Raw genomic sequence first — 194,767 nt, forward strand, 5'->3', positions numbered from 1 at the left:
CGCAAACGGCTGAAAACGTGGCTGAACAGTTCAATATTAGCCGTGCTGATCAAGACCAATTTGCTTTAACCAGCCAACAACGTACGGCTGCTGCACAAGCACGCGGTTTCTTTGATCAAGAAATCGTGCCTGTGACTATTCCACAGCGTAAAGGTGATGCGGTTGTGGTGGCAAAAGATGAACATCCTCGTGCAACCACCCTCGAGGCCTTAACCAAGTTAAAACCTGTTGTAAAAGCAGACGGTACAGTAACCGCAGGTAATGCATCAGGGATTAACGATGGTGCTGCTGCGATTCTGATTGCGTCTGATGCAGCTGTAGAAAAATATGGTTTAAAGCCTCGTGCCAAAGTGATTGGTGCAACCACCGTTGGGGTTGAACCTCGCATTATGGGCTTTGGTCCTGCACCTGCGATTAAAAAGTTACTGGCTCAAACAGGTTTAACACTAGAGCAAATGGATGTGATTGAGGTGAACGAAGCGTTTGCAGCACAAGCATTGGCATGTACACGTGACCTAGGTTTAGCCGACGATGATGCGCGTGTAAACCCAAATGGTGGTGCAATTGCACTGGGTCATCCATTGGGTGCATCAGGTGCGCGTTTGGTGACGACTGCACTGAATCAACTAGAAGCAACTGGTGGCAAATATGCATTGTGCTCTATGTGTATTGGTGTGGGTCAAGGCATCGCTTTAATTATTGAACGTGTTTAACTATTAAAAACCCCCTCCCTTTTCTCAAGGGAGGTCGGGAGGGATTCTATGCCTACTTTTTCTTCAAATGATGCGCAAATCAATTATCAAACTTTTGGTGATTCAAGCAAGCCTGCTCTTGTTTTTTCTAACTCTTTAGGGACAAATTTCAGCATGTGGCAATCACAAATTGAGTTTTTTAAAGCTTCTCATTATGTGATTTGTTATGACACACGTGGTCATGGTGCATCGGACGCGCCTCAGGGTCCATATACCATTGATCAACTTGGTCAAGATGTGGTGAATTTACTCGACCATTTAAATGTTGAAAAAGCTGCATTCTGTGGTATTTCGATGGGTGGTTTGACAGGCCAATGGTTAGCGATCAATCATCCTCAACGCTTTAGTCATGTGATTGTGTGTAATACCGCCGCTAAAATTGGCAATGAAAATGCTTGGAATGATCGTGCCGTACTGGTTCGTGAACAAGGTTTAGCACCGATTGCATCAACGGCTGCAGGTCGTTGGTTTACAGATCCCTTTATCCAAAGCAACCCAGCAGTGATTGAAAAACTTTCAAACGACTTAGGAGCTGGCAGCCCTGAAGGTTATGCAAGCTGCTGTGAAGCTTTGGCTAAGGCGGATGTGCGTGAACAACTCAAACAGATTTCGATTCCTGTATTGATTATTGCGGGTCAACAAGATCCTGTGACCACTGTGGCAGATGGTCAGTTTATGCAAGCCACGATTGCGGGTAGTCAACTTGTTGAGATTAATGCTTCGCACATTTCGAATGTTGAACAACCACAGGCGTTTAACCAGGCTGTGGCTGAATTTATTCAGGCATAAGTTCAGAACAACTTAAACCTGAACTCAGCAAACATCACTTGTCACGGGTGACTCATCTTGACGCTTTGCCAGATTGCTCCACCAGTCTGGCTTTTTTTTCACAGTAATTAGACCATGAACAACGACAATTAAATATCAGTCTCGTGATTCCTTAAAACGGCGATAGTTATGTCATAAGTGATTGAAACGATGTCACTTATCATTCTCAAAGATTCAGATGATTCTTCTAATTTTATCTTAAATCAATTGTTTAAGTAAATTTTTAAAGCGTTGGTTTAGAAGCTAAAATCCGCTTAATTGTGCCTATATCATAGTTTCTATTACCCAATTATGATCAACAACGATTAGTCGTTAGTATTTAAATTAAAAACCCATCACCTAGATGATGGGTTAATTGTTGATGTCTAAAGATTTAGATTAATACGCCCACTGGATGAGCAATCGAAATAGACCAGCAATCAATAATAGACTTAAAAAACCACCGAGCCATAAAACAATAAACCACCCTGCTTGATTCAGTTTCATTATCATTCTCCTCAGTGATAACCTTCGTCACCAACACGGACCTTGTCTCTAAATACCCAATAAGATAAAGCGGTATAAAACAATATAATTGGGATTAGAATGAGTGCACCAATGAGAGCAAATAATTGACTACTTTGAGGTGCAGCAGCTTGCCAAATCGTTACACTTGGCGGAATGATATTAGGCCATAAACTAATTAAGAAGCCCGTATACGCAAGAAATACCAAAGCCAATGTATAGATGAAAGGCGCAAACTCCTGACGACGTTTACAAGCTCTGAGCGCTAGGAAAGTGAAAATCAATACCAGTATTGGTACGGGACTGAAATACCACATTTGTGGCTGACTAAACCAACGCTGTGCAATATCGTCATGTACAAGGGGAGTATAAATACTGACAGCGCCAAATATTAGAAATAACGCGATCATAAGCTTAGGCATCAGACGGTACATATGATCTTGTACACGCTCATCCGTTTTAAAAATTAACCATCCGCAACCGAGTGTCGCGTATAACACAACAACGCCTAAACCTGTAAAGAGTGAAAATGGAGTGAGCCAATCTAGCCCACCACCCGTGAACACACCATTGGTCGTCTGAATTCCTTGAATATAAGCGCCTAAAATCACACCTTGTAAAAATGAAGCTAAAATTGAACCCCAAATAAATGCTTGGTCCCAAAGTGCTTTGGTCCGATTAGCCTTAAAACGAAACTCAAAAGCGACTCCACGAAATATAAGCGCGATCACCATTAAGGTGATGGGCATATATAATGCGGACAATACAGTCGAATAGACCAGTGGAAAAGCGGCAAATAAACCAGCTCCACCAAGTACCATCCAAGTCTCATTGCCATCCCATACGGGTGCTACAGTATTCATCATGACATCACGCTCTTGGCGATCTTTCACAAATGGAAATAAAATACCAATTCCCAAATCAAAACCATCAAGAACGACATAAATCAACACACCTAGTGCGATGATCATAATCCAAATCAATGATAGATCAATCATTTCAAATTCTCCTGATCATTCACCTTGTTTGATGCTTCAAGTTGTTGTTCATTATCAATGGTACTCATCGGGCGTTTAGACGCTCGGATCACTTCGCCATCTGAATGTGGTGTTGAATAAATAAATTCTGGTCCTTTCACCATCATTTTCAACATATAAAAGATACCGATACCAAATACGATACAGTACACCACAACAAAAATAATCAGCGTCAGCCCAACCTGTTCCGCAGAGACAGGAGATAACGCATCTTTCGTACGCATTACGCCATAGATAATCCAAGGTTGACGTCCCACCTCTGTGGTAAACCAGCCTGCCAATAATGCAATAAAACCTGAAGGCCCCATCCACAAAGCAAACTTGTGCAACCATTTAGACTCATAAAATTTGCCTGTCTTACGTAGCCATAGACCAAATACAGCCAGTAAGATCATGAGCATGCCCATACCCACCATGATTCGGAAACTCCAAAAAACAATGGTTGAATTAGGTCGATCCTCAGGTGCGAATTCTTTTAAGCCTTTAACCTCACCATCAAGGGTATGTGTCATGATCAGGCTACCCAGATTTGGAATACCAATCGCATATTTAGTTTCTTCAACTTCCATATCTGGAATACCAAATAGATACAACGGCATACCATGATCTTTATTGGTTTCCCAATGACCTTCGATTGCAGCTAATTTAGCAGGCTGATGTTCTAAGGTATTCAATCCATGTAAATCACCCACGAACATCTGTAGTGGAGCTAAAGCAAGGATCATCCACATTGCCATCGAGAATGACTTTTTAACTAACGCATCACGGCGTCCTTTGAGTAGATGCCATGCAGCAGTTGCGGCAACCAATAAGCCTGAAACCAAGAAAGCGGCCAGTGCCATATGCGCTAATCGATAAGGAAAGGATGGGTTAAAGACAATCGCGAACCAATCTTGAGGAACGATTATTCCATTTTCAAATGCAAAGCCTTGAGGTGTTTGCATCCAGCTATTAGATGACAGAATCCAAAACATGGATATACATGTTCCTATTGCCACCATTAAGGTTGCAAAAAAATGCGTCTTTGGCCCAACTCGCCCCCAGCCAAACAACATGATACCGAGGAAACCAGCTTCTAAGAAAAACGCACTGAGCACTTCATACGTCAGCAATGGTCCAGTGACACTACCAGCTATACGTGAAAATTCACTCCAGTTGGTTCCAAACTGATAGCTCATCACCACGCCTGAAACGACACCCATACCAAATGAAAGTGCGAATATTTTTATCCAAAATTTAAACAGATCTCGATAAACAGGATCATTCGTTTTAAGCCAACGCCATTCGAGCACAGCCAAAAAACTTGCCAATCCAATCGAAATTGCTGGAAAGATAATGTGAAATGAAACAGTGAATGCGAATTGAATACGCGCCAATTCGAGCGCTGTTAGTCCTAGATCCATGACGTCACCTTATCGTTGAGTTTTGTGGTGAATGTTGTTCTTCACTGAGTTTAAAACTACAGTTAGAATTATATTGTAGATGTCATGTATCACTCCGATAACACGCGATTTTAAATTCACTTTTTTGAGGATGAGTGAATACCGTCTGTTGGCTACAGACTGTTTAAAGATTTTTTTCATAATATTGAACTCTACATAAATTGATTAAGATCAAAATGATCCAAGGTTTAAATCAATTAGAGTCCAAAAGGTGGCGCTCGGCCTTGAGGCAGAAGATAGAGCTTCTGTAGAGAAAAATAAACGTGCCAAAAAGAATTGCGGTAGAAACTCAGCTTAACTTGTAAGCGATCAAAAATTTCTTTTACACCAAAATCAAATGGTAAGACGAGGTCTCCATAAACAGTGCAATATTGGCATTGGTGAGTAATTTGATTATGGTCGTGATGATGTTCGTGTTCACTCAAATGGTGGACGATATCGTGATAAGTCTCATGAACATGCTGATGGCGTTCTGGAGAAAGTAAATTATGCATAATAGACATACATACCGGAGCGATATGAAATTTCTCCGGTAAGATCGGCTGTAAATAAACCGCTAGTTGTAATAACACCGTTGCAAATGCAATGATGAGTCCACTAGATCTTAGCAAAATTTCCTCTCAACTCTTTTCGATAAAGAGTGTTTAGAAACATAGAAAAAATCAAGTTAATAACCGACTAGGCTGATCAACTTTCATGCTTAACTATACGCCTATTGAACTTGTTTTTAAAGCCTTTTTCAATTTTATACATAACATGTATTTATAATATTTATAAAAATTAAAGTAGCTAAATTTTATGATTAGAAAAAATTTAAAGGGATTTTCAAATAAGACACTCCATTGTGTTCAGTGGGCGGAAATTTGCCACCGTTTATATTAATTTGAATCGCTGGTAAAATGAGCTTTGGCATCCCCAATGTTGCGTCACGGCTATTGCGCATTTCCACAAAATCATTCTTTTTTGAATCAATTCGAATGTGTATATTAGATTCTTTTTGCGTTTTTATATCTGTTTGACACATATATTGATGTCGATTTTCTGGTAAATAATCGTGACATAGATATACACGCATATGATCAGGCAGTTGATAAAGATTCTGAACTGAATCAAATAATTCTGCTGCACTGCCCCGTGGAAAATCACATCGTGCTGTACCATAGTCTGGCATAAATATAGTATCACCCACGAAAACTGCATCACCTATCACATAACTAAGACAAGCAGGTGTATGACCAGGCGTTGGAATGTTGTAGGCTTCAATTTCTCCAATTTTGAAACACTCATGATCTTTAAATAAATAATCGAATGGTTGCTGTGCGTTTATTGCTTTAATATCCAATTGATAAATCGAGCCAAATGTTTCTTGTACAATTCCGATATGATGACTCATGGCAATTTTGCCACCTAGCTTTGATTTTAAATATTGCGCAGCGGTCAAATGATCAGCATGCACATGTGTTTCTAAAATCCACTCAACCTTGTAATGCTGTTCATGTATGTATTGAATAATCTGGTCAGCATGTTCCGTCGTTGTTGTCGCAGAAGCAGCATCAAAATCTAAAACACTATCGATAATGGCACAACTTAATGTCACAGGATCAGCCACGACATAACTAAATGTATTGGTATTTTGATCAAAAAAATCTTTAATTAGCGGCTTAATTTGATCTTTAGTGGCATCTTTCATCACTAGTTTCATAATTATGCTCCCATCCATTTATGGTGAATCAAAACTCCTATCAACATCGCAATCACAAAATAGAGTGATTGATAATGCCCTAAACCAATTAATGTTAATCCTGGTGCTGGACAGATGCCTGCGATGCCCCATCCTATCCCAAACAAGCTAGCACCTATGATGAGCTTGTTATCAAGCTGATTGTTCTTTGGTAAATCAATAGTCTCATTGAATAGAGTTAAAGGTTTTTCACTTCTGGTTACGATCTGAAAGGGTATGAATGCCACGACAATGGCACCCATTATGACAAATGCCAAACTTGCATCCCACTCACCGAATAAATCAAGAAAATTAAGAACTTTTTCAGGGTTCGACATTCCAGATAACATGAGCCCCACGGAAAAAAGTGAGCCAAACAAAAAAGCAAAAAGGTTTTTCATTTAGAATGCTCCTGTGACATGTCGAATTAAATAAACCGTTATAAAGCCTGTCAGCATAAAACTTAGTGTTGCCACAATAGATCTTTTGGACAATCTACTTAAACCACAAATGCCATGCCCACTTGTACAGCCAGAACCTAAACGTGTTCCAAATCCAACTAAAATACCTGCCACGATCATCATGAATGGACTTGCTTCGAGTTCAATTTCAGGCTGAACCCAAATACCATAGATAAACGGTGTGATGATGAGACCCATTAAAAACCACAATGCTGGTGTTTTGAAAACTTTATGCGGATTTAGTACTTGACCGATTAAACCACTAATCCCTGCTATTCGACCATTCACATATAAGTATCCAACCACAGATAAACCGAGTAGTGCTCCACCTAAAAAAGCAATCACAAAATCATGCATAACAATTTACTTATTTACAATATATTTTTTTATATTATATAATTTTGAAAAATAATCAAGATGCTTTAACATACGCATCCTTCTGTTTCAAAGGAACATCCAATGCCGTCTGATGTTGAATTAAATCAAATGGATTTTTCACAAGTTGATCAAGTCAGCGATCGACTTAAAGTCCTGTCGAATCCTGATCGCTTAAAGATACTTTGTATTTTAGTAGATGGTGAATTGAACGTTCAGGAAATTGAGAATCGAACTCAAATTTTTCAACCCACGCTTTCACAACAGTTAACCGTATTACGTAAAGCTGAAATGGTGGTGACTCGTCGTGAAGGTAAACAAATTTTTTATCAAGTGAGTGATCCTAAAGTCCTCACCATTATGCAAACGCTTTATCGCTTATATTGCGATCCTACTTCATAATCTTGCAATTCTTTCAGTTGTGGATATGAGACTCAAATACGATCATATTCTCCATGTAAATGACCATGTATTAAATTTTAAAGTTTTGTATTCAAGAGTACTAAAGACCAAAAAATTCTATTTTTCAAAAACTTCTTGCAAGTCTTTTGCCATTCCTTGCATAGACTTGAACTCTCCTTGTTGATTTTTCCATACCATAGCTGGCGTGGAAAAAAATCCATATTTATCCATAAGTGACTCGTTATAGTCGATTTTTTCATGTAAAGATTTTGATATATTTTGCGTAACAACTAATCGCTCTTTACCTTTCTTTTTATTGTAGTCATTAAATACTTTAGCAGGATCACTTGAGTTAAGTATGGTGGCAATCTGCCCTCGACTTTCTTCTCGAATTACACCAACTTGTATATGTCGAAGTTGAACTTTTCCCGAGTTTACCCATGGTCGTGCAGCTTCCCAAAATTGATGGCAATATGGGCAGTTAGGATCTGAAAATACATAAACAACGCGTGCTGCTGTATTTTCACCATCTTGAATCCAAGTCGACTTTTCAATGCTCTTCCATACATCATCTAATACGGCGTCTTTGACATGTGTATTTAATGCTTCAATAGAAATATTTTCACCTTGAGCATTATATAAATCACCCATAATGTAATATTTCTGATCATTAGAAATAAAAACCGTGCCTGGATGTTGGTTCATATGCCCTGCCCATCCTGTCATACCTGCTGGTGCTGGAATTTCTTTTACAAACTCAAAGCCCTCTGCTGAAATCTGCTTTTTTAAATCCGCATAACTGACGCTACTTATTAAAAATACGCTAGACAACAATATTAATTTATTTATATCTTTCATAACCTTTAGCTCTACTCAGCTGTCATTTTAATTAAATATTCTTGCATTTTTGCAGCGCTTAACTCACCCATATGTCTATCCACCAATTTACCTTTTTCATCGTAAAACAATGTAGTTGGCAAGCCAAAACTATTGCTCTGCTTGGGCATTTCCCCATTTACATCAAGTCTGACATTTTTAAAGTTGAAGCTGTGTTTTTGTAAATAGTTTTGAACCGTTGTGATATCTTCACCTTGATTGAGCATCACAAAATGAATATTGGGATGAGCCTTTTGTGCTTGAAAAAGTATTAGCATCTCTCTATGACATGGCGGGCACCAACTCGCCCACAAATTAACGACTGTAGGCTGACCCAAAAAATCTGTGAAATACCCTTCATTCTTATTTTCACTATGATCAGTTGGGAGTATCTGAAAACTTAGATCAGGATAAAAACTTTCAACCTTGTATTGAGTTTTTATCATTACGCCAATCGCTACCCAAAATAAAAACACCCCAACTAAAATGATCTTCATTTTTGTTCGTAAGCTTCGATTGAGAATGATATAGCTTAGCCCACCGAAGAATAATCCACTCCATAAGCTAAATCCTTTATCTTGGATTTTGAGTATATCTAAAGGATTTGCAATATAAGTCTCCCAATAGAACATAACAAAGATGACTCTAGCGGCAACTGCTCCAATAATGATGCTTGTCCACACTGAATCTTTACTGATTTTGACTTGGGTATCTGTCCATTTATAGTGATGACCTAAAACATTGATCAGGATACTGATGAACAGTATCCCACTGAATAGAATCAATAAAACCCATGGAAACATGAGTGATCCAAGTTGAATCCCATCAAATGAAATCATTACTGAACCATCCCGACAGATTGTTCCTGCAATCGATTTAATAACTGTGTTGCAGTAAAAGTTCCAGTCAAGCGCAGATCACGTATTTCATCATGTTGCGTATTTAAAAAAATAAATGTTGGCGGACCTAAAATTTGCCATTTTTTTAACAGTTCATCTTGGCTTGGTTCAAAATGAGTGAGATCTAATTTAATTAAAACCAACTCATTGAGTTTGGCTTGAACATCTTCACGCGGAAGTACCTCTTTTTCAATCGGTTGACATGCAACACACCAATCTGCGTAAACATCAATTACTACGGCTTTACCTTGATTTGCGTTCAAAACATTTGAAAGCTGCGCGGCAGAGTTGACTTTATGCCATGTATGTAATGTTTTGGCCTGCGTTACAAGTGAGTGCGTATACCCTTCCTGCACATAATTCACTCCTAAAAACATCATGCCAAGACTGAATAATATGATGATGCTTTTAACCACTATTTTTTCGACATAAGGTCGCATTTTCCAGAGTAAATATACAGCGAATCCAAGAAGTAAAAGACCCATCAGAATTTGATAAATACTGGTTGGAATAAGTGGCCGTGCAAAATAAATGGCCACAAGCAACATCACGAAGCCAAAACAGACCTTGAGTCGATCCATCCATACCCCAGGTTTAGGTAAAAAATGCGTCCCGAAAACTGCCGCAATAAAAAGCGGCAAACCAATCCCAATGCCCAAAACAAAAAGAAAAGTCGACCCTAATAAAGGTTGGTTCATCTGTGAGACAAATATCAATGCTCCAGCCAACGGAGCACTCATGCAGGGTCCAACTATCAGTGCAGAAATCATCCCCATGAGTCCTGCACCGATCAATGTTCCGCCTTTTTGTTTTTGTTGCCAAAGATCTAAGCGTTGTAACATTCCTTGAGGTAAAGAGATTTGAAATGCACCAAAAAGATTAAGGGCAAAAATAATAAACAGGAGACTAAAAATACTGATGAAGATCGGACTTTGAAACCAACGCTGAAAACTATAGCCCAGTTGAGAAACAACGAATCCCATTAACGCATAAACGATAGCCATCCCTGTGACAAAAATAAAAGCTATTATCACGGCACGATAACCTCTGTGATTTTGCACAAGAATGCCTGATAAAATCGGAATTAAGGGCAATGAACAAGGCAAGAATGCCAACAATATTCCAAGTCCTAAAAACACCAATAAATTAAGCCATACACTTTGTTGAGAGAGCAAATTTAAAAAAAATTGATCGTTGTTCCATACACTCGAAAAGCTGGCTGGCCTGTTCAAATTTTCTTTAGATAAATTTGCATCTAGCGTGGATTGATCCTCACTGATTAAATTATTTTCCCCAAATTCGGTTTTATCTAACTCAAGCGCAGAAGCGTTAAAATTTTTACGATCTGAGACTGTATTATTATCCTTTGAAATGAGTTGTGTTTCTGTTTTTGGTGAAGCATTTTCTTGTGCATCTCGAGTATTTACAACTCCATTAGATGCCGCTGAAATTTCTTTGAGATTTAAAACTTTCTTAGCTTGTGTAGTTTGCTGCGCTGGGAATAAACCTGTGCTGTCAGTTGTTATCGTTGTTCTTTGAATCGGATAACATAAACCACTTTCAGCACATCCTTGCCATTGAATCTTAAATTCTTGATTTGGTTTGACTGGAATATTGCTGATTACATCCTGATAATGCACTTGGGTCATACCAAAGTTTGGATCATCTTTCTCTTTTGGGCGTGGTAGAGATAACTTTACAGGACCTTGAATGTCTGAAACTTTGATTTGATCATGATAGAGATAGTAACCATCTGCGATCTTCCATTTTAGTTCAGCTTGATGATGACTGACTGATACTGCCTCAAATTGAAATGCTTGATCTGGTGGTAGAAAATCTGCAAATGCAAAATTACTCACCAAAGAACCAAGCAATAAACTACCCTTAAACCACTTATTCATATTGACTGTATCAGTTCCTGTCTAGTCGTTCAAAGTTCAAAGAATGAATTAAGAAAGCGTGATAAAACAAATGCCGCTTCAACGCCCATCGTCACTCGAGATCGCTCATACATTTGTACTCGCCCTAACATGAACTTTATATCGCAAAAAATCTCATTATTCCGTTGGAATTCTTTAAATATTTCTGTTGATCACCTTGGCACAGCGTTTGTGATTGAGACTTTACTCGAACCACCAAAGAAACCCTCATTTGATTCACCGAGTACTCAACATCAAGATTAATCATTCTTTCAAAATACGATGCGATTGAATGACGAGTACTGAAAACTCAAGTTCAGGTTAAACATCTTTGAAATTGAACGAATTGATACTTATATTGACTGAAGACAAAATAAGTTTAGATGAATTTATTTTAAAGTGTTCTGTTGCATCGATTGGCTAGGATAAGCAGCATGCGCATATTAATGAGGCTCAGACCTTATCAAAAATCAAACAGGCCTTAGAACACTGTGATCAAAAAAATTCGTGGTTATAAATCATATAATTAGTCCACCCAAATTTAATTAAAACACCCAACGATAATATGTGTGAATTAAATCACAAAATACACCAATTCAATGTAAGAAAAACTTCACAATATAAGAATTAATTTTTAATAGCCTTGAATGGAATTCCAAAATATTTCGTTATGAGTTATTTATCAATATTCAACTAAAATAGTGAGAATTTATTCTCATATTAAATTAAATTAAAAAACAGAATCACACTTAAATATTTAAAAAAACAATAATAAAACATAAATTACTGATTTATATATATTATTAATTTTAATAAATATTAATCCAACCACCAATAATATAATAAAAGTATAATAAAATACAAAATATATATAAATAAAATAATTTATCTAAATAATAAAATAACGAATTAATAAATATTAATGTGACTAAAATCTCATTATAACCACCATGATATTAATTAGTTCAAATTAATAGTTAAAATAATGTTTGTTTAATTAATCTAAATATTGAACAATAATTAAACACAAAATCTAGCTATTAAAAATCAAGTTAGATCTCAAATAATATCCCATCATTAAGGTGTAATTATGAAATCCTTCGCGTTTGGTATTATAAGTTCAATTGCATTAATCACGACTGGCTGTGTTTCAACCACATCATTAGGCACTGTAGCTTCCGAACGTAAACAACTCATGATTATTCCGGAATCAGCTTGGAATAAAATTTCAAATCGTAGCTATAATAAATTTGAAAAGAAAGCGAAGACTAAGTCTTTATATCTTGAAGATCCACGCTTAAATCAAATTTTGGCACGTTTAATCCCACATGCTAATCAATATTTACGTGAAGGTCGTCAACCAATTCAATGGCGAATTAACGGTGTGCTCAGCAGCAAACCGAATGCCCAATCCTTTCAAAGTGGGCAAATTGTAGTTAATTCGGCTGTATATATGTTTGAAAACTTATCTGATGACGAGTTAGCCACCTTAATTGCGCATGAAATGGCACACATTATCCGTAATCATAGTCGTGAAAAGGCTTCTCGTTTCGCAGCAATGAATTTGGGTCTAATGGGTGCAACCATGGGAACTGGGGCTGCCATCGGGCTTGCAAGTGGTTTATCAGGCAATCAAACCAATATGTCTCATCGCCGTCATCTAGAAGAAGAAGCTGATTTGATTGGTTTAGATTTGATGGTGAGAGCGGGCTACAATCATAATGCAGCACTCTCATTTTGGGATAAATTCGAAGCAAATCTCAACAAACGTAAAATGAATAAAGATCAATCAACTTTGTTTGCAAGTCATCCGAGCAATGACCAACGTAAAGCATTCTTAACTGAGCAAGTCATGCAGATCGAGATGTATCAAAAGGATGTCAACCTTACTGCATTACGATAATTTAGTATAAATAATAAAGCCCAACGCTATGTTGGGCTTTCTCATTTATGGATCAACAAATAAATCGACCATCAATTCCTGATCTGATGGCTCAACTCGATATTTTTCGAAATCAGTTTCACCTTTCTCTCTTAATATCTCTTCATCGATCATCATACGACCCGTGATCGAACGTTTCTCACTCGTCAAGATTGCATACGCTGCATCAGCCATGATTGCCGGTGTCCGAGCCTTGCTAAATAACTCACGTCCACCGAGAGAAAATTCTATCGCTGCAGTTGCAATAATGGTTCTAGGCCACAAGGCATTAACACTTATCCCATAACGTTCGAATTCTTGATTCATTCCCATGGTCAACATACTCATGCCATATTTACTGATGGTGTAAGGAGAATGAACCGCAAACCACGATTCTTTTAAATTTAAAGGTGGAGAGAGACTAAGAATATGTGGATTTTGACTTTGTTTTAAATAAGGCAAGGCAGCTTGACTACAGACCATAACGGCGCGAGTATTAACTTGATACATGAGATCAAAACGATTTGGATCAAGCGTTTCAACCCCACTCAAATTAATCGCACCAGCATTATTAATGAGGACATCTATCCCACCAAAATGTTCAGCAGCCTGTTTCATTGCGGCTGCGACAGCATCTTGATCTCGGACATCAAGTTGGATCGCTAATGCTCTCCCACCAGCTGCTTCTATTTCTTTTGCAACAGAATGAATCGTACCACTGAGTTTCGAATGTTCAGTGCTCGTTTTTGCAGCAACCACAATATTTGCACCATCTTTTGCAGCTTTAAGTGCAATCTCACGACCGATACCTCTGCTTGCACCTGTAATGAACAGTGTTTTTCCTTGTAGTGACATAATCCCTCTGTGTTATTTTGTTTTTGAATTTTCAATGTACAAAAAAAAACCACTTATGCAAAATTTCTTTATGAACCTCTAAGTCGTAGAAGCATACATTTTGCAATTACAAAATTAGAATTGTTTTGATAGCAGGCTAAAAAATTTAAATAACATTCTGTTTTTATTAATTTTTATAAAACCAACTATAGTTGCATTTTGTACCAAAAATTCACCTTTGATTTTCAAACTTAATTTGTGTGAAATTTAAAAAGTGAAAATCGCTCTCATACGCCTATTATTATTCTGAGATAAAAAAAAGCCCAAGGAGGAGTACAATCTTTGGGCTTAGTAAACTGAATATTTACATTAAAATAATATACCTAATTGATATAAAATAGAAAGCACTAATTTATTTTTTTAATATTATTTTAAAAATATTTTTATAATCAACAATATAATTAGATTAAGAAGTATAATTTTCTAAGATTTAACTTTGTCTATCTCGTATCAACTGCGTTGATGCAATATTTTCGTAAATTGTTTGCTGCAATTGATCTCTGAATTCAATCAAATCTTGTTCTGTTTTGATATTTGAGATTGATTGTCGTGGTAAAAATTTGAAATAGAATGGGACTCTTTTAGGAATAATATTTTTGGGTATTGAAGGCAAGACATCACCTTGACGGAGTATTTTTCCAATTTGAGGTACAGCTAAAAGCTTTTTAAACCACTTTTTTTCAAGCAAATAATTGGCATCAAGTGCCAAATCGAATACTTCATCACCACCTACAGCTACAAAAGGTACAATGTCGTAGTCAAATTCTTGAGCTAACTTTAAGAATCCATAGCGCTCTTTCCATATGAGTTGATATTCTTCCCCTTTGCGCTTTACTACCTCACGCCCACCACCTGGAAACACTAGGATAGAGTATCCTTGTTGCATTGCATCTCTGGCGTATTCTCTTAGACCCTCAATTGCACCCATTTTATGAACCATATCTTTCCAATACGGTATTTTGAAATGAATGTGATCACCTAAACTCACAATTTTAATTTTGTGCTCTGTATATAGATAATCAATCAATATTGGCGTATCAAATACACCATAAATTGTATGATTACCCACATACATGGCAGGTCGATCAGCATTGAGATGTTCAACACCAAGAAAGGTCGGTTTAAAATAAAAACGTTGCAACAAACTACCATATCGGATCATTTTAGAATGGTGTTGGATTTGCAATGCTTTATTTTCCATTGAACATCTCTTTATATAATTAAGCTACTCGCTTCTGAACCAGTATTGAACCAACAGAATAACCCGCGCCAAATGAACATAATACACCGTATTCACCATCATTCACTTGATCTGCAGTTCGGTGTAACGCAATGATGACCCCAGCTGAAGAAGTGTTTGCAAACTCGTCTAAAATGATTGGAACTAAGTCTGGATCTGCTTCAGCAGCAGCTTTACCCACAACCAGCTTTAAAATTAACTCGTTCATGCTGGCATTGGCTTGATGTAACCAGAAACGTTTAACATTCGTCGGTTCGATTTGGTTTTTCTCAAGTTGCTTTGTAATCATTTTCGCAACCAATGGGCATACTTCTTTAAACACTTTACGGCCATCTTGACGGAAGCGTTTATCATCCGCATTGGTTGTTTCACTTGGATTCAAGAAACCAAAATTATTACGAATGTTATTAGAGAATTGCGTAAACAATTGCGTATCTAAAATTTCGAATCCTGTTTTAGAATCTGTATCTTCGATAATTGAAGCTGTCGCCACATCACCAAAAATGAAATGACAATCACGTGAACGATAATCTGTATGACCTGATGTGATTTCCACATTGACCAAGAGCACACGACGAGCACCAGACTTAATCGCATCATAAGCTTGTTTTAAGCCAAATGTTGCAGCAGAACAAGCAACATTCATGTCATAAGCATAACCTTGAATGCCTAATGCAGTTTGAATTTCAATAGCAACCGCAGGATATGCACGTTGCATATTTGAACAAGCCAATATTACAACATCAATGTCTTCAGCAGTTACACCGGCATTTTCCATTGCTTGTTTTGAAGCGATCACACCCCACTCAGCTTGAAGTGAAATTTCATCATCTGATCGTTCTGCTAAGTTTGGACGTAAACGATTAGGATCTAATACGCCTTCCTTCTCTACAACATAACGTGCTTTAACACCTGAAGCCTTCTCAATAAATTCTGCACTTGAACCACGGCGTGCTTCGATTTCGCCCGCAGCAATTTTTTCAGCATTCTCTTGATTAAACTTTTCTACATAAGCATTTAAACTTTCAACCAATTCTTCATTGGTGATGACATGTTCAGGATGGAATAAGCCAGTGCCTGTAATACGAATGCCCATGCAAAACTCCTTTTTTGAGTAACTCAATATTTCAAATTAAAGCTATATTAACTGATTCCGAGACGTTCCCATACTTTTTGAATACGGTTTGGCGAAATTGGCATCTTGGTTTTCATCGGTTGAGAGAATAATGAGATTCTCAGTTCTTCAACCATAAAATATAACTCTTTTAATTTCTGATCATTTTTATATTTAAATAATTTATCCATCCAAGGATCGACTTGAGCAATCGCATCATCATCTCGTTTGAGATTATGAGGCAAACGATCAATCCTGATCAATAAAGCTTTAAGATAGCGTGGAAATTCAATCCACACGTCTACAGATTTACTATAAGCAAAATCCGCTAAACTCATTAGATCAAGTTGATCTTCAATATCATCGATATTTTTACCAAATACATTGGCATCAATCATCATCAACTCGCGTCGAATTTGTTGCCATTGTACATAAATGTCATTAAAGGCAGCCAAGACCTTTTGACCATGCGTCAGGAAAGACTGCTTGACAGCCTGCAGAATTGTTTGGAAATCTTGCGCATCTACAGGCTCTTTTTCTAAAGCCATTTGCAATGTTGCGTAAACTAACATTTGTTCTAACTTAGCTTTATCACCCAAAGGGGAATAGGCTAATGCGAGTGGTTTAGAAATTTGTTTTTTAAGCTGTCGAATCAAATCACCTAGCTGCATATGAATCAGGCGAATAATACCAGCACGATGATGGCGTATCGCTTCATGCTGATCATTAAACGTTTGAATGACAACACCTGACTCATCCTTTTGCTCAAGCTTAGAAAATTCCTTGCTTGGTACAAGTGCTTGATATTGTTTGACGACGACACCTGTGACTTTTTGCGATGCTTCAAACACAAAATGCTCAGGGAAAGTTTGATACTCACCTTTTAACTGCTTGACTGGACTATGCGTTTCAGTACGACAGCGTGCTTTTAATTCAGATAAATCGCGACCTTGCTCAATCACTCGTCCTTTTTCATCGATGACTTTAATGAGCGGTAAAAGATATTGTTCAATTCGATCTACATTAAAATCTTTTTCAGTGATCTGTTCGCCTCTCAATTGAAAAGCTAAAAAACTAAAAATATGCTTTTGTAAATCTTGCGCATCTATTTTGGACATCAGTTTACGCGCTGTATCTGGTATAGGTACCAAGCCACGACGCTTATCTTTTGGAAGAGCTTTTAATAGTGCTTCAATCAAATCAAGACGCCAACCTGGAATGCCCCATGACCATAAGTTTTCATCTACTTGTGGCAGGGCCTGTAGTGGAATCTTGACCGTCGCACCATCTTCATCATGACTTGGGTCAAATCGATAACTTGCCGCTAAACGAAGGTCCCCATTACGTAAGTAATCAGGGAACTGTTGGGTGGTTGGACGATCGTTAAGCCACAAAGCATCGTCATCGATGAACAAATAACGTGGTTTTTGAGGCTCAACTGTTGCACGCCAATCTTCAAAACTACGCCGACTCGCTACATCTTCAGGCACTTTTGCTGCATAAAACTGATAAATCGTCTCTTCATCTACCACCAAATCACGACGACGCAATTTGTCTTCAACTCGCTCAACTTCTTCTAGTTTAAGCAAGTTATGTTTTAAAAATGGTGGTGTAATCCCCAGATGACCCGTCGTTAAAGCATCGCGAAGGAAAATTTCATGCGCCGCAGTTTGATCGACCTTTTCATAATTGATTTGACGCTTAGGTTCAATAATCAAACCAAACAGTGAAATTTGATCATATGCGTTAACTACACCTGCTTTTTTCGACCAATGCGGTTCAAAGTAATGATGTTTCACTAAATCACGTGCAGCTAGCAAAATCCACTCAGGCTCAATTTTTGCCAGTGTTCGTAAATACACCTGAGAGGTTTCTACCATCTCAAATGCCATGACCCATGGTGTATTGGTTTTGTGTAAGGTTGATGCAGGAAATATACGTGCCTTTTGTTGACGCACTGCCATGAATACATTGCGTTCATCTGTTTTATTTGCAATGAATGACAATAGTCCCGTGAGTAAAGCTCTGTGAAGATTTTCGTAACTGGTTTTCTTTTCATTAAAAGAAAGCTTTAAGCCTTGAGCAAGATCAACCAGTTGCTCATGTGTTTTTTTCCATTCTCTCAAGCGTAACCAACTGAAGAAATGATTACGTGCAAATGTGCGACGCTTATTTTCACTCATCTCCCGATTTGCAACCAACGCATCCCATAATTTGAGATAGAACAGAAAGTCAGAGTCGGCTTCACGAAACAAGGCATGCTTCTGATCCGCTTGCATTTGTTTATCAGCAGGACGCTCTCTTGGATCCTGAACAGCTAACGCTGCCACGATAATCAATACTTCATTGAGCGCCCCAAAATGAGCACCCCCCAAAATCATACGTGCGAGTCTTGGATCAATTGGCATTTTTGCCATTTGTTGACCAATTTTGGTGAGAGAATCGCCTTTGCCTTGAAGTCCACCTTTATCTAAAGATGAGGCTGTTTTAGCCACAAGAGAAGGATTACTCTTTTCCGTCATCGCCCCGAGTTCAATCAGCAGTTTACGACCATCATTGACGAGACGATGATCAGGCGGTTCAATAAAGTCAAAATCTTCGAGTGTTCCAAGACCTAAACTCTGCATCTGCAAAATAACAGATGCCAAATTAGTACGTTTGATTTCAGGTTCAGTAAATTCGGGACGACTTAAAAAGTCTTCTTCTGAATACAGTCGAATACACACACCCGGTGCAATACGACCACAACGACCTTTACGTTGATTGGCTGCTGCTTGAGAAATCGCTTCAATCGGTAAACGCTGAACACGCGAACGGTAGTTATAACGAGAGATACGTGCAAAACCACTATCAATGACGTAACGTATGTTTGGAACGGTCAATGCAGTTTCCGCAACGTTGGTGGCAATAATGATACGCCGTCCACCACCTGCAGGATTAAAAATCTTTTGTTGTTCAGATAACGCTAGTCTCGCATACAAAGGTAGAACTTCTGTATGACGAGGTCCATGTTTGATTAAAGTTTCCTGTAGCTCACGAATCTCTTGTTCCGTACTGGCAAAAATCAAAATATCTGCGTGTTCAGGATGACCTTTTTCCTGTGCATCTTTGAAACATTCTTCAACAGCTGATACTACTGCGCGCGGTAGGTTTTCTTCAAAGTCATCAAACTCATCATCATCACTCCCTATAATACTCATTTCAGAGATCGGACGATAACGCACTTCTACAGGAAAACTACGACCTTCAACCTCAAAGATCGGTGCGTTATTGAAGTAACTTGAAAAACGATTAACGTCTAAAGTTGCAGATGTGATGATGACTTTAAGATCTTTACGACGTGGCAAGAGCTGTTTTAAATAGCCCATGATGAAGTCAATATTGAGCGAGCGCTCATGTGCTTCATCAATAATAATGGTGTCATATTTGGTTAAGAAACGATCATGAGCCAATTCAGCCAGCAAAATACCATCTGTCATTAAACGAACGATAGAGTCCTGTGAACCCTGTTCGTTAAACCTTACTTTAAATGAAATAGACTCACCGAGTTTTTCACCCACCTCTTCTGCAATACGTTGCGATACACTGCGCGCAGCTAATCGTCGTGGCTGGGTATGACCAATTAACCCTGTTAAACCACGCCCCGCAAGCATGGCTATCTGAGGAAGCTGAGTTGTTTTACCTGAACCTGTTTCACCCGCAACGATAATGACCTGATGTTTTTGAATGGCCTCAATCAATTTGTCTGCATATTGGGTAACAGGTAAATCTTGATTAAGTTTGATATTAGGAATGCGTTGAATACGCTGTTGTACTTTTAAATTTGATTTTTCAAAAAGTTCTTGATATTGCTTTTCATTGGCATCTTTTCCTTTGCGTAGTCGATTTAAACGATGAAGATCTCGTACCATCACCATTTGTTCTACATTTAACCCTATCGTTGCCAAGTTTTAGCCCTATATCAATTACGAAACGCTTTATTCTACTCATTTTCAAAAATTATCCCAAATCTGAATCGGACTATTTTTTTAGATTAAATGAGAATATAAAGCTTAAAATGATCTTATGTTGAAATAGAAACATGTCAGCCGTGTTATGTGACAATTCATACAATTTTTGAAATTTTCATGTAGCTTTTTATATTTTTGAAAAACCAAATCCAAAATAATGATGATTTTTTTAATATTTACCCTTGAATTTTCACTTCAGTGTCTTCATGTTGGTAAGCATGTGAAATTTTCTCATCCTGTCACGAATACATCATTTTGATGTGTTACAAGGAAGACAGATGACAAACTTAAATGGCAATCAATTTACATAATTCGGTTTTTCCGATTTTTGTAATGTAAAAATACCATTTCAGCACAGAACGAAAGTTCGATACTCTAATTGAAAATTAAAGACTAACCTCAATCATGGAGACAATGATGAGCTTAATTAATACTGAAGTTAAACCATTCGCAGCTACAGCTTACCACAACGGTCAATTCGTAGACGTGACTGAAGCTGATCTTAAAGGCAAATGGTCTGTAGTATTTTTCTACCCTGCTGACTTCACTTTCGTTTGCCCAACTGAACTTGGTGACCTTGCTGACAACTACGCTGAATTCCAAAAATTAGGCGTGGAAATCTACGGTGTTTCTACTGACACTCACTTCACTCACAAAGCTTGGCACGACACTTCTGACGTAATTGGTAAAATCCAATACCCATTAATCGGCGATCCAACTTGGACTCTTTCTAAAAACTTCGAAGTTCTAATCGAATCTGCTGGTCTTGCTGACCGTGGTACTTTCGTAATCGACCCAGAAGGTAAAATCCAAATCGTTGAAATCAACGCTGGTGGTATCGGTCGTGATGCTCAAGAACTTCTTCGTAAAGTTAAAGCAGCTCAATACGTTCACGCTCACCCAGGCGAAGTTTGCCCTGCTAAATGGAAAGAAGGCGATGCAACTCTTGCTCCTTCAATCGATCTAGTTGGTAAAATCTAATTCATTAGATAGCACTAAAAAAAACCACGCTTTGCGTGGTTTTTTTGTGTTCAATCCATCAAATTCTCAATCACCATCAATTCCGCGTAATCATCAATAATCCACACCCAATATTCAGCGTCATCGTGCAAAAATCAGGATCAGCCTTAACATCCTTTAAAAAACTTTGTATTTCAGCAGCATGGGAAATCACTTTATCTACAAGTATTACGCCATGTTCAGGATGTAGTACCTTTTTTAAATATTGCCAATAATCAGGATATGCATGTCGATTCGCATCTAAGATAATTAAGTCATACACATCGCCTTCATTAATTAATAAATTAATTGCATCACTGCTGATAAAATCAATAAGGTGATCTAAACTAAACTGTTTGGCGTACTGAGTCGCAAGTGCTGTTCTTTTTGAGTTTATATCAACCGTCGTCACTCGACCCTGATGATCCGAAACCGACTCCGCCATCCATAATGTTAAATATCCTGTCGAAGTTCCTATTTCAAGAATTCGTTTAGAGGTCTGGATCTTAATAAGCATCGAAATATAATGGGCAGATTCTGGTTTTATATTTCGATATCTCAGATCGCGATCAGTTTGATATGCATCATGTTGAATTAACTGCTGATATAAACTTTGCATTTGACTTAAAAATTCAGCATTCATGACATATTCTCATTGAATCGATTTCTATAAACTAATCAAAGATAAAGTCTTTACTATGACAATCATCATAATTTTTGAATCAATTTAAAACGTTCAATTTCACGATCATCATCCTCTAGATAAATGCTTTCTGTAAACATCGCTAATGGCCTTACCCATATTGAATAATCTCCATAAAGGCATTGATAGACCACAAGCTTTTCTTGAGTTTCACTATGCGTCGCTACATGAAGGACTTGATAAAGTTGTCCTTTATAGTGTTTATAAATGCCTCTCTCTAAGGTCATAATTGGTCCTCGCTCATATCTATTAAAATAATTTTAATGTAAATATCTGAATTCGAATTGCTTTTATACTTGAAAATTCAAGTTTTAACTCAATACTTTCATACAACTACACCAAAGACTTTGATTAAATTCATTTTTCCGATTGAATTTATAAAAACAAACTGTTTTATCTATTCAATCAATTGTCTTAGTATACCTGTATCGAATGAATTATTACTCCTTTGGAGACGTTAGCAATGTTAGATCAAAATACTTCAGCTCAATTAAAAACGCTTTTAGAACGCCTTGAAGGTCCAATCGAATTGGTTGCGACTTTAAATGATTCAGACAAATCTGCAAAAATCAAAGAACTTGTGGAAGAAGTGGCTGCACTTTCTCCATTCGTCACAGCTCGTTTTGATGGTCAAAATAAACGTGCGCCGAGCTTTGGTATTGCAAAAGCAGGTGAAGAACCGCGTGTCTTCTTCGCAGGTTTACCAATGGGTCATGAGTTCACTTCTTTGATTTTGGCATTGCTACAAACTTCTGGTTATGCACCAAAAGTATCTGATGAAGTATTAGCATCCATCAAAGCTTTAGAAATCAAATCTGACTTTGACGTATTCGTATCTTTAAGCTGTCATAACTGTCCAGATGTGGTTCAAGCACTTAATTTGATCGCAATCTACAACCCTGGCACAACTGCAACCATGATTGATGGTGCATTCTTCCAAGACGAAGTTGAAGAACGCAAAATCATGGCTGTCCCAATGGTGTTCCAAGACAACGAACATATTGGTCAAGGTCGTATGACATTGGAAGAAATTGTTGCGAAGCTCGATACTAACTCTGCAGCGAAAGATGCTGAAAAACTCAATGCCAAAGATGCATTTGACGTGCTTGTGATCGGTGGTGGTCCTGCAGGTAACACATCTGCAATCTATGCGGCTCGTAAAGGTATCCGTACAGGAATCGTTGCTGAGCGCATGGGTGGTCAGGTCATGGACACCATGGACATTGAAAACTTTACATCAGTGCAAAAGACGCAAGGCCCTAAGTTTGCGGCTGAAATGGAAGCACATGTTCGTGAATACGGTGTCGACATCATGAACTTACAACGTGTGTCTGACATCAAAGGTGCGGATGAAACTGCCAACGGTTTAGTTGAAGTGACTTTAGAGAATGGTGCAAAACTTGAATCGAAAACGGTCATCCTGTCTACAGGTGCTCGTTGGAGAGAAATGAATGTACCAGGTGAGCAAGAATACAAAACCCGTGGTGTTGCGTACTGCCCACACTGTGATGGCCCATTGTTCAAAGGTAAACGTGTGGCTGTGATCGGTGGTGGTAACTCTGGTGTTGAAGCTGCGATTGACCTTGCAGGTATTGTTGAGCATGTCACTTTGGTTGAGTTTGATACTAAGCTGCGTGCTGACCAAGTATTACAAGACAAACTTAACAGCTTGCCAAATACCACTGTCATCAAAAATGCGCTGTCTACAGAAGTTGTGGGTGATGGCAAACAAGTGACTGCACTGAAATACAAAGACCGTGCGACGGATGAAGAGCACATTGTTGAACTTGCGGGCATCTTCGTACAAATTGGTTTGTTGCCAAATACGGATTTCCTCAAAACGACAGAGGTTGAGCTTTCAAACCGTGGTGAGATTGTGATTAACGATCGCAACGAAACCAATGTAAAAGGTGTATTTGCTGCGGGTGACTGTACAACAGTACCTTATAAACAAATCATCATTGCCACTGGTGAAGGCGCGAAAGCATCACTGTCAGCGTTTGATTACATCATTCGTTCTGGACAGTAATTTCAGCCTTAATATACCGCATTAAAGTGTAGCCCTGAGAAAACTCTTTCTCGGGGCGTTTTTATAAGCCAATATTATCTTTACAATTTTTGAATAAAACTTTATTTAAAATCTGCTTATATTGTTCTCATCCATGCTACTTGGATACTCATTGAATTAAAAAAGGAAGATAAAATGAATAAGATTCTTGTTGCTTTAGGTCTTGCTGCTACAGTTGCTTTTGTTGGGTGTAATAAGGATAAAGCTCCTGAAACTGGCGCGACAACTGGTGAACATTTAGAAAATGCCGCTGAACAAGCAGGTGCAGATATTCAGAATGCGACTGAAGATGCAGCTCAATCAACTGCAACTGCAGTCGACAATGCTGCTGATGCGACAGCGCAAGCTGCAGATAATGCTGCTGCACATGCTGAAAATGCTGCGCACAACGCTTCAGAAGCGGCTAAAGAAGCAACTGCTAATGCAGCAGCAGCTGTAGAAGAAGGTGCAGCGAATGTAAAAGAAAAAGCTCAACAATAATTTGAGTTCTACCAATTAAAGCCTCTTTAGAGGCTTTAATTTTTTCTCTTACAGAGCAATTTTACAGCCCCAAGATACGAATCAAGCCTATACTGTATGAATAACAACTCTTTTTTGAATAACATTTTCAGATAATAAGACAAAATCCTATGAGCTATTCACATCATACAGAACCACATTATATACATCGCACAGGTTGGTTAAGAGCTGCTGTTCTTGGTGCCAACGACGGTATAATTTCAGTCACTAGTTTAATCATGGGGATGGCAGCAAGTGGCGCGAATCAACATACCCTTTTAATCACTTGTATTGCTGGTTTGATTGCAGGCGCAACCTCCATGGCAGCTGGTGAATATATTTCGGTAAAATCTCAGTCTGATATTGAAGAAGCTGATCTAAAGTTTGAAGCAAGTGAGTTAGCACGCAATCCACAAATCGAACTGAAAGAATTAACGCATATTTATGTACAAAGAGGATTATCACCCGAACTTGCTCATCAAGTTGCTATACAACTGAGCGAGCATGATGCGTTAGCTGCACATGCACGTGATGAAATTGGTATCCATGAAAATACAACAGCTCAACCTTTTCAAGCCGCTTGGTCTTCTGCCACCGCCTTTTCAATAGGTGCAGCTTGCCCTATGATCGCTATACTAATCAGTCCTCCTGCATATTTAGAATACAGTGTTGCCTTTTTTTGCATTTTAGCGTTATTTATTCTAGGGGCTTTATCTGGATATTTTGCTGGAACGTCTAAAGTAAAATCTGCATTGCGAATTACGCTTTGGGGAATCGCAGCGATGGCATTTTCAAGTTGGATTGGCTCACTGTTTAATGTACATGTCGGCTAACATATAAGAATTACAAATATATAAAATCAATATTACTCAGCAGCATTTAATGCATAAATGCAGTGTAGGACTATCAACCCACAATCAATCAATTAAAATACTGATGTGTTTTATCAGCTTTTCTTATCTTCATGTCCATTATTGCAGCTCAATCTGACCGATCACAGTCATCGGTCTGGATCGCTATTGTTTTATTGATTGTAGGCACCCTTGGTGCTTATCAAATTGTGGGAATTAATCAAGCCCTGTTATTCCTTATTGGTGGTGCGCTTGGTATGACGCTCTACCATGCATCATTTGGTTTTACATCGAGCTGGCGCGTTTTTATTAAAGAACGCAAAGGTCGTGGTTTACGTGCACAAATGATTATGCTCGCACTGGCAGTGCTGCTCTTCTTCCCAGCTTTAGGTGCAGGTGAATTATTTGGTCAACCCGTTAAAGGCAACGTCAATCCCGTATCGATGTCCGTGATGATTGGTGCATTTATTTTCGGAATTGGCATGCAACTGGGTGGTGGTTGCGCATCTGGGACACTCTATACAGTCGGTGGTGGTAGCTCACGTATGCTGATCACTCTATTCTTTTTCTGTTTAGGCTCACTGATCGCTACTTCACATATTGAATGGTGGTTTGCACTGCCACACTTAGCCCCTATTTCAGTAGTACAAAGCTTTGGTGTTATTCCAGCGCTAATACTCAATTTCGTGCTATTTGGTTTGATCGCATTAGCAACAGTCTACTTCGAGAAAAAACGCCACGGTCAGCTTGAACAAGAACCTGTTGCAGCACATCAAGGCTGGAAACGTTTCTTAAAGGGACCATGGCCTTTAATTTGGGGTGGTATTATTCTCACCCTGCTTAATTTCGCCACGCTTGCATTGGCTGGTCGCCCATGGGGTGTCACATCTGCACTCGCAGTATGGGCAGCGAAAGGTGCAACATTAGTCGGAATTGATGTAACAGCTTGGGACTATTGGCAACAACCTGGAAATGCTAAAGCTTTAGCAAATTCGTTGTGGTTTGATATCACCTCTATGATGAATTTTGGCATCATGCTCGGCGCTTTACTTGCAGCAGGTCTCGCTGGAAAATTTGCACCGAGTCTTAATATCCCTAAACGCTCAATTCTAGCAGCAGTCATTGGGGGGATCATGTTGGGTTATGGCGCTCGATTAGCATACGGTTGTAACATCGGTGCTTATTTCAGCGGCATTGCATCAGGCAGTCTACATGGGTGGTTATGGCTGATTTTCGCTTTTATTGGTAATGGTATAGGTGTGAAACTTCGTCCACTATTTTTCCCGAATGAAAAGCCTCAGCCTGAAAAACTTACAGGTTGCTAATCAGCAAATATCGATATTTGAGAACGCCTAATTTCAATTGGGCGTTTTTATCTTTCTATAGTGCAATTACAACCACTTAATAGAATAAGAAAAAGAAAGGAGTATTAAATTTCATCCGATTAAAATCAGCTAAGTCACCAAAGTTTGTTCTTATAATAAGTCTTTATGTGCTTACTTTGAGTTTGTTAAATGCTGCATCATCTATATAAAAACCCATCCGAAGATGGGCTTAAGATTTAGATATTAAAAGTGAAGTCAAGCCTCTACTTTCTTTTTCAAAGTTGCATCTAATTGTTCTTTATCTAATGCATTATCCCAACGTGCTACAACGATTGCTGCACAAGCATTGCCAACAAGGTTAGTTAATGCGCGGCATTCAGACATAAAACGATCGATACCTAAAATAAGTGCCATCCCTGCAACAGGTAATGCTGGAACAACGGATAATGTAGCTGCCAGAGTAATAAAGCCCGCCCCCGTTACACCTGCAGCCCCTTTTGAACTAATCATCGCAACCAACAAAATTGTGATCTGTTCCCAAATGGTCAAATCGATATTACAGGCTTGAGCAATAAAAAGAGCAGCCATCGTCATATAGATATTTGTACCATCTAAATTAAATGAATATCCAGTTGGAATGACCAAACCAACGACCGACTTTTCACAACCTGCTTTTTCCATTTTATTCATCAGCGTTGGAAGTGCAGCTTCAGAAGAGCTCGTGCCTAATACTAACCATAATTCATCTTTGATATAGCGGATGAGATCAATGATAGAAAATCCATTGTATCGTGCAACTGCTCCCAGAATAAGCAGAACAAATAAAAGTGAAGTAATATAGAACGTTACGATTAATAATAGTAAATTTCCAATACTCGAAATACCGAAAGCACCAATCGTATACGCCATCGCACCAAATGCACCAATTGGAGCTAGTTTCATCAACATACCGACAAGGTAAAATACCGGAGCGGTCAGTGTCGTTAAGAAGTCTGTAACTGGTTTCCCTTTTTCACCCACCGCTGCAAGCGCTAAACCAAATAGAACAGCAACAAATAAAACCTGAAGAATATCACCACCCGCCAAAGGACTGATTAAAGTCTTTGGTATGATATTCATGAAGAAGTCAACAATAGAGGCATCCTGAGCTTTTTCAACATAAGTTGAAACTTTGTCACCTTCTAAAGCAGCAGGATCGATATTAAGACCTTTACCCGGCTGAATAAGATTAGCAACAATCATGCCCACAATCAGCGCAAGCGTAGAGAAAGTTAAAAAGTAAGCCATTGCTTTACCCGTCACTCGCCCCACTGCGCCCATATTCGTCATACCAGCAATACCCGTGACCACAGTCAAGAAAATAACGGGTGCAATGATCATTTTGACGATTTTAATAAAAGCATCGCCAAGAGGTTTTAAACTTGCCCCCAACTCCGGCATAAAATGTCCAAGTGTGACACCCGCAATAATTGCAAAGATGACTTGAACATATAAAATTTGATAAAACTTTTGCTTCTTAGGTGGTTGAGATTGCTCATCAACGTGAATATCCATGGAAGACCCTTCTAATTCAAAAAAGTGAATCCATTGTTAAATGCAATAAATTTCACACTCAAAAATGAATTGCGCGTTAAATAATTTCAAAGGTCGAAATTCTAGTGACATTCACTTTTTGAATGAAAAAGTCGGGCTTAACTATTAGTCTAAGAAAAAAAGATTTATGGAGTCCAATTGGGCTGAGATGACTAAATATGAATCGTCATAAAAATTAACTCATATAAAATTAAGTTTTGATATTTTTAGAAAAAAAAATGAAAATTAAAAATTCATAAGTTAATTTTGAATATTAAAAATACAAATAATTTTATTTTATGACCCAATATATACCTATAAAGTATAATTAAATTTTAATGCAATCTAAGAACAATATATATAAATATATAATTCAATAGTTTATATGAATTACTCCTAAATAAATATAACAAAAAAATATTAAAATTTTTAGCCGTATAAATTTAAAACACTCTTATATAATCGTTTTTATTATATTTTATTAATTAAATTCAAAAACTTATTTTTAAAAAATCATACTAAACCTGTTTTTCATTCATATATCTCCAATACCTTTTAGGTACGTATTGAACATGCAACTTAGGATTATCACGTGCCACTATATTTACACTCTTAAAATAATCCTTCCAAAGTTGATCATATAGCTCTTCTTGATCATCGAGTTCAATCATGAATGATTGACTAGAACCTATATGGATATTTTGATCAATTTCGGCTGCATTCAAATTAACTTGATGGACTTGCTTCAAATCATAGTAAATTCCGTAGCGTCGCTTTTCATCATAAATTAACCAACGCTGGTCTTGATAACGTGCTTTGAAATGCTTAGAGATTAAAGGCAGAACATTAAAATCTGGTCTTACTAATGATAAAAATAAACCATCCTTACACTTTTTAAAGCGAACAAATGCCTCCATTCGGTGCTTTTCACGACCAACTTGTTTAGCCCATTGTGCAAGCGCTAAAACATCATGATGACCGAAATTTTTTTCAACGGCATATTGGTGCTTAAAGATATAAATGGAATAATCAAATAGATGTTGGTATGCCACTTCCTGCTCAGACAAAAAAGTAAAATACCAATTACGCAAACTTGAAGCAGAAATTTTAGATTTTAAACCTTGCCAGACTCGTTCAGCTTGCTTTTCTTCACTGTAAACTCGGACTGACTCATCAAATAAATTCTGGTGAGAGTTTCCTTCAGTTTGAACTTTTACGTCGAACTCTTTGAATTGAAAAGCTCTAAATACACAGCACAGCAACCCAGTCATGGTACCATCAAAAACATACACAGCCATTTAAAACCCAAATCCTAGTTGAGGTGACAGTTGTTTCACATATTTTGATTGCCCACTTTGTAAAATTTGCTGGCGGATCTGATGAGCGTGCTGTTCTCTTTTAAACTTAGGTGTATCAGCACATCGAATAAAATGTTGAGCACGATTATAAGCAACGCCTAAGCGCTTTAACTGATCGATATGAATTTTTCCAAAACGGCGAGCCTGTACAATTTTCTTAGCAGATCTCACACCAATGCCAGGAACACGTAAAATCATTTTATATTCAGCAGTATTAATATCCACTGGAAACTGCTCTGGATGTCTTAAAGCCCAACCTAATTTAGGATCAACCTCTAAATCTAAATTGGGATGTGCTTCATCCACAATTTCGTTGGCTTCAAATCCATAAAAACGCATTAACCAATCTGATTGATATAAGCGATTTTCTCGCAATAACGGCGGTGCAGAACCTACAGCAGGTAAAGCAGACTCTTCTGGATTGATAGGTATATATCCTGAGTAATACACCCGTTTTAATTTAAAATCTTTATAGTGCTTGTCAGCCATCAAGATTACATCACGATCTGTTTCGTGATGCGCACCGACCACCATTTGTGTTGTCTGACCAGCAGGCACAAATTTAGGAACCGACTTGATTAGTTTTCTCTCATCTTTCAATTCAATCAAACGGTCTCTCACAATACCTAAATCTTTCTGCACTTCTGCATGCGACTTTTCAGGTGCAAATTTCACCAAGCCTTCTTCTGTCGGCATTTCTAAGTTAATGCTCATCCGATCGACATACAGTCCAGCCTCATGAATAATTTCTTGCGAAGCGCCCGGAATAGTTTTGAGATGAATGTACCCATTAAAATTTTCTTCCAGTCTTAATTTTTTTACGACTTGAAGCATTCTCTCCATGGTGTAATCCGCGGATTTAAAAATTCCTGAACTTAAAAATAACCCTTCTATATAGTTTCGACGATAAAAATTAATGGTCAGATCTACCACTTCTTGGACGGTAAATGCTGCTCGCTTTACGTCATTTGAACGGCGAGAGACACAATACGCACAATCATAAATACAGACATTTGAGAATAAAATTTTTAATAATGAAACACAGCGACCATCTTCGGTATAACTATGGCAAATTCCGGAACCTGTATTACCAAGACCTTTATCTTTGTTCTTGCGGTTACTACCACTTGAGGAACAAGACACATCATATTTGGCAGCATCAGCTAAAATCTGTAATTTTTCACGGATACGATCAGACATATATGTAAGGGGAAACAATGAGATTTCGAATATTATAATTGTTTATTTATTCTACTAAATGTCGCTGATCATTCATGCGACACAGTTTGACGCTTTGCATTTTCGCACTAAATAATGAATATAATTTGATTCTCCGATCATGATTGTGCAAAGTGAAATTAAATCATGGAGCTTGATTATGTCTTTACTCGAACAATTATCCATTCAGCATCCCATTTTTTTGGCGCCAATGGCTGGGGTATCCACACCAGAACTGGCAGCTGAAGTATCCAATCAAGGTGGATTGGGGTCTCTTGGTTTAGGTGCTGCCAGTATCCAAAATGCTCGACAACAAATAGTTGCAACTCAAAAATTAACAGATTTACCCTTTCAGGTGAATTTCTTTTGCCACAAACCAACTGAACTTGATTCTGAACGGAATCTAAATTGGATAAATTATCTAAAACCCCACTTTGATAACTTTAATACTGAACCACCCAAAGAATTAAAATGTATTTACCCCAGTTTTTTAGATAATGATGATTTTTTAGATTTAGTCTTAGAAACTCGACCTAAGGCGGTGAGTTTTCACTTTGGGATACCTCATGCACATCAAATAGCTGCCCTCAAAGAGGCTGGTATTATTACGATGGTATCAGCAACGAACTTAGCGGAAGCTAGAGCAATTGAAGACGCTGGGATTGATATCATCATTGCACAAGGTATTGAAGCGGGAGGACACCGTGGTATTTTTAATGAGCATTTTGACAGTGCAATCAAAACAGCAGATTTAATAAAATTACTTGTTCCTACCTGCAAGATACCTGTCGTAGCAGCTGGTGGAATCATGAATGGCTTTCAAGCTAAATATATGATGAATCTCGGAGCTTCAGCCGTACAACTCGGTACTGCATTTGTACAATGCAAGAGTTCAGCTGCAAATGCAGCTTATCGTAATGCATTATTAAGTAAGCCTTTAACTCAAATTACATCAAGCATCTCTGGGCGACCAGCGAGAGGGATAATCAACAGTTGGTCAACTCTCGTAGATTTACCTCAGCGTGAGTTAGTTGCTCCCTACCCTTATGCATATGATTTAGGTAAACAACTAAATGCAGCAGCATTAATCAACAAAGATGAAAGTTTTGGTGCATTCTGGGCAGGAAGTAATGTAAATCAAATCAGAGTTTTAGAAGCACCTGATTTAATCAATCAAATCATATTAGAAATTGATCAATATGATGCTTAAATAATCGATAAAACCCATACCGAGCTGTAGTTTTTTAATTTACAATGAATTGTTAAATTATGTAGCGAAAAGTATGGGTTTTGTATTATTAGCACTTATGGCGTTTGGATTCGGAATAGACACCTATTCACATGCTCAAGATAAAGATCAGTCCACTCAACATAATGTTGAGCAGCTAGATGCTCAAATTTTAAATCAAGATCAATCACATTCTTCTGAAGAGAAAAAATCGGATTCTGAAATAAATTTACAACCTCTTGAATTTAAACAGTAGAATCTATGAATAACTTATTTCAGTTAAGTGCAGACATATAGAAACTCAACCTGATTTTAATAAATCCACAGATTCCACTTGAACATCACTCATAATTTGCCCTTCTGACAAAAGTAAATCGAAATAATTGGCTACGACTTTGGCTTGTTCCGCTGTACTTTCTACTTTGTACATATTCTGACGAAATTCATTACTTGAGTGGAGACCTTTTGTGTACCACGCGATATGTTTACGTGCAATGCGACAGCCTGAATACTCACCGTAAAATTCATATAGCTCATTCAGATGTCCCAATAGAACTTCTTTCACTTCAGCAATCGATGGCGCTGCAAGTGGCTGTCCCGTTTTTAAATAATGAGCAATTTCTCTAAAAATCCATGGACGACCTTGTGCTGCTCGGCCAATCATCACGGCATCAGCACTAGTATGATCTAATACATACTTGGCTTTCTCTGGGCTATCAATATCTCCATTTGCAATGACTGGAATAGAGATATTTTGCTTCACTTCTTTAATTAGATCATAACGTGCAGTATTTAAATACATATCTTCCCGTGTACGACCATGCAATGCTAAAGCTGCAATACCCGCTTGTTCTGCGCGCTTCGACACACGCATAATATTTTCATGTCCGTTTAAAAATCCTAAGCGCGTTTTAAGTGTTACAGGGACATCTACTGCCTCGACCACCGCATCTAAAATTCTGGCTACCAAGTCTTCATCTTGTAAGAGTGCAGAACCTGCTAATTTATTGCACACCTTTTTCGCTGGGCAGCCCATATTGATGTCAACGATTTGAGCACCATTTGACACTTGATATCGTGCAGCTTCAGCTAAATCCCGTGGCTCTGATCCTGCTATTTGTGCTGAAATTGGAGCAATTTCACCATCAAAGTTGGCTCGGTAGAGACTTTTCTTGCTCATACGAAGCGTTTTGTCAGAAGTCATCATTTCACTAACTGCATGTCCTGCACCAAAATATTTACACAAGGTTCTAAATGGTCGATCCGTTACACCTGCCATGGGTGCTACAAAAACAGGAGTTGTTTTTTCGCGATCAAATAAATCACGGATCACAGGATGTTGAGACATGAATAATACCAATGATGATGAAACAGTTTCAGAATGCTTAACTTTTTAAATCTGCACTCATTGAGAGATTGAAATTGGATACAAGCATTAAATTATATAACGTTTGAAACTAAAAATATGTTTTATCTCATTTTGCTTGAATGTTAATGGATGAACTTAAGCTCAAAACTTAGATTTTGATTTGAAGCATGCTGCCATCATCTTGTATACATATAAGTTCTCACAAATCGTGAATGAAATAGTATACTTCGCTAGAATCTTTATCCCTGATACTTTGCATTTATGAAAAATAGCTTTCGCTCTAATGTAATTTTTAAAGCCTGTAGTGTTGCTACATTAAGTTTATTCATGAGTGCTTGTGGTGACTCATCGTGGTGGAACACACAAGACAAAACGATTGATGCAGAACAAATCTCAAAACTCATTCCTGGCCGCGTTAATAATCGTGGTTCATGGGCCGAGGATATTTATAAAATAACCGAGCAACTTGGTATACCTCAAACGAAAGAAAATGTGTGTACCATTATTGCTGTAGTCGATCAAGAATCTAATTTTGTTGCAGATCCCCATGTACCCGGACTAGGTGCCAAAGCAGTGAAAGAAATTGATGATCGTTTAGATGAAAAATTTAAAGATAAATTAGGGGATAGTATCGGAGGCACAGTTGCGGGCTATTTCCAAGAGGTCTTAAAAAATCAGCCAACCCCTGAAGACAACTATCTGAAACAAATGCGGAAAGTGTCTACCGAACGAGAATTAGATGAATTGTATCGTGAGATTTTTGCTCACATGGCAAAACACTACCATGTCAGTGCACTTACTGGTGCAGCTAAACTCGTTGGTCAAGATATTGGTGAAAAACTAAATCCCATTACCACTTTAGGCTCTATGCAAGTTCATATTAGCTATGCAAAAGATCATAAGCGCCAAGGTGGAAGTATCGCTGATCTAAGATCAGACCTTTATAGTCAATATGGCGGACTCTATTATGGTATTCACCGCCTGATGATGTATCCAGCAGATTATGATCAACCCATATATCGCTTTGCAGACTACAATTCAGGCATGTATTCAAGTCGTAACGCCGCTTTCCAAAGCATGCTCAATGAATTAACAGCAGCAGAGTTAACGCTTGATGGCGACTTATTACTGTACAATAAAAATGGCAATCCAAAAGCTGAAAAGAGTCAATCTGAACAAGAACTTATCAATGTATTTGCCGCAAATAATGTATTTATTACACCTCGTCAAATTCGAGCTGATTTAAAGAAAGAAAAAGAGAAAAAGTTTGAAGATACGCAAACTTATAAAGCTGTGACTGAGCTTTACGAAAAGAAAATTGGAAAAGAAAAATTTTATGCCATTATGCCTGAAGTGGTTATTTCAGGTCCTAAGCTTAGTCGCGACTACAACACCAACTGGTTTGCTACGCGAGTTAACGGTCGATATCAAACATGTATGCAGAAAGCAAAAAGAATCAAAACCTAGCATTATTTGATTTTGATGGAACATTATGTGATAAAGATAGTTTTACTAGCTTTATCTTTTACGCCTTATCAAAACGACATATTGTTAAGCAAGGACTAAAAACCTTGCCTTGGATTCAAGCCTATTTTTTAAATATTTACCCCGCGCACGCAATGCGCCCTAAGCTATTCAAGGCAATGTTTACTGGATTTTCTAGGTCTGATGCAGATCCGATTGCACTTGAATACGCCCATTCATTACAACAACACTTAAACTCACCCATTTATGAACAATTAATCAAGCATCAACTCCGTGGTGACCGCATTGCGATTGTCTCTGCATCCATTGATATTTATTTAAAACCCATTTCTCAGATTTTAAATGTAGATTTGATTTGTACTGAAACTGAAGTGCTCAATCAGTTTTATACGGGTCATTATTCTTCTCCTGATTGTAGTGGCGAAGAAAAAAGACAGCGCATACTCAAGCAATATGATGTAGACCAATTTCAATCAATTTATGCTTATGGAAATTCTTATGAGGATCAAGCGATGTTAGATATGGCTGATTATCCTTATATGGTCGGATCATCTCATCAATTACCCGATCTTGATCCACAAAAAAAGCTCGCCTAAGCGAGCTTTTTTTAATAAGAAATTAATAGATCGCCATATGATTGCGATGGATCATTTCTAATGAACGTGCTTCACCTAGAACTTGGTGTACCTTATCTGATGGTAAGCCTTTGACAATTTCAGCGCTACGTGAACTAAAGTTGACACGACCAACTGCGACGCGATGCCGTTGCTGATCCACACACTCCACCACATCACCACGCTCGAAATGCCCTTCAACTGCTTTCACACCTACAGGCAATAAACTCCGATGATTTTCTTTGATTGCTTTCACAGCACCATCATCAATCACCAATCGCCCTGCAGTTTGCAAATGCGCAGCTAACCATTGTTGGTGAGCAGTTATTCGATCATTATCAGTGATAAACAACGTACCCAGCATCTCACCCGACATTAATCGAGTTAACACATGATTACTGTCTCCACTGGCAATCAGTGTAGGACATCCTGATTTCGCGGCTAAACGTGCAGCACGCACTTTGGTCAGCATTCCACCTCGACCAAACTTACCACCACCACCTGCCATATCAAACAAACTTTCATCTAATGCACGAACTGTATGGAACAACTTCGCATTAGGATTTGAACGCGGGTCTGAATCAAACATCCCCTCTTGATCTGTCAATATAATCAGCAAGTCAGCATGAACTTGGCCTGCAACCATTGCAGCTAAAGTATCATTGTCTCCGAATCGAATCTCATCAGTAGATACAGTGTCATTTTCATTAATCACTGGAATCACTTTCCAATCGATTAAATGTTGTAAAGCATCACAAGAATTCAAATAACGGCGACGGTCAGCCAAGTCATCGTGAGTCAATAAAACTTGGGCAGATTGAATATTGTGATTCAACAATACACTTGACCAAGTTTGTATGAGCCCCATTTGACCAATGGCAGCACAAGCTTGAAGACTGGGTAGATCCGTGGGTCGATTCTCAAGTTTCATTCGAACCATACCTTCAGCCACAGCACCGGAAGACACGAGAATAATCTCATGCCCTGCATTGTGTAGATCTGCAATTTGCCCCGCCCAATGCGAGATTGCATCTATATCTAAACCTTTTCCGTTTGCTGTGAGTAAAGATGATCCGATTTTAACAACGATTCTTTTGCAACCCTTGAGCTGACGTTGCCCATCTACCACTTCTATCATCTTGTCCTCTGTCTCTTATATAAAGAGATTAACGTACGTAGTACACTTCCATTTCGCCATCATCTTCATCATCGTCAAAATCGTCATCCTCTTGACTGGCAAGACGTTGTTTACGACGCATTTCACGATAAGCCTCTTTAGCGGCAATGGTTTGTTCACGTGTTTCAGCTTCAAGCTGATCACGGAATGCTTGCATTTCTGCTGCATACTCTGGATCTTCAACTTCGCGTTCGCGCTGTTGTTCAATTTGATCCATTAAATAATAAACGACTTCTTTGGTTCCCTCAGACATCAAGCCTGAAGTCTTAAATACTGGACCCTCCCATTTCAACTCTTCAAGGATGTGATTGCACCACTCATCTCTTGAGTCTTCAGGCAACTGATCTACTTTATTTAAAACCAACACCACTGGGAGTTTTGACAATGTTGGAGAGAACTTTAAAAGTTCATTTAAAATTGCCTTAGCATTATAAGCTGGATCTGATCCATCAATTGGCTGTACATCCACGATATGTAGAAGAATACGAGTACGCGCCAAATGTTTTAAGAAGCGAATACCAAGACCTGCACCCTCTGCAGCACCTTCGATCAAACCTGGAATATCAGCCATTACAAATGAACGGTGACGATCTGCATCTACAACACCAAGATTAGGTATCATAGTTGTAAATGGGTAATCTGCTACTTTTGGTTTTGCTGCAGAGACAGCACGAATAAATGTTGATTTGCCCGCATTTGGCATACCTAATAAGCCAACATCTGCCAAGACTTTCAGCTCTAGGCGAATTTCGCGGAACTCACCTTTGTTACCATGTGTACATTTACGCGGAGCACGGTTCGTTGATGACTTAAAGTGAGTGTTACCTAAACCACCGTCACCACCTTGAGCAACAAGAACACGTTGACCATTTTCAATTAAATCACCAATGATGTCGCCAGACTCAGTATCTACAATTGTTGTTCCTACTGGAACATATAGTGTTACGGATTCACCACCGCGACCTGCACAGTTTGCGCCAGCACCATTTTTACCACGTTCAGCACGAAATCTACGGGTATAACGATAATCTACAAGCGTACTGGTGTTGTCATCAGCTTGAATATATACGCTGCCACCACGACCACCATCACCACCATCTGGACCACCAAATGGTACGAATTTTTCACGGCGAAAACTGGCTACGCCATTGCCACCGTCGCCAGCCTCTACGGTAATGACTGCTTCATCAACAAAGCGCATAATGCCAATCCTCTAAAAACTTTAAAACCGCCTATTCTGCCATATTTTAAAGTATTTCTCGACTATATTTATGCAGGTTGAGAATAAGTTAGCGACTTTTTTCATAAATTGAGTCTTTAATATTTTGGTGTATCACTGCATTAAATTTGATTTATTCATTACTCATTGTTTTATCAAATGACATCATTGGTTTTATTTATTTCTGAAACCATAAAATAATGCCTATAGTGCATTAAATTGCACTCTAAGATTTTGACATGGATCGCTCTGCTACCCCTTTATCCTCACAATTCGTGCTTGTTATGGCTTTGGCCTGTGGTGTCTGTGCAGGTTCAGCTTATTTCAATCAACCACTGATTTATTCAATCGAAAGAAGTTTAGAAATTTCGACCAGCCAAGCCGGATTTACCGTAGTTATCGCTCAAGTGGGTTATATGCTCGGACTCATGCTTTTGGTACCCCTTGGAGATTTTTTTAATAAACGAAAACTCATTGTGAGTTTAATGATATTTGCGGCAATTTCGCAGATCCTTTTATCTTTCAGCTCAGATATTAGCACTTTATATATCTTTACCCTCTGTGCAACATTTGGAGCCATATCAGCACAAGTATTAATCCCTTTTGCTTCTTCCATTAGCCCACCTGAATTAAGCTCAGCAGTTGTAGGTAAACTCATGAGCGGACTGGTCATGGGGATTATTTTATCTAGGACATTTGCCGGCTTTGTTTCAACTTATTGGTCTTGGGAAGGCGTTTATTTCAGTAGTGGTATTTTGACTTTATGTTTTGCATGTTTAATGTGGAAAAAACTCCCCAACACTCAACCTGCTTCGCATTTACACGTCACCGATATTTACAAATCACTTTGGAGCATCGCGAAGCATAATCCGCATCTCATACGCCGTGCCTGCGCGGGTGCCCTAGGATTTGGCATTCTATCAATGGTGTTTACATCGATGACTTTTGTTTTAGGGAGTGCCCCATATGAATTTACTGATTTTCAAATTGGTCTATTTGGTCTGTTAGGTATTATCGGAATTTATTCCTCGAGTTGGTCTGGTAAAACAGTTGGCAAAGGGAAAGAAGAATTTGTCGCTCAATTATGTATCACCTTGATGCTGTTCACTTGTATTCCATTATATTTCGCGCAACAGAACATCTTCATTTATGCACTTGGCGTATTGATGAGCTATTTTGGTCTCACTGCATTTCATGTTTTAAATCAAAATCTAGTCTATCGTATTGATGGTCAAGCACGCTCACGAATTAATGCTGTCTATATGACCATTTACTTTTCAGGCGCTGCATTAGGTTCTTTAGGTGCTGTTTATGCTTGGGAACATTATGCATGGATTGGTTGCGTTGCTTTGGGACTGTTTTTCTCAATTTTAATTTTATGTATTGATCGTTATGATTTTAAGATCATGAAAACCATATAAACATCTCGCTCAGTACACACTTTAAACTGAGCGATAACGAAATGATGAAATATAACTATCGCGTAATAATTGCCTTACTTTCCAAAATCTCGGGTAAATTTCGCTCAATCCAATGGATCAACTCATTTAATTTCATCGCTGCATTTGAACCCAATACAGTGAGTTGATACTCCACCTTTGGAGGAACTACTGGATAGACAGTGCGCAAAATAAAACCATCTTTTTCTAAGGTTTTTAGTGTCTGAGCCAACATTTTTTCGCTCACCCCCTCAATTCTTTGTTTTAGCTCACTAAAACGATGCACACCATCACTCAAGCAACTTAGGATGAGAACTGACCATTTACTGGTGAGATGCTCCAAAATTTCACGAGAAGGACATTCACTGGATAAAACTTGACCTAATAAATCACTATGCGCATATGTATTCATCATTTTTCTCTTAACAGTTAATAACTTACTTTTAGGTACGCACTTTCATTAAGTAAGTTAACAGATTAATATGCCTTCATCAAGTTTATTTTTTAGCCACAATGAGAGGAAATTAAAATGAAAATTGCGATTACAGGTGCAACTGGTGAATTAGGTCGTTTAGTTGTTCAAGAGCTTAAAAAGCTTCAAAACGAGCATGAAATTATTGCTTTGGTTCGCAACCCAGAAAAAGCTAAAATTTTATTTTCTGAAGGTATTCAAGTACGCAAATTTGATTATGATCTGCCAGATGATCTCGCAAATTCACTTCAGGATGTTGATAAACTCCTGCTCATTTCTGCCAATGAAATTGGTCGTCGCACTCCACAACATAAGGCTGTTATTGATGCTGCGATTCAAGCTAGAGTTCCTCACTTAATCTATACCAGCTTACTGAACGCAGATCATTCTCCGCTTGGCTTAGCCAATGAACATCGAGAAACGGAAAAATTAATACGTGAAAGTTCTATTACCTACACCTTTTTAAGAAATAATTGGTATAGCGAAAACTATTTATCTGCGCTCACCCATCAAATCGAGACAGGCATTGTGTACGGAGCGGCTCAAGATGGTTTAATTAGTTCAGCTTCTCGTTTGGATTATGCCACTGCTGCAGCTCAAATATTAAATGATGAATCCACTCAACATTTCAATAAAGTTTACGAGCTTGCTGGTAGCGAAAGCTTTAGCTTAAAAGATTTTGCGACCCTACTTTCTGAGTTTTCACAACAGCCTGTGAAATATCAAAACTTATCTCCAGAAGATTATCGTCAAGGATTAATTCAAGCTGGTTTACCAGTAGGTCTCATTGACGTCATTGTAGATGCAGATCTTCACACTTCCCATGGTGCGATGTACAGTGAACACAAAGATCTTGAACATTTAATTGGTCGAAAAACCACATCGATTCGTGAAAGCATTCAGCAAGCCCTGAATGCTTAGAGGATAGACTCCCCTTAAAGGGGAGTTTTTACTTTTTAATATTGCGAAGGGGTAAATCCAAGTTCATATCTAAATTCGCCTTTGTTTCTCGCTCCAAGTTATACATTGTTGCTCTAAAACTAGATATATCCTTCATCAAAATTGGATCATTTAAATGCAATACCGGTTTGAAAACATGATCAATATCCACATCAAGCTGCTCATGCAAATCTAAATAGACAGGACCATCAAAATCAATCGTAATCGGAACCTGATAAGTACGCTTTAAATGAAATGGAACTTCAAGCTGAATAGGCAAATCTAAATTTAACGGAAATTTAGGTAAAAATCGTGTTTTATACACCAAATCTGTTGTTGCACTAATTGGAATCGTTTGATCGATTTTTACTTTCGTTTGATAATCCACACTCACAGAAACAGGGACTTCGACTTTAAACTTGAGATTGGTTTTGTATTTACCCTGCAAATCTAAATCAATATTTTCCTGTACTTTAATTTCTGTATTTAATGCGCCAATCGCTTGTACCTCAAGATAATTCCCAACATCAATTTTGGTCGGCAATGATTCTGACAACTGTACACTTGCATTCTTCGCACTGACTTGAACAGATGCTTGAATATTGAGATATAGCCAAAAACCTACGGCAACAATGCTTGCCACGATAATAAATAAGAGCGAACCATATCCCACGATTTTTTTAGCACCCATGCTTCTCGAGCTCACTGGGCTTTCACCGATTCAGCAGATTGATCATCCTTCTGAACTTTAATGGGTGATGCTGCTTCCACTTTTTGATTTTTTTGTAATGTTAAGGTATTGAGTGGGATAACCAACTCACCTTTTTGTATTTTAATTGGCAAAGTATTTTGTACGTTGACTGAAGCTTCTAACGCAGTTTTAATTGGTGCATTCAAATGACCTTCTACTGGTATATCCACATCTAAATCCTTATTTAATGGGATGCGTAGATTCTCTTTTAAATCCGCTTGAACAGGTGCTTGAAATTTCAAGTGAACCATTTGATCTAAGGGAACATCCATTTCAACAGGTACATCAAGTTTAATCGGAATCGTCCCTTTCAATGGCAGTGTAATATCTTTGCCTAAAATGCGAACCTTAACTTTAGTATCCACTGCTAAATTTTGATCCACAATCAAATTTTCACGGACTGGAATAACCGTTTTAATTGGTACTTGATTGTCGAAATGAACCATAGGATTCAATGTTTGTTGTACAGGAATAGAAAGATTTTCACGTATAGGAATGGTCGTTTTCACACGACCTGTCACATTCACATCCAAAGCATCATGGATTTGAACTTTCGCTTGCAATGGCTCTTGAAGATCAATATTCACGGCTTGATCTTCAAGTGGAATGTAAATTTTAAAATGTTGAAAAACCCATAAGGCAATTGCTATACCACTCGCGGCAGCCAAAGCAATCAGCACGAAGCCAATGACAAGATATTTGATGCGCAAAAATATAATCCTTTAACACTTATTTTTTTAATCACCTGCTCACAATCCATATTTTATGTGAACAAATACACAATTTTTCAATATTAAACCACTTATTTTGAAGAAACCATATTGCTCTAAAGTCTTAATTACGTAAATTTAGGCAAATAAAAAAGAGCCTCGAAAGAGGCTCTTTTTATGTCTTACAAATTATGCATTTGTTTCAGCAGGAACTTTTGGATAGCTTACGCCGCCCATTTGTTCAGCAATACGCAGAACTTGGCAGCTATAACCTACTTCGTTGTCGTACCATACATATGCTGTTAAACGGTTACCAGACGTAATTGTTGCTTGCGCATCAAAAACACCTGCAGTGCGTGAACCGATAAAGTCAGATGATACAACTTCAGTAGAGTTTGTATAACCAATTTGACCTTGTAGATTAGAGTTGATAGAAATTTGACGAATATATTCGTTCACTTCATCACGATCAACTTCTTTATCTAAAGTCAGATTAAGGATTGCTAAAGACACGTTAGGTGTTGGAACACGTACAGAGTTACCAGTTAATTTGCCTTTAAGCGCTGGAAGTGCTTTAGCAACTGCTTTAGCAGCACCCGTTTCAGTGATCACCATGTTCAACGTTGCAGCACGGCCACGACGGTCAGCTTTATGGTAGTTGTCGATCAAGTTTTGGTCATTCGTGAATGAGTGAACTGTTTCAACGTGACCATTAATCACTGTATATTTGTCATGAAGTACTTTCAACGTCGGTGTAATCGCGTTTGTAGTACAGCTTGCAGCAGAGATGATTGTATCTTCGTCAAGAATGTCAGCTTGGTTAACACCAAACACAACGTTCTTCATATCACCTTTACCGGGTGCAGTTAAAATTACACGTGCAGCGCCTGGGCATTTAAGGTGCTGAGCAAGACCTTCAGCGTCACGCCATTTACCAGTGTTGTCAATCACCAATGCATTTTCAATACCATATGCAGTGTAATCCACTTCTGATGGATTAGATGCATAGATCACTTTGATGAATTGACCATTCGCAATAATTGCTTCGTTCTCTTCATCTACAGAAATCGTACCTGCAAATGGACCATGAATAGAGTCACGACGAAGTAAAGAAGCACGTTTCTCTAAATCACCATCAGATGATTTACGAACAACAATCGCTTTAAGGTTTAGACCACGACCAAGACCAGACTGACCAATCATAAGACGTGCAAGGATACGACCAATACGACCAAAACCATAAAGCACAACATCTTTATGCTCAACAGATGCAGCATTTCCTTGTAGTGATTTAACAGCGTCAGCAACGAATGCATCTACATCGCCACCTTTTGCTTTAAATTCTACAGCAAGTTTGCCTAAATCGATTTCAGCTGTGCCGATATTTTGTACTTTAACCAATGCTTCAAGGATTGGGAAAGTATCTACAACAGAAAGTTCAACGTCTAAAACACGTGTACGACGGTGAGCTTTAAGAATTTGGATAACCGAGCGGTTAATTAAAGAGCGACCGTATACTGTAGCTACGATGTTTTTTTCACGGTATAACTGACCAACAAGGGCAATCATACGTTCCGCGAGTTCTTCACGGTTTTTCCAGCGACCTTGGTGCTCTGCATGTAGGGCAACGATAGTGTCTTTGCTCACAGATACGTCCTCTAATTAATTGTAAATCTAAGCATAAATTTCAAAACCTCATAATTGTAAAGGAATTAACTCAGAGTTGAAATGAAAACTCGGTTTATTTTTTACTAAAGCAATTTTCTCTTGGTAAAAAATATATTTTAGCCATTGAATTACAATATAATTTTTTTGGTAAATGATTTCATTTAGATATCAAATACTGATCATTAAGCCTACAAATCCAATTTCGTCACTGAGTTGAAGCCTGTTCAACTAAATACTGGTGAAGCCGAAATATCCTGACTCAACATCATATTTAAATCTTCTAAATTAAAATCTTCTAAGTTTTCTGGGAGTTTGACCAATACTGGAAGCTTAGTTAAACCATTTTGCCCCGAAGGGAATGCATAATGTCGTTCAAACTCACTTGTAGCTGAAAAACTTTCGAATTCAATAAATACACTATATTTTCGATAGTTTTTAGGCACACTTAAAATATCTAGATAAGCCTGCTTCTTGATTTTCACCATGGCCAATGAAGTTTGTTGAAGTTCTTTTTCTAACTTTTCTCCAGCCACCATTCTTTTTAAAAATGAGCCTTGAACTTCAGCATAATCTCGTTTCAAACGCATCGTATGAGACAGCATTTCTCGGTAATCTTGAATATGTTGGCTTAAATCTTCTTGTAATGCATTTAACGGTTTCTTGGAGCGCTCATGCATGACTACACGCTCATACATATTCAATGGTACAAATATTTCATCTTTACGCTTTTCAAGTAGTTTTAAATAGGCTAACAACTTGTATTCAAACAATTGGACTGAGGAATTAAAAAATAATGAAGGCTGTTGTTTAAAATCTTTATAATTCGCCAGAATATCTGAAAATATGCGATGCACACTTTTAAACAGATGCTCATATTCTTCAATATGTGATAAATGCTGTTCTAAAGCCACCACGAGAGGTTGTAGCAATTCGACAGTCAATGCTTGCTCAATCTTCCGTAAATGCTGTTTGGCTACAAAATCACTATTACTTCCAGCCATCCCTAAATTTTGTGTCAAAAGCGGTAATATCTTCTGTTCAGCAACATCTTCAAATTCTTGCACAATTTGAATGACATCTTTATGGACTTGATGCTGAATAGTAACCATCATCTGCACGTGTTCCATAAACTGTTTGATATACCCCTCTTCATTGTAACGGCGCATATCCAAAACCAACCCATTGAGATAAATTTGCTGGTTGTATTCCATTCGATCTTCAAATAAAAAACGACGGATCGAAAATGGATTTTGTTCAAACTGACTGGTTGGTGCGATGACGAATAGAAATTCAGAGGTTTTAACAATATCAAAGTGTCGAATGGACTGTTCTTTCAGCAACCATTGTGCAAAAAAAGGATGCTCCATGATCGATGAGCTTCTAGGTAGAAGGGGTTTAAACCAATACCCCAATAATTGTTGCTTAATAAATACCTCTATCATAAAGCTCTTAATCTGAGCTGAAGTTAACTGACGAGCTCCAACTGGTGTTTCAAGATTTAATTCACGAATTAACTTAGCAACATCTTGCAAAAAAACCCGACGCATTAACATTTTTTCGCGTTGTAATTTTAAATTGTCCTCAACAGCAATTAGGTCAATTTGATACAGCGCATTTTCTAAATAGTCTGCCACTTGTACGCAATCCGTCATCTCCTTCAACCATTGGATAGATTGACATAACTTTGCTGCAATGGAGCGCATTCTTTCACTAGAAAAACTATGCTTTAAAATTCCCAGCGACGTCGTGACTTTATATTCGAATGTGTTATTCACACGATTCCAAAATATATCTTTAGGTTTGAGAATTTGACGATCAATTTCTTCGCGAACGTCACTATCTGAATGTTGAAATATACGCTCTAAGAGTCTTTGCCAGTTTAAATCCAGACTAGGCTCCATCTGTAATAATGCTGCTCTTGTTTGGTACTGAATCATGATTGTTAAATTAGAATTATTATTGATTTAACAAATTTACCACATTTTTATGTTTTAGTTAATTATGTCACAAATATTTTTAAAGAATAAGTAATTATTCTTATCATTCAGTCAAAAACTCTTATGTACAACTCATGCTTATGTAATGATATGAAACTTAGTGCTCATCTTTTTTGGCTAGACGCGATTGTAGTTTCTTATGTTGATATTGAAGTAACTTTTCAGTTCTTCTTTGACGATAGAGATAAATTGTACCTTCCAAAATAAGGAGCAATACAGCAAACCAAATTGGAATATAAGTCAACCATTCTCCTGCTTCCACGCGTTCACCCATTGCTATTGATGCTCCTGCCAACAAAATTGGCTCTAAATAACTCAATAGCCCAAAAATCACAAATGGAAGATATCTGCTCGCCAAGATGTAACTTCCAAGCCCTAAGGCACTTAAGCAACCTAGACCTAGTACAGCTAAAATGAGATATTTAAACTCAATAATCAGGGGCAATGTGTTTGAATAAAAAAATGCTAGAAAAATAGCAACTGGAATCACCAGCAATAAATCCCACCAGAATCCACCTAAATGATCTGTTCCAAATTTTCTTCTTAAAAAAAAGTAGATCGGATAAGCCACAGCAACATACATGGTCTCCCATGCCACAGTACCGATGCGCCAGATTTCATGGCTGACACCAAGAATTGCAAAAAACACTGCTGCAATTTGCCACTTTGAGAGCTTTTCTTTGTAAAGAACGCAACCAAAGAGAACCATCACCAGAGGCAACAAAAAATATCCTAAAGAAACCTCAAGCCCCCGACCATTGATTGGTCCCCACAAAAATAACCAGAGTTGAGTTGTACACAAAAACGAACTGATCAAGAGCCAAATTAAAATAGATGGTTGTTTGCAAATTTTATTATAAATTTCTCGAACATATTTTAGATCACCCGACCACCACATAAACAGCGTTAAAAAAGGTAATGTTGCTAACATTCGCCAAGCAAAGGTCTGCTCACTGTCTAGTGGTCTTAGAAAATACGTATAAAAATATAGCACCCCAAATGTCACTGATGCCATAACTGACAATGCTATACCTTTTAACATATCTGAACCTAAATTTTACCAAACGATATTATAGCTATAATTCATATCAATAGATGTCGATGCATAAAAAAACCACGCTTTAGCGTGGTTCTCATCATTTTCAACATTATTTTGTTGAACCAGGTTGTTGACCCGTTTGCTTTGTACGTATCACATCACTTAAGTCATAACCAACAGATTTAGCATAATCAAGATACTCATTCACGACTGCTTGATCAGGATTATGCGTGCGAGAAAGTACCCACATATACTTACGTTTAGGCTCACCCACGAGTACAGTTTGATAATCCTCATCCAGTTTCAGCACCCAGTAGTCGCCACGACCAACTGGTAACCATCGAATAGCACTCGGCAAAAAACTGACTTTCAATTTTGTATTAAATGGCTGATTTTGTACAAATGCCTCACCCACTGACTGGGTAACTTTACCGTCAGCGGTAAAACAACGGTTATCAACAGTCACATTACCATTTTCATTTAATGTATATGTCGCAGTTACATCACGATCACACTTGTTTTGGAAATAAAGTGGCTTACGTGCTACTTCATACCAAACACCTAAGTATTTATCGAGTTCAACTTTTTCAACAGTATTGAGTGGCTTGTCCTGAGCATAAACCATCGTTGCTGCCCCTAAACCAACCAATAAGGCACCACCCAATACAATCTTGCTAACATTGAAACCAGCAGATGGGAGACTCTTGATCATCTAAATAACCCCTATTTATTGAATTTGTTTGTGAGTATTCATTTACTCTTCAACAATAACGGTTATTTTTCGGCTTAATGTTACGTTATGTGATGATTTTACAGTGTTTTTTGTAAATTAAATCACTGAATTAACTGTGCTTTTAAACGCACGATCTCATCACGGAAACGCGCTGCTTGCTCAAACTGAAGCTCTTTCGAAGCTTTGAGCATTTCTTTCTCTAATTTAGCCAAATGTTTTGCCAATAGTTTTGGATCGGAAACTATATGGCGCTCATCCGCACTTAATGCACGTGCTTGTCCCGATACACTCTCATCAATTGACTCATCATCATACACTTCACCAGTATCAATTTCTTTGATGACTTGGCGGACTGCTGAACGCGGAGTGATGCCATGTTCTAAGTTAAAATTAATTTGTTTGGTACGGCGACGCTCCGTTTCATCAATCGCTTTTTGCATTGAATCCGTAATCCGATCCGCATATAAAATAGCCTTTCCTTCAACATTTCGAGCAGCACGACCAATGGTTTGGATAAGTGAACGTTCTGAGCGTAAAAAGCCTTCTTTATCGGCATCTAATATTGCAACTAAAGATACCTCAGGCATGTCTAAACCTTCACGGAGTAAGTTAATTCCAATCAAAGCATCGTAGACACCTGTTCGTAATTCATGAATGATCTTCACACGTTCAACAGTATCGATATCAGAGTGCAGATAAGCCACTTTGATCCCGTACTCTTTTAAATATGACGTCAAATCTTCAGCCATGCGTTTGGTTAACGTTGTGACCAAGACACGTTCATTTTTGTCTTTACGTTGATTAATCTCCGAAAGAACATCGTCCACCTGAGTCAATACTGGACGAATTTCAATGACGGGGTCAATCAACCCTGTTGGACGCACCACCTGCTCAGCAATTTGTTCTGATTTTTCTAATTCATAATTGGCAGGCGTCGCACTGACATAAATTGTAGTAGGAATAATACGTTCCCACTCTTCAAACTTCATTGGTCGATTATCCAATGCACTTGGCAAGCGGAAACCATAATTCACTAGATTTTCTTTACGTGAACGATCGCCTTTATACATCGCACCAATTTGAGGAACCGTAACATGCGATTCATCAATAATAAGTAATGCATCCTCAGGCAGGTAGTCGAAAAGCGTTGGCGGGGCCTCTCCAGCTGGTCGACCTGATAAATGTCTCGAGTAATTCTCAATACCATTGGTATAACCAAGCTGTTGCATCATCTCAAGGTCATATCGAGTACGCTGTTCAATACGTTGAGCTTCAAGCAATTTATCTTCAGCTCTGAAATATGCCAAGCGCTCTTTGAGTTCTTCACGAATCGTTTCGATGGCACGCTGCAAGTTATCTTTAGGCGTCACATAGTGACTTTTTGGATAAATCGTAATTCGTGGGACTTTACGAATCATTTTTCCAGTCAAGGGATCAAACCAGCGGATCGAATCCACTTCATCATCAAATAGCTCAATCCGCACTGCATTTTGTTCTGACTCTGCGGGGAAAATATCAAGAATTTCTCCACGAATTCGATAAGTACCTCGTAAAAATTCGAGTTCATTACGCGTATATTGCATTTCTACCAATCGACGAATCAACTCATCACGGCTGACTCGATCACCTGTCACAATATGTAGGAGCATATTCATATATGCATTAGGATCACCTAAACCATAAATGGCGGATACCGAAGCAACGATAATAGCATCCTTACGCTCAAGCAAAGCACGCGTTGCAGACAACCGCATCTGATCGATGTGATCATTGATAGCAGAATCCTTTTCAATAAAAGTATCAGATGACGGTACGTATGCTTCTGGCTGATAGTAATCGTAATAACTTACAAAATACTCAACAGCATTATGTGGAAAAAATGCTTTAAATTCTCCATAGAGTTGAGCCGCAAGGGTTTTGTTATGTGCCATTACTATAGTAGGACGTTGTAATTGCATAATCACATTCGCCATCGTATAGGTCTTACCAGAGCCTGTTACCCCTAGTAGCAATTGATCCTTAAAACCTTGTTGTACTCCTTTAACAAGTTTCTCAATCGCTTGAGGTTGATCTCCTGCAGGCTCGTAATTAGTTACTAATTCAAATGGACGACTGTCACTCACTCGATAATTCTCGCTATACGGATGATGAAAATATGCAATAACACTGGTAATGCATGGCTTGCTTGCTCAAATCTTTATGATTTACTCATCTGATGATGAGGGTGAAAACCATAAATTCAATCAATTTTACTTGACCCTTACAGCAATCAATTGCACCATGAACTTAAATTGCATGTTGATGTAAAAAACTATGACTTACCAATATCACGATGAAACGATTATCAACAGTTTAAAGGAAGATACAGTATTTGTATTTGGTAGTAATTTAGCAGGCACTCATGCAGGTGGTGCTGCAAAAATTGCACTTCAACATTTCGGTGCGATTAAAGGTGCTGGCCGCGGATGGGCTGGACAGAGCTATGCAATACCCACCATGAATGAGCATTTGCAACAAATGCCTCTATCCCAGATTGAACACTACATCAATGATTTTAAGATCTATACAAAAAACCACCCCAAGATTAAGTATTTTATTACAGCCGTTGGTTGTGGTGTAGCAGGTTACAAAGTTGCTGAAATAGCCCCCATGTTCAAAGGTATATCAAAAAATGTGATTTTCCCGATTTCGTTTAAACCTTTCGTTGAACGAACCTTTCCTAAATTAAACCAACCTTTATTACATGCCATTTTTTCTTCCGAACTACTGTTCGCGGATTCTTTAGAAACGGCATTTGAGCAACTTAATTTAAATGAATCTGAAAAGAAACTAGCCAATATTTTGATTGAAACGCCGATGTTCCCCGTGGATAGTAATGGACGTGAACGCATATTTGAAATCGAAGATATCCTCTATCATCTAAAAGATCAAACCTTCCAATATGAACCGAAGTCCGATCGTGCATTCATGTTGGGTGGTGTGGTATTGGCTTTACTTGAACTCTACCAAATTAATGAACAAGATTTTGTTGATGTTTGGCAAGGGCTTAAGTCAATTTCTGCGCCAAAACCTGAGCATCGAGCAAAAAAATCAGTTTAATAAGATGTTGATTTTATAAAATTCATTCACTTATATTGTATAAATGAATGAATTTTAAACACCAAGGCTCGCATCTATGGATCATTTAGATCTGACCATCTTTGATTTATCTCCAATTGCGATGTGGCTACAAGACTTCAGCGGTGTTAAACAAATTTTCGAACAATGGACTGCTGAAGGTATTGAAGATATTGAAGCATATTTAATGGAGGATCACAGTCGTCTCCACCTTTGCTTGAGTACGATTCATACCTTACGTGTTAACCAAAGTACGCTTAAACTGTATGAAGCAAAAAACTTAGAAGAAATTTTAGAAAGTTTTCAGAAGTTCCTTCATCCTGAAGTCAGCACTTTCCAAATCCAATTTTTTGTATCACTTTGGAAGAATACTGAACATCATATTCCAGTGATCAATTATACGACCAATGGAAAGCGTTTAGATGTTCAATTACGCGGTATGAAATTAAAAGGTTATGAGGATAATTGGAAATGCCTACTCATGACCACCGAAGATATTTCCCAATATCAAAAAGCACGTCATTTTGCCGAATCTTTATTTACTTATAATCCAACAGCACTATGGATCATGGATTTTAGCCAAATTAAAAAAAGATTTGAGCTGCTCCGTTTGCAAAACATTGAGAATTTAGACCAACACATTCATCAACATCCAGAATTTGTTGTGGAATGCTTTGAGCAAATAAATTTCATTGATGTCAATGAAGCGGCGCTCAAACTTTTTGCTGTGAAAGATAAATCTCAATTTTTACATCATTCTCATGATTTATTTGATATTAAACGTTTGGAAAATTTTAAAAGCCAGTTACTACAATTGTGGAATCATGAAGAATATCAACAGCGAGAAAGTAGTTTCTACAACGCGAATGGAGAACAAATCTTCGTTTTAGAACAATTAAATATTTTTCCACATAATTTAGATGATTGGGCGGTGATACAAGTCGCCCTTACAGATATCACTGAGCGAAAAAAATTAGAAAATCACTTACATTATTTGGGTCAACATGACATTTTAACGGATTTACATAACAGAACTTATTTTAATGAAGAAATTGAACGGATTGAGCAACTTGATCTCTATCCAGTGTCTTGTATTTACATTGACATGAACGGTTTAAAAATCATCAATGATCAGTTCGGACATGATGTCGGTGATCAGTATCTAAAAAACTTTGCCGAAATTCTTCAATTTGTCACTCACAAAAAAGATTTTTCAATTTCTAGAATAGGTGGCGATGAATTTGTATTGTTGATGCCTCATGCCGATGTTGAGCAAGTTAAAATCCTTGTTCATGATCTTGAAACTCAAATACATCAACATAATCTAGATCACCCTCATCTTTCTATCAGCGTTTCACTCGGACATGCCACAAGACTTAAAGGCGAAACCTTAGAAGATATGTTACGCCGTGCAGATAAATGCATGTATATTAACAAGCATCATTTTTATCAAAATAAAAATCTAACGAATTGAGCTTAGGATTTAGCTCAACGTTAGCTTAGCTTAAAAAAGTGTCTTAAATCACGTAAATAATAAAAAATTTGAATTTTATATCAAAATAATTTAGTGCTATATTATCCACAATTTATTGTTTTAAAAGAAAAGTTCAAGGATAGTTATGGAGATACTTGATTCATCAATTTTTGATTTATCTCCTATCCCAATGTGGTTGGAAGATTTTAGTGCCATTCAAACCATCTTTAACCAATGGCGTAGTGATGGGGTTACTGATTTAGCTTTACATCTGCAGCAAAATCCAGATCTTGTGACTTTATGCGCACATCAAATTAAGATTGTTAAAGTAAATCAAAAAACACTCGATCTTTTTGAAGCACAAAGCCTTAAACATCTCACCCAAAATTTAAGCACCATTTTCCAACATCAAATGTTTGATGCACATGTAGCGGAATTAGTTGCACTTTGGAAGGGTGAATTAGAGTTTACAAGTACAACCACTAATTTCACCTTGAGTGGTCAACCCTTAGACATAAAACTGCGAGCTGTCGTTTTACCTGGTTCAGAACAAAGTTTAGACCGTATTTTGCTTACTACAGAAGATATTAGTGGTTATATGCAAGCTCGGCGTTTAGAAGAAAAAAATCGTCGATTAGCTGAAGCAAGATTTAGTTATTCACCCACATCATTATGGGTTGAAGACTTTAGTCGCATTAAATTAAGACTCGATCATCTTAAATCAATTGGTATTGATGATTTCAGAACTTTTTTAGATGTGCATCAAGATTTCGTACAACAATGCATTGAAGACATTGTATTACTTGACGTCAACCAAGCAACATTGGATTTGTTCAAGGCATCGACGAAATCAGATTTATTTCAAAATCTAAAAAAAGTTTTCTCGAAAGAAATGCATCAAACTTTTAAGGAACAATTGATCGAACTATGGAATGGGAAAATTCATCATAGTCGTGAAGCGATCAATTATGCTTTGGATGGTTCAATTCGCTATGTTTTACTTCAATTCACTGTGTTTCCAGGTTATGAAGAAGATTGGGGACTTGTACAACTTGCCCTAACGGACATTACAGCGCGAAAAAAAGCTGAAAGCTATTTAGAATATTTAGGTAAACACGACGTTTTAACAAAACTCAAAAATCGCTCGTTCTACACTGAAGAAATCCATCGATTGGAACGCGCACTTATTCGCCCAGTTTCTGCAATTTTTCTAGATATGAATGGCCTTAAACCGATTAATGATCAATTTGGTCATGATGTAGGTGATGAGATTTTACGCAGAATGGGTAATATCTTAAGTAGAACGATTCACAATACCAGTTATACAGCCTCTCGAATTGGAGGTGATGAATTTGTTATCCTGATGCAAGGTGCAAATGAAACTACCGTTCAGTCGACGATTTTGACCATTCAAGAATTATTGAATATCGATAATCAATATTATTCTAACCATATCATCAGTGCATCAATGGGATTTGCTACAAGCCTTGAGAATGAAACAATTGAGGATATGTTAAAGCGTGCAGACCAATCCATGTATGATCACAAGAGACAATACTACAAATATTTATCCAATAAAAATCAATAATTTACAGTATTTATATTTTTAGATCATACATTTTATTTGCCCTTGAAACACTAGTCATTGCACTGGTGTTTTTTTTTAAAAAAAATCAATCTTATTTAGTTCTCATATAAGCTTTACTATATTTTTCATTAAATTATGACAAAAAATTCATGATCTTGTCTAACAAAAGCAATTGATTTTAAATTAATAAAATGTGATTCTCATCACACTTTAATCACGAACAATGATTAAAAACACTTTATTTTTATAAGAGACTATAACAATGGCTTTGTTCAATTATAAATCATTCGATTACTTACCTAACTTTAAATTAAGTTCAGTTCTCTCAATTCCAGCTCAACTCGTTGGTAATGGTCTAATCGCTGCCACCAATGCTGTGAATACTGTTCTTGATGTAGTATCTCCTATTGGTTTAGCAGGTAATGCTTTACTTGGCAAACCTTTCGAAGCAGTGCACGAACTTGGTGATAAAATTATTGATGCAGCTTCAGATGCAGTGAATTCAGTGGGTAAAGCACTTGGTGCAACCATCGAACCGAATGACACTCATCATAAAAATGAGTGGGAAGACAAAGAACTCAGCTTAGATAACATTTTAAGCCTTCCTGGGGATTTAATTGGAAACACCATTATCGGTGCAACCAATATTGCCAATGATATTCTTGATGCTGCTGCACCGATTGCTATTGCAGGAAATGCGCTTATCCCTGGTTTTGATGTTGTTCATAAAGCAGGTGATACGATTATTGATGCTGTCTCTGATGTGGCTCATGACATTGGCTCAGCGATTGGCGGGACAATTGAACCTAAAGATACTCATTATGATAATGAATGGTCTCAAGAGCTTCCATCAGCTACTGAAAACCTAAAATCAATTGTGAATACAGTTGCAAATCAAGTTGAAAATGCACTTGAACCTATTTTCGATTATGTTCCTGATTTCAAATTTAGCTCAGTACTTTCTATTCCAGCTCAGTTACTAGGTAATGGTTTAGTCACGACAGCAAATTTAGTCAATACAGTTTTAGATGTGGCTTCGCCTATTGGCCTAGCAGGTAATGCTCTACTTGGTAAACCATTTGAAGTTGTTCATGAGTTAGGTGACCGCATTATCGATGCAGCATCGAATTTACTCAGTGGTGCTGGTGAGGCCCTCGGCTCAAATGTAGAAGCAAAAGATACACACCACAAAAATGAATGGAAAGATGGCGAACTTAGCCTTGATTCAATTTTAAAAATTCCAAGTGAGCTGGTTGGTAATTTGATTATCGGCAAAGATGGCATCGTGAATGATTTATTAGATAGCGTTGCGCCATTGGTTAAAGTTGGTGATAAATTCATTCCTGGTTTCGAAGAAATTCATAAAGCCGGTGATGCAATCATTGATCAAATTTCAGACATTATCGTAAATATTGGTAAGGATATTGGTGCCACTCTTCCACCTTCAGACTCACATTTTGATCGAGAATGGGGGCAACCAAAACAACCAGATCAATCTAATCCATCAGATGACGGTCGTCCTAAATTCTACAAAATTGACAATCAATTCAGTTACCGCGTAAGTGAATCTGCATTTAAACAAGTTCAAGAACTATATAACAAGTTTATCTCAACTGGTTCTTTACAAGGTAAAAATTTCTGGCGCCCTATTTATACCGTGATCAAAGAAGATTTAGCATCAAATGACGCAGTTGATCAGGGTACTAAAAACTGGTTAAAAGTTGCTGAAGCTGTTGCAATAGCTGATCCTCAGAGCTTCCTTTATCAATATGTTCGCTTAGGAACAGGTAAATCACTCGCAGATAAAGGCATCTATATTACGGATGAACAATTCTGGCAAGCATCAAATGTATTGATCAAAACTTTAGCTGACAATTTCTTGAATGGCGTTAAAAATGCTGATGGCGAGACTGTTGTTCCAGCAGGATATTTACCAAGCTCTGATGGTAAGTTTGGATTGGTACTTATGGATGCAACTCAAGCTCTTGAAAACTTGGGTGGCGAGCTAGGTGATTGGACAGGTATCACACCATTAAGTATTCTTGATCACTATTTAGGTGTGGATACTTCACAATTGAACGGTGGTGATAGCCGTCCGTTTACTTGGTATTTAGAGCTATTAGGTGATGTGGTTAAAGCGAACTTAAAAGCTGGTGCGAGTATCTTTGATGTTGTGAATCAAATCGTGACTGAGGGCTTAAACTTCGTTGGACAATTCATCAAAGGTGAAATATTTGATGATGGCTTCTCTTCACGTGATCAACTTGTAAATACATTGACTCAACTTGCTTACGCATATGCAGGTGATTTAGCTGGTTCTGTAGCAGTAGCGACAAACTTATTTAACCCTAACACCAACATTATTACCACTTACTCAGTTTTCGGACGTACCTTAAACGGTAAAGATGGTAATGACATCATTAAAGGCGGTGTCGGCAACGATACGCTTGTAGGTGGTAAAGGTGATGACTTGCTCTTTGGTGGTTGGGGCAATGACATTCTAAAAGGTGGTGAAGGCATCAATGTCCTCGTAGGTGGTCGTGGTGACGATACCTATTATGTACAATCAAAATATGACTTCGTACTTGAACACAACTATGAAGGTACAGACACTGTCATTAGTTCTGCAGATCAGTATCAATTAACCGAAAATATTGAAAACCTTACGCTGATCAATCCAATCAAAGAACTTTTGATTGCTGGATCAGAAATTCAACAAAGTGGTACGGGTAACCAATCTGACAACATTATCACAGGTAGCAAATTCGTAAATAACGAACTAAAAGGCCTCGCTGGAGATGACACCTTAATCGCAAACGGGGGTCTAATTAACATCTTAAATGGTGGTATTGGTAACGACAAATTGTATGGCGATCTTGGTAACGAGACATACTATTTTGATCAAGGCTTTGGAATAGATACAATCTATGAAAAAGGTGGTCAAGATACCATTCAATTTGGTGCTGGTATCTCAATTGATGATTTACTCGTTCAAGACTCTGGGAATGATCGTATCATCAAACTTAAAGATTCTGCTGATCAAATCACTATTAAAGATTGGGCTAAAGGTGAAGCACATCAAGTTGAATCAATCGTATTTAAAGACGGTTCTACATTCAACTTACTGACTCTAGATCAAAACTTAAGTTACGTGTAATTCTTCCCTGCAAAAAAATAGGTGCTTAAAGCACCTATTTTTTATCTTTTACCCATCGAGCGACGTGTACCACGTGGCGGCATCCATGTGCGATCAGCATAGCGCTGAGGCTTTGGACGTAGAACTTCGATTTCTTCATCAGCTTGCTTTGCGTCATTCACTTGCTTGATAGGAAATGGAAGATTCACTACAGGCTTCTTTTTGGGAGAATTTTCCGAACTCATTTGAGACTACTCATTTCAATCTAACGCTATTGTACGGAAATTTGTTTTTTTATGCGACCCACGTTGTTTAATGTGGATATGTATCATTGCATTAAAATTCGGTGAATTTCGTGATTTTTTGCTAATTTGCCTAGATATTGGACGACTAAAACATTCAATTTAAGCTAAGATAGTGTGCTTTTTATTTTTTAATCCCTATAAGAAGGAATACTGCCGTGGACGTACGTCTCTCTGATCGTGTCAATGCCATCAAACCGTCCCCAACGCTTGCTGTGACCAATAAAGCTGCAGAACTTAAAGCTGCTGGTAAAAACGTTATTGGCTTAGGTGCAGGTGAACCGGATTTCGATACACCACAACACATCAAAGATGCAGCAATTGCAGCGATTAACAACGGTTTCACTAAATACACCGCAGTTGACGGTACGCCAGGTCTTAAAAAAGCAATTATCGCTAAATTAAAACGTGATAATAACCTTGATTATGCTGCTAACCAGATTCTCGTTTCTTGTGGCGGTAAGCAATCATTCTTTAACCTTGCGCTTGCATTGTTAAATAAAGGCGATGAAGTAATCATCCCTGCTCCATTCTGGGTAAGCTATCCAGATATGGTGATCATCGCAGAAGGTGTGCCAGTTATTGTTAAATGTGGTGAAGAACAACGTTTCAAAATCACACCAGCTCAATTAGAAGCTGCAATTACTGATAAAACTCGCCTAGTTGTTTTAAACAGCCCATCTAACCCAACAGGTATGATTTATACCAAAGAAGAATTAGAAGCATTAGCTGAAGTTCTTCGTAAATATCCTGAAGTATATGTTGCTTCTGATGATATGTACGAACCAATTCGTTGGGACGACGAGTTTTATAACATTGCTACAGTTGCACCAGATCTTTACGATCGCGTAATCGTTCTCAACGGTGTATCTAAAGCATATGCAATGACAGGTTGGCGTATCGGCTATGCAGCAGGTCCTGCTAAATTAATCGGCGCAATGAAGAAAATTCAATCACAATCTACTTCTAACCCAACTTCAATTTCGCAAGTTGCGGCAGAAGCTGCATTGAATGGTCCTCAAGATGTACTTAAACCAATGATTGAAGCTTTCAAACGCCGTCATGATTTGGTTGTTAATGGCTTGAATGATATCAAAGGCATTACATGCTTACCTGCTGACGGTGCATTCTATGCTTATGCAAACATTCGTCCATTGATCCGTGCAAAAGGTTTAAAATCTTGCACAGAATTCTCTGCATGGTTATTGGAAGAAACTGGTGTTGCGGTTGTTCCTGGTGATGCATTCGGTTTAGGCGGTTATATGCGTATTTCATATGCAACAGCAGATGAAGTATTGGTTGATGCGCTTGCACGTATCAAAAAAGCAGCTGACTCAATCGAAGGCGTAGATGCAGCAATTGCTTCTATCGCAGCTGAAAAATAATCTGATAAATTAATCAGATCAAAAAACCCGCGATTTTCGCGGGTTTTTTTTATTAAATCTAAACCCCTTCATGCACCTACATAACCCAATACGCAACATAAAACCTTTTGGTTAATACGCTCTCTCACTGAAGCGAAAAAAGTGTGCTTTTAGGATTGGATAAACGTCGGAGGTTTTTTTAAAGCTATCCAAACATGATCCATCAGTGATCCAAATAGAATATTGAAATTTAAACACTATTCATAGTATCGATAGCTCATTCTGAAAGATCATATTTATCACTGAAAAATCCCATTTATAGATATGCTTTGCACCATCATATAGAAGTTGGAACTGATCTAAGTAACCATAATATGGGATTTAATTAATGAAAAATAAGTTCTAGAAACACCAATTCACCCTACTAAAGAAGATAAAATGACACAGGCTAACTTGGACTATATTAAAAAAAAATCAATTCACTCAACAATTTCAGATTTGACTTGTGAAAATTTGCCTAAACTGCAAGCTGTTTATTAAACAAATGCTTTGAAGGACGAGAACAACTTAGGCATTCAACATAATATTTAAGTGGTGACTTTAATAAAATCTCACTCACCGCATTCGATTCATTTAACCAAGCAAGCGATTTATTCGTGCCAAGAATGGCATTCCCTTTTATGGAGTAGATATAGACTTTATTTACGTTAGGTGTTAAGTCATTTGCTGCCAAATATTGTTCAAGCGTGAATGATTGATCTTGATCAACAGACCATTTTTCAGAAAACCACAGCTGTAATAACTCACCCAAAACCAGATGATGTTTTTTAAAAGGAAATACATCAATTACCGCGCCCTCTACTTCAATGAAATAAGAACTAGGCGAATTCAAGATAGACAGGTAATTTTGTTTATAGAATTCAAGATTAGAAAAGATCTGAGAAATGGTAAGCGTATTCATTCGCTTTCTCCTATTTTAGCCATTTAGTGCTGGCAAGTTGGTATAAATCCACACTGCTTAAAACTCTGTTTCAAGCGCTCTGTTGTTAAATAAATCTAACAAGCTCATTCTAAATTGGCAAGTAAATTTAAAAAAAACATTTTATTTGAGCAAATAAACAACATGCGGCTCAAAAGTGACAATTGTATGGCAATTTACACTTGACCCAATCTTAAATCCCCTTATAATCGCATTCAGATTCTCCAATAGCTCAGTCGGTAGAGCGACGGACTGTTAATCCGCAGGTCCCTGGTTCGAGCCCAGGTTGGAGAGCCAAATACTAAAAAGCCCAAGCATTTAAGACTTGGGCTTTTTTTTATGTCAAAAAAATCCCCCACTTGGGAGGATTTTCTCAACCATATTTTAAGCTGCTTTTGCTGGAACTCCACTGTGAAAACGGAAGGTTTCATCAGGTGTTAAGATGAGTTGCTTTTCAACTTCACGAATGTGCTCTATACGACTTTGAATATCCTCCTCAGGATCTTTCAATTTCGCAGTTTTAGCCACATCCAGAGCTAGAGCCAAATAATCCTCATAATGGCGTGATTCAGATTTTAGTAAGTAGCGATAATAGCGCCCTAATTCCTCATCGACTCTAGGCGCTAATGCATAAAAACGTTCACATGAGCGTGCTTCCACAAACGCACCAATAATTAAAACATCAATTAGCGCTTCTGGTTCATACGTCCGAATTTCTTTGCGTAAGCCACCCGCATAACGCCCAGCACTTAAACCGACCCATTGCTGCCCGCGCTTGTTCATAAACTCTAAAACCTGCTCATAATGCAGCATTTCCTCACGCACTAATTGAGCGAGCTTAACTTGTAAATCTACAAAAAAGCTGTATCTAAACATGAGATTCATGGCTGTACTGGCTGCTTTCTTTTCACAGTTCGCATGATCTTGCATCAAAATATCAAGATTATTTACAGCCTCATCTAACCAAGCTTGTGGAGTTTCGCAACCAAGGAAGCTTATGACAGGCTTCATTAATTCATCATAATCAATATTTGACATAGTACTCATCAATCTTATCGTGCAGCTTTGATTGCTGCTTTCATATCTTGAACTGCTTGCGTAAGTCCTTTGAAAACAGCATCGGCAATCAGAGAATGTCCAATATTCAATTCGTGTATTTGAGGAATTGCTGCAATAGGAGCAACATTGTCAAGATTAAGTCCATGCCCAGCATTTACGACCAAACCTTTAGCAGCAGCGTATTCTGTTCCACGGATAATACGTTGTAACTCTACCTGCTGTGCTTCTTCTGTTTCAGCATCTGCATAAGCACCTGTATGAATCTCAATAGTTGGCGCACCACAGGCAATTGCAGCATCAATTTGTTCAATATCAGCATCGATAAATAACGATACATCACATCCAATCGCTGCTAATTCCTGTGTAGCAGACTTAACAGCCTCAAAATTACCAACAACATCTAAGCCACCTTCGGTCGTGACTTCTTGACGCTTTTCAGGCACAAAACACACGTGATGCGGCTTTATTTCTTTAGCAAATGCCACCATCTCATCTGTCACTGCCATTTCAAGGTTCATGCGTGTTTTAAGTACAGGGCGCATGCGACGGACATCATCATCATGAATATGACGACGATCCTCACGTAAATGTAATGTAATGCCTTCAGCCCCTGCCTCTTCACAAATTAGTGCTGCCTGTACTGGATCCGGGTAGCGTGTGCCTCGAGCCTGTCTTAGAGTTGCAACATGATCAATGTTCACACCAAGCAATGCAGCCATAACATTTTCCTAATTTGATTTTGATTGAGCGTTTTGAATCCACAATTGACGACTTTTTAGTGGGCGATCACCCAATAATGAAGTAATCATTTGACGATATAATTTATTCAACAATTGTAACTGTTCAGCGTTGAAATCTGTACCATTTTCATAATTTATCATGCTGCGAATTTGCTCACCTGTCAGTGTAGCGGCACTTGAATACTGAACTGGTATGAAGCCTTCGTTTAATTGAAATTGATATTTTTGTGAAGTTAAAATTTCATTTTGGTGTGCATCTATCGAGTAATCAATCGCATAACCAAGCTCTTCTAGAAGTACGTATTCAAATTGACGAAGAATTTGCTTCAAGAATTCGTTAGGATTTGAATGTTGAGCTAATTTTTGTAAACTTTCTAATGTCTTGTGGTACTGTGCAAAAGTATCTGGCATTGCCTCTTCTAATGGACATAATCTCAATAAGATTTCATTTAAATAAAATCCTGAAAAGAATGCATCTCCATGAAAAAAAATAGGATGATTAACAATTTCTAATTTTGTGAAATTTTTTAATTCAGACTTACCTGTCGCTTGGAGTGCGATAGGCTGATATTGCGGTGGTGGAGGTTGTCTTAGTATGCCGTCAACTCGTCCATACTCTTCAGTGAATAAATGGACAACATGACTCCGCTCTCGATACTTTCGATGATGGATTAAGTATCCATGCAAAAGTTCATTTCGCATCGACTAATCTTATTATTTATCTTTTTTTAGTTCTTTTTCATCATCGTCATCACCATCGGGAATAACAGCCCCAACTACTGCTGCAGTACCTTTGACGACTCCTTTGGTGGTTTTATACGCAACTTTTACAGGAACTGTGACAACTTTATGAATGCAACCTTGTAAAACCAAAGCACATACAATTATCGCAACCATCTTCATCATCATCATCAGCTCCTATAACCGTTTAATCCTTAGATATCACTATATCCTAGGCTTTTTAATGCACGCTCATCATCAGACCAACCGCCTTTGACTTTAACCCAAAGGGTGAGCATGATCTTTTCTTCGAACATTTTTTCCATATCAGCACGTGCATCCATACCAATTTTTTTCAACTTTGATCCTTTTTCACCGATGACAATGGCTTTTTGCCCAGGGCGATCAACAAAAATCGTAGCATCAATATAGGTACAAGCAGGCTTCATACGACCAGTTTTCTCATTTAAAGTCGCTTCTTCTGTTTTAAACGATTCAATTTGAACCGTTAAATCATATGGAAGCTCTTCACCCAGTTGACGCATGATTTTTTCACGAATAATTTCAGAAGCTAAGAAGCGCTCAGAACGATCTGTGAGTTGATCTAGTGCATACAATGGTGGTTGAAACGGTAAGTATTTTTCGATCGTATCACGAAGATGATCAAGGTTAGCGCCACGCAATGCCGATACTGGAACGATCTCAGCAAAATTCATTAATTTAGTACGCTCTTGAATTAATGGTAATGCCTGATTTTTATTCTCAAATGTATCCAATTTATTAATGACCAAGATGACAGGCATTTCGGCATTTTTGAGCTTCTCAAGGACTAATTCATCATTTTGAGTCCATTTGTCAGCGTCTACAACAAACAGTACAAGATTTACATCACGCAAGGCTGAATGAGCTGCACGATTCATCATTTTATTGATAGCACGGACTTCTTTCTTATGCATTCCAGGGGTGTCAACAAATACTGCCTGAGATTTCTCACGCGTATCAATGCCCACAATCTTGTGTCGAGTTGTTTGAGGCTTACGAGACGTAATCGAAAGCTTCTGACCCAAAATATGGTTCATTAATGTAGATTTACCTACATTCGGACGACCTACAATTGCTACAAAGCCACTTTTGTAGTCTGAGGGAATTGTAGTACCTTGAGAACTAAAAAATTGATTGATTAAATCATTGCCGCTGTCTTGCGACTCGTGATCAGCATCGATGTGATCGGAATGAGTAGTCATGAAGACTTTTGCTCCAAAAATTTTAAAATTTCCGCCGCTACTGCTTGCTCAGCAAAACGACGACTTGAACCCTCACCCATACATTTTGGCAAGCCTTCAACCATACATTCCACTTTAAAATGTTGGTTTGGTGCATCACCCTGAATATCAACAACCTCATACACTGGGAGAGGTTTTTTACGAGCTTGAAGATACTCTTGTAAACGGGACTTAGGATCTTTCAATTGATCTGTTGGTTCAATATGATCTAAATAAGGTTCATACCATTTCAACACAATTGATTCTAACAACTTTAAATCTTGGCTATCAGTATAGATTGCACCAATAATCGCTTCGACTGTGTCAGCGAGTATCGACTCTCTATGATGACCACCAGATTTTAATTCACCAGTACTGAGTATTAAACTCTGACTAAGTTTCAAATCTGTTGCAATTTTGCCTAACGCTTCTTGTCGAACCAAAGTAGCTCGCATACGCGTCAGACGACCTTCGTTTTCATGTGGATAAGCATGATAAAGGTAATTGGCAATAATCATACCTAACAATGAATCGCCTAGAAACTCTAGGCGTTCATAGTTATGTTTATGGCTAACCGATCGGTGTGTCAATGCAAGTTGAAGTAATTCAATTTTCTTAAACTGATAACCGATGCGACTCAGTAAGCGAGAATCACTTACTTTGAACTGACCTTTGATCAAAACTTTTCTCGAATGTGAGGACTAAATCAATATTAAATAAGAATGGCTTTCTTACTTCATATTTCTTTGTCACTTGTAAACCTTGTTTAGATTTGACAGTCGCAATATCTTTGAACTCAATGTCACGGATATTGTTCATGCTAAATTTCTGCCCCATTGTTGAAGCAAACTGTTGTGGTGTTGTCGCCTTTGAGCTGATTGCAACTTGTTCTTCAATCAATTGATTGATTAGTCGGTCATCCCAATAAGGCTGCCACAATGCTACGAGCACTTTAAGTCCAAATGCCGCAACAATTACCCCTAATAAAATCGCTGTATACGATGCACCGCGTTGAGTGTTACGCATTTTTTATTATCCATATATTTGAAGATTACTGAATTTGACCATTACGACTGAATGATGGCAATTTCAAACCAGCTTCTTTATGCATCCATACATAAATTGCTTGTCCTGTTAAATTTGCCTCAGGTACGAATCCCCAGATTCGACTATCAGCACTCTGATCACGGTTGTCACCCATGGCAAAATAATATCCTTTCGGAACAGTTACTTCCCAGCTTTGACCATTTGTTCTCACAAAGCGATCATTCGCAGTGGCAACATAAGGAAGATCTTGTTTGGTTTGTGCATAATTGAAATGCGCAATAATCGGGTTTTGACCTTCCAAATTACGAACCAAATACTTATGATCACCTAAAGTTTCATAATGATAAATTGAATTTGGCGTGTCTGAAACATCTTTTACACGATTAAATTCAGCCGATTCCGTTACAACTTTTTCACCATTGATGGTTAATTGATTATTCTCAAAAACGATATGATCACCAGGTAAACCAATAATACGCTTAATATAGCTAATTGATGGGTTTGGTGGATATCTAAATACCGCCACATCACCACGTTCAGGCTCATTGACATTCAAGACTTTGGTGTTGCTAATCGGTAAACGAACACCATATTGATATTTGTTCACCAAGATATAATCACCCGTTTCCAATGCCGGAACCATGGATTCAGAAGGAATATTATAAGGTTCAAAGAAGAATGAACGCAGCACTAACACAACTGCAAGTACAGGCCAAAAATCATATGCCCATGTAATAATGAAATTTTCATTCCCTTTTCCTTTGGTTGCTCTTTGTTTGAGCACCAATTTATCCAGCAACCATAATCCAAAAAAGATTAGGGTTGCAGGTACGAGAATGAGGTTAAAATCAAAATCCATGGGATATTCCTTGTTGTTATCGCTCTACTTTTAACACAGCTAAGAAAGCTTCTTGTGGGATTTCTACACTACCCACCTGCTTCATACGTTTCTTACCTTCTTTCTGTTTAGCGAGAAGTTTCTTCTTACGTGAAACGTCACCACCATAACATTTTGCCAATACGTTCTTACGCATTGCTTTTACTGTTGAACGAGCGATAATTTGAGCACCAATCGCAGCTTGAATCGCCACATCAAACATTTGACGAGGAATCAAATCTTTCATTTTTTCTACAAGTGCAATACCACGATGACGCGCATCTTGACGGTGACAAATCATTGCCAATGCATCAACTTTTTCACCGTTGATCAAGACATCTACTTTTACAAGAGAAGAAGACTCAAAACGGACGAAGTTGTAATCTAATGATGCAAAACCACGTGAACATGATTTCAATTTATCGAAGAAATCCATCACGACTTCAGCCATTGGTATCTCAAATGTAATGGCTACTTGATTTGCCATAAATTTCATGTCTTTTTGAACACCGCGTCGTTCAACGCACAACGTCATTACATTACCAAGATATTCTTGTGGCACAAGGATATTACATTCTGCGATCGGCTCACGAAGGTCTTCTACAGTAGATCCATCTGGCATTTTTGATGGACTGTCGATATAAACTGTCTCACCACTCTTCATAACAGCTTCGTAAATTACAGTCGGTGCCGATGAAATCAGGTCTAGATCATATTCACGCTCTAAACGCTCTTGAACAATCTCCATGTGCAGCATACCCAAGAAACCGCAACGGAAACCAAATCCTAATGCATCTGAACTTTCAGGTTCAAAGAATAATGCTGAATCGTTAATTTGCAGTTTTTGTAATGCTTCACGGAAAGGTTCAAATTCACTCGAATCAATTGGAAATAAACCAGCGTATACCTGTGGTTTAACTTTTTTGAATCCAGGTAAAGTTTCTACTTCTGGCGTTGTAGCAAGTGTAATCGTATCTCCAACTGGCGCACCAAAAATATCCTTGATACCAGCAATCACAAAGCCAACTTCACCTGCTTCTAAAATATCAGTTTCTGTATGTTTAGGATTGAAAATACCGACAGAGGTAATGATGTGCGTTTGACCTGTTGATTTCATCAACATTTTATCGCCTTTACGCACCCGACCTTGCTTAATACGAACTAAGGATACAACACCTAAATAGTTGTCAAACCATGAGTCAATAATTAAAGCTTGAAGCGGCGCTTCACGGTCACCCGTCGGAGCAGGAATGGTATTCACAAGTGTTTCTAAAACACCTTCGATTCCTAATCCAGTTTTAGCTGAACACGTAGGTGCTTCAGTTGCTTCAATTCCGATAATGTCTTCAATTTCTTGAATAACACGCTCTGGTTCAGCTTGAGGTAAATCAATTTTATTAAGTACTGGAAGAACCTCAAGACCTTGCTCAATAGCTGTATAACAGTTTGCAACTGACTGAGCTTCAACACCCTGAGCTGCGTCAACAACTAAAAGTGCACCTTCACAAGCAGCAAGCGAGCGCGAAACTTCATATGAGAAGTCAACGTGCCCAGGTGTATCAATAAAGTTCAGTTGATATTCTTCGCCATTTGGGTGTGTATAATAAAGCGTCACAGATGCAGCTTTAATGGTAATCCCGCGCTCACGCTCAAGCTCCATTGAGTCTAGAACTTGCGCTTGCATTTCGCGATCTTGCAAACCACCACAGGTCTGAATAAAACGGTCAGCTAAAGTTGACTTCCCGTGATCAATGTGAGCAATGATCGAAAAGTTACGTATATTTTTGATATTTACGGATTTTTTAGCTTGCGCCATGGGTTACCTTGAACAATAAATTGCGCTATGCATGAAATAAAAACTACATAGCAAAAGCTGTTTAACAAATTGCGGACGATTATAGCAGATGGATTTTTCAAAGTATTCATAATAATGAACACCATGTGGTGAAATATTTAATTCGTTCGACTCAAGCAATTCTTTAGTTAGCGGGTAAAGAATAATCTTGAGTGAAATCCAAAGGATTTACTACCTCAGAAATAGGCTGATAAGCTTGAGTAAATGTTGGCGATAATCGTTTAGGTCTGCCTGTCGCAATCTCTACACAGGCCCATTTGGTATTTCCCACAAATAATAATGATTGGTCTGAAGGTCTAAAAAAAGCGTACTGACGGAATGAATACATCGCATTCAAATCATTAAGCCAAGTTCTTAAAATAATTTCATCATTTTCAAAACACGCCTTTCTGTAATTCATGTGATGCTCAACTGCAACCATGGCATGTTTGAGTTCTAGATATTGCTCAACCCCTAAACCCAGTTGTTCAATATGTGCTGTTGCAACATCTTGCATCCATTTTACATACACCACATTATTCACATGACCTAAAATATCAATGTCTTGTGCTGTTGCTTTTATTTTAAGGTCAAAGATTGTACTCACTGTATTCCCTTGTATTGCGTATTCATCATCAACATTCGAAAAGAGTTTAATATAATTTTAGGGTTAAATAAAAAAGACCTTGCTATCGCAAGGCCTTTTATTCAATTCATGTTTACTTGATTCTCAATCCGATCATGGCATTTCGCCCTTCACGGATGATACCCACTCGTGCAACTGTATTCGTTTTAAGATTAGCCACCGCTTCCACAAAATCTTGTGTTGTACTTACATTCTTACCATTAATCGAGGTGATCACATCACCAGCCATAATACGAGATTGTGCCGCCAAACCTCCGCGTACAACCTCTTGAATGTAGACACCACCTTTAACACCAAGACGTGTTTTTTCAACAGGTGCAAGTTCGCGAATCGCAACACCTAGTGTAGGTCCGCGTTTTTTGGCTTCACTTACATTTTGCGCTTGTGCTGGTGTTTCATCTGGTGCTGATGCAAGTGTTGCTGAAATCGTACGTACACGTTCATCGCGCAAGATTTCTAGCTGAATTTTTTGATTTGGCTGTGTTCTATTTAAGTAATTTAGTAGCTCACTCGTTCTTGAAATTGCAGTTCCGTTGTATTTCAAAATAATATCATTTTGCTTTAAACCAGCGCGCTCTGCTGGGGAGTTTGGCGCAATTTCTGTAATTAAAGCACCTTCAGGTTTTGGTAGTTTATAAGCTTCTGCGAGGTTACGATCAATCTCTTGTAAATGAATACCAAGATATGAGCGAGTAACTTTACCTTTTTTCTTTAATTGATCTGCCACATCCATCGCTACATCGATTGGAATGGAGAATGACAATCCCATATATCCACCAGTACCACTGAAAATACGAGAATTCACACCAATCACTTGACCTTGTTGATTAAACAATGGTCCCCCAGAGTTACCAGGGTTTAATGCGACATCGGTTTGAATAAACGGAACTGATGTTTCACCCAACATATTTCTTGATTTGGCACTGACAATCCCTGCAGATGCCGAGTATTCAAAACCAAACGGTGAGCCAATGGCAAGAACAGGTTCTCCAACTCTTAATTGGTCAATATTCCCAGTCGAAAGTGCTGGGTAGTTCGTACCTTCAACTTTCAGTAATGCCACATCAGTACGTTCATCACTACCAATAACTTTGGCATCAATCTCGCGACGATCATTTAACATGATGGTGATTTGTGAAGCATTTTCTACAACATGATGGTTGGTAATCAGGTAACCATCACGGCTAATAAAAAATGCACTCCCAAAACCTGTTTTCTCTTGAGGAGCTTGGCGCTGCGGAATAATAATTTGATTGCCGAAGAATCGTTTCAGTAGTTCAGGTACTTGTTGTTGAAGAATTTCTTCTTGTGTCATTTTCTTAACAACATTCACGCTGACGACACCCGGACTTACTCGCTCTACAAGATTTGAAAAGTCAACAGTAGCCGCCGCTTGAGTTTGCACTGCCGCAGTAAAGACTGCAGCAAAAAGTCCTGATGCTATAACGCCATTTTTCATGTTAAGTGAACTCTCATTTATGATTCTTGGATAAAATAATTTTTAGCACAATCAAAATTCTCTGTGCGTAAATAAATGTTTCTATATTAATAGAAAACAATACTTTACTTAAAATATGATTAAAAACTAATAGTTCAAGTGCATAAAAAAAAATTTGATCAATCAAACTCTTGAATTTTGCTTTGAAAAAGAGCCATATTAACGCACTTTTAAAATTCAGTTTGCGAATGGAAATGCCGAAAAATACAAGTGCGCATCAATTTGATGTGATTATTGTGGGCAGTGGCGGTGCGGGTTTAAGTCTAGCACTCTCATTACCTGATCATTTTAATATCGCAGTGTTAGCAAAATCTCATTTGAAAGATGCCAGCACGTATTATGCACAAGGCGGCGTTGCAGCTGTTCTTGATGAGGCTGATTCTATTCAACAGCATATTGATGACACGCTTATTGCAGGTGCCTATCTCTGTGAAAAACAAGCTGTTCAACACACGGTTGAAGGGGGAAAACCCTCTGTTGATTTTTTACTGAAACAAGGTGTTAAATTCACACTAGATGATGAAGATAACTTACATCTCACACGTGAAGGTGGGCATTCTCAGCGCCGCATTATTCATTCTGCCGATGCAACAGGGAAAGCTATTTCAACCACTTTAGTTGAACGGGCACAAGAAAAAAACAATATTCACATCTTTGAAAATTACATTGCGATTGACCTCATTACAGCGCATAAGCTGGGGCATTTGAATCAGGAAAATCGTGCTTTAGGCTTATATGCTTTAGATGAGCAAACCGAGCAAGTGCATACTTTCTTAGCACCATTTACTGCACTGGCATGTGGCGGTGCCATGAAAGCATATTTATATACCTCTAACCCTGATATCGCTACAGGCGATGGTATTGCAATGGCATATCGTGCTGGATGCCGCGTCGCCAATATGGAATTTAATCAATTCCACCCAACCTGTTTATATCACCCTCAAGCACGTTCCTTCTTAATTACTGAAGCAATGCGTGGTGAAGGCGCTTATCTTCGTTTACCTGACGGCGAACGCTTCATGCTTCGTTTCGATGAACGTGCAGAGTTAGCACCACGTGATATTGTAGCTCGAGCTATCGACTACGAAATTAAACGATTGGGTATACGACATGTATGGCTAGATATTACCCACAAAACCCCTGAGTTCATTAAAGAGCACTTCCCTACGTTGTATGCTCGCCTACTCGAGCTGGGTATTGATATTACCAAAGATATGATCCCAGTTGTGCCAGCAGCGCACTACACCTGTGGTGGTGTCGTAGTCGATGAACATAGTCAAACGGACATTCAAGGTCTATATGCGATTGGTGAGACGTCTTATACAGGTTTACACGGCGCTAACCGTATGGCAAGTAACTCACTTTTAGAATGTTTTGTATATGGTATGAGTGCAGCAAAGCATATTCAAGATCAACATCAAAATATTATAGATCACTATGAAGTCCCTGAATGGGATGCTTCTCAAGTCATGAATCCTGATGAAGACGTTGTCATTTTACAAAACTGGGATGAGTTACGTCAGACCATGTGGAACTATGTAGGTATTGTACGAACGACCAAACGTTTAGAACGTGCATTACACCGCGTTGAAATGCTGAAACATGAAATCACCGAATATTATCAAGATTATCATGTCAGTAAAAATCTAATTGAGCTTCGTAACCTTGTGCTCGTTTCTGAAATGATTATTCGTTGTGCGATGCAAAGAAAAGAATCACGCGGATTACATTACACTTTGGACTATCCTGAGCCTTCGCAAGAATTACGAAAAACCGTACTCACCCCACCAAATTTTGAAGTGGAAACACCTTTAGTTGAGGTTTAAGTTCAAATTAAAAAAAGCGAGTTCATACTCGCTTTTTTATGCCCTTTTGGGAGGAATTGAGTAAGTTCCAGTAACGTGAGCTATCGGCTCATCATTCCCAACAGAGTACAAGTAAACCTCTCCGACAACTAGAGTTTTGCCAACTTTCATTAATTTACAAACACCCTTGATGTCACAACCACCTTTCGGTTTTTTAAGAAAGTTTATATTCATATTGGTCGTCACTGTAAGACCTACAATACCAATTTCTCCGAGTATTGCGATATACAATCCATAATCGGCTGCTGTCATCATAGTCGGACCTGAAACTGTCCCTCCAGGTCTTAAATCATTTTCATCAACATGATAAATGACTGTAGCACCACGTGGCTCTACTGACATTATTTCACATTTTTGGAGACTTTGTGGAAATTCGGTTTGTAGGAATTTGAGTATTTCTTCTTTATTACTGATCATATTGAGTCTAATCGTTCTTCCATAAACAATGACTCAATATAAATCATATTTGCATCTTTTAATTAGCATTTATGCTCAGCTTTCCATGAACTAATTCGTTCAATTGCATCATTAAATACTTGCTCAGGACTTTGTGTTGCATCAATACGCTTAACACGATTCGGCTCTAACTGCTGCAATTCAGCAAATCCTGCACGTACTTTTTCAAAAAAAGCTGCTTTTTCTTGTTCAAACCGATCCAATGCTCCACGCGCTCGTGCTCGTTGCATCCCGAGTTCTGTCGGTGCATCCAACCAAAATGTCAGGTCTGGCATTTTTAGGACAAAGTTTTGGTTTAAAAGTGCTAATTTTTCACGACTTAACCCACGACCTGCACACTGATACGCGAAACTGCTGTCACAAAAACGGTCGCATAACACAATCGAACCATTTTCAAGTGCAGGTATTATGACTTGTTGCAAATGTTGCGCTCGAGCTGCGTACATCAATAATAGTTCAGTATCATTACTCATTCTTTCTTCATGATTCACCGTCAGAAGTACGGAACGAATTTGCTCAGCGAGCGGAGTACCACCTGGTTCACGAGTTAGAACAACTTGCTTTGATTGCTCAAGGAAGTAGTCACGAATTTTATGGATCAATGTCGTTTTACCAACACCTTCTGTGCCTTCAAAGCTAATAAACACGTCTATTTTACCCCTTATTTTTTAGATCGAATCACAGCAAGATATTCTTGAACAGCGCGATTATGGTCATCTAGATTGGTACTGAATTTGTGACCTCCATTTCCAGTCGCCACAAAATAAATATAGTCAGAATGATCTGGATGCATTGCCGCTTCGATCGCTTTATCACTTGGTAATGCGATCGGTGTTGGTGGCAATCCGTAAATCGTATATGTGTTATATGGTGTCGGCGTTCTTAAATCTTTACGGGTAATGTTGCCCGTATATTCATCACCCATACCATAAATTACGGTTGGATCAGTTTGTAAACGCATACCTATTTTTAATCGACGAACGAATACGCCCGAGACTTTATCTAACTCATGATCAACATTGGTTTCTTTCTCAATAATTGATGCCATGATGAGCGCTTCATATTTATTTTTATAAGGCAAATCAGAAGCTCGATTTTCCCAGGCTTTATCTAGTGCCTTCATCTGATGTTGATACAAATCAGTTAAAATTTTACGATCTGTTTCACCCTTCGCAAAAAAATAAGTATTAGGCGCAAATAAACCTTCTGGATGTGAAAATGGAATATTCAATTCCTTTAATATTTCTGCATCACTCAAATGAACCAGCTCTTTCGTCACCAATTCATCATTTTTGAGTGCATTTTTTAACTGCTTAAATGTTGTACCCTCAATGACCAAAATTCGATTCAGTTGTGCATTTTCAGAATTCGAAATCATGTCTAGAACTTGACGGACACTCATTCCCTCTTTAACTTCATAGACTCCAGCTTTCATGCTGTCATGAATCATGAATCGTTGATAAATCTTTAAAATAATGGGAAATGAAACTTGTTTATTTTGAGCTAAACGATCAATAAATTGTGAGTAAGTATCACCATGATTAATCGCGAGCATTTGCTTTTTACCTTCTACAGGATAATCCTTCCATAGACTTGCAGATAGAATCATGGTTGCAAGCAACATTAGGCCTGCAATAATGAATAAAAGCGCTTTAGGTTTAAAGGATGTCTTGCTGTTCTTTTTCTTTGTTGATTTCTGAGGAGAGGACATAAGCTTTAAATCTGATTAAGTTGAAGGTGGTGAAAAAGATCAATACACGCTTGTGTATCTAATCGACGATCATCAAGGCAAGAGGCGATTTTCATTGGGTGGAGCGCATTACAATAAAATACACTTTGAATGTGAAGAAGTTCATTCAAATCAATTACTCTTTTTTGGAACGTTATACAATAATGATTCATACGCTCCAAAATTTCAGCACGCATCACCCCATGAACGCCATTATAACGAAGTTCAGGGCAAATCCACGTATCATTCAATCGTATAAAGCAGTTGCTGCTGATTCCTTCAACAATATAGCCTTGCACATCTGTAACTAAGGCTTCTTGAAAACCCTTCTCATCGGCTTCCTGCTTTAGTAACACTTGTTCTAACCGATTCAGTGATTTAATTCCCACCAATTGTGGCATGGTTAAACCCATCGCTCGCTCAAGTAAACCACTCACAATGACTTCATAGTGATGATCAGTCACGTTTTGCGGATAATAATACAACCAAAGATCTGCTGAATGATGAGGTAAACTGTATCCTCGTTGCCCCTCACCTCGACTCAGTACAATTTTAATGGTCCCGTTTAATTGATCATACTTTTGCTGTAAATACTGGATAGACTCAGAAATATAGTCAAGATTAGCTTGAAGTGACAATCGCTCAATGGCGGTATTCAATCTTTTTAAATGACGTTCAAATAATTCAATTTTATTATTTCGAATTCTCGCCGTGGTAAAACAGCCATCTCCATAATGGAAGCCTCGATCAAAAATAGATATTGCATCCATTGGCTTGGCATTTTTTAAACAGATCATTTCAAGCAACCTCATTCCGTTCTCATAGTGTAAAAAGTCACTCACAAAATGAATAGCTGTTTTGATCATAACTTTTTCATTTCTTCTTATTTTTTTATTTTAAAAAATTTCCCTATGCTCAAATCATCAAAAAACGACAAACACATGGGATAATGATGCGTTCTTTTAAAATTGGGGTCATTGCGGCTTTACTTTCAGTCACTTCTGTTTCCACACTCGCAAAAGATTTTTTAAATGTTTCATATGATCCAACTCGCGAACTCTATGACAACTTTAATAAAGAGTTTGGAGCATATTGGAAAAAGCAGACTGGTCAAGATTTGAATTTTAAACAATCTCATGGTGGATCTGGTAAACAAGCGCGTGCTGTCATTGATGGCCTAGATGCAGACGTTGTGACTCTCGCACTCGCAGCAGATATTGATGCCATTGCTGAAAAAACCAATTTATTACCAAAAGACTGGCAGAAAAAATTCCCACAGAACTCTACACCCTATACCTCAACCATCGTGTTTTTAGTCAAAAAAGGCAATCCCAAAGGGATCAAAGACTGGGGAGACTTGATTAAAAATGATGTTGGAATTATTACGCCAAACCCTAAGACATCAGGTGGTGCACGTTGGAATTACTTAGCAGCATGGGCTTGGGCAAAACACCAACCCGGCGGTAACGATGCTAAAGCACAAGAATTTGTACGACAAATTTATAAAAATACTAAAGTGCTAGACTCTGGTGCACGTGGTGCCACAACAACTTTTGCAGAGCGTGGCATTGGAGATGTACTCCTGGCTTGGGAGAATGAAGCGCATTTAGCACTTCGTGAACAACCTGGAAAATTTGAAATCATTACACCAACACTTTCCATTCTTGCTGAGCCCCCTGTAGCAATTGTTGAGAAAAATGCGCAAAAAGATGGCAACCTCAATGTCGCAAAAGCTTATTTGAATTATCTGTATTCTCCAGCTGGTCAAACCATTGCGGCCAAAAACTTTTATCGACCACGAAATGCAACGGTACTTTCAAAATATCAATCCGTGTTTAAACCTTTGAAATTAGTCACGATTTATAAAGAGTTTGGAGGTTGGACAAAAGTCCAAAAACAACATTTTGATAATGGCGGGATATTCGATCAAATTGTCAAAGCAAACAGTAATAAATAAAATTAAGATTTAAGCTTTAACTTATGACGTGCCGATCATATTCATGATCGGCATTTTTTTAATAACACATATAAATCTTTTTTTTTCATATAAAATTCATTTTTAATTATTTTTTATGCATAAAGATTAGATTTATTCTAGCGCCATGTAACAGAATATTTTCTTTTGAGGTTGCCATGCGCTTTTCAACTAAATTAAAACTTAGGGTTCTCGCAGCTTTTGTTTCGGCTGCTTCGCTTAGTGCTTCCGCTAAAGATTTATTAAACGTCTCTTACGATCCTACTCGTGAACTCTACGTAGAAGTAAATAAAGAATTTGGTGCGTATTGGAAATCTCGGACTGGGCAAAACGTCAACTTTCGTCAGTCACATGGCGGTTCAGGTAAACAAGCGCGTGCAGTCATTGATGGTTTAAATGCAGATGTCGTGACTCTCGCACTCGCAGCTGACATTGATGCGATTGCTGAAAAAACCAATTTATTACCAAAAGATTGGCAGAAAAAATTCCCACATAATTCCACACCCTACACTTCCACAATCGTTTTCCTCGTCAAAAAAGGAAATCCAAAAAATATTAAAGACTGGGGTGATTTAGTAAAACCGGGTGTGGACATTATTACACCAAACCCTAAGACGTCAGGTGGCGCACGTTGGAATTATTTAGCGGCTTGGGCATGGGCTAAACACCAACCAGGTGGAAATGACGCCAAAGCACAACAATTTGTTCAACAAATTTATAAACAAACCAAGGTCTTAGATTCTGGCGCTCGTGGCTCAACTACAACTTTTGCTGAACGCGGTATTGGCGATGTTTTGCTTGCTTGGGAAAATGAAGCTCATTTAGCACTGCGTGAACAACCAGGTAAATTTGAAATTGTGACGCCAACACTTTCTATACTTGCTGAACCATCTGTAGCGATCGTTGAAAAAAATGCAGAAAAATCAGGCAATAAATATTTGGCGCAAGGTTATTTGAATTTCCTTTACTCACCTAAGGGACAACATATTGCCGCGAAGAATTTCTATCGTCCGCGTAATCAAGCTGTATTAAAACTATATTCATCAACATTTAAGCCATTGAAATTGGTCACAATTGATCAAGAGTTTGGTGGCTGGGCGAAAGTACAAAAAGCTCATTTTGAGAATAATGGTATTTTTGACCAAATTACCAAAGCCAATAACACAAAAAAATAATCAGTGGAGCATGACATGATACATACACTCATTGTACCCGGCGTCGGCGGAAGTGATGAAAATCATTGGCAATCATGGTTGCAACGTCAAGTCATGCCATGCTCACGTGTTCAACAAGATGATTGGAACTTTCCTTTACTCTCAGATTGGATCCATCGTTTTGTAGAAAAAATTTCGCAGATAGATGCACCCGTACAGATTGTTGCACATAGTTTTGGCTGTTTAACGTCAGTCGCTGCTCTGCATCAGCACTCAGAAATAGCACAGAAAGTTAAACAACTGGTTTTAGTTGCACCAGCCAATCCAAGTCGTTTTGGTGAGAATGGTTTTGCTCGTTTGAGTTTGACTGATTATAGTTTTTACTTTCATCAAATTAAGATTAGCGTTCCCACAAAAATGATCATCAGTGAAAATGATCCGTGGTTAGGTTTTGAGGATGCAAAAAAACTAGCAAAATCATGGGGTGTAAAGCCGATTAACTTAGGTCAAGTCGGTCATATTAATGTTGATTCAGGATTTGGACCATTTCCAGAGATCTTCGATTTTTTGATTCATGAAAAGTTGTCGAACTATATCAATAGTATTGATAATGGCAAGTTGTATTACAAATTTGCAATTTAAAGTTCGCCACTTATTCTTGATAAATTTTTCAATTCAATTGCTTATTGATTACGGTAAGCTTTTTCTCTCATTTGAGGAGTAGTCATGTCGCAGCGATCCCGAGTGCTGCCAGGATTTGGTCTATCTCTAGGCTTTACCCTAGCGTATTTATCTTTAATTGTGCTCATACCCTTGTCGGCTGTATTTATTAAGTCTTTAGGTATTGGCTGGGAAGGTTTATGGGAGATTTTAAGTTCTGAGCGTATCTTAAAATCATTACAACTAAGTTTCAGTGCTGCACTCATTGCTGCCTTCATTAATGTTGTATTTGGGTTATTACTCGCTTGGTGTCTCGTGCGCTATAGTTTCCCTGGTAAACGAATTGTTGATGCATTGGTTGATTTACCCTTTGCGTTACCAACAGCTGTTGCTGGGATTGCATTAACATCTTTATATGCTCCGACAGGCTGGATTGGTCAATATCTTGAACCCTTAGGAATTAAAGTCGCTTATAGTCCTATTGGGATTACATTAGCGCTGATATTTATTGGCTTACCTTTTGTGGTTCGTACAGTACAACCTGTACTAAGTGACTTAGAGACTGAACTTGAAGAAGCAGCGTCAGCATTGGGTGCAGATCGACTACAAATTGTAACCAAAGTGATTTTACCGATTCTTTTCCCTGCATTAATCACAGGATTTGCTCTCGCATTTGCCCGTGGCGTGGGTGAATATGGTTCGGTCATCTTTATCGCAGGTAACCAACCATTCGAAACTGAAATTGCGCCATTAATGATTATTTCTCGATTGGAAGAATATGACTATGCAGGTGCAACGACGATCGCCGTTGTCATGCTCCTTATTTCATTCGCTATCTTGTTCTTGATTAACTTGTTACAAGCATGGGCGAGTCGTCGTACAGGGAGAACTGCACAATGAGTTTGAATACAAATAGCAATGCTTTAGCCGAAAAATTGCAATCTCGTGATGCGACGCGAGAACCGACTTGGGTTCGTTATACACTCATTGTCATTGCCATGATTTTCTTCCTCAGTTGCTTAATTCTGCCTTTGATTTTAGTTTTTGTTGAAGCATTCAAACAAGGTATCGGCGTTTATGCGCAAGCTTTAGTTCATCCAGACACGTTGTCGGCTGTAAAGCTCACCTTACTAACAGCTGCAATTGCTGTACCGCTCAACGTAGTATTTGGTGTGGCTGCAGCTTGGTCTGTTGCGAAATTTAATTTCCGTGGTAAATCCATATTGACCACGATTATTGATATGCCTTTCTCAGTATCTCCCGTAATCGCAGGTCTGATGTTGGTATTGATGTTTGGTACGCAAGGTTGGTTCGGTGGATGGCTGATGGATAACGACATTAAGATTCTATATGCCGTTCCAGCAATTGTACTAGCAACCATCTTTATTACAGTTCCTTTTGTGGCGCGTGAGCTCATCCCACTGATGGAAGCTCAAGGTACAGAAGAAGAGGAAGCGGCAATCGTTTTAGGTGCTTCAGGCTGGCAAACTTTTTGGAAAATCACGATTCCAAATATTAAATGGGGCTTGATATACGGGGTTATTCTTTGTAACGCACGTGCAATGGGTGAATTCGGGGCAGTCTCTGTAGTATCGGGTCATATTCGTGGAGAGACCAATACATTGCCACTGCATGTAGAGATTCTCTACAACGAATATACCTTTAGTGCAGCATTTGCTGTTTCATCCCTCTTGGCTTTATTGGCGATTGTGACATTGATTCTTAAAACATGGGTCGAAATTCGCCAAGAGAAATTAAGCAAACGTAATGAAGATTCTACAGTTTAAAGGAAGTATCCGATGAGTATTCAAGTTAAAAATATTGAAAAACACTTTGGTGCTTTCCATGCACTAAACAATATCTCCCTAGATTTTCCTGATGGTCAACTCGTTGCGTTGTTAGGACCTTCAGGCTGCGGTAAAACGACTTTACTTCGCATTATTGCTGGTCTTGAATCTGCTGACAGCGGTCAAGTGATCCTTGAAGGTCAAGACTCAACGAATGTTCATGTTCGTGAACGTCAAGTTGGCTTCGTATTCCAACATTATGCTTTATTCCGTCATATGACAGTATTTGACAATATTGCTTTTGGTTTACGTGTTCGTCCACGTTCTACACGCCCCTCAGAATCTGAAATAAAAAAACGGGTTACACGACTACTCGATTTAGTTCAATTAGGTTTCTTAGCAGATCGTTATCCAGCACAATTGTCTGGTGGACAGCGTCAACGTATTGCACTTGCACGTGCGCTTGCAGTTGAACCTCGTGTACTACTTCTGGATGAGCCATTTGGCGCACTTGATGCAAAAGTTCGTAAAGAGTTACGTCGCTGGCTGAGAACTTTACATGATGAACTCCACATCACCTCGATTTTTGTAACCCACGATCAAGAAGAAGCGCTTGAAGTTGCAGATCAAATCATTGTAATGAATAAAGGTAATGTTGAACAAATTGGCTCACCTCGTGAAGTTTATGAAAAACCAGCAACGCCTTTTGTATTTGACTTCTTAGGTCAAGCCAATAAGTTCGAAGGTCATAATCAAGCGGGAATCGTACAGATCGGAAATGATCGCATTCAACTGCCTTTAGCTAAAGATGCACCTGAAGGTAAAGTGATTGCCTTCATTCGACCAGATGAATTTCAAATTCACGCTCAACCTACAGACAATGCAATTCAAGCAACGTTCTTACGTGAAGTTTGGATTGCAGGAAAAGTGGTTGCCGAACTTCAAGGTCAAGATGGCAATCTCATCGAAATTCTACTCACTCCAGATGAAGCTAAACTGCATCAATTCCGCCCAAATCAATCGGTTTGGTTAACGACTAATACATTGCACTTATTTGCACAAGAAAACGCATAAAAATGTGTAGATGGGGCTTTTATATAGCCCCATCATTTTAAAGGTAACAAAGACTATGAACTTTCAACAATTAAGAATTATTCGAGAAACCGTCAGACAAAATTTTAATTTAACGGAAGCTTCCGCTGCCCTTTACACGTCTCAATCAGGCGTAAGTAAACATATTAAAGATTTAGAAGATGAATTAGGTGTTCAACTATTTATCCGAAAAGGTAAACGCTTATTAGGGTTAACTGAACCTGGTCAAGCTTTGCTCGGTATCGTAGAGCGCATGCTGGTCGATGCAGACAATATTAAAAGATTAGCCGATGATTTTAATCGTGTAGATGAAGGTACATTAACCATCGCAACCACTCATACTCAAGCGCGATATGTATTACCACCTATCGTAAATTCATTCAAAAAATTATTTCCAAAAGTCCATTTGATTTTGCAACAAGCAAGCCCAACTGAAATCACTGAAATGTTACTTTTAGGCGATGCTGATATTGGTATTGCGACTGAGAATCTAACTACTGAAGAAAACTTAGCAAGTGTTCCTTTTTATAACTGGAAACACAGTATTATTACGCCTCAAGGTCATCCACTTACTCAAATAGCATCACGAGAGATTAGCTTAGAACATTTGGCAGAGTATCCGATTATTACCTATCACGGTGGTTTTACGGGACGTTCAAAGATTGATAAAGCCTTTGAAGACTCAGGACTTGATGTTGATTTAGTGATGTCTGCGCTTGATGCTGATGTAATCAAAACTTATGTTGAATTAGGTATGGGTGTCGGGATTGTCAACGATGTAGCCTACGATACAGAACGTGATCATCGCTTAAAACAAATTGATACTGATTTATTTGGGGTGAATACCACTTGGATTGCTGTACGTAAAGGTCATTTGTTACGTGGATACGGTTACGAGTTTATTTCGCTATGTGCACCTAGTGCTGATATTAAAGCGTTAAAACGTGTGGCTTATCCTGAAGATTAATAAGCTTCAAATAATAAAGGTGCAATAAGCGCCTTTATTATTTGCATTAATTTGCATAAAAAAAACGAGCCGAAGCTCGTTTTTTTTAATTGGATCTTACCAGTGGAAGCTCACACCCACTTTACCAACTGGAAGCCATTCGTATTTGTCATCATTACGGATTTTATCTGCTTCGGCTGCAATAGATTGCTCAATTGTTGGAGCTCCAGCCGCACCAGTCAAATTACCATACGAGGTTAAGTTAACAGATGGATTACCAGTATAGAAGGCACCAACTTCACCAAACACACCGAAGTTTTTGTTGATTTTAGGAGCAAAACCAAAACCTACATATGGAGCAATTTCATTATCATAAGATAATTTACCATTCACACCACCGTTACCAACGTAAGCAACATTGTTAACCTCGATTGAACCCTGTGCATTTTTATTACGTTTATCTAGATCATATTTTGTATCAACATAACCTACACCCGCTGCCATATATAAGCCTTGAGCCCATGGATTTTCGCTCGCACCCCAAGGACGAATTTCAGCGTTTAAATAAGCTACATTATTATCCATTTCAGCATCGTATTTAGTACCGTTGATTGATAAATCATCAGACCAAGAGATATCACCACCGTTGTAACCTAAAGCAAGACCAACGTATGGGTTAGCAGTCCAAAGTAATGCACCACCGTAACCAGTTGTACCAACTTCAGCACGAACACCAGTAGGGATTAATTGATTAGCTTCAAATACATTACCTGTACGTACAACTTGAGTGTCCGCCATAGCGAAGCCTGAAACAGATAATGCTGTTGTAACAGCGAGTAATTTTAACACTTTCATTTTTTTCTCCTCAAAGAAATGAGTTGTTCTTTAATCATTAATGTGTTCGACTCGGAAGCATCTTAATGGAGATTTCAAAGCTGGTTAATATTCAAATTGATGCTTTTTTGTTATTTTTTGATACAATTTTGATTTAGTTGTTGTTTTATAAATAATTTGCACTTAAGTCTTTTATTAACTTTTATTAACACACTTATAAAGAATAGTCATTATTGTCGGACATTTTTTCAGGATTAATTGTAATTTTTATAATCAATTTAGTGTAAAATCTTTGAAATTTTTTTTGGAAGAGAAGATTATGTCTCAGCTTTCGTCAATCATCGAACAAGCGTTTGAAGATCGTGCAAACTTCACAGCTACAGATTGCCCTGCTGAAATTCGCCAAGCAGTCGAGGAAGCAATTGCTGGCTTAGATAATGGTTCATTACGTGTTGCTGAAAAGATTAATGGTGAATGGGTTGTTCATCAATGGTTAAAAAAAGCTGTTCTATTGTCATTCAAACTTAATGATAATAAACCAATCGAATCATGCGATCTCCAATTCTATGACAAAGTAGACACTAAATTTACAGGTTGGACTGAAGAGCAATTTAAAGCAGCTGGTGTACGTGTTGTACCGCCTGCAGTTGCACGCAAAGGTTCTTATCAAGCTAAGAATGTTGTACTTATGCCATCTTATGTCAACATTGGTGCTTATGTTGATGAAGGTACAATGGTTGATACATGGGCGACTGTAGGTTCATGTGCGCAAATTGGTAAAAATGTTCACCTTTCTGGTGGTGTTGGGATTGGCGGTGTACTTGAGCCTCTTCAAGCGAACCCTACGATCATTGAAGACAATTGTTTTATCGGTGCACGTTCTGAAATCGTTGAAGGTGTAATCGTTGAAGAAGGTTCAGTGATTTCAATGGGTGTTTACATTGGTCAATCAACTAAGATTTATGACCGTGAAACAGGTGAAATTCACTACGGTCGTGTTCCAGCAGGTTCAGTGGTAGTTTCTGGTAGTCTTCCTTCTAAATGCGGTAAATACAGCTTATATGCTGCAATTATCGTAAAAAAAGTCGATGCTCAGACTCGTGCTAAAACAAGTTTGAACGACTTATTACGCGCTGACTAATTTTTTTATACTTTATAGTATTTGGAGTACACTCCACATCTCTACGGTTAGTAATAATCGTAGAGATTTTTCTTTTATATAATCTCTATTTTAGTTTGGTTTTGTCGATATGAGTAATTTGCGATCTTCCGCTATTCCTGTTTCTGATCCGTCTGCGGGGTTACGTCTTACGGAGATCTTCTATTCATTACAAGGTGAAGCCAACACTTCAGGCTTACCTACAGTGTTTATACGCTTAACAGGTTGTCCACTGCGTTGTACTTATTGTGATACCACCTATTCTTTTGAAGGCGGTGAACGTCAGTCTTTAGAGGATATTATCCAGACCACGCTTGATTTTAAAACACCTTATATTTGTGTTACTGGTGGTGAACCATTAGCTCAACCCAATGCATTACCGCTCATGGAGCGTCTAGCAGATTTAGGCTGTGAAGTTTCCCTTGAAACGAGTGGAGCGCTAGATGTTTCAAAAGTGGATCGTAGAGTTTCTAAAGTCCTAGATTTAAAAACACCAACTTCAGGTGAAGACTCACGTAATTTAATGAGTAATTTAGACCATTTAACTCAACATGATCAGATTAAATTTGTCATATGCAATCGTGAAGATTATGAATGGTCTAAACAACAAGTGAATCAATATGAATTGCACAAGCGTGTAAGTACAGTTTGGTTCTCACCTGCGTTTGCTGTAGAAAAAGGTGCTGCAAAGTTACCGCAACTTGCACGTGATTTAGCACAATGGATCTTAGAGGATCACTTACCAGTTCGTTTCCAGCTTCAATTACATAAGTTGCTCTGGAATGACGAAACAGGTCGTTAAAACGTAAAAAAATAGCTCAAATTAAAACAGTACAGCACTTTTCTGTACTGTTGTTTGAGACAAAATGATCTTTTAGTGTGCTGACACTTTAATGGTCGTGCCATTCAAATTAATCCCTTTCATTGAAATATCCCCAATCTTATTATTTATTGTTGATGTATCCCCAACGCCTACCCCCCATAACATGGCATTAAAACCATTTTGATCTCCAAGACGATTTATTTTGAGTTCCAGTCCATCTGTACGTATCGAACCTGCAACATCAAAATCAAGATTATTGATGCCAAAACGCCCTGGTTGAGTATTTTTTAAATTAATAAATTCTATTCCAAATGCGCCACCACCATCATGATCGTGGACTTTAAAGCCTTCTAAACGTAATCCATCTTTAAATATTCCATTGAGTTTTAAAAGACTGCCTTGAGGTGCTGAACCGAGCTGAATATTGGTTGAGAGGTTGGATACATAAAATTTCATATTATCCATAATTTTAACGGGGTCACTATAGCCTCGTCCAGTTGGACTAACTTGACCCGATTTACCCACCCAAATATCACCGGTATTAATAATAATATCTTCAGGAACAAATACACCTAAATTCAGAAAAGGGCCTGTAGTACTACTCCCTCCTTGAGCATCGATTTTTAAGGTAATACTAATATCTGCCGAACCAGAAGAAAGTGATAATGGATTCTTACTACGACCATTCGCTGTACCGAAAATTAAGGCACCTGCTTTTGTGTTTCCTTCGTTGTAATCTGGCCCGAATCCACTGTTATCGTGCCAAATCAAATCAGCTTGAATGGGTCCACCTGGTAAAAGGCTAATCGTAATACCATCTTGTGCTGCATATGTTGACAATTCTTGATCTGAAAGCTCCTCAAATGCAAAAGAATTTGTACTGATCAACGCAGCAGTGGTTAAAATTAAAGTATTAATTTGATTCATTTTCATTCCGTAAAAATTATTTTTGTAAGTTTTAATCAAGTGTTTGTTAAATTATATTTAATATTTAAACAAAAACAACAACTGTTTAAACTTTATTCGACTCAAAAGAGAGTTTTATCTCATCTTCTAAAACGAACATTTCGCGTTCTTTATAATGATCTCATTTAGTTTTGTGACTTATGCAGATCTATATATTCAAAAAATTTATACCCCATTATTCTTTATATAATCAGTTATAATTCATTTTTTATTTACTTTAATTTTTTGGAGTTCTCCTATGCGCCCTCGTGCCATTGTATTGTTATCAGGTGGTTTAGACTCAACGACTTGCTTGGCTTGGGCGCAAGCACGCTATGAATGTATCGCTTTAAGTTTTATGTATGGTCAACGCTCAACAACTGAATTGGATGCTGCACGTAAACTGACACAACAAGCAGGCGTTGAACATCGCGTGATTAATATAGATTTGGGTAATTTAGGTGGTTCTGCATTAACTGATCATTCCATTGATGTTCCTGATCAAGAACAAGAAGGGATCCCTGTCACTTATGTTCCAGCACGTAATACGATTTTCCTGTCTTATGCACTTGCAGCAGCAGAAGTGTTTGACGCAGAAGCCATCGTAATTGGAATTAATGCGGTAGATTATTCGGGTTATCCAGATTGTCGACCAGAATTTATTGAAGCATTTGCCAATATGGCAAGATTAGCGACAAAAGTAGGTGTGGAAGGAAAACCTCTTAAATTTGAAACACCTTTACTACAATTATCCAAAGCAAATATTATTCGCTTAGGCATCGAACATGGCGTAGACTACAGTCAAACGGTGTCATGCTATCAAGCAGATGACCAAGGACGAGCTTGTGGAAAATGCGACAGCTGTCGTTTGCGTAAACAAGGTTTTGCAGATGCTGGCGTTGAAGACCCAACTCGTTATATACCGTAATAACAGGGTGCCATATATGAAAAATTTAAAATCAAACATTATTCTTTCAGCGATTGTTTCTGCTGCAGCACTTTTCGGTTCTGCGGCTCAAGCAAATGAGCCGAATAATAAAATGCAGCAAGCCTACAAAAGTACTAACGTAAAATCTGCACTGATTAATGTTTGTAAGGAAGAAACTGCTAAAGGGAACAAGCTTTCTGCTACTGAAGTCAGCAAATATTGTACATGTGCAATTGAAGCAGACGGCAAGCTAACTAATGCTCAAAAATGGGAAATCCAAAGTGCGATTAACCAAAAGAAAAGCCCTTCTACTTTAGCTATCGTGAAGAAACAGAACGCTGATCTTCAAGCATGCTTCGGCCCACAGTTAACGTCTAAGCTACAGTCGTTAACAGAGGAAGCAATGAAAGCAGCACAAGCTAAAAAATAATCGCAGTTTACATAAGATAGCCACCTCGTGTGGCTATTTTTTTTGAATTCCCCTATAAATGTAGTGACAAATTTTGAGGAAAATATAATGTCTACGGAAACGATTAGTTTACCCAATCAAACATTCCCAACGACTACAGGTTCTGTGAATTTAACTGAGTTGAATACAGATTGGCTCATCATTTATTTTTATCCAAAAGATTCAACACCTGGGTGTACAACGCAAGCTGTTGGTTTTTCATGTTTGAAAGATCAGTTTGATGCGCTTCATACCACTATTTTTGGTGTTTCTAGAGACTCAGTGAAAGCCCATCAAAACTTCACCGAAAAGCAATCTTTAACAATTGATTTGATTAGCGATAAAGAAGAAGTGCTTTGCCAACACTTTGATGTGATTAAAGAGAAAAATATGTATGGAAAAAAAGTGATGGGGATTGAGCGCTCAACTTTTATTTTTCATCAAGGAAAACTCGTTAAAGAATATCGTAAAGTCAAAGCTGCAGGGCATGCTGAACAAGTGCTTGAAGATTTAAAAGCTTTGCAAAGCTAATAAAAAAACCCACGATTGACGTGGGTTTCATCTATTTATACTTCTTTTTAACTACGATTAGAAATCAAAACTTACACCAAGTTTATAAGTTCTTGATCCACCAATCAGCGCATAATTCGAGTTAAAAGCACCTTCCCAATATTTTTTATCTGTAATGTTATCAACATTAGCTAAGAACGTCGTATTCACGTCACCAAGCTTGGTCTTATAACGTGCACCTAAATCGATGACAGTATAATCTGGAAGTTCCAAGGTATTGGTATCATTTAAATACTGTTCGCTGACATAACTTGCTCTGGCATTTAAATTTAATCCTTCGAGTTGTGGGACATCATAATCCACCCCAAGCGTTGCGGTAAAATCAGGTACGCCAAAAACTTGATTTCCTTGATTCATTTGAGCTTTGGAATATTTTGCATCAATATAAGCCATACTTCCCATTAGGCTTAAATCTTCAGTAATCGCTCCAGAAAAAGACCACTCGATGCCGCGTGATCGAGTTTCAGCACCATCTGTTGTAATTTGATTAATTGTTACACCATTTTCTGTATAAGGTTCAATCGACTTGCTCATCGTGCTTGGTTTTTCAATTTGATAAAGTGCCAGCGTATTCAGCCAAGTTCCATGCTGATGTTTTGCACCTAACTCATATTGCTTCGTCACAAACGGCGCAAAAGTGACTTTGTCGTTTGCATCATTTACATTATCAACGGTCGATCCTTCTGATAAACCTTCTACATAGCTTGCATATAGTGACAAGTCTTCACCAAAAGGTTTAACGACGATCCCTAAACTTGGTGAAATACGGTCTTCTTGGTAATTTTTTTTGGTCTGTAAATTATTCGTTTCAATATCTTGATAACGAGCGCCTACAATCAATTGAAGCTGATCATTCAATAATGAAATTTGATCAGTCAATGTATAACTGATGTACTTATTATCTGCTAAAGGTGCAATTTCTGGACGCTGTAAAGGCATATTGCCTTCTTTACTTGGGTCATAAAGATTGGTGTTAAAATCTACAGGAGGAGCTCCACGTCCTTTATGTTGATCCGATTTTTTATTTAAATAATCTGCACGCAATCCAACATTATGCTGTATTCCAGCAGTATCAAATTTTCCTTCAACCCCAATGTGTGCTGTTTTATTTTTTTCATTTGCACCCACTCGGTAATATTGGGAAGAGGCATCGCCGTCCTCATTCTTTACGATCATTCGTGTACCGAATAAATGACCATCATATGATTTTTCAGCATATCCTAGACCAGCAAAGGATTTCAAATATGGAGAAAATTGATATTCACCTGATAAGCCAGCAAATTTACTGTCAGAATTCCCTTCTAACCACGGAAAATAGTTTTGGTCACCTTTAGGTGGTGCAATGACTTTGTTAACTGTATCTTTTCCACCCAGTGCAACCATTGTTGGTGACCCACCATCGCGATTTTGCTTAATAGCATAACTATCAAAATTAATTTTAAGTTTATCCGTAGTGTAATCCGCAGCGATGGAACCAAGAACTAGGCGATCATTCATATCATTAATGATATGTTCACCATCACCATATGCACCATTGACCCGAACACCAAACTCACGGTTTGCACCAAATCGTCTTGAGACATCAATACCTGATTGATAGTAGCCGCCATCTTGGTATTGTGTGTTTAGTCTTGTGATGTCTTGGTCAGCGCGTTTAGAGTTGGCAATGACCACACCACCAACGCCTCCATTCGGTGCCATACCAGCGACAATTGCATTTGGTCCTTTCAAAACTGTCACTGATTCTAAAAATTCAGTCGGCACTTTTCCGTATGGTGCAACACCATAAAATCCGTTGTAGTTCATATCCTCATGATTTAAGTCAAAACCACGAATTTTGAAGTTTTCGTTTAAATGACCTTGATTTGTCGTCAGTCGAATACTGGCATCATTTTTTAAAACATCACCTACGGTGGATGCCTGTCTTTCTCGTATTAATTGCCCCTCATATTGCGTTACAGTGAATGGTGTATCAATTAATTTTTTTTCACCTAAAGCACCCAACTTAGATACATTGCTTAATTTTCCATCTGCATAAGCATTTATCGCTTCAGCTTGTGTTGTAATCGTAGGAAGTTGGTTTTGATCATTTGCCCATGTGATAGTCGCTATACCGCCACTCATCATAAGAACACTTACAGATTGAGAGAGTAATTTGGTACTGTAATTTTTCATTTTCGGAACAATTAATAATAATGAGAATCATTATTATATGATTCTCATTATTATATTTATGTGAGTTTTTGTTCATTAAATGTTGTCATCTAATCGACGTACAAGCTTTAGAGGAATTTATCTAATCAATATTCATATAATTAAGTGATAGGCGATGTACCACATGATTAGAGCAATCAAAATATCCAAGGCTTGCCATGCGCGGGGATTGTGAAAGTAAGCTGATAGATATTGCGCACCAAAACCCAAACTAAAGAAAAATAACCATGATGCCGTGATCGCACCTATGGCAAACGATAATAAGTGATCTTCAAATTGCGTCGATATTGCGCCTACAAGCACGACAGTATCTAGATACACATGGGGATTCAGCCATGTGAATGCCAAGCAAAAGAGAATAATTTTAAACCATGAAACAACCGTATGATGATCAAGACACATCGATTTTTTGGTCGAAAATGCTTGATAAAAATGATGGGCACCATATACCACTAGAAATGCAGCACCACCCCATTGTGCATACGTCATTATTTGTGGATGGCCTGAGATAAACTTCCCAAATCCAAATACGCCAGCCAAAATTAGAAGTGAGTCTGAAAAGACACAAATGAGGCAAATGGATAAAACATATTCTTTTTTTAAGCCCTGTTTAAGCACAAAAGCATTCTGAGCACCTATCGCCATAATCAAACTTAAACTCGTTACAAAGCCATTAAACAGTACGAATAAAGACATAAAACACCTAATATTTATCATTAGGCGGATTATGAACAATTCAATCTTAAATTGAGTATTATTAAATTAATATTAAGTTCATTAAGTTTTATTAAATCATGATTTTCAATTATAAAGACTGTGTCGCGTTTATCACCGTGGCGGAAACTGGAAGTTTTGATCTGGCTGCTAAAAAGCTTTGTCTCTCTGCGGCTGCAATTACTCTTCGAATCCAACAATTAGAACGGCAGATTGGGCAAACATTAATCCTGAGAGAACGACCTTGTCGTGTGACACATTCAGGTGAAATATTGCTTGAACATTTATTAAGGCAAAAGCGTCAAGAAGAAAATGTTCTGCAGCTTATTCAGGGAAAAAGTCAAAATTCTGAGTTTTATAAAATTATCATTGGAACGAATGCAGATTCATTAGAAACTTGGCTTTTGCCTGCGATTGCTGAAAAGTTAATAGAGCTTAAAATCACAATACAACTTCGAATAGATGATCAGGATCATACGCATCAATTAATGGAATCAGGCTATGTAAATGCATGTATAAGCGCTGAATCCCAACCCATGACAGGTTGCCACTCAGAATTTTTGTTCACGATGCGTTATCAAATGGTGTGTACGCCAGAATTCAAATTAGCATGGTTTAAAAACGGACTAAATCGCGATTCCTTTCGCCGTGCGCCTGCGGTCATCTTTAATGATAAAGATCATTTACATGAAACGGTTCTACTCAATCAGTTTGGATTACCGCAATCTAGTTATCCATATCATTATGTCCCCTCCTCAAAGTCATTTGTCGATGCAATCCAACTCGGTTTAGGCTATGGCATGGTGCCTGAACTGCAAATTCAAGACTTACTCGATCAAGGACAATTGATTTGTTTGTTGCCTGAGGCAACACAAGACGTTGATCTATATTGGCATCATTGGAAACAGCAGTCCCCACAACTCAAACATATTACTGACATACTCATGACATTAAAAAAGCAGTGATTGAATCACTGCTTTCTTTTTATCGATTTAGTTGGCTTTCCATTGCCCTTCAAGCTTGATATTCACTTTTTCGCCAATTCCACCAATCGCTTTGCGCATACCAAAATCACTACGGTTGATGACTGTTGAAGATTGTACATTCAACACATTTGGATTCGATGCATTTGGAGTTAAAGTTGTCTCAAATGAAACTGGACGTGTCACACCACGCATAGTGAGTTGTCCATCAAATTTGTATTTATTATTTCCTAAAGCACGAATTTGATTACTTTGAAAGGTCACAGTTTTATATTTGCTTGCATGAAAGAAACTGTCACCAAAGACCATATCCTTTAAAGAGTTTTTGCTCAGTTTAAGGCTATTCACATCCATCACAAATTTAGCTGAACCTTGATTAGGCTGTGCCGGATCAAAATTCATCTGTGATTGATACTTTTGAAATTGCCCATTTACAATCGACATTCCTGCAGATCGGATATCAAAGCTGATCTTACTGCTAGGTGATAGTGTCCATGTTTGCGCTTGAACAAAAACAGAAGCAGACAATAGCACTGTGGCCAAACTCATTTGTGTAATAGTACGCACGATTTCCCTCGGTTTTCTTGTGTTAAACACAATCATTCAATTGATGCACTCAAACTTGTACTGTCTTGACGTTGGTATTTAGTTTTCAGTTGTTGGTAAATTTCTGAATTTTGAAACGCTTGTAAAAATTGAATGGTTCCGTGGGGAAGTTCTTTTTCCATAATTTCCCCCCGATAGTATGCTTCGCGAAGTGGTGTTGCAGAAATTGCACCTTTTAAACTATCGAGTTCCAACATCTCCCATTCTGGGAAAAAATTTAGATAATAGGATGAGTCATCTTTAAAGTGACCGATTAAGCCAACTTGATCATTTGGCTGTACTACACTCGCCACTAAAGATTTGACCAATTTTTGCCATTTTTCATCATTATAAACATCAATGACGTGTACAAATTTGATTCTTGCCTGTTGATCAGGAGAAAAGTTAGACAAAATCATCTGTTCACGTTCAATGGCTAAAAATGGATTTTTTATATTCCGCTCTAATTGAGCAGAACCAAGCGTTAAAATAACGTTCTGGCTATGCGTTAGCGCAATTTTAATGGTTTCCATATGTGCCAAATGAAAAGGCTGAAAACGTCCGATATAAACCAAATAATCAAATTTATAATTCATCGCCAAGTCACGTTTATGAACTGATCAGTTATGTCACTCTTCGCCAGAATACGACATAATAGATTTCATAAAATCTATATTAATTGAAAGCAAGGATAGTACGATGTCATTAAGTTGTATTCAACAACCTCATGAGCATTTAAATGCAAAATTAGAAGATGGTGTGCTGACCTTGGCGATTAATCGTCCTAAAGCCAAAAATGCATTATACGGCGAATTATACCTCTGGATCGCCAAAGCCCTTGATGAAGCAGACAAAGATCAAGCTGTTCGTGTGGTCATTTTACGTGGCGAAGATGCGGATTTCAGTGCTGGTAATGATATGCAAGACTTCATGAAATCTGCGGCGATGAAAGATCAAATTCGTCCAGAAGATGGTCCTCCTTTTGTGCTTTTAAAATCTGCTGCTAAATTTTCTAAACCACTGATTGCTGCGGTACGTGGTGTCGCAATTGGTATTGGCGTAACGATCTTATTGCATTGTGACTTAGTTTATGCAGATAACACTGCTTTGTTCCAAATTCCATTTGTAAGCTTAGGTCTTTCACCTGAAGGCGCATCTAGTAAATTACTAGCACGTCAAGCAGGTCATGTGAAAGCAGCAGAACTTTTATTAACTGCTGATAAATTCGACAGTGAAAAAGCATTGGCTGCAAACTTGATCAACAGTATTGAATCTGACGTTTATGCAATTGCCGCTCAAAAAGCCACTCAACTGGCTTCACTACCACTTGCTTCTCTCGTGCAATCTAAAGCCTTAATGAAACATGATGTTGATGAGATCGTGTCCTTGATTGATCATGAAGCAGTAATCTTTATGGGGCGCGTCGGTTCTCCAGAAATGATGGAAGCTGTACAAGCTTTTATGCAAAAACGTAAACCTGATTTCACACAATTTAATTAAGCTAAAAGATCCGAGTCTCACGACTCGGTGAATACTCTCTATCTAAGGAATGGATCATGACGACTGAAAAAAAACGCTACTACGAACCTGCACCACAAGGCATTGATGTTGAAAATTTCAAAAAGGTCGTGACCAGTCGTCGATCTGTTCGGAAGTTTACAGAAAAACCTATACCGTCTGATATCCTCGATCAATGTTTAGATTTAGCACTCTTGGCCCCTAATTCATCTAACTTACAACCTTGGACTTTTTATGTTGTCCAAAATCCTGAAAAGAAACAAAAGATTGTAAAAGCGTGTCTAAATCAATGGGCTGCGCGCACAGCGGCTGAATTGATTGTCTGTGTCGCACGTACAGATCGAATTAATGAAATGGCAAAGCTGAATATTCAAGAATTTCCATTTCCTGAGATTCCTCCACTCGTCAAAAAATATTACACCTATATTCCACTGAATTATAAAACGGGTTACTTAAATGCAATTGGTAACTTTAAGAAAGTAACTTTCAAAGTAGCACGTACTTTTGACAAACAAATGCCTGTTACCGCTTTTACACCTGCGGATGCCAAACTTTGGGCAGCGAAGACAACAGCTTTAGCCTGCGAAAATCTTGTACTCGCGCTCAGAGCTTATGGATTCGACAGTTGTATGATGGAAGGTTTTGACGAACCTTTAGTATGTAAAACATTGGGGCTCAATGCTAAAGAGTTTCCAATTATGGTCATTGGTGCGGGAGAGCGTGCTGAAGATGGTGTGTTCTTCCCACAATATCGTTTCGATCGAGACTTATTTATTCAAAAAGTTTAAATGTAATATCACACATTTTTGATGACTTATTTTTCGTGTTGACACTTCAAACAATTGCTTACTGTTTGTAGTGTCAATTTTTTTCTTTTATCTCGATTTATATTTTTGATTGTATTTTTCCAAAAATGATTTTAAGCCAAAATATTAATTGAGAATAAGATGAAAATTAAACTTCCCTCAAGCATTATTAAACATATAGATCATTCAGCTCTAGTAAATGGTCAAGCTTTTGATGCAAACACTGCGATCCACACACCTCTCGGAAAATATACCTGTGTACACTACGGGATCATGATTCCCAATCTACCTGCCCCATTCAACTTCTTAAATATGATTGTGGTTGCAGGACAACCTCTCGTTAAAATATTCAGAAATTCTCATTTAATAAAAACTTCAGATTTAGATACCGCAAATCTATTAATTGGTACTGCTGCAACGCAGCCTAATTTATTTTCTGGATATAGTATACAGCATGAATGTTTACTGGCGACTAATGGTCAATATCTCAAATTCGGTAATGACTTAGTTATAGAGGTTAACTACCCAGACATTAAAGCAACTCGCCAAGGTCATGCTTTCAATTATGAACTTAAATTAAAAGCGACTGATAAAATCGCACATTTCGTTAAACTCGCCGGAAGCATGTATGAACATTGGTCACTGCTTTGTGAGTACCAAGGATATTTAGAAATCGATGGACAGAAAACTCAAGTTCAAGGTCTATGCACCTTCGAATATGCACGTGGTGTCAATATCAACATTCCCATTCGATTTTTTACTTATCAAATCTTAAATATTAATAACCACACTCAAGTCTTATTTGTGGACACTCATGGTCCAATGGGCTTAGTTTTGCAAAGTCGTGTTTACGTTCGTTCTGTAGATCATCATGGAGGAATATACGAACGAGGGCTTGAATCTGTGGTGCATGAATATGAGCCTGAACCTGTAACTACACCAAATGGCATTAAAATGCGTTTACCTCGAGTCTTTGAATGGCAAGTCAATGATGATCAAGGCAATCTTCTGATTTCTATTTATGGCAAGGCTAATGGCGACTTTAAATATGGTATGGCTGGCGGTTATGCAGGTAGTTACCAATATTCAGGTCAATTCAAAGGTCAGCATATTCAGGGTCGAGGTTATATTGAGTATATTGATCCTATAAGCAATTAAGCGCTTCAAAATAAACTTTCAATAATTAAGCCTCATGAGATGGGGCTTTGACATTTAAAGACATTTTCATTCATTCAAATTATTTCTAAACTCATTTCAACATTATAATTTCAGCATTTTAAACTGAGGATAGAGCATCCTTAGTTTTTCCAATGCATGACTTGAGTCTTGAATATCGGTATGAGCGCAAGAAAAAGTAAAATCAGAACCGATGCTGGTATTTTTCCAAGCATGGTATACGAGACAATGCAAAATATGGGCGTTGATGTGGATTTAATATTTTCGCAATTAAATGCGTTACAACATCCAATCGACTATCCTCAACGCGATTTAAGATATGACAATCGTGTTCAAAAAAAATTCTGGGAACTCACAGAAGTTATTACACAAAATTCCAATATTGGTTTAACTGTCGGTCACCATCTCCCCACTTTTCGTGGTCAACTTTTTGAATACATTTTTTTAAGTAGTGCAAATTTTGGCGATGCATTAAAAATAGCAATGAAATACTATCAATATTTCACTACAGGATTGGATATTGAACTTCACATAGAAGATGACACCGTTACCCTAAAAGGTTTTCATCACCCTGTCCGTCATTATTTAGAATGTACGATTACCATTGTTTTATCTTTTTTTGATTATATCAGTCAGGGAAAATTTCAAGCACAAGAAATTTGGCTCAGCTACGACAATACAGAATTTCAGGACTTATATCATGAGCTATGGCATTGCCCAGTTTATTTTAATCAGCCTTATGGTTGTATAAAATTCAAAGCAGAAATTCTAGAATATGCCTCTCCGTCTGCTCAGCCTGATTTATTTCTGTTACATCAAGCTATCATTGAGAAGCACATTGAACTTGTAGATAAACATGAACTAGTCATTCAAATTGAAGAGGCTTTAGGCGAACAACTAAAATTAAGACAATTCGCTCTAGAAGATATCGCAAGAATTCTTCAGCTTTCCCCGCGTAAAATCCAAATTTCACTCAAAGATATTGGAACGAATTACGAGAATGTTCTAACGTCATTCAGACAAAAACTTGCTCGTCAGTTATTAGCGAAAACTACACTCAAACATGATGAAATAGTCTATTTAACAGGGTTTTCAGAGCCATCAGCCTTTTCTCGAGCCTTCAAATATTGGACAGGAGAATCTCCATCCTCGTATCGTCAGCGCATACAAAATTCAACCGATCATGGGTCAATAGAAATAATGTGTAAGAATTCAAAAGCTGGTTCTTCATAAGGATGACTGGCTTTTAATGCACGTGCCACTTCTATGGCTTTATCTTCAGGCACAATAGTTTCTACACGCCACTCTTCAACTTGTTCAAGCTCTCCGACTTGACCTATAAATGGTTGAGCCCCATTGACAGGTTTAAATTGACCTAAGCCCTTGACCTGCCAAGCGCATTGCTCATAATCACCAATTCCACCTGCACCTGCTTCAAATACTGCCTGTTTCGTCAACTCTAGATGTGATTCTGGTACAAAATAGATCAGTTTAAGCATGAATAACCTCTTCCACTCTTTTCCGCTCTGTTGTCATTTGCATAAGGGCTTCAGTAATCATTTTCAATGCAATATTGTTTGAATGACGATGATAATTCGCATATAGACCAAGCTGTGGTAATTGCTCATCTGTTTTCACAATTTTGATATTATGATTTAAAAACTTCAGGAGGTATTCGGGAGCAAAACTAAAGCCCATTCCCAAATTAATCAGATTGATATGCTGTAATACATTAGTCACCCACAGCATTTGATCATCCATCTTTTCGAAGGGAACTAGAACATTTAATTTGTCATAGAATATTGGTGAAGCATTTTGTTCACACATAATCACTGATGAATTTTTTAACTCTTGTAGTTTCAATGTCCGTTCTGAAGGATGAAGATTGTCCGCAGCCACCAAATAAATTTGTTCTGTCAAAATATGGATATCTTCATAATCTGAATGATCCATTTTGTATCGAGTAAAACATATATCAAGTTCAGCATTTCTAAGTTTTTGTATTTGCTCAGTACAAGTCAAACTGTGTAAATGAATTTTAAGATTAGGAATATTCTTTCTTAACTGTGCCAGAATGCTAGGCATCAGTTTCAGTTCAGCCACATTCAAAAATCCAATGTGAATCTGATTATTCTTTTGCTGAGCGACCTGTCTAGCTGCAGCTACAGCTTGCTTGGCATTGTCCAGCGTCAAAGCTGCGTATTTTAAAAATGCTTCCCCCTCATCAGTCAGTTTGACTTTACGAGTGGTGCGATCAAATAAAGTAACACCGACTTCCTGTTCAAGATCTTTAATTTGCTGACTGAGTGATGGTTGTGCGGTAAAGAGCTTTTCGGCAGCTTTAGTAAAGCTTTGCTCTTGAGCAACAGTCATAAAATACCGTAAATGTCGTAATTCCATATCTCAATCAGCCCATCGTGCATAAGTGCACGTTCATTACTTTGAATTTTATATAGATCGATAGTTTATATGAATACGACTATAGATCACTGCACTTTTTTTCTAGACTGACTCAATTCAAAAACTCTCCCCATGTATTCAATTCATTTAGGAAAAAGCATGTCTCAACATTTTGACACTGATGTTCTTGTCATTGGTACTGGTCCTGCTGGTTCAACTCTGGGGCTTGCCCTTGCCAATTATGGCGTCAAAGTTCAATTGTTTACCCAGTTTAATTGGTTAGCCAACAGTCCTCGTGCACATATTACTAATCAACGTGCCATGGAAGTCCTCCGTGATTTAGGTATCGAAGAACAGGTGAAGGAAATCGCAACACCTTGGGAACACATGGGTGAAAGCCTGATCACAACCAGTTTAGTCGGCGAAGAAATTGCCCGTATCAGTGCTTGGGGCACAGGTGATGAGCGTCATGGCGATTATATCAAAGGAAGTCCATGCCCTTTAGTGGATCTTATCCAACCTAAAATGGAAGCGCTGCTCGTTAAAAATGCGGCAGAGCGTGGCGCTATTTTTAACTTCAATACTGAATATTTATCTCACGTACAAGATGAACACGGCGTGACTGCAACATTCCTCAATCATATTACCAATACCGAATTTAGTTTACGTGCAAAATACTTGGTGGGAATGGACGGTGCACGTTCAGAAGTTGTCGAACAATTGGGATTACCACTTGAAGGCGTTATGGCGCGAGCTGGTACAGTGTATGTGACCTTTAAGGCGGACTTATCTAAATATGTTCAGCACCGCCCTGCGATTTTGCAATGGATAGTCAATCCTGAAGCAAGTTTTGGTGATTTAGGTATGGGGCTATTGCGTGCCATCACCCCATGGAATGAGTGGATTATGGGTTGGGGCTTCGATATTTCTAAAGGCGAGCCTCAAGTGACTGCAGAGCAAGTTCGTGCACGTTTAGATGCTTTCGTTGGTGAGCATGTTGAAGATGTTGAAATTCAAAAATTGTCTTATTGGTACGTGAACCAAACATGGGCAACTGAATATTCGAAAGGTCGTGTATTCTGTGGTGGTGATGCAGTGCATCGTCACCCACCATCAAGTGGTCTAGGCTCAAACACCTGCATGCAAGATGCCTTTAATCTCGGTTGGAAACTTGCATATGCAGTTAAAGGTTGGTCTCAACCTACGCTTCTCGATTCTTATACCGTTGAACGTGCGCCTGTAGGTAAGCAAATTGTTGCGCGAGCAAACCAATCACGATTTGATTATAAACACCTCAAAGAAGTTTTTGGTTTTGATCAAGGTGTAACAACCCAAAAGCAAATGCTGGAGCGTATTTTTGCTGAAAATGAACAAGGCGCTGAAATACGTACAAAACTCTACAATGCATTAGCAATTAAAAATTTTGAATTTAATGCTCAAGGTGTTGAACTGAATCAGCGTTATAGCTCAAATGCTGTCATCTCTGAATCAGAACCTGAAGTATTTAAACAAGATGATCAACTTTACCTACAAGCCACTACACGCCCTGGAGCAAAAGTACCGCATACTTGGCTCATCAATGCTAAAGGTCAAAAAGTTTCAACTTTAGATATTACGGGCAAAGGTCGTTTTACCTTACTCACTGGCCTGTCAGGCAAAGGCTGGAAACAAGCTGCTGAACAGCTTAATCTTGAGTATTTAGATGTCATTCAAATCGGTTCAAGAGATTATCGTGATGTCTATGGTACATGGAATGCGAAGTCTGAAATTCATGAATCTGGTGCTGTTTTAGTACGTCCAGATGGCTATGTCGCTTGGCGTTATCAAGACAGTACCAATGAATCTTTTGATTATGAAAATACTCTGAGAGCAGTTCTAAAACAGATTCAACTTACTGTTTAAATAATAAAAGCCACCTTAAGGTGGCTTTTTTTTACGCAGTTAAGAAATAACCTGCAATTAAAAATAGGATTTGAAGACTGGCCACAAAAGCGAATAGCTTCCAGCCTTTTTGCCTCAACTCGTGTTTGTTCAGTATCATCATTGTTTTGGTCATATCGTCACCTCATACCTGAGTTAAAAACGAACCGCATTAAATTCTTACTTATTATGGTTAGCTATATGTCCAATAAACACACTTGTCCTAACCTCTATATAAAAGCAAAAACCAAACCAAGTCCAGTGGGAGAAAGATTTTGAAACCAAATCTATAAAAACAAAAAACCACCAAAATGGTGGCTGAATAAGCTCATGTTAGCGAATCTAAATTTATTTTTCCATAAGGTAAATTTAAGATACTATTTAACAATGCTTTTTATTAATAAATTTATTCATTATTTTCTTTTAAGCTCCACGTTGAAAATAAAAAAACTGACATTGTTCCAGCTAAATTGACTGCCAATTCAGCATGACGCGATGCAGGCTTAAAATTCTTTTTGCCCTAACCATGTGCATCCCCTACTTTGTTTCTCAATGATCCTAAGCCTTCAATCACTGTACTACATCTTTCAAGAATCTGTTTAAAAGTTTGTTCTGTGTGTTGAGAAGGCGCTAAATTTAATTTTTTACTGACTAATCTATACAGTTAATTAATATCAGGATCAGTTACTCTCCGCTCTAATGCTTTCTGCCATATTTGATGAATATAATCAGAACTTAATTCGTTAATTCTCAACTCCACTACTTGATCTAAGGGAGAAGTATTTCTACTTTCAAAAACATTCAATAACTCTTTAAATTCTGAATAAATATAATTCTCACGTTCCACATAAGATTTAAAATCCCATTTTAATTCTCGCTTCAAACTCATCTAAGGTATTTGTATCTTTAACAATAAATGGAATATATCCATAAAGGTTTTGTATCAGCAATTCTTTTCTAAGCTCTTGAAATGCCTCTGAGGTACCTTTTTCATAACTATCTGTAGCCCTAGCTATTAGCAATTCACGCAAGTGTAATACTTTTTAAATTAGACCAGACATTTGAGAACTCTTTATTTTTTTTCAACTCAATTCTACATCTTCAAAACAATAATTTACCTATGAAAAAGCCACCTTATGGTGGCTTTTTCAATCTATTGATTTAATCAACCAATAAACTTACGAGCATTACGGAACATACGTAACCATGCACCATCTTGATCCCAATCTTCAGGTTTCCAAGAGTGCTGAATCGCACGGAAGTTACGCTCTGGATGAGGCATCATAATCGTTGCACGACCATCAGTTGAAGTCACACCTGTAATTGCTTCAGGTGAGCCGTTCGGGTTCAATGGGTAATGTTGAGTTGGATTACCTTGGCTATCAACATAACGTAAAGTCACTTGATTACCCGCATTCAATGCAGCAATAGAGCTGTCCGCTGCAACAACGCGACCTTCACCATGCGCCACAGCAATTGGTAAAATCGAACCTTCCATACCTTCTAACAGTACAGATTTAGATTTTTCAACACGAACGTTTACAGCTCGCGCTTCAAACATTTCTGATACGTTACGATGGAAACGTGGCCAGTTTTCAGCACCTGGAATGAGTGGAGCCAATTGAGACAACATTTGGCAACCGTTACAGATACCGAGTGAGAATGTTTCTTGACGGTTAAAGAATTTCTCAAATTGATCACGAAGTTTAGGATTGAACAATACTGATTTCGCCCAACCACCACCAGCGCCTAAAACGTCACCGTAAGAGAAACCACCACATGCCACTAAACCTTCAAATTCATCAAGGCTTACACGACCAGCGAGTAGGTCACTCATATGGACATCAATCGTATTGAAACCAACTTTGTCGAATGCAGCTGCCATCTCCACATGACCATTTACACCCTGCTCACGCAAGATTGCCATATTCGGACGACGTGTATTGATATACGGTGCTTCAATTTCTTCATTCAAATCGAATGTCGCTTTTGCAATAAGACCTTTATGATCTTTATTCGCAATTAGACTATATTCTTGATCTGCAGTTTCCACGTTGTCACGTAAACGTTGAATCTGATGTGACACTTCAGTCCACGCTTGTTGCAGTTCAACACGATCTAGCGTTAAACCATTAATCGTTAGCGTATCAGTAGTATTCACTGTACCAACGACACTGATCGCATCTTTTAAGCTTGATGCTGAAACTTCAGTCTGTAGTGCATCCCAATCAGCTTTAGCAATTTGTAATACTGCACCAATTTCTTCAGCAAATAAGCTTGCTACAGATTGATCTTCTAATGCCACACCTAAGCGTGAAGCGAACATCATCTCTGCAACAGTTGCGATTAAACCACCATCACCGATGTCATGGTAAGCTTTAATTAAACCACGGTTATTCCAATCTTGTACCAATTCAAAGAATGCTTTGAAGTCATCGAAGCTATCTACATCTGGTGTAACCGAACCAATTGCTTTATACACTTGCGCAAGGATCGAACCACCTAGACGGAATTGACCTTTAGACAAATCAATACGTACAAGTACTGAATCTAAGTTTTTCAATTCTGGTGTTAATGTCTTACGCACATCAGTCACTGGTGCAAATGCTGTGATCACACCTGACATTGGAGAAGTTACAGACTTATCTTCACCTTCGTCATTCCAAGTCGTACGCATCGATAAAGAATCTTTACCTACAGGAATTGCGATACCAAGCGCAGGACACATTTCCATACCGATGGCTTTTACACCTTCGAATAATGCTTGATCTTCGCCTACTTGACCTGCTGCTGCCATCCAGTTCGCAGACAATTTAATGTCGCTGATTTTCTCGATTTTTGCAGACATGATGTTGGTGATTGACTCAGCCACTGCTAAACGTGCAGATGCCGCAGGATTTAACAATGCTACAGGTGGACGTTCACCCATTGCCATTGCTTCGCCTGTGTAGCCCACTAAACTTGTTGTTGTTACCGCAGCATCCGCTACAGGCACTTGCCATGGACCAACCATTTGGTCACGTGCAACCATACCTGTAATTGAACGGTCACCAATGGTAATTAAGAATGATTTAGACGCAACTGTTGGGTTCTTAATCACACGGTAAATCGCATCTTTAAGATCAGTCACTTTAGCCGCATTAAAGTCATCACCGTGACGTTCGATACAGTCATAGGCGCGGCTCATACGTGGCGTACCACCTAAGATCACTTGCATTGGTACATCAACTGGGTTGTTACCAAACAAAGGATCTTCAACCGTTAAATGACGCGCTTCAGTCGCTTCACCTAATACGGCAAACGGACAACGTTCACGCGCACAGATTGATTCAAATAATTCTAATGAAGATGGACGGATCGCCAATACATAACGCTCTTGCGCTTCATTTGACCAAATTTCCATTGGCGCCATACCTGGCTCCAATGATGGTACTTTACGAAGATCAAGTTTTGCACCTAATTCGTGGTCATTTACCAGTTCAGGCATCGCATTTGAAATACCACCAGCACCTACGTCATGTACAGACACGATTGGGTTGTAGTCTTCCATGCGCCAGCACGTATCAATCACTTCTTGGCAACGGCGTTCCATTTCTGGGTTTTCACGTTGTACAGAAGCAAAGTCTAAGCTTTCGCCCATTGTACCGCTATCTACAGAAGAAGCAGCGCCACCACCAAGACCGATGAGCATTGCAGGACCACCAAGCACGATCAATAAATCGCCCGGTTGGATCGCATCTTTTTCAACGTGGTCAGGACGGATGTTACCGTAACCACCAGCAATCATAATTGGCTTATGGAAACCTTTTACATCACCATTTACATTTTGCTCAAATGTACGGAAGTAACCATTTAACGCAGGACGACCAAATTCGTTGTTAAATGCAGCACCACCCAATGGACCTTCAATCATAATTTGAAGTGGAGATGCCATACGAGATGGTTTACCGTAGTTTTCTTCCCATGGCTGTTCAAAGCCTGGAATATTCAAGTTAGATGTAGTGAAACCTGTTAAGCCTGCTTTTGGCTTACCACCACGACCTGTTGCACCTTCATCACGGATTTCACCGCCCGAACCTGTTGCCGCACCTGCAAATGGTGCAATCGCTGTAGGATGGTTGTGGGTTTCCACTTTCATTAAGATGTGGGCAGCTTGGCTCTTGTATTTATAAACATAATGACCATTTTCATCTTTTTTTGGATAAAAACGTTGCGTATCAAAACCAACAATCACTGAAGCATTGTCTTTATATGCTGACAATACATCTGTAGGTGATTCTTTATAGGTATTTTTAATCATTTGGAACAATGACAATGGTTGGACTTCTCCATCAATTGTCCATTCTGAACCAAAGATTTTATGACGACAATGCTCAGAGTTCGCTTGTGCAAACATCATGAGTTCAATGTCATGCGGATTGCGACCTAACTTGATAAATGCATCAGTTAAGTAATCAATTTCTTCATCCGATAAAGCAAAACCAAATTCAGAGTTTGCTTTTACGAGCGCTTCTTTACCTTGACCTAAAATATCAATCGAGTTCAGCGGTTTTGGCTCAGTTTCAGTGAATAAAGCAGCAGCATCTTCAATTTGATTGAAAACACTTTCTGTCATTCGGTCATGCAGAATTTGCTTAATTTCATTTGAAACGTCTTTTACACCCTTCAAAGTAAACAAAACACCGCGTTCAAGACGATGAACCGGTGTGTTGCAGTTCGCGAAAATATCGGTCGCTTTTGAAGACCACGGCGAAATTGTGCCTACGCGTGGAGTGACTAAGATTTGAATCTCATCTGTGGCTGCTTGGCGTAATTCAAATGACGCACCATCATTTAGAAGCTGTAAAGCTGATTGCTGTTGTTGCTCGTTGAGCGCTTGGTCGAATAAATAAACCCATTGACTTTCTATTGATTGAACCGAACTAATTGACTGTAAACGAGTTAATAGTTGCGTTTGCTTAAAAGAAGAGTGTGCTGGTGCACCGGCCACGATAAACATGCTGATTTTGGCTCCACGGGATGGTCTTTTGAACCATGCCACAATGTGACTTGAAGAGAGCGCATATTCTACTGTGTATTGCAAAATTCAGCTAGATAGCAAAACTGCTTTAAGACATATTTTCGATCGAGTTTACGAATAAATCTTTTTTATTCAGTAAAAAAAATTGAATTGCACCCTATGATGCAATTCAAATGAGATACACCTAAATAATTCTTTAGTCATCTCAACTATTGAGTGTTGGTGACTTTTAACAGATGTTGAATCGCCTCTAGAGCCATAATCATAGATTTTGGATCAACTAAATCCTTGCTATCACAAGCTTGGTGATAACATGGTGCAAAATCTAAAATTATTTCGTCCTCGTTTGCACCTGGACGTTCTTGTTCATTAAATAAAATGATCGATGTGACCGGCACTTTTCCTAGAAATGGTGCTGTGTCACTTGCTGTTAAAGTGGTAATGTCTTCTTTGATGGTTAAGTTCTTTGCTTTAAAGAATGATTTTAAATGTTCTTCAAGCGCAGTATCCCCTTGATGACTAGGTAAAGACTTTAAACCATCAATCATTGGTTTATAGTCAGATTCAGATAATCCAGCAGACTTAAACTGGGCTTCTAAATCTTTTAATGAAGATTTATCTACATCAGCAACCAAAATATTCGGATTTTTTGTACCGACCATATCAACATTGATATAAGCCTTTATTCCCTTCAGCTGTTCAGGTGTCATTTTAGCAACAAAATCTTGCGAACCTCCGATACCATCTTCTTCAGAATCCCAAAATGCAAGGTAAATTGTATTTTGAGGATGATTTTCAGATTTTGAATAATGTTGTAATAGCTCTAATAGAACGGCTACACCTGTACCATTATCATTGATCCCAGGCCCTGTGGTCACAGAATCATAATGCGCACCGATTATCGTAGCTAAATCAGGATTTTTACCTTTGATTTCGATAATAATATTCTGACCTACAATCTTATTGCGATTTTCAAACGGCAACATCTGAGCGTGCAAACCAGCTTTTTTTGCCTCTTCAATAATATAGGTTGCAGTTGTCTTACCACCATCCGTTCCAACTGCGCGATTACCGCCATGAGCTGATGCAATATCTTCTAAGGCACTAAGATGACTCATGAGACGTTGTTCGATCAAATTCGAAGTATTGATTTGCGTGGTTACTTGTTGATTTTGATTTGGTGTATGTGAGCAAGCACTCAACATAAAAATACTGGTCATTAATGCTGTTAAACAAAGTATTTTTTTCATTGTCATCTGGATATCAGTTTATTAAGAATTCCATTTTAGGGAATAACCTTATTTCATCCACAGATTTTTGTAATAAAAAAAGAGCCCGAAGACTCTTTTTATTTATGTTTCTAAATTTTTAATTAACCAAATCGACCCGTAATATATGCCTCAGTCAATTGATGATCAGGTTGAGTAAATACTTTTTCTGTCGAATTCACTTCAATCAAATCACCTAAATGGAAATAGGCAGTACGGTCTGATACACGTGCAGCTTGTTGCATTGAGTGCGTAACGATTGCAATAGTATATTGTGTTGAAAGCTCAGCGATTAACTCTTCAACTTTAGCCGTAGCAATTGGGTCAAGTGCTGAACAAGGTTCGTCCATTAAAATCACTTCTGGCGAAACTGCAATAGTTCGAGCAATACACAGACGTTGCTGTTGACCGCCTGATAAACCAGTTCCAGGCTGATTCAAACGATCCTTAACTTCATCCCACAAGCCCGCTTTACGTAAACTATTTTCAACGATCTCTTCTAAATCATATTTGTCACGTGCTAAACCATGGAGTTTAGGTCCGTATGCAACGTTTTCAAAAATTGATTTTGGGAATGGGTTTGGCTTTTGGAACACCATACCCACTTGCGCACGAAGTAGTACTACGTCGAGATTAGGATCATAAATGTCTTGATTATCCAACATGACTTTACCCGTTACCCGACAACTATCTATCGTGTCGTTCATACGATTTAAAGTACGTAGGAATGTTGACTTACCACATCCAGATGGACCAATAAAAGCAATCACTTCATTTTGGTAAATATTAAGATCAATGCCTTTAATCGCTTCAGATTCACCATAATAAACATGAACATCAGTTGTACTCAGTTTTACAACATCCGATTTTGCTTCTTTTTTATTTTCGCTTTGCGTGTCAAATTGTGAAACAAACGAAGTTGACGTTTTTTGATTTGCATCTTGAGATGTAAATTGTGTTTGATCTGAATTCACTGATTGATCCTTTTTTAAGGAATTTTGAGTTACTTGCGAAGTTACTGTATTCATATTTTGCTCCGACTACCAACGGACTTCAAATTTCTTACGTAACCAGATCGCTAAACTATTTAAGCTAATCATCATCGCAAGGAGAACAATAATGGCTGCAGCAGTACGACCTTCAAAGAAGTTACGAAGTTCATTACCCTGCCACAAGAAAATCTGTACAGGCAGCGCTGTAGATTGATCAAATGGACTTGCTGGAACACTGGCTACAAAAGCACTCATACCAATCAACAACAACGGCGCAGTCTCACCCAATGCTTGAGCCACACCAATAATTGCACCTGTTAAAATACCTGGTAATGCCAAAGGTAGAACGTGATGAAAAACAGTTTGCAGTCTTGATGCACCCAATCCTAATGCAGCTTGGCGAATCGAAGGTGGAACCGCTTTTAAAGAAGCCCGTGTCGTAATAATCACCGTTGGCAATGTCATTAAACTTAACACAAGACCACCCACCAAAGGGGCAGATAATGGTAAATGCATCCAACCAATAAAAATTGCAGCACCAAGCAAACCAAATACAATCGATGGAACAGCAGCCAAATTATTGATGTTGACTTCTACAATATCTGTAATCCAGTTCTTTGGTGCGAACTCTTCAAGATAGATCGCAGATGCAACGCCGATTGGAATCGAAATAAAGATTACAATCAACATCATAAACAATGAGCCCATGAATGCACCAGCTAAACCAGATGTCGCTGGTGAACTACGAGAGTCAGGACTCGTGAAAATATTCGTGTTAAATGAATTTTCGATGACACCTTTAGCCTTGAGTTCATCAGCAATTTGACGAATCTCAGGACTAAGTTGTTGCTGTTCATCTGGCAAAGAACGATCAATATTACCTGCAAGCCACACATCAATATTTGCATCAGCAAGGACTTTTACATCGACTGTTTTACCAACCAAGCTTGGATCATTCATCACCATATCACGGATACGATATGCTTCAGAGCTCGTATAGATATAGCTTAAATCATCACGTTGTGCTTCAAGTTGAGGATCTTGTTTGATCATTGCATTGATGATCAATGCATCCCAATCCACCATGCCAACTTCAGTCTGCCACTCAATAAAGCGTTCTTCATACTGAGCTGGATTCTCACCTTCAGCCAGTACAGGTTTTGGACCAACTTCAATAATTTTTGGATCGAAATAGATTGGCAAATTCATGCTACTTTGCCAAAAAGCAGGCAAGCCTTTCGCTAAAATACTACCGAATAGCAATACTACGAAGAATAAGCCAGCAATCACTGCTGAAAAACCGAAGAAACGGAACGTCTTTTCTTTACGATGACGTTTAGCTAAAGAATTCTGAATAGTCTTCTTACGCTTTTCTCTAAGCTGCTCAGCTGTTGCTGAATCAACTGTCTCGAGAGTATTAGGATTAGAAGTACTCATTAGTCGTATTGCTCACGGTATTTACGCACGATGTAAAGTGCAACAATGTTCAAACCTAAAGTAATCACAAACAATGTAAGTCCTAGTGCGAAAGCGACTAATGCTTGCGGACTTGCAAAGTCAGTATCACCTGTTAATTGATTAACAATCGTAATCGTTACGGTCGAAACAGCTTCTAATGGATTTGCGTGTAAAAGAGGACTGTTACCAGCTGCTAGAACTACGATCATAGTTTCGCCAATTGCACGGGAAGCAGCCAATAAAAATGCACCAATAATGCCAGGCAACGCTGCTGGAATGACCACTTTACGAATCGTTTCAGATTTGGTCGCCCCTAATCCTAAAGATCCATCACGTAATGCTCGAGGCACTTGAGTAATAATGTCATCAGATAAAGAAGACACAAAAGGAATGATCATGATTCCCATGACAAAACCTGCAGTGAGCGCACTCGTTGCGTTGATATCAATTCCAACCATTGCCCCTACAGTTTTAATAAATGGGCCAATAATCATGAGTGCAAATACACCATAAACGATCGTTGGAATACCAGCTAAAACTTCAATGGTCGGTTTTGCCCAAGAACGGAAGCGAGGAGAAGCATATTCAGCCAAATAAATCGCGATCATTAAACCTACTGGTACAGCAACCAATAGTGCGATCCCACTGACCATGAGCGTACCCCACAACAATGGAAGTAAACCATAGCTTCCTTCTGCACTTCCCGAAGTACTGAAACCCGGGTTCCACTCTGTTCCAAAGAAGAAATCAAAAGGATTAACAAAGCTGAAGAAGCGCATCGCTTCTCCAAACATCGACATTACAATTCCAAGTGTTGTAAGAATTGCGACACCAGAACATAAAGCTAAGCCAACATTGATGACTTTCTCGACCTGATTACGCGCTCTAAAATCTTGGCTAATTCTTTTTTTTGCCCATACTAAACCTGCCAATGCAGCGCAAATGACAACTGCTAATTTTGCAAAAGAGCCAATAGTTGAAAATTTACTCAGTTGCTCTGCAGCTGCAACTTCATAGGACGTTGCTGTATCACTGACACCAAATCCGGATGCAATCGCTTGAACACGGTCAACAACTACGTTTAGGCTTGCTGGATCTAGACTTGCTTTAATATCCTGTGGCAAATGATTAAGCACCACCTGCTCCAAGATCGTTGGCTCAACCAAGTTCCAAACAATCAAAATTAAAAATGCAGGGATACCACACCACAACGCAACTAATGCCCCATAGTAACCAGGACGTGAATGCAAAGCGGCAGAGTTATTTCCCTGACCTGCTAAGTTACGGCTTTTGCGTAATCCGATTTGATAGGCAATGGCGATGATCGCCAGTAACACACCTATAAGTAGCAGATTCATGTATTCTCCACTGTCTTTTCAATTTTCATGGTTTGAAAAAACTTTTTTCAATGAAAAAACCAATGGCAGGATAATTCCTGCCATTAGTTTGTCGTTTGATTACTTAACAGCTTTACCTGCTTTAAAGTTTGCCAAAATTGATGCGCGCTCTTTGTCAGAGAGTGAAATTAAGCCCGCTTTTTCTAACTTAGAACCTTTACCTGAAACACGCTTGTTTAAGAAATATTCAGTAAACTGTGGTAAACCTTTGATTGATTTCAAGTGTTCACCTTTTACATAGAAGAATAATGGGCGTGATACAGGGTAAGAACCATTTAAAATCGTGTTTTCAGACGGTGCCACATTGTTCACAGTTGCAACGCGTAAACGGTCACGGTTTTGATCATAGAAACCTAAACCAAACACACCAACAGCACTTGGAGAAGTTTTTAAGCGTGCAAGTGTTTCTGTATAGTCACCCGCAATTTCCACAACACGACCATCTTTACGGAACGTTGTGCAAGCTTTCTTTTTGGCATCTTTATCTAAAGCTTTAATAGCAGCATACGATTCACAACCAGCGTCCACCATTTTCTCCTGGAAGACTTCACGTGTACCATGATTCGAAGCTGGGATTACAAGCGTGATTGGCTCATTTGGTAATGATTTATCAATTTGATTCCAACGCGTATATGGGTTTTTTACCATTTTACCGTTTGAAGGCAATTCAGCTGCCAAAGCTGCAAATACATGTTGTGGACGTAATTTATAAGCTGCTTTGTTAGCATTTGAAGCAAATACGATACCGTCGTAACCGATTTTAATTTCTAATACTTGGTTAACGCCATTTTTCTTACATTCAGCCAATTCGCTCGATTTAATTGCACGAGATGAGTTAGCAATATCGATCGTATTGTCGCCAACACCATTACAAAATTGTTTTAAACCACCCGACGAACCGCCTGAACCAACTACTGGTGTTTTAAATTGAGGGAAGTTATTACCGAATTCTTCAGCCACAATACTTGCATATGGCAATACTGTAGAAGAACCCGCAATTTGAATTGTGTCACGTGCTGCATTTGCGGTTGTTGCTACAGCTGCCCCAGAAAGTGCTAATGCAATTGCAATATTTGTAAAGCGCATCATGTTATCTCTCAATTTATGCAAATTTGGAGTACGCTACTTTTTATTGAAGTATTGTACTTATTTCGATACATGCATTTTGATTTGATAATATGACAATAAGGTTACAGCTTTATTACGATTTTATTATTTTTATTACACCAACCTGCTTATTTATTTTTTAATTATATTTCAAAGATTTATAATAATTACGGTTAAATACTGATATTTTTATTACCTACTTATTCTTTAATAATTATCCCCCCTAATTCCGCATAAAGATTTCTTCAATCATGATCTAAAAATATGTCAAAGTTATGAATTTTGAATATCAAAAAAGCGCTCAATTGAGCGCTTTTTTCAAAAAACAATCTATTAATCGATTGGTGGCGTATATGTACCATCAGCAATTGAAGCTTTGATGCGATCAGACTCAGCCAGTACAAGCGCAAGCAAGTTCTTCACATTGTCTAAAGTTGCTACTGGACTTAAAGTTGTCATTTTCAATGATTGAACCTGACCGACTTTAGTCACACCAATATTCGCTTCACCACGTGCAAACAATTCATCCGCAACGTTTTGGTTCAGTGTATCGAGTAATTCTGTTGGGTAACCTTCAGGAATTACACGGAATAAGACTGATGCAAATTGTGGCTCAACCAATAACTCTAAACCATCTGTTGCTTTAATATAATCTGCAACATCACGCGTTAAAGTAACACCATGGTCAATCATAGAGCCGTAAAGCTCTTCACCGAGTGCTTCAATCGTCATCCACAATTTCAACGCATCAAAACGACGTGTTGTTTGTAGCGATTTAGACACTAAGTTTGGTACACCATGCTCTTCGTCATAAGCAGAGTTTAAGTATTCCGCTTCATAATGCATAAAGCGATAGTTCGCTTCATCTTTAAGTAAGAATGCACCACAAGAAATCGTTTGGAAGTAATGCTTATGGAAATCAAGTGTGATTGAATCAGAAAGCTCGATACCATCTAACAAATCACGGTGATTATTAGATAGGATTAAAGCACCGCCCCATGCTGCATCGATATGCATCCACGCGCCGTACTTGTTGGTGATTTCACGGACTTTCTTTAAAGGATCAATTGCACCCGCATCGGTAGTACCTGCAGTTGCAACCACACATGCCACAATTTTGCCTTCATTTTGAAGGTGTGCCATGGTTTTCTCTAGTGCATCCATGTCCATACGCGCATTTTCGTCGACAGGCACAGTCACTACAGATTGGAAGCCCATTCCCATCATCGCCATGTTCTTTTGCACAGAGAAGTGAGCATTTTCAGAACAAATGACTTTAACGTTTCGCATCGCTTCCGCAGGTACGCCATCACGCTGAACAGACCACGGATTGCCGTTTTCGTCTTTCCAGTTTTTCGCGATACATGCATCACGTGCAAGCAATACACCCATCAAGTTTGACTGCGTACCGCCAGAGGTGAACACACCTGCTTGACCTGCACCATAACCAACTTTTTGACGAAGCCAATCGATCAACTGAACTTCCATCAATGAACCTGCAGGGCTTTGATCCCATGAGTCCATCGATTGGTTAGTTGCGTTAATGAGTACTTCTGCGATTTGGCTAGTCACCATAGTAGGACAATGCAAATGCGCTAAAGAATGAGGATGATGTACTTTTAAGCTCTTATTAAGGAATAGCTCAACCATACGCTCTAATGACTTTTCCACACCCAATCCTTCTTTAGAAGGATTAAATGCAATTGCACTGCGTAGCTCTTTAATGCTACCGCCTGTGTACATTTTGTCATTTTGTAACCAAGCTGCTACTGCTTGAGTTGCCTGATCCATTGCTGACGTATAGTCAGCAATGGATGCAGCATCATTACAGAGCAAAGCTTTACGGTGTTCTGCAAAATCTACCATGAATTAAGCGCCTCGTACCGCAACTAATGCTTCAGAAATTGCTTTCTTAAAGCGCACAATTACTTCTTCACATTCAGCTTGGTTAATAATTAATGGGCAAAGTAGACGAATCACTGTACCGTTACGTCCACCCTTTTCTAACAACAATTTGTTGTTGAAACACGCTGCTTGGATTGCAGCAGCCAATTGACCATCTGCAGGAAGTGAACCCATATGGTCAGCAGGTTTACGCTCATCAACGATTTCGATACCGATCATTAAACCGCGGCCACGTACATTACCGATACATGGGAATTCTGCAGCTAATTTCTTCAATTCAGCTTGAAGGAAATCACCGCGCTCTTGTGCGTTTTGCGCAAGATTTTGTTCTTTAATCGTTTTGATCGTAGCAAGACCAGTACCCATAGCCAATTGGTTACCACGGAAAGTACCCGTGTGACCTGCAGGCTGCCAAGCATCAAACTTACGCTTAATACCAAGTACTGCAAGTGGTAAGCTTCCACCTACTGCTTTCGACATCACTACAACATCAGGTTCGATACCCGCATGTTCAAAGGCAAACATTTTTCCTGAACGCGCGAAACCAGCTTGTACTTCATCAAGAATTAAAACGATGTTGTGCTTTTCAGTCACTTCACGAATTTTTTTCAACCATTTCACAGGTGCTGTAACCACACCGCCCTCGCCTTGAATCGCTTCAAGGATAACTGCAGCAGGCTTAGTCACACCGCTTTCAACATCTTCGATGAAGTTTTCAAAGAAATAAGTAAGCGCGTCAACACCCGCTTCACCGCCTAAACCTAGTGGGCAACGGTATTCATGTGGATACGGCATGAATTGAACGCCTGGCATTAAACCATTAACAGCGTTTTTAGCAGACAAATTACCTGTCATTGCTAATGAGCCGTGAGTCATACCATGGTAGCCACCAGAGAAGCTGATCACAGTGCCACGGCCAGTATATGTTTTTGCAAGTTTAATTGCTGCTTCTGTACCATCTGCACCAGATGGACCACAGAACTGTAGGCAGTACTCTTCTTTACCACCCGGTAATTCAGCAAGTAAAGCTTCAGTAAAAGCATCTTTTAAAGGTGTCGTTAAATCCAAAGTATGTAATGGAAGACCACTCGCTAAAGTGTCTTGAATACTTTGAATGACCGCAGGATGATTATGGCCCAAAGCCAATGTTCCTGCCCCAGCTAAACAATCGAGGTACTCTGTACCTTCAACATCAGTAACCCAGCAACCTTGTGCTTTTGCTATCGCTAACGGCAATTTACGTGGATAGCTACGAACATTAGATTCCATCTGACTTTGGCGAGTCAAATAGTATTCGTTAGTAGAATTAGGTGCAGGATTTACAGAAGAAACGCTCATATCGAATTACCATCTCTGATATGGGTTAATAGAAATAAGTCGGGTGACTTGCGGTCCTTTGACTCGGTGCTTTATAGAGTTCTAGTTAGCCTATTGTGTAGAGTTATAACTAGAGGGCGCGATGATAACGAATTTTGAAATAAAATAAATAGATTTCTATCGTTTTCACCAGCAGATTCTAAAATATTAATGTGACAAATTGATAACTTGTATAGATTTCAAACTGTACCACTTCTATTTTAGATAAGTTTGAACTTGAGCTAAAGTAAAACAGTCCAAATTATGCAAAAAATGTTCAATTTTTTTTGCTGATTTGAACTGACTTTTTCAGTATTCCTAAATTCGAGCTTGGGCTAAAGCATAGTTTTGTAACATTATGAATCTTATATATTCATGTAGTTGTACGTGTGTGATTAAAACCACTTTTTTTCACTCATTTTTTTAAGAATAGTTTCAAGAGTTCTCGATTAAAATACATCAGCAACCCCATCATCACCACGACAATCCCCCACAAGGCTTCATTATGAATAATTTCATTATTTAAGGATGCCCCCAAAACTAGGGCGATGACTGGCGTCATGACATTACTCAAAGACACTGTCGACGCTGCTAAGCGGCGGATTAACCAAAAATAGCACAGCATCGCAACAATTGATGACATGATCATTGTGAACAAAAAACCCACCATCGCTTGCGTACTTGGTAGCACAGTTGGGATTTGTTGCCAAATGAATGGAATGATTAAGAGTGATCCTAAAGCTGAAAAGATTAATGAACCTGTCGCCTGACTCATGGGGCTTAAAGGTGCATTAATTTGTTTGACCCAAAAAATCGAACTGATATACGACACCATACTGATCAGCATCAGAACCACACCCCAAGGATTGACTCGCTCATCTGCAGATTCTGCAAAAACAAATGTGAGACCCAATACGGCAATGACCATTCCACTCCATTGTAAAATAGACAACTTATGTGTTTTTAGGATGAGATGTCCAATGAGACCTGCAATTAATGGCGAAAATCCGAAGATCAGTGCCATTAAGCCTGACGTTAAATAATTCGCTGCCAAATAGATAAATAACTGCGCACCTATTAAATTTAGGCTACCAGCTACATAACTTTTCAGCGATACATGATCAAACGGGAGTGGATCACGCATCATTTTGAGCAACGCCAAAGCAATTATAGATGCACCAAAGTATCGAATGATGAGCACCCACATTGGATGAATTTCTGCAACACTCCATACAATGGCAAGTGGTGTTGCAGCCCATATCAATACCAATAAGGCATATATACTCGCAACGACCATTATATTTGAGGAACTAGAATTCATAATTTGCTCAAAATTAAATCAATATTTTCTTAGGCACATAAAAAACAGACCTAAGTTACCCTAGGTCTGTTGCACAATCTCACCAAGTTTACTTCACAAGTTTACGAAGGTCTTGGCTAAGATCTAAATATTTATCTGCTTCAAATGCAGCTTGTTTGCTAATCAATTTTTTAAGATGACGCATTTCTTTAGCCGCATTTACCGTAATACCACCAACAATAATACCGTCAGTCACACCGAACAATACAAATGAAGATTCTGCACGTAGCTCAGGATTGATTTCACCACGTACTAACCACTCAGCTGCTGCCATATCACCTACGAATTGGTAGTTAATGTCCAACTGATCTGTCCAGAACCATGCTGGATTAGGAGTAGGATGTTCTACACCCATCACATGGCGTGCAAAGATACCTGCTTGAAGATTAGCATTTTCCCAAGTCTCAACACGACGGTGGTTACCACAGTCACGAAGTTGAGTTGCCACATCACCTGCCGCATAAATATCAGCATTCGAGGTTTGGCAATTTTCGTTTACTTTGATCGCGAGATCAACGTCAAGACCAGCATCAACTGCCAACTGTGCATTTGGCACAATACCGATACCGTAAACCACAGCATCCGCACGAAGTTCTTCGCCATCAGCTAAAGTCACCACAATTTCTTCGCCATCAAGCTTGCAATCTGCAATTGAAGTTGAAAGACGAACATCCACACCTGCCAATTTTTGCTGTTCAAGCAAGAATTCACTCAAGATGCGTGGCGATGAACGCCCCATCACCATTGGTCCCATTTCAATGACAGTGACTTCACATTCTTTGAAACGTGCAGATGATGCAAGCTCAAGACCGATTACACCACCACCAATCAGGATGATACGTTGACCTTTTTGTAACACTGGTACAAGGGCTTGTGAATCTTCAAGATTACGCAGCGTGTAAACATGTTTGCCAAGTGCGTCGAAGTTTGGAAGACGACGTGCTGCACCGCCAGTTGCAATCAGCAATTTGTCATAAGCAACAACATCACCATTTTGAAGTTCGACAGTTTTGGCTTCAGCGTTGATTTTCACGACACCATTACCGCGAATTGCTGTCACACCAAGATCTGCTAATTTTTCTTCAGATAAAATTTCAATCTTGGTTTCTTCAGGTTTTAAAATCACGTCTTTAGACAGTGGTGGACGCTCATAAGGAAGATGCGTTTCATCACCAATTAATGTGATTTTACCTTCATATTTGTTTGCACGAAGCTCAAGGATCGCACTTGCGCCTGCTTGACCCGCACCAACGATGACGATGTTGTTTACATTGCTCATGGGATTAACCTTTTAATTCCGCAGATACGATACCGAAGCCCGCAATCCACTCACTAATATCTTCATAGCAGTGAGTTGTCATTTCATACTCACCAACTTCGCTCAGTGCAGCAAATGCTGCCATCCAGCAACGCACTTCTTGACCACCACGACCACCTTCGACACGAATTTCTGCCTCAGTCATCGCTTCCATTGCAGCAAAATCTGCTTGTTTAAATTTCTCAAGCAATGCAATATCCCACTCAGGGCTCAGCGGTACTGCAACTGATGTATCTCCAGCAGCGAGTTTCTGACCAACTGCAATAATTTTCGCTTGACGCGCATTACGTGCTTCTTCAGTTGGATTACGGCCAGCAATTAAAAACTCTTCAACTTCTGGTGGCACTGAACCCATTTGAGGTGTTGGTGGATCATGAGACAAACCACCTGTACCCAATACAAGTACACGCTCATTTTCAAGATTAAGTGACTTAATATATTGTCCAACCGCACGGCCTAAAGCAATGGTACGCTTTGTGGTTGGCATTGGTGCGGCAGCACCATTAATAAATATTGGAATCGTTTTATAACGATCAAGTTTTCCATCACAAAGGAAGTGTAATGGTTGAGTCACACCATGGTCAGCCTGCATACGATATGAGTATGCAACATCAACACCTTCATCTAGAACTTGACGCACAAGTGCCAAAGCCTTGTCTTCAGGAACATCGATTTTATTGTCAATTTTACCGTAATCCCAGTCACCAGCAGCCGTAGCACGGATACCGACACAGAAACTTGGCATAAGGTCGTAGAAAAAACCGTTAAAATGGTCTGGACCAAAAGTAATGATCAGTGTTGGATCGTAAGCTTTTACTTCAGCAGATAATTGTTCAAAAGCAGCACGTACTTTTTGCTCTTTTGACTGATCTTGAGGTGAAGCAAATTCCATTAAAGGACTGTGCGAAGCACAAATAAGTTTAACGGCCATGAGAGACTCCTTAAAAGGAAGGCAGCCTTAGAACAGGCTGCCGATAAGTCCATTTTTTAGACTAGATTTTATTCGTCAAAGAAACCAGCACGTGGTTGACGTAGACCACGAATACCCAAACCACATTCTGCATTGATCAGAACACCAGTTAAAGGTCGGTTATTTTGACGAGATGCCAAGAGCACATAAGAACCTGTCATTTCTTCAGGCTCAGGTAAGAAGTTCAACGGCATACCACGCGCGATTTTCTCAGGATCACGCGCATCTAAAAGACCTAGATTTTCTTGGCCTAATGATGCAGCACCTTTAATGTTTACATTCATACCTGACGGCGCAACAGCATTCACACGAACTTTGGGTGCAAGCTCGTACGCCAATTCCTTCATGATGCCTACGCCAGCATGCTTAGATGCTGTGTAAACTGGACCACCACCCGCAGAATATAATGCTGAGTTAGATAGTGTGAAGATTATCGAACCTTCAGATTTTACTAACTCATCAAGTGCAGCTTTAGCACCTAGAATTAATGCTTTCGTATTAATTCCCATGATTTCGTCAAACGCTTTATCAAGTTGCTCACCTGAAGTATTGACGATATCTGCGTAGTGATCCCAGATTCCTGCATTACCAATAAAACAATCAAGCTTACCAAAACGCTCAACAGTTGCTTTTACAGCACGGACATTGTCTTCATAGTTGGCAACATCACCAGCGATTGCAACAATTTGATCACCAAAGCGTTCTTTTAAAGCATCGACTTTAGATTGTGAACGTTGTAACACACCAACGTGCGCACCTTCTTCAAGGAAGCGTTCAACTAAAGCCCAACCTAAACCAGAACCACCACCTGTGATCAGTGCAACTTCGCCTTTAAGCCAACCCATGATTACTCTCCTGCCATCTCAACGTATAACGCACCATCTTCAACAATCACTGGGAAAGTTTGAATTGGATCTGTCGCTGGTAAACATAATGCTTGACCGGTTTTTAAACAGAAGCGAGCTGAATGCAATGGACATTCGACAGTGCCATCATCTTCAAGATAACCTTCTGACATTGAAGCATTACCATGAGAACAACGGTCATTCATTGCGAAGAACTCACCACCATTGTTAAACACTGCAAGCGCATCGATACCGTTAACGCCGCAATCTACTTTCAACGCTTCGCCTTCGTCTAATTCGTCAACTTGGCAAACAAAAATCTTATTCATTAGAAGAACACACTCAGGTTGTGAGAGTTATAGGTAACTTGATCAAGCGTGATCTTACGGTTGAAAATTTGGAAGCCTAGGCCACCTTCAACTTTACGGATCTTGTCATGACGTTTACCACAGTAAATCGTGACATCTTTCTCTTTTTGTGTACGGTACAAAAGATATGTAACGTATACATCGTATTCGCCTTCAACTTCAGTAGCTTCTACGATCACGTTACTCACCATATGAGTTGTACGTGATGGAGGCTCTTCAGCCCAAGCCATACCTGTTTCAAGACGAGCAACACGACGCTCTAAAAGATCTTTCGTATCATTGAACACCCAAGTTGTAGGTGGTTCAATTGAACGACGACGGTCACGTGTTTGAGCATTTGGTGTTGTACGTAGCGTGTAAGAAATATCTTCAGCTAACGTATCTAACCAGTCGCGGAATTTCCAATCGTCAAGCAATTTCGCTTCACGATAGAGGAATTGGCTAATTTGATGGTGAAGTTCTAAACTCACTTGACTCATTTCATAAGCTCCTTCTCATATTCGTCAGCTGCTTTCTCAACATCTTCCCATTTTTCATGGATTAGCAAGTCTGCCCAACGACGGTACATGCCGCGTGCCGCAGTTTCTGAGAAAATATAGTTAGTGATACCAGGGATACCATCTTCACGAATTTTCTCGTTACCAAGACCCATTTCCATAATGAGTTTGTTTTGACGCGCTTTGTAACCACGTAAGACTTTTTGAATTTCGATCCAGTTTTCAGAGTCATCTTGCTCTAAGAAACCAGCTGGACCAAATGCACGTGTCGCAGAACGTTCAAACGCTTCTTTCACTTCTTGTGACGCTTCAGCATCCGCAATACAGAACGCCCATACTTCAGTTTTGTTTGGACCACGTGGATGCCATACGCGAAGTGTTGCTGTACCGTTTAACCAAGACAATGTTGGGAACATAGTGTTATGACCCGCAAGACGTAACGCACGGATTTCACCAAGACGCTCTTTAACTTCTTCGTAAGTTTCGCGGAAATAGTTTGCTACTTCACCATCAACCCATACGTTTGCATCTGGTTTCTCTGTAAAGAAAAAGCCTGAACCGTGACCACGTGAACCATATTGGATTGCGTCTTTCGCAGTTTCCCATACAGGACGTGCAGTTTGCGCAGCACCTAATTTCTTAGTAGATTCGTCATCAGGTTTAGCACCTAATACTTGAATCGCAGATGCGTGAGAGAACAATGCATGATATTGGTCAGATGCAAACTGTTCAGCCGCAAATTTCCAGTTACATTCGATTTCCCACTTATGAACACCACCGATGATCTCAGTACCACCTGGACGACGATCTAATACGCCATCTAAGTACCAAGCGATATCACCCATGTATTCTTCAAGGTCTGGAGTTGTTTCATCCCAACAACCGAAGATTAAGCCTTTATAAGACTTCACACGGTTTACTTCGATCAAACTCCACTTCTCTTTACATGCGCCTTGAGGGAATGCACGATCTTCAAGAGGAATATCTTTAAGAGAGCCGTCTACGCCATAAGACCAACCATGGTATGGACATGTAAATGCACGAGTGTTACCGCAGTCAGCAAAGCTCACGCGCATCGAACGGTGACGACATTGGTTTAACAATGCTTTGATTGAACCGTCTTTTTGACGTACCACGATGATCGGATCTTCACCCATATAGGTATTGAAGAAATCACCAGCCTTTGGAATTTGGCTTTCATGGCAAAGGAATAACCATGTACGACCGAACACACGTTCAAGTTCTAGTTCATAGATATCTGGATCTGTATAAATAGATGGCGTGATACGTCCATTTTGTGCATCGACTAAAGCATCGATTTCGCGCACATCAATTTTCCCACTCATGAAAAGCTCTCCTGTGACTAAATTAGACACAAACTAATAGACTCAACTTTGCAGAGATAATGAGTTTTGAACGAGTTTTGGGGAAATATTTTTTTTGTTTGAATCAAGATGTTTTATCGATAAATTAATCAATCGCTCAATACGTGAATTTTACCATATTTTAATAATAACGTTGATATTTCAATATGCTCAGCCCCACTTCACCGAATATCCATTTGTGAACTATACTCGCACTTGATCATATTTAGACATTATATGAATCAATCTTTGGATGATTTTTTTATGGAACTACGACACCTACGATATTTCATTGCTGTGGCAGAAGAACTCAACTTCACCAAAGCAGCCTTGCGCCTTTATACTGCTCAGCCATCATTGAGCCAGCAGATTAAAGATCTTGAAGATGAAATTGGCGTCCCTTTGCTTTATCGTACAAAACGTAAGGTAGAACTCACTGAGGAGGGTCAAGTCTTCCTTGAACAAGCTCGCCTCACGATAGCCCAAGCAGACAAAGCAGTCGCAATGACTCGTCAGATTGCCAAATCTAAACAGCAATTGTTACGTATCGGCTTTGTTCCTGTAGTTGAAATGAAAATTTTTCCTTACGTTCTCCCTAATCTTCGTGTTCAAAACCGGGATTTAAAGATTGAATTGTTAAGCTTAAACAACTCCGATCAGTCAAAAATGTTAAAAAAAGGCGAAATTGATATCGCTTTTACTCGTCAAAATCTATTTAGTGATGAAATCGAAAGTCAATTTGTTTTACGAGAACCTTTGATTTTCTTACTCCCCAAAGATCATCCACTCGCTAAATACGATCGCATTCCAGTAAAAGAGCTCGATGGAATCGATTTCATTATTCCTTCTGAACAGCAATCTCAAACCCTAAATAAGATCATTCTAGATTTTGCAAAATACCATCAAATCAATTTAAATATTGTTCAAACTGCAGACAATATCCTCTTTAACATTAATTCTATTGGCATGAACCTGGGCTGTACTTTTCTACCTGGATATATCGCACCACTGACGATGAATAACACCGTGATTCGCCCGCTAGACGTGGAATTACCTTCAATCGATTTATTTGCAAGCTATAGAAAAAGTACTAACTCAGAAGGCGTCAAAAAATTTATGGACTTACTGAGCTCTGTTTTTTACCTTGATATTAATCGTAATTAATTAATTTTTTTTCAAATTAATGATCACCGTTAAACATAGCGGTGATTTTTATTTTTTATTTCAACCATCAGTCTTAGACTTTAGTCTAATAAAGTTTTACGAATATCATCATAAATTGTATGAATTCAGGCTTTAGATTAGACTAATTTTTAAACAACCCATTAACTAACTAGACTTGCTCTACCACTTAAGTCTAATGAATTAAAACAGATCAATGCTCAATATTGATTATCAATATGCAGATTTAAACGTATTAAACACATGTTCTGTATTTTCAGTTTTAAAAAAGAGGATGATTAAATCATCCTCTTTTTTAGTTTTTTAGGATCTGAAATTATTTAACACCATGAACTGCTAGATAATTTTTGATCACCGTATTAAATTCTTCTGCTTTTTCAACTTGTGACCAGTGACCGCACTGACTGAAAATATGTGCATCAGCATTAGGAACGATATTTAAAATGTCCCAAGTACGAGACACAGGAATCACCACATCTTGAGTACCATGAATCAATAATACAGGAACTGTAATATCTTTCATTTTTTCAAAGTCTAATGGGAACTCGAAACGATCACGGTCACGCGCACCCACAACATCCATTAAACGATCAGATGCGTAGTCATTCGCCGCAGAATCAAAACGTACTTTTACCAGCTCATCTGTAATTAAGTCTTTATTTACAACGAACATTGAAAGTGTCTTACGAATACCTTCTTCTGTTAAAACTGGGTTTGCATGCGCTTTTAGGGCTGCAGTTTGTTTTGCACCACCTGTACCCATTGAAACAATACCGAGTACACGCTCTGGATAATCAAGTGCCAACTGGAATGCTAACCAACCACCTAGCGAATTACCTACTAACCATGTTTTTTCAATACCAAGTGCATCAAGAGTACGAATTGCATGATCAACCCATGCACGAATACCGTATTGAGTTCCTGGTGCAACGACAGTTTGACCATAACCAATGGTATCAATTGCGATACAACGCGCTTGCTCACCAATTGCAGGTAAATTCAACCACCAGTTAGCAGCTGCTGATACACCAGTACCAGAACCATGAAGGAATAAAATAGGCGTGCCTTCACCAATTTCATGATAATGGGTTAACTCACCTTCAGCAGTTTCGATCCATTTATCTTCTAAACCAAAGAATGAATCCGTTTTATATTCTGGAATTTGAACAGTGCTCATCATAGTCCTCTAACTGTCTATAACTGATCATATATTTGTGAAACAATCATCAGTTGATGTTTACAAATGATAGTTTTACAGGCTTATATTAACTGCTCTGTACCTTTCAACTGATACAAATTTACGATTGCATCCATCTTTTTAACAATTAAATAAATTACTGTTTTTTCTTATTTTTTTAAAATCAATATTCACCCTCTGAATATGACTTAATAAGATCTCGATATAATCCCTACTCATCATATCGAGATCAATTTCATTCTTTAGAATTTATAACTATAACTTAACGCCACACGATGCTCTTCTAAATCACTCAAGGTGCCTGGAACATTGATGTTGTTATAATTAGTATCAATGAACATGTAGTTGAAACCAAGACCTTTGTACTTACCTTCTGGCACAACATAGTTCACGATAATATTATTTTCGTTCTCACGACCTCGACCTGGTGTTGTAGTATCAATATTCCAACCTTGGAAATGACGCACAGTTGCCGATAATCCTGGGACACCCATTTCTTTAAAATTATAGGTATAACCAACGCTCCAAGATTTCTCATCCTTACGGATAAAACTCGCGACGGACCAATTATCTAAATAAGGTTGTGGCACCCAACCACCCAATGTTGGGAATAGTGTCGCTTTATCTCCATGCTCCCCAAACATCTCTTGATAACCCAACTGAACGGTATGCATACCATGGTTGACTTTCGCCCCCATAGAAATAGCTTGGCTATCGATTTCACCAAAAAGTTTATCGCCAGTTTCACTGTTATCGAAGTAACGAATATGTGCATCTAAATTCGTTTTTTCATCAAGTTTAGTTTTATAGCTTGCAGCAACATAATGTTGCTTGAAGATATCAGTTAAATCAGCGAACCAATAACTACCACCAATCTTTGATGTAAACTGGTGATCAACACCAACAATATACATTCCGTCATCAGTTGTGAGACCTTGAGCTTCTGCCTTTGCAAAATCATTGTTTGGGAATAAGGTCAAATCTTGATACTGATTATCGTAACGCGCATTAATACCATCAATATAAGCCAAGGTTAATTTAGTATCCTGAATATCTTTCGACTCTAACCATGCACCACTATAGGTGGTTAATAATTGGCGTGATGGATCGAAGAAAATAACTGGTGACATCGGCAATAAATCACCTACTTTAAGTTCAGTTTCAGAAACTTTAACTTTTAAAGTCGCACCGAATTTAGCATTATCGCGTTCTGTACGACCTTGACTGTTATCATATGGCATATGAATGTCATTTACAGAATCACGAGATTTCAATCCAATTGCATATTGAGCCAAGAGATCTGCACCAACTTGAATGCCTGCACCAATATCGTGATAACCCGATTTAGCATCTAAAGTGATTGCTTGCGTCCAGTTACCATAATCTAGATTTGGTGCTGTATCGTAATTACGTTCTAAATAGAAATTTTTAAATTTAAGCTGAACATTTGAATCAGCCACAAAATTCGCGTGAGCAGCAGTTGTCCCTAGAGTTGTTGCAGCAATCATTGCTAGCCATAATTTTTGATGACGCATGGCTTCATCCTATACTCAAATCAGCGTTGATGAGCATATTGCTAAATTGTGCACTCTGAAGAAATCAGACTAGAGTCTAAAAAAAATTTAGACTTTTCCGATGAAAAACAATACTTTAAAAACTCTCATTGTTATAAACAATTAATAATAGCTCAGTAACTAAGCAAATTAACTTTTACTATGGATAATTTATTATATTTTAATATCTTACAAATTAACCCAAAAGCATTTTGCCATTTTATTTAATAGTTTTTAAGTTTAACAATCACGATACGCTCTACACCAAATCACTCAATATAAGCACCCAAACATCTCACGCAATTGTTTTTTTATATGTATCTTTTCTAAATTCATAAAAAAAGCACTCCTAAGAGTGCTCTTTCAAATCACTTTTAAATTATGCGTTAAGTTCTTTTGCTTTAGCCATAGTCAAAGCTAGATCTTCAATCATGTCTTCCTGACCACCAACAGTACCACGGCGACCAAGCTCCATTAAGATTTCACGCGCAGATACGCCATATTTCGCTTCAGCACGTTTAGCGAACAATAGGAATGAAGAGTAAACACCCGCATAACCTAAAGTAGCTGCATCACGGTCTGCACGAATTGGGTTGTGCATCATTGGAATCACGAGATCTTCAGCAACATCTTGTACTTTGAACAAGTCAACGCCTGTGTCCATACCCATACGATTTGCAACAGCGATGAACAATTCAAGTGGTGTGTTACCTGCACCCGCACCGAGACCTGCAGATGCCAAGTCAACACGTACCGCGCCTGCTTCAACAGCAGCAACAGTATTTGATACACCCATACCTAAGTTGTGGTGACCGTGGAAACCCAACTCAATGCTTGGGTCCAAGTGTTGACGTAAGTGTCCAACGCGATCAATTACATCTTGAGGAAGCATGTAACCTGCTGAGTCAGTCACATAAATACAGTTTGCACCGTAAGACACCATCTTCTTCGCTTCTTCTAAAAGACGCTCTGGAGATGCCATGTGAGCCAACATTAAGAAGCCCACTGTGTCCATTTCTAATTTACGCGCAGCGGTGATGTGCTGTTCAGAACAGTCAGCTTCAGTACAGTGAGTTGCAACACGAATCGTTGATACACCGATTTCATGTGCCATTTTCAAGTGGTCAACCGTACCGATACCAGGAAGAAGAAGTGCAGAAACTTTTGCATTCTTCATACGCGGTACAACAGCAGACAAGTATTCTTCGTCAGTCGCAGCAGCAAAACCGTAGTTTACTGATGAACCACCAAGGCCGTCACCGTGAGTGACTTCAATTAATGGTACGCCTGCATCATCAAGTGCTGTTGAAATTGCAATCATTTGCTCAACAGTCGTTTGATGGCGCTGCGGATGCATACCATCACGTAAAGTCATATCATGAACAATAATCTTAGACATGCGGTTGCTCCTTAAGCTTCTTCTTTGTTGAATACGTGTTCAGCAAACATTTCTGCTGTACGAGCAGCTGCAGCTGTCATAATGTCGAGGTTACCTGCATATTTCGGCAAGAAATCACCCAAACCTTCTACTTCCAAGAAGATAGAAACACGGTTACCATCAAAAATTGGACCATTTACAAGTTTGTAACCTGGTACATATTTTTGCACTTCTTTAATCATCGCGTGAACTGATTCAGTGATCGCAGCTTGATCTGGCTCACCTTCAACAAGACAGTGTACTGTGTCACGCATCATAAGTGGTGGCTCAGCAGGGTTAATGATGATGATCGCTTTACCTTTTTTCGCACCACCAACTTTCTCAATAGCACCCGCAGTTGTACGTGTGAATTCGTCGATGTTTTTACGTGTACCAGGACCTACAGATTTTGTAGACACAGTCGCGATGATCTCACCATATTCAACAGGTTGAACACGTGAAACTGCTGCAACCATAGGAATTGTCGCCTGACCACCACACGTTACCATATTCACGTTAGGCACTTCACCTTCTGCAAGTAAAGCTTCTAAGTTCACAGGTGGAACACAGAAAGGACCAATTGCAGCAGGTGTTAAGTCAATCATCAGTACACCAAGTTCATTTAACTTGCGGCTGTTTTCAGCATGTACATATGCAGACGTTGCATCAAAAGCAATTTTGATATCATCTTCAATGACGTGAGGAAGAAGACCATCAACCCCTTCTGCAGTGGTTTTTAAACCCATTTTCGCAGCACGAGCAAGACCTTCAGAAGTAGGATCGATACCCACCATCCAAACTGGCTCTAACCATTCGCTACGTTGAAGTTTGTAAAGCAAATCAGTACCAATGTTACCTGGTCCGATCATTGCACATTTAATCTTTTTCATTAACGTACTCTCTCAAAATTCCGACTTATTCAGCAGCGAAAGCAGCAGTCACTGAACCAAAGCCTTCAATCTCAACTTTGAATTCATCACCTGGGTTTGCTACAACCATAGGGCCTAATGCACCTGTTAAAATAATGTCACCAGCTAACAATGGACGACCACGACGTACCATTTCATCAGCAAGCCAGACAGCTGCATTTAAAGGGTTTGCTAAGCAAGCCTTACCAACACCTTGAGACACGACTTCTTCACCACGTGTCATGATCATTTTACAATTCACTAGATCAAGGTTATCGAGTTTTACAGGACGTGAACCCAATACAAATGCAGCTGAAGATGCATTATCTGCGACAGTGTCAATCAAACTGATCTTCCAGTTTTCAATTCGACTATCCACCACCTCAACAGCAGGAAGTGCATAATCAGTCGCGCTGATAATGTCAGCATAAGTGTGTTTTTCTTTCGTTAAATCTTGTTTGATCACCAAAGCGATTTCCGCTTCTACTTTAGGTTGGATCAATAGACCTGCAGGAATCGCCTCTCCATCACCATAAGCCATGTCTGCAAACAGCATACCGAAGTCAGGTTGATCTACACCGAGTTGTGCTTGAACCACTTTTGATGTCAAACCGATTTTACGCCCAACTAAACGACGACCTTCTGATAAGGCACGCGCTGTATTCACTTCTTGTACAGCGTAAGCGATATCTACATCAGCAGCTTCACCACCCAACGTTGGGCGAATTGGTGCGATTGCACTTTGTGATAATTCAGCAGTTCGTAACGCTTGTGCTACTGATTCAACTACAGCAGAATTAGACATCAAGACTTCCTTCAACTTCATTCGATGATCTATTTGACCTTAGGAAATTGCTTGAAAACAATCTTCTAAAGGACAAATTCTTTTAGAGAGATACCTGCATCTCTGATGAGAGCTAGAATGGAAAAATCTTGACCTATATGCCAATACTTATTTTCTTTATGACAATAGTTTCAGACTATAAATAATTTATCAAATGAAGACACTATCTTATTGTTTTACATGTTTTTAAAATTTTATTATTTAAATATACAGAATGTTTAATCTATTTCTAATACTACTTATTAGACCATTGATAATAGAATTATCCATGAATTACAAATTATTAATGCACTAATCCAAAGACAAGTTATATTCTTTTATTGTTCAACTACAATTCAATTAAAATACATTTTAAAAGCCTTGTTAAGGCGACTTAAGTCGTAAAATCGGTGTTGAATATTACAATTGCTACTATCTCATCACCAAATAATCACATTTTTTCTCCATCAAAAAAGATTAGAATATTCTGTAGAATATTCATCAGGTGAAGATACAGAGATAACAATGAAATTATTAAAACTGCCACTATTGATATTAGCTACCGGGATTAGCTTTTCGGTACTTGCTGACACAGAACCTAAAACTAATATTATTAATCTTCAAGCAGACGCTTCTAAACAAGTCTCTAATGACGAAATGCACGCCATTCTATTTATTGAAAAAAGTAATAAACAGCCTGCACAACTTTCAACACAAATGACCCAATTGATGAATCAGGCCATCAACATCAGTAAAAAATACCCCCAAGTTAAGGTCGAAACAGGTTCTCAGACCACTTACCCTGTCTATGACAACAACAATTCAACAAAACTGAAGGAATGGCGCGGCCGCGCTGAAGTGAATATTGAAAGCAAAGATTTTAAAGCAGCGAGCCAATTAATTAGCGAGTTACAACAAAATTTTCAAACACAATCGATTAATTTCACTGTTTCCACTGAAAAACGAAAGCAGGTTGAAAATGAGTTATTGACTGAAGCCACGCAAAATTTCCAACAGCGCGCTCAGGTTCTCACTAAAGCTTGGAATCGTTCTAGTTATAACTTGGTTAACTTGAATATGAACACCAATAATTATTCACCAAGACCATTGGCCATGGCACGTGCCGCAATGGTTATAGAGAGTGCACCCGTTGCAGACTCACAAAATATGGCTGCTGGAGAATCAACAATCACAGTCAATGCAAATGGATCAATTCAATTAAAATAGTTTGCTATTAAAGTTCAAAAAGCCACTCAATAAGTGGCTTTTTTTTGTTCCTTACTTTTTAAATGGGAAGGCATATTTCACAATACGTCCCAAAACCTGACCATATTGTTTAAATAAACTCGCATTATTGTAATTCAAGCCGTATTTTTCACACACCGCTTTCACTTTAGGCCCCATTTGACGGTAACGTCGAGCAGGAATATCTGGATAAAGATGATGCTCAATCTGATGACTCAGATGCCCCGTCAGAATATGGAATCCTTCTGAACCTGTGAGGTTAGAAGACCCACGAATTTGACGCATATACCAATGGCCACGGCTTTCATTTTCTAAAACTGACTTCGGGAAAACTTCCACATCTTTGGTGAAATGACCGCAGAAAATAATACTGAATGTCCAAATGTTACGAATACCATTAGCGACTAAATTACCTGTTAAAACGGGTAATGCTGCAGGACCAGCGATGAGTGGGAAGAAAACATAATCTTTAAATAACTGTTTCCCCATTTTCTTTTTCATCGGGTTCAAACGTTGTTGAAATTCTTCTTTGGTCATGCGCCCTTTTAAGCGCTTACCAATTTCTAAGTTCTGAATCGCTACACCCCACTGGAATAACAAACAGAATGGAATACTGTAAAGTGGTTGTAATAAATATCCTTTTTTCCAGCGTTGCTCTGGGAACAAACGAAGAATTCCATAACCAATATCATCATCCATACCTTTAATATTGGTATAGGTATGGTGTTTGTAGTTGTGGGTTTGGCGCCAATCATCAGATGTGCCGACGATATCCCATTCGTAAGTTGTCCCTTTAAATTTAGGGTCGTTCATCCAATCATATTGACCATGCATCACATTATGGCCCAACTCCATGTTTTCCATGATTTTGGCAAAACCAAGCAAGCCTGTGCCTAAAAGCCATGCTGGAGGAAACCAGCCAGCAAATAAGCATGCACGTCCAAGGATTGAACTGTAGCGAATCGCTGCATACACTCGCTTAATATACTTTTCGTCTTTTTCACCTAAATCATCAAGAACTTCCTGCTTAATTGCATCAAGTTCACGTGCGAGTTCATCAAGTTGTGCATCAGTGAGTTCACGATTTTTTGGGTTTTTGAAATATTGTGCTTGAACTGGCATATTCATGATTATTCTCGCTTATAGGTCGATAGTGAGATCAGACTGAGCTGAATTGATACAGATTTTGAGCAGATTTCCAGGCTCAGTATTTTCTGCACCATTGACGAGGTTTTTAGTTGCACCTTGCGCTTTATGGCATGCACATTTATTACATACCCCCATGCGGCAACCGTGCTGTGGGCGAATATTTTGTTGCTCTAAACTTGCAAGTATTGATTGTCCCTTTGGAATCGTGACGACCTTATTTGATTTCGTAAGTGTGACCTGAACAAAACCAGTCTCATCACTAATGAATGGTTCAACACTAAATGCTTCACCTTTAAATTTATGAACACGATTATCAGTTAGTTGTTCAGCAAGTTGCACAAATCCTGCTGGACCGCATGCATAAACCGTATATTGATCTAAGGATTCGATAGCCGTTAAATGAGAATCCTCTAAACGGGAATCAGCCTCTTCATCTTGAGTGGTAAAAAATTCAACATTAAAATTTGAGTGTTGATTCGCCAAAGCAATCAACTCTGTTTGAAATGCTAAATCTTCTGTTTTTTTTGCCCAGTACATCAATTTAACTGGCTGAACTAATTTTTTTTCTTGCTGCAATAATGCCTTGATTAAGCTGTACATTGGAGTAATACCACTCCCTGCGGCCAGCATTAATAGAGGTGTATTTACACTTCCAAGTGTCATATCTCCATAGGGTGCACCAAACTCAACAATATCGCCTACCTCAGCCATATCGTTAATCCAAGAACTGACTACACCCTGATCGACTTTCTTAGCAGTCAACAATACATGTTGAGTGTCGATTTTGGTCAAACTATAGGTACGTTCAAAACAACGACCTCGTGTCGTGACAATAACTGGATGATGTTGCCCTGCTTCACCAAACTGAAATTTTCGATTAACCGCAATTTTTAAGCTGACCGTATCATTTGCAACTTGTGTACGTTCAACAATTTTGCCTAATGATTGATTCACCGACCAAATTGGATCGATCTTTTGCAACCAAAAATTGGCAGCATTCGGATCAAATACAGCATTTACTGCGGATCTAATCAAATTTTTAGGTGGCTTAACTGCTTGCATTATGGGCTCATCACAGTGGGTTTAGAATTATTATACACATGTATATATATTTGTATAGACACTTGTATATCATCTATTGATTTCCATATCCTGACACAGAGCGATATAATGCAACTCTAAATGTAAACTTCTGATATTTATGAGCAGCTCTACGATTACTCTTTCTCCTCTACATGCCAGTGAATCCGCATCCATTTTGGAGCATCCAACTGCACGTACAGTCGGAAGAAAAGCCACAATCACGAAAGAAGAATTATTCCAAGCTGCTCTCAACCTTATCGGACCTCAAAAAAGCATCGCATCTTTAAGCTTGCGCGAAGTTGCCCGTGAAGCAGGAATTGCGCCAAACAGTTTTTATAGACATTTTAAAGATATCGACGAACTTGCCATTGAATTGATTGATCGCTCAGGTATTGTTTTACGTCAAATCTTGCATCAAGCTCGCTTAAAAGCAGTTCGCAATTCAAGTATTGTGCGTAGTTCAGTTGAAGTATTTATTGAACAGTTAGATGCTGACGAAGGTAATCTAAGCCTGTTGTTACGTGAAGGTTATACTGGTTCTGCCTCTTATAAAGAGGCGGTTGAAAAACAGCTCAATTACTTTCAGCAAGAACTCATGGATGACCTTGTTCGTCTTGAGCAAAATAACCCTCATAAAATCAAGCACCCAGAATTGGCAGCTAAAGCGATTACCCAATTAGTATTCACTATGGGTGCTAAATTAATCAACATGCCACACGATGAAAGAAAAGTTGTAGCTGAACAAACGATGACGATGATCCGAATGATTTTAGAAGGCGCACGTCATCTGAAAGAATAAATACTGAGTGTAAAAAAAGCCCTTCAGTTGAAGGGCTTTTTTATTACTTTTCCCAAATAACTTCTTTATTTTGAGCAACCCAAGTTGGAATAAGGGCTTCGTACTTCGCCTCAATTTTATTACGCTTAATCTTCATAGTCGGCGTCAACATATCGTTATCCATCGTCCACAAATCCATGATGACCACAAAGAATGCAATTTTTTCATGCGGTTCAAGCTTTTCATTAATTTCATTCTTTAACTCAATTAATTTTGCTTCGATATCATCACGTTTATTATCTTGCTGTAATTTATTGCGAATTTCTTCTGCCAACATCACAAAGGCGATCGGCTGTTTATGGCTTGCACCACCAACACAGACAGATTCAATCATTTGGTTATTACCAATCTTTTGTTCAATTGGTACAGGCATTACATACTTACCTTTCTGAGTTTTAAAGATGTCCTTTACACGTCCAGTAATTTTTAGACGGCCAGTCGCATCAATTTCACCCATGTCACCTGTTCTTAAATAGCCATCCTCAGTCAAATCTTCAGCTGTTTTTTCTGGGTTTTTGTAATAACCCAACATGGTTCCTGGGCTTCTGACTAAAATCTCACCATTTTCATCAATCTTGCAGTCTACTCGTGCTTGAACATGTCCGACATATCCACTCATATATTCACCCATACGTGTGATATGCGAGTATCCACAGTTTTCTGTCATTCCATAAACTTCAAGCAACTCTAAGCCCAAATTACGATACCATTTAATAATATCTACGGGTAAAGGTGCAGAACCCGTTAAAGCATAACGAACATGATTCAAACCCAATTTTGCCAAGAGTTTTTGCTTAATCTTATTGCCCAAGAATGGGATTTTAAACAACACGTTTTGTACATTAAGCGGAATTTTTTCATTAATCCCCAAATAAAATTTAGTCCATAAACGTGGCACAGAAAAGAAGATCGTTGGTTTTGCACGATTAAGATCTTCAATAAATGTATCTAATGAATTAGCAAAATAAACGGTAAAACCACAAATCATCACGGATGATTGAATAAATACACGCTCTGCAACATGAGCTAGCGGCAAGTAAGATAAAGCACGATCTTTTTCTGAAACACCAAACGTAGATTTCAGCTCACTCGCAGGTGAGAGCAAGGTCTTATAACTTTGCATAACGCCCTTAGGTAGACCTGTACTGCCCGAGGTATAAATAATGGTCGCAAGCTCATCCTCGTTTGGAAAATAAGGCTCACTGGTTGGTGCTGTTTTCGCAGTGATTTCATCCCATGTTGGCGCATTATAGTCAGGTGCCAATGGCAATTTAATACAATGCATATCTTGCGGGATGATTTGTTTCACATCGTTCCAACTGTCTCCAATACCATCCAGTTTACCGATAAACAAAGCCTTAGTTTCACTATGATCTAGAACATATTTGGTTCCTTCACCATTGAGAGTCGTATATAAAGGAACCGACACATGACCTGCCATCCAAATTGCAAGATCTGCCATAATCCAATGCGCACTATTTTTACCAAAAATTGCAATCTGAGAACGACCAGGCAAATTCAAAGATTGTAAATAAGCAGCCATTTTTTTGACTTGACTGGCCACTTCTCCCCAAGTGTATTTAATCACCTGACCATTTGGTAAAGGCTGAACCAAGAAATCTTGGTTTGGCGATTTCTTTTCCCAATACATTAAATAGTGAATATGAGTCGGTAAAAACTCAAATTGGTTGTTGTTCTGATTTACTTCCATGTGTAATGACTCCCAATAACGCATCATTGTTGTTATGTAATTACTCATAACCGAAAGCTGATTTAATCGTTTTAAACTCGTCCTGAGTTACTGATTGCCGAGTAAAAACTACAGCTTTACGATTTAAATTTTCGAATTATTTTCTATTTTCTATCATGAATTCTGATCAAAATCCAACCATTATTTTGCTCAGTTTAATAGCGCTATATTTTTGATAAAATTGTAATTTAAGACCAATGTGTTGATGATTATCGCCAATGTACTTGGACAATGATTATCCTATAACTAAATCAAACTCATGGATAGAGATTGATCATTATGGCTCAGATTGCCACTATTTTACGTGCAAAAACTCAACTCATGGCTGTCAAAGCCCTCACCCTTGCAATCCCAGTATCACATCCTCTCGTATTTGCGGGTGAAGATTCATCAATGCAATTGTGTGGCAATATTGCTCAGCTCGGCATGAAAAAAGTGATGATTGTGACTGATGCAGTATTGGTCAAATTAGGTGTCATACAACCCATTCAAGATCAATTACAGCACAATGGGATTGAAGTTGTTATTTTCTCTGATGTAAAACCTGATCCAACTTGTGAAATTGTCGAAAAATCTCTAGCACTGTTTAAAAATACCGCATGCGATAGCGTATTGGGTATAGGGGGTGGTTCGACGATTGATACAGCAAAAGTATTAGCGCTCGCAGCCGCAAACAATAAATCGCCTAAACAACTTTTTGGAATTTTAAAAAGCCGTAAACCTGCATATCCATTGTTCGTGATTCCGACCACCGCAGGTACAGGTTCTGAAGTTACCATTGCCGCAGTTATTTCAGACAGTGAAACTCATATTAAAGGCTTAGTTATTGATCCCAAAGTCGTTCCATTAGCAACTGCTTTAGATCCCGTCATCATGAAAGGCATGCCACCTGCTATCACTGCTGACACTGGTATTGATGCCCTTACTCATGCAATTGAATCGTGGGTAAGCGGATTCGCCAACAAACAATCAGATTATTACGCCAGTGCAGCCATGAAATTGATCATGGAAAATTTAAAAACTGCATTTGAAGATGGTCAGAATATTGCAGCACGTGAAGCAATGGCGCTCGGTTCTCATTATGCTGGCTTGGCAATGAATAGTGCTGGAATTGGCTATGTACATGCTTTAGCGCATCAATTAGGGACTCAATATCAAATCCCACACGGACGCGCTAATGCCATTATCTTGCCTCATGTTCTAGAATTTAATCGTAAAGCATCAGAAAAACGCTTAGCACTAGCAGCGAAGAAAATTGGTTTAAGCTCGTCACACACTTCGGATGAACAAGCCGCAAATATTTTCATTCAAAGCGTAAAGCAATTACTCAAAAATTTGAAAATCAATACTGAGATTCCGAATTTAAAAAAGCAAGATTTCCCAGAGATGATTAAATCTGCTTTTACTGAAGCCCATGGAATTTATGCCGTACCAAAATACATGAATTATTCAGATGCTGAGCAAATTTTAAATCGACTTTAATGCCAATAAGGCACGAATAAAAGCTCAGTATACAATCGTGCCTACTGAGCTTTTTTAATTTGCGACAAGGAATGCCGCCATGTTAAAAAATTTAGATTCACTAAACTCTTTTATTCATGTCACGATTGAGAATAGAATCCTGACCATCAAAATTGATCACCCCGAGCAAAAAAATGCTTTAACTGGGGAAATGTACAATGACATTGCAAAAATATTGGATGCGGCAGATCAATCTCAACAAGTGAATGTTGTGATTTTACAGGGTAACGAACATGATTTTACCGCAGGAAATGATCTGAAAGATTTTATGTCTGCCGCTCAAAAATATGTTGGTTTAGCCGCTGATGCTACACCACCATTTGTCTTCCTAAAAGCGATCGCAAGATTTTCTAAACCTATTATTGCTGCGGTACGTGGCTGCACTATAGGCGTTGGCGTCACTATGCTATTTCACTGTGACATGGTATACGCTCACCCCGATACAGAATTTCAAATTCCATTTGTAAGTTTGGGATTATCTGTAGAAGGTGGCACCAGCCTTCTTTTCACTGAGTTGGCTGGTTATCATATGGCTGCCGAATTATTGCTAACAGGTCGAAAATTTTCAGCGGAAGAAGCGCTAAAATGTCGAATCATCAATCAGATTTGCGAGCAACCTGAACAATTAGCTTTACAGCGAGCTCAACAGATGACTCAACTGCCAATGACCACGCTAAAAATTATTAAAAAACAAATTCGACCCGAGCAAGATCAAATTCAGAATTGTATTGTTCAGGAAGCTGAGGTTGTTGCAGAACGTTTAACATCGCCTGAAATGATTGAAGCCGTGATGGCTTTCTTACAAAAAAGAAAACCTGACTTCAATCAATTTCTGCAGTCCTAAAAAAGCACCCTAGGGTGCTTTTTTTTATTTTATGGCTTTACCACCACCAAGACTCGAATCGCTTCAGGCGTTACAGCTAAACCTTCTAAAAGGCTTAAGCCTTCTTTTTGAAGCTTCTGCAAACGTGCAATTTCATCTTCGCGAATACTTGGGTTAAATTGTTTCAAATAACTTAAACGATCAATTTCATATTGCCATTTATTGCTATAAATTTCTTTCGCTTGCTGTTTTAATTCAGGCAAAGCACCTTTTGCAATGTCTAAAGCTTGTGCATAACGTTGTTCAACGACATCACGACGTGCTTTCACCACTTGGCGACAACTATTACCGTCAAGATGATGTAAGTAGGGTTTCAAAATATCTGGTGCAATTTTAGCTGATAAATCTTGGCCTTTTTCACTTAATAACACACGAATCAATTGTGTTGGTAAACTCGCTGGCAAGTTCAATGCTTTCGGAGCAATCACATCCACTTTGAACCACACCTCAACTAAAACTGAACCTTGTGGTAAAGCTGCAGACTTCAATAACGCCACATTGGTACTACCGAACGATTGCGTATTGATCATTTCCATGACACTTTCAGTGAAAGGATGCTCAAGCGTTATGTATTGCGCATCTTCACGGATTTGAGCCTGATCACGATAGAACGTCACGGTCATGCCTTCCTCATCCAAAGTCAGACCTTGGACTTGCATTTGATCAGTAGGCTTAATAATCACCGTGCCATTACTTTGCTCATCAAAATCAATATTGGTTGACGCCATGAAGCGTTTCATAAACATTGGCAAAGTCGTATTGTCATCATACTCTTCGAGTGCTTGCACAATTTCTTGCGCAACCATTGGGCGACAAGAATTGTATTCCAATAAACGATCACGTCCTGCTTGTAGCTCTTGCTCTAAAGCTTCACGTTGCACACTTACAGCTTCAAGAAGATCTTCAAACGCTTGACCTTTATCAGCCAACAAGCAATCTTTAAGATCAACAATAAAGTTTTCTTGTAAGGTTTGCGCAGTTGGAGAAATATTGCTGAAAATATTTAATGCTTCATTGTACCAACGGAACATGCGCTCTTGTGCAGTGCCCACTAAATATGGCACATGAATCTGAATACGGTTTTCTTGACCAATACGATCAAGTCGACCGATACGCTGTTCAAGAACATCAGGGTTCGCTGGCAAATCAAATAGGATTAAATCTGAAGCAAACTGGAAGTTACGACCTTCTGAGCCAATTTCTGAACACAATAAAATCTGAGCACCATACGAATCTTCTGCAAAATAAGCAGCTGCTTGGTCACGCTCTAATAGACTCATGCCTTCATGGAACATTGCTGTACGGATCCCTGCATGGATACGTAATGCATTTTCTAAAGCTTCAACTACAGGCCCACTACGCGCAATGAGCAAGACTTTTTTATGCTTTAACTGAGTACGGAGCATTTCCATAATCCACGTTACACGCGGATCAGTTTCCATCCAAGCCCCGTCCAATTGCGCTTCTTCTGGCCACATTTGTTCACGAAGTTTACCATCCATCGACCATCCTTCTGGCGCAGGTAATGGTGCAGGCTGACAATCACGACCAGGGAAGCCTTGAATCGCTTCACGTGTATTACGGAATAGTACACGTCCCGTACCGTGACGATCTAACAATTCATGAATTGCACGGAAACGCTGTTCTGGCTCATCTTCAATCTTGTGACCCAATAACTGCTCAATTGCTTGGAAATGATCAGCTTCAAGAGGTTGATCCGACATCAGCACTTCTGCAATTTGAGCTGTTTGCTGATATTTTTCCTCTTCATCTAAGAAACGATCAAGCGAACTAAAACGTTGCGGATCGAGTAAACGTAAACGGGCAAAATGAGACTCGACCCCTAACTGTTCAGGCGTTGCAGTCAGTAAAAGTACGCCTGCAGTTTTTTCAGCAAATTCTTCAACAAGGTCATAGCGGTCATTACCACCTTCTTCTTCTGACCACATCAAATGATGTGCTTCATCCACCACAAGCAAATCAAAACCTGCTTCGAGCGCTTGCACACGTAAATCTTCATGGTCGATCATAAGATCAACAGACGCAATGATGCACTGTTCAGTTAAGAACGGATTCAATTCTGGATCATGTTCTTTGATCGAAGCAGTACGCGTTAAATCAAATAGCGAGAAATTCAAATTGAAACGGCGACGCATTTCAATCATCCACTGATATTGCAGCGAATCAGGAACTAAAACGAGGATGCGTTCAGAACGTCCTGTTTTAAGTTGCTGGTGTATGATTAAACCTGCTTCAATAGTTTTACCTAGACCAACTTCATCCGCCAATAAGACACGTGGAGCAAAGCGCTTACCTACTTCATGCGCGATATAAAATTGGTGAGGTATCAATCCAACACGAGCACCCACCATGCCACGTAATGGACTATTTTGCATATTAGCTTGCATTTGTAATGCTTCAATACGCAGGTCATACCATTCTTTATAATCAATTTGGCTTGCCAGTAAACGATCAAGTGGTTTAGACAATTGAATCGTCGCACCAACACGAGTTTCATTTAATGATTTACGTTCATCAGTACCATCTTGTAACTGACGAATGACGTTGTAACGAATAACGCCACCACGCTCTTCTAATGATTCGACTTTCCAGACGATGCCCTCTTGGTCTTGAAGCTCATCATTCACATTGAACACAATTCGAGATAAAGGTGCGTTACTACGTGCATAGACACGGGTTTCGTCACTTTTAGGAAAGAGGATACTAATTGATCGTTCATTTACATCAATCAAAACCCCTAAACCTAACTCTGTCTCTGTGTCTGATAACCAACGTTGACCAATAGCAAACTGCTGCAATTTTTCCACCTTATCTCAAGTTAGGACTGAAAACTTATGCTCAAACAGGAGATGATTTGAGCAAAATTTAACGTCTATAAGCAATATATTTTGACATAAAGCCCACCAAAAAGTGAGCAATATTTAGCACCGATCTATTTAATTGATCATATCCAAGATTTCATCATGATCAGATCATAAAATATTCGTATGCTGATTTAAAAATGTGTATTTAGAACGGCACTGGACAATGAAAGTTCAATCGTTCACCAGTAACAGGATGATTGAAACTTAACTGCTCTGCATGCAAACAGAGTCGATCTTTCAAAGCTTGTTGCGCTGGTGTTGCATACAAAGTATCCCCTACGATGGGATGCCCTAAATGCTGCATATGAACGCGAAGTTGATGTGCTCGACCTGTGATTGGCGTTAATTTTACGCGTGTCACCCACTGATCTTGAATTTGAAATTGTTCAACTGCTTCCCAATGCGTTAACGCTGCTTTATTGTGATGCGCATCTACGATATGCAATGGCGGACGCGATGGGTCGTAAATCACGGGGATGTCTACAGTTCCTTGACCTTTTACACATCCCGCGACTAGTGCTTGATAAGTTTTATCCGTTTCACGTTCTTGAAATTGGCGCGAGATCGATTTTTGACCTGCTTTGCTGAGTCCAAACACCAATAAGCCTGATGTATCACGATCTAAACGATGAATCAAAAGCGTACGCGGTTCTTCTTGAAGAAGACGATTGATAACGCAATCTTGAAGGTCAGACGTTTTGCCCGGAACAGAAAGTAATCCAGCTGGTTTGTGAATCACCATAAAATCTTGATCACGATGAATGAGATGTTCCTGAAGAAAATGACTCAAATTTCTATTCCTAGCAGATCGTGAAAACAAGGCGGCAATAATAGAAAGCTTAGCGATAAATTACAATCTTGAAATGGACAAACAGTGATGATTTTTCCGATATCTGATAGAAATTAAATCAATCTAACGATTCAAATGAATTAAGTTTTATTTTTGACATCTAGCAGTCTTTTCTCAGGATAGGAAGCAATTGAGAAAGTGTGCAATTTTGCACAAATGATTCAAAATCTATATGTGCGCCATTGGCTCTCCACAAGCCAATCAAACTCACCATTGCGACTGAATCTAAGCCATAGTTCCGTAAATCTTGAAATGGATCAATTTCTAAAATATCGAATTCGAGGTATTCAGCAATAGACAATAATATGCCCTTTTCAGAAAGAATAAATGAAGTCGGCGCACTTAATTCCAGCATTCGAATCATGGCAGAGGTATTCATATGATGAATACCTTGTTCTACATAGTTCTCAATCCACTGTAAATGTTGGCTCTTCGTTTCTAGATGAACAGCATCGTTCACCACACAAATTTGAGGAGTAATCGAAATGATATGCTGTAAAAGTTGTTTTATAGGTGAATTGATCATGCCAGAGACAATGAGTTGTTTCTTTTCTGCGAGTAATTCACCCAACTGCGCTACTTTAGAAAATGATTGCTGCTCTTCAATTTCAATCACTTCAATATCTAAAGCCTGAGCTTTTTTAATTAAGCGATTTAAATGAATTAATAATTCTTGATGTTGGTCATTGCTATATTCAGCTAAACGTTGAAATCCAAAAACCACCAAGACGCATTGTTCAGCTTGAATGGACCACTTTGCCAAACTCGCGCTGAGTTCAATTTTTTTGGGTGGTGTATAAAAATATGACATTGCCACTTTAATCAGCTAAAGCCAAGAAAACTTCAATGGCATGCAGCGCAATTTCAGCATCTTCAAAAGATTTAGCACCTGAAACTCCCACGGCTCCCACCAATTGCCCTTGATAAATAATGGGTTCCGCACCTTCTAACATTCCCGACAATGAGTGAACAGTCAGAAAACCCAATTGCCCATCTTTGATCAGCTCTTCAAAAATTTGAGATGGGTGGCGGCTCAAAGCTGAACATTTTGCTTTTTCAGCTGACAAATTCGCAGTCATCGGAGAGGCACCATCCATACGTTTCATTGCAAGTAAACTTCCAGTTTCATCTACAACAGAAATACTGACATTCAACTTTTTATCAATCGCATATTGTTGCGCACGCGTCAGTAAAAACTCCGCGTCTTCTAAAGTTAAATAATGTTTTAATTTCATTTCTATTTTAAGTCCGTGAATTTTATACGTGCAAAAAAGCCTACAGTATTTACACTGTAGGCTTATGTTAATAGATTTTCAAAAAAATTCTATTTTAAACGCGCAAATACATTCTTAGCTGCTTGAATAGTGAACGCAATATCCTCATCGGAATGCGCACTTGAGATAAAACCGGCTTCAAAAGCAGAAGGCGCTAAATTTACACCTTCATCCAACATGCCATGGAAGAATTTACGGAACATTTCAACATCGCATTTCAACATTGAATCAAAGCTTGTGATATCTTCTTGATCAGTGAAATACAATCCAAACATACCTCCAACCTGTTGAGTCTTAAATGGTATACCTGCTTCATCAGCGGCAGTCTGTAAACCAATCAATAACTTTTCGAGCTGTGCGGTTAGATTTTCATAGAAACCTGGTTGACGAAGATGTTTAAACATCTCAATCCCAGCTCTCATTGCCAGCGGATTACCTGACAAAGTTCCCGCTTGATAAACTTTACCTAGAGGTGCAATACATTCCATCACTTCGCGCTTACCACCAAATGCGCCTACAGGAAGACCTGCACCAATAATTTTACCTAGCGTAGTTAAATCAGGTGTAACGCCGTAGTGTGCTTGAGCTCCACCTAATCCCACACGGAATCCAGTCATCACTTCATCAATAATGAATACTGAACCATGCTCATCACACACATCTCGAATGGCTTGCAAGAATCCATCAATTGGTTTGACCAAGTTCATGTTACCTGCAACAGGTTCAACAATAACACCCGCAATTTCGGAACCAAACTTAGCAAAACATTCTTTTAAAGTCGCAATATCATTGTATGGAAGCGTTAATGTATGTTTTGCAAAATCAGCAGGAACACCCGCAGATGTCGCCTCGCCTTCACCACTTGTGAGTAGACCAGAACCTGCTTTCACTAAAAGTGAATCTGAGTGACCATGGTAACAGCCCTCAAACTTAACAATCTTGTCACGACCTGTATACCCACGTGCAAGTCGAATCGCAGTCATTGTTGCTTCTGTCCCTGAGTTGGTCATACGTACCAATTCAATCGACGGCATAATTTCACAGATAATATCTGCCAATGTCGTTTCATGCACCGTAGGTGCACCAAAACTTAGACCATCAACAGCGGCGTCTTGAACAGCTTTAATAATCGCAGGGTGTGCATGTCCTAAAATCATTGGTCCCCATGAACCCACATAATCTACATAGCGTTTGCCATCTACATCATACAGGTAGGCACCTTGAGCTTTTTCAATAAATACCGGCGTACCGCCTACACCATTAAAAGCACGTACTGGTGAATTCACACCACCAGGAATATGTTTGCTGGCTTGTTTAAATAGTTGTTCTTGCTTAGGAGATAAACTCATGAAAATCACTCAACTCAAAAAAGTAAAAAATTTAAGCTTGTTTAGCAAATAGCTCTGACCAGTCGTAAACACGTTGACCAACAGTTGACATAGACCGACCCAATACATCGCTAATGACAGCACAAAGATCTGCTCCGGCAGCAATCACTTCAGCGCCATTTTCAACCGTCAAACCTCCAATCGCGCAAATAGGTACATTTAATTTTGCTTTTGCAGCTTTTAATGTTTCTAAACCAATATTACCTGCTTCAGGTTTGCTTTGTGTCGCATAAATTGCGCCAAATGCTACATAATTTGCGCCGTCTGCGATCGCTTGCTCAGCTAGTTCAATAGAATTATTACAACTACGTCCAATTAAGACGTTTTTTGGCAATCTTTCCACAGCCTCTTGGATTGAACCATCATCTTGACCAAGATGCACACCCACGCCATATTTGACTGCGGCCTCTAAATCATCATTGATGACAAAAGGAACCTTATATTGATTACACATATTCTTCATGTATTCAATTTCATAAGCTTGATCTTCTTTCGCAACGTTTTTACGACGATACTGAAGTACTGCAACTTCATAAGTTGCCATCGCTCCTTCAAGCTTTGCTAATAGAAGTTCAATAGGATCATCGTTGGTGATTAAATACAAACCGCGCATAAAGAATAACTCTAGGCAAATACTAAAAATTTAAAACATTATAGGACAAAGCCTTGGAAGAACACATTGATAAAATGTAGAAATTAACAGGCTCTATTGTTGACTAAGCGTGTTCAAGATATTGATTGAAATGAATTTGAGAAATTTAATCCAAGAAAAATTGGCTCCAATACGCTTGAATATATTCCATCTAGTTCTTCGAAAGACACACTTAAGTACATAAAGGAAATTTGCGAAAAAAGAGATATGTTGCCTGCGAAGGAGCCTATACCTGGCATTAGTTATAAACGAATCAGTATGAAAACACCTTTTGGCATGTTATGTACAGCAAATGACTAAGAGATTCCCTTTTAAGATTAGGAGGAAAATAAAATATTATTAAAAATCATAAGTTTATGTGTAAAAATAATAGTAAGGACTTAGTAAATGTAATTATTGAAAAGTAAATAACGATTTATCTAATTAAACCACTTTCAGTGAAAATTTTCTGACACGAGTAAAGAAAGTCAAATTGAATTTATTTGTTTTAAAGAAAATTTAGTAAATATTTATTTTGATTTTGAAGAAATTTCGGTAGTACTAGATGGCAAAGACATTACGTCCGACTATCCAGTAAAGAAAATAGATAGCAGAAGAATATTTGAATTATACAAACCGCTTACATGTGTAAGGTGTAGTTAAAAAAGATGGTGTTGCACTTCAAATGCTAATCTAAGATTTATGAAAGAGATGTATATGTTCTAAAAAGTTCTTATTTGAAGAACAATACACCATATAATTGAATAATTCAGGATCTCAACGTAATATTATTTATATCCTAACCAATATTTATAGAAGAGAAAAATGGATCAATTAAAAAAAATAAATGATGATTTGCATCAAGCCGCTATATTATTAGACAGTATTCCTAGTAAGATTCAATCAGATCCATCACTAGAAAATAGAGAAAATATATTACTGATAGGAAAAGCTCTAAGTCATATTTTTGAACTCCAAAATAATATTTATAAAATTCGACCTGATTTAAAAAACTTAGGATGAGCTCTATTATGTTAAATAGTCGCATTTAATTATTTGATTCATCACTTAATCCATTCAATTCTATAAAAAAGTTATCATATGAGTTAATTATATCATTCATCATACGTCCTCTTTATTTATTCTATTGATGGCTCGCTCTAATTCATCATAATGATGAATACTCTAATCTGTAATAGGTTTTTTTAGTATTTGATTTGGGTGAAAAAAATAGTTTTCATACCAACATTTTTTGCACCTTCTATATCAGCTTTAAGATTGTCACCAATAAAAATACAATCAGAAGGTGAACAATTTAACTGGTAACAAGCATAAGCAAATATTTTTTTATCGGGCTTTCTTAAGTCAATCGCTTCTGAAACTATGATAGTCGAGAAATATTCGGTAAGACCTAAAGCATAAAAATTATGTTCCTGAAAGGGGCTTTTTCCATTGGAGACTAACCCAATCTTATATCCCTTTTGATAAAGATCTGAAATGACTTTTTGGACGTCATCAAAACCAATTGAAAATTTATTGAAATCAGTAATGTAAGAATTAAGTAATTCATCAACAGTAAATTTTTTATATTAAAATCTTTGATTAATTGACTGTAAACGATATCTTTCCAAACATTTCCATTATCATCCAATTCAATAAATTTTTTTATAAATGCATCTTTTAGTTCTTGTGGTACTAATTGGAAAAAATTTACTTGCCAACATATAAAACGAATAAGTGACTCATTCCTATTCAAAATAGTTTGATCCAAATCAAACAGAAGTATGTTTCGCATTAAAAATACTCACTCTCATAATAAAAGTTCTATATATAGTTCATCTTCTTTTTTCAGTATTATTTAAATTAACATAATATGTATTATATGCGGTTTAACAGAATAATACCGTTAACTCATCTAACTGAATACGTTAATTTTTTTATTTAATCCCAATATTTATAATTTGGATTTATTCATTGGATCTTAAGCCTTTCCAGCTATCATATAATCATATTTTTGTGTAGCTTTCTTAAAACATTTCATGACAAAAAAAGCCCAGAATCTGCTGAGCGTTTTTAACAATATATAAATTTAGCTATCAATTTTATCAAATTTACGATCTTTCAAACTCAAGTTTCCGCGCAAAATATCCGATAACATTCTCCAGTCTGAAATAAAGCTATACAACGGTTGTTTAAAGCTTGCTGGCTTATTTTTTTCAAAAACAAAATGCCCCACCCACGCGCATGCGTAGCCTGAAACTAATCCGTAGACTAGATATTTAGCTTTACGCTGACGAATCGCTTGAGTAAAAAAATAAATACCGATTGAGCTACCTGCTGCATGTAAACGACGACTCATAATGCTGCGGTGTTCAGTCAAATAAAAACGATAAAATTCTGAGTAATTCTTGATGGGTAATTGAAATTTAGCTTCTTCTTGCGATGAAGACGGCTCTACATAAGCATTCATTGTTGTATTCCTGTCCTTTTTTTGACCACCTTAATTCAAAAAATTGCACTTGAAAAGCTTATCTTACAAATATTGTGATTAATCATTCATTCAAGTAAATGTAAGTGAATTGTCAAGATTGTGGTTCTAACTGAATCAGTTACAATTCCCTTAAATTAAAAGGCAATCAAATGTCTTACTTCTATGAAAATGATTGATCAATTAGGAAAATCACATGCTTGAAATTGAATTAAAGTTTCAGATCCCAGAAGCTCGACGGAATGCGATTTTAAAAGCAATCGATCCAAAAAAGTCTGAACTCATTCAAATGCAAGCAAAGTACTATGACACTCCTGATCGCCTACTCTCTCAGCATGGGATAGCCATTCGACAACGTCTTGAAAATACCAATTGGGTTCAAACCTTAAAAGCGACGAAAAGTAAAAGCCATTTACACCGTTTCGAACATAATCATGATTTAGGTAATCTTGAGGCTGCACCGAATTTAGATTTATCTATTTATTCAGATAATTCCGAAGCTTATGAGGTCTTAAATGACGCATTGAAAGGTGATTTTGACCAATTAGTCTTGCAGTTTGAAACAGACATTCAACGTACAGTTCGAGTGATTAGCTTTGAAGATGCTGAAATTGAAGTGTGTCTAGATATTGGCGTTGTACGATCAGGTGATCGAGAACATGAGATTCATGAAGTAGAGTTTGAACTCAAACAAGGAAAAGTTGAAACATTACTAGCGTTTAGTTTTGAGTGGGTCAAAAAATATCAACTTTGGCTAGACGTTCGCAGTAAGGCTGAGTTTGGTAATTTATTGGTTTCAAATTTAGTTGTAAGCCCAGCGCGAACTGAAAAAGAATGGATCGTTGCAAAAAAAGAAAGCGCAGAAAAAACGATTCGGATGATGATTGGTCATCATATGCAACATTTACTGCCGAATATTGCTGCGATTTCTGCGGAAGTGGCTGAACAGGAACACATCGAACAAGCACATATTGCTTTGAACTATTTGTTTTTAAGTCTATCTATTTTTAAAGACTGGACATCAAAGAGCACAGATAAATGGGCACATCAGTTATCTGCATTTAAAAATCATTTTGAAAACCTAAAGCATTATGAGCATATGCAACACACCTTAGGCGCTATTCTGCAAAACCCTAAAACTGCTGAAATGCTCAGTAAAGATGTGCTCTACGCCCGAGAAAAATTAAACAACTTAGTCAAATCTACCCAAAACGTTCAACACTATCTTGAACTTTTGAGTTTTAGTTTAGGCAATTCCAAGAAGGTGCAAACCCAAGACCTCAAAACCTATGCTCAAAATACGCTTCAACAGCAGTATAAAGTTTTACAGGAATGTCTGAATGAAGCTGATCCTTCTAACTTTGAAAGTCTTGACCAATTGGCAATACATTTAAGTGAATTAAGATTCAGTTTCCCAGTCTTAACACAAATTTTTGATGTGAAAAATTTACAAAAATACGGCAAGGCGCTTAATGATGCACATTATGCAGCTGAACAATATCAAGTATTATCTTCCTCATCATCCTACTTACAGCAAACAGAATTAGAAGCCAGTGACTGGTTCGCCTTAGGTTGGTTGACGGCAAAGCAAGAAATTTACGCTGAAAAACTTTTGGAAGCGACTGAACAATTCCTAGTCAGTCGAAAATTTATCAAGTCATAAAATTCAAGTCAGTACTTTTCGTCAATGAGAAGTTCTGACTTAAAAATGATCCCAAGTTTGCATCGCCATGTGTACAACGCTTTCCAATTGTTCAAAAGTAGCCCCATCACGTGCTTGTAAGCTTAGTCCTTGTAAAATCGTCATATAATAATCTGTCATTGCCTGAATATTAGTTTGTGTACTAATTTCACCTGAGGCTTGGGCAGCTAATAATTTTTCTAGTAAATTCGATTTAGATAACTGTCTTTTTTCCGAAATTGATTGTTGTATTTGTTGATTTTGAATCGAACAGTTCATTGTCGACACGACCAACATACATCCTTTCGGTTTGTCTTTCTGCACCAGTCGTTTTAGATTCTCAATCAAATAAAGTTCCATTGCTAATTTTATGGAATGTGCATGTTTAAAAATCATTTCCATCGAGCATGATTCGTGCCTGAGATAATAGTCAATGCAACGATTAAAGAGCTCTGATTTATCACCATACGTACTATAAAGACTAGGTGCAGTGATTCCCATGGCGAATGTTAAATCACTCATTGAAGTAGCTTCATAACCGTATTTCCAAAATAGTGTCATGGCTTTTTCAAGTGCTTGTTCTTCATTAAAACACTTAGGACGTCCACGCCCCTTAGATATTGATTTGGCACTATCCATTTGATTTATTGGCTTTGAACTTTCCTGCATATTCAACCCAATTAATTTTATAATGATCATTAATAAATTAATTGACCCAGATCTTAAATTCAAATATTTTATTTTTATAACAATCATTATGAAATTATTTTCAAGGAGCGTTGGTCAATGAAATCTGAATCTCATCTGACTGAAACCGCTGTTCATTCTCCATCTCCTACAAAAAATCAAGGAAATTGGTTTGCTGTTATTACACTTTCTATCACCGCTTTTATATTAGTGACCAGTGAGTTTCTCCCTATTGGTGTGCTCAATGCAATCGCACTAGATCTCAACATTTCAGTCGGTACTGCTGGCCTGTTCATTACCCTGCCAGGCGTGATGGGTGCTTTCGCAGCACCGCTTATCTCGGTCTGGGTGAAGCAACTTGATCGACGCTATTTATTAATCGCACTCACAGCGGTCATGGTCATTGCAAATTTCATTACGAGCTATTCAGAAAGTTTCACTTGGATTCTATTGAGTCGTTTTTTCTTGGGTATCGCGATAGGCGGATTCTGGGCAACTGCAATCGCCTTAAGTGGTCGTGTTGCACCTCCTCGCCTACCCATCGCCAAAGCAACAGCTATCGTCATGGCTGGCGTGACTCTGGCAACTGTGCTGGGTGTTCCGGTTGGAACATGGCTAAGTGAAATTTACGGTTGGCGTAATGCTTTTATGATCACCTCAGTGATTGGTGCCATTATTCTGTTATTTGAGATTAAATTCCTACCGAAATTACCGCCGACTTCAGCTATTCAATATAGCGATCTACCCGCATTGTTTCGAGATCCCAAAGCTCGTAAAGGCTTAATCATTGTTTTATTTATCGGATTAGCGCATTTTTCAACGTACAGTTACTTGGCGCCATTCTATAAAAATGAAGCAGGATTTGATGGTTCAACCATCAGTTCATTACTTCTTATTTATGGAGCAGCAGGCTTCGTAGGCAATGCATTCTCCGGTTATAGCAGCAATATCAATGTCCGCTATACGCTTTTTGCTGTTGCATTGTGTTTAGCAATCGTATTCCTTACATTCCCGGTTTATGCCAAATTCTTAACTGGTGCATATATTCTTACAGCATTATGGGGTTTTGCTTTTGGTGCCTTTCCTACGACAGCCAATATTTGGATGTTTTTACATGCGCCACATGCGGTTGAAAAAGGGATGCCTCTTTTTGTCAGTATGTTCCAAATCATGATTGCAGCAGGCGCATTATTTGGTGGTTTTATGGTAGATCACTTCAATACCAGTACCTTAATTTACAGTGTATTGATTTTTATCTCTTTAGCTGTAATTGCTGTATTCACTCATAGTCGAGGATTGAATAATCCTAAAGCTCAGCAATGTACATCAATTAATTGAGTTGAGTTGAGTTGAGTTGAGTTGAGTTGAGTGTAATTTTTTACGCTCAATTCTTAAATAATTCTATGAAATATAAACTCATTTCGTTTAGTGAAATCAATTTAAGAAATTAACGCGCTAAATTCTCAACCATCATTCAAATCGATCAATGCACCAATTCGGTGACATTTGCACAAAAATGATGAATTTTTTCATGAAAAATCCGTTAATCACTCCTTCATATTATTAATTATACCTAAATTATATATTTATCATTATTTATTAGTTGGCATACAAAATGCATTCATTATGATGAGTCTATCGTTTAACGCTAGTTATTCGATTTACATGAAAATAAAATCAAACATGAATGGTGAATACAATGAATAATTCAAATCCAACAACTTTAAAAGAACTTACATTAGATGAAATTGAAGCAGTATCTGGTGCAGGTTTAGTGACTAATTTGCTTGGTACTGTCGGCTCTCTTGTAGGATTAAAAGATCCTTTAGTGAAAATTGGCACTGGCGTAAATGAAACACTTAATGGAACAATTGATTCACTAGGATTAGGTGTATTAAAAGGTGTTGTAGACACGTTGATTTAATTTTAAAAATCTTATGAACAATAGACTTTTTAATCTTTCAAATCACTCATCAAAAGGCTCATGAATGAGCCTTTTGATTGATATCCTACAAGATTTTGAACTAGAATGCTCTATACATGGATTGTTCAGCAATACAATAATTTTCCTCTATTTATGGCATCTAAGTTCGGGGTTAATGTGAATTCTTCCGATGAGAAGCTTACTCAACCATAAGATTGGTCAATTCTGCTGCTAAACTTATATACATTCATCCCTAAAAATACACATCAAAAGCTGAACTTTTCTCACTTTGATTAAGTCATTATTTTAAAAAGTAGCAATTTCATACTCGATAACTTTCATTATATTGATAAATTAAATATTTAATTTTTAAAGGTGCGAACTTGAAGACAATTGGTTTATTAGGTGGAATGAGTTGGGAGTCGACTGATTTGTACTATCAACAAATCAATAAGATGGTTCAAACGAAACTTGGCAAGTTACACTCTGCTAAGGTTATTCTTATTAGCGTTGATTTCGCTGAAATTGAGGAATTACAACGCAAAGGATTATGGGAAGATGCAGGAATCTATTTAAGAGATCAAGCCATACAATTAGAAAAAGCAGGTGCAGATGGCATAGTACTTTGTACAAATACAATGCACAAAGTAGCAACTTATATTGAGGAATCAACCAACATACCATTTATTCATATAGCAGATGCGACAGCCATGGAAATCATGAGCCAGAAAATTACAAAAATTGGGCTGCTTGGTACTGCATTTACGATGGAACAAGATTTTTATAAAAGCAGATTGGAGGAAAAAGGACTTAAAGTAATAACACCTAATAAAGCGAGTAGAAAAATTGTTCATGATATTATTTACAACGAATTATGTTTAGGCATAATTAGCGAAGCTTCGCAAAAGAAATATATTCATATTGTCGAAGAATTAATATCTTCTGGCGCTGAAGGAATCATTTTAGGATGCACTGAGATTTGTATGCTTATAGGAGATCTAAAATTCTCAGTCCCTCTATTTGATACAACTTCTATTCATGCGCAAGCAGCTGTAGATTTTGTATTATCATAAATATTTCATAGCATAAAAATCATTCAGCTCATGCTAAAAAATATTTAACTGACATCAAAATCGATCATCAAGTACATGAATCGTTGCTCAAGACTAAATTTAATCAAATAAATACATATTTTAAAAATCGCTTTTTTTGATTGATATTCATGCCACAACAATCATCATTTAATCCTCATCGATAGAATTTAGAATGATGTTGAAATCAATAATTTCATCTGCGATTTCTGTCGCCATACGTTCATGAGAAATCATAATGACCGTTTCAACTCGCTCTTGAATAATTTTTAAAATTTTCGAACTTGTTTTCTCATCTAAGGCTGCTGTAGGTTCATCTAAGATCAGAAGCTCTGGTTGTTTTAATAATGCACGAATGATGTTTAATCGTTGTTTTTCACCACCAGAGAAGTTTTTATAAATTTCTTGTATATCATCGTCTAACTCAATTTGATTTTTTTCCAGCAAATGGAGTAAATCGAACTCTTTTAGCCAATGTTTAAGCTCCTCATCAGAATATTTGATCTCAGTATTTTGAATCAAATTTTGTCTTAATGAGGTTGAATAAACGATCGGAGTTTGGCTGACCACAGCAATCTGATCAAATATCTTTTCTGAAAATACTGAAGTGATCTCTAAATTTCTAAAGAATAGTCGTCCAGATTTGATCTTTTCTATTCCCACCAAATAATTGAGGAAACTTGATTTTCCAATACCTGTTCGACCTTGAATTAAATATATTTTTCCACACACGATGTCTAAATTAAAATTTTCAATCGTCTGCTGACCTAGATCAAATGTCACATTTTGAAATGAATACGCCACCTCACTTTCTTTCTGTTCCTCAGCTGTTAGATCATTCGTACTGAATGACTCATGTTCCAATTCAAAATATTCTAGGTACTGATCAATAGCCACAATATGACCTTTCAAATGAATGATATTTTGAGACATCATCATTAACGGAATGGTTAAACCTATAATATAGGTACTGACTAAAACAAAATCACCTGAACTAAAACTTTGATATTCAAACATATAGACTGATAAAACCATGAATACCAAAAGAAAAAATGACACAAATAACAGTTGATATATCATGAGATACTGAAGTTTTTTATAGGTATCCTGAGTCTTTATTTTATAGTCATCGATTCTGCGGCTAAACTCTTCAAATTCGTAATATTTCGAATGACTGAGTTTGATATCATAACTTTGTTGGAGTTTTTCAATCACAAATTGATTCAGTTGATTTCGAGCACCATACATAATCGTAAAGATATCTTGTGTCTTAAAGGTAATGATGAGCGATAAAGCAACTGTACAAGCTGAGAATACGAAAAAATACACACCAAATTCAAGATTGATCGTATTTCCGAGCACATACACCATACCTAAGATTTTAAATACCGTAGGTACAATGACAAAAAATATAGTAAAAATAATTGTACCAAGTGCTTCACTGCCACGAATTAGATTTGCATTAAATACACCGATATCTTGTTGTCGTTGATCTTTTAATTTCAAATCAAGAAAATTAAATACTCCAGCTTTAAGCATGGATGCATCAACATTTCTGATCATCATAGACATGGCAAAATTATTTATATTCTTCATCCCCTCATTGATAAACCAAGCGAGTGCATAAGCAACGGCGAATAAATAGAGCAGATGAATTTGAAAAAAGTCTTGAATCGAATAGTAATGATCAGGTTCACTGGTCTGGTCAATCAGCAGCTTAAACAAATACGGTAAACCAACACTCGTACCAATAATTAAAATTTGAAGTATGGCTAAAACGAAGAATACACTTAATCCATTTTCATCATGTTGACGGAATAACATCCACGCCTTTTTAAATTGTTTAATCTTTTCAGTCATCATTCTTTAAATTAGTTATTTTTTGTGATAAATATTTTAAACAATACTAATCAATAAGTTTGGATATTGATCGTAGAAGCTTTGTAGTTATAAAGTAGCTAATCATTGATTCTAATGTCTAAAAACTAAGTTCAATCAGCTCAACTAACGATATTTACCATAAATACGCCACGTGTTGTTATCCGCCAATGGATCGCTATATGAGTCATTTCGTTGCTTACGTGGTTTATCGCGAGCATCAACCAACTCGAAATGAGGCTCAACACTTAAGACAATACCATTTACATAAAAACGTGTTCTCGTATATTCACTTTGCCCATGCTGAAATACATAAGTTCTTAAATCTATAAATTCGCGATGCGCAACTAATGCAGCAGTGTCATCTTGATCCAACCAACGACTCATTGCCAAAACTTGTTCAGGTTCAAACTGTCCACACTTCTCTAATACACTAGCAATACCACGAAAAGTCTTTGATTCCTTTGCACGTGTTTTGTTAATGCGAATTCGGTCTACATGAAAATAAAACAGCGGTAAATTTAGATGACTTGGTAAATGAATGGCATCTAAAACCTCATCTTCCATAAAAGGTTGAAATAAATCTTGTGCCCTTTCGATTAGACCTGTCCACTGCTGGTAATAAGCAGCTACTTGCTCTTTGCTTCCATAATAAATGGGAAGACCTTCGACATTCGCAAGATCAACAGGTGGCCAAATATTCTGTCTCAGTAACGCAATATCACTTTTTAAACTTTGAACTGCGATAGCATCTTGCATAGAAAAGCTCATAAAAAAATTACTTAGGCTATTTTTAGATTAAGTGAAAGGTTTAGTTTATGCAAGCCTTTGCCTATAATAGTGCTTGAATTAAGTTATTTATTAGGAACAATTCATGGTTCAAAAGATTCAAGCGACTGATGTCACTGAAGAAGAAGCATTGAATGCGATTTTCTTCGAACGTGCTGATGAATTTATTAAGCAAGCCAATGAATTTTGCCGTGTTGAAAAAGGTTCTACTGTTAAACCAGCCGATGCTCGTGGTCAAGTCAGTGCTGCGATGCTATTTGGTACTGCTCGTTTTAATACATGGGTTGCTGCCAATAACTTTAAAGACGGCAATGAAATGCGTGATGCTAAAGAACAAGTGATGTCTTATATCATGCAACAGTTTCATATGATGCTTGAAGATAATTATGACGAATACTGCGAACAGTTTGAGAACTACCTTCGCTTCCGTCGTAATGAAGAGTTTCATGCAAATAAACATGACCACGAACATTAAATAGATTTGCATTGTGTGCATTGAGCCTCCTTTAGGGGGCTTTTTTAATGCTTAAACTCTAATATTCAAACGAAAATGCAATTCAAAAATTGATCAATTTCTCGTATGTTATTCTTATTGATGACTCAACTAAGGATAGCGATGAATCAACTCAACTTTCCCATCGTCGATGCACATATCCATCAATGGGATCCTTATCACACACCGCATGCTGCCGCTTTAGCTGTTAAACTTTTTGGAAAACATCCAAAAATCTTGGATAAAGTCGTTCGTCTCGTAAAACCTAAAGATTTAATAGAGACAGTAGGACTTACAGATTACATCACAGCACCCTATTTACCAGCGGATTACCACAAAGACATTGGACACTATACTGTGAGCCGTGTTGTACATGTCGAAGCCAGCTGGCATCATCAAAAAGGGACTGGCGTTGTAGAAGAAACGCAATTTATTCAACAGCTTCCTTTTTCTCAAGAAAACATCAAATTGGCTGGAATCGTTGCAACAGCTGATCCTCGTGAAAGTAATTTCAAAAAAATTCTTAAAATGCATAAAAAGGCATCTCGGCATTTTCGTGGTATTCGAAAAATGGCTGCACATCATGAAGATCCTGGAATTCATGCATGGAACGATGATCCCCACCTCTACACTGATCGAAAATTTTTAAAAGGTTTTGAAGCCTTAGCCCAGTACAATTTAAGCTTTGATGCTTGGGTTTATTATAGCCAGCTTAAAGATGTTATTGCTTTGGCAAAACGTTTTCCTGAGACTTCGATTGTCTTAGACCATTTGGGCACACCAGCAGGTTTATTCGGCCCAGTAGGTAAACACACAGGAATCACCCAAACTGCGCGAGACAATATCTATTTCCACTGGAAAGAAGATCTTGCAGAATTAGCTCAATGTCCGAATGTATATACAAAAATGTCTGGACTCTTCATGCCTGTTTTAGGTCATCAATTTCATACACGACGAACACTAGCATCTAAACAACAAATCATTGAATTGGTCTCTCCTATGATTATTCATGCTTTACAATGTTTTGGGCCTTATCGTGTCATGTTTGCATCCAACTTCCCGATGGATAAAGTGAGCACATCACTCACAAATATCATTGATGCCTTTAGCGACATTGTCGCTACCTATAATTCAGATGTTGTTGAACAGATATTTTGTAAAAATGCGCAGCAATTTTATAAGCTTTAAAAAAAAGGCTCATTCACAATCGAATGAGCCTTTTTGAATCGTACATTGTGGTTCTAAGTTTTAGGCTTTGAAATCATTTCAGGTTGTGGTTTACCATACTGATCTGCCATAACTTCAACCAAAAACTCAGGCTTAATATATTTTTTGATCACTGCATCTATATCTTTCTTCGTCAGTTTTGCAAATGCCTGATCTCGTTCTAGTCTTGAAAGCTGTGTTTTATTTTGCTCAAGCTGACTGTTCAATCCACGATGAATACGGCGCTCATCCTCTAAATTCGTGACACGCTGTTTCATAATATTAGCTTTAGCCGCTTCAAGCTCTTGCTCCGTCACACCATTCTTTAATAAGTCAGTGAATACTTTATGCACACCTTGAGAAACTTGAGCTGATTTTCCTGCTGCATAATTAGCACTTACACCTAGAGCACCAGCATTGATAAAATTATCCAAACTCAAACTACTTCCAAAGCTGTAAACCAACGCATTTTTTTCACGTAACTCCATGGCAAGGCGTGATGATAATTGTGACTCGCCTAGAATATGGCTCAACACATATAATGCTTCTGCATCAGGATGATTATTACCAACTGGAATGGCAATAACCGCTTGATAATTACCAAATTGACGCTGTTCAGCCAGCGCATGAACTTTTTGAGCAGGATAATCTATATGACTGCCCTGCAAACGTTGGTATGGTTCTTTTGTCTTAGACTGACCTAAAGATGAATTCAAAAATTTCAGAATGGCTTTGTCATCAAAATCACCAGTCACCGATATTTGACCATTTTGAGTTGTAAAATACTTTTGGTACAAAGCTTTAATTTGATCATTGGTGATGGTTTCAATTTGCTGCTTTGCTAGCTCAGGTTCAAAATGATATCGCAAATCACCTGGTTCATATCGCTCTACGATTCTAGCGATAGTCAGTCCTGCAACAGTTTCAGGCTCTGTATATGGTCGATTTAATGACGATAATGTTTGCGATTTGATGAGGTCAAACTGACTTTGCTCAAATTTCGGATTATTCATAACGTCGACAATAAACTTGAAGAATTCTGGAAATTTTTCTTTCTTCGCAGATACGTTAATCACAATACCATTATCAACAGCTGAAGCAGATGCTCGACCACCCGCCTCGATTGATTTGTCTGCAATATCTTGCAGGCTATACTGCTCAGATGCTCTCAATAGCAAATAAGACATAAAGCCTAGTGCTTCACCTTGATGCTTGAGTGATTGTGCTGTCCCGAAATTTAAAGATATCGATGCGTAAGTTTTGTCATCGCGTGTTGACGTTGGGAATAGTGCATAATGCATCCCATTTTTCAAAATACCACGCTTGATTTTTTTCTCTAACTTTTCAACATACTGTTTGGAATTTTTTAAGTGCTCAGCCACTTCAGCCTTATACACAGCTGGGTCTTTTAAAGGCTCTTCTTGAGTTGCCACTTGATCTAAAGTTTTTGAATCTTGCTCATTAGCGTCTAGCTCGAGTGCCTTTTTTTGATCCTCAGGCGTAGGTTGTATGTCTCCCGAAATGCGATGCTCAGCAACCAAGAATTGATTTATTACTTGATTAACTTGATCGACATTTAAACTTTGTATCTCTGCTTGATCTTTAAAATATTTTGCCCAATCCCCATTGGATGAAACCACATAATCACTAATGAAACCGCCCACAGAAGAAGCATTGGTCATCATGCTCTCTTGACCATTTTTAATCATGTTTTTGACACGATTTAATTCTGTTTCATTAAATTGATGCTTTTTCTCAATTCCTTTCTCTAGAGAAAGGGCAACTTTTTTCTCGTCGTGATTAGGAGCATACACTGCCCCCATAAAAACAAGATTAAAATCTGGTGTTAACCATGTCGTCGATTGAACCTGTGTAGCCGTACCTGTTTCTACAATATCTTTGTACAAATGACCACTAGGTTGCATTGTAAATAAATAAGGTGCTAAAGCGAGTGCAGTCTGTGTTTTTTGCTGGGTGCCATTGAGATAAATATTGTATTTGCCTAAATCACTTCCCTTTTGCACGATAAATTGACGATCTTTGATCTTGGTCGAATCAAGCATTGGAACTTGGGTTGACTCAGGAATTTGACGCGCAGGAATTTGATTAAAATTTTTATCCACTGCTTTCAGGATATCCGCTTTATTAAATTTACCTGCAATCACTAGAACTGCATTATTCGGTGCATACCATTGTCGGTAAAATTGATTCAGTTCCTTCATGTTGATTGACTGAAGCTCAGCTAAATCACCAATTGGTAGACGACCAAGATACTGATTTCCGTAAGCAGATTTCCAAATTTGATCCATCAATACTGAAAAAGGTTGATCCATTCGAACCTCACGCTCTCGTTTTACGATTGCGATTTCTGACGGAACAAATTTTTCCTGAAGTACGAGCTTATCCATTCGCTCTGCCTCCAGATACAACATTTCATCAATGGCTTTTTTTTCTGGACGGATGACACTCATATACTGGGTAGAATAGTAGTCAGTCATCGCATTACTCATGAGCGTATGCTGATCTAGACGACGTTGAAACTCATCTCCTTTTACATTTTCTGTGCCTTTAAACGCGAGATGCTCAAGTAAATGTGCTAAACCACCTTTACCTTGTGGGTCATTCAAAGCTCCCGTTAAATACACCATATTCATAAAAATTTTATTTTCTTTAGGTATTGGTGCCAAAATTACCCGTAAACCATTTTCTAGTTTGTATTCTTCAATATTTTGTTCAGTCTTGACCAAAACAGGTTGTGCTAAACCGCTAGAACTGACCGCAACGATCATTAAAGTAAGTGAAAGTTTTTTAAAACGAGTTAGCATTGTTCTTCCAATTATTGATATAAAAAAATTGATCACACGCCTGACAAGGGTATGATCAATAGGGTTTATGCTTTAAAGGTAAATTTCAGCTTTCATATAAAGTTTGGCATAGCCAGAAATTTCAATTCTTTGATTCTCTTTAAGTTGGCAATACAACACGCCACCTCGTTCTGAGCTTTGAAAAGCAATAAGTTCTGTTTTATTCAATTTCTCAGCCCACAAGGGTGCTAATCCTGTATGCATAGAACCTGTTACAGGATCTTCATTGATGCCTTTATGTGGTGCAAAATAACGTGCCACATAATCATATTGTTCTGATGCTGCAGTTATAGCAATATCGGGATGATCGGATGCTGTAATACAAGTACTAACCTCATATGCTTCAGCAATTGCATTAATATTGGCAAAATTAGGTTTGGCATCAAGCACATCTTGTTCACTTTCCAAGACTAAAATATAAGCTTGTTGATTTAGATAAATTTCCTTGATTGGACGATCAACCACTTCTTTTAATAACTCAGGAAACTCTTCAGTTAAATGAGGGATTCGAACAGGAAAATTCATTGTAATTTTTCCATCATCTTGTCGAGTGATGGTAAAAATTCCTAAATCTTTGACATGAAATTTAATTTTTTTCGCTTGAGTATACTCATTAAAAAGTACATAACTGCTCGCTAAAGTGGCATGACCACAGAAATCGACTTCAACTTTAGGTGTAAACCAACGGATTTCATAATTTTCATCATCAATAATTTTAACAAAAGCCGTTTCAGCCAAATTATTTTCAAATGCAATATTTTGCATGAGTGATGTATCAAGCCATTCTTCACTGACCACTACAGCTGCAGGATTCCCCTTAAACAACGCTGTAGTAAAGGCATCAACTTGATACATTTTCATAAATACACCCTAATATTTCCAAACTTCTAATTGAGAATAATAATCTTTTATCATTTCAAATCATAGATTAATTTCAATCTTGACTATAAATTATTGCTTCACAAAGATTCGTTCATAAACTGTATATTTCTAATGATCTTCCATAAAAAAACCCTCACATGAGGGTCTTTTGCTATTTACGCTTTTTGAGCGCTTTCTTTAAATCTTTTAACTTAGATTCATGCTTAGAAATTTTCTTAAGTCTCGATTTAATTTGATCTTTTAAATCTTTAATTTTTAACTTGGACTTATTCGCCATATCTTATCTTCCTCGTGTCATTCACTTTAAATTGTTAATGCTTGAATTTACTGACAAGAATGGGCATTCATCCCTAAATTCCCATTCAATTCATGATTAATGGATTAACGATTTTGTTGATCTAAATCAGATTGCTGTTGTGATTGTTGACGGGACTGTTGCTGATTCTGCTGCTGTTGATCTTGTTGCTGTTGCTGCTGATTGGGTTGCTGTTGATGTGGCTGTTGACCTTGTTGACGTTGCTGGTGATTTTGTTGCTGTTGCTCATTTTGATCTTGATTGTATTGATTACTCATTTCATATCTCCATGATTATCAGATTTTGATACTGATCTTGAATTCTTTTTCACTTGAATTAGACCAATACAAATAACCATAACCCTTTTGCACGAAACTGCGAGCATAGAGCTGTATCAAAATACTGCATCGTAACTTCCATTGTGTAAGCTATTTAAATTTCAGAGGATTAAAATTGATATATGTTACGAGGCTTACAAGGCTCTCTCATTTGTTTACTTGTATTAACGAGACTTATTCCTCTGGTTTTAAATCTGGTTTTAAATATGGATATGGATTTGTAGCACCACTCGTTAAATAAATCCCATAATGTAAATGTGGAGGTGTATTGATCGCATTGCCAGTATTTCCCACATATCCTAATACTTCACCGACTTCAACCCAGTCACCTTCTTGGATGTGTGCTGCATATTCATCTAAATGTGCATAGTAATGGCGACTTAACTGAGGTCCTACCACCCAGATGACTTTACCTCCCAAACTATTTGTGCCGATACGACTTACAATACCTTGTGTTGTACTCAATACAGGCGTACCTCGTTTGGCAAAAATATCAATTCCTTGATGTGTACGACCATTTGAACGTGCTGCCCCCCAAGTATCTGCTATTTGAGTTACTTTGACTCCTTCAACGGGTATCGCCAACGGCTCTGTCAACGCTTGCTGTTGAAGTTTCCAGTATAAATATGGATATTGTATTCCTGCTGTTGCGCCTGAATTTGGGGGCTGACAAGCAGTAAGCATCCAACTGATTGCAATGAGTGATCCGATAATCCTTTTTTTCATATACAACCTAACATCTTAAATTGAGTTAAATTTTAGCGTCTGATCGACGTTTGCATTGTATTGTTTAAATTAAAAGCACTTGTCAGCAACCAATAAAAGCCTGCTTATACCGATTAAATCGTCAGAATTACATATTTTTTTTGATCAATACGATACTTTCTTTTTTGAATCACGCATAATAGTCACCAATTCCCCGATTTATTTTGTTTGACTTCAATGATCGAATCCTCAGATCAATTCAGGATGTTCATAAATTCTTGATAAGTCAGACCTTTCACTATTTGCACATTATTGAAGTTTTTATATGAAAATCGTCATTCTCAATAAACCTTATGGCGTTCTCTCCCAGTTTCGTAAAGACGAAGCGCATATGACAATGTCTGATTTCGTTGACGATCCGACTTTACGTCTTGCTGGACGTTTAGACATGGACTCTGAAGGTCTAGTGTTTTTAACCGACCATGGTGGTTTAAATCAGTACATTACCAACCCTGCCAATAAGAAATTTAAAACTTATTTGGTTCAAGTCGATGGTGATGTGACTGAAGAGGCTTTAGAACAGCTTCGTAAAGGTGTAGAGCTTAAAGACGGTATGACTCTACCCGCAAAAGCTGTAAAAGTTGAACAGCCTGAGTGGTTATGGGATCGTGATCCTCCTGTTCGTTTCCGTGCTTCTGTACCTACTTCTTGGGTTGAAATTTCGATTTGCGAAGGTCGTAACCGCCAAGTTCGACGTATGACTGCAGCAGTAGGTTTCCCAACTTTACGTCTTATTCGCACTAAAATTGGATCAATAGACTTAGTACAGATGGGTCTTGAATCTGGCGAAACTAGAGAAATTGAACCATTACTTTATCCTGACTTTCAAAATGTTCCTGCAGAAGAGCCATACCGCTCACGCTCTTATGTGAAGAAACCAGGCGGTACAGGTGGCAAGCCGATTAATAAGAAAGTCAATAAAGATGGTACTAAGAAAAAATCGGGTACTAAACGTATTTGGCAAATGGAAGAACATGAGAAACCACGTCGTAAGACCAATGGTACTACTCGCCCAAATACAAAAGCTCCACGTGGGCGCGCACGCTAAGCTCAAGCTATTGTAAAATAAGTAAAAAGGATGCGATTGCATCCTTTTTTTATACATAAATTAACTTAAATAATCTCTCATTTTAAGTACACTTTTTCAATTATTTGCTTACTGTGAGTTGATACTTATGAAAAAATTTACGCTTGCTCTTTCAGGTTTTGCATTTTCAACATTCACTTTGGCAAATCCTTTAAGTGTTCATGTGCTTAATCAAGAAACTGGTCTTCCATCCTCAAATATTGCAGTTACCCTTGAAGCGCAGCAGGGTGAAAAATGGGTAAAGCTCAACGAAGCTAAAACGGATGAAAATGGTCGTATCAAGGCTCTATATCCAGCTGAAACAGATCTTCAAAAAGGTGTTTACAGAGTAACTTTTAAAACGGGTGACTGGTTTAAAGCAAATAACAAACGTACTTTCTTCCCAGAAGTGCCAGTGGTTTTTGTGATTGATGGTAGTTTAGATCATTACCATATTCCGTTGTTATTAAGTTCATATGGTTATTCAACCTATCGAGGGAATTGATTCTCTTCCGATAATTGATACATGATTTTCATTATTTATTCGAATATCAAAGTAATGTTGCGATTGAAATTTATTTCCATATATATCTTCAAAATTAATAATTAGTCTGTATGTTAATTCGCAACATTTACTTAAAATCTCTGATTCACCTTTAGATAAATAATTTGAGATCCAAACACTAGTAAAGTCATTAATTCGGTTAAGTTGCTGTAATAGTCTAAGATTGTCAACTCCACCTAACACCTCAACAAAACATGCCTTTTCCTTACCATCATTGAAAATTCTAAACTGAAGTAATGGTGCTTCTTGATATTCTATTTTTGCATTTACCGCATCGATAGGGTGTGGATTTAATCTAATTTTTGACTGAGCTACAACTAAAATTGGCTTCACAGACTCATGTATCGAACTATAATAATTTTTCTGATCATCTACTAATCTTTTCTGTTGTTTGACATTCTCTCGTATTTCATCAATTTGAAGCTGTAATGCTTTTTCTTGTTGTTCTAAGGCTTTGGTATTTTGTTCAAGCTGTTTACCTTGCTGAACATAACCAAGAACAAGCCAAAGAAAAGCAATAGGTGCAAAAATTCCAGCAAGTGAATCCCCCAATTCATTGAGAGATACTGGACTTTGTAAGTTAGCAAAAAACCAAATCAACGCAATGACTAAAAGCCATATGACTGTAATTACAATACCCCACACCAAACTTTTCTGATTCATCTTCTGACAATAAAAAACCCATAGCTAAGTATGGGTTTTACATGAATTTTATGACCTAGGCAAATTAAGCTTTAAGCCATTTCTCCACTCTAGATTGATCGGAAACCTTAAGTTCTACTTCAGTGAGTTCACTACCACCTGATTGAACTTCAAATTGCATTAATTCATCACGACGGAAAGCATGCACATTAAAAGTACCTTCCAATTTTGCATACTTGTCGAGTTGTTTAGTGGTCGCCTTCAAACCATCAACTGCGATGATAATATCATGAGCAGAAAGCCCAGCTTTAACACCAGCGCCATCACGACGAGCAGACTGAATTAATACACCTTCAGGTTTATCTACAAGTTTTAAACCAAATGGTAAAGATTTATCATGCTTTAAAACATAGTCTAAGCCAAATTCAGGGAACAATTGATCAAGCGGTAACTCATCCGTGGTATTAATCAAATGATTAATTTGTTCAGACCAATCATCACCTGTTAATTCCTGGCATAATTCATAGATGGTACGTTCATGAACCTGTGTACCCTTTTGCGCATTTTCATACAGCTTACGCATCAATGCATCAAGACTTGAACCTCTTAAACGTAAACCTAAATCTAGACACAGCGCTACTAAGCAACCCTTGTTATAGTAACTTGTGCCAGCATTGTTAGAGTTTTCATCTTGACGATAGAATTTGACCCATGCATCAAAACTTGACTCTGCAACAGTTTGAACAAAACGACCTGGATTTTGCAAATAACGATCGATCTGCGCCTTTAACAACTTCAAGTAAGATTCCTGAGAAATCACACCACTACGCAGTAGAATCAAATCATCATAGTAGGACGTAAAGCCTTCAAAAATCCACAGCAAAGAGGTATAGCCCTCTTTGTCTAAATCATAATTCACAAAATTTTCAGGGCGAATAAATTTCACCAACCATGAATGAAAATATTCATGGCTACACAACCCTAAGAAACGCTGATAATCAGCGGAAGGTTCAACAGGCTCATTGGACTTAGGTAGATCATCACGTGGAGAAATCAAACTGGTTGAGTTCGGGTGCTCTAAACCACCATAACTGTTACCCGTCGCGATGGTCATAAAAGTGTAGTTTTCAAAAGGTGCTGAACCAAACATGGATATTTCTGTCGTACAGATTTTCTCAATATCTTGTTTCATACGTTCGACATTCATCGCATGTTTGCCAGAAACCACAAACTCATGTGGTATACCATTTGCTTCAAAAGCAAAACGAGTTTGATCTGCAAGCTCAAATGGTGCATCAATCAATTCAGCGTAGTTTTTTGCCTTAAGCGTATAGCGACCACGCACTAAACTTTTAGATGCCAATCCTGTAGCGAGTTGGAAATGTTTCAATTCATCTGGCAAAAATAACTCAACTTCTACCGCTTTATCTTCTTGTCCTTCTAAACCTAAACATGCACAAGCAGGATTCACATATAAGCGTGTTTCATCAACATAAGCACCACGTACTGAGAGGTCGTATGCATAGACGTCGTACTCAACCGTAATCAGCTCAAAATCAGTATTAAATAACTGCCACTTATTTTTTTCATTTTTACGAATCTTGAGTATTCGACCATCTTCATCATAGGCACGAACAGACTCAATATGTTTTGAAAACTCTCGAATGAGATAACTTCCTGGAATCCAAGTTGGCAAGCTCAATACTTGAGTTGGTTGAGCAACGAAACGAACAGTAACGTGAATGAGATGCTGACGAAAGTCGTCAAATTCGATCTGATAATGCAACATAATGTCTTAATTGAGAAACTATAGAACCAACTTGTATTTAGATTAGCATTTTTTTACTTGGAGTTGCGCGATTCGTATTAATTGTCTACAAATCTGACTAGAGTTTCAGAAAAAAAAGGCATAGCATGCGGTGTGCTTGATGATCTATGCCATTGGATTGGCTTATATAGGTAAACCCGTTGAAACTCTACTCTGCTCTACTCATAATTTTTAGTTTTTTTATTGTAAATATCACACATGCTTCCTTGTTCGAAGTTGCACCAGAAAGTTTAGAAGCTGAAGCATGGACTGTCTTAGATCCACAATCAGGTCAAGTCATTACTGAACACAATAGCCATGTCCAACGTGCACCAGCTTCGTTAACCAAAATGATGGTGGCATACATCGTTCTGAAAGACATTCAAGCAGGTAAAATTAGCAAAAATGAAGTTATTACTGCCACACCAGTCGTCAATGTAGTTCAATGGGATGAGTCTCAGATGTATCTGAAGCCGACTCAACAAATTACGATTGATCAGCTTTTGGCAGGCTTAATTATCATGTCTGCCAACGATGCTGCTGTCACATTGGCTGAACGAATTTCAGGATCAGTGCCTGCATTTGTTCAACGCATGAATCAAGAAGCCAACGCACTTGGCATGAAAGATACAAACTTTGCCAATCCTGCGGGCATTACAATGGATATGCACTATTCAACAGCGCATGATTTAGCCGTGCTCGCACAAGCACTCACCAATGAAACACCCGATTACCTTGACTACTCTAAACAGCAAAGTTTTACTTACAATCAGCATTTTCACCGTGCAACGAATATCTTACTCAAACAAGATGCTACTGTTGATGGTTTAAAAACAGGGTTTACTCGTGCTGCAGGCTATAACCTTGCACTTACAGCCAATCGACCAACTCAACAATTTGACCTCAATCAAAGAAGACTTATTGTTGTGGTACTCGGTGCTCAAAGTGGCTTTAAACGCGCTGAAATCGCACATCAGCTTTTAAACCTATCCTATGCTTATACACGCAATGAAATTGCAATTAAAAAAAAGCAACTGATTGCTGAACTCCCTGTAGTCGCATCTACCTTAAAAATGTTCAGAGTCGAAACTAAAAAGCCAAGTATCGTGACGACCTCTTTGTATAACGCGAATCAAATGATTGATATGCGTAATTTTGACAATCAAACTCATCGTTTGATTCAAACAGATGCTTTTGGATTCACTTCAGCTCTTGAGCCTTTACAGCAAACTCAAACGCATATGAACGTCGAGCTACTAACACAATCATTAACCGCACCTATTGCGCAAATTCAGCAGTTGGCACGTATTCATATCTATCAAAATAACCGGCTCATTCAAACGGTAATGATTGAGGATGAACTTCAAATTGAAGAAGCATCATGGTTTGAAAGTATTTTGAATTGGTTTAAACAATTATTTAGTTTCGGATCTAGCAGTGCAAATCAAGCAAAAATCTATCCTTTAAACTGATTGCAGTTTTTTATTGTAAATCTGTAACTTGTAATACAAAAGAACAATTCTTTTAAAAAAGAGATGGCATATTACCCCCATCTCTTTTTTATTTATGACGCTATAAAAATAGGAATATTAAATGTCGAATCTTCATCATATTGTCATTGTGGGTGGTGGTGCTGGTGGCTTAGAACTAGCAACACAACTGGGTGACACGCTGGGCAAATCTAAAAAAGCAAAAATTACATTAGTTGACCAAAAGCTTACACATATTTGGAAACCACTTTTACATGAAATTGCAGCAGGTACGCTAAGCCCTAGTGATGAAGAAACAAATTATTTTGGTCATGCTGCGAAACATCATTATGAGTTTGTATTGGGTAAATTTGAACAATTAGATCGTGAAGCCAAGACCATTCAATTGCTCAAACCTGTTGCATCGACCTATGACCAATCGACTGATCATTTAACGCTAAGTTATGACACTCTTATTCTAGCGGTTGGTTCGGTTTCCAATGATTTTAATACTTCAGGTGTGCAAGAACATTGTCACTATTTAGATAATTCAAAACAGGCCGAACAGTTCCAGCAGCATCTACTTCATCTTTATATCGAAGCTCAAAATAACAATGACCATCGTGAGCTGCATATTGGCATTATAGGTGCAGGTGCAACAGGTGTTGAGCTTGCAGCTGAATTAGTTCAAGCCAAACAAAACTTCTTTAAATACGGTCTTAATAAAATTGACCCTAAAAGCGTCAAAATTTCACTAATTGAAGGCGCGGATCGTATTCTACCGGCTCTTTCTGAAAAAATGTCAGACCACAGCACCAAGCAGCTTAAGCGCATGAATGTGGATATTTTAACGTCTAAGCGTGTCGAAAAAGTGGATGCTGATCAAATTTACTTTAATGATGGAAGTTCAATTCCAGCACAATTAAAAGTTTGGGCTGCAGGCATTAAAACTCCAGCAGTGATTCAAAACCTAGAAGGCTTCGAAAAAGATCGTATGGGTCGCTTACACGTATTTGCAACACTCCAAACAAAAGCAGATCCGAATGTTTTTGCTTTCGGTGATTGCGCATACTGTATTTTAGATGCCCGTGAAACCGCTTTAGGACCGCGTGCGCAAGTTGCAAGTCAACAGGCTGCTTTCCTCATTGATGCAATGAAAGCACGAATTTCAGGAAAATCACAGCCGATGTTCAATTTTTCTGACAAAGGTTCACTTGTGTCTTTAAGTGAGAATAAAGCAGTTGGTGAATTACTTGGTCAGGTCAATGTTGAAGGATTTGTGGCGAAGTCGATGTATGTATCGCTTTACCGACTGCATCAAGCCACGATTTATGGTTATGCACAGGCAGGGTTACTCACAGCCAAAGATTTTGTGACCAGAAAAATAGCACCTAAAATCAAATTGCATTGAAAAATCGAAAAGACACCCCAATGTAATATTTAAGCGTTATAAATTATCGAAACTGCATTTTTTTTAGAAAATTGTCTACAAAAATTGGTTTTCACTTTATGATGTACCCTTAAAATATTTGAATGGATCATTAACATGACAGTTATTGCAAATGACCTTGTGGTTTTATTTAACTATAAATTGACTAATGCAGAGGGTGAAACTCTCGATCAATCTCAAGGTGAACCACTTGCATATTTGCAAGGCGCTGGCAACATTATCCCTGGCTTAGAAAAAGCAATGTTAGGTAAAACGACTGGTGATAAATTCACAGTAACGATTCCTGCTGCTGAAGCTTATGGTGAGTACAACACTGATTTAGTTCAAGAAGTACCTAAACAAATGTTCCAAGGCGTAGACAACATCGAAGCTGGTATGCAATTCCAAGCGCAAACTGATGATGGCGTTCAAATTGTGACTGTTAAAGCGGTTGAGGGCGAAAACGTAATCGTTGATGCTAACTTCCCGCTTGCTGGTCAAGACTTAACATTTGATGTTGAAATCGTTGAAATCCGTGAAGCAACTCAAGAAGAGTTAGATCACGGTCACGTTCACGGTGTTGGTGGTCACCACCACTAAGATCTACGGATTTTAGGACAAAAAGGTGAAGCTTCTGCTTCGCCTTTTTTTTATGCAAAAAATTACAATGCTTAACGATTTAAATGATTCAAATTCTTATAATTTCCTGAGGATATTTGGATATTAATCATATGAATCTCATTTGGTTTCGTCAGGATTTAAGAGTTAGGGACAACACGGCGTTAATGGAGGCAACCCGGCATGGGAATACTTGTGCAGTGGTGATACTTTCGCCTGAACAATGGAAATTGCATGATGATGCAGTGATTAAAATTGACTTTTATCTTCGCCAACTTAAATCACTTGAAAGTGAGTTAAAGCAATTCAATATCCCACTTGTAGTGGAAATCGTTCCCCAATGGGATGATGTACCAGCTAGATTATTAACTTTCACAAATAAATATCAAATTACTGCGATACACGCCAACATTGAAATCGGCGTGAATGAGTTACATCGTGATGCACAAGTGCAGACCTTATTAGAATCGCATCAAGTAACTGTCAAGTATTATCATGACCGCACAATTTTCCCACTTGGATCAATTCGAAATAAGACGCACCAGCCTTACCAAGTTTTTGGTGCTTATAAACGTGCATGCTATGAAATCTTGAATATCTCTGTTCCTCAACCACTCGCTGTACCGAAAGTACAACCTCATGAGCTTATACAACGCTTTCATACCTCCAAAATTCCATCAATACATGATTTTTATCCTGATGCTCAGATTAAATATCAATGGCCTGTTGGAGAATCATATGCACTACAAATGCTCGAGAAATTTGTTGACGAGAATTTAGAGCCCTATAAACAACAACGCGACTTTCCAAACATTGATGCTACCAGTCAATTATCACCGTATTTAAATCTAGGAATTGTTTCGATTCGACAATGTTTGGCTGCAATTTTTAGTCGCTCAAATGGCAATTTTCATCTCTACTCTGATGGTCAACAAACTTGGTTAGATGAATTATTATGGCGAGAATTTTATCAACACATCCTGTTTGACTTTCCAAGATTATCGAAATATCAACCATTCAATATAAATACATCTAATGTGCCATGGCGTGATGCACCCGATGAATTAAATGCTTGGAAGTTTGGACAAACGGGTATTCCAATTGTGGACGCTGGAATCCGTCAAATGCTTCAAACAGGATGGATGCACAATCGTGTCAGAATGATTGTCGCCATGTTCCTTAGTAAGAATTTGCTCATCGACTGGCGTAAAGGCGAACAATGGTTTATGCAACATTTGATTGATGGAGATTTAGCGGCAAATAATGGTGGTTGGCAATGGTGTGCTTCAACAGGTACAGATGCTGTACCTTATTTCCGTATTTTCAACCCCATTAGTCAATCACAAAAATTTGATAGTCAAGGTAATTATATTCGCAAATGGGTACCTGAATTAGCTCATCTTGATGCAAAAATCATTCATGAGCCTTATGCTAAAAATCCGAATCTTAAACTCAATTATCCAAAACCTATTGTTGATTTAAAGATGAGTCGACAGCGCGCATTAGCTGCTTTCAAATCAGCCTAACGAATGCTCGTTCTAAATTTTGTTTGGCTTGATTTTCTAAAGTGTCATGAAAATATGCTGTTTTATAAATGGATTCCATTTGATAAAAGCTATTAAGAACTTCATTTCGTTTTAATGTATAAATTTCAGAGGGTACCCAACTGAATTCTTGATGAATTTGCTGCTGATATTCTTCAAAACGTTTGGCGTTTGAACCGAGAATTGCAAGATCAATATCAAGTAAATAGTTAAGATCCGAATCAGATGCACAACGATGCTCTTTGGTCGCTAATATCCACTGATAAATTTTCTCACATCTCCTCATCTCCATGTGGGGAGATATGCTATTCAGCATCATATCAGCACTTTGTTGTTCATTATCATGTGCCTTAGGCTCATAAATGACATCATGAAACCAAAGAGCTATAGAGACTGATAAAGGATTTTTTAAATTTGGTAGAACCAATTGTAAGTGATCCATACATTCAACGATATGCTGCACTGTGTGGTAGTGACGATGAGGCTCACTGTAATGAATTTCTAATCTATCAAGAATAGATATGGAATCCTCTGAAGATAGTTCAAGCTGTTGTGCAGTAACGGCCCAGTATCTTCTCAACTGGTTTAAATATGCATCAATCATCAGACATCTTGCCCCGCTACCGCCTATTTATTTTTAAGCAGCCTGCTCATCACGTTTAAAAACGAGCTCACCTTTCAAAGAACTTTCAGCATCGAAATAATAGCCGTCTGTATTGAATGATTTAAGATCATCCACCGTGTTAGGTTTATTTTCGATAATATAACGTGCCATCAATCCTCGGGCTTTTTTAGCATAGAAACTTATCACTTTATATTTTCCATTTTTCTGGTCTAAAAATACAGGCTTGATAATTTCAGCTTTAATTTTGCTTTCTTTCACCGATTTATAATATTCATCGGATGCGATATTGACCAATAAATCACTCTTAGCTTTTGATAAGTCTTGATTGATCAATTGGGTAATTTCATCTCCCCAAAATTCATAAAGATTGTGACCTCGTGGATTTGCTAATTTCGTGCCCATTTCTAAACGATAAGGCATCATTAAATCCAGTGGTCGAAGTAATCCATAGAGACCTGATAGCATTCTTAAATGGCGTTGAGCATATTCTAAATCAGCTTGCGTAAGCGAATACGCATCCAGACCTGTATAAACATCGCCCTTAAAGGCAAAAATTGCTTGGCGTGAATTTGATAAATCAAGGTCTGATTGCCAATCTCTAAAGCGTTCCACGTTAAGATTCGCAATTTTTTCACTTACACTCATTAATTTGGCGATTTCTGAAGCAGACAGTTTACGACTTACGTCTATAAGCTGTTGTGAGTGGTCAAGCAATCTTGGTAAAGTATGCTCATCAGTTGGAAGTGTAGATTCATAATCTAATGTCTTAGCAGGAGAAATTAAGGCAAACATAGAAACCTGATCAAAAAACAATTAATCAAACTATAACAGTAGACTTATTTTATTTCCAATTGTGTTTTTTTTAATTATTGACGTTAAAATATACGATTCTCCTGCACGTTAATCGGTATTTTTATGTCTGAACAAATGTTCATTCAAGGCCCTGTTGGCAAAATTGAGGTTTTTGTAGATTATCCTCAGTCTGAAGTAAAAGGATTTGCGGTCGTTTGTCACCCTCACCCGCTTCAAGGTGGTACTCCTCAGCACAAAGTTCCCACTCTGCTAGCTCAAATGTTCCTTGAGCGTGGTTATATCGTTTATCGTCCAAGTTTCCGTGGATCAGGTCAAAGTGAAGGGGTTCACGATGAAGGATTCGGTGAAACAGAAGATATTTTAGAAGTCATTCGTCAAGTACGCGCGAAACACCTTACATTGCCTTTCTATGTTGGAGGCTTTAGTTTTGGTGCACATGTCATGGCGAAGGCATATCATGCACTACCTCAAGAAATTCAACCTGAACAAGTTATTCTATGTGGTTTACCAACAGCTACAGTTGCTGGTATCCGTCACTATGTTACTCCGGCAATTAAAGGTGATATTCTGTTTATTCATGGTGAGGCAGATGAAGTCACTTTATTATCCGATTTGATTGAATGGGCAAAGCCTCAACGCCATATTATTACAGTGCTACCTGGTGCTAATCACTTCTTCACAGGTTATTTGAAGCAACTTCGCGTCGCGATCACTCGCTTCCTTACGGCTTAATATAAATATTACGTGTTTCAGAAAAACCCAGTGTAGATTCTTTACATTGGGTTTGTTTTATTCCTCGTTAGGATTTCCATTCTAGCGACTGGAACGACTCATCTTCTCTTAATGTCTGCTCTACTGCTTGCGCAAGTTGTTTAATCACACTCTGCGTCTCAATTTTTTGGAACCAATCCTGTTCCTCATCTGCATGCGCACTTATTTCACATACAAAATGTCCTTCGCCATCTGGTTGATTACAGTTCACCCCTAAAGCGATTGGGTGATCAGAGACACTGACTTCTAATTCATGCGGATTCGTAGTTTGAGTGTGAAATCCATGTTGCACCAACTGTTCAGATAACAATGCTGTAACGTAAGTTTGTGCATTATCATGAGAATGACTTGAATGAGCCTTAGCGTATTTCGTTTGATCAACTAAAAATTGTAATTTTTTCATTTCCTCATCCAAAGGCTTTTTAATTATATAGAATTAGAATAAGCAATATAAACAAAACAGCCAAGCTTTTGCTTGGCTGTTTGAAAAGAAATATACAAATCTTTGGTCGTATTATTCACTAACTTGAATAGATAGACCCGCTTGTTCAGTGAGTTGAGTAAATGTTGGGAAACTTGTTGCAACGGTTTCAGTTCCCAAAATTTTAATTGCGCCTGAAGTACGCAGACCCGCAATGGAGAAACTCATGGCAATACGATGATCATGATGTGACTCAATTTCACCACCTGTAAAGATAGCAGACCAATCACCAGACTTACCTTTACCTTCAATAATAATGCCGTCATCCGTAGGCGTACAATCAACACCCATGGTTTTCAATCCATCAGCCATCACTTGGATTCGATCAGACTCTTTTACACGAAGTTCAGCTGCACCAGTTAACACTGTTTGACCTTCAGCACAAGCTGCAGCAATAAATAATGCTGGGAATTCATCAATCGCTAAAGGTACTTGATCTTCAGGCATGTGGATGCCTTTCAAAGTACGAGTGCCACGAATTCGAATATCAGCGATTGGTTCACCACCTGCAATTCGTTCATTCTCGACTGAAATATCAGCCCCCATTTGCTTCAAAATTTCGATCACACCAGTACGAGTAGGGTTAATACCCACTGCCTCAAGTGTTACATCTGAATTTTCAGTAATGGCAGCACCCACCATAAAGAACGCAGCAGATGAAATATCTGAAGGCACTTGAATATTCGTGCCAACTAACTTACCACCACCTTTTAAAGAAATACGGTTACCTTCAGTTTTCACATCATACCCAAATGCACGTAACATACGCTCAGAGTGATCACGTGTAGGTTCTGGCTCAATCACCGACGTTACACCTTCTGCCCATAAACCAGCGAGCAAAATGCCAGACTTCACTTGTGCAGAAGCCATCGGTAAATCGTAATGAATACCTTTAAGTTGCTGATTACCTGTGATCGATACTGGCGGTGTGCCACGCTCACCTGTTGTTTGAATTTGAGCACCCATTTCACGGAGTGGCTTTGCAATACGTTCCATAGGACGTTTGCTCAACGATGCATCACCAGTCATTACTGAGTCAAATTTTTGCGCAGACAACATCCCTGACAGAAGACGCATCGAAGTCCCAGAGTTACCCATATAAAGCTCACTTGCTGGAGCTTTAAGGCCATCCATTCCTACACCATGAATCGTGACTTCACCATTTTTTGGACCTTCAATATTTACACCCATATCACGGAATGCTTGAAGTGTTGCTAAGGCATCTTCACCTTCTAAGAAACCAGTAACATGTGTTGTACCTTCAGCGATCGCACCAAACATGATTGAACGGTGTGACACAGATTTGTCACCTGGCACGCTAAATTTTCCAGTAAATGATTTAGCACCCGGCAGAATAGTAAATTGCTGTGTCACAGTTTTGTTCTCCATTAAAGGTTTCTTGGCAAGCATATGGTTAAAATGTTGGCGTGCTGCTTGAGCATGTCCAAGCAATCCCATGAGTGCTTTTGAATCTTCGTTTTCAATGAGCTGTCGAATATGAGCCAATTGGTTCTCAAATCCATCAACAGCATTCAAAATCGCTTTTTTATTGGCAAAGAATATGTCATGCCACATTTGTGGATCACTCGCCGCAATGCGAGAAAAGTCTCTGAAACCACCTGCTGCATAACGGAAAATGTCCAGATTATCTTCACGATTTGCAAGTTGCTCAACCAAATTGAATGCCATTAAATGTGGCAGATGACTTGTATGCGCAAGCACCTCATCATGCTTTTCCACATCCATACAAATTACTTCAGCTTGAGCAGCTTGCCATAACTGAATCAGTTTTTGCACTGCCCACTCAGCACTTGTTGCTAACGGCGTTAATATCACTTTGTGGTTAGCAAATAAATCTACTTTACCTGCATGAACACCAGTATGTTCAGCACCAGCTATTGGATGCCCTGGAACAAAACCTGCGGGTAACTGCTCACCAAAAACCGCAATTGCAGCCTCAACCACATTGCCTTTGGTACTGCCCACATCTGTAATTATAGTATCAGGAGTAATCACAGATTTGATCGAGTTTAATACAGATTGTGTAGCTCTCACGGGTAAAGCAAGAACAATTAAATCTGCATCAACCACTGCATCTTTGGCATTAGCATATCCTTCACTAATCAAACCTAAAGCTTTAGCTTCTTCTAACGTTTGAACAGATCGCGTAGATGCCACAACATTTTCAGCAAGACCATGTGCTTGAATGACACGTGCTAAACTTGATCCAATCAATCCTAGCCCAATAAATGCAACTTTTTTAAATAAAGGTTGAGACATATCTAAGTATCAACTCTTTTTAAAGTACCGCAATCGGGTATGAACCAAGAACACGGATTTCTTTGACTAATGGACGAATTTCTTCGACAGCCGCACGTACGTTCTCTTGTTCGATATGCCCTTCTAAATCGATAAAGAATACATAAGCCCATTTTTCAGGCAATGCAGGTCTTGTTTCGATACTGGTCAAGCTAATGTTATGTTTAGCGAACGGCGCTAAAATTTCTAATAACGCACCTGCACGGTCATGTGCAGAGATCAATAAAGAAGTTTTATCATTACCACTTTGTGGTACTTTTTCACGCCCAATAACTAAGAAACGTGTTGTATTTTCTGGATTATCTTCAATATTGCTATGTAAAATTTCTAAATCATATAAGCTCGCAGCTGTTTCAGATGCGATTGCCGCAGAATGCCATTCATTACGGATACGGCGAGCAGCTTCAGCATTCGAACTCAAAGCCACACGTTCAACACCTGGATAATGAGCATCGAGCCAGCCACGACATTGAGCTAAAGTTTGTTGATGCGCATAGATTTGTTTAATGCTGTCTTTACGCGTATTTGAAGAAATCAAAAATTGATGATGAATACGTAATTCAACTTCACCAATCACATTTAAATGTGACGCTTTGAAACAATCAAGCGTGTGGTTAACCACGCCTTCTGATGAGTTCTCAACAGGAACTAAACCATAATGTGCACTGCCTGCTTCGACTTCACGGAACACTTCATCAATTGTAGGAAGTGGGCGTACAACCGCATCATGTCCAAAATGCTTCAGTACTGCCGAATGGGTGTAAGTTCCTACTGGACCAAGGAAAGCAATGCTTTGTGGTGCTTCTAAAGCAAGGCACGCAGACATAATTTCTCTAAACAAACGTGCCATCGTCACGTCAGATAAAGGACCTTCATTACGCTCCATCACATTACGCAAAACTTGTGCTTCACGCTCAGGACGATAAAACATTGGATTTTCTTCAGAAGCAAATTTTGCTTTTGCTACAGCTTCAGCAAGTCGTGCTCGACGGTTAATCAGTTGTTGGAGTTGTTGATCTACTGAGTCGATATCTTCGCGGATTTTAGCTAAGTCTAAAGAATTCGTCGTGTTTTGATCATCGTTGATCATTGTAATGTCGCCTTACAGAATCAGTTATGTAAACAGTATAACAATAGTTAGCTTTCAAATGTTAAGCAACCAAACTTTATGGCAATAAGACTTAAAAATATACAGTTGAAATAATCATCAATCCAATACGCGCTATAAATTAGAAAAAGACAAGAACATTGAATAGGATAGCTTTAATCTTTTTTTTAAAATCAGTTCGTTCTATAAGTTTTAAAAATTGAAAACACATTCGAATACATCTCGCTTGTATTCATCAAGCGAGATGTAAATACGGATAAAAATTAACGTCCTAGCATGCCACGTGCTACGATTTCTTTCATGATTTCGTTGGTTCCGCCGTAGATTCGTTGAATACGTGCATCCACAAAGAAGCGTGAAATAGGATATTCCGTCATATAGCCATAGCCACCAAAGAGTTGCAGTAGATTATCCGCCACTTTCATTTGCATATCTGTACTGAAACTTTTTAATGCAGCTGCTGTTTCAACATCCAATTTCCCTTCTTTATACAATGCTAGGTTTTGATTATAAAAAGCGGCTGTAGCCAGTTCATCGATTTTCGCTTGTGCTAAAACAAAACGAGAATTTTGGAATTGTCCAATTTTTTGACCAAAAGCCTGACGTTCTTGGACATATTGAACTGACACATCAATTGAACCTCGAATTGCTCCTAATGCTGTCGCAGCAATCGCTGTCCGCTCACGAGGTAATTCTTGCATCAAATATGCAAATCCCTGACCCGCTTGACCTAAAAGCTGATCAGCTGGAACTTTTACATTGTCAAAAAAGAGTTCCGAAGTATCTTGCGAATGCAAACCGATTTTGTCGAGATTTGTGCCTTTTTTAAACCCTTCTAAATGAGTATCAACCAATAGAAGTGAGACGCCTTTAGCACGTGCCTGAGGATCTGTTTTAACGGCAAGCACAACCAAGTCTGCATGCTGACCATTTGAAATAAAGGTTTTAGAGCCATTCAAAACATAATGATCACCATTCAAAATGGCATTCGTACGGATGGCTTGTAAATCAGAACCAGCACCTGGCTCTGTCATTCCAATTGCCCCGACCACTTCACCAGAAACCATTTTTGGCAACCAGTATTTTTTTTGTTCTTCGTTCGCGATGTGTAGAATATATGGTGCTGCAATTTCTGAGTGACATGAAATACCTGTCGATAATGCGCTATAACCTGCACGTGCCGACTCTTCAACCAACATTAAAGAATATTCTGTTGGAACACCATAACCACCATATTCTTCAGGAACATCTACGCACAAGAAGCCATTTTCACCAAGTGCATTCCACACTGAACGTGGCATTTTTCCTTCACGTTCCCACTGCTCATAATGAGGAGCAACGTGCTCACTCATAAAACGTTTGAAATTATCACGGAATAATTCTAAATCTGCATCATATGCCAACATTCTTGTGTTCCTTACATTTCATTTTTTTATAAGTATTCATGCTATCCCGTTTTTTTCCAGTTGTCATGGACAAAAGCGCTTGAAAATTCATACAATTTGGTCAGTCTCAAAAGCTAAAAATAATGCTTGATCATTGAATTTGATATTTAGCTTTTATTCGAAGCATCATTCCACGTTACACTGTCATTAAGAACATCCAACTGCATTGATCATGAATACAAAACGTAATTTATATAAAGACTTTGAACATCCATTTGCGCAATTTGTTCGTATTCTTGGCAAAGGAAAAAATGGTGCGCGATCACTGACCTATGAAGAAGCCTATCAAGCATTTGAGATGATTTTAAAAAATGAGGTATTAGACGTTCAGCTGGGTGCTTTTTTAATGCTTTTACGAGTGAAAGAAGAATCTGTAGATGAACTGGCTGGCTTTGTGCAAGCGACTCGTGATCAACTTAAATTTAGAGCTATTGATGTCGACCTAGACTGGTCTTCTTACGCGGGGAAACGCAAACACTATCCGTGGTTTATCTTATCGGCGTTAACCTTAGCAAAACATGGTCATCGTATTGTAATGCATGGGGCTTCTGGACATACCATTAATCGATTATATACAGAACAAGTTTTAGAGTATTTAGGTTATACCATTTGTCAAAATGAAAACGAAGTGACATCAGAACTTAATCAGCATAACTTTGCCTATATACCACTCGAAGTCATTTCACCTACCTTGAGTGACTTAATTGCATTACGCAATATCATGGGCTTACGCTCACCCATTCATACGCTTTCACGACTCATCAATCCCTTCAATGCCAAAGCCACTTTGCAAGCGATATTTCACCCTGCGTACCGCAGTTCTCATCAACAGACTGCCGCCAAATTAGGTTACGTTAACAGTGCGGTGATTAAAGGTGAAGGCGGTGAATTTGAACGAAACCCAGATGCAAAAACCTTAATTTGCGGTATACGAGACGGTGAACTGTATGAGCTTGAACTTCCGAAACTCACAGCTGATCGTTCAGCAATTGAAGAAGAGTTGAACTTAGATACTTTCAAAGAAGTATGGTTAGGTGATTCCCAACATACTTACGGAGAGGTGGCTGTTATTGAAACTATGGCAATCGCACTTTACACCATGAATGTGGCTGATACATTTACACAAGCGCAGACTTTGGCTCAAGAATACTGGCAATCACGTCATCGAGTTTAACTTCGGATTAAAAAAAGACACCATCAGGTGTCTTTTTTAAGCATAGAACATTATACAAAACGTATAGGTTGAAATTCTGGCTCTGGAACATGTGAATCACATTCATCACCTTCCTCTTTATGACCTTTATCAATATACCCTGATCTTTCTGTTTCTGGCAGATTTTTAGCTTCCCAAGCAATGACTGCTTGCATTGAAATCTGACGCTGCTCTTGAGTTAAAGCTACACCGTTTGGCCATTTACCGATTTCAACGGCAGTTCTTAAACGAGCAACGATGTCTGCATCCAAAACTGATAACATTTGTTCAATATTCATGTTTAGTCCTGCTGATGAAATGAATCGTAATCTTGATTCCATCCTAGTTTGGTACGACATGCCATATAAAAGTCGTATCCAGGTGGATGTAATAAAGTAAGTTTGAAAGGATGTTTGCGAATATGCAACCAATCACCTTCATTTAAAGAAACACTGTGTTGCCCATCAGCACTCACCATTGGCAACACTCGATTCTTACGAATTTGAATTTTAATTTCACTTTGACCACCCACCACAATCGGACGAGAAGAAAGCGTATGCGGGTGCATTGGCACTAGCGCGATCGCATCCATACTTGGGTGCAAAATTGGACCGCCACCAGAAAGTGCGTATGCTGTTGAACCCGTAGGTGTCGATACAATCAAACCATCACTGTGTTGGCGATAAACATATTGACCATCAATATGAAGATCAAACTCAATCATATGGACTGACTTACCTGAATGCAGCACCACATCATTCAATGCTATTGCATCATAAATCAGTTCATTTTTACTACGAACTTCGACTTCTAATAAAAAACGGCGATCTAGCTGAAACTCACCTTTCAAGACTTGATCTAATTTAAATAACACTTCTGTCGGTTTGATATCTGTTAGGAAACCTAAACGCCCACGGTTTACCCCGATGACGGGAGTATTGTATTTCACTAAAGATCTAGCCGCTTGAAGCAATGAACCATCACCACCTACGACAATCACCAAATCTGTAACTTCACCCAATAAAGCTCGACTGACCGTTTGCGAATTTTTATAAGGGACCAATTTAGCGGTTTCTGAATCAAAAACTGGATGCAAACCTAAACTAATCAAATGGTCATGAATTAGACTTAAAGTCTCAACCACAGATGATTTATCTGGTCGTCCAATTAATCCAATATTACGAAATGACTTTGCTGAAAGTTGCACGTATGCTACGGCTCCAGATGAATTGTTGAGTATCATATCATCATCATTCTGTGACTTACATATTTCAAGCCTGTTTCATGTTATGAATTTCACGAATAATTTCACATTTCCCCAACTTAAAATCTTAATTTTCTCCTTAATATTGAATTAGATAAATCATTACATTTATCTAAAAAAGGCATAAATTCACAGTTTAATTATTGCAAATTATAAAAAAGCTTCGCATGATGAGCGCAATAAAACAGGGTTTTGCTTTTTGATCTATGAAGTTTGAACGTGGTATTGGCTTAATTGCATTGATTTTCTCAGTGCTGGTGATTTCTGCATTTGTGGCTTTTAGTATTTATCTAATCCGTTTAGATAATATTATTCGCGATAAATTTGAAGGCAATCGTTGGGATATTCCAGCGAAAGTATATGCACGCCCCTTGGAAGTTTATGCTAATGCACCCGTTGAGCAACAAAACTTCATTCAAGAGCTAGGTCTGTTGGGTTATAAAAACGCTGAAGACTATACCAAGCCAGGTAATTTTTTGGTTCAAGGCAATACTATATATGTCCACACGCGTGGCTTCGATTTTGGTGATAGTGTAGAACCAGAACAAATCCTCCAAGTCAGTTTTGGCGCTAGTCAAATTTCAGAGATTAAAGCAACAAAACCATCGAGTACGGGGATTGCCCGTCTAGAACCAATGTTAGTTGGGGGAATCTACCCTCAACACAACGAGGACCGTGTTCTCATTAAACTCAATCGTGTTCCTAAACCTTTAATTCAAGCGCTTATTGCGACTGAAGACCGCAACTTCTATCATCATCACGGCGTCTCGTTTCGTGGTACAGCACGCGCAGTTGTAAGCAACGTTACTGGTGGTAAGCGTCAAGGTGGTTCTACACTCACACAGCAATTGGTTAAAAACTTTTATTTGACCCCTGAACGTACAATCAAACGTAAAGTGAATGAAGCCTTTATGGCGTTGTTGCTTGAGTTTCATTATGACAAAGATGAAATTCTGGAAGCATATTTGAATGAAGTTAATTTAGGACAAAATGGTAATTACTCGATCAATGGCTATGGTTTAGCGTCTCAATTTTATTTTGGTTTACCACTTAGAGAATTGAGTATAGCGCAACAGGCTTTCCTTGTCGGACTCGTTCAAGGTCCTAGCTTATACAATCCTTGGAGAAATCCTGAAAGTGCATTAAAACGCCGTAATGTTGTTCTAAACAATATGTTAGTCATGGGATATTTGACTGAAGAGCAATATGAAACTGAGTCAGCTAAACCTTTAAACGTGATTAAAAAACCGACTTTAGGCCCAGCTCGCTTCCCTGATTTCCTAGACATCGTTCGTCGTCAACTCAAAACAGAATACCAAGAAAGCGATTTAACGAAACAAGGTCTTCGAATTTTCACCACATTAGATCCAATCGCACAAATCAAAGTACAAAAATCATTTACAGATTCAGTATCAAGACTGTCTAAGACCAATCCTGCACGCTTGAAAGAGCTTCAAGGCGCGGTATTAGTTTCTCACCCTGAAAATGGTGAATTGATTGCAGCCGTAGGTTCAGTATCTGACTTCACAGGTTTTAACCGCGCAGTTGATGCAAAACGTCAGGTAGGCTCATTATTAAAACCTGTTATTTTCCTAACTGCTTTGGAATCTGGTCGTTATAACTGGGCGACGGCAATCGAAGACTCGCCAATTAGTGTGCCAGTCGATCGCAATCAGACTTGGACACCCAAAAATTATAGCGGAACTTCGTATGGTTACGTCCCAATGGTTCAAGCTTTAGCCAATTCGTATAACCTATCTACAGTTCGCTTAGGACAAGAATTTGGACTTTCTTCATTTACCAATCATTTAATGAAGTTTGGCGTGACTTCACCTATTCCAAATTACCCATCGATTTTCTTAGGGGCTGTTGAAATGTCGCCTATGGAAATCATGAATATTTATGGCAACTTTGCAACTGGAGGGTTTAAATATCCTACAAAATCTATCCGAACAGTTGTTGATACCAATGGTCAGCTCATTAATCGCTATAGTTTAAATGTTCAACAAACGATCGACCCATCGGCTGCTTATATTTTAAATTACGGATTACAACGTGTGATGTCGGCAGGTACAGGACGTGCTGCTTATAACGGCCTCGCTCCGAATCTAAATCTAGCGGGTAAATCAGGTACGACCAATGATACAAGAGATTCTTGGTTCGCGGGGTATTCAGGTAATCATTTGGCAGTTGTCTGGCTTGGATTAGATGACAATAAAGTCACAGGCTTAACGGGCTCATCTGGCGCTTTACCCGTGTGGACCAACGTAATGAAGCAACTGAAGCAAAAACCAGTCAATTTACGTCAACCTGATGAGGTACAATGGCATTGGATTGACTCAAATAGCGGCGAGCTTTCAGCACAAGGTTGTCAAGGTGCGCTCTATGTACCGATACTTAAATATACTGTTCCTCGTCGCGCAACAGCATGTGGCTTACCACACTACCAAGTAGAGCCGACTTACGTTCCTGAAACGAATGCAGAAGAAATTCCAGCAGAAGACAGCATCGACCAATATATTCGTGAGAGCGAAACAGAAATGGAACGGGATTTAAATACGAATGCCACTCGAGTACTTTCGAGTGGAAGTTATAATCCTTAAAATAAGTTTAGGAGGAGTTAAGGTTAATGAAAAAACTGAATTTTAGCGTACTATTCGCCAGCATATTACTCTTAGGCGGTTGCCAAACTTTAACCTCCCCTCAAAACTCACAACCGTCTCAGAAACCTAAACAACCTGAGACTAAAACAACACCATCTCAAAAAGATGCCGATGGTATTAAAATTACGCCTTATGATCGACCCGAGATTAAACGGGAACAATTACAAATTGTTATTCCTGAACAGAAAAGCTCAACTCAAAAATTCGATGATGGCCGCCAACTTCCCGCATTTAAAAATCTAATGCAACAAACCCATCATGCATTTCGTCAAGCAAAATGGAGTGAAGCTGAGAAAGCCGCACTCCAAGCACAAAGACTTGCCCCTCAATCTGCAGAGACCTATATGTATCTCGCGATGATTGCCAATCAAAAAAATGAGGCAAAAAATGCTGAATCGTTGGCAAAACGAGGTCTCAGTTATGCTCAAACAGCAACGATGAAGCGACAACTTTGGCAAATTATTTTGAAATCAGGTCAACTCCAAAAAAATCAAAAACTCATCCAAGAAGCACAAAACCAAATCAAGAAATTTTGATTTAAGCATGAGTTTTACTTTTTAATGCCTTTAAAAAGCACGAATACCAGCAATTCCATAAGCTCCATGTTGTATGGCCTGATCTAATAATTCAGGCTTCATACCGCCTAGCGCATAAACTGGTATATGTATATCTTTTGATAACAATTCAAACTGCGTCCAACCTAAGGGTGCTTGCTGAGGATGCGATGTTGTACACAGTACTGGACTTAAAAATATTGCATCAAAACCTAACGCTACAGCTCGACTGACACTAGAATGGTCATGACAGGATGCGATGCGTTTAATGCCCTTCCATTCCTCCATAAATGAATCAGAATTTAATTGCATCAATTGATCATGTTTAAATTGTACGGCAAATACTTTTTTCTGATTTGATTCTGATAATCCTATCCACACATCACGATTGATAATGAGCTGATCCAGTTGATTCTTCTGGTTGAGATGCAGCGCAAAATCTAAAGCATTTTTAGTTCTCAAATAGCTAACTCGATTAAGATCAATGATTGTATCGAGACGATCTATATTTTTTATTGCAATTTTATTCGGCCAGAGTAGTCGTTTAACAATGGCATCATTAGCTTTAGGAAAATTCAAAATGGTTAGTGCTGAACGATCATGCCATGTCCAAGGACTTTGAATATGATCTAGTAGAGACTGATCAACATAAGCCTGATAAATGTGTAATTTTACGATTAGATCTTCATATTCATGCGTAATAATATCGAATAAATAGACATGATCTAGAAAAATTCCCACCTCTTCTTGAACTTCACGCTTGCAAGCTTGTTCAGGAGTTTCACCTAACTCCACTTTTCCTCCAGGAAACTCAGCTTTATCCCCCTGATGTAAAGAGACTTCTCTCCATCCTACAAGAACTTGATTTTTGTGGAATAACAACGCTATAGAAACATTAAGTGTTTTTTTTGACATGATTTTCTTTCAAAAAATGAGTGCTTAATTGTAAGCATTTTATGTTTTTTTATAAATGAGAAAAAATATCGTTGACAGCTCTATTCGATAATGATTATCATTTAAATCGTTCACCACATACCACGGAGTCCAAGGAATGAACGCACCATTTAGCTTATTTACACGTAATAACGAAAACCACCAAGCATTACCAATGCTTCACTCAAATAATCTATTTGCTCTAGGCAGAGAAATTCGCATCATGCATGCAGGAGAAGAATATCGCCTTCGTCTCACACGAAATAATCGACTCATTTTGACAAAATAAAAATTCTAAAATTTGATAATAATAATCGTGGAACTAAGCAGTATGAATCAGCCCATACTGCTTCTTTAATTTTATTTCTTCAACTTTATAGACAATCGGTTTTAATGAAATTTTATTTCAACTTTTAAACCACCTAACTCTGATTTCTTAAATACAATCTCGGCTTGATGTAATTCGACAATTTTACGGCAAATTGATAATCCTAATCCTGAGCCCGTTGTACGTGTGCCTAACTGACGATAAAATCTTTCTCCCAGCCGATCAATCACTGTTTGCTCAATGCCGTGACCTTCATTTTCAATCACAAATAGAATTTCATTATTATTTTGTTTGATTAAAATATCAACGATTCCATTCTGTGGCGTATAGCGGATTGCATTATCGACTAAATTTCGAATGCAGCTAAACATTAACTCAGGATTTGCCTTAATCGCATGATTTCCTAACTCAGTTTTAAACTGAATATTTTTTTCTTGGCTCAAAGGTTGTACTGAATGTAAAACCTCTTTCGTCAAACGGTCTAAATCTATGGACTGTATCGGTACATCTTGCGTTGAAGACGGATCAAGTCTAGCCAACAAAAGTAAATTTTCTAAAATATTTGAGCCCCTACTCACATCTTTTAGAATCTGCTCTAAGTCTTGTGACAAATCCTCATGATCAGACTGGTATTTTCGTTTTAAAAGTTGTAACCGCATTTGAATCGCAGAAAGTGGCGACCTTAATTCATGGGATGCATCAGCTGTAAAACGTTGTTCCGCAGTAATTGCCCGATCTAAACGCTCCATCATTTGGTTTATTTGACTCACAATAGGTTGCAGTTCTTTTAGTTCTGGTTTTGAAGGTGTAATCGGTGATAAATCCTTAACAGTCTTTTGGGAAATTAATTTTGAAAGTTGGTGAATAGATCTAAACTGACGTCGTATAATAAAGTGTAGAATAAACCATTGAATGCCCCATAAAATAATGAGAACACCACCGTAGCCCAGCAAACTTTTGAATAACTGATCAACACGCGCTGACATGGGTTGAAGCATAGTTAGAATTTGCTGATCACTTTGCTCACTGTAATAACGAAATAATCGTCCTTCTAGCCAAACAAAACCAAAGTGATCATTCTGAAAAAACACCTTGGAACCAATTTGATTGAAAGCAAGGTCTTGGGATTCAATCAAAATAAGTTCATCGAGCTTTAATTCATATTTGATATCAAATTGTTCACTTAAATCATCTAACTCATTTCCCACATGACTTGAAATATCACTGACCAAAATCAAATCGGCGATTTCATCCATCATATTGTCATGGGTCTGCATGTTTTGGTAAAGCGAGATCACCAATAAAAGAATTAATGCGATAACGCCCGCCAACATCGAACTGAGCATTGAAGACTTAACAAGACGATTTTGTAAAGAAATAGGGTGCTGATGCAACGCTGTTCTACCTTAAGCCTGATCTAAATTCATTCTATAACCTAATCCGCGAATCGTTTTAATCATGGTTGAGCCTATTTTTTTCCGAATCTGATAAATAAAAACTTCAACTGCATTACTTTCGATTTCATCACCCCAAGCATATAAGGACTCTTCTAGTTGTTCACGTGTCACAACACGTTCAGGATGTTGCATCAACTTATATAAAATTTGGTACTCTTTCGCTGTGAGATTGACAATTTCTGAATTCAATTTAACAACTTTGGTTTGGGGGTCCAAACTCACGGATCCATACATTAGGATTTGAGACGTGCCTTTGTGCTGAGTACGTAATTGTGCTCTCACTCTCGCCGAGAGCTCATCTAAACTGAATGGTTTAACTAGATAATCATTAGCCCCCAAATCAAGTCCTCCAACACGATCTTGGATACTGTCTTGGGCTGTAATAAAAATAACTGGTGTATTGTGTTGGTGTTTTCTTAAATGTGTCAGAATGTCATCACCAGTTGCTTTCGGTAATCCACGATCAAGTAATAAACAATCATATTGATGCTGCTCAATTGCTAATATCGCATGATCTCCACGCTCGACCCAATCAACACTATATCCATCCATTTCTAACCAAGCTTTGATACTTTCAGCTTGTGACACATCATCTTCTGCTAACAATATACGCATGTCTCTCTTCACTAAGCCACAATTCATTCACTATAAAGTTTTTCAAAAAAAGATGCATAAAAAAACCACATTTCTGGAGAATGTGGTTTTTTGGTTTGAGTACTTAAAAGCCATAAATCAAATACTCAATTCAGTAGATAGCTCATTAAAATTGAACTTGATCTACATCAATTTCTACACGCTTAGCAGGCTTATAATCAATATCCACTTCACCAATTAATACAACAGGTGTTTTTGCAGAGATTGGTTTACCTTGCCAAAGTTCATCATCAATATCCACAGTGATCACACCCGTGCTATCGCGGAATTGATATTTTTCATCACCAGTTGCCTTAACAATATAGCCTTTTAATTTCACTGGGGTATCATCTTTGGCAGTTAAAGCATTTTTAACAGTCGTAATTGCTTGTGGTGCAATGGCTGCATGATTAACAGCACTTTGGTTCACTGCCGTATTAGCCATTGCAAATGTAGTTGCACCGACTAAAACTGTCGCGATTAAAGCTTGATTTAAAACTTTCATTTTCTATACCTTTTCATGTGATGTTTGTTTCGATGAAGCTATTAAAACAAACAAAGCTGAAGCGAATCTTAAGAAATATGAATATTTATTAATCTTTGACAATTAACTTAGTGGTACGACTCTTAGTACCTCTTCTAATGTCGTTACCCCTTCAAGGACTTTTCGAGCACCCGCAATACGCAACGGCTCTACACCTTCTTTTTTTGCGTGAGCACGTAATTCATCTAAATTAAGATTAGCACTGATTTTTTGTTTTGTTTCTAGAGACACAGGCATAAACTCATATATACCCACCCGACCCTTATACCCTGTGTGACGACAATGTTCACAACCTTTGGCATGATACACTTGAGCAGGCATCTTCACTAAATACCCATAGGTCAGATGTTCCCATTCTTGAGCATTAATTTCCCGTTTTTCTTTACAATGAGAACATAATTTTCTGACTAACCTTTGCGCCAATACCCCTAAGATTGTTGCCGCTGTTAAAAATGGCTGCACCCCTAGATCATGTAAACGAGTCAAGCTTGAAGGTGCATCGTTTGTATGAAGTGTTGAAAGTACGAGATGACCTGTTAACGCAGCTTGAATCGCCATATTCGCTGTATCTTGGTCTCGGATTTCCCCTACCATGATAATGTCTGGATCTTGGCGCATGAGGGCACGTACACCATCGGCAAAATGAAGATCAATTGCAGGGTTTACCTGCATCTGATTAAAGCTCGGCTCTATCATCTCGATAGGATCTTCAATCGTACAAACATTTAATTGCTCAGTCGCAAGTTGTTTCATTGATGAATACAGGGTTGTGGTTTTACCTGAACCAGTTGGACCTGTCACTAAAATGATGCCGTGACTATTTTTGGTAATGGCATTCCATTGTTCTAGCAGTTTTCCTTCAAAACCCAGTTGTTGGAAACTCCTCACTAATACTTCAGGATCAAAAATTCGCATTACCATTTTTTCGCCTGCTGCAGTAGGCAGAGTTGATAAACGCAGTTCAGTTTCTTGACCCTTAGGTGTACGCGTTTTTAAACGCCCATCCTGAGGACGTCGTTTTTCTGCAACGTTCATACGACCCAGAATTTTAATACGAGAAATTACTGCCGTGAGTGTATTGCTAGGCATGTTATAAATCGTATGCAGCACACCATCGATACGGAATCTAACACGTCCTTTCTCCGCACGAGGCTCAAGATGAATATCACTCGCACCCTGTTCAAAGGCAAATTGAAGCAACCAGTCGACTAATTTTACGATGTGCTGATCGTTGGCATCAGGATTTTGACTATCACCCAATTGTAAAAGGGATTCAACACCTCGGCTCTGTCGGTCGTAAGCTCCTGAATATTGAGAAGAGTTTACTGCTCGGCTCACTTGATAATATTCAATCAAGTAACGTTGTAACTGCTCTGGATTCAGTAAAACCTTAACAATTTTTTTAGGACTTAAACTCTTTTCTAAATTCTTAACCCAATCATCCAAGAATGGTTGATCTGTACCAATTAAGATCTGATCAGGATGCACCTCCACAGCAAGAATTTTATTTTTGAATGCATATTCTTGTGACATGACCTGAGTCAGTGCTGCAACATCTACTTTAAGCGGGTCGATCACATAATATTGGAGTTGTGTTTTTAATGCTAACCACTCACATAAGCGTTGCAATGTTAACTTATGTTGAGGTTGAACTTGATCTACCAATTCAAAATGAGCAATCCACTGCAATGGATGCCATTTAAATTGATCTTTTTGGCGGTGTCGGGTTTGTATGAGCAACTTATCTCGCTCTAAAATACGACCATCTTTTAGTAGTTGTTCTAAACACCATGTTGTATCAATTTCAAAATTAAAATTCATTCAAATTGCCCCATTCCTTGAGCCCAACTATAGCAAATTCTTTATTCAACATTAGCCTTTAGCCTATTCAGAATTTACAATTAAATTCATTAGATCAAATTCAGCTTTAAATACATCAGTCCAACAATTTATTCGTTTGCACAAAGTTCCAGTGCAACGATCTCAACCTCAGTATCCACTTTAAATTTGACATTTAAGAGGCCGAAACTTAGCCCATAAATTCGCTCAGGATCATTTTGATAAGATGGTCTTGGATCAAATGACAAAACTTGTTCCAATTCCTTTATTAAACTTTCAGCGACACATTGTTGATCCAACAGTTGATTTCGCTGAGTTTCAGCAGTTTTTGACCAAACAACTTTTTTTTGAATTGGCTTATCCTGTGCATAACCGCTCGTCGCCTCAACCACGGCATCAGAATATTGAATATATGGTTTGATATCGATAACGGGTGTTCCATCTAGTAAATCACTGCCAGACACATACAATCTCAAAGAATCACCTTCTTTAAAAAGTTTTTTGAATTGTACGACTGACATACCGATAGGTGCTGGACGGTACATGCTTCTTGTCGCAAAGACCCCCATTTTTTTATTTCCACCTAAACGTGGTGGTCTGACTTGTGGCTTAAATTTTTGATTATTCTGATTTTTATTATCGTGAAACTGCCAAATCAGCCATAAGTGACTGAAATCATGTATACCTTCAAAAGCCAATTCATCATTATATGGCGCCAATAGTTCAATATAACTTTCAACATTTACTAAATTTGGCTGACGTGGAATACCAAACTTTTCTTTGTAGGGAGATCTCATTATACCAATCACAGGTAAAGTCAGCTCATTCATAATCACTTTTTTTGATAAGCTCAATTAAATATATTCAGTTTATCGAGAATGGTTTTAGTTTAGAATAGCAAGCTGTTCTAATTTGATAATTTATTGAGACCTTTAATGGCTGCTTTTAACGTCGAAAAGATTACTCACGTACACCACTGGAATGACACATTATTCAGTTTTAAAACGACTCGCGATACAGCATTGCGTTTTAAAAATGGTCAATTTGTGATGATTGGTTTAGAAGTCAATGGCAAGCCTTTAATGCGTGCATATTCGATTGCTAGCGCGAACTATGAAGAAGAACTTGAGTTTTTCTCTATTAAAGTTCCAGATGGTCCTTTGACATCAATCCTACAAAAAGTAAAAGTTGGTGATGAAATTTTAGTTTCTAAAAAACCGACTGGTACACTTGTTCTTGATGATTTAAATCCTGGTAAAAACTTGTATCTTTTATCATCAGGTACTGGTTTAGCTCCTTTCCTTTCGACTATCCGTGATCCAGAAACTTATGAGCGTTTCGAGAAAATCATCGTTGTACACGGTACACGTTATATCTCAGAGTTGGCGTATCAAGACCTTATTCAAAATGAAATTCCAAACCATGAGTTCTTTGGGGAACTTGGTGCGAAAGAAAAGTTAATTTATTACCCAACAGTTACACGTGAAGACTTCCATACTCAAGGTCGTGTTACAACTGCGATTGAAACTGGTGCTCTTTTCGAGAAAATCGGCTTACCTCGTTTTAATCCTGAAACTGACCGTGCAATGTTATGTGGTTCTCCTGCATTCCTTGACGATGTAGCTGCACTTCTTGACCAACATGGCTTAAAAGAATCTCCACGTATGGGTGTTCTTGGTGATTATGTGATTGAACGTGCGTTTGTTGAAAAATAAAATTACGTACAATAAAAAAACCGAGCTTTTTTGCTCGGTTTTTTTATTGAGTGTTATATTTACCCTATTATTTAAATCGATTTTATCTTGATTTAACTCTGTAGTAACTTTATTCAGTGTAGAGGTCAACAAATATTGGACATAGTTTTAAGTTTTTGTTCAGCCTCACAAGGGCTGATGCCATCATTAAATTGATGTCGTCGAATCTGATTGTAATATTTCATCAGATACAGACCGATATCTAGCTTTGCTTCTTCAATTGAGTGATATCCGAGTTTAGGAATCCATTCAGTCTTAAGGCTCCTGAAGATTCGTTCTGTTGGAGCATTATCCCAACAGTTACCTTTTCGGCTCATACTTTGTCGCATGTCATAATGCTCTAACCTCTGTCGAACGAGATGACTTTTATATTGGCTACCTGAGAAGCATTGCTTCGCAAGAGAATGAAAGATGACACCAACAGGCTTTCCTCTACAATGCCATGCTTCATCTAAAGCCTTAATCACTAAATGCTGATCTGCTTTTGCTGATATAGACCAACCAATGATTCAACGTGCATATAAATTAAGAACGATAGCAAGGTAAGCCCATGTTTTACCTGTCCAAATATATGTAATATCGCTGCTCCAAGCATGGTTAGGTTGAGCAGGTTTAAATTGCCTATTTAATGTATTTGGGGCAACAGGAATATCATCAACATTGCTTTGATACTTGTGCCTCTTACGCTGTTTGGAAACAAGCCCCAATTCACGCATCAACTTACGTACCAAATAGCGCCCAACACTAATACCTTGATTCAGTAGCATTGATCGAATTCCACGACTGCCGAGAGAGCAACGACTCTGTCTAAAAAGACTCTTGATCATCACTTTAAGCTTGATGCGATCTGGATTCGAACTTTTACTTTTTGAACAGTAATGGTAGTAACTTGAACAAAGTACACCAAAGGCGTGACATAATAATTTAACAGAGCTTAGCTTTCTTAATTGATCGATCAACACATATGTTTGAATTCGTCTGACATTAAGAGAGCTGTAGCCTTTTTTAGAATAATCTTCTCCTGTTCGAGTTGATGAATACGAGCTTTAAGTTGCTGTATTTCTCTTTGCTCGGGAGTTAAAGCAGTGGCTGTTGGAGCTTGACCTGTACGTTCCAGTTGAAGTTGATCGACCAAACGTTTTAATGCTGTTTGTCCAACATCTAAAGCACGACAGGCTTGAGAAATTGAATAGCCTTGATCAAGCACAAGGCTAGCTGCCTCTAATTTGAATTCTGGAGTGAATGTTCGTCTTGTTTTCATTGAGCACCTCTTTGGTGAATACATTATCACCTAATTTAGTGTCCAACTTTATTAAACCACTACATGCGGTAGATTTCGTGTGTAGGCTTCTTCATTTGAAAATTATATGGCTGAAGAAGCCCTTAAGAATAGCTTTGTGCAACAAAGCCATTCATTAGTACAAAAAATCTTCAAAGGGTGGGTTTAATATAAACGGCGCAGAGAATGGTGTGCGATTATCAAATCATAGGGGGCCACATCAATATTACAGTATAAGGATTGAAAATTATTTGAATAACGTAAATCGTACCTATCCAAATATGACGAATGAAGAGGCAGCAAAGTACCTTGTTAACTTTAATCGTGAAATGAGAGTAACTTTGAGAAATATGGATAAGAAAGGGACAAGACTGGAGTAAGCGTAATGGCATTATATGATATTGAGAAATATGATGACTCTTTAACTTTTAGTAGTGATCATGTCGGTAGGTTGGATCAAGGCAGTGATGAGTTATCTTCTGATTGTAAAAAAGCTATACATATGTTTTTCGAAGAATTCTCGCAAGTAATCACATTGCTTGATTGGGATTATATAGCGATTGAGTTCTGGTTTGATGCGGGGCATTTATATTTATTTCCAGAAAAAATTGTTGACAAAACAATTGATTTTACTGATTTAGGGGCGACCGAAAGACTTGATCCTTATTTCACTCTTTGTCTTACATCGTATCTAAAGAAATTTGATGCCTTTGTTGAACATGATTATGGTAAGTTCTCTGATAATGAGCTTGAAGAATGGTATTTAGAAAATTGTAAAGAGGTTTTTGGCAGTGTTAGTCTTGCATTAAGTGATAGTACCCTTTCCAATTTTATTCTAAATGCCTTAAATAGGAAGCAAATTGTTTTTCGTTATTTTGGAACTTCTAGAAAAATTGAGTATGGAGAAAAAACTATTGCTTTGATAATGTGATACATATTGTAGATTTTTTACCATTGCAGGGGGAGAGAGGACGATGCTAATTTATTTTTTTCTTTAAAGCATCAATATCAATATTTTCAAACATAACTTTTCTCTGCAGTTGAATTCTTAAATAGATCTCTTTCATAAATCAAAAAACGATCTATCCCTTGCTGACTATTTGTACCGAATAATTTTAAATATTCATGCATAATGTGCGAATGAAATACATCGACTCAAAGAAGCTTTCTGAAACACAGTTTAAGCGATATACAGGCATCTCATGGTCAACCTTTGATTTAATGACTGAACAGCTAAAAATGCTTGTACCTGCTAAAGGTAGACCATCTAAGTTAAGTGTAGAAGATCAAATCCTTCTGTGCTTAAGTTATTGGCGTGAATATCGAACATTGTTTCATGTCGCAACGAGTTATGGTGTGTCAGAGCCTACTGCTTCAAGAATCGTCCGCCACGTAGAGGATTGCCTGATCAAGTCCAATCTATTTAATTTACCCAAGAGTTTGCCTGAAGGCGAAGGTATCGACTGGAATGTGGTGATCGTAGATGCCACAGAAATTCTAATACAAAGACCTAAAAAAAACAGAAGAAAAGCTATGGTGGTAAGAAGAAGGCACATACTTTTAAAGTAGAAGCCATTATCCATTATAGAACACAGCAAGTTCTGAGTTTATGCACGAGTCGTGGTGCTGTACATGATTTCGAGCTTTTCAAACGTAACCTGAATCAAATTCTTAAAGGGTCTTTTATCCTTTCAGATAAAGGCTATCAAGGGATTTATACGGTGTATCCAAATAGTCTATTGCCATTAAAAGCAAAAAAGCGCTGTAAACTACATCCTGTAGCTAAAACTTTATAACCAAGAAATCAATAAAAGAAGAATTGGGATTGAGCATGTATTTGGGACTTTGAAGACCTTCAAAATCCTTGCTGAGCGATATCGCAACCGTGGCAAAAGATTGGGATTAAGATTCAGTTTAATCGCAGGGATTTATAATTTAGAACTGAGTAAAAAATGATTTATGAAAGAACCCTAATTTAAAATATATTCCATCACTATTTCTTATCAATATAATTTGCTATTATCTCAATTAAAAAAACTCCTAAGCTAATTATTAACCCTACTCCAATACTTATAGCTAGTGCTAGCCCAATAGAACTGTCTTTACCATTTGATAGATCTGAGAAGACCATCAATAAAAACATAACTACAGCAATAATAATACCTCGTATAATAATATTAATAATCGGATGTTCTGTAGCTTTGAAATTCGCTATAAATACTCCCATGATTATTTCCACTAAAATTGTTAACATTACTTCACCTTATTTATTAGTTGATTTTTCTTTTTCAGTTGCAGCTTTAACTGCTCTTGAACCAGCTTGCCCCATGACTTGCTCATTCGCAAAAATAACCATGCCTGAAGCATTATTCTTAACAAACTTCCCTATATTTGGGGTATGCCACACTTTTCCAACCAACTTGCCCAAAACCAGCTGCTGCTGATGTTGTAGCTCCCCATCCACTCGTTACAGCACTAACGGCAGCGACTCCTCCAGTACGTACAAGATTAATATCTTTAACGCATCTACAAGTATATGCTTGGATACCAGCATCCATACCGCCACCTACTAACGCTGAAGTACCTGCTGCTTTAGCTACTGTAGCCGCAGTTAAACCTGCACCTTCTAATTGTGCTCCAGTACCAATAAGCGGTGCTACTTTCTGGGCAATTGGTGCAGCCACTCTACCTACAACTGGTGCAGCAGCAGATCCAGCTGCCGCAGTTCCTGCCACAACATAAGGTCCATAGCCTGCTACAGATGCTGCCGCCAAGTTATTATTACGTATTACACCTAATGATCTTAAAGTACGAGCATCCTCGGGTTTTCTAGCAAACCCAGACATTGTATTTGGGAATAGAAAGCCAATACCTAATCCCGATTTTTTTCCTTCTTCTGGCTGCAAGCCCATTGGATCAACCCACTGATTCGGATCACTTACATAAGCCGACGTGTTCATACCACCAAATAACCCTATCGGGTCTTTACTGATATAACGTGCACTATACGGTTCATAGTATCTGTAACGGTTGTAATGTAATCCTGTTTCCTCATCGTAATATTGCCCTTGGAAACGGATATCACTTTGTTCTAATGGGTTCTCTTGGTGCTTCACTTTGATCTGTTGTGTTTGTCCCCATGTATTCAGTGTTAACTCCCAGATACATTCACCTTGCTCATTACTTAAAGCTTAAGGTGTACCAACTTGGTCACAGTGGTAGAACGCAATCTGTTCTAACTCTGTTGGACTCTTCCTTGAGTCTGTTCTCCACACTGGATCTTTA

The 194,767-nt window shown here is 38.2% G+C and carries 180 protein-coding genes, 1 tRNA gene and 4 pseudogenes; 69 read left to right on the forward strand and 116 right to left on the reverse strand.

Going from position 1 to position 194,767, the window contains the following annotated elements; genetic code table 11:
- Both AC1M86_RS07020 and pcaD read left to right on the forward strand, forming a co-directional pair.
- Positions 1–713: acetyl-CoA C-acyltransferase (locus tag AC1M86_RS07020; RefSeq protein ID WP_481607616.1), on the forward strand; the 713-nt coding region annotated here is incomplete at its 5' end.
- 48 nt (positions 714–761) lie between these two features.
- The gene (gene pcaD / locus AC1M86_RS07025) at positions 762–1,541 is read left to right on the forward strand and encodes a 3-oxoadipate enol-lactonase (RefSeq protein WP_481607617.1); all 780 of its coding nucleotides are present in this window, start codon (positions 762–764) and stop codon (positions 1,539–1,541) included.
- Positions 1,542–1,958: 417 nt separating this feature from the next.
- Here the strand turns inward: pcaD and AC1M86_RS07030 are convergent, their stop codons facing one another.
- The 7 genes from AC1M86_RS07030 to AC1M86_RS07060 form a co-directional block, all read right to left on the reverse strand.
- Positions 1,959–2,066 (reverse strand): DUF2474 family protein, encoded by a 108-nt coding sequence (locus AC1M86_RS07030; RefSeq protein ID WP_155757002.1) that lies wholly within the window; start codon positions 2,064–2,066, stop codon positions 1,959–1,961.
- A gap of 11 nt (positions 2,067–2,077) precedes the next feature.
- A complete protein-coding gene (cydB, locus tag AC1M86_RS07035) occupies positions 2,078–3,082 on the reverse strand; it encodes a cytochrome d ubiquinol oxidase subunit II (RefSeq protein WP_481607618.1) in 1,005 nt (334 codons plus the stop codon).
- Positions 3,079–4,524 carry a cytochrome ubiquinol oxidase subunit I gene (locus AC1M86_RS07040; protein WP_481607619.1) on the reverse strand — a complete coding sequence of 482 codons (1,446 nt, stop codon included), beginning with the start codon at positions 4,522–4,524 and terminating at the stop codon, positions 3,079–3,081. The genes cydB and AC1M86_RS07040 overlap by 4 nt, the downstream gene beginning before the upstream one ends.
- Before the next feature lie 236 nt (positions 4,525–4,760).
- Complete coding sequence (locus AC1M86_RS07045; protein WP_481596672.1) at positions 4,761–5,174, reverse strand: DUF2946 domain-containing protein; 414 nt, start codon at positions 5,172–5,174, stop codon at positions 4,761–4,763.
- Between the two features lie 191 nt (positions 5,175–5,365).
- Positions 5,366–6,253: an MBL fold metallo-hydrolase gene (locus AC1M86_RS07050; protein ID WP_481607692.1), complete on the reverse strand. Its 888-nt coding sequence runs from the start codon at positions 6,251–6,253 to the stop codon at positions 5,366–5,368.
- Positions 6,254–6,267: 14 nt separating this feature from the next.
- Positions 6,268–6,684, reverse strand: a complete 417-nt coding sequence (locus tag AC1M86_RS07055; RefSeq protein WP_481596673.1) for a DUF6691 family protein — start codon at positions 6,682–6,684, stop codon at positions 6,268–6,270.
- On the reverse strand, positions 6,685–7,101 hold the full coding sequence (locus AC1M86_RS07060; RefSeq protein ID WP_092768851.1) for a YeeE/YedE family protein: 417 nt from the start codon (positions 7,099–7,101) through the stop codon (positions 6,685–6,687).
- Between the two features lie 102 nt (positions 7,102–7,203).
- Between AC1M86_RS07060 and AC1M86_RS07065 the strand changes: the two genes are divergently transcribed.
- The gene (locus tag AC1M86_RS07065; protein WP_092768848.1) at positions 7,204–7,521 is read left to right on the forward strand and encodes an ArsR/SmtB family transcription factor; all 318 of its coding nucleotides are present in this window, start codon (positions 7,204–7,206) and stop codon (positions 7,519–7,521) included.
- A gap of 117 nt (positions 7,522–7,638) precedes the next feature.
- On the opposite strand, the gene dsbG is transcribed toward AC1M86_RS07065, so the two are convergent.
- The 3 genes from dsbG to dsbD are packed head-to-tail and all read right to left on the reverse strand — an operon-like array spanning position 7,639 to position 11,197.
- Positions 7,639–8,370, reverse strand: a complete 732-nt coding sequence (dsbG, locus tag AC1M86_RS07070) for a thiol:disulfide interchange protein DsbG (protein ID WP_481596680.1) — start codon at positions 8,368–8,370, stop codon at positions 7,639–7,641.
- Positions 8,371–8,390: 20 nt separating this feature from the next.
- Positions 8,391–9,236: a prolipoprotein diacylglyceryl transferase family protein gene (locus tag AC1M86_RS07075; RefSeq protein ID WP_481607620.1), complete on the reverse strand. Its 846-nt coding sequence runs from the start codon at positions 9,234–9,236 to the stop codon at positions 8,391–8,393.
- The gene (gene dsbD, locus AC1M86_RS07080) at positions 9,236–11,197 is read right to left on the reverse strand and encodes a protein-disulfide reductase DsbD (protein ID WP_481607621.1); all 1,962 of its coding nucleotides are present in this window, start codon (positions 11,195–11,197) and stop codon (positions 9,236–9,238) included. The genes AC1M86_RS07075 and dsbD overlap by 1 nt, the downstream gene beginning before the upstream one ends.
- A 1,108-nt stretch (positions 11,198–12,305) precedes the next feature.
- On the opposite strand from dsbD, the gene AC1M86_RS07085 reads away from it, so the two are divergent.
- Positions 12,306–13,118, forward strand: coding sequence for a M48 family metallopeptidase (locus AC1M86_RS07085; protein ID WP_481607622.1), 813 nt, complete (start codon positions 12,306–12,308; stop codon positions 13,116–13,118).
- Positions 13,119–13,163: 45 nt separating this feature from the next.
- Here AC1M86_RS07085 and AC1M86_RS07090 read toward each other — a convergent pair whose 3' ends face one another.
- The 4 genes from AC1M86_RS07090 to hrpA all read right to left on the reverse strand — a co-directional run bounded on the left by AC1M86_RS07090 (position 13,164) and on the right by hrpA (position 20,301).
- Entirely contained in the window at positions 13,164–13,991 is an 828-nt protein-coding gene (locus AC1M86_RS07090) for an SDR family oxidoreductase (protein ID WP_481607623.1), read from the reverse strand.
- Between the two features lie 469 nt (positions 13,992–14,460).
- A complete protein-coding gene (locus AC1M86_RS07095; RefSeq protein ID WP_481607624.1) occupies positions 14,461–15,231 on the reverse strand; it encodes a lysophospholipid acyltransferase family protein in 771 nt (256 codons plus the stop codon).
- 19 nt (positions 15,232–15,250) lie between these two features.
- Positions 15,251–16,366 (reverse strand): beta-ketoacyl-ACP synthase III, encoded by a 1,116-nt coding sequence (locus AC1M86_RS07100; protein WP_035270185.1) that lies wholly within the window; start codon positions 16,364–16,366, stop codon positions 15,251–15,253.
- A gap of 47 nt (positions 16,367–16,413) precedes the next feature.
- Positions 16,414–20,301 (reverse strand): ATP-dependent RNA helicase HrpA, encoded by a 3,888-nt coding sequence (hrpA, locus tag AC1M86_RS07105; RefSeq protein ID WP_481607693.1) that lies wholly within the window; start codon positions 20,299–20,301, stop codon positions 16,414–16,416.
- 510 nt (positions 20,302–20,811) lie between these two features.
- Between hrpA and ahpC the strand changes: the two genes are divergently transcribed.
- On the forward strand, positions 20,812–21,375 hold the full coding sequence (gene ahpC, locus AC1M86_RS07110; protein ID WP_035270191.1) for an alkyl hydroperoxide reductase subunit C: 564 nt from the start codon (positions 20,812–20,814) through the stop codon (positions 21,373–21,375).
- Positions 21,376–21,451: 76 nt separating this feature from the next.
- Here ahpC and AC1M86_RS07115 read toward each other — a convergent pair whose 3' ends face one another.
- Entirely contained in the window at positions 21,452–22,036 is a 585-nt protein-coding gene (locus tag AC1M86_RS07115) for an O-methyltransferase (RefSeq protein WP_481607625.1), read from the reverse strand.
- 65 nt (positions 22,037–22,101) lie between these two features.
- Positions 22,102–22,323 carry a DUF1653 domain-containing protein gene (locus AC1M86_RS07120; RefSeq protein WP_035270203.1) on the reverse strand — a complete coding sequence of 74 codons (222 nt, stop codon included), beginning with the start codon at positions 22,321–22,323 and terminating at the stop codon, positions 22,102–22,104.
- Positions 22,324–22,559: 236 nt separating this feature from the next.
- Between AC1M86_RS07120 and ahpF the strand changes: the two genes are divergently transcribed.
- The 4 genes from ahpF to AC1M86_RS07140 all read left to right on the forward strand — a co-directional run bounded on the left by ahpF (position 22,560) and on the right by AC1M86_RS07140 (position 26,838).
- A complete protein-coding gene (ahpF, locus tag AC1M86_RS07125; RefSeq protein ID WP_481607626.1) occupies positions 22,560–24,125 on the forward strand; it encodes an alkyl hydroperoxide reductase subunit F in 1,566 nt (521 codons plus the stop codon).
- A 174-nt stretch (positions 24,126–24,299) separates the two neighbouring features.
- A complete protein-coding gene (locus AC1M86_RS07130) occupies positions 24,300–24,644 on the forward strand; it encodes a hypothetical protein (RefSeq protein WP_481607627.1) in 345 nt (114 codons plus the stop codon).
- Between the two features lie 149 nt (positions 24,645–24,793).
- Positions 24,794–25,495, forward strand: coding sequence for a VIT1/CCC1 transporter family protein (locus AC1M86_RS07135; RefSeq protein WP_180028406.1), 702 nt, complete (start codon positions 24,794–24,796; stop codon positions 25,493–25,495).
- A gap of 131 nt (positions 25,496–25,626) precedes the next feature.
- Positions 25,627–26,838, forward strand: a complete 1,212-nt coding sequence (locus tag AC1M86_RS07140) for a YeeE/YedE family protein (protein WP_481607628.1) — start codon at positions 25,627–25,629, stop codon at positions 26,836–26,838.
- A 255-nt stretch (positions 26,839–27,093) separates the two neighbouring features.
- Here the strand turns inward: AC1M86_RS07140 and AC1M86_RS07145 are convergent, their stop codons facing one another.
- The 3 genes from AC1M86_RS07145 to AC1M86_RS07155 all read right to left on the reverse strand — a co-directional run bounded on the left by AC1M86_RS07145 (position 27,094) and on the right by AC1M86_RS07155 (position 30,968).
- Positions 27,094–28,392 carry a dicarboxylate/amino acid:cation symporter gene (locus tag AC1M86_RS07145; RefSeq protein ID WP_035265514.1) on the reverse strand — a complete coding sequence of 433 codons (1,299 nt, stop codon included), beginning with the start codon at positions 28,390–28,392 and terminating at the stop codon, positions 27,094–27,096.
- A 536-nt stretch (positions 28,393–28,928) separates the two neighbouring features.
- On the reverse strand, positions 28,929–29,708 hold the full coding sequence (locus tag AC1M86_RS07150) for a TIGR03915 family putative DNA repair protein (RefSeq protein WP_481607629.1): 780 nt from the start codon (positions 29,706–29,708) through the stop codon (positions 28,929–28,931).
- A complete protein-coding gene (locus tag AC1M86_RS07155; protein WP_180028409.1) occupies positions 29,709–30,968 on the reverse strand; it encodes a putative DNA modification/repair radical SAM protein in 1,260 nt (419 codons plus the stop codon).
- 178 nt (positions 30,969–31,146) lie between these two features.
- Here AC1M86_RS07155 and AC1M86_RS07160 point away from each other — a divergent pair, with 178 nt between their 5' ends.
- Positions 31,147–32,196, forward strand: coding sequence for an NAD(P)H-dependent flavin oxidoreductase (locus AC1M86_RS07160; protein WP_481607630.1), 1,050 nt, complete (start codon positions 31,147–31,149; stop codon positions 32,194–32,196).
- 73 nt (positions 32,197–32,269) lie between these two features.
- Positions 32,270–32,470, forward strand: a complete 201-nt coding sequence (locus AC1M86_RS07165; RefSeq protein ID WP_180028411.1) for a hypothetical protein — start codon at positions 32,270–32,272, stop codon at positions 32,468–32,470.
- Positions 32,471–32,515: 45 nt separating this feature from the next.
- Here the strand turns inward: AC1M86_RS07165 and dusB are convergent, their stop codons facing one another.
- Positions 32,516–33,562 carry a tRNA dihydrouridine synthase DusB gene (dusB, locus tag AC1M86_RS07170; RefSeq protein WP_481607631.1) on the reverse strand — a complete coding sequence of 349 codons (1,047 nt, stop codon included), beginning with the start codon at positions 33,560–33,562 and terminating at the stop codon, positions 32,516–32,518.
- Positions 33,563–33,844: 282 nt separating this feature from the next.
- Here dusB and AC1M86_RS07175 point away from each other — a divergent pair, with 282 nt between their 5' ends.
- A complete protein-coding gene (locus tag AC1M86_RS07175; protein WP_092767037.1) occupies positions 33,845–35,050 on the forward strand; it encodes a DUF1615 domain-containing protein in 1,206 nt (401 codons plus the stop codon).
- Entirely contained in the window at positions 35,017–35,664 is a 648-nt protein-coding gene (locus AC1M86_RS07180; RefSeq protein WP_481589042.1) for an HAD-IB family hydrolase, read from the forward strand. The genes AC1M86_RS07175 and AC1M86_RS07180 overlap by 34 nt, the downstream gene beginning before the upstream one ends.
- A gap of 22 nt (positions 35,665–35,686) precedes the next feature.
- Here AC1M86_RS07180 and proB read toward each other — a convergent pair whose 3' ends face one another.
- Positions 35,687–36,820, reverse strand: coding sequence for a glutamate 5-kinase (gene proB, locus AC1M86_RS07185; RefSeq protein ID WP_035265485.1), 1,134 nt, complete (start codon positions 36,818–36,820; stop codon positions 35,687–35,689).
- A gap of 28 nt (positions 36,821–36,848) precedes the next feature.
- Positions 36,849–38,060, reverse strand: coding sequence for an Obg family GTPase CgtA (cgtA, locus tag AC1M86_RS07190; protein WP_481607632.1), 1,212 nt, complete (start codon positions 38,058–38,060; stop codon positions 36,849–36,851).
- Positions 38,061–38,317: 257 nt separating this feature from the next.
- Here cgtA and AC1M86_RS07195 point away from each other — a divergent pair, with 257 nt between their 5' ends.
- The gene (locus AC1M86_RS07195) at positions 38,318–39,499 is read left to right on the forward strand and encodes an MFS transporter (RefSeq protein ID WP_481607633.1); all 1,182 of its coding nucleotides are present in this window, start codon (positions 38,318–38,320) and stop codon (positions 39,497–39,499) included.
- A gap of 55 nt (positions 39,500–39,554) precedes the next feature.
- Here the strand turns inward: AC1M86_RS07195 and AC1M86_RS07200 are convergent, their stop codons facing one another.
- The gene (locus tag AC1M86_RS07200) at positions 39,555–39,929 is read right to left on the reverse strand and encodes a winged helix-turn-helix transcriptional regulator (protein ID WP_481607634.1); all 375 of its coding nucleotides are present in this window, start codon (positions 39,927–39,929) and stop codon (positions 39,555–39,557) included.
- Positions 39,930–40,046: 117 nt separating this feature from the next.
- Between AC1M86_RS07200 and AC1M86_RS07205 the strand changes: the two genes are divergently transcribed.
- Positions 40,047–40,910 carry an SDR family oxidoreductase gene (locus AC1M86_RS07205; RefSeq protein WP_481607635.1) on the forward strand — a complete coding sequence of 288 codons (864 nt, stop codon included), beginning with the start codon at positions 40,047–40,049 and terminating at the stop codon, positions 40,908–40,910.
- A gap of 28 nt (positions 40,911–40,938) precedes the next feature.
- Here AC1M86_RS07205 and AC1M86_RS07210 read toward each other — a convergent pair whose 3' ends face one another.
- From AC1M86_RS07210 to uvrB, 7 genes are all read right to left on the reverse strand, one after another.
- The gene (locus tag AC1M86_RS07210; RefSeq protein WP_481607694.1) at positions 40,939–41,619 is read right to left on the reverse strand and encodes a hypothetical protein; all 681 of its coding nucleotides are present in this window, start codon (positions 41,617–41,619) and stop codon (positions 40,939–40,941) included.
- Positions 41,620–41,630: 11 nt separating this feature from the next.
- Positions 41,631–42,389, reverse strand: coding sequence for an MFS transporter (locus tag AC1M86_RS07215; protein WP_481607636.1), 759 nt, complete (start codon positions 42,387–42,389; stop codon positions 41,631–41,633).
- Between the two features lie 189 nt (positions 42,390–42,578).
- A complete protein-coding gene (locus AC1M86_RS07220) occupies positions 42,579–44,036 on the reverse strand; it encodes a glyceraldehyde-3-phosphate dehydrogenase (protein ID WP_481607637.1) in 1,458 nt (485 codons plus the stop codon).
- Positions 44,037–44,281: 245 nt separating this feature from the next.
- Positions 44,282–45,994 carry a hypothetical protein gene (locus tag AC1M86_RS07225; RefSeq protein WP_481607638.1) on the reverse strand — a complete coding sequence of 571 codons (1,713 nt, stop codon included), beginning with the start codon at positions 45,992–45,994 and terminating at the stop codon, positions 44,282–44,284.
- A 157-nt stretch (positions 45,995–46,151) separates the two neighbouring features.
- Positions 46,152–47,096 (reverse strand): EamA family transporter RarD, encoded by a 945-nt coding sequence (gene rarD / locus AC1M86_RS07230; RefSeq protein ID WP_481607639.1) that lies wholly within the window; start codon positions 47,094–47,096, stop codon positions 46,152–46,154.
- Between the two features lie 106 nt (positions 47,097–47,202).
- Positions 47,203–47,805 (reverse strand): lipocalin family protein, encoded by a 603-nt coding sequence (locus tag AC1M86_RS07235; protein WP_035265500.1) that lies wholly within the window; start codon positions 47,803–47,805, stop codon positions 47,203–47,205.
- 122 nt (positions 47,806–47,927) lie between these two features.
- Positions 47,928–49,949: an excinuclease ABC subunit UvrB gene (gene uvrB / locus AC1M86_RS07240; protein ID WP_179997909.1), complete on the reverse strand. Its 2,022-nt coding sequence runs from the start codon at positions 49,947–49,949 to the stop codon at positions 47,928–47,930.
- A gap of 190 nt (positions 49,950–50,139) precedes the next feature.
- Here uvrB and AC1M86_RS07245 point away from each other — a divergent pair, with 190 nt between their 5' ends.
- The 4 genes from AC1M86_RS07245 to AC1M86_RS07260 all read left to right on the forward strand — a co-directional run bounded on the left by AC1M86_RS07245 (position 50,140) and on the right by AC1M86_RS07260 (position 57,162).
- Positions 50,140–50,925 (forward strand): A1S_2505 family phage non-structural protein, encoded by a 786-nt coding sequence (locus AC1M86_RS07245; protein ID WP_481607640.1) that lies wholly within the window; start codon positions 50,140–50,142, stop codon positions 50,923–50,925.
- A gap of 76 nt (positions 50,926–51,001) precedes the next feature.
- On the forward strand, positions 51,002–52,417 hold the full coding sequence (locus AC1M86_RS07250) for a sensor domain-containing diguanylate cyclase (protein ID WP_092767051.1): 1,416 nt from the start codon (positions 51,002–51,004) through the stop codon (positions 52,415–52,417).
- Positions 52,418–52,562: 145 nt separating this feature from the next.
- Positions 52,563–54,005 carry a sensor domain-containing diguanylate cyclase gene (locus AC1M86_RS07255; protein ID WP_481589035.1) on the forward strand — a complete coding sequence of 481 codons (1,443 nt, stop codon included), beginning with the start codon at positions 52,563–52,565 and terminating at the stop codon, positions 54,003–54,005.
- 262 nt (positions 54,006–54,267) lie between these two features.
- Complete coding sequence (locus AC1M86_RS07260) at positions 54,268–57,162, forward strand: calcium-binding protein (RefSeq protein ID WP_481587794.1); 2,895 nt, start codon at positions 54,268–54,270, stop codon at positions 57,160–57,162.
- 41 nt (positions 57,163–57,203) lie between these two features.
- Here the strand turns inward: AC1M86_RS07260 and AC1M86_RS07265 are convergent, their stop codons facing one another.
- Complete coding sequence (locus tag AC1M86_RS07265) at positions 57,204–57,386, reverse strand: hypothetical protein (protein ID WP_092767054.1); 183 nt, start codon at positions 57,384–57,386, stop codon at positions 57,204–57,206.
- 215 nt (positions 57,387–57,601) lie between these two features.
- On the opposite strand from AC1M86_RS07265, the gene AC1M86_RS07270 reads away from it, so the two are divergent.
- Positions 57,602–58,828 carry a pyridoxal phosphate-dependent aminotransferase gene (locus AC1M86_RS07270; RefSeq protein WP_035265512.1) on the forward strand — a complete coding sequence of 409 codons (1,227 nt, stop codon included), beginning with the start codon at positions 57,602–57,604 and terminating at the stop codon, positions 58,826–58,828.
- Between the two features lie 496 nt (positions 58,829–59,324).
- On the opposite strand, the gene AC1M86_RS07275 is transcribed toward AC1M86_RS07270, so the two are convergent.
- Positions 59,325–59,768 carry a hypothetical protein gene (locus AC1M86_RS07275; RefSeq protein WP_481587793.1) on the reverse strand — a complete coding sequence of 148 codons (444 nt, stop codon included), beginning with the start codon at positions 59,766–59,768 and terminating at the stop codon, positions 59,325–59,327.
- Between the two features lie 239 nt (positions 59,769–60,007).
- Here AC1M86_RS07275 and AC1M86_RS07280 point away from each other — a divergent pair.
- Positions 60,008–60,083, forward strand: a tRNA-Asn gene (locus AC1M86_RS07280).
- Between the two features lie 87 nt (positions 60,084–60,170).
- Here the strand turns inward: AC1M86_RS07280 and AC1M86_RS07285 are convergent.
- The 11 genes from AC1M86_RS07285 to AC1M86_RS07335 all read right to left on the reverse strand — a co-directional run bounded on the left by AC1M86_RS07285 (position 60,171) and on the right by AC1M86_RS07335 (position 69,430).
- On the reverse strand, positions 60,171–60,824 hold the full coding sequence (locus tag AC1M86_RS07285; protein WP_180028430.1) for a MiaE family protein: 654 nt from the start codon (positions 60,822–60,824) through the stop codon (positions 60,171–60,173).
- Between the two features lie 14 nt (positions 60,825–60,838).
- Entirely contained in the window at positions 60,839–61,564 is a 726-nt protein-coding gene (gene pdxJ, locus AC1M86_RS07290; RefSeq protein WP_035267175.1) for a pyridoxine 5'-phosphate synthase, read from the reverse strand.
- A gap of 9 nt (positions 61,565–61,573) precedes the next feature.
- The gene (gene recO / locus AC1M86_RS07295) at positions 61,574–62,287 is read right to left on the reverse strand and encodes a DNA repair protein RecO (RefSeq protein WP_481587792.1); all 714 of its coding nucleotides are present in this window, start codon (positions 62,285–62,287) and stop codon (positions 61,574–61,576) included.
- A 12-nt stretch (positions 62,288–62,299) separates the two neighbouring features.
- Positions 62,300–62,491: an NF038104 family lipoprotein gene (locus AC1M86_RS07300; protein ID WP_180028433.1), complete on the reverse strand. Its 192-nt coding sequence runs from the start codon at positions 62,489–62,491 to the stop codon at positions 62,300–62,302.
- A 29-nt stretch (positions 62,492–62,520) separates the two neighbouring features.
- Positions 62,521–63,549, reverse strand: a complete 1,029-nt coding sequence (gene era / locus AC1M86_RS07305) for a GTPase Era (protein ID WP_035267178.1) — start codon at positions 63,547–63,549, stop codon at positions 62,521–62,523.
- Positions 63,546–64,247, reverse strand: a complete 702-nt coding sequence (gene rnc, locus AC1M86_RS07310) for a ribonuclease III (RefSeq protein ID WP_035267179.1) — start codon at positions 64,245–64,247, stop codon at positions 63,546–63,548. The genes era and rnc overlap by 4 nt, the downstream gene beginning before the upstream one ends.
- Positions 64,219–64,593: a DUF4845 domain-containing protein gene (locus AC1M86_RS07315; protein WP_035267180.1), complete on the reverse strand. Its 375-nt coding sequence runs from the start codon at positions 64,591–64,593 to the stop codon at positions 64,219–64,221. The genes rnc and AC1M86_RS07315 overlap by 29 nt, the downstream gene beginning before the upstream one ends.
- Positions 64,594–64,618: 25 nt before the next feature.
- Positions 64,619–65,473, reverse strand: coding sequence for a signal peptidase I (lepB, locus tag AC1M86_RS07320; protein WP_481587791.1), 855 nt, complete (start codon positions 65,471–65,473; stop codon positions 64,619–64,621).
- Between the two features lie 16 nt (positions 65,474–65,489).
- Positions 65,490–67,307: a translation elongation factor 4 gene (lepA, locus tag AC1M86_RS07325; RefSeq protein WP_180028436.1), complete on the reverse strand. Its 1,818-nt coding sequence runs from the start codon at positions 67,305–67,307 to the stop codon at positions 65,490–65,492.
- A gap of 163 nt (positions 67,308–67,470) precedes the next feature.
- The gene (locus AC1M86_RS07330) at positions 67,471–67,932 is read right to left on the reverse strand and encodes an acyl-CoA thioesterase (protein ID WP_180028437.1); all 462 of its coding nucleotides are present in this window, start codon (positions 67,930–67,932) and stop codon (positions 67,471–67,473) included.
- Between the two features lie 112 nt (positions 67,933–68,044).
- A complete protein-coding gene (locus AC1M86_RS07335; protein WP_481607641.1) occupies positions 68,045–69,430 on the reverse strand; it encodes a Do family serine endopeptidase in 1,386 nt (461 codons plus the stop codon).
- A gap of 233 nt (positions 69,431–69,663) precedes the next feature.
- On the opposite strand from AC1M86_RS07335, the gene nadB reads away from it, so the two are divergent.
- Complete coding sequence (gene nadB / locus AC1M86_RS07340; RefSeq protein ID WP_416224321.1) at positions 69,664–71,295, forward strand: L-aspartate oxidase; 1,632 nt, start codon at positions 69,664–69,666, stop codon at positions 71,293–71,295.
- A 36-nt stretch (positions 71,296–71,331) separates the two neighbouring features.
- Here nadB and AC1M86_RS07345 read toward each other — a convergent pair whose 3' ends face one another.
- The 4 genes from AC1M86_RS07345 to pabC all read right to left on the reverse strand — a co-directional run bounded on the left by AC1M86_RS07345 (position 71,332) and on the right by pabC (position 74,316).
- A complete protein-coding gene (locus AC1M86_RS07345) occupies positions 71,332–71,751 on the reverse strand; it encodes a PaaI family thioesterase (RefSeq protein ID WP_481587789.1) in 420 nt (139 codons plus the stop codon).
- 62 nt (positions 71,752–71,813) lie between these two features.
- A complete protein-coding gene (gene tmk / locus AC1M86_RS07350; protein WP_481587788.1) occupies positions 71,814–72,437 on the reverse strand; it encodes a dTMP kinase in 624 nt (207 codons plus the stop codon).
- A 14-nt stretch (positions 72,438–72,451) separates the two neighbouring features.
- Positions 72,452–73,501 carry an endolytic transglycosylase MltG gene (mltG, locus tag AC1M86_RS07355; protein ID WP_481587787.1) on the reverse strand — a complete coding sequence of 350 codons (1,050 nt, stop codon included), beginning with the start codon at positions 73,499–73,501 and terminating at the stop codon, positions 72,452–72,454.
- A 5-nt stretch (positions 73,502–73,506) separates the two neighbouring features.
- Positions 73,507–74,316 (reverse strand): aminodeoxychorismate lyase, encoded by an 810-nt coding sequence (gene pabC / locus AC1M86_RS07360; RefSeq protein WP_481587823.1) that lies wholly within the window; start codon positions 74,314–74,316, stop codon positions 73,507–73,509.
- A 152-nt stretch (positions 74,317–74,468) separates the two neighbouring features.
- Between pabC and AC1M86_RS07365 the strand changes: the two genes are divergently transcribed.
- The 7 genes from AC1M86_RS07365 (at position 74,469) to AC1M86_RS07395 (ending at position 81,154) form a co-directional block, all read left to right on the forward strand.
- Positions 74,469–75,476 (forward strand): sulfate ABC transporter substrate-binding protein, encoded by a 1,008-nt coding sequence (locus AC1M86_RS07365; protein ID WP_481587786.1) that lies wholly within the window; start codon positions 74,469–74,471, stop codon positions 75,474–75,476.
- Between the two features lie 176 nt (positions 75,477–75,652).
- On the forward strand, positions 75,653–76,669 hold the full coding sequence (locus AC1M86_RS07370; RefSeq protein WP_481587785.1) for a sulfate ABC transporter substrate-binding protein: 1,017 nt from the start codon (positions 75,653–75,655) through the stop codon (positions 76,667–76,669).
- A gap of 15 nt (positions 76,670–76,684) precedes the next feature.
- The gene (locus AC1M86_RS07375; RefSeq protein ID WP_481607642.1) at positions 76,685–77,290 is read left to right on the forward strand and encodes an alpha/beta hydrolase; all 606 of its coding nucleotides are present in this window, start codon (positions 76,685–76,687) and stop codon (positions 77,288–77,290) included.
- Between the two features lie 84 nt (positions 77,291–77,374).
- Positions 77,375–78,208: a sulfate ABC transporter permease subunit CysT gene (cysT, locus tag AC1M86_RS07380; protein WP_481607643.1), complete on the forward strand. Its 834-nt coding sequence runs from the start codon at positions 77,375–77,377 to the stop codon at positions 78,206–78,208.
- Positions 78,205–79,095 carry a sulfate ABC transporter permease subunit CysW gene (gene cysW, locus AC1M86_RS07385; protein ID WP_481589027.1) on the forward strand — a complete coding sequence of 297 codons (891 nt, stop codon included), beginning with the start codon at positions 78,205–78,207 and terminating at the stop codon, positions 79,093–79,095. The genes cysT and cysW overlap by 4 nt, the downstream gene beginning before the upstream one ends.
- Before the next feature lie 12 nt (positions 79,096–79,107).
- The gene (locus AC1M86_RS07390; protein WP_035267206.1) at positions 79,108–80,169 is read left to right on the forward strand and encodes a sulfate/molybdate ABC transporter ATP-binding protein; all 1,062 of its coding nucleotides are present in this window, start codon (positions 79,108–79,110) and stop codon (positions 80,167–80,169) included.
- A 55-nt stretch (positions 80,170–80,224) separates the two neighbouring features.
- Positions 80,225–81,154: a CysB family HTH-type transcriptional regulator gene (locus AC1M86_RS07395; protein ID WP_481591412.1), complete on the forward strand. Its 930-nt coding sequence runs from the start codon at positions 80,225–80,227 to the stop codon at positions 81,152–81,154.
- Positions 81,155–81,250: 96 nt separating this feature from the next.
- Here AC1M86_RS07395 and carO read toward each other — a convergent pair whose 3' ends face one another.
- Entirely contained in the window at positions 81,251–81,988 is a 738-nt protein-coding gene (gene carO / locus AC1M86_RS07400) for an ornithine uptake porin CarO (RefSeq protein WP_481589026.1), read from the reverse strand.
- Positions 81,989–82,286: 298 nt separating this feature from the next.
- Here carO and dapD point away from each other — a divergent pair, with 298 nt between their 5' ends.
- Positions 82,287–83,108 (forward strand): 2,3,4,5-tetrahydropyridine-2,6-dicarboxylate N-succinyltransferase, encoded by an 822-nt coding sequence (gene dapD, locus AC1M86_RS07405; RefSeq protein WP_035267212.1) that lies wholly within the window; start codon positions 82,287–82,289, stop codon positions 83,106–83,108.
- Positions 83,109–83,217: 109 nt separating this feature from the next.
- Positions 83,218–83,928 (forward strand): 7-carboxy-7-deazaguanine synthase QueE, encoded by a 711-nt coding sequence (gene queE / locus AC1M86_RS07410; protein WP_481607644.1) that lies wholly within the window; start codon positions 83,218–83,220, stop codon positions 83,926–83,928.
- 72 nt (positions 83,929–84,000) lie between these two features.
- Here queE and filA read toward each other — a convergent pair whose 3' ends face one another.
- A complete protein-coding gene (filA, locus tag AC1M86_RS07415; protein ID WP_481607645.1) occupies positions 84,001–84,876 on the reverse strand; it encodes a putative pilus system protein FilA in 876 nt (291 codons plus the stop codon).
- A 277-nt stretch (positions 84,877–85,153) separates the two neighbouring features.
- Here filA and queC point away from each other — a divergent pair, with 277 nt between their 5' ends.
- The 3 genes from queC (at position 85,154) to AC1M86_RS07430 (ending at position 86,801) form a co-directional block, all read left to right on the forward strand.
- A complete protein-coding gene (gene queC / locus AC1M86_RS07420; protein WP_180028449.1) occupies positions 85,154–85,822 on the forward strand; it encodes a 7-cyano-7-deazaguanine synthase QueC in 669 nt (222 codons plus the stop codon).
- Positions 85,823–85,838: 16 nt separating this feature from the next.
- Entirely contained in the window at positions 85,839–86,252 is a 414-nt protein-coding gene (locus AC1M86_RS07425) for a hypothetical protein (RefSeq protein WP_481590297.1), read from the forward strand.
- An 87-nt stretch (positions 86,253–86,339) separates the two neighbouring features.
- Positions 86,340–86,801, forward strand: coding sequence for a peroxiredoxin (locus tag AC1M86_RS07430; RefSeq protein ID WP_481590296.1), 462 nt, complete (start codon positions 86,340–86,342; stop codon positions 86,799–86,801).
- Positions 86,802–86,858: 57 nt separating this feature from the next.
- On the opposite strand, the gene AC1M86_RS07435 is transcribed toward AC1M86_RS07430, so the two are convergent.
- Entirely contained in the window at positions 86,859–89,015 is a 2,157-nt protein-coding gene (locus tag AC1M86_RS07435) for a TonB-dependent receptor (protein WP_481607646.1), read from the reverse strand.
- 132 nt (positions 89,016–89,147) lie between these two features.
- Positions 89,148–89,750: a LysE/ArgO family amino acid transporter gene (locus AC1M86_RS07440; RefSeq protein ID WP_481607647.1), complete on the reverse strand. Its 603-nt coding sequence runs from the start codon at positions 89,748–89,750 to the stop codon at positions 89,148–89,150.
- A gap of 101 nt (positions 89,751–89,851) precedes the next feature.
- On the opposite strand from AC1M86_RS07440, the gene AC1M86_RS07445 reads away from it, so the two are divergent.
- A complete protein-coding gene (locus AC1M86_RS07445; RefSeq protein ID WP_481607695.1) occupies positions 89,852–90,733 on the forward strand; it encodes a LysR family transcriptional regulator ArgP in 882 nt (293 codons plus the stop codon).
- Between the two features lie 27 nt (positions 90,734–90,760).
- On the opposite strand, the gene AC1M86_RS07450 is transcribed toward AC1M86_RS07445, so the two are convergent.
- Entirely contained in the window at positions 90,761–91,300 is a 540-nt protein-coding gene (locus tag AC1M86_RS07450; protein WP_481607696.1) for a YceI family protein, read from the reverse strand.
- A gap of 50 nt (positions 91,301–91,350) precedes the next feature.
- Positions 91,351–91,932 (reverse strand): nicotinate-nicotinamide nucleotide adenylyltransferase, encoded by a 582-nt coding sequence (locus AC1M86_RS07455; RefSeq protein WP_481607648.1) that lies wholly within the window; start codon positions 91,930–91,932, stop codon positions 91,351–91,353.
- A gap of 103 nt (positions 91,933–92,035) precedes the next feature.
- Here AC1M86_RS07455 and AC1M86_RS07460 point away from each other — a divergent pair, with 103 nt between their 5' ends.
- From AC1M86_RS07460 to AC1M86_RS07475, 4 genes are all read left to right on the forward strand, one after another.
- Positions 92,036–92,836, forward strand: coding sequence for an enoyl-CoA hydratase-related protein (locus AC1M86_RS07460; protein ID WP_481607649.1), 801 nt, complete (start codon positions 92,036–92,038; stop codon positions 92,834–92,836).
- 56 nt (positions 92,837–92,892) lie between these two features.
- Entirely contained in the window at positions 92,893–93,642 is a 750-nt protein-coding gene (locus tag AC1M86_RS07465; RefSeq protein WP_481589018.1) for a nitroreductase family protein, read from the forward strand.
- Positions 93,643–93,801: 159 nt separating this feature from the next.
- Positions 93,802–94,818, forward strand: a complete 1,017-nt coding sequence (locus AC1M86_RS07470) for a DUF6670 family protein (protein WP_481607650.1) — start codon at positions 93,802–93,804, stop codon at positions 94,816–94,818.
- A gap of 180 nt (positions 94,819–94,998) precedes the next feature.
- A complete protein-coding gene (locus AC1M86_RS07475) occupies positions 94,999–96,069 on the forward strand; it encodes a helix-turn-helix domain-containing protein (RefSeq protein ID WP_481607651.1) in 1,071 nt (356 codons plus the stop codon).
- On the opposite strand, the gene AC1M86_RS07480 is transcribed toward AC1M86_RS07475, so the two are convergent.
- Together AC1M86_RS07480 and AC1M86_RS07485 are read right to left on the reverse strand one after the other, a co-directional pair.
- Positions 96,018–96,335, reverse strand: coding sequence for a YqfO family protein (locus AC1M86_RS07480; protein WP_092767083.1), 318 nt, complete (start codon positions 96,333–96,335; stop codon positions 96,018–96,020). The genes AC1M86_RS07475 and AC1M86_RS07480 overlap by 52 nt on opposite strands.
- A complete protein-coding gene (locus AC1M86_RS07485; RefSeq protein WP_481607652.1) occupies positions 96,328–97,236 on the reverse strand; it encodes a LysR family transcriptional regulator in 909 nt (302 codons plus the stop codon). Before AC1M86_RS07485 ends, AC1M86_RS07480 begins: the two co-directional genes overlap by 8 nt.
- A 159-nt stretch (positions 97,237–97,395) precedes the next feature.
- On the opposite strand from AC1M86_RS07485, the gene AC1M86_RS07490 reads away from it, so the two are divergent.
- Positions 97,396–99,138, forward strand: coding sequence for an FAD-dependent monooxygenase (locus AC1M86_RS07490; RefSeq protein WP_481607653.1), 1,743 nt, complete (start codon positions 97,396–97,398; stop codon positions 99,136–99,138).
- A 31-nt stretch (positions 99,139–99,169) separates the two neighbouring features.
- On the opposite strand, the gene AC1M86_RS07495 is transcribed toward AC1M86_RS07490, so the two are convergent.
- The 18 genes from AC1M86_RS07495 to hcaE all read right to left on the reverse strand — a co-directional run bounded on the left by AC1M86_RS07495 (position 99,170) and on the right by hcaE (position 120,363).
- Complete coding sequence (locus tag AC1M86_RS07495; RefSeq protein ID WP_257219859.1) at positions 99,170–99,292, reverse strand: KGW motif small protein; 123 nt, start codon at positions 99,290–99,292, stop codon at positions 99,170–99,172.
- A gap of 384 nt (positions 99,293–99,676) precedes the next feature.
- Positions 99,677–99,820 (reverse strand): abortive infection family protein, encoded by a 144-nt coding sequence (locus tag AC1M86_RS07500; protein WP_481607697.1) that lies wholly within the window; start codon positions 99,818–99,820, stop codon positions 99,677–99,679.
- A gap of 190 nt (positions 99,821–100,010) precedes the next feature.
- On the reverse strand, positions 100,011–100,187 hold the full coding sequence (locus AC1M86_RS07505; RefSeq protein ID WP_481607654.1) for a hypothetical protein: 177 nt from the start codon (positions 100,185–100,187) through the stop codon (positions 100,011–100,013).
- 134 nt (positions 100,188–100,321) lie between these two features.
- The gene (purL, locus tag AC1M86_RS07510) at positions 100,322–104,155 is read right to left on the reverse strand and encodes a phosphoribosylformylglycinamidine synthase (protein WP_481607655.1); all 3,834 of its coding nucleotides are present in this window, start codon (positions 104,153–104,155) and stop codon (positions 100,322–100,324) included.
- Between the two features lie 230 nt (positions 104,156–104,385).
- Positions 104,386–105,432, reverse strand: a complete 1,047-nt coding sequence (locus AC1M86_RS07515; RefSeq protein ID WP_481607656.1) for a M20/M25/M40 family metallo-hydrolase — start codon at positions 105,430–105,432, stop codon at positions 104,386–104,388.
- Positions 105,433–105,548: 116 nt separating this feature from the next.
- Positions 105,549–106,472 (reverse strand): phosphate ABC transporter ATP-binding protein PstB, encoded by a 924-nt coding sequence (pstB, locus tag AC1M86_RS07520; RefSeq protein WP_035267112.1) that lies wholly within the window; start codon positions 106,470–106,472, stop codon positions 105,549–105,551.
- A gap of 12 nt (positions 106,473–106,484) precedes the next feature.
- Positions 106,485–107,873, reverse strand: coding sequence for a phosphate ABC transporter permease PstA (pstA, locus tag AC1M86_RS07525; protein WP_481591394.1), 1,389 nt, complete (start codon positions 107,871–107,873; stop codon positions 106,485–106,487).
- Positions 107,873–109,252 (reverse strand): phosphate ABC transporter permease subunit PstC, encoded by a 1,380-nt coding sequence (pstC, locus tag AC1M86_RS07530; protein ID WP_092767091.1) that lies wholly within the window; start codon positions 109,250–109,252, stop codon positions 107,873–107,875. Before pstC ends, pstA begins: the two co-directional genes overlap by 1 nt.
- A gap of 99 nt (positions 109,253–109,351) precedes the next feature.
- A complete protein-coding gene (locus tag AC1M86_RS07535) occupies positions 109,352–110,377 on the reverse strand; it encodes a substrate-binding domain-containing protein (RefSeq protein WP_179997953.1) in 1,026 nt (341 codons plus the stop codon).
- A 354-nt stretch (positions 110,378–110,731) separates the two neighbouring features.
- Positions 110,732–112,264 (reverse strand): pyridoxal phosphate-dependent decarboxylase family protein, encoded by a 1,533-nt coding sequence (locus AC1M86_RS07540; RefSeq protein ID WP_092767092.1) that lies wholly within the window; start codon positions 112,262–112,264, stop codon positions 110,732–110,734.
- A 3-nt stretch (positions 112,265–112,267) separates the two neighbouring features.
- The gene (locus AC1M86_RS07545; RefSeq protein WP_035267118.1) at positions 112,268–113,641 is read right to left on the reverse strand and encodes a diaminobutyrate--2-oxoglutarate transaminase; all 1,374 of its coding nucleotides are present in this window, start codon (positions 113,639–113,641) and stop codon (positions 112,268–112,270) included.
- 433 nt (positions 113,642–114,074) lie between these two features.
- On the reverse strand, positions 114,075–114,980 hold the full coding sequence (locus tag AC1M86_RS07550; protein ID WP_481607657.1) for a DMT family transporter: 906 nt from the start codon (positions 114,978–114,980) through the stop codon (positions 114,075–114,077).
- An 88-nt stretch (positions 114,981–115,068) separates the two neighbouring features.
- Entirely contained in the window at positions 115,069–116,298 is a 1,230-nt protein-coding gene (hcaD, locus tag AC1M86_RS07555) for a 3-phenylpropionate/cinnamic acid dioxygenase ferredoxin--NAD(+) reductase subunit (RefSeq protein ID WP_092767094.1), read from the reverse strand.
- Positions 116,299–116,302: 4 nt separating this feature from the next.
- Complete coding sequence (locus AC1M86_RS07560) at positions 116,303–117,268, reverse strand: 3-carboxyethylcatechol 2,3-dioxygenase (protein ID WP_481591390.1); 966 nt, start codon at positions 117,266–117,268, stop codon at positions 116,303–116,305.
- A 68-nt stretch (positions 117,269–117,336) separates the two neighbouring features.
- Positions 117,337–118,152, reverse strand: coding sequence for a 3-phenylpropionate-dihydrodiol/cinnamic acid-dihydrodiol dehydrogenase (gene hcaB, locus AC1M86_RS07565; RefSeq protein WP_035267124.1), 816 nt, complete (start codon positions 118,150–118,152; stop codon positions 117,337–117,339).
- 2 nt (positions 118,153–118,154) lie between these two features.
- Complete coding sequence (gene hcaC, locus AC1M86_RS07570) at positions 118,155–118,481, reverse strand: 3-phenylpropionate/cinnamic acid dioxygenase ferredoxin subunit (protein ID WP_005181999.1); 327 nt, start codon at positions 118,479–118,481, stop codon at positions 118,155–118,157.
- Entirely contained in the window at positions 118,481–118,999 is a 519-nt protein-coding gene (gene hcaF, locus AC1M86_RS07575) for a 3-phenylpropionate/cinnamic acid dioxygenase subunit beta (RefSeq protein ID WP_035267127.1), read from the reverse strand. Before hcaF ends, hcaC begins: the two co-directional genes overlap by 1 nt.
- Positions 118,996–120,363 carry a 3-phenylpropionate/cinnamic acid dioxygenase subunit alpha gene (hcaE, locus tag AC1M86_RS07580; protein ID WP_092767097.1) on the reverse strand — a complete coding sequence of 456 codons (1,368 nt, stop codon included), beginning with the start codon at positions 120,361–120,363 and terminating at the stop codon, positions 118,996–118,998. Before hcaE ends, hcaF begins: the two co-directional genes overlap by 4 nt.
- 282 nt (positions 120,364–120,645) lie before the next feature.
- Between hcaE and hcaR the strand changes: the two genes are divergently transcribed.
- The gene (gene hcaR / locus AC1M86_RS07585) at positions 120,646–121,545 is read left to right on the forward strand and encodes a DNA-binding transcriptional regulator HcaR (protein WP_035267131.1); all 900 of its coding nucleotides are present in this window, start codon (positions 120,646–120,648) and stop codon (positions 121,543–121,545) included.
- A 334-nt stretch (positions 121,546–121,879) separates the two neighbouring features.
- Here hcaR and AC1M86_RS07590 read toward each other — a convergent pair whose 3' ends face one another.
- The 5 genes from AC1M86_RS07590 to AC1M86_RS07610 form a co-directional block, all read right to left on the reverse strand.
- Positions 121,880–122,740, reverse strand: coding sequence for an alpha/beta fold hydrolase (locus tag AC1M86_RS07590; RefSeq protein WP_035267132.1), 861 nt, complete (start codon positions 122,738–122,740; stop codon positions 121,880–121,882).
- A gap of 263 nt (positions 122,741–123,003) precedes the next feature.
- The gene (locus AC1M86_RS07595) at positions 123,004–124,296 is read right to left on the reverse strand and encodes an OprD family outer membrane porin (RefSeq protein WP_481607658.1); all 1,293 of its coding nucleotides are present in this window, start codon (positions 124,294–124,296) and stop codon (positions 123,004–123,006) included.
- A gap of 397 nt (positions 124,297–124,693) precedes the next feature.
- A complete protein-coding gene (gene dmpG / locus AC1M86_RS07600; protein WP_092767099.1) occupies positions 124,694–125,713 on the reverse strand; it encodes a 4-hydroxy-2-oxovalerate aldolase in 1,020 nt (339 codons plus the stop codon).
- Between the two features lie 11 nt (positions 125,714–125,724).
- Positions 125,725–126,621, reverse strand: a complete 897-nt coding sequence (locus tag AC1M86_RS07605; protein ID WP_035267137.1) for an acetaldehyde dehydrogenase (acetylating) — start codon at positions 126,619–126,621, stop codon at positions 125,725–125,727.
- Positions 126,622–126,646: 25 nt separating this feature from the next.
- Positions 126,647–127,444, reverse strand: coding sequence for a 2-keto-4-pentenoate hydratase (locus AC1M86_RS07610; RefSeq protein ID WP_180028836.1), 798 nt, complete (start codon positions 127,442–127,444; stop codon positions 126,647–126,649).
- Between the two features lie 543 nt (positions 127,445–127,987).
- Between AC1M86_RS07610 and AC1M86_RS07615 the strand changes: the two genes are divergently transcribed.
- Positions 127,988–128,689 (forward strand): SIMPL domain-containing protein, encoded by a 702-nt coding sequence (locus AC1M86_RS07615; RefSeq protein WP_481607659.1) that lies wholly within the window; start codon positions 127,988–127,990, stop codon positions 128,687–128,689.
- A gap of 51 nt (positions 128,690–128,740) precedes the next feature.
- Here AC1M86_RS07615 and AC1M86_RS07620 read toward each other — a convergent pair whose 3' ends face one another.
- A complete protein-coding gene (locus tag AC1M86_RS07620) occupies positions 128,741–129,835 on the reverse strand; it encodes a fatty acid desaturase family protein (RefSeq protein ID WP_179997864.1) in 1,095 nt (364 codons plus the stop codon).
- Positions 129,836–129,847: 12 nt separating this feature from the next.
- Positions 129,848–130,918: a flavin reductase family protein gene (locus AC1M86_RS07625; protein ID WP_481607660.1), complete on the reverse strand. Its 1,071-nt coding sequence runs from the start codon at positions 130,916–130,918 to the stop codon at positions 129,848–129,850.
- 139 nt (positions 130,919–131,057) lie between these two features.
- Between AC1M86_RS07625 and fabR the strand changes: the two genes are divergently transcribed.
- Positions 131,058–131,738 carry an HTH-type transcriptional repressor FabR gene (gene fabR / locus AC1M86_RS07630; RefSeq protein ID WP_035267148.1) on the forward strand — a complete coding sequence of 227 codons (681 nt, stop codon included), beginning with the start codon at positions 131,058–131,060 and terminating at the stop codon, positions 131,736–131,738.
- 43 nt (positions 131,739–131,781) lie between these two features.
- On the opposite strand, the gene AC1M86_RS07635 is transcribed toward fabR, so the two are convergent.
- On the reverse strand, positions 131,782–133,488 hold the full coding sequence (locus tag AC1M86_RS07635) for an AMP-binding protein (RefSeq protein WP_035267149.1): 1,707 nt from the start codon (positions 133,486–133,488) through the stop codon (positions 131,782–131,784).
- A 318-nt stretch (positions 133,489–133,806) separates the two neighbouring features.
- Between AC1M86_RS07635 and AC1M86_RS07640 the strand changes: the two genes are divergently transcribed.
- Together AC1M86_RS07640 and AC1M86_RS07645 are read left to right on the forward strand one after the other, a co-directional pair.
- Positions 133,807–135,009 (forward strand): iron-containing alcohol dehydrogenase, encoded by a 1,203-nt coding sequence (locus AC1M86_RS07640; protein WP_481607661.1) that lies wholly within the window; start codon positions 133,807–133,809, stop codon positions 135,007–135,009.
- Positions 135,010–135,088: 79 nt separating this feature from the next.
- Positions 135,089–135,892: an enoyl-CoA hydratase-related protein gene (locus AC1M86_RS07645; RefSeq protein WP_481607662.1), complete on the forward strand. Its 804-nt coding sequence runs from the start codon at positions 135,089–135,091 to the stop codon at positions 135,890–135,892.
- Positions 135,893–135,921: 29 nt separating this feature from the next.
- Here AC1M86_RS07645 and rapA read toward each other — a convergent pair whose 3' ends face one another.
- From rapA to thiE, 6 genes are all read right to left on the reverse strand, one after another.
- Positions 135,922–138,759 (reverse strand): RNA polymerase-associated protein RapA, encoded by a 2,838-nt coding sequence (gene rapA / locus AC1M86_RS07650; RefSeq protein ID WP_481607663.1) that lies wholly within the window; start codon positions 138,757–138,759, stop codon positions 135,922–135,924.
- A 202-nt stretch (positions 138,760–138,961) separates the two neighbouring features.
- On the reverse strand, positions 138,962–139,606 hold the full coding sequence (locus AC1M86_RS07655) for an RluA family pseudouridine synthase (RefSeq protein WP_481607664.1): 645 nt from the start codon (positions 139,604–139,606) through the stop codon (positions 138,962–138,964).
- 160 nt (positions 139,607–139,766) lie between these two features.
- The gene (locus AC1M86_RS07660; protein WP_481607698.1) at positions 139,767–140,477 is read right to left on the reverse strand and encodes a phosphopantetheine-binding protein; all 711 of its coding nucleotides are present in this window, start codon (positions 140,475–140,477) and stop codon (positions 139,767–139,769) included.
- Positions 140,478–140,484: 7 nt separating this feature from the next.
- A complete protein-coding gene (locus AC1M86_RS07665; RefSeq protein WP_035267160.1) occupies positions 140,485–140,901 on the reverse strand; it encodes a GlcG/HbpS family heme-binding protein in 417 nt (138 codons plus the stop codon).
- An 89-nt stretch (positions 140,902–140,990) separates the two neighbouring features.
- Positions 140,991–142,289, reverse strand: coding sequence for a glutamate-1-semialdehyde 2,1-aminomutase (gene hemL / locus AC1M86_RS07670; RefSeq protein WP_481607665.1), 1,299 nt, complete (start codon positions 142,287–142,289; stop codon positions 140,991–140,993).
- Positions 142,290–142,320: 31 nt separating this feature from the next.
- Entirely contained in the window at positions 142,321–142,941 is a 621-nt protein-coding gene (thiE, locus tag AC1M86_RS07675; RefSeq protein WP_481586403.1) for a thiamine phosphate synthase, read from the reverse strand.
- 843 nt (positions 142,942–143,784) lie between these two features.
- Between thiE and AC1M86_RS07680 the strand changes: the two genes are divergently transcribed.
- Positions 143,785–143,982 (forward strand): hypothetical protein, encoded by a 198-nt coding sequence (locus AC1M86_RS07680; RefSeq protein WP_481588997.1) that lies wholly within the window; start codon positions 143,785–143,787, stop codon positions 143,980–143,982.
- Between the two features lie 162 nt (positions 143,983–144,144).
- Here AC1M86_RS07680 and AC1M86_RS07685 read toward each other — a convergent pair.
- Positions 144,145–144,754: pseudogene (locus AC1M86_RS07685) on the reverse strand (HAD family hydrolase).
- Positions 144,755–145,048: 294 nt separating this feature from the next.
- Positions 145,049–145,429, reverse strand: coding sequence for an Mpo1-like protein (locus AC1M86_RS07690; protein ID WP_180028595.1), 381 nt, complete (start codon positions 145,427–145,429; stop codon positions 145,049–145,051).
- A gap of 214 nt (positions 145,430–145,643) precedes the next feature.
- On the opposite strand from AC1M86_RS07690, the gene AC1M86_RS07695 reads away from it, so the two are divergent.
- Positions 145,644–147,110 carry a CYTH domain-containing protein gene (locus tag AC1M86_RS07695; protein ID WP_481607666.1) on the forward strand — a complete coding sequence of 489 codons (1,467 nt, stop codon included), beginning with the start codon at positions 145,644–145,646 and terminating at the stop codon, positions 147,108–147,110.
- A 39-nt stretch (positions 147,111–147,149) separates the two neighbouring features.
- Here the strand turns inward: AC1M86_RS07695 and AC1M86_RS07700 are convergent, their stop codons facing one another.
- Positions 147,150–147,797: a TetR/AcrR family transcriptional regulator gene (locus tag AC1M86_RS07700; protein ID WP_481607667.1), complete on the reverse strand. Its 648-nt coding sequence runs from the start codon at positions 147,795–147,797 to the stop codon at positions 147,150–147,152.
- A 117-nt stretch (positions 147,798–147,914) separates the two neighbouring features.
- Here AC1M86_RS07700 and AC1M86_RS07705 point away from each other — a divergent pair, with 117 nt between their 5' ends.
- The 3 genes from AC1M86_RS07705 to AC1M86_RS07715 all read left to right on the forward strand — a co-directional run bounded on the left by AC1M86_RS07705 (position 147,915) and on the right by AC1M86_RS07715 (position 150,812).
- Positions 147,915–149,153 carry an MFS transporter gene (locus tag AC1M86_RS07705; protein WP_481607668.1) on the forward strand — a complete coding sequence of 413 codons (1,239 nt, stop codon included), beginning with the start codon at positions 147,915–147,917 and terminating at the stop codon, positions 149,151–149,153.
- Positions 149,154–149,514: 361 nt separating this feature from the next.
- Positions 149,515–149,739 (forward strand): hypothetical protein, encoded by a 225-nt coding sequence (locus tag AC1M86_RS07710; protein WP_180028591.1) that lies wholly within the window; start codon positions 149,515–149,517, stop codon positions 149,737–149,739.
- 383 nt (positions 149,740–150,122) lie between these two features.
- Positions 150,123–150,812, forward strand: a complete 690-nt coding sequence (locus AC1M86_RS07715; protein ID WP_092767123.1) for an aspartate/glutamate racemase family protein — start codon at positions 150,123–150,125, stop codon at positions 150,810–150,812.
- A gap of 168 nt (positions 150,813–150,980) precedes the next feature.
- Here AC1M86_RS07715 and AC1M86_RS07720 read toward each other — a convergent pair whose 3' ends face one another.
- Entirely contained in the window at positions 150,981–152,690 is a 1,710-nt protein-coding gene (locus AC1M86_RS07720) for an ATP-binding cassette domain-containing protein (RefSeq protein WP_481607669.1), read from the reverse strand.
- A 144-nt stretch (positions 152,691–152,834) separates the two neighbouring features.
- Entirely contained in the window at positions 152,835–153,467 is a 633-nt protein-coding gene (locus AC1M86_RS07725; protein WP_481607670.1) for a hypothetical protein, read from the reverse strand.
- A 115-nt stretch (positions 153,468–153,582) separates the two neighbouring features.
- Between AC1M86_RS07725 and AC1M86_RS07730 the strand changes: the two genes are divergently transcribed.
- Both AC1M86_RS07730 and AC1M86_RS07735 read left to right on the forward strand, forming a co-directional pair.
- Complete coding sequence (locus AC1M86_RS07730; RefSeq protein WP_092767127.1) at positions 153,583–153,972, forward strand: DUF3144 domain-containing protein; 390 nt, start codon at positions 153,583–153,585, stop codon at positions 153,970–153,972.
- 141 nt (positions 153,973–154,113) lie between these two features.
- A complete protein-coding gene (locus tag AC1M86_RS07735; protein WP_481607671.1) occupies positions 154,114–155,178 on the forward strand; it encodes an amidohydrolase family protein in 1,065 nt (354 codons plus the stop codon).
- A gap of 53 nt (positions 155,179–155,231) precedes the next feature.
- Here AC1M86_RS07735 and AC1M86_RS07740 read toward each other — a convergent pair whose 3' ends face one another.
- From AC1M86_RS07740 to AC1M86_RS07760, 5 genes are all read right to left on the reverse strand, one after another.
- Positions 155,232–158,021 carry a M16 family metallopeptidase gene (locus tag AC1M86_RS07740; RefSeq protein ID WP_481607672.1) on the reverse strand — a complete coding sequence of 930 codons (2,790 nt, stop codon included), beginning with the start codon at positions 158,019–158,021 and terminating at the stop codon, positions 155,232–155,234.
- Between the two features lie 72 nt (positions 158,022–158,093).
- Positions 158,094–158,921 (reverse strand): PhzF family phenazine biosynthesis protein, encoded by an 828-nt coding sequence (locus AC1M86_RS07745; protein WP_092767133.1) that lies wholly within the window; start codon positions 158,919–158,921, stop codon positions 158,094–158,096.
- 172 nt (positions 158,922–159,093) lie between these two features.
- On the reverse strand, positions 159,094–159,219 hold the full coding sequence (locus AC1M86_RS07750; RefSeq protein ID WP_257219857.1) for a hypothetical protein: 126 nt from the start codon (positions 159,217–159,219) through the stop codon (positions 159,094–159,096).
- A 104-nt stretch (positions 159,220–159,323) separates the two neighbouring features.
- Positions 159,324–159,515 carry a hypothetical protein gene (locus tag AC1M86_RS07755; protein ID WP_035268717.1) on the reverse strand — a complete coding sequence of 64 codons (192 nt, stop codon included), beginning with the start codon at positions 159,513–159,515 and terminating at the stop codon, positions 159,324–159,326.
- 234 nt (positions 159,516–159,749) lie between these two features.
- Positions 159,750–160,301 (reverse strand): M23 family metallopeptidase, encoded by a 552-nt coding sequence (locus AC1M86_RS07760; protein WP_035268718.1) that lies wholly within the window; start codon positions 160,299–160,301, stop codon positions 159,750–159,752.
- A 304-nt stretch (positions 160,302–160,605) separates the two neighbouring features.
- On the opposite strand from AC1M86_RS07760, the gene AC1M86_RS07765 reads away from it, so the two are divergent.
- Both AC1M86_RS07765 and uraH read left to right on the forward strand, forming a co-directional pair.
- Positions 160,606–161,388 carry an rRNA large subunit pseudouridine synthase E gene (locus AC1M86_RS07765; RefSeq protein WP_035268720.1) on the forward strand — a complete coding sequence of 261 codons (783 nt, stop codon included), beginning with the start codon at positions 160,606–160,608 and terminating at the stop codon, positions 161,386–161,388.
- 127 nt (positions 161,389–161,515) lie between these two features.
- Positions 161,516–161,911: a hydroxyisourate hydrolase gene (gene uraH, locus AC1M86_RS07770; protein WP_481591371.1), complete on the forward strand. Its 396-nt coding sequence runs from the start codon at positions 161,516–161,518 to the stop codon at positions 161,909–161,911.
- Here the strand turns inward: uraH and AC1M86_RS07775 are convergent.
- Together AC1M86_RS07775 and AC1M86_RS07780 are read right to left on the reverse strand one after the other, a co-directional pair.
- Positions 161,891–162,634 (reverse strand): hypothetical protein, encoded by a 744-nt coding sequence (locus AC1M86_RS07775; RefSeq protein WP_481607673.1) that lies wholly within the window; start codon positions 162,632–162,634, stop codon positions 161,891–161,893. The two genes, uraH and AC1M86_RS07775, sit on opposite strands and share 21 nt — an antisense overlap.
- Positions 162,635–162,698: 64 nt before the next feature.
- The gene (locus tag AC1M86_RS07780) at positions 162,699–164,402 is read right to left on the reverse strand and encodes a M61 family metallopeptidase (RefSeq protein WP_481607674.1); all 1,704 of its coding nucleotides are present in this window, start codon (positions 164,400–164,402) and stop codon (positions 162,699–162,701) included.
- 179 nt (positions 164,403–164,581) lie between these two features.
- Here AC1M86_RS07780 and AC1M86_RS07785 point away from each other — a divergent pair, with 179 nt between their 5' ends.
- The 4 genes from AC1M86_RS07785 to AC1M86_RS07800 all read left to right on the forward strand — a co-directional run bounded on the left by AC1M86_RS07785 (position 164,582) and on the right by AC1M86_RS07800 (position 169,462).
- Positions 164,582–165,892: a D-alanyl-D-alanine carboxypeptidase family protein gene (locus AC1M86_RS07785; RefSeq protein WP_481607675.1), complete on the forward strand. Its 1,311-nt coding sequence runs from the start codon at positions 164,582–164,584 to the stop codon at positions 165,890–165,892.
- Between the two features lie 121 nt (positions 165,893–166,013).
- The gene (locus tag AC1M86_RS07790) at positions 166,014–167,300 is read left to right on the forward strand and encodes an NAD(P)/FAD-dependent oxidoreductase (RefSeq protein WP_481607676.1); all 1,287 of its coding nucleotides are present in this window, start codon (positions 166,014–166,016) and stop codon (positions 167,298–167,300) included.
- 135 nt (positions 167,301–167,435) lie between these two features.
- Positions 167,436–167,918: an FKBP-type peptidyl-prolyl cis-trans isomerase gene (locus AC1M86_RS07795; RefSeq protein WP_092767151.1), complete on the forward strand. Its 483-nt coding sequence runs from the start codon at positions 167,436–167,438 to the stop codon at positions 167,916–167,918.
- Positions 167,919–168,049: 131 nt separating this feature from the next.
- Positions 168,050–169,462, forward strand: coding sequence for a cryptochrome/photolyase family protein (locus tag AC1M86_RS07800; protein ID WP_481607677.1), 1,413 nt, complete (start codon positions 168,050–168,052; stop codon positions 169,460–169,462).
- On the opposite strand, the gene AC1M86_RS07805 is transcribed toward AC1M86_RS07800, so the two are convergent.
- Together AC1M86_RS07805 and yaaA are read right to left on the reverse strand one after the other, a co-directional pair.
- Positions 169,449–170,084, reverse strand: a complete 636-nt coding sequence (locus AC1M86_RS07805; protein ID WP_481607678.1) for an HD domain-containing protein — start codon at positions 170,082–170,084, stop codon at positions 169,449–169,451. The genes AC1M86_RS07800 and AC1M86_RS07805 overlap by 14 nt on opposite strands.
- Positions 170,085–170,117: 33 nt before the next feature.
- Positions 170,118–170,897: a peroxide stress protein YaaA gene (gene yaaA, locus AC1M86_RS07810; RefSeq protein ID WP_481607679.1), complete on the reverse strand. Its 780-nt coding sequence runs from the start codon at positions 170,895–170,897 to the stop codon at positions 170,118–170,120.
- A 123-nt stretch (positions 170,898–171,020) separates the two neighbouring features.
- On the opposite strand from yaaA, the gene AC1M86_RS07815 reads away from it, so the two are divergent.
- On the forward strand, positions 171,021–171,650 hold the full coding sequence (locus AC1M86_RS07815) for an alpha/beta hydrolase (RefSeq protein ID WP_035267316.1): 630 nt from the start codon (positions 171,021–171,023) through the stop codon (positions 171,648–171,650).
- Between the two features lie 67 nt (positions 171,651–171,717).
- Here AC1M86_RS07815 and AC1M86_RS07820 read toward each other — a convergent pair whose 3' ends face one another.
- From AC1M86_RS07820 to AC1M86_RS07835, 4 genes are all read right to left on the reverse strand, one after another.
- Positions 171,718–172,092 carry a hypothetical protein gene (locus AC1M86_RS07820; protein ID WP_092767159.1) on the reverse strand — a complete coding sequence of 125 codons (375 nt, stop codon included), beginning with the start codon at positions 172,090–172,092 and terminating at the stop codon, positions 171,718–171,720.
- 111 nt (positions 172,093–172,203) lie between these two features.
- The gene (locus tag AC1M86_RS07825) at positions 172,204–174,450 is read right to left on the reverse strand and encodes a bifunctional prephenate dehydrogenase/3-phosphoshikimate 1-carboxyvinyltransferase (RefSeq protein WP_481607680.1); all 2,247 of its coding nucleotides are present in this window, start codon (positions 174,448–174,450) and stop codon (positions 172,204–172,206) included.
- A 19-nt stretch (positions 174,451–174,469) separates the two neighbouring features.
- Positions 174,470–175,579 (reverse strand): prephenate dehydratase, encoded by a 1,110-nt coding sequence (gene pheA / locus AC1M86_RS07830; RefSeq protein WP_035267321.1) that lies wholly within the window; start codon positions 175,577–175,579, stop codon positions 174,470–174,472.
- Positions 175,580–175,860: 281 nt separating this feature from the next.
- Positions 175,861–177,003 (reverse strand): acyl-CoA dehydrogenase family protein, encoded by a 1,143-nt coding sequence (locus AC1M86_RS07835; protein ID WP_481607681.1) that lies wholly within the window; start codon positions 177,001–177,003, stop codon positions 175,861–175,863.
- A 211-nt stretch (positions 177,004–177,214) separates the two neighbouring features.
- On the opposite strand from AC1M86_RS07835, the gene AC1M86_RS07840 reads away from it, so the two are divergent.
- Complete coding sequence (locus AC1M86_RS07840) at positions 177,215–178,216, forward strand: glycosyl transferase family protein (RefSeq protein ID WP_481607682.1); 1,002 nt, start codon at positions 177,215–177,217, stop codon at positions 178,214–178,216.
- A 50-nt stretch (positions 178,217–178,266) separates the two neighbouring features.
- Here the strand turns inward: AC1M86_RS07840 and AC1M86_RS07845 are convergent, their stop codons facing one another.
- Together AC1M86_RS07845 and AC1M86_RS07850 are read right to left on the reverse strand one after the other, a co-directional pair.
- Positions 178,267–178,533 (reverse strand): YeaC family protein, encoded by a 267-nt coding sequence (locus AC1M86_RS07845; protein WP_035267325.1) that lies wholly within the window; start codon positions 178,531–178,533, stop codon positions 178,267–178,269.
- A gap of 2 nt (positions 178,534–178,535) precedes the next feature.
- Positions 178,536–179,477, reverse strand: a complete 942-nt coding sequence (locus AC1M86_RS07850; RefSeq protein WP_092767167.1) for an NAD(+) kinase — start codon at positions 179,475–179,477, stop codon at positions 178,536–178,538.
- A gap of 227 nt (positions 179,478–179,704) precedes the next feature.
- Here AC1M86_RS07850 and mrcB point away from each other — a divergent pair, with 227 nt between their 5' ends.
- Both mrcB and AC1M86_RS07860 read left to right on the forward strand, forming a co-directional pair.
- Complete coding sequence (mrcB, locus tag AC1M86_RS07855; protein ID WP_092767169.1) at positions 179,705–182,101, forward strand: penicillin-binding protein 1B; 2,397 nt, start codon at positions 179,705–179,707, stop codon at positions 182,099–182,101.
- Between the two features lie 26 nt (positions 182,102–182,127).
- The gene (locus tag AC1M86_RS07860; protein WP_481607683.1) at positions 182,128–182,697 is read left to right on the forward strand and encodes a tetratricopeptide repeat protein; all 570 of its coding nucleotides are present in this window, start codon (positions 182,128–182,130) and stop codon (positions 182,695–182,697) included.
- 30 nt (positions 182,698–182,727) lie between these two features.
- Here AC1M86_RS07860 and AC1M86_RS07865 read toward each other — a convergent pair whose 3' ends face one another.
- Positions 182,728–183,630, reverse strand: a complete 903-nt coding sequence (locus tag AC1M86_RS07865) for a thiamine phosphate synthase (protein ID WP_481607684.1) — start codon at positions 183,628–183,630, stop codon at positions 182,728–182,730.
- A 136-nt stretch (positions 183,631–183,766) separates the two neighbouring features.
- Here AC1M86_RS07865 and hemP point away from each other — a divergent pair, with 136 nt between their 5' ends.
- The gene (gene hemP, locus AC1M86_RS07870) at positions 183,767–183,937 is read left to right on the forward strand and encodes a hemin uptake protein HemP (RefSeq protein ID WP_035267337.1); all 171 of its coding nucleotides are present in this window, start codon (positions 183,767–183,769) and stop codon (positions 183,935–183,937) included.
- A gap of 101 nt (positions 183,938–184,038) precedes the next feature.
- Here the strand turns inward: hemP and AC1M86_RS07875 are convergent, their stop codons facing one another.
- The 5 genes from AC1M86_RS07875 to tsaA all read right to left on the reverse strand — a co-directional run bounded on the left by AC1M86_RS07875 (position 184,039) and on the right by tsaA (position 189,279).
- Positions 184,039–185,370, reverse strand: coding sequence for a sensor histidine kinase (locus tag AC1M86_RS07875; RefSeq protein WP_481607685.1), 1,332 nt, complete (start codon positions 185,368–185,370; stop codon positions 184,039–184,041).
- Between the two features lie 12 nt (positions 185,371–185,382).
- Positions 185,383–186,048: a response regulator transcription factor gene (locus tag AC1M86_RS07880; protein WP_481591355.1), complete on the reverse strand. Its 666-nt coding sequence runs from the start codon at positions 186,046–186,048 to the stop codon at positions 185,383–185,385.
- Between the two features lie 145 nt (positions 186,049–186,193).
- Entirely contained in the window at positions 186,194–186,571 is a 378-nt protein-coding gene (locus AC1M86_RS07885) for a NirD/YgiW/YdeI family stress tolerance protein (protein ID WP_481607686.1), read from the reverse strand.
- 102 nt (positions 186,572–186,673) lie between these two features.
- A complete protein-coding gene (tfpB, locus tag AC1M86_RS07890; RefSeq protein WP_481607687.1) occupies positions 186,674–188,431 on the reverse strand; it encodes a type IV pilus assembly ATPase TfpB in 1,758 nt (585 codons plus the stop codon).
- Positions 188,432–188,559: 128 nt separating this feature from the next.
- Positions 188,560–189,279, reverse strand: a complete 720-nt coding sequence (tsaA, locus tag AC1M86_RS07895; RefSeq protein WP_481607688.1) for a tRNA (N6-threonylcarbamoyladenosine(37)-N6)-methyltransferase TrmO — start codon at positions 189,277–189,279, stop codon at positions 188,560–188,562.
- A 105-nt stretch (positions 189,280–189,384) separates the two neighbouring features.
- Here tsaA and AC1M86_RS07900 point away from each other — a divergent pair, with 105 nt between their 5' ends.
- Positions 189,385–190,164 carry a ferredoxin--NADP reductase gene (locus AC1M86_RS07900; protein ID WP_035267346.1) on the forward strand — a complete coding sequence of 260 codons (780 nt, stop codon included), beginning with the start codon at positions 189,385–189,387 and terminating at the stop codon, positions 190,162–190,164.
- Between the two features lie 125 nt (positions 190,165–190,289).
- Here AC1M86_RS07900 and AC1M86_RS07905 read toward each other — a convergent pair.
- A pseudogene (locus AC1M86_RS07905) lies at positions 190,290–191,464 on the reverse strand (IS3 family transposase).
- A gap of 185 nt (positions 191,465–191,649) precedes the next feature.
- On the opposite strand from AC1M86_RS07905, the pseudogene AC1M86_RS07910 reads away from it, so the two are divergent.
- The 5 genes and pseudogenes from AC1M86_RS07910 to AC1M86_RS07930 form a co-directional block, all read left to right on the forward strand.
- Positions 191,650–191,862, forward strand: a pseudogene (locus AC1M86_RS07910) (AHH domain-containing protein); the annotation flags it as partial.
- 5 nt (positions 191,863–191,867) lie between these two features.
- Complete coding sequence (locus AC1M86_RS07915; RefSeq protein ID WP_481607689.1) at positions 191,868–192,413, forward strand: hypothetical protein; 546 nt, start codon at positions 191,868–191,870, stop codon at positions 192,411–192,413.
- Between the two features lie 209 nt (positions 192,414–192,622).
- Complete coding sequence (locus AC1M86_RS07920; protein ID WP_481607690.1) at positions 192,623–193,051, forward strand: transposase family protein; 429 nt, start codon at positions 192,623–192,625, stop codon at positions 193,049–193,051.
- Positions 193,052–193,059: 8 nt separating this feature from the next.
- Positions 193,060–193,278, forward strand: coding sequence for a hypothetical protein (locus tag AC1M86_RS07925; protein WP_481607699.1), 219 nt, complete (start codon positions 193,060–193,062; stop codon positions 193,276–193,278).
- Between the two features lie 49 nt (positions 193,279–193,327).
- Positions 193,328–193,438 carry a hypothetical protein gene (locus AC1M86_RS07930; RefSeq protein ID WP_481595909.1) on the forward strand — a complete coding sequence of 37 codons (111 nt, stop codon included), beginning with the start codon at positions 193,328–193,330 and terminating at the stop codon, positions 193,436–193,438.
- Between the two features lie 37 nt (positions 193,439–193,475).
- Here AC1M86_RS07930 and AC1M86_RS07935 read toward each other — a convergent pair whose 3' ends face one another.
- Together AC1M86_RS07935 and AC1M86_RS07940 are read right to left on the reverse strand one after the other, a co-directional pair.
- A complete protein-coding gene (locus AC1M86_RS07935; protein WP_481607691.1) occupies positions 193,476–193,736 on the reverse strand; it encodes a hypothetical protein in 261 nt (86 codons plus the stop codon).
- A gap of 445 nt (positions 193,737–194,181) precedes the next feature.
- Positions 194,182–194,767: pseudogene (locus AC1M86_RS07940) on the reverse strand (RHS repeat domain-containing protein); the annotation flags it as partial.

This window comes from Acinetobacter sp. ANC_7654 (genome assembly GCF_056779855.1).

Bases quoted from the DNA above. Each gene is read 5' to 3' on its own strand.
- pcaD (WP_481607617.1), top strand. From the start codon at position 762: ATGCCTACTTTTTCTTCAAATGATGCGCAAATCAATTATCAAACTTTT.
- AC1M86_RS07030 (WP_155757002.1), bottom strand. From the start codon at position 2,066: ATGAAACTGAATCAAGCAGGGTGGTTTATTGTTTTATGGCTCGGTGGT.
- cydB (WP_481607618.1), bottom strand. From the start codon at position 3,082: ATGATTGATCTATCATTGATTTGGATTATGATCATCGCACTAGGTGTG.
- AC1M86_RS07040 (WP_481607619.1), bottom strand. From the start codon at position 4,524: ATGGATCTAGGACTAACAGCGCTCGAATTGGCGCGTATTCAATTCGCA.
- AC1M86_RS07050 (WP_481607692.1), bottom strand. From the start codon at position 6,253: ATGAAAGATGCCACTAAAGATCAAATTAAGCCGCTAATTAAAGATTTT.
- AC1M86_RS07055 (WP_481596673.1), bottom strand. From the start codon at position 6,684: ATGAAAAACCTTTTTGCTTTTTTGTTTGGCTCACTTTTTTCCGTGGGG.
- AC1M86_RS07060 (WP_092768851.1), bottom strand. From the start codon at position 7,101: ATGCATGATTTTGTGATTGCTTTTTTAGGTGGAGCACTACTCGGTTTA.
- AC1M86_RS07065 (WP_092768848.1), top strand. From the start codon at position 7,204: ATGCCGTCTGATGTTGAATTAAATCAAATGGATTTTTCACAAGTTGAT.
- AC1M86_RS07075 (WP_481607620.1), bottom strand. From the start codon at position 9,236: ATGATTTCATTTGATGGGATTCAACTTGGATCACTCATGTTTCCATGG.
- dsbD (WP_481607621.1), bottom strand. From the start codon at position 11,197: ATGAATAAGTGGTTTAAGGGTAGTTTATTGCTTGGTTCTTTGGTGAGT.
- AC1M86_RS07085 (WP_481607622.1), top strand. From the start codon at position 12,306: ATGAAATCCTTCGCGTTTGGTATTATAAGTTCAATTGCATTAATCACG.
- AC1M86_RS07090 (WP_481607623.1), bottom strand. From the start codon at position 13,991: ATGTCACTACAAGGAAAAACACTGTTCATTACAGGTGCAAGCAGAGGT.
- AC1M86_RS07095 (WP_481607624.1), bottom strand. From the start codon at position 15,231: ATGGAAAATAAAGCATTGCAAATCCAACACCATTCTAAAATGATCCGA.
- AC1M86_RS07100 (WP_035270185.1), bottom strand. From the start codon at position 16,366: ATGGGCATTCGTATTACAGGCACTGGCTTATTCCATCCTGAACATGTC.
- hrpA (WP_481607693.1), bottom strand. From the start codon at position 20,301: ATGGTGATGGTACGAGATCTTCATCGTTTAAATCGACTACGCAAAGGA.
- ahpC (WP_035270191.1), top strand. From the start codon at position 20,812: ATGAGCTTAATTAATACTGAAGTTAAACCATTCGCAGCTACAGCTTAC.
- AC1M86_RS07115 (WP_481607625.1), bottom strand. From the start codon at position 22,036: ATGAATGCTGAATTTTTAAGTCAAATGCAAAGTTTATATCAGCAGTTA.
- AC1M86_RS07120 (WP_035270203.1), bottom strand. From the start codon at position 22,323: ATGACCTTAGAGAGAGGCATTTATAAACACTATAAAGGACAACTTTAT.
- ahpF (WP_481607626.1), top strand. From the start codon at position 22,560: ATGTTAGATCAAAATACTTCAGCTCAATTAAAAACGCTTTTAGAACGC.
- AC1M86_RS07130 (WP_481607627.1), top strand. From the start codon at position 24,300: ATGAATAAGATTCTTGTTGCTTTAGGTCTTGCTGCTACAGTTGCTTTT.
- AC1M86_RS07135 (WP_180028406.1), top strand. From the start codon at position 24,794: ATGAGCTATTCACATCATACAGAACCACATTATATACATCGCACAGGT.
- AC1M86_RS07140 (WP_481607628.1), top strand. From the start codon at position 25,627: ATGTCCATTATTGCAGCTCAATCTGACCGATCACAGTCATCGGTCTGG.
- AC1M86_RS07145 (WP_035265514.1), bottom strand. From the start codon at position 28,392: ATGGATATTCACGTTGATGAGCAATCTCAACCACCTAAGAAGCAAAAG.
- AC1M86_RS07150 (WP_481607629.1), bottom strand. From the start codon at position 29,708: ATGGCTGTGTATGTTTTTGATGGTACCATGACTGGGTTGCTGTGCTGT.
- AC1M86_RS07155 (WP_180028409.1), bottom strand. From the start codon at position 30,968: ATGTCTGATCGTATCCGTGAAAAATTACAGATTTTAGCTGATGCTGCC.
- AC1M86_RS07160 (WP_481607630.1), top strand. From the start codon at position 31,147: ATGTCTTTACTCGAACAATTATCCATTCAGCATCCCATTTTTTTGGCG.
- AC1M86_RS07165 (WP_180028411.1), top strand. From the start codon at position 32,270: ATGGGTTTTGTATTATTAGCACTTATGGCGTTTGGATTCGGAATAGAC.
- dusB (WP_481607631.1), bottom strand. From the start codon at position 33,562: ATGTCTCAACATCCTGTGATCCGTGATTTATTTGATCGCGAAAAAACA.
- AC1M86_RS07175 (WP_092767037.1), top strand. From the start codon at position 33,845: ATGAAAAATAGCTTTCGCTCTAATGTAATTTTTAAAGCCTGTAGTGTT.
- AC1M86_RS07180 (WP_481589042.1), top strand. From the start codon at position 35,017: ATGTATGCAGAAAGCAAAAAGAATCAAAACCTAGCATTATTTGATTTT.
- proB (WP_035265485.1), bottom strand. From the start codon at position 36,820: ATGATAGAAGTGGTAGATGGGCAACGTCAGCTCAAGGGTTGCAAAAGA.
- cgtA (WP_481607632.1), bottom strand. From the start codon at position 38,060: ATGCGCTTTGTTGATGAAGCAGTCATTACCGTAGAGGCTGGCGACGGT.
- AC1M86_RS07195 (WP_481607633.1), top strand. From the start codon at position 38,318: ATGGATCGCTCTGCTACCCCTTTATCCTCACAATTCGTGCTTGTTATG.
- AC1M86_RS07200 (WP_481607634.1), bottom strand. From the start codon at position 39,929: ATGAATACATATGCGCATAGTGATTTATTAGGTCAAGTTTTATCCAGT.
- AC1M86_RS07205 (WP_481607635.1), top strand. From the start codon at position 40,047: ATGAAAATTGCGATTACAGGTGCAACTGGTGAATTAGGTCGTTTAGTT.
- AC1M86_RS07210 (WP_481607694.1), bottom strand. From the start codon at position 41,619: ATGGGTGCTAAAAAAATCGTGGGATATGGTTCGCTCTTATTTATTATC.
- AC1M86_RS07225 (WP_481607638.1), bottom strand. From the start codon at position 45,994: ATGATTCAGTACCAAACAAGAGCAGCATTATTACAGATGGAGCCTAGT.
- rarD (WP_481607639.1), bottom strand. From the start codon at position 47,096: ATGTTAAAAGGTATAGCATTGTCAGTTATGGCATCAGTGACATTTGGG.
- AC1M86_RS07235 (WP_035265500.1), bottom strand. From the start codon at position 47,805: ATGATCAAGAGTCTCCCATCTGCTGGTTTCAATGTTAGCAAGATTGTA.
- AC1M86_RS07245 (WP_481607640.1), top strand. From the start codon at position 50,140: ATGACTTACCAATATCACGATGAAACGATTATCAACAGTTTAAAGGAA.
- AC1M86_RS07250 (WP_092767051.1), top strand. From the start codon at position 51,002: ATGGATCATTTAGATCTGACCATCTTTGATTTATCTCCAATTGCGATG.
- AC1M86_RS07255 (WP_481589035.1), top strand. From the start codon at position 52,563: ATGGAGATACTTGATTCATCAATTTTTGATTTATCTCCTATCCCAATG.
- AC1M86_RS07260 (WP_481587794.1), top strand. From the start codon at position 54,268: ATGGCTTTGTTCAATTATAAATCATTCGATTACTTACCTAACTTTAAA.
- AC1M86_RS07265 (WP_092767054.1), bottom strand. From the start codon at position 57,386: ATGAGTTCGGAAAATTCTCCCAAAAAGAAGCCTGTAGTGAATCTTCCA.
- AC1M86_RS07275 (WP_481587793.1), bottom strand. From the start codon at position 59,768: ATGAATACGCTTACCATTTCTCAGATCTTTTCTAATCTTGAATTCTAT.
- AC1M86_RS07285 (WP_180028430.1), bottom strand. From the start codon at position 60,824: ATGTCAAATATTGATTATGATGAATTAATGAAGCCTGTCATAAGCTTC.
- pdxJ (WP_035267175.1), bottom strand. From the start codon at position 61,564: ATGGCTGCATTGCTTGGTGTGAACATTGATCATGTTGCAACTCTAAGA.
- recO (WP_481587792.1), bottom strand. From the start codon at position 62,287: ATGCGAAATGAACTTTTGCATGGATACTTAATCCATCATCGAAAGTAT.
- AC1M86_RS07300 (WP_180028433.1), bottom strand. From the start codon at position 62,491: ATGATGAAGATGGTTGCGATAATTGTATGTGCTTTGGTTTTACAAGGT.
- era (WP_035267178.1), bottom strand. From the start codon at position 63,549: ATGACTACTCATTCCGATCACATCGATGCTGATCACGAGTCGCAAGAC.
- AC1M86_RS07315 (WP_035267180.1), bottom strand. From the start codon at position 64,593: ATGCGTAACACTCAACGCGGTGCATCGTATACAGCGATTTTATTAGGG.
- lepB (WP_481587791.1), bottom strand. From the start codon at position 65,473: ATGGATTTTGATTTTAACCTCATTCTCGTACCTGCAACCCTAATCTTT.
- lepA (WP_180028436.1), bottom strand. From the start codon at position 67,307: ATGGCGCAAGCTAAAAAATCCGTAAATATCAAAAATATACGTAACTTT.
- AC1M86_RS07335 (WP_481607641.1), bottom strand. From the start codon at position 69,430: ATGAAAAATGGCGTTATAGCATCAGGACTTTTTGCTGCAGTCTTTACT.
- nadB (WP_416224321.1), top strand. From the start codon at position 69,664: ATGCCGAAAAATACAAGTGCGCATCAATTTGATGTGATTATTGTGGGC.
- AC1M86_RS07345 (WP_481587789.1), bottom strand. From the start codon at position 71,751: ATGATCAGTAATAAAGAAGAAATACTCAAATTCCTACAAACCGAATTT.
- mltG (WP_481587787.1), bottom strand. From the start codon at position 73,501: ATGTCCTCTCCTCAGAAATCAACAAAGAAAAAGAACAGCAAGACATCC.
- pabC (WP_481587823.1), bottom strand. From the start codon at position 74,316: ATGATCTGTTTAAAAAATGCCAAGCCAATGGATGCAATATCTATTTTT.
- AC1M86_RS07365 (WP_481587786.1), top strand. From the start codon at position 74,469: ATGATGCGTTCTTTTAAAATTGGGGTCATTGCGGCTTTACTTTCAGTC.
- AC1M86_RS07370 (WP_481587785.1), top strand. From the start codon at position 75,653: ATGCGCTTTTCAACTAAATTAAAACTTAGGGTTCTCGCAGCTTTTGTT.
- AC1M86_RS07375 (WP_481607642.1), top strand. From the start codon at position 76,685: ATGATACATACACTCATTGTACCCGGCGTCGGCGGAAGTGATGAAAAT.
- cysT (WP_481607643.1), top strand. From the start codon at position 77,375: ATGTCGCAGCGATCCCGAGTGCTGCCAGGATTTGGTCTATCTCTAGGC.
- cysW (WP_481589027.1), top strand. From the start codon at position 78,205: ATGAGTTTGAATACAAATAGCAATGCTTTAGCCGAAAAATTGCAATCT.
- AC1M86_RS07390 (WP_035267206.1), top strand. From the start codon at position 79,108: ATGAGTATTCAAGTTAAAAATATTGAAAAACACTTTGGTGCTTTCCAT.
- AC1M86_RS07395 (WP_481591412.1), top strand. From the start codon at position 80,225: ATGAACTTTCAACAATTAAGAATTATTCGAGAAACCGTCAGACAAAAT.
- carO (WP_481589026.1), bottom strand. From the start codon at position 81,988: ATGAAAGTGTTAAAATTACTCGCTGTTACAACAGCATTATCTGTTTCA.
- dapD (WP_035267212.1), top strand. From the start codon at position 82,287: ATGTCTCAGCTTTCGTCAATCATCGAACAAGCGTTTGAAGATCGTGCA.
- queE (WP_481607644.1), top strand. From the start codon at position 83,218: ATGAGTAATTTGCGATCTTCCGCTATTCCTGTTTCTGATCCGTCTGCG.
- filA (WP_481607645.1), bottom strand. From the start codon at position 84,876: ATGAATCAAATTAATACTTTAATTTTAACCACTGCTGCGTTGATCAGT.
- queC (WP_180028449.1), top strand. From the start codon at position 85,154: ATGCGCCCTCGTGCCATTGTATTGTTATCAGGTGGTTTAGACTCAACG.
- AC1M86_RS07425 (WP_481590297.1), top strand. From the start codon at position 85,839: ATGAAAAATTTAAAATCAAACATTATTCTTTCAGCGATTGTTTCTGCT.
- AC1M86_RS07430 (WP_481590296.1), top strand. From the start codon at position 86,340: ATGTCTACGGAAACGATTAGTTTACCCAATCAAACATTCCCAACGACT.
- AC1M86_RS07435 (WP_481607646.1), bottom strand. From the start codon at position 89,015: ATGAAAAATTACAGTACCAAATTACTCTCTCAATCTGTAAGTGTTCTT.
- AC1M86_RS07440 (WP_481607647.1), bottom strand. From the start codon at position 89,750: ATGTCTTTATTCGTACTGTTTAATGGCTTTGTAACGAGTTTAAGTTTG.
- AC1M86_RS07450 (WP_481607696.1), bottom strand. From the start codon at position 91,300: ATGAGTTTGGCCACAGTGCTATTGTCTGCTTCTGTTTTTGTTCAAGCG.
- AC1M86_RS07455 (WP_481607648.1), bottom strand. From the start codon at position 91,932: ATGAATTATAAATTTGATTATTTGGTTTATATCGGACGTTTTCAGCCT.
- AC1M86_RS07460 (WP_481607649.1), top strand. From the start codon at position 92,036: ATGTCATTAAGTTGTATTCAACAACCTCATGAGCATTTAAATGCAAAA.
- AC1M86_RS07465 (WP_481589018.1), top strand. From the start codon at position 92,893: ATGACGACTGAAAAAAAACGCTACTACGAACCTGCACCACAAGGCATT.
- AC1M86_RS07470 (WP_481607650.1), top strand. From the start codon at position 93,802: ATGAAAATTAAACTTCCCTCAAGCATTATTAAACATATAGATCATTCA.
- AC1M86_RS07475 (WP_481607651.1), top strand. From the start codon at position 94,999: ATGAGCGCAAGAAAAAGTAAAATCAGAACCGATGCTGGTATTTTTCCA.
- AC1M86_RS07480 (WP_092767083.1), bottom strand. From the start codon at position 96,335: ATGCTTAAACTGATCTATTTTGTACCAGAATCACATCTAGAGTTGACG.
- AC1M86_RS07485 (WP_481607652.1), bottom strand. From the start codon at position 97,236: ATGGAATTACGACATTTACGGTATTTTATGACTGTTGCTCAAGAGCAA.
- AC1M86_RS07490 (WP_481607653.1), top strand. From the start codon at position 97,396: ATGTCTCAACATTTTGACACTGATGTTCTTGTCATTGGTACTGGTCCT.
- AC1M86_RS07495 (WP_257219859.1), bottom strand. From the start codon at position 99,292: ATGACCAAAACAATGATGATACTGAACAAACACGAGTTGAGGCAAAAA.
- purL (WP_481607655.1), bottom strand. From the start codon at position 104,155: ATGTTTATCGTGGCCGGTGCACCAGCACACTCTTCTTTTAAGCAAACG.
- AC1M86_RS07515 (WP_481607656.1), bottom strand. From the start codon at position 105,432: ATGACAATGAAAAAAATACTTTGTTTAACAGCATTAATGACCAGTATT.
- pstB (WP_035267112.1), bottom strand. From the start codon at position 106,472: ATGAATACAGTAACTTCGCAAGTAACTCAAAATTCCTTAAAAAAGGAT.
- pstA (WP_481591394.1), bottom strand. From the start codon at position 107,873: ATGAGTACTTCTAATCCTAATACTCTCGAGACAGTTGATTCAGCAACA.
- pstC (WP_092767091.1), bottom strand. From the start codon at position 109,252: ATGAATCTGCTACTTATAGGTGTGTTACTGGCGATCATCGCCATTGCC.
- AC1M86_RS07535 (WP_179997953.1), bottom strand. From the start codon at position 110,377: ATGCGCTTTACAAATATTGCAATTGCATTAGCACTTTCTGGGGCAGCT.
- AC1M86_RS07540 (WP_092767092.1), bottom strand. From the start codon at position 112,264: ATGGTAGATTTTGCAGAACACCGTAAAGCTTTGCTCTGTAATGATGCT.
- AC1M86_RS07545 (WP_035267118.1), bottom strand. From the start codon at position 113,641: ATGAGCGTTTCTTCTGTAAATCCTGCACCTAATTCTACTAACGAATAC.
- AC1M86_RS07550 (WP_481607657.1), bottom strand. From the start codon at position 114,980: ATGAATTCTAGTTCCTCAAATATAATGGTCGTTGCGAGTATATATGCC.
- hcaD (WP_092767094.1), bottom strand. From the start codon at position 116,298: ATGAGCAATGTAAACAACATCGTCATCGTTGGTGCGGGTCAAGCAGGC.
- AC1M86_RS07560 (WP_481591390.1), bottom strand. From the start codon at position 117,268: ATGGCCGTTAAACTTATTTGTGCTTCGCACAGTCCTTTAATGGAATTT.
- hcaB (WP_035267124.1), bottom strand. From the start codon at position 118,152: ATGGGTTGGCTTAAAGGCGAAGTTGCACTGATCACAGGTGGTGGTTCT.
- hcaC (WP_005181999.1), bottom strand. From the start codon at position 118,481: ATGAATAAGATTTTTGTTTGCCAAGTTGACGAATTAGACGAAGGCGAA.
- hcaF (WP_035267127.1), bottom strand. From the start codon at position 118,999: ATGAGTCAAGTGAGTTTAGAACTTCACCATCAAATTAGCCAATTCCTC.
- hcaE (WP_092767097.1), bottom strand. From the start codon at position 120,363: ATGAGTGGGAAAATTGATGTGCGCGAAATCGATGCTTTAGTCGATGCA.
- hcaR (WP_035267131.1), top strand. From the start codon at position 120,646: ATGGAACTACGACACCTACGATATTTCATTGCTGTGGCAGAAGAACTC.
- AC1M86_RS07590 (WP_035267132.1), bottom strand. From the start codon at position 122,740: ATGAGCACTGTTCAAATTCCAGAATATAAAACGGATTCATTCTTTGGT.
- AC1M86_RS07595 (WP_481607658.1), bottom strand. From the start codon at position 124,296: ATGCGTCATCAAAAATTATGGCTAGCAATGATTGCTGCAACAACTCTA.
- dmpG (WP_092767099.1), bottom strand. From the start codon at position 125,713: ATGTCTAAGATTATTGTTCATGATATGACTTTACGTGATGGTATGCAT.
- AC1M86_RS07605 (WP_035267137.1), bottom strand. From the start codon at position 126,621: ATGAAAAAGATTAAATGTGCAATGATCGGACCAGGTAACATTGGTACT.
- AC1M86_RS07610 (WP_180028836.1), bottom strand. From the start codon at position 127,444: ATGTCTAATTCTGCTGTAGTTGAATCAGTAGCACAAGCGTTACGAACT.
- AC1M86_RS07615 (WP_481607659.1), top strand. From the start codon at position 127,988: ATGAAATTATTAAAACTGCCACTATTGATATTAGCTACCGGGATTAGC.
- AC1M86_RS07620 (WP_179997864.1), bottom strand. From the start codon at position 129,835: ATGAATATGCCAGTTCAAGCACAATATTTCAAAAACCCAAAAAATCGT.
- AC1M86_RS07625 (WP_481607660.1), bottom strand. From the start codon at position 130,918: ATGCAAGCAGTTAAGCCACCTAAAAATTTGATTAGATCCGCAGTAAAT.
- fabR (WP_035267148.1), top strand. From the start codon at position 131,058: ATGAGCAGCTCTACGATTACTCTTTCTCCTCTACATGCCAGTGAATCC.
- AC1M86_RS07635 (WP_035267149.1), bottom strand. From the start codon at position 133,488: ATGGAAGTAAATCAGAACAACAACCAATTTGAGTTTTTACCGACTCAT.
- AC1M86_RS07640 (WP_481607661.1), top strand. From the start codon at position 133,807: ATGGCTCAGATTGCCACTATTTTACGTGCAAAAACTCAACTCATGGCT.
- AC1M86_RS07645 (WP_481607662.1), top strand. From the start codon at position 135,089: ATGTTAAAAAATTTAGATTCACTAAACTCTTTTATTCATGTCACGATT.
- AC1M86_RS07660 (WP_481607698.1), bottom strand. From the start codon at position 140,477: ATGTCATATTTTTATACACCACCCAAAAAAATTGAACTCAGCGCGAGT.
- AC1M86_RS07665 (WP_035267160.1), bottom strand. From the start codon at position 140,901: ATGAAATTAAAACATTATTTAACTTTAGAAGACGCGGAGTTTTTACTG.
- hemL (WP_481607665.1), bottom strand. From the start codon at position 142,289: ATGAGTTTATCTCCTAAGCAAGAACAACTATTTAAACAAGCCAGCAAA.
- thiE (WP_481586403.1), bottom strand. From the start codon at position 142,941: ATGCGCGGTTTGTATTTAATCACCAACGATGATCCTATTGAACTTCTA.
- AC1M86_RS07680 (WP_481588997.1), top strand. From the start codon at position 143,785: ATGGATCAATTAAAAAAAATAAATGATGATTTGCATCAAGCCGCTATA.
- AC1M86_RS07690 (WP_180028595.1), bottom strand. From the start codon at position 145,429: ATGAATGCTTATGTAGAGCCGTCTTCATCGCAAGAAGAAGCTAAATTT.
- AC1M86_RS07695 (WP_481607666.1), top strand. From the start codon at position 145,644: ATGCTTGAAATTGAATTAAAGTTTCAGATCCCAGAAGCTCGACGGAAT.
- AC1M86_RS07700 (WP_481607667.1), bottom strand. From the start codon at position 147,797: ATGCAGGAAAGTTCAAAGCCAATAAATCAAATGGATAGTGCCAAATCA.
- AC1M86_RS07705 (WP_481607668.1), top strand. From the start codon at position 147,915: ATGAAATCTGAATCTCATCTGACTGAAACCGCTGTTCATTCTCCATCT.
- AC1M86_RS07710 (WP_180028591.1), top strand. From the start codon at position 149,515: ATGAATAATTCAAATCCAACAACTTTAAAAGAACTTACATTAGATGAA.
- AC1M86_RS07720 (WP_481607669.1), bottom strand. From the start codon at position 152,690: ATGACTGAAAAGATTAAACAATTTAAAAAGGCGTGGATGTTATTCCGT.
- AC1M86_RS07725 (WP_481607670.1), bottom strand. From the start codon at position 153,467: ATGCAAGATGCTATCGCAGTTCAAAGTTTAAAAAGTGATATTGCGTTA.
- AC1M86_RS07730 (WP_092767127.1), top strand. From the start codon at position 153,583: ATGGTTCAAAAGATTCAAGCGACTGATGTCACTGAAGAAGAAGCATTG.
- AC1M86_RS07735 (WP_481607671.1), top strand. From the start codon at position 154,114: ATGAATCAACTCAACTTTCCCATCGTCGATGCACATATCCATCAATGG.
- AC1M86_RS07740 (WP_481607672.1), bottom strand. From the start codon at position 158,021: ATGCTAACTCGTTTTAAAAAACTTTCACTTACTTTAATGATCGTTGCG.
- AC1M86_RS07745 (WP_092767133.1), bottom strand. From the start codon at position 158,921: ATGAAAATGTATCAAGTTGATGCCTTTACTACAGCGTTGTTTAAGGGG.
- AC1M86_RS07750 (WP_257219857.1), bottom strand. From the start codon at position 159,219: ATGGCGAATAAGTCCAAGTTAAAAATTAAAGATTTAAAAGATCAAATT.
- AC1M86_RS07755 (WP_035268717.1), bottom strand. From the start codon at position 159,515: ATGAGTAATCAATACAATCAAGATCAAAATGAGCAACAGCAACAAAAT.
- AC1M86_RS07760 (WP_035268718.1), bottom strand. From the start codon at position 160,301: ATGAAAAAAAGGATTATCGGATCACTCATTGCAATCAGTTGGATGCTT.
- AC1M86_RS07765 (WP_035268720.1), top strand. From the start codon at position 160,606: ATGAAAATCGTCATTCTCAATAAACCTTATGGCGTTCTCTCCCAGTTT.
- uraH (WP_481591371.1), top strand. From the start codon at position 161,516: ATGAAAAAATTTACGCTTGCTCTTTCAGGTTTTGCATTTTCAACATTC.
- AC1M86_RS07775 (WP_481607673.1), bottom strand. From the start codon at position 162,634: ATGAATCAGAAAAGTTTGGTGTGGGGTATTGTAATTACAGTCATATGG.
- AC1M86_RS07780 (WP_481607674.1), bottom strand. From the start codon at position 164,402: ATGTTGCATTATCAGATCGAATTTGACGACTTTCGTCAGCATCTCATT.
- AC1M86_RS07790 (WP_481607676.1), top strand. From the start codon at position 166,014: ATGTCGAATCTTCATCATATTGTCATTGTGGGTGGTGGTGCTGGTGGC.
- AC1M86_RS07795 (WP_092767151.1), top strand. From the start codon at position 167,436: ATGACAGTTATTGCAAATGACCTTGTGGTTTTATTTAACTATAAATTG.
- AC1M86_RS07800 (WP_481607677.1), top strand. From the start codon at position 168,050: ATGAATCTCATTTGGTTTCGTCAGGATTTAAGAGTTAGGGACAACACG.
- AC1M86_RS07805 (WP_481607678.1), bottom strand. From the start codon at position 170,084: ATGATTGATGCATATTTAAACCAGTTGAGAAGATACTGGGCCGTTACT.
- yaaA (WP_481607679.1), bottom strand. From the start codon at position 170,897: ATGTTTGCCTTAATTTCTCCTGCTAAGACATTAGATTATGAATCTACA.
- AC1M86_RS07815 (WP_035267316.1), top strand. From the start codon at position 171,021: ATGTCTGAACAAATGTTCATTCAAGGCCCTGTTGGCAAAATTGAGGTT.
- AC1M86_RS07820 (WP_092767159.1), bottom strand. From the start codon at position 172,092: ATGAAAAAATTACAATTTTTAGTTGATCAAACGAAATACGCTAAGGCT.
- AC1M86_RS07825 (WP_481607680.1), bottom strand. From the start codon at position 174,450: ATGTCTCAACCTTTATTTAAAAAAGTTGCATTTATTGGGCTAGGATTG.
- pheA (WP_035267321.1), bottom strand. From the start codon at position 175,579: ATGATCAACGATGATCAAAACACGACGAATTCTTTAGACTTAGCTAAA.
- AC1M86_RS07835 (WP_481607681.1), bottom strand. From the start codon at position 177,003: ATGTTGGCATATGATGCAGATTTAGAATTATTCCGTGATAATTTCAAA.
- AC1M86_RS07840 (WP_481607682.1), top strand. From the start codon at position 177,215: ATGAATACAAAACGTAATTTATATAAAGACTTTGAACATCCATTTGCG.
- AC1M86_RS07845 (WP_035267325.1), bottom strand. From the start codon at position 178,533: ATGAATATTGAACAAATGTTATCAGTTTTGGATGCAGACATCGTTGCT.
- AC1M86_RS07850 (WP_092767167.1), bottom strand. From the start codon at position 179,477: ATGATACTCAACAATTCATCTGGAGCCGTAGCATACGTGCAACTTTCA.
- mrcB (WP_092767169.1), top strand. From the start codon at position 179,705: ATGAAGTTTGAACGTGGTATTGGCTTAATTGCATTGATTTTCTCAGTG.
- AC1M86_RS07860 (WP_481607683.1), top strand. From the start codon at position 182,128: ATGAAAAAACTGAATTTTAGCGTACTATTCGCCAGCATATTACTCTTA.
- AC1M86_RS07865 (WP_481607684.1), bottom strand. From the start codon at position 183,630: ATGTCAAAAAAAACACTTAATGTTTCTATAGCGTTGTTATTCCACAAA.
- hemP (WP_035267337.1), top strand. From the start codon at position 183,767: ATGAACGCACCATTTAGCTTATTTACACGTAATAACGAAAACCACCAA.
- AC1M86_RS07880 (WP_481591355.1), bottom strand. From the start codon at position 186,048: ATGCGTATATTGTTAGCAGAAGATGATGTGTCACAAGCTGAAAGTATC.
- AC1M86_RS07885 (WP_481607686.1), bottom strand. From the start codon at position 186,571: ATGAAAGTTTTAAATCAAGCTTTAATCGCGACAGTTTTAGTCGGTGCA.
- tfpB (WP_481607687.1), bottom strand. From the start codon at position 188,431: ATGAATTTTAATTTTGAAATTGATACAACATGGTGTTTAGAACAACTA.
- tsaA (WP_481607688.1), bottom strand. From the start codon at position 189,279: ATGAATGAGCTGACTTTACCTGTGATTGGTATAATGAGATCTCCCTAC.
- AC1M86_RS07900 (WP_035267346.1), top strand. From the start codon at position 189,385: ATGGCTGCTTTTAACGTCGAAAAGATTACTCACGTACACCACTGGAAT.
- AC1M86_RS07915 (WP_481607689.1), top strand. From the start codon at position 191,868: ATGGCATTATATGATATTGAGAAATATGATGACTCTTTAACTTTTAGT.
- AC1M86_RS07920 (WP_481607690.1), top strand. From the start codon at position 192,623: ATGAAATACATCGACTCAAAGAAGCTTTCTGAAACACAGTTTAAGCGA.
- AC1M86_RS07935 (WP_481607691.1), bottom strand. From the start codon at position 193,736: ATGTTAACAATTTTAGTGGAAATAATCATGGGAGTATTTATAGCGAAT.